Annotated in this window: 214 protein-coding genes, 5 tRNA genes and 3 rRNA genes (1 of these 222 cut by a window edge); 160 read left to right on the top strand and 62 right to left on the bottom strand. The window is 51.0% G+C overall.

Annotated elements, in window-relative coordinates; all coding sequences use genetic code 11:
* Positions 1-209 precede the first annotated feature (209 nt).
* Entirely contained in the window at positions 210-992 is a 783-nt protein-coding gene (gene murI / locus METH5_RS0103130; protein ID WP_029147136.1) for a glutamate racemase, read from the bottom strand.
* A gap of 62 nt (positions 993-1,054) precedes the next feature.
* Between murI and METH5_RS0103125 the strand changes: the two genes are divergently transcribed.
* From METH5_RS0103125 to panB, 5 genes are read left to right on the top strand one after another with little or no spacing between them, the layout of a single operon-like run.
* Positions 1,055-1,606, top strand: a complete 552-nt coding sequence (locus METH5_RS0103125; RefSeq protein WP_029147135.1) for a cob(I)yrinic acid a,c-diamide adenosyltransferase — start codon at positions 1,055-1,057, stop codon at positions 1,604-1,606.
* 35 nt (positions 1,607-1,641) lie between these two features.
* Positions 1,642-2,988: a polynucleotide adenylyltransferase PcnB gene (pcnB, locus tag METH5_RS0103120; RefSeq protein WP_029147134.1), complete on the top strand. Its 1,347-nt coding sequence runs from the start codon at positions 1,642-1,644 to the stop codon at positions 2,986-2,988.
* A complete protein-coding gene (gene folK, locus METH5_RS0103115) occupies positions 2,988-3,473 on the top strand; it encodes a 2-amino-4-hydroxy-6-hydroxymethyldihydropteridine diphosphokinase (protein WP_029147133.1) in 486 nt (161 codons plus the stop codon). Before pcnB ends, folK begins: the two co-directional genes overlap by 1 nt.
* 13 nt (positions 3,474-3,486) lie before the next feature.
* Positions 3,487-4,125 carry a deoxynucleoside kinase gene (locus tag METH5_RS0103110; protein ID WP_081726690.1) on the top strand — a complete coding sequence of 213 codons (639 nt, stop codon included), beginning with the start codon at positions 3,487-3,489 and terminating at the stop codon, positions 4,123-4,125.
* A gap of 39 nt (positions 4,126-4,164) precedes the next feature.
* Positions 4,165-4,974 (top strand): 3-methyl-2-oxobutanoate hydroxymethyltransferase, encoded by an 810-nt coding sequence (gene panB, locus METH5_RS0103105; RefSeq protein WP_029147131.1) that lies wholly within the window; start codon positions 4,165-4,167, stop codon positions 4,972-4,974.
* A gap of 858 nt (positions 4,975-5,832) precedes the next feature.
* Here the strand turns inward: panB and METH5_RS0103100 are convergent.
* A complete protein-coding gene (locus METH5_RS0103100; RefSeq protein WP_029147130.1) occupies positions 5,833-6,507 on the bottom strand; it encodes a PEP-CTERM sorting domain-containing protein in 675 nt (224 codons plus the stop codon).
* 164 nt (positions 6,508-6,671) lie between these two features.
* Between METH5_RS0103100 and tsaB the strand changes: the two genes are divergently transcribed.
* The 7 genes from tsaB to METH5_RS0103065 all read left to right on the top strand — a co-directional run bounded on the left by tsaB (position 6,672) and on the right by METH5_RS0103065 (position 11,245).
* Positions 6,672-7,373, top strand: coding sequence for a tRNA (adenosine(37)-N6)-threonylcarbamoyltransferase complex dimerization subunit type 1 TsaB (gene tsaB / locus METH5_RS0103095; protein WP_029147129.1), 702 nt, complete (start codon positions 6,672-6,674; stop codon positions 7,371-7,373).
* 4 nt (positions 7,374-7,377) lie between these two features.
* The gene (rimI, locus tag METH5_RS0103090) at positions 7,378-7,839 is read left to right on the top strand and encodes a ribosomal protein S18-alanine N-acetyltransferase (protein WP_029147128.1); all 462 of its coding nucleotides are present in this window, start codon (positions 7,378-7,380) and stop codon (positions 7,837-7,839) included.
* Positions 7,840-8,580: a hypothetical protein gene (locus METH5_RS0103085; protein ID WP_232410923.1), complete on the top strand. Its 741-nt coding sequence runs from the start codon at positions 7,840-7,842 to the stop codon at positions 8,578-8,580.
* A gap of 77 nt (positions 8,581-8,657) precedes the next feature.
* The gene (locus METH5_RS0103080) at positions 8,658-9,254 is read left to right on the top strand and encodes a LemA family protein (RefSeq protein ID WP_029147126.1); all 597 of its coding nucleotides are present in this window, start codon (positions 8,658-8,660) and stop codon (positions 9,252-9,254) included.
* 8 nt (positions 9,255-9,262) lie between these two features.
* Positions 9,263-10,132 (top strand): YgcG family protein, encoded by an 870-nt coding sequence (locus tag METH5_RS0103075; protein ID WP_029147125.1) that lies wholly within the window; start codon positions 9,263-9,265, stop codon positions 10,130-10,132.
* A gap of 17 nt (positions 10,133-10,149) precedes the next feature.
* Entirely contained in the window at positions 10,150-10,659 is a 510-nt protein-coding gene (locus METH5_RS0103070; RefSeq protein WP_029147124.1) for a TPM domain-containing protein, read from the top strand.
* Positions 10,628-11,245, top strand: a complete 618-nt coding sequence (locus METH5_RS0103065) for a hypothetical protein (protein WP_232410922.1) — start codon at positions 10,628-10,630, stop codon at positions 11,243-11,245. The genes METH5_RS0103070 and METH5_RS0103065 overlap by 32 nt, the downstream gene beginning before the upstream one ends.
* Before the next feature lie 15 nt (positions 11,246-11,260).
* Here the strand turns inward: METH5_RS0103065 and METH5_RS14710 are convergent, their stop codons facing one another.
* Positions 11,261-12,088, bottom strand: coding sequence for a PEP-CTERM sorting domain-containing protein (locus METH5_RS14710; protein WP_081726689.1), 828 nt, complete (start codon positions 12,086-12,088; stop codon positions 11,261-11,263).
* Between the two features lie 238 nt (positions 12,089-12,326).
* On the opposite strand from METH5_RS14710, the gene METH5_RS0103055 reads away from it, so the two are divergent.
* Both METH5_RS0103055 and METH5_RS0103050 read left to right on the top strand, forming a co-directional pair.
* A complete protein-coding gene (locus METH5_RS0103055; RefSeq protein ID WP_029147121.1) occupies positions 12,327-14,033 on the top strand; it encodes a proline--tRNA ligase in 1,707 nt (568 codons plus the stop codon).
* A 215-nt stretch (positions 14,034-14,248) separates the two neighbouring features.
* Positions 14,249-14,890 (top strand): lytic transglycosylase domain-containing protein, encoded by a 642-nt coding sequence (locus tag METH5_RS0103050; protein WP_029147120.1) that lies wholly within the window; start codon positions 14,249-14,251, stop codon positions 14,888-14,890.
* Positions 14,891-14,938: 48 nt separating this feature from the next.
* Here METH5_RS0103050 and METH5_RS0103045 read toward each other — a convergent pair whose 3' ends face one another.
* Together METH5_RS0103045 and queA are read right to left on the bottom strand one after the other, a co-directional pair.
* A complete protein-coding gene (locus METH5_RS0103045) occupies positions 14,939-15,811 on the bottom strand; it encodes a hypothetical protein (RefSeq protein WP_029147119.1) in 873 nt (290 codons plus the stop codon).
* A 57-nt stretch (positions 15,812-15,868) separates the two neighbouring features.
* The gene (gene queA / locus METH5_RS0103040) at positions 15,869-16,909 is read right to left on the bottom strand and encodes a tRNA preQ1(34) S-adenosylmethionine ribosyltransferase-isomerase QueA (protein WP_029147118.1); all 1,041 of its coding nucleotides are present in this window, start codon (positions 16,907-16,909) and stop codon (positions 15,869-15,871) included.
* A 56-nt stretch (positions 16,910-16,965) separates the two neighbouring features.
* Between queA and METH5_RS0103035 the strand changes: the two genes are divergently transcribed.
* The 3 genes from METH5_RS0103035 (at position 16,966) to METH5_RS14705 (ending at position 20,735) form a co-directional block, all read left to right on the top strand.
* Positions 16,966-17,050, top strand: a tRNA-Leu gene (locus METH5_RS0103035).
* 270 nt (positions 17,051-17,320) lie between these two features.
* Positions 17,321-19,129, top strand: coding sequence for a DUF262 domain-containing protein (locus tag METH5_RS0103030; RefSeq protein ID WP_029147117.1), 1,809 nt, complete (start codon positions 17,321-17,323; stop codon positions 19,127-19,129).
* A 91-nt stretch (positions 19,130-19,220) separates the two neighbouring features.
* On the top strand, positions 19,221-20,735 hold the full coding sequence (locus tag METH5_RS14705) for a hypothetical protein (RefSeq protein WP_198290672.1): 1,515 nt from the start codon (positions 19,221-19,223) through the stop codon (positions 20,733-20,735).
* 102 nt (positions 20,736-20,837) lie between these two features.
* Here the strand turns inward: METH5_RS14705 and METH5_RS0103020 are convergent, their stop codons facing one another.
* The gene (locus METH5_RS0103020; RefSeq protein ID WP_029147116.1) at positions 20,838-21,623 is read right to left on the bottom strand and encodes a DUF2189 domain-containing protein; all 786 of its coding nucleotides are present in this window, start codon (positions 21,621-21,623) and stop codon (positions 20,838-20,840) included.
* A 624-nt stretch (positions 21,624-22,247) separates the two neighbouring features.
* Here METH5_RS0103020 and METH5_RS0103010 point away from each other — a divergent pair.
* The 5 genes from METH5_RS0103010 (at position 22,248) to METH5_RS0102990 (ending at position 27,240) form a co-directional block, all read left to right on the top strand.
* Positions 22,248-22,709: a DUF2244 domain-containing protein gene (locus tag METH5_RS0103010; RefSeq protein WP_029147115.1), complete on the top strand. Its 462-nt coding sequence runs from the start codon at positions 22,248-22,250 to the stop codon at positions 22,707-22,709.
* Positions 22,710-22,729: 20 nt separating this feature from the next.
* The gene (gene coxB, locus METH5_RS0103005) at positions 22,730-23,896 is read left to right on the top strand and encodes a cytochrome c oxidase subunit II (RefSeq protein WP_029147114.1); all 1,167 of its coding nucleotides are present in this window, start codon (positions 22,730-22,732) and stop codon (positions 23,894-23,896) included.
* A gap of 24 nt (positions 23,897-23,920) precedes the next feature.
* On the top strand, positions 23,921-25,516 hold the full coding sequence (gene ctaD, locus METH5_RS0103000) for a cytochrome c oxidase subunit I (protein WP_029147113.1): 1,596 nt from the start codon (positions 23,921-23,923) through the stop codon (positions 25,514-25,516).
* A 211-nt stretch (positions 25,517-25,727) separates the two neighbouring features.
* Complete coding sequence (locus tag METH5_RS0102995; RefSeq protein ID WP_029147112.1) at positions 25,728-26,264, top strand: cytochrome c oxidase assembly protein; 537 nt, start codon at positions 25,728-25,730, stop codon at positions 26,262-26,264.
* A gap of 43 nt (positions 26,265-26,307) precedes the next feature.
* On the top strand, positions 26,308-27,240 hold the full coding sequence (locus METH5_RS0102990; RefSeq protein ID WP_029147111.1) for a cytochrome c oxidase subunit 3: 933 nt from the start codon (positions 26,308-26,310) through the stop codon (positions 27,238-27,240).
* 50 nt (positions 27,241-27,290) lie between these two features.
* On the opposite strand, the gene METH5_RS0102985 is transcribed toward METH5_RS0102990, so the two are convergent.
* On the bottom strand, positions 27,291-27,491 hold the full coding sequence (locus tag METH5_RS0102985) for a twin transmembrane helix small protein (protein ID WP_029147110.1): 201 nt from the start codon (positions 27,489-27,491) through the stop codon (positions 27,291-27,293).
* 49 nt (positions 27,492-27,540) lie between these two features.
* Here METH5_RS0102985 and METH5_RS0102980 point away from each other — a divergent pair, with 49 nt between their 5' ends.
* From METH5_RS0102980 to cyoE, 4 genes are read left to right on the top strand one after another with little or no spacing between them, the layout of a single operon-like run.
* Positions 27,541-28,266, top strand: a complete 726-nt coding sequence (locus tag METH5_RS0102980) for an SURF1 family protein (RefSeq protein ID WP_029147109.1) — start codon at positions 27,541-27,543, stop codon at positions 28,264-28,266.
* Positions 28,267-28,268: 2 nt separating this feature from the next.
* Positions 28,269-28,889, top strand: coding sequence for a hypothetical protein (locus METH5_RS0102975; protein ID WP_029147108.1), 621 nt, complete (start codon positions 28,269-28,271; stop codon positions 28,887-28,889).
* Between the two features lie 3 nt (positions 28,890-28,892).
* Complete coding sequence (locus METH5_RS0102970) at positions 28,893-29,879, top strand: heme A synthase (protein WP_029147107.1); 987 nt, start codon at positions 28,893-28,895, stop codon at positions 29,877-29,879.
* Between the two features lie 16 nt (positions 29,880-29,895).
* Positions 29,896-30,792, top strand: a complete 897-nt coding sequence (gene cyoE / locus METH5_RS0102965; RefSeq protein ID WP_232410921.1) for a heme o synthase — start codon at positions 29,896-29,898, stop codon at positions 30,790-30,792.
* A 68-nt stretch (positions 30,793-30,860) separates the two neighbouring features.
* Here the strand turns inward: cyoE and METH5_RS0102960 are convergent, their stop codons facing one another.
* From METH5_RS0102960 to METH5_RS0102950, 3 genes are all read right to left on the bottom strand, one after another.
* Complete coding sequence (locus METH5_RS0102960) at positions 30,861-32,417, bottom strand: bifunctional diguanylate cyclase/phosphodiesterase (RefSeq protein WP_232410920.1); 1,557 nt, start codon at positions 32,415-32,417, stop codon at positions 30,861-30,863.
* 203 nt (positions 32,418-32,620) lie between these two features.
* On the bottom strand, positions 32,621-32,908 hold the full coding sequence (locus tag METH5_RS0102955; RefSeq protein WP_029147104.1) for a PsiF family protein: 288 nt from the start codon (positions 32,906-32,908) through the stop codon (positions 32,621-32,623).
* Between the two features lie 139 nt (positions 32,909-33,047).
* Complete coding sequence (locus METH5_RS0102950; RefSeq protein WP_029147103.1) at positions 33,048-34,985, bottom strand: SMP-30/gluconolactonase/LRE family protein; 1,938 nt, start codon at positions 34,983-34,985, stop codon at positions 33,048-33,050.
* Between the two features lie 188 nt (positions 34,986-35,173).
* On the opposite strand from METH5_RS0102950, the gene METH5_RS0102945 reads away from it, so the two are divergent.
* On the top strand, positions 35,174-36,142 hold the full coding sequence (locus METH5_RS0102945) for an AraC family transcriptional regulator (RefSeq protein ID WP_198290671.1): 969 nt from the start codon (positions 35,174-35,176) through the stop codon (positions 36,140-36,142).
* Positions 36,143-36,316: 174 nt separating this feature from the next.
* The gene (locus tag METH5_RS0102940; protein WP_029147101.1) at positions 36,317-37,360 is read left to right on the top strand and encodes an NAD(P)-dependent alcohol dehydrogenase; all 1,044 of its coding nucleotides are present in this window, start codon (positions 36,317-36,319) and stop codon (positions 37,358-37,360) included.
* Between the two features lie 42 nt (positions 37,361-37,402).
* Here the strand turns inward: METH5_RS0102940 and METH5_RS0102935 are convergent, their stop codons facing one another.
* Positions 37,403-39,097, bottom strand: a complete 1,695-nt coding sequence (locus METH5_RS0102935) for an ABC transporter ATP-binding protein (protein WP_232410919.1) — start codon at positions 39,095-39,097, stop codon at positions 37,403-37,405.
* A gap of 236 nt (positions 39,098-39,333) precedes the next feature.
* On the opposite strand from METH5_RS0102935, the gene METH5_RS0102930 reads away from it, so the two are divergent.
* The 9 genes from METH5_RS0102930 to METH5_RS0102890 all read left to right on the top strand — a co-directional run bounded on the left by METH5_RS0102930 (position 39,334) and on the right by METH5_RS0102890 (position 51,147).
* Positions 39,334-39,837: a MarR family winged helix-turn-helix transcriptional regulator gene (locus METH5_RS0102930; RefSeq protein ID WP_029147099.1), complete on the top strand. Its 504-nt coding sequence runs from the start codon at positions 39,334-39,336 to the stop codon at positions 39,835-39,837.
* Between the two features lie 86 nt (positions 39,838-39,923).
* Positions 39,924-41,387, top strand: coding sequence for an efflux transporter outer membrane subunit (locus METH5_RS0102925; protein WP_232410918.1), 1,464 nt, complete (start codon positions 39,924-39,926; stop codon positions 41,385-41,387).
* Positions 41,356-43,560, top strand: coding sequence for an FUSC family protein (locus METH5_RS0102920; RefSeq protein WP_029147097.1), 2,205 nt, complete (start codon positions 41,356-41,358; stop codon positions 43,558-43,560). Before METH5_RS0102925 ends, METH5_RS0102920 begins: the two co-directional genes overlap by 32 nt.
* Positions 43,550-43,762 carry a DUF1656 domain-containing protein gene (locus tag METH5_RS0102915; protein WP_029147096.1) on the top strand — a complete coding sequence of 71 codons (213 nt, stop codon included), beginning with the start codon at positions 43,550-43,552 and terminating at the stop codon, positions 43,760-43,762. Before METH5_RS0102920 ends, METH5_RS0102915 begins: the two co-directional genes overlap by 11 nt.
* 10 nt (positions 43,763-43,772) lie before the next feature.
* Positions 43,773-44,657, top strand: a complete 885-nt coding sequence (locus METH5_RS0102910) for an efflux RND transporter periplasmic adaptor subunit (RefSeq protein ID WP_029147095.1) — start codon at positions 43,773-43,775, stop codon at positions 44,655-44,657.
* A 75-nt stretch (positions 44,658-44,732) separates the two neighbouring features.
* The gene (locus METH5_RS0102905) at positions 44,733-45,827 is read left to right on the top strand and encodes a calcium:proton antiporter (protein ID WP_029147094.1); all 1,095 of its coding nucleotides are present in this window, start codon (positions 44,733-44,735) and stop codon (positions 45,825-45,827) included.
* 38 nt (positions 45,828-45,865) lie between these two features.
* On the top strand, positions 45,866-46,825 hold the full coding sequence (locus METH5_RS0102900) for a DedA family protein/thiosulfate sulfurtransferase GlpE (RefSeq protein WP_029147093.1): 960 nt from the start codon (positions 45,866-45,868) through the stop codon (positions 46,823-46,825).
* Positions 46,818-49,991, top strand: a complete 3,174-nt coding sequence (locus METH5_RS0102895; RefSeq protein WP_029147092.1) for an efflux RND transporter permease subunit — start codon at positions 46,818-46,820, stop codon at positions 49,989-49,991. Before METH5_RS0102900 ends, METH5_RS0102895 begins: the two co-directional genes overlap by 8 nt.
* Positions 49,984-51,147 carry an efflux RND transporter periplasmic adaptor subunit gene (locus METH5_RS0102890; RefSeq protein WP_029147091.1) on the top strand — a complete coding sequence of 388 codons (1,164 nt, stop codon included), beginning with the start codon at positions 49,984-49,986 and terminating at the stop codon, positions 51,145-51,147. Before METH5_RS0102895 ends, METH5_RS0102890 begins: the two co-directional genes overlap by 8 nt.
* A 46-nt stretch (positions 51,148-51,193) precedes the next feature.
* Here the strand turns inward: METH5_RS0102890 and METH5_RS0102885 are convergent, their stop codons facing one another.
* The 3 genes from METH5_RS0102885 to METH5_RS15345 form a co-directional block, all read right to left on the bottom strand.
* Positions 51,194-51,565 carry a YidH family protein gene (locus METH5_RS0102885; RefSeq protein WP_029147090.1) on the bottom strand — a complete coding sequence of 124 codons (372 nt, stop codon included), beginning with the start codon at positions 51,563-51,565 and terminating at the stop codon, positions 51,194-51,196.
* A gap of 10 nt (positions 51,566-51,575) precedes the next feature.
* A complete protein-coding gene (locus METH5_RS0102880) occupies positions 51,576-53,798 on the bottom strand; it encodes a bifunctional (p)ppGpp synthetase/guanosine-3',5'-bis(diphosphate) 3'-pyrophosphohydrolase (RefSeq protein WP_029147089.1) in 2,223 nt (740 codons plus the stop codon).
* A 129-nt stretch (positions 53,799-53,927) separates the two neighbouring features.
* Positions 53,928-54,101 (bottom strand): DUF1328 domain-containing protein, encoded by a 174-nt coding sequence (locus METH5_RS15345; protein WP_029147088.1) that lies wholly within the window; start codon positions 54,099-54,101, stop codon positions 53,928-53,930.
* A gap of 313 nt (positions 54,102-54,414) precedes the next feature.
* Between METH5_RS15345 and METH5_RS0102870 the strand changes: the two genes are divergently transcribed.
* The gene (locus METH5_RS0102870; RefSeq protein ID WP_029147087.1) at positions 54,415-54,966 is read left to right on the top strand and encodes an NAD(P)H-dependent oxidoreductase; all 552 of its coding nucleotides are present in this window, start codon (positions 54,415-54,417) and stop codon (positions 54,964-54,966) included.
* A gap of 47 nt (positions 54,967-55,013) precedes the next feature.
* Here METH5_RS0102870 and METH5_RS0102865 read toward each other — a convergent pair whose 3' ends face one another.
* Positions 55,014-56,147, bottom strand: a complete 1,134-nt coding sequence (locus METH5_RS0102865) for a sigma-54-dependent Fis family transcriptional regulator (protein ID WP_029147086.1) — start codon at positions 56,145-56,147, stop codon at positions 55,014-55,016.
* Positions 56,148-56,441: 294 nt separating this feature from the next.
* Here METH5_RS0102865 and METH5_RS0102860 point away from each other — a divergent pair, with 294 nt between their 5' ends.
* From METH5_RS0102860 to METH5_RS0102795, 14 genes are all read left to right on the top strand, one after another.
* Positions 56,442-57,164 (top strand): class II aldolase/adducin family protein, encoded by a 723-nt coding sequence (locus METH5_RS0102860; protein ID WP_029147085.1) that lies wholly within the window; start codon positions 56,442-56,444, stop codon positions 57,162-57,164.
* Between the two features lie 14 nt (positions 57,165-57,178).
* Positions 57,179-58,219 carry an ABC transporter substrate-binding protein gene (locus METH5_RS0102855; RefSeq protein WP_029147084.1) on the top strand — a complete coding sequence of 347 codons (1,041 nt, stop codon included), beginning with the start codon at positions 57,179-57,181 and terminating at the stop codon, positions 58,217-58,219.
* 42 nt (positions 58,220-58,261) lie between these two features.
* On the top strand, positions 58,262-59,332 hold the full coding sequence (locus tag METH5_RS0102850) for an ABC transporter substrate-binding protein (protein ID WP_029147083.1): 1,071 nt from the start codon (positions 58,262-58,264) through the stop codon (positions 59,330-59,332).
* 233 nt (positions 59,333-59,565) lie between these two features.
* Positions 59,566-60,465: an ABC transporter ATP-binding protein gene (locus METH5_RS0102845; RefSeq protein WP_029147082.1), complete on the top strand. Its 900-nt coding sequence runs from the start codon at positions 59,566-59,568 to the stop codon at positions 60,463-60,465.
* Between the two features lie 16 nt (positions 60,466-60,481).
* On the top strand, positions 60,482-61,312 hold the full coding sequence (locus METH5_RS0102840; protein WP_029147081.1) for an energy transducer TonB: 831 nt from the start codon (positions 60,482-60,484) through the stop codon (positions 61,310-61,312).
* Between the two features lie 26 nt (positions 61,313-61,338).
* Complete coding sequence (locus METH5_RS0102835) at positions 61,339-62,085, top strand: MotA/TolQ/ExbB proton channel family protein (RefSeq protein ID WP_029147080.1); 747 nt, start codon at positions 61,339-61,341, stop codon at positions 62,083-62,085.
* Positions 62,085-62,489 (top strand): biopolymer transporter ExbD, encoded by a 405-nt coding sequence (locus tag METH5_RS0102830; protein ID WP_029147079.1) that lies wholly within the window; start codon positions 62,085-62,087, stop codon positions 62,487-62,489. Before METH5_RS0102835 ends, METH5_RS0102830 begins: the two co-directional genes overlap by 1 nt.
* 25 nt (positions 62,490-62,514) lie before the next feature.
* Entirely contained in the window at positions 62,515-63,297 is a 783-nt protein-coding gene (locus METH5_RS0102825) for an ABC transporter permease (protein ID WP_036307552.1), read from the top strand.
* 39 nt (positions 63,298-63,336) lie between these two features.
* Entirely contained in the window at positions 63,337-64,110 is a 774-nt protein-coding gene (locus METH5_RS0102820) for an ABC transporter permease (RefSeq protein WP_036307550.1), read from the top strand.
* Positions 64,111-64,236: 126 nt separating this feature from the next.
* Positions 64,237-66,096, top strand: a complete 1,860-nt coding sequence (locus tag METH5_RS0102815; protein ID WP_036307544.1) for an ABC transporter ATP-binding protein — start codon at positions 64,237-64,239, stop codon at positions 66,094-66,096.
* The gene (locus tag METH5_RS0102810) at positions 66,083-67,942 is read left to right on the top strand and encodes an ABC transporter ATP-binding protein (RefSeq protein WP_036307543.1); all 1,860 of its coding nucleotides are present in this window, start codon (positions 66,083-66,085) and stop codon (positions 67,940-67,942) included. Before METH5_RS0102815 ends, METH5_RS0102810 begins: the two co-directional genes overlap by 14 nt.
* 190 nt (positions 67,943-68,132) lie before the next feature.
* The gene (locus METH5_RS0102805; RefSeq protein WP_029147074.1) at positions 68,133-69,227 is read left to right on the top strand and encodes an ABC transporter substrate-binding protein; all 1,095 of its coding nucleotides are present in this window, start codon (positions 68,133-68,135) and stop codon (positions 69,225-69,227) included.
* Between the two features lie 56 nt (positions 69,228-69,283).
* Positions 69,284-69,787, top strand: coding sequence for a hypothetical protein (locus tag METH5_RS0102800; protein WP_029147073.1), 504 nt, complete (start codon positions 69,284-69,286; stop codon positions 69,785-69,787).
* A gap of 47 nt (positions 69,788-69,834) precedes the next feature.
* Positions 69,835-70,044 carry a dodecin gene (locus METH5_RS0102795; RefSeq protein ID WP_029147072.1) on the top strand — a complete coding sequence of 70 codons (210 nt, stop codon included), beginning with the start codon at positions 69,835-69,837 and terminating at the stop codon, positions 70,042-70,044.
* A gap of 94 nt (positions 70,045-70,138) precedes the next feature.
* Here METH5_RS0102795 and METH5_RS0102790 read toward each other — a convergent pair whose 3' ends face one another.
* The gene (locus METH5_RS0102790; protein ID WP_232410916.1) at positions 70,139-70,603 is read right to left on the bottom strand and encodes a MarR family winged helix-turn-helix transcriptional regulator; all 465 of its coding nucleotides are present in this window, start codon (positions 70,601-70,603) and stop codon (positions 70,139-70,141) included.
* Between the two features lie 41 nt (positions 70,604-70,644).
* Between METH5_RS0102790 and METH5_RS0102785 the strand changes: the two genes are divergently transcribed.
* A complete protein-coding gene (locus METH5_RS0102785) occupies positions 70,645-71,364 on the top strand; it encodes a siderophore-interacting protein (RefSeq protein WP_232410915.1) in 720 nt (239 codons plus the stop codon).
* A gap of 24 nt (positions 71,365-71,388) precedes the next feature.
* Here the strand turns inward: METH5_RS0102785 and METH5_RS0102780 are convergent, their stop codons facing one another.
* From METH5_RS0102780 to METH5_RS0102740, 9 genes are all read right to left on the bottom strand, one after another.
* Entirely contained in the window at positions 71,389-71,817 is a 429-nt protein-coding gene (locus tag METH5_RS0102780) for an N-acetyltransferase (protein ID WP_036307542.1), read from the bottom strand.
* A 179-nt stretch (positions 71,818-71,996) separates the two neighbouring features.
* Positions 71,997-72,521 (bottom strand): hypothetical protein, encoded by a 525-nt coding sequence (locus METH5_RS0102775; RefSeq protein ID WP_157381497.1) that lies wholly within the window; start codon positions 72,519-72,521, stop codon positions 71,997-71,999.
* 113 nt (positions 72,522-72,634) lie between these two features.
* A complete protein-coding gene (locus METH5_RS0102770) occupies positions 72,635-73,336 on the bottom strand; it encodes an alpha/beta family hydrolase (RefSeq protein WP_232410914.1) in 702 nt (233 codons plus the stop codon).
* A 92-nt stretch (positions 73,337-73,428) separates the two neighbouring features.
* Positions 73,429-74,067 (bottom strand): peroxiredoxin, encoded by a 639-nt coding sequence (locus tag METH5_RS0102765; protein ID WP_029147066.1) that lies wholly within the window; start codon positions 74,065-74,067, stop codon positions 73,429-73,431.
* A 67-nt stretch (positions 74,068-74,134) separates the two neighbouring features.
* Entirely contained in the window at positions 74,135-74,770 is a 636-nt protein-coding gene (locus METH5_RS0102760; RefSeq protein WP_029147065.1) for a trans-aconitate 2-methyltransferase, read from the bottom strand.
* A gap of 76 nt (positions 74,771-74,846) precedes the next feature.
* Positions 74,847-75,875, bottom strand: a complete 1,029-nt coding sequence (locus METH5_RS0102755) for an ABC transporter substrate-binding protein (protein WP_029147064.1) — start codon at positions 75,873-75,875, stop codon at positions 74,847-74,849.
* A 174-nt stretch (positions 75,876-76,049) separates the two neighbouring features.
* Positions 76,050-77,891, bottom strand: a complete 1,842-nt coding sequence (locus tag METH5_RS0102750; protein WP_029147063.1) for an ABC transporter ATP-binding protein — start codon at positions 77,889-77,891, stop codon at positions 76,050-76,052.
* Positions 77,884-79,725 (bottom strand): ABC transporter ATP-binding protein, encoded by a 1,842-nt coding sequence (locus tag METH5_RS0102745; RefSeq protein WP_036307538.1) that lies wholly within the window; start codon positions 79,723-79,725, stop codon positions 77,884-77,886. The genes METH5_RS0102750 and METH5_RS0102745 overlap by 8 nt, the downstream gene beginning before the upstream one ends.
* An 83-nt stretch (positions 79,726-79,808) precedes the next feature.
* A complete protein-coding gene (locus METH5_RS0102740; protein WP_029147061.1) occupies positions 79,809-82,247 on the bottom strand; it encodes a TonB-dependent receptor in 2,439 nt (812 codons plus the stop codon).
* Positions 82,248-82,823: 576 nt separating this feature from the next.
* Between METH5_RS0102740 and METH5_RS0102725 the strand changes: the two genes are divergently transcribed.
* The 14 genes from METH5_RS0102725 to METH5_RS0102660 all read left to right on the top strand — a co-directional run bounded on the left by METH5_RS0102725 (position 82,824) and on the right by METH5_RS0102660 (position 97,322).
* Positions 82,824-83,528, top strand: a complete 705-nt coding sequence (locus tag METH5_RS0102725; RefSeq protein WP_029147060.1) for a class II aldolase/adducin family protein — start codon at positions 82,824-82,826, stop codon at positions 83,526-83,528.
* Positions 83,529-83,594: 66 nt separating this feature from the next.
* A complete protein-coding gene (locus tag METH5_RS0102720) occupies positions 83,595-84,923 on the top strand; it encodes an LLM class flavin-dependent oxidoreductase (RefSeq protein WP_029147059.1) in 1,329 nt (442 codons plus the stop codon).
* Between the two features lie 8 nt (positions 84,924-84,931).
* Positions 84,932-85,465, top strand: coding sequence for a cytochrome b (locus tag METH5_RS0102715; RefSeq protein ID WP_029147058.1), 534 nt, complete (start codon positions 84,932-84,934; stop codon positions 85,463-85,465).
* A gap of 216 nt (positions 85,466-85,681) precedes the next feature.
* The gene (locus tag METH5_RS0102710) at positions 85,682-86,743 is read left to right on the top strand and encodes a microcin C ABC transporter permease YejB (protein WP_029147057.1); all 1,062 of its coding nucleotides are present in this window, start codon (positions 85,682-85,684) and stop codon (positions 86,741-86,743) included.
* A gap of 13 nt (positions 86,744-86,756) precedes the next feature.
* The gene (locus METH5_RS0102705) at positions 86,757-87,821 is read left to right on the top strand and encodes an ABC transporter permease (protein WP_036308097.1); all 1,065 of its coding nucleotides are present in this window, start codon (positions 86,757-86,759) and stop codon (positions 87,819-87,821) included.
* On the top strand, positions 87,818-89,419 hold the full coding sequence (locus METH5_RS0102700; protein WP_029147055.1) for an ABC transporter ATP-binding protein: 1,602 nt from the start codon (positions 87,818-87,820) through the stop codon (positions 89,417-89,419). Before METH5_RS0102705 ends, METH5_RS0102700 begins: the two co-directional genes overlap by 4 nt.
* A 61-nt stretch (positions 89,420-89,480) precedes the next feature.
* A complete protein-coding gene (locus tag METH5_RS0102695) occupies positions 89,481-91,292 on the top strand; it encodes an extracellular solute-binding protein (protein ID WP_232410913.1) in 1,812 nt (603 codons plus the stop codon).
* A 103-nt stretch (positions 91,293-91,395) separates the two neighbouring features.
* Positions 91,396-91,998, top strand: coding sequence for a nitroreductase family protein (locus METH5_RS0102690; RefSeq protein ID WP_029147053.1), 603 nt, complete (start codon positions 91,396-91,398; stop codon positions 91,996-91,998).
* Positions 91,999-92,046: 48 nt separating this feature from the next.
* Entirely contained in the window at positions 92,047-92,502 is a 456-nt protein-coding gene (locus METH5_RS0102685) for a bifunctional diaminohydroxyphosphoribosylaminopyrimidine deaminase/5-amino-6-(5-phosphoribosylamino)uracil reductase RibD (RefSeq protein ID WP_081726688.1), read from the top strand.
* A gap of 295 nt (positions 92,503-92,797) precedes the next feature.
* Complete coding sequence (locus METH5_RS0102680; protein WP_029147051.1) at positions 92,798-93,862, top strand: LLM class flavin-dependent oxidoreductase; 1,065 nt, start codon at positions 92,798-92,800, stop codon at positions 93,860-93,862.
* Between the two features lie 20 nt (positions 93,863-93,882).
* On the top strand, positions 93,883-95,043 hold the full coding sequence (locus METH5_RS0102675; RefSeq protein ID WP_029147050.1) for an LLM class flavin-dependent oxidoreductase: 1,161 nt from the start codon (positions 93,883-93,885) through the stop codon (positions 95,041-95,043).
* 84 nt (positions 95,044-95,127) lie between these two features.
* Positions 95,128-95,679 carry a hypothetical protein gene (locus tag METH5_RS0102670; RefSeq protein ID WP_029147049.1) on the top strand — a complete coding sequence of 184 codons (552 nt, stop codon included), beginning with the start codon at positions 95,128-95,130 and terminating at the stop codon, positions 95,677-95,679.
* Positions 95,680-95,693: 14 nt separating this feature from the next.
* Entirely contained in the window at positions 95,694-96,341 is a 648-nt protein-coding gene (locus METH5_RS0102665) for a bifunctional 2-polyprenyl-6-hydroxyphenol methylase/3-demethylubiquinol 3-O-methyltransferase UbiG (RefSeq protein WP_029147048.1), read from the top strand.
* A gap of 78 nt (positions 96,342-96,419) precedes the next feature.
* Complete coding sequence (locus METH5_RS0102660) at positions 96,420-97,322, top strand: dienelactone hydrolase family protein (protein WP_029147047.1); 903 nt, start codon at positions 96,420-96,422, stop codon at positions 97,320-97,322.
* A gap of 74 nt (positions 97,323-97,396) precedes the next feature.
* Here the strand turns inward: METH5_RS0102660 and METH5_RS0102655 are convergent, their stop codons facing one another.
* Positions 97,397-97,903, bottom strand: a complete 507-nt coding sequence (locus tag METH5_RS0102655; RefSeq protein WP_029147046.1) for a DUF1993 family protein — start codon at positions 97,901-97,903, stop codon at positions 97,397-97,399.
* Positions 97,904-97,948: 45 nt separating this feature from the next.
* Positions 97,949-99,706, bottom strand: a complete 1,758-nt coding sequence (locus tag METH5_RS0102650) for an ABC transporter ATP-binding protein (protein ID WP_029147045.1) — start codon at positions 99,704-99,706, stop codon at positions 97,949-97,951.
* 364 nt (positions 99,707-100,070) lie between these two features.
* On the opposite strand from METH5_RS0102650, the gene METH5_RS15860 reads away from it, so the two are divergent.
* Positions 100,071-101,969 (top strand): diguanylate cyclase domain-containing protein, encoded by a 1,899-nt coding sequence (locus tag METH5_RS15860; RefSeq protein ID WP_036307529.1) that lies wholly within the window; start codon positions 100,071-100,073, stop codon positions 101,967-101,969.
* A 355-nt stretch (positions 101,970-102,324) separates the two neighbouring features.
* Complete coding sequence (locus tag METH5_RS0102630; protein ID WP_029147044.1) at positions 102,325-102,789, top strand: DUF6232 family protein; 465 nt, start codon at positions 102,325-102,327, stop codon at positions 102,787-102,789.
* A gap of 12 nt (positions 102,790-102,801) precedes the next feature.
* Here the strand turns inward: METH5_RS0102630 and METH5_RS0102625 are convergent, their stop codons facing one another.
* On the bottom strand, positions 102,802-103,191 hold the full coding sequence (locus tag METH5_RS0102625; RefSeq protein ID WP_029147043.1) for a hypothetical protein: 390 nt from the start codon (positions 103,189-103,191) through the stop codon (positions 102,802-102,804).
* A gap of 160 nt (positions 103,192-103,351) precedes the next feature.
* Here METH5_RS0102625 and METH5_RS0102620 point away from each other — a divergent pair, with 160 nt between their 5' ends.
* Complete coding sequence (locus METH5_RS0102620; RefSeq protein ID WP_029147042.1) at positions 103,352-103,744, top strand: DUF6232 family protein; 393 nt, start codon at positions 103,352-103,354, stop codon at positions 103,742-103,744.
* A 491-nt stretch (positions 103,745-104,235) separates the two neighbouring features.
* On the opposite strand, the gene METH5_RS0102615 is transcribed toward METH5_RS0102620, so the two are convergent.
* A complete protein-coding gene (locus METH5_RS0102615) occupies positions 104,236-104,871 on the bottom strand; it encodes a pyridoxamine 5'-phosphate oxidase family protein (RefSeq protein WP_029147041.1) in 636 nt (211 codons plus the stop codon).
* Between the two features lie 146 nt (positions 104,872-105,017).
* On the opposite strand from METH5_RS0102615, the gene METH5_RS0102610 reads away from it, so the two are divergent.
* Positions 105,018-105,902, top strand: coding sequence for a LysR family transcriptional regulator (locus METH5_RS0102610; RefSeq protein ID WP_036307523.1), 885 nt, complete (start codon positions 105,018-105,020; stop codon positions 105,900-105,902).
* 114 nt (positions 105,903-106,016) lie between these two features.
* Entirely contained in the window at positions 106,017-106,391 is a 375-nt protein-coding gene (locus tag METH5_RS0102600) for a DsrE family protein (RefSeq protein WP_029147039.1), read from the top strand.
* Positions 106,392-106,520: 129 nt separating this feature from the next.
* Here the strand turns inward: METH5_RS0102600 and METH5_RS0102595 are convergent, their stop codons facing one another.
* Together METH5_RS0102595 and METH5_RS15335 are read right to left on the bottom strand one after the other, a co-directional pair.
* Positions 106,521-108,611: a PQQ-binding-like beta-propeller repeat protein gene (locus METH5_RS0102595; RefSeq protein WP_029147038.1), complete on the bottom strand. Its 2,091-nt coding sequence runs from the start codon at positions 108,609-108,611 to the stop codon at positions 106,521-106,523.
* Positions 108,612-108,810: 199 nt separating this feature from the next.
* Entirely contained in the window at positions 108,811-108,963 is a 153-nt protein-coding gene (locus METH5_RS15335; RefSeq protein WP_081726687.1) for a PEP-CTERM sorting domain-containing protein, read from the bottom strand.
* A 197-nt stretch (positions 108,964-109,160) separates the two neighbouring features.
* Between METH5_RS15335 and METH5_RS0102585 the strand changes: the two genes are divergently transcribed.
* From METH5_RS0102585 to METH5_RS0102575, 3 genes are read left to right on the top strand one after another with little or no spacing between them, the layout of a single operon-like run.
* Entirely contained in the window at positions 109,161-109,736 is a 576-nt protein-coding gene (locus METH5_RS0102585) for a hypothetical protein (RefSeq protein ID WP_232410912.1), read from the top strand.
* 57 nt (positions 109,737-109,793) lie between these two features.
* A complete protein-coding gene (locus tag METH5_RS0102580; protein ID WP_029147036.1) occupies positions 109,794-110,414 on the top strand; it encodes a LexA family transcriptional regulator in 621 nt (206 codons plus the stop codon).
* A gap of 2 nt (positions 110,415-110,416) precedes the next feature.
* Complete coding sequence (locus METH5_RS0102575; RefSeq protein ID WP_029147035.1) at positions 110,417-111,292, top strand: alpha/beta fold hydrolase; 876 nt, start codon at positions 110,417-110,419, stop codon at positions 111,290-111,292.
* A 245-nt stretch (positions 111,293-111,537) separates the two neighbouring features.
* Here METH5_RS0102575 and METH5_RS0102570 read toward each other — a convergent pair whose 3' ends face one another.
* The gene (locus METH5_RS0102570; protein ID WP_029147034.1) at positions 111,538-112,434 is read right to left on the bottom strand and encodes a BRCT domain-containing protein; all 897 of its coding nucleotides are present in this window, start codon (positions 112,432-112,434) and stop codon (positions 111,538-111,540) included.
* Positions 112,435-112,542: 108 nt separating this feature from the next.
* Between METH5_RS0102570 and METH5_RS0102565 the strand changes: the two genes are divergently transcribed.
* Entirely contained in the window at positions 112,543-113,520 is a 978-nt protein-coding gene (locus METH5_RS0102565; protein ID WP_036307520.1) for a hypothetical protein, read from the top strand.
* Between the two features lie 267 nt (positions 113,521-113,787).
* Here the strand turns inward: METH5_RS0102565 and METH5_RS0102560 are convergent.
* Positions 113,788-113,864, bottom strand: a tRNA-Arg gene (locus tag METH5_RS0102560).
* Positions 113,865-114,020: 156 nt separating this feature from the next.
* On the opposite strand from METH5_RS0102560, the gene METH5_RS0102555 reads away from it, so the two are divergent.
* The 6 genes from METH5_RS0102555 to chrA all read left to right on the top strand — a co-directional run bounded on the left by METH5_RS0102555 (position 114,021) and on the right by chrA (position 120,643).
* Positions 114,021-115,160, top strand: a complete 1,140-nt coding sequence (locus METH5_RS0102555) for a sugar phosphate nucleotidyltransferase (RefSeq protein ID WP_029147032.1) — start codon at positions 114,021-114,023, stop codon at positions 115,158-115,160.
* A 105-nt stretch (positions 115,161-115,265) separates the two neighbouring features.
* Entirely contained in the window at positions 115,266-116,750 is a 1,485-nt protein-coding gene (locus tag METH5_RS0102550; protein WP_029147031.1) for a choice-of-anchor I family protein, read from the top strand.
* A 152-nt stretch (positions 116,751-116,902) separates the two neighbouring features.
* Positions 116,903-117,406 carry a cytochrome c5 family protein gene (locus METH5_RS0102545; protein WP_029147030.1) on the top strand — a complete coding sequence of 168 codons (504 nt, stop codon included), beginning with the start codon at positions 116,903-116,905 and terminating at the stop codon, positions 117,404-117,406.
* Between the two features lie 78 nt (positions 117,407-117,484).
* The gene (locus tag METH5_RS0102540) at positions 117,485-118,324 is read left to right on the top strand and encodes a symmetrical bis(5'-nucleosyl)-tetraphosphatase (RefSeq protein ID WP_029147029.1); all 840 of its coding nucleotides are present in this window, start codon (positions 117,485-117,487) and stop codon (positions 118,322-118,324) included.
* Between the two features lie 12 nt (positions 118,325-118,336).
* Positions 118,337-119,107 carry a TSUP family transporter gene (locus tag METH5_RS0102535; protein ID WP_029147028.1) on the top strand — a complete coding sequence of 257 codons (771 nt, stop codon included), beginning with the start codon at positions 118,337-118,339 and terminating at the stop codon, positions 119,105-119,107.
* Between the two features lie 156 nt (positions 119,108-119,263).
* Complete coding sequence (gene chrA / locus METH5_RS0102530; protein ID WP_029147027.1) at positions 119,264-120,643, top strand: chromate efflux transporter; 1,380 nt, start codon at positions 119,264-119,266, stop codon at positions 120,641-120,643.
* Here the strand turns inward: chrA and METH5_RS0102525 are convergent.
* The 5 genes from METH5_RS0102525 to METH5_RS0102505 form a co-directional block, all read right to left on the bottom strand.
* A complete protein-coding gene (locus METH5_RS0102525; RefSeq protein ID WP_232410911.1) occupies positions 120,640-121,419 on the bottom strand; it encodes a 1-acyl-sn-glycerol-3-phosphate acyltransferase in 780 nt (259 codons plus the stop codon). The genes chrA and METH5_RS0102525 overlap by 4 nt on opposite strands.
* A gap of 1 nt (position 121,420) precedes the next feature.
* The gene (locus tag METH5_RS0102520; RefSeq protein ID WP_029147025.1) at positions 121,421-122,209 is read right to left on the bottom strand and encodes a GNAT family N-acetyltransferase; all 789 of its coding nucleotides are present in this window, start codon (positions 122,207-122,209) and stop codon (positions 121,421-121,423) included.
* A 193-nt stretch (positions 122,210-122,402) separates the two neighbouring features.
* A complete protein-coding gene (locus METH5_RS0102515) occupies positions 122,403-122,861 on the bottom strand; it encodes a glycine zipper 2TM domain-containing protein (protein ID WP_029147024.1) in 459 nt (152 codons plus the stop codon).
* Positions 122,862-122,891: 30 nt separating this feature from the next.
* A complete protein-coding gene (locus METH5_RS0102510) occupies positions 122,892-123,860 on the bottom strand; it encodes a carbohydrate kinase family protein (protein ID WP_029147023.1) in 969 nt (322 codons plus the stop codon).
* Between the two features lie 83 nt (positions 123,861-123,943).
* Positions 123,944-124,510, bottom strand: coding sequence for a TetR/AcrR family transcriptional regulator (locus METH5_RS0102505; RefSeq protein WP_029147022.1), 567 nt, complete (start codon positions 124,508-124,510; stop codon positions 123,944-123,946).
* A 150-nt stretch (positions 124,511-124,660) separates the two neighbouring features.
* Between METH5_RS0102505 and METH5_RS0102500 the strand changes: the two genes are divergently transcribed.
* Positions 124,661-125,158, top strand: coding sequence for an SRPBCC family protein (locus tag METH5_RS0102500; RefSeq protein WP_029147021.1), 498 nt, complete (start codon positions 124,661-124,663; stop codon positions 125,156-125,158).
* Positions 125,159-125,200: 42 nt separating this feature from the next.
* Here the strand turns inward: METH5_RS0102500 and METH5_RS0102495 are convergent, their stop codons facing one another.
* From METH5_RS0102495 to METH5_RS0102485, 3 genes are read right to left on the bottom strand one after another with little or no spacing between them, the layout of a single operon-like run.
* On the bottom strand, positions 125,201-125,953 hold the full coding sequence (locus tag METH5_RS0102495; protein WP_029147020.1) for a hypothetical protein: 753 nt from the start codon (positions 125,951-125,953) through the stop codon (positions 125,201-125,203).
* Positions 125,954-125,957: 4 nt separating this feature from the next.
* Positions 125,958-126,368, bottom strand: a complete 411-nt coding sequence (locus tag METH5_RS0102490) for a CopD family protein (protein WP_029147019.1) — start codon at positions 126,366-126,368, stop codon at positions 125,958-125,960.
* A gap of 1 nt (position 126,369) precedes the next feature.
* Positions 126,370-126,876 carry a TlpA disulfide reductase family protein gene (locus METH5_RS0102485; RefSeq protein WP_029147018.1) on the bottom strand — a complete coding sequence of 169 codons (507 nt, stop codon included), beginning with the start codon at positions 126,874-126,876 and terminating at the stop codon, positions 126,370-126,372.
* Positions 126,877-126,971: 95 nt separating this feature from the next.
* Here METH5_RS0102485 and METH5_RS0102480 point away from each other — a divergent pair, with 95 nt between their 5' ends.
* Complete coding sequence (locus METH5_RS0102480) at positions 126,972-130,841, top strand: DUF3683 domain-containing protein (RefSeq protein WP_029147017.1); 3,870 nt, start codon at positions 126,972-126,974, stop codon at positions 130,839-130,841.
* A 54-nt stretch (positions 130,842-130,895) separates the two neighbouring features.
* On the opposite strand, the gene METH5_RS15330 is transcribed toward METH5_RS0102480, so the two are convergent.
* Entirely contained in the window at positions 130,896-131,021 is a 126-nt protein-coding gene (locus METH5_RS15330) for a DUF3149 domain-containing protein (protein WP_081726686.1), read from the bottom strand.
* 170 nt (positions 131,022-131,191) lie between these two features.
* On the opposite strand from METH5_RS15330, the gene METH5_RS0102470 reads away from it, so the two are divergent.
* Both METH5_RS0102470 and METH5_RS0102465 read left to right on the top strand, forming a co-directional pair.
* Positions 131,192-132,208, top strand: a complete 1,017-nt coding sequence (locus tag METH5_RS0102470) for a quinone-dependent dihydroorotate dehydrogenase (RefSeq protein WP_029147016.1) — start codon at positions 131,192-131,194, stop codon at positions 132,206-132,208.
* Complete coding sequence (locus METH5_RS0102465) at positions 132,208-132,828, top strand: glutathione S-transferase (RefSeq protein WP_029147015.1); 621 nt, start codon at positions 132,208-132,210, stop codon at positions 132,826-132,828. The genes METH5_RS0102470 and METH5_RS0102465 overlap by 1 nt, the downstream gene beginning before the upstream one ends.
* A gap of 876 nt (positions 132,829-133,704) precedes the next feature.
* On the opposite strand, the gene METH5_RS0102460 is transcribed toward METH5_RS0102465, so the two are convergent.
* Both METH5_RS0102460 and miaB read right to left on the bottom strand, forming a co-directional pair.
* Positions 133,705-134,658 (bottom strand): PhoH family protein, encoded by a 954-nt coding sequence (locus tag METH5_RS0102460; protein ID WP_029147014.1) that lies wholly within the window; start codon positions 134,656-134,658, stop codon positions 133,705-133,707.
* 2 nt (positions 134,659-134,660) lie between these two features.
* Positions 134,661-135,998: a tRNA (N6-isopentenyl adenosine(37)-C2)-methylthiotransferase MiaB gene (miaB, locus tag METH5_RS0102455; protein WP_036307518.1), complete on the bottom strand. Its 1,338-nt coding sequence runs from the start codon at positions 135,996-135,998 to the stop codon at positions 134,661-134,663.
* A 110-nt stretch (positions 135,999-136,108) separates the two neighbouring features.
* Between miaB and cysG the strand changes: the two genes are divergently transcribed.
* A complete protein-coding gene (gene cysG / locus METH5_RS0102450) occupies positions 136,109-137,500 on the top strand; it encodes a siroheme synthase CysG (protein WP_029147012.1) in 1,392 nt (463 codons plus the stop codon).
* Here cysG and METH5_RS0102445 read toward each other — a convergent pair whose 3' ends face one another.
* Positions 137,501-138,814 (bottom strand): sensor histidine kinase, encoded by a 1,314-nt coding sequence (locus METH5_RS0102445; RefSeq protein WP_304412423.1) that lies wholly within the window; start codon positions 138,812-138,814, stop codon positions 137,501-137,503. It lies immediately after the preceding gene.
* Between the two features lie 24 nt (positions 138,815-138,838).
* On the bottom strand, positions 138,839-139,564 hold the full coding sequence (gene ompR, locus METH5_RS0102440; protein WP_029147010.1) for a two-component system response regulator OmpR: 726 nt from the start codon (positions 139,562-139,564) through the stop codon (positions 138,839-138,841).
* A 512-nt stretch (positions 139,565-140,076) separates the two neighbouring features.
* On the opposite strand from ompR, the gene METH5_RS0102435 reads away from it, so the two are divergent.
* Together METH5_RS0102435 and METH5_RS0102430 are read left to right on the top strand one after the other, a co-directional pair.
* A complete protein-coding gene (locus METH5_RS0102435) occupies positions 140,077-140,655 on the top strand; it encodes an EF-hand domain-containing protein (RefSeq protein WP_232410910.1) in 579 nt (192 codons plus the stop codon).
* Positions 140,656-140,742: 87 nt separating this feature from the next.
* Positions 140,743-141,888: a GNAT family N-acetyltransferase gene (locus METH5_RS0102430; RefSeq protein WP_029147008.1), complete on the top strand. Its 1,146-nt coding sequence runs from the start codon at positions 140,743-140,745 to the stop codon at positions 141,886-141,888.
* Between the two features lie 391 nt (positions 141,889-142,279).
* On the opposite strand, the gene METH5_RS0102425 is transcribed toward METH5_RS0102430, so the two are convergent.
* Complete coding sequence (locus METH5_RS0102425; RefSeq protein ID WP_029147007.1) at positions 142,280-142,972, bottom strand: SDR family oxidoreductase; 693 nt, start codon at positions 142,970-142,972, stop codon at positions 142,280-142,282.
* Between the two features lie 38 nt (positions 142,973-143,010).
* Here METH5_RS0102425 and METH5_RS0102420 point away from each other — a divergent pair, with 38 nt between their 5' ends.
* From METH5_RS0102420 to METH5_RS0102395, 5 genes are all read left to right on the top strand, one after another.
* The gene (locus METH5_RS0102420; protein ID WP_232410909.1) at positions 143,011-144,171 is read left to right on the top strand and encodes a TIGR03790 family protein; all 1,161 of its coding nucleotides are present in this window, start codon (positions 143,011-143,013) and stop codon (positions 144,169-144,171) included.
* Positions 144,172-144,268: 97 nt separating this feature from the next.
* Positions 144,269-145,567, top strand: a complete 1,299-nt coding sequence (gene phoR, locus METH5_RS0102415; RefSeq protein ID WP_029147005.1) for a phosphate regulon sensor histidine kinase PhoR — start codon at positions 144,269-144,271, stop codon at positions 145,565-145,567.
* Positions 145,564-146,301, top strand: coding sequence for a hypothetical protein (locus tag METH5_RS0102410; RefSeq protein WP_029147004.1), 738 nt, complete (start codon positions 145,564-145,566; stop codon positions 146,299-146,301). Before phoR ends, METH5_RS0102410 begins: the two co-directional genes overlap by 4 nt.
* 8 nt (positions 146,302-146,309) lie before the next feature.
* Positions 146,310-147,473: a cupin domain-containing protein gene (locus METH5_RS0102405; protein WP_029147003.1), complete on the top strand. Its 1,164-nt coding sequence runs from the start codon at positions 146,310-146,312 to the stop codon at positions 147,471-147,473.
* A 204-nt stretch (positions 147,474-147,677) separates the two neighbouring features.
* Positions 147,678-147,890, top strand: a complete 213-nt coding sequence (locus tag METH5_RS0102395; protein ID WP_029147002.1) for a hypothetical protein — start codon at positions 147,678-147,680, stop codon at positions 147,888-147,890.
* A gap of 148 nt (positions 147,891-148,038) precedes the next feature.
* Here the strand turns inward: METH5_RS0102395 and tpiA (METH5_RS0102390) are convergent, their stop codons facing one another.
* Entirely contained in the window at positions 148,039-148,821 is a 783-nt protein-coding gene (gene tpiA, locus METH5_RS0102390) for a triose-phosphate isomerase (protein ID WP_029147001.1), read from the bottom strand.
* 64 nt (positions 148,822-148,885) lie between these two features.
* Between tpiA (METH5_RS0102390) and ybeY the strand changes: the two genes are divergently transcribed.
* From ybeY to METH5_RS0102355, 7 genes are all read left to right on the top strand, one after another.
* The gene (ybeY, locus tag METH5_RS0102385) at positions 148,886-149,320 is read left to right on the top strand and encodes an rRNA maturation RNase YbeY (protein ID WP_029147000.1); all 435 of its coding nucleotides are present in this window, start codon (positions 148,886-148,888) and stop codon (positions 149,318-149,320) included.
* 37 nt (positions 149,321-149,357) lie between these two features.
* Positions 149,358-150,152: a ScpA family protein gene (locus METH5_RS0102380; protein ID WP_029146999.1), complete on the top strand. Its 795-nt coding sequence runs from the start codon at positions 149,358-149,360 to the stop codon at positions 150,150-150,152.
* Complete coding sequence (gene scpB / locus METH5_RS0102375; RefSeq protein ID WP_029146998.1) at positions 150,152-150,700, top strand: SMC-Scp complex subunit ScpB; 549 nt, start codon at positions 150,152-150,154, stop codon at positions 150,698-150,700. The genes METH5_RS0102380 and scpB overlap by 1 nt, the downstream gene beginning before the upstream one ends.
* A gap of 8 nt (positions 150,701-150,708) precedes the next feature.
* Positions 150,709-151,056: a winged helix-turn-helix domain-containing protein gene (locus METH5_RS0102370; protein WP_036308091.1), complete on the top strand. Its 348-nt coding sequence runs from the start codon at positions 150,709-150,711 to the stop codon at positions 151,054-151,056.
* A gap of 80 nt (positions 151,057-151,136) precedes the next feature.
* Positions 151,137-151,892: a molybdate ABC transporter substrate-binding protein gene (gene modA, locus METH5_RS0102365; protein WP_036307501.1), complete on the top strand. Its 756-nt coding sequence runs from the start codon at positions 151,137-151,139 to the stop codon at positions 151,890-151,892.
* 18 nt (positions 151,893-151,910) lie between these two features.
* Positions 151,911-152,600, top strand: coding sequence for a molybdate ABC transporter permease subunit (modB, locus tag METH5_RS0102360; RefSeq protein ID WP_029146995.1), 690 nt, complete (start codon positions 151,911-151,913; stop codon positions 152,598-152,600).
* Positions 152,600-153,253 carry an ATP-binding cassette domain-containing protein gene (locus tag METH5_RS0102355; protein WP_029146994.1) on the top strand — a complete coding sequence of 218 codons (654 nt, stop codon included), beginning with the start codon at positions 152,600-152,602 and terminating at the stop codon, positions 153,251-153,253. Before modB ends, METH5_RS0102355 begins: the two co-directional genes overlap by 1 nt.
* 29 nt (positions 153,254-153,282) lie before the next feature.
* Here the strand turns inward: METH5_RS0102355 and METH5_RS0102350 are convergent, their stop codons facing one another.
* The 3 genes from METH5_RS0102350 to nadB are packed head-to-tail and all read right to left on the bottom strand — an operon-like array spanning position 153,283 to position 155,918.
* Positions 153,283-153,762 (bottom strand): peptidylprolyl isomerase, encoded by a 480-nt coding sequence (locus tag METH5_RS0102350; RefSeq protein ID WP_029146993.1) that lies wholly within the window; start codon positions 153,760-153,762, stop codon positions 153,283-153,285.
* Positions 153,763-153,821: 59 nt separating this feature from the next.
* A complete protein-coding gene (locus tag METH5_RS0102345) occupies positions 153,822-154,301 on the bottom strand; it encodes a thermonuclease family protein (RefSeq protein ID WP_029146992.1) in 480 nt (159 codons plus the stop codon).
* Between the two features lie 6 nt (positions 154,302-154,307).
* Positions 154,308-155,918, bottom strand: a complete 1,611-nt coding sequence (gene nadB, locus METH5_RS0102340) for an L-aspartate oxidase (protein ID WP_029146991.1) — start codon at positions 155,916-155,918, stop codon at positions 154,308-154,310.
* Positions 155,919-156,126: 208 nt separating this feature from the next.
* On the opposite strand from nadB, the gene rpoE reads away from it, so the two are divergent.
* The 20 genes from rpoE to METH5_RS0102240 all read left to right on the top strand — a co-directional run bounded on the left by rpoE (position 156,127) and on the right by METH5_RS0102240 (position 175,788).
* Complete coding sequence (gene rpoE / locus METH5_RS0102335; protein WP_036307496.1) at positions 156,127-156,756, top strand: RNA polymerase sigma factor RpoE; 630 nt, start codon at positions 156,127-156,129, stop codon at positions 156,754-156,756.
* A gap of 99 nt (positions 156,757-156,855) precedes the next feature.
* On the top strand, positions 156,856-157,320 hold the full coding sequence (locus METH5_RS0102330; RefSeq protein WP_029146989.1) for a sigma-E factor negative regulatory protein: 465 nt from the start codon (positions 156,856-156,858) through the stop codon (positions 157,318-157,320).
* Positions 157,321-157,338: 18 nt separating this feature from the next.
* Complete coding sequence (locus tag METH5_RS0102325; RefSeq protein WP_029146988.1) at positions 157,339-158,307, top strand: MucB/RseB C-terminal domain-containing protein; 969 nt, start codon at positions 157,339-157,341, stop codon at positions 158,305-158,307.
* A gap of 207 nt (positions 158,308-158,514) precedes the next feature.
* On the top strand, positions 158,515-159,936 hold the full coding sequence (locus METH5_RS0102320; RefSeq protein ID WP_029146987.1) for a DegQ family serine endoprotease: 1,422 nt from the start codon (positions 158,515-158,517) through the stop codon (positions 159,934-159,936).
* 207 nt (positions 159,937-160,143) lie between these two features.
* Positions 160,144-161,937, top strand: coding sequence for a translation elongation factor 4 (gene lepA, locus METH5_RS0102315; RefSeq protein ID WP_029146986.1), 1,794 nt, complete (start codon positions 160,144-160,146; stop codon positions 161,935-161,937).
* 35 nt (positions 161,938-161,972) lie between these two features.
* The gene (gene lepB, locus METH5_RS0102310) at positions 161,973-162,788 is read left to right on the top strand and encodes a signal peptidase I (protein ID WP_029146985.1); all 816 of its coding nucleotides are present in this window, start codon (positions 161,973-161,975) and stop codon (positions 162,786-162,788) included.
* Positions 162,789-162,833: 45 nt separating this feature from the next.
* Positions 162,834-163,190, top strand: coding sequence for a DUF4845 domain-containing protein (locus METH5_RS0102305; protein ID WP_036307494.1), 357 nt, complete (start codon positions 162,834-162,836; stop codon positions 163,188-163,190).
* A 22-nt stretch (positions 163,191-163,212) separates the two neighbouring features.
* Complete coding sequence (gene rnc, locus METH5_RS0102300) at positions 163,213-163,884, top strand: ribonuclease III (protein WP_029146983.1); 672 nt, start codon at positions 163,213-163,215, stop codon at positions 163,882-163,884.
* On the top strand, positions 163,881-164,786 hold the full coding sequence (gene era, locus METH5_RS0102295) for a GTPase Era (RefSeq protein ID WP_029146982.1): 906 nt from the start codon (positions 163,881-163,883) through the stop codon (positions 164,784-164,786). Before rnc ends, era begins: the two co-directional genes overlap by 4 nt.
* Positions 164,787-164,811: 25 nt before the next feature.
* Positions 164,812-165,564: a DNA repair protein RecO gene (gene recO / locus METH5_RS0102290; protein WP_029146981.1), complete on the top strand. Its 753-nt coding sequence runs from the start codon at positions 164,812-164,814 to the stop codon at positions 165,562-165,564.
* Between the two features lie 845 nt (positions 165,565-166,409).
* Complete coding sequence (gene pdxJ / locus METH5_RS0102285; protein ID WP_029146980.1) at positions 166,410-167,138, top strand: pyridoxine 5'-phosphate synthase; 729 nt, start codon at positions 166,410-166,412, stop codon at positions 167,136-167,138.
* Positions 167,139-167,163: 25 nt separating this feature from the next.
* Positions 167,164-167,553 carry a holo-ACP synthase gene (gene acpS, locus METH5_RS0102280; RefSeq protein WP_029146979.1) on the top strand — a complete coding sequence of 130 codons (390 nt, stop codon included), beginning with the start codon at positions 167,164-167,166 and terminating at the stop codon, positions 167,551-167,553.
* Complete coding sequence (locus METH5_RS0102275) at positions 167,550-168,335, top strand: ThiF family adenylyltransferase (protein ID WP_029146978.1); 786 nt, start codon at positions 167,550-167,552, stop codon at positions 168,333-168,335. Before acpS ends, METH5_RS0102275 begins: the two co-directional genes overlap by 4 nt.
* Before the next feature lie 239 nt (positions 168,336-168,574).
* Positions 168,575-169,552, top strand: coding sequence for a class 1 fructose-bisphosphatase (locus METH5_RS0102270; RefSeq protein ID WP_198290670.1), 978 nt, complete (start codon positions 168,575-168,577; stop codon positions 169,550-169,552).
* 14 nt (positions 169,553-169,566) lie between these two features.
* Complete coding sequence (fba, locus tag METH5_RS0102265) at positions 169,567-170,601, top strand: class II fructose-bisphosphate aldolase (protein ID WP_029146976.1); 1,035 nt, start codon at positions 169,567-169,569, stop codon at positions 170,599-170,601.
* A 77-nt stretch (positions 170,602-170,678) separates the two neighbouring features.
* The gene (gene tpiA, locus METH5_RS0102260) at positions 170,679-171,509 is read left to right on the top strand and encodes a triose-phosphate isomerase (RefSeq protein WP_029146975.1); all 831 of its coding nucleotides are present in this window, start codon (positions 170,679-170,681) and stop codon (positions 171,507-171,509) included.
* A complete protein-coding gene (locus METH5_RS15950; protein WP_081726683.1) occupies positions 171,506-171,667 on the top strand; it encodes a DUF2256 domain-containing protein in 162 nt (53 codons plus the stop codon). The genes tpiA (METH5_RS0102260) and METH5_RS15950 overlap by 4 nt, the downstream gene beginning before the upstream one ends.
* On the top strand, positions 171,664-173,208 hold the full coding sequence (locus METH5_RS0102250; RefSeq protein WP_029146974.1) for a cryptochrome/photolyase family protein: 1,545 nt from the start codon (positions 171,664-171,666) through the stop codon (positions 173,206-173,208). Before METH5_RS15950 ends, METH5_RS0102250 begins: the two co-directional genes overlap by 4 nt.
* 66 nt (positions 173,209-173,274) lie before the next feature.
* Entirely contained in the window at positions 173,275-175,317 is a 2,043-nt protein-coding gene (gene ppk1, locus METH5_RS0102245) for a polyphosphate kinase 1 (protein WP_029146973.1), read from the top strand.
* Between the two features lie 6 nt (positions 175,318-175,323).
* A complete protein-coding gene (locus METH5_RS0102240) occupies positions 175,324-175,788 on the top strand; it encodes a histidine phosphatase family protein (RefSeq protein WP_029146972.1) in 465 nt (154 codons plus the stop codon).
* Between the two features lie 52 nt (positions 175,789-175,840).
* Here METH5_RS0102240 and METH5_RS0102235 read toward each other — a convergent pair whose 3' ends face one another.
* On the bottom strand, positions 175,841-176,344 hold the full coding sequence (locus METH5_RS0102235) for a hypothetical protein (protein WP_029146971.1): 504 nt from the start codon (positions 176,342-176,344) through the stop codon (positions 175,841-175,843).
* Positions 176,345-176,487: 143 nt separating this feature from the next.
* On the opposite strand from METH5_RS0102235, the gene METH5_RS0102230 reads away from it, so the two are divergent.
* Together METH5_RS0102230 and METH5_RS0102225 are read left to right on the top strand one after the other, a co-directional pair.
* Positions 176,488-177,108 (top strand): ParA family protein, encoded by a 621-nt coding sequence (locus METH5_RS0102230; protein ID WP_029146970.1) that lies wholly within the window; start codon positions 176,488-176,490, stop codon positions 177,106-177,108.
* A gap of 48 nt (positions 177,109-177,156) precedes the next feature.
* Complete coding sequence (locus METH5_RS0102225) at positions 177,157-177,402, top strand: hypothetical protein (protein WP_029146969.1); 246 nt, start codon at positions 177,157-177,159, stop codon at positions 177,400-177,402.
* Between the two features lie 62 nt (positions 177,403-177,464).
* Here the strand turns inward: METH5_RS0102225 and ppx are convergent, their stop codons facing one another.
* Both ppx and METH5_RS0102215 read right to left on the bottom strand, forming a co-directional pair.
* Entirely contained in the window at positions 177,465-178,943 is a 1,479-nt protein-coding gene (ppx, locus tag METH5_RS0102220; RefSeq protein ID WP_029146968.1) for an exopolyphosphatase, read from the bottom strand.
* 19 nt (positions 178,944-178,962) lie between these two features.
* Positions 178,963-179,235, bottom strand: coding sequence for a hypothetical protein (locus METH5_RS0102215; RefSeq protein WP_029146967.1), 273 nt, complete (start codon positions 179,233-179,235; stop codon positions 178,963-178,965).
* A 184-nt stretch (positions 179,236-179,419) separates the two neighbouring features.
* Here METH5_RS0102215 and METH5_RS0102210 point away from each other — a divergent pair, with 184 nt between their 5' ends.
* Entirely contained in the window at positions 179,420-180,106 is a 687-nt protein-coding gene (locus METH5_RS0102210) for a hypothetical protein (protein WP_029146966.1), read from the top strand.
* A gap of 22 nt (positions 180,107-180,128) precedes the next feature.
* On the opposite strand, the gene METH5_RS0102205 is transcribed toward METH5_RS0102210, so the two are convergent.
* Positions 180,129-181,127: an IS110 family transposase gene (locus METH5_RS0102205; RefSeq protein ID WP_051412818.1), complete on the bottom strand. Its 999-nt coding sequence runs from the start codon at positions 181,125-181,127 to the stop codon at positions 180,129-180,131.
* A 926-nt stretch (positions 181,128-182,053) separates the two neighbouring features.
* Positions 182,054-182,686, bottom strand: a complete 633-nt coding sequence (locus METH5_RS0102200; protein WP_029146964.1) for a hypothetical protein — start codon at positions 182,684-182,686, stop codon at positions 182,054-182,056.
* A gap of 272 nt (positions 182,687-182,958) precedes the next feature.
* Between METH5_RS0102200 and htpG the strand changes: the two genes are divergently transcribed.
* The 17 genes from htpG to rrf all read left to right on the top strand — a co-directional run bounded on the left by htpG (position 182,959) and on the right by rrf (position 204,118).
* A complete protein-coding gene (gene htpG / locus METH5_RS0102195; protein WP_029146963.1) occupies positions 182,959-184,872 on the top strand; it encodes a molecular chaperone HtpG in 1,914 nt (637 codons plus the stop codon).
* A gap of 383 nt (positions 184,873-185,255) precedes the next feature.
* Positions 185,256-185,897 carry a hypothetical protein gene (locus METH5_RS0102190; protein ID WP_029146962.1) on the top strand — a complete coding sequence of 214 codons (642 nt, stop codon included), beginning with the start codon at positions 185,256-185,258 and terminating at the stop codon, positions 185,895-185,897.
* A gap of 190 nt (positions 185,898-186,087) precedes the next feature.
* Positions 186,088-187,338 carry an OmpP1/FadL family transporter gene (locus METH5_RS0102185; protein ID WP_029146961.1) on the top strand — a complete coding sequence of 417 codons (1,251 nt, stop codon included), beginning with the start codon at positions 186,088-186,090 and terminating at the stop codon, positions 187,336-187,338.
* Between the two features lie 157 nt (positions 187,339-187,495).
* Entirely contained in the window at positions 187,496-189,997 is a 2,502-nt protein-coding gene (locus tag METH5_RS0102180; RefSeq protein ID WP_029146960.1) for a glycogen/starch/alpha-glucan phosphorylase, read from the top strand.
* A 94-nt stretch (positions 189,998-190,091) separates the two neighbouring features.
* On the top strand, positions 190,092-190,847 hold the full coding sequence (locus METH5_RS0102175; protein WP_029146959.1) for a DUF4197 domain-containing protein: 756 nt from the start codon (positions 190,092-190,094) through the stop codon (positions 190,845-190,847).
* A gap of 129 nt (positions 190,848-190,976) precedes the next feature.
* Positions 190,977-191,948, top strand: coding sequence for a mitochondrial fission ELM1 family protein (locus tag METH5_RS0102170; protein WP_036307489.1), 972 nt, complete (start codon positions 190,977-190,979; stop codon positions 191,946-191,948).
* A 67-nt stretch (positions 191,949-192,015) separates the two neighbouring features.
* Entirely contained in the window at positions 192,016-193,089 is a 1,074-nt protein-coding gene (locus METH5_RS0102165) for a glycosyltransferase (RefSeq protein WP_232411079.1), read from the top strand.
* Between the two features lie 2 nt (positions 193,090-193,091).
* Positions 193,092-194,357, top strand: coding sequence for an O-antigen ligase (locus METH5_RS0102160; RefSeq protein WP_051412815.1), 1,266 nt, complete (start codon positions 193,092-193,094; stop codon positions 194,355-194,357).
* The gene (locus METH5_RS0102155; protein WP_029146955.1) at positions 194,341-195,453 is read left to right on the top strand and encodes a glycosyltransferase family 9 protein; all 1,113 of its coding nucleotides are present in this window, start codon (positions 194,341-194,343) and stop codon (positions 195,451-195,453) included. Before METH5_RS0102160 ends, METH5_RS0102155 begins: the two co-directional genes overlap by 17 nt.
* Positions 195,446-196,498 (top strand): glycosyltransferase, encoded by a 1,053-nt coding sequence (locus METH5_RS0102150; protein ID WP_029146954.1) that lies wholly within the window; start codon positions 195,446-195,448, stop codon positions 196,496-196,498. Before METH5_RS0102155 ends, METH5_RS0102150 begins: the two co-directional genes overlap by 8 nt.
* Positions 196,499-196,508: 10 nt before the next feature.
* Positions 196,509-198,242, top strand: a complete 1,734-nt coding sequence (gene msbA / locus METH5_RS0102145) for a lipid A export permease/ATP-binding protein MsbA (RefSeq protein ID WP_029146953.1) — start codon at positions 196,509-196,511, stop codon at positions 198,240-198,242.
* Between the two features lie 75 nt (positions 198,243-198,317).
* Positions 198,318-198,394: transfer RNA gene (locus METH5_RS0102140), tRNA-Met, on the top strand.
* A gap of 345 nt (positions 198,395-198,739) precedes the next feature.
* A 16S ribosomal RNA gene (locus METH5_RS0102135) occupies positions 198,740-200,278 on the top strand.
* Between the two features lie 87 nt (positions 200,279-200,365).
* A tRNA-Ile gene (locus tag METH5_RS0102130) sits at positions 200,366-200,442 on the top strand.
* A 9-nt stretch (positions 200,443-200,451) separates the two neighbouring features.
* Positions 200,452-200,527: transfer RNA gene (locus METH5_RS0102125), tRNA-Ala, on the top strand.
* A gap of 369 nt (positions 200,528-200,896) precedes the next feature.
* Positions 200,897-203,781 (top strand): 23S ribosomal RNA (locus tag METH5_RS0102120).
* A gap of 223 nt (positions 203,782-204,004) precedes the next feature.
* A 5S ribosomal RNA gene (gene rrf, locus METH5_RS0102115) occupies positions 204,005-204,118 on the top strand.
* The 16S, 23S and 5S rRNA genes sit together here with 3 tRNA genes alongside, the layout of an rRNA operon.
* A 170-nt stretch (positions 204,119-204,288) precedes the next feature.
* Here the strand turns inward: rrf and METH5_RS0102110 are convergent.
* Positions 204,289-204,795 (bottom strand): hypothetical protein, encoded by a 507-nt coding sequence (locus METH5_RS0102110; protein WP_029146952.1) that lies wholly within the window; start codon positions 204,793-204,795, stop codon positions 204,289-204,291.
* Positions 204,796-204,971: 176 nt separating this feature from the next.
* Between METH5_RS0102110 and ispD the strand changes: the two genes are divergently transcribed.
* The 14 genes from ispD to METH5_RS0102040 all read left to right on the top strand — a co-directional run bounded on the left by ispD (position 204,972) and on the right by METH5_RS0102040 (position 217,556).
* Positions 204,972-205,679, top strand: a complete 708-nt coding sequence (gene ispD / locus METH5_RS0102105; RefSeq protein ID WP_029146951.1) for a 2-C-methyl-D-erythritol 4-phosphate cytidylyltransferase — start codon at positions 204,972-204,974, stop codon at positions 205,677-205,679.
* Positions 205,676-206,158, top strand: a complete 483-nt coding sequence (gene ispF, locus METH5_RS0102100; RefSeq protein WP_029146950.1) for a 2-C-methyl-D-erythritol 2,4-cyclodiphosphate synthase — start codon at positions 205,676-205,678, stop codon at positions 206,156-206,158. The genes ispD and ispF overlap by 4 nt, the downstream gene beginning before the upstream one ends.
* A gap of 5 nt (positions 206,159-206,163) precedes the next feature.
* Positions 206,164-207,993 carry an ABC transporter ATP-binding protein gene (locus METH5_RS0102095; protein ID WP_029146949.1) on the top strand — a complete coding sequence of 610 codons (1,830 nt, stop codon included), beginning with the start codon at positions 206,164-206,166 and terminating at the stop codon, positions 207,991-207,993.
* A 235-nt stretch (positions 207,994-208,228) separates the two neighbouring features.
* Positions 208,229-208,651, top strand: a complete 423-nt coding sequence (gene gspG, locus METH5_RS0102090; protein WP_029146948.1) for a type II secretion system major pseudopilin GspG — start codon at positions 208,229-208,231, stop codon at positions 208,649-208,651.
* Between the two features lie 6 nt (positions 208,652-208,657).
* Positions 208,658-209,830, top strand: a complete 1,173-nt coding sequence (locus METH5_RS0102085; RefSeq protein ID WP_029146947.1) for a type II secretion system F family protein — start codon at positions 208,658-208,660, stop codon at positions 209,828-209,830.
* Positions 209,827-211,512 (top strand): GspE/PulE family protein, encoded by a 1,686-nt coding sequence (locus METH5_RS0102080; RefSeq protein ID WP_029146946.1) that lies wholly within the window; start codon positions 209,827-209,829, stop codon positions 211,510-211,512. The genes METH5_RS0102085 and METH5_RS0102080 overlap by 4 nt, the downstream gene beginning before the upstream one ends.
* Positions 211,493-212,320, top strand: coding sequence for a hypothetical protein (locus METH5_RS0102075; protein WP_029146945.1), 828 nt, complete (start codon positions 211,493-211,495; stop codon positions 212,318-212,320). Before METH5_RS0102080 ends, METH5_RS0102075 begins: the two co-directional genes overlap by 20 nt.
* Positions 212,310-212,876, top strand: coding sequence for a PilN domain-containing protein (locus METH5_RS0102070; RefSeq protein WP_029146944.1), 567 nt, complete (start codon positions 212,310-212,312; stop codon positions 212,874-212,876). Before METH5_RS0102075 ends, METH5_RS0102070 begins: the two co-directional genes overlap by 11 nt.
* Positions 212,873-213,502, top strand: a complete 630-nt coding sequence (locus tag METH5_RS0102065; protein ID WP_029146943.1) for a hypothetical protein — start codon at positions 212,873-212,875, stop codon at positions 213,500-213,502. Before METH5_RS0102070 ends, METH5_RS0102065 begins: the two co-directional genes overlap by 4 nt.
* Entirely contained in the window at positions 213,492-214,136 is a 645-nt protein-coding gene (locus METH5_RS0102060) for a hypothetical protein (RefSeq protein WP_029146942.1), read from the top strand. The genes METH5_RS0102065 and METH5_RS0102060 overlap by 11 nt, the downstream gene beginning before the upstream one ends.
* The gene (locus tag METH5_RS0102055) at positions 214,133-216,145 is read left to right on the top strand and encodes a secretin N-terminal domain-containing protein (RefSeq protein WP_029146941.1); all 2,013 of its coding nucleotides are present in this window, start codon (positions 214,133-214,135) and stop codon (positions 216,143-216,145) included. The genes METH5_RS0102060 and METH5_RS0102055 overlap by 4 nt, the downstream gene beginning before the upstream one ends.
* Positions 216,145-216,657, top strand: a complete 513-nt coding sequence (locus tag METH5_RS0102050; protein ID WP_036307477.1) for a type II secretion system protein — start codon at positions 216,145-216,147, stop codon at positions 216,655-216,657. The genes METH5_RS0102055 and METH5_RS0102050 overlap by 1 nt, the downstream gene beginning before the upstream one ends.
* The gene (locus tag METH5_RS0102045; RefSeq protein ID WP_029146939.1) at positions 216,644-217,036 is read left to right on the top strand and encodes a type II secretion system protein; all 393 of its coding nucleotides are present in this window, start codon (positions 216,644-216,646) and stop codon (positions 217,034-217,036) included. The genes METH5_RS0102050 and METH5_RS0102045 overlap by 14 nt, the downstream gene beginning before the upstream one ends.
* Positions 217,037-217,052: 16 nt before the next feature.
* Entirely contained in the window at positions 217,053-217,556 is a 504-nt protein-coding gene (locus METH5_RS0102040) for a type II secretion system protein (RefSeq protein ID WP_029146938.1), read from the top strand.
* A gap of 7 nt (positions 217,557-217,563) precedes the next feature.
* Here the strand turns inward: METH5_RS0102040 and METH5_RS15155 are convergent, their stop codons facing one another.
* Complete coding sequence (locus METH5_RS15155) at positions 217,564-218,235, bottom strand: lytic transglycosylase domain-containing protein (protein ID WP_081726682.1); 672 nt, start codon at positions 218,233-218,235, stop codon at positions 217,564-217,566.
* Positions 218,236-218,502: 267 nt separating this feature from the next.
* On the opposite strand from METH5_RS15155, the gene epsA reads away from it, so the two are divergent.
* On the top strand, positions 218,503-219,336 hold the full coding sequence (gene epsA / locus METH5_RS0102030; protein ID WP_232410907.1) for an XrtB/PEP-CTERM-associated transcriptional regulator EpsA: 834 nt from the start codon (positions 218,503-218,505) through the stop codon (positions 219,334-219,336).
* Positions 219,337-219,451: 115 nt separating this feature from the next.
* Here the strand turns inward: epsA and METH5_RS0102025 are convergent, their stop codons facing one another.
* From METH5_RS0102025 to METH5_RS0102010, 4 genes are read right to left on the bottom strand one after another with little or no spacing between them, the layout of a single operon-like run.
* Positions 219,452-219,931 carry an arsenate reductase ArsC gene (locus METH5_RS0102025; RefSeq protein WP_029146936.1) on the bottom strand — a complete coding sequence of 160 codons (480 nt, stop codon included), beginning with the start codon at positions 219,929-219,931 and terminating at the stop codon, positions 219,452-219,454.
* A gap of 30 nt (positions 219,932-219,961) precedes the next feature.
* Positions 219,962-221,017 (bottom strand): ACR3 family arsenite efflux transporter, encoded by a 1,056-nt coding sequence (gene arsB, locus METH5_RS0102020; RefSeq protein ID WP_051412814.1) that lies wholly within the window; start codon positions 221,015-221,017, stop codon positions 219,962-219,964.
* Between the two features lie 45 nt (positions 221,018-221,062).
* Positions 221,063-221,521, bottom strand: a complete 459-nt coding sequence (locus METH5_RS0102015; RefSeq protein ID WP_029146934.1) for an ArsI/CadI family heavy metal resistance metalloenzyme — start codon at positions 221,519-221,521, stop codon at positions 221,063-221,065.
* A gap of 8 nt (positions 221,522-221,529) precedes the next feature.
* The gene (locus METH5_RS0102010) at positions 221,530-221,853 is read right to left on the bottom strand and encodes a helix-turn-helix transcriptional regulator (protein ID WP_029146933.1); all 324 of its coding nucleotides are present in this window, start codon (positions 221,851-221,853) and stop codon (positions 221,530-221,532) included.
* A gap of 356 nt (positions 221,854-222,209) precedes the next feature.
* Here METH5_RS0102010 and METH5_RS0102005 point away from each other — a divergent pair, with 356 nt between their 5' ends.
* The 4 genes from METH5_RS0102005 to METH5_RS0101990 all read left to right on the top strand — a co-directional run.
* Positions 222,210-222,974, top strand: coding sequence for a PEP-CTERM sorting domain-containing protein (locus tag METH5_RS0102005; protein ID WP_029146932.1), 765 nt, complete (start codon positions 222,210-222,212; stop codon positions 222,972-222,974).
* 70 nt (positions 222,975-223,044) lie between these two features.
* Positions 223,045-224,514, top strand: coding sequence for a hypothetical protein (locus METH5_RS0102000; protein WP_232410906.1), 1,470 nt, complete (start codon positions 223,045-223,047; stop codon positions 224,512-224,514).
* A 187-nt stretch (positions 224,515-224,701) separates the two neighbouring features.
* Positions 224,702-226,348 (top strand): ShlB/FhaC/HecB family hemolysin secretion/activation protein, encoded by a 1,647-nt coding sequence (locus tag METH5_RS0101995; RefSeq protein WP_232410905.1) that lies wholly within the window; start codon positions 224,702-224,704, stop codon positions 226,346-226,348.
* 27 nt (positions 226,349-226,375) lie between these two features.
* On the top strand, positions 226,376-230,686 hold the beginning of the coding sequence (locus METH5_RS0101990) for a filamentous haemagglutinin family protein (protein ID WP_029146929.1). The gene runs 5,670 nt beyond the window's last position; 4,311 of the gene's 9,981 nt are visible here — the first part of the coding sequence; it begins with the start codon at positions 226,376-226,378; the stop codon falls past the right edge of the window.

Below are 230,686 nucleotides of genomic sequence, written 5' to 3'. Positions count from 1 at the left end.
GACGCCCACTTTGTTGAGCAACGCAAGGGAGCCGCAGGCCGTGATGGCTGGGTGCCCTCTTCTTTGGTTACTTTCTGAGGGGCAAGCATCAGAAAGTGACTCGCCAGCAAGGCGAAAAAGGAAAGTTGTTAGTGCGAAGATGTCAGCATTTTTTGCTAATGCCAAAAAAGAATTAATTTCTAAAGTGCCCCATCGTCTTAATAAGAGATCTAGTCAGTCAGCCCCCACAACTGCTGCATGACTAGCTGAGTCTCTTCTGTTCCACTTGTCAAAAACACATAATCCCCAGCCTCTGTGGCTGCATTCAGCATTTGCTGTTGCTCCAGCACCTGCTGCAAACGCTTGGCCACCGCAGCGCCAGTATCGATCAAGGTGACATTCGGTCCGACTATTTGTTGAATATGTTTACGCACAAACGGGTAGTGCGTACAGCCCAGCACAATGGTGTCTGCGCCTGCGGCGATGAGCGGTTGGCAATATTGTTGCAATAACGCGAGGGTGTGCGGGGTATTTAGCTGGCCTTGTTCTATGCATTCGACTAGCCCAACACAGGCTTGTGTGACGACTTGCACGCTTTGCCCATAGTGCTCAAGCAAGGCGGCAAATTGTGCGCTTTGCAGGGTGCCGGTGGTGGCGAGTACGCCGATGATGCCGTTATTGCTGGCGGCTGCCGCGGGCTTGACGGCGGGCTCCATGCCGATAATGGGCAGGGTGTAGCGTTGGCGCAGGCTGCCAATGGCGGCGGCGGTGGCGGTGTTACAGGCGACGACCAGGGCTTTGGCGCCTTGGTCAATTAATGTGTCGGCAATGGTAACGCAGCGTTGCTGGATTTGGCTGGCAGATTTGTTGCCATAGGGTGCATGTGCGCTGTCGGCAAAATAGACAAAATGCTCATGTGGCAGTTGGCGGGTGAGGTGTTTGAGCACGCTGAGGCCACCGACCCCGGAATCCATCACCCCGACCGGGGCATTGACTGCAATCGCTGAGCACATCGAAATGGCACGGTATGATTTATAATGACCGGATTATATCGGATTTTATACAGGTTAAAGGAATGGCCAATCGGCTGAGCAAGATTTACACGCGTACTGGCGATAGCGGCACGACCGGGCTGGGTGATGGCTCGCGTGTTGCTAAATCTGACCTGCGCGTGGCAGCCATGGGCGATGTGGATGAGCTCAATGCGGTGCTTGGCATGTTGCTGGTGGAGAGTTTGGCCGACGATGTGCGTGACAGTTTGCTGGCGATTCAGCATGATTTGTTCGACCTGGGTGGTGAGTTATGCATGCCTGGGCATCATTTTATCCAGGCTGGGCGAGTGACTTTTCTTGAGCGCACACTGGACGCCTGGAACGAAGAGCTCAGCCCGTTAAAAGAGTTTATTTTGCCGGGTGGCAGCCGTGCAGCGGCTGTTTGCCATTTGGCACGCACGGTTTGTCGCCGTGCCGAACGTGTGTTGCATGCGTTGCATGCCCAATCGCCGCTGACGCCGGTGGCGTTGCAGTACCTTAACCGTTTGTCCGATTTACTATTTGTCCTCTGTCGCACGCTTAACCGGCATGCAAATGTGCCGGATGTCTTGTGGAATAACCAACATAAACTGTAGCGCGGCCCAGGCTGGCGCTCGAAACGCAAAAAAAAATGATTAAACAATTACTGCAAAAAGTATTCCGTCGTCGTGCTAACGCGAATACCCATACCCAACTGCCTGCAGCGCAAATTATTCAGGCGGGTAAACATAAAATCAATCAGAAACACATCAGCCAGGCCGCATTGAAAACCTGCGACCAACTGCAAAAGGCCGGGTTTCAGGCCTATATTGTTGGCGGCGCGGTGCGTGACTTGCTGCTCAACCACCCACCAAAAGACTTTGATGTGGCCACCAATGCCACGCCAGAGCAAGTGCATAAGGTATTTAGGCGCTCACGCATTATTGGCCGCCGTTTTCGGCTGGTGCATGTGTTGTGGGGGCATGAAACCATTGAGGTGTCTACCTTTCGCGGCCATCACCTGAGTGAGGGTGATGCCGAAACCAACGATAGTGGTCGCATTATTCGTGACAACGTATTTGGCGGCATTGAAGAAGACTCTGTGCGCCGTGACTTTACGGCCAATGCACTGTATTACGACCCCAAGCGCCAGGAGGTACTCGACTTTCATCATGGCGTGGCAGATGTTCGCGCCAAAACGCTGCGTATGATTGGTGATCCGGTGACGCGTTATCAAGAGGATCCGGTGCGCATGCTGCGTGCGGTACGCTTGTCTGCCAAGCTAGGCTTAAAGCTGGAGCGTTCGACCGAGGCGCCAATACGCAAACTGGCTGATTTGCTGGAGGACGTGCCGCCCAGCCGCTTGTTTGATGAGATGTTAAAGTTATTTTTGTCAGGCCATGCCATTGAAAGCATCAATGCTTTGCGCGCGCAGCAGTTGCACCATGGCTTGCTGCCCTTGCTAGACGTAGTATTGGAGCAGCCGCTGGGTGAAAAATTTGTCATGCTGGCGCTTAAAAATACCGATGAACGGATTTTGGCTGGCAAGTCTTCTAACCCCAGCTTTTTGTTTGCTACCTTGCTGTGGCACGAGGTGCTGCAAGCCTGGCAAGAAAAGCAAAAGCGTGGCGAGCATATGATGCCTGCTTTGCATGAGGCGATGAATGAAGTCATCGACAAGCAAGCAGAAAAAATGGCGATTCATAATCGCTATACGGCGACCATGAAAGAAATCTGGGTGATGCAGCCGCGCTTTGAACAACGCTCGGGCAAGCGTCCTTATGCCTTGCTCACCAACCCTAAATACCGTGCGGGTTACGACTTCTTGTTGTTACGCTGTGCTTCTGGTGAGTTGCCACAAGAGCTGGGTGACTGGTGGACGCGTTTTGCCGACGCAGGCACAGATGAACGTACCGCCATGTTGCTGCCAGAAAGTGGACCGAGCAAACGCCGCCGTAAGCCGCGTAAGAGAAAGCCTGCAGGCGGAGAATCCGCTTAATGGCGACAGCCCTGATTGCGCTGGGTAGTAACTTGCAGCAGCCCGAAACACAGGTGCGCAACGCGATTGCCGCGTTGGCCAGCACGCGGGGCTTAACGTTAGTTAAGGCTTCTAGCTTGTATGCAACCGCGCCGGTTGGCTACGATAATCAGCCTGATTTTATCAATGCCGTGGTGCAAGTGACAACCGAGATACCAGCCCCGCAGTTGATGCAATTGCTGCTGGATATTGAGCAAACCTTTGGTCGCGAGCGTCCGTTTCCTAACGCGCCGCGCATTCTTGACCTTGACTTGCTGGATTATGATGGCGTGCAACTGGATACCGAGTTGTTGAAATTGCCACATCCGCGCATGCATGAGCGTGGCTTTGTGATTTTACCTTTGGCTGAAATTATGCCTGACTTTATGCTGCCACAAGGAAAGACTGTTGTAGAATGGACAGCAGAATTTCAGCACAATGACGTGCGCAAACTGGCCCAACACTGAACGAGCAATAACCATGTTTACCCGTTTTCCTTATGTTGTCATTGAAGGTCCGATCGGCAGTGGTAAAACCACATTGGCACGCATGCTGGCCGATCAATTTTCTGTAGAACTGCTGTCTGAAAAAGCCGAGGCTAATCCGTTTTTGACCCGCTTTTATCAGGATGCCCAGCGCTACGCACTGCCAACACAGTTATTTTTCCTGTTTCAACGCTCGCGCCAGATTGAAGACATGGCCCAGCGCGATATGTTTGGCCAGCCTACGGTGTCAGATTTTTTTCTTGAAAAAGATCCATTGTTTGCGCGCCTGAATCTGGATGATGAAGAGTATTCGCTCTATCACCAGATTTACCATCATCTGCAACTTAAAGCGCCCAAGCCAGATTTGGTGGTGTATTTGCAAACGCCGGTTGACGCGCTCATGGACCGTATTGAAGAGCGTAATATCAGCTATGAACAAGACATGCCGCGCGAGTATATTGCACGCCTGGCCGACGCTTACAGTGAGTTTTTTCACGGCTACGATGCCTCGCCCTTGCTGATTGTAAACAACGAAAAGCTCAATATTATTAAAGACCCGGAAGCCTTTAAATTGCTGATTGAACGGATTGGGCAAATTAAGAGCAGCCGCGAGTACTTTAACCCTAATTTCTGATAACAGGCGTTGGCTGTTTGATCAAAGCGATTGCCTCACATGCTAAATAACCTTCTTTCCAAAGCGAAATCAGGCGAAAAAATCGCCATGCTAACTTGCTATGACGCCACCTTTGCCAAATTACTGGCATTGGCGGGCGTAGATGTGCTGTTGGTGGGCGATTCACTCGGCATGGTCATGCAAGGCGCCACCTCAACCTTGGGTGTCACCATGCAAGACATGCTTTACCACACGCGTATTGTGGCAAAGGGGGCACCCAACACCGTCATTATGAGCGATATGCCTGCCGGTAGTTACGAGCATGACCAAGCCGCAGCGCTCAGTCATGCACAGGCGCTGCTGGCGGCCGGGGCGCATATCGTGAAAATTGAAGGTGGTGGAAACATGGTCGCCACGGCGCAGTTTCTGGTTGAAAACGGCGTGCCCGTTTGCGCACACCTGGGGTTCACGCCGCAATCGGTTGAAAAGCTTGGTGGCTATAAAATTCAAGGTAAAACAGAAGAAAGCGCACATACCATGCTGGCTGATGCACAAGCGATGGCGCAAGCAGGCGTGAGTATGGTGTTGTTTGAAATGGTGCCCGCGGCACTGGCGACGCACATTACCCAAGCGATTAATGTGCCGACGATAGGCATAGGTGCAGGTGCGGGCTGTAGTGGGCAGGTGCTGGTGCTACAGGATTTGCTGGGGATTTATACCGGCCCGGCAGATAAAGCGCCGCAAGACTATAAAGCGCCCAGGTTTGCGCAAAACTTTTTGCAGCAGGCGGGGAGTGTGCAGCAGGCAGTGGTTGAGTATGTGAAAGCGGTCAAGGAAGGGCGTTTTCCGGAGGCTAAGCATAGTTATTAGTTGTTAGCGCCATGATGTTGGGGCGTTTTAGAAGGTCATTCTTTTATCGATCTATTTCGTATGCTCAACCTATCTTCGTCATTCCGGCGTAGGCTGGGCATAGGTGCCCACCCGGATTTTGTGGTTGTTTGGCAGGTTTCTTTTCGCCTTTTTGGCGAGTTACTTTTCTTTGCTTGCCCAAAGAATAAGTAACCAAAAGAAATGCACCCCAGCTTCCGCTTGATTCCTGCGTTGCTCGTCAAAATAAGCGGTCACGAAACTCATCCTAGCGGCCTGCACACCCCGCAGGCCACCGCGGGATTCGAACAGTCGCTCCCTTTGTCCTTATTTTGCCTGCGCTACTCGGCGCGGCAGATGGGGACCCCGAACACCATGCGACTGCAACCATCGATAACTTTAATAAAAGAATCTGGTTTTGAACCGTCCAAACTTCTTCGCTGCTACTTAAATGAGAAGAATCCCATTCCATCACGCTGAGTAGCGGAAACAAAATAAGAGTAGAGGGAGCGACTGTCTGAGCTCCGCAACAAGCCACGTTTTGTGTGGCTTGTCAGGGCGAGTTTCGTGACCGGCTTATTTTGTTGAGCAACGCAAGGGAGCCTTTAGGCCGTGATGGCTGGGTGCCCTCTTCTTTGGTTACTTTCTGAGGGGCAAGCACCAGAAAGTGACTCGCCAACAAGGCGAAACGAATCGCCATAACAATCAATAAGTGCTGGAATGTCGAGTAATGCTTATCAAAGAATTACTTTCTCAGTAGCGCCGCATCAAGGAGTGACCTTATCACACATTAAAAAACAAAAAAGCGTGACCTCCGGTGCATATGCTGAGAGGTCACGCCTTTTCAAGTCGCGCTAATGATTATTTTTGCTTACGACGGCTAACAGCACCCATCAACAATAAACCAGCTACCATTAATGCATAGCTTTCTGGTTCCGGTACGGTAGAAATACTCACTGCATCCAGGTCAAAACGCAGGTTGCTGCCACTAAAACCGGCAGGCAGGCTGAGGCCTAGTTGTACACGGCCAACATCATCAAATACTGCATCAAATGATTGACCGGAAAAGCTGGTAAAGGCCGGGTTGGATGCGTCGATGATCAGGTCAATACGTGTCCAGGTGTTAGGCTCTACCCAGGTGGAGACGATGGCGCTCGCGCCTGGGTTGTTGCTCGGGGCGGCAATACGCGCGTAGGCTTGCAATGCGATATCGGCATCGTGACGGAAATACCAGCTTAATACCAAGTCATCACGCCAGTCGCCCTGAAAAGCGCCATCGCTACAGGCTGTACTCTCGCAACGAAACAGTACTGATACAGCACCGAATGCGCTGGCCGTTGGGCTGGCGGTTGTGCTCAGATAGGCGCCGCCGTCAGCGCCGCCACTGGCGATAATCTGGTTAGGGTTGGCGCCAGTTGTCCAGCCGGAAATGCCGTCTGTGAAGGTTTCTGTGTATGGGGTTGTTAACGCCGCTGCTTGCCCGGAAAAAGCCATGGTGGTTATCAATGCCAGGCTGGCGAATAAATGACGATACATAATTTGTCCTCTTCAAAATATTATAATAGTAATCAACATGATAATGAGATTGATTATTGTTTATAATAACATGCGGGTGAGTGTTCGTTCAAGGTGACTATCTTAAGGAATCGCTGCATGAGCAGGCGTCCTTATGGCAAAATAACGCCTTGGCTCTCGCTATGATGAATTTACTCGCACTCGAATCCTCCACTGAAACACTGTCACTTGCCTTGCAAACAGCGGCAGGTTTACTCACGTTTGATGAAGTCACCGGCCCGGCTGCCTCACAGCGCATTTTGCCTGAAATTCAGCGCTTACTGACTGAGGCCGATGTGAGGCTGGCGGCGTTGAGTGGTCTCGTTTACGGCACTGGCCCCGGTGCCTTTACTGGTGTGCGTGTGGCGGTTGGTGTGGCGCAAGGCTTGGCATTTGGGGCTAACCTGCCGGTGGTGGGCATTAGCTCTGTGCTGGCCGTGGCCGAAACTGCGTGGCAAACCGTGCAAGCCGAAAAGGTTGTGGTGTGCCTGGATGCGCGCATGGGGGAGGTGTATCACGCGGCATTGGTGCGGCAAGCTGATGGCTGGCTGGAGGTGTTGCCCCCCATCGTGTGCAAACCACAAGAGGTGCCTGCGTTAGAAGGCGCTGGCTGGATAGGCGCGGGTGCGGGCTGGCGTGTCTTTGAGCAGCTGTTATTGGAAAAATATAGTGGTCAGGTTGGCAATGTTTACCCCGATATGATGCCTAAAGCAAGTGCCATGTTGATGTTGGCCCAGCCGTTGTTTGCGGCGGGTAATACGCAGCCTGCACAAGCTGCTGCTCCGTTGTATGTGCGTAATCGGGTGGCATTGACCGCGGCTGAGCGCGCGCAAGGGCAAAGGTTATAGCTGCATGAGCGCCTTGCCCCAACATCACGTGACGTTTCGCCCGATGACGTATGACGATCTGGCTGCGATTAGCCGCATCGAGCCGACGATTTACAGCCACCCATGGACATTGGGCAACTTTAACGATTCGCTCAATGCCGGGTATAGTGCCTGGGTGATGGAGATTGGCGCGGATATTGTGGGTTATGCACTGGTGATGATGGTGCTGGACGAGGCGCATTTACTCAATATCAGCATCGCCAAGCCACTGCAGGGGCAGGGGTTGGGGCGTACGTTACTGGCGCATATGGTCGAGGTTGCACAGCGCCATCAGGCCGCCAACATGTTTCTTGAGGTGCGCGTGAGTAATACCACTGCGATCATGCTATATGAGTCTATGGGGTTTTGTGAGATGGGCGTACGCCGCAATTATTATCCAACCCAGACTGGTCGCGAAGATGCCGTGTTGATGGGCTTGGCTTTATGATTGGAAGCACTTGATGATGAGGAGCGCTTGGTGAGTGTAGGCCGCGAAGACATGTTGCGTGAGTTGGAGTTGCTGCCGGTTTGGCGTGCGCGCGTGCCTGTGGCAGGCAGTGTGCCGTCTGCGACACAGGTCGAGTCAGAGGCCCTCGTGCCTATTGAAGTTACCGCAGCGCCGCTGGTCGCTCCCGGTTTAGAGTCAGTGCCGCCGCAGGTGAATGCCGAGCCTGAAATGCTCCCCGCTTTACAGGAGGTGCAGCCTGAGGCACCTCTGCAGGCACATGAGTCTCATCTCAATAACATTGAATTAGCTGACGCAGTCGCGCCGCAAACGTTGCTGCCTCACCCTGAGCTGCCTCAACCTATTGTTGAGCCGCTAATACAAACACCGTGGCTGTTATATTGCCCGCATGCCAATGATGCGCAAACGCAATTGTTGTTGCAAAACATTGTGCGTGCGTTGCAGTTGCCACTTGAGGATGTGGTATTGCATCAGCAAACAGTGCGCATGGCGCAAGTAAAAACACGCTTTTGCGTGCTGTTTGGCTTGCATGAGGCTAATCAGTTTTTGGGGGCAAGTTTTATGGATATGGCGGCAGTTCGCGGCCAAGTTCATACTTATGATGACCTGATGGTGGTGGTGACTCATCCCCCGCAGGCGATGCTTGAGAACCCGTTGTTGAAGCGGGAAGTCTGGCAGGATATATGTTTATTGCTGGCCAAAAATGCGGAGGTGGCAACTTGAATAAAGCCCGGAGTGCCCGCATCTGTAGCAGTGATAAAGTGAAATTTGAATTTAATGTTTTTTGACTGGAGTCTGACATGCGTCGATTATTAAATATGCTGTTGCTGGTAGCGTCCTTGAGCCTGTCTGGCTGTGGCTATAACCAGTTTCAAAGCCTGGATGAAGAAGCCAAGGCCAACTGGTCTGAGGTGCTAAACCAGTATCAACGCCGTGCAGATTTGGTGCCTAACCTGGTGTCTACCGTTAAGGGTTATGCCAGCCATGAAGAAAAAGTGCTGACTGAGGTAACCGAAGCCCGTGCCAAAGTAGGTAGCATGCAGTTGACCCCTGAGCTACTTAATGACCCGGATGCGCTTGCTAAATTCCAGGCCGCACAAGGCCAGTTGACCAGTGCGTTGTCACGCTTGATGGTAGTGTCTGAAAACTATCCTAACTTGAAGGCTGACGCCAGCTTTCGTGATTTGCAGGCACAGCTTGAAGGTACTGAAAACCGTGTGACGGTGGCGCGCAACCGTTATATTGAGTCGGTGAAGCAATACAACGTGGCTGTGCGTAGTTTTCCTAATAATTTAACTGCCATGATGTTTGGCTATCAGCCCAAACCATCATTTACGGTTGAAAACGAAAAAGCGATTTCAACGGCGCCCAAAGTTGATTTTGGCAGCGACAAGTAATTAACGCTATGCATGCATGCTGGAAGTCGCTATTGCTGGCCTGGTGGTTGCTGTTTGGACTAGCGGCTAGTCAGGCGGCCGATGGTCTGGTGGAGATTCCGCCACTGCAAAGCGCAGTGACGGATTTGACACAAACACTGTCTGCCCAAGAGCAAACGGCGCTTAATCAAAAGCTCAGCCAGTTTTCACAACAGTCGGGCTCGCAAGTGGCAGTGTTAGTGGTTGCAACCACGCAGCCAGAAGAAATCTCACAGTTTAGTATCCGCCTGGCTGAGGCGTGGAAAATTGGCCGTGAAAAGCAAGATGATGGCGTGATTATTATCGTCGCTAAAAACGATAGAAAAATGCGCATTGAGGTTGGCTATGGCTTGGAAGGGGCGATTCCCGATGCGATTGCCAAACGTATTATCAGTGAGCAAATGACGCCAGCGTTCAAGCAAGGCCAGTTTTACCAGGGTTTGAATCTGGCGACAGATACCTTGATCAAGCTGATTCAGGGTGAGCAACTGCCTGCCCCTGCAAAGCAAGCGCGCCAGGCACATGCTGACGACTGGATGGGCATGCTACCTATTTTGATGTTTGCTGCCATTATCGGTGGCGCAATTTTCAAAGGCATACTGGGAGACTTGCCCGGGAGTTTGGTCACTGGCGGCATCCTTGGTGGCCTCGCTGGCTGGCTAGGGGCGACGGCATTGATCATGGGCCTGATTGGTTTGGCGGCATTTGTGTTCACGCTCGCCATGGGTGGCCGTGGTGGTGGTTCAGGGCCTTATGTGCCCGGTGGCTTTGGCGGCTATTCCGGCGGTAGTCGTGGCCCCGACATTTTTAGTGGTGGCGGTGGTGGCTTTGGCGGCGGCGGAGCTTCCGGTGACTGGTAACAAACCTTGAGAGTCGTATGAAACCTGTGCATCCATTCAACCGCTGGTTTAAACATGCCTGGAGCCATCCTCGCCATGTCAAAGCCTTGTTTTCTCCACAAGCACTCAAGCAGATTGAGCAGACCATTGCACAAAACGAGCGTCACCATGCCGGTGAAATCCGGGTGGTGATTGAGGCTGGTTTACCCACCTATGCTATCCTGCGAGGGGTGACGCCACGGCAACGTGCGATCAATTTATTTGGCCATTTTAATATCTGGGATACCGAGCATAACAATGGCGTGTTGATTTACTTATTGTTGGCTGACCATGATGTTGAAATTGTGGCGGACCGCGGTATACACCGGCAAGTGGGTGATGCGGGCTGGCAACTCATCTGCCAGCAAATGGAAGGAATGTTCAGAAGTGGGCAGTTTGAATCAGGCGTGGTGTACGGCATACAGGCCATTGGTGAGCAGCTCGCGCGCTCTTTTCCGCCCGAAGCGGTGCCGCGTAATGAATTACCCAATCGCGTACTTATTATTTAGCCTGGCAGGCATCCATATTGCCCGTGCAGATCTTCACGACATCAACCGCATTTATCACAGCACACCTTCATTAGCTGCTTTTGAAGTTTGCCAGGGCGGTGGTTGCGCCCAGTTTGATGTGCTCAGCTTAACCCCAGCCGAGTGGAATAACGTGACGCGCTTGTTTACACCGTTGCCACAAACCGCCGAAACCGAGCGCGAGGCAATCGCACAGGCCATTGGCGTTCTGGAAGATATCGTTGGCACCAAAGTTGGCACTGCTGCCGACCGCGCCGGGACATTTAACAATCGCGCCTACCAGCATCAGCAAGACTGTAACGACGAAGCCATTAACAGCACCACCTACATGCGCCTAATGCAGCAGGCTGGCCTGATTCGCTTTCACCGCATTTTGGATACCCGCACCCGCAAGTTCTTTTTGACTGGCTGGCCGCATAGCGCAGCCGTGATTCAAGCACTTGAAAGCAATGCCGAATATGCCGTAGACAGCTGGTTTTATGACAATAGCTACCCAGCCACCATTGTGCCGATGGCGCAATGGAAAAAGGGCTATATTCCAGAAGATAGCCCGATTTTAAGTAAGTAATCGCCTTGATGGTTGCTAGGTCGTGCGTTTACGCAAAACGGCGAACATGAGTATGAGTCCCAGACCTGCCAGTAATAGGGCATTTGTCTCTGGTTCTGGCACCGCAGTAGGCACATCCACTGGAATAACGGATCCAGGACTCACCGCCCAGGCATACCATACGGTACTGTTTTTCATATAGGTGCTTTGATCACCGTAAGTGGCGAAAAAAATAAAGGCGTTATTGGGGTCGGTGATGAGTTCTGTGCCTGTCCAGTAAAAAGATTGGACATTGCTGAACAGTGGGCTATTAATCCCATGGTACTGGCTGTGTTCACCACTATAAGCCTGCCCGTTCAGTTCCTTGTAGTAAAGCTCGGCCATCTCATCTCCGGCAGCCGTGCCATTGGTCGCTGCGTTATAGCCGCAATCGGTGCCACCCAGGCTCCAGTTGCATCCATCATTACCAATGTCGGTCACCGTTGGCAAACGCCACGCGTCACTGCCTGCATAGTTGATGGTATTCAGGTAGTGAACAAACGCCATGGCGCCCCACCATGAAGTTTCGCCCACATTGCTAAAGTCAGCGTTTGAAAGCGTATAAGGTGTGCTGCCAAACGTGACGCCAGCATTTGCCGTGAGAATGGCATCAACCACGGTGCTGTAGCCACTATTGCTGATCATGCTTGAGAGTAAATGTGCATCTTTAGTCCAGCTGACATCGCTAATGCTGCTGTAGACAAGATCGGCACCATCGGACGTGTAGCTAACAAGTGCCGCATTTGCCTGCGGGCTTAGAGAGAACGAAAGCACAAAAACGGCTGAAGCGAGTAGTGAATGCATACGATGAGTAGGTGACAACATAACAAAGCCTTTCTATTGTTTGAATAATAAATCCAATGACTTCTATAACATGTTGCAGCTCACAACAGGCATGGCCCGCAAGCCGCCGAGTGACCAGTGATGAATGTATATTAGTTTTGTGTAAATGTAAAATATTGAGATTGCGCGCGAATGTCGTCTATGGCAATGGTTTATTACTGACTCAGCCCTGGTTTAAGGCTAAAATCCTGCCTTTAGATTTGAATTCAATTTACCTTATATGCGCGCCTCACAATTTTTTATTGCCACCCAAAAAGAAGCCCCTTCAGATGCCGAGCTGATGAGCCACAAATTGATGGTACGGGCAGGGCTGATCAAAAAGCTGGGCAGCGGTTTATATAGCTGGATGCCGCTAGGTTTGCGCGTATTGCGCAAGGTGGAAAACATTGTGCGCGACGAAATGAACAAGGCCGGTGCGTTAGAGTTGCTGATGCCTGCCGTGCAGCCCAAAGAGTTGTGGGAAGAAACCGGCCGCTGGGCGGTGTTTGGCCCACAAATGCTGAAGATTAAAGACCGCCACGAACGCGACTTTTGTTTTGGCCCAACGCATGAAGAAGTGATTACTGACATCGCCCGTAAAGAAATCAGTAGTTACAAGCAGCTGCCGCTCAATTTTTACCAGATTCAGACCAAGTTCCGTGACGAGATTCGTCCGCGTTTTGGCGTGATGCGTGCACGTGAGTTTTTGATGAAAGATGCCTATTCTTTTCATACCAGTGCCGATTGCCTGGTCAACACTTATAACGCCATGCACACCGCTTACAGCAATGTGTTTACGCGTTTGGGCCTTAAGTTTCGTGCAGTAAAGGCTGACTCAGGCGCCATTGGTGGCGACGGTTCGCAAGAGTTTCACGTGTTGGCCGATAGCGGTGAAGATGCGCTGGCGTATTGCGAGCAGTCTGACTATGCCGCTAACGTTGAGTTGGCTGAGGCCGTTGCCATCGGTAGCCGCGCTGCCGCCAGTGAGGCGATGCGCGAGGTCGATACACCCAAGCAAACCACTTGTGAAGATGTAGCCAAATTACTGGATGTGCCAGTGAGCAAGACCGTCAAATCAGTCGCGTTGATGGTCGATGATGTGTTTACGCTGGCCTTGTTGCGTGGTGACCATCAACTCAATGAAGTGAAATTTGGCAAGATTGATGGTGTGAAAAATTTCCGCCTGGCCACCGAAGAAGAAATTCGCGCCAACCTAAGCTGCCCACCTGGTTTTATTGGCCCGGTGGGTGTCAACGCCAACGTGCGTGTGGTGGCAGATAGAACGGTCGCCCTGATGAGTGACTTTGTTTGTGGCGCCAATAAACCAAAGTTTCACCTGGCAGGCGTTAATTTTGGCCGTGATTTACCAGAGCCAGTGGTTGTGGCAGATATTCGCAATGTGGTGGTTGGTGACGCCAGCCCGGATGGCAAAGGCACGCTGGATTTGTGTCGCGGCATTGAAGTCGGCCATATTTTCCAATTACGTACCAAGTATTCTGAGGCCATGCAGGCGACGTATCTGGACGAAAATGGGCAGACACAAGTGATGGAAATGGGCTGTTATGGCATTGGTGTGTCACGTATTGTCGGTGCCGCCATTGAGCAGGGCAGTGATGATAAAGGCATTATTTTTCCGCTGAGCATGGCACCGTTTGCCGTGGTGATTTGCCCGATTGGCCTGGATAAGAGCGACGCGGTTAAACAAGCGGCATTTGAGCTTTACACCCAGTTGCAACAAGCAGGCGTTGACGTGTTGCTGGATGACCGCGGCGAGCGCCCGGGTGTGATGTTTGCTGAGAGCGACCTGATGGGGATTCCCCATCGCGTGGTGATTGGCGACCGTGGCTTGGCTGAAGGCAAGGTGGAATATAAAGGCCGTACTGACAATGAGGCACAGAACTTGCAACTGATTGAATGCGTGACCTTTTTGCGTGACAAACTTGTGTAAGCACGCACTTAAGTGGCTGCGCGGGAAAATTGCTGCGTTGCACGGTACTCAGCACCTCGCCGTACTCATTGTACTGTCTCGGCGCTTGCGTGCCGTGTGTCTTGCACTTTATCCCGCTCGCTCACTTGTTTCGTGCTTCATTCGCCAGTAATTAGAGGGAATTCATCCCTCTGTTTGGCGCCTTTGGCGGGACGAATTTGACTACAATAGATGCAATGAAAAAAGCATTCTTCTTTTTGTTTGCAGTATTGCTGGCCGGCTTATGTGCATGGTCGGCACCAACCATGGCTGGCAATCAAAAAGAAGAGCCGCTGGCCAACAGCGTGAAAACGCTCATGCAAAAGTCTGTCAGTGACCTGGCGGCACCGCGCTTATTATTCGATACTGAGCACTCTGCACAACAGTGGATGCAGACAATGTCTGCGCGCTTGGCCAAGCGTATGCCAGATGCGCAATACCGCGAAGATTTTCTTAAGTCGGTCCACTATGAAGCCACACGTGCTGGCTTGGATCCACAACTGGTATTAGGCCTGATTCACGTCGAAAGCGGCTTTAAAAAATATGCAGTGTCTAGCGTGGGTGCCCGTGGTTACATGCAAGTGATGCCATTTTGGGTCAAGTCGATAGGTGCGAATGAGCATAACCTGTTTGATATGCGCTTAAATCTGCGTTATGGCTGCACGATTTTGCGTCATTACCTGGATATTGAACGCGGTGATTATTACCGCGCGCTTGGGCGGTATAACGGTAGCCTGGGCAAGCCTGACTACCCTAACATGGTGGTTGGTGCCTGGCGCAACCACTGGCATTATGCGCCAGTGTTAGACTCGCCTAAACTCAATGTCGCTAGCCAGTAGTGCTGAGTAAAGATCAAAAAACCGCGCCAATGCGCGGTTTTTTATTTTCTATTTAACCACCTTAAAGCCGTAATAGGTGCCAAATTCACCTTCTGGCTCATGGTAGATAAACATCATGCCGTTGGTGTAGCCCAAGCCGTTGAAGTGGTTCTGCGAGCGTAGCTTCATGGTGGCAGGCAACGCGCTTTTGCCGACAAGTTGACCATTCAAATCAAAAATCAGCACCGCTTTGTGGTCTACATCCAGTAAGGCAAGCTCATTGCCAGCCACGCCGGTAAAGGCGATGTAATGGTCACTGACATCGTCGTGCGCGACTTGTGCTTTTGCAAAATCGAGTTTGATTTCACGTAGTTTTTCGCGTTGTTTGGTGTCAACCACAAACACACTATTGCCCCTGTCTTGCTTGGCATAATACTGTTTGCTCACCGGGTCGTAGCTGGGCATGGTGCCTGCATCGCCAAACGCAGGGTTAAACTGCGCCACATCGCCCGAGGTCTCTAGCAGCTCGCCTTTGTCACCTACATCCAGGCTATAAATGCCAGTGTTGGGTGAAAAACCTACCGCGCTGGAGATGTTGTAGGTAATGGTTTCCAGCTTGCCGGAGTTTGGGTTGTAATACAGCGAACGATTGTCGTAACCAGGTTTGGCCGAGTTGACATAGCTACCGTCTGCGGTAAAAGCGTGCACCTCAGACTTTGAAATCGGCGCCTCGAATTCGCTGCCCATCGGCGCCAGGCCGCCATCGGCAATGTAATAGTGTTGGTTGCTCGGCAAATAAGCCACGGCCATTGGGCGCGTGGTTGGTTTTTTAACCAGGGGGATTTTCACGCTGACTTCTGCTTCAGGCAAAATCTCAGCCTGGGCTGATAACGCCAGGCAAGAAAGTGCCAGTACGCTCAATATTTTTGGGGTGAATTGCATAGCTCCGTCATCCTGTTTTTATGGGTATTTAATAGACTGTATTTTAACGCGCAAGTTTTAAGATTTCGAGGATGGTGTGCGCGTGATCAGCATCGCGTCACCATAACTGAAAAAACGGTAAGACTGATCAATCGCATGCGCATAGGCCTGGCGCAACAAATCATAGCCGCCAAACGCAGAAACCAGCATCATCAAGGTGCTTTTCGGCAGGTGAAAGTTCGTGATCAGTCGATCGACCAACTTGAACTCAAAACCTGGCGTAATAAAAATATCGGTGTCGCCATGATGCGCAAATAGCTTGCCCGCATGTGCAGCGCTTTCCAGCGTCCGTAGTGAAGTGGTGCCAACCGCCGTCACGCGCTTGCCGTTGGCACGCGCATGCAAAATCGTGCTGATGGTTTCTTCAGGCAAATGGTAAACCTCACTATGCATATGGTGCTCGGCAATATTGTCGACTTTCACCGGTTGAAACGTCCCCGCGCCCACATGCAATGTCACGTAGCGCACGTGCACCCCTTTATTAATGAGCAACTGTAACAAGGCCTCATCAAAATGCAGACCAGCCGTCGGTGCCGCCACCGCGCCCGCGTGCTTGGCAAACACGGTTTGATAACGCGTATCATCCGCCGCATCCGCGGTGTGCTCAATATAAGGCGGCAGCGGCAACTGGCCATACTGCTCCAAAAAGTCATACCACGACTCATCGCCCAGCAGGCGAATGTGGAACATGTCTGCCTGTCTGCCCAATACCTCTGCCTGATAGCCGCCCGACAAATGCAACAAACTGCCCGCTTTGGGTGCGCGTGAAGATTTAATCTGCGCATAAGCCTCTTGCGCAGAGAGCACGCGGTCTATCATCACCTCAATCTGGCCGCCGGTCGCTTTTTGCCCAAATAGCCTGGCTTTAATCACTTTAGTGTCATTAAGCACCAATACATCGCCTGCGTCAAAGTGATCGGCAATCTGGCGGAAGTAATTATCCCGGATGGTTTGTTCAGTGGCGTCGACTTCCAGCAGGCGACTTTCTGAGCGATTCGGCAGTGGATGTTGTGCAATCAGGTGTTGTGGAAGATAAAAATCGAAATCTAGAGTTTTCATAAATCAAAATTATGGTTATAATAGCTGTCTTTGAGATGTCCAACATTATATCCCATGCCGGGATGGCGGAACTGGTAGACGCACTGGACTCAAAATCCAGCGCCGCAAGGCGTGCCGGTTCGATTCCGGCTCCCGGCACCATGAAGTACTATCAAACAGTACCAGAATGACTCAAAAGCAATGAAAATCAAAGGTTTAGATGAAAATCTAGGCCTTTTTTCATATCAGGACGTTGCTTGACATATACATTTTTGGTGTATAACTTTGCGAATAATATTTTTATACACGCGAAAGTTTTATACACATGGCACTCACTGACACGCAACTCCGCAACGCCAAAACAGCTGAAAAAGACTACACAATTACTGATACTGACGGCCAAGGCTTGTCTATTCTCATAACGAGTAAAGAATGATTCAGAATGTCGATGCTTTCCCAATTAGCTTTTACTTTAATCCTGACGAAAAATACACCTTCTTTATTCCAAAGTATCAACGCGAATACATTTGGGGTCTGGCAAATTGGGATGCGCTATTTACCGATTTAGATGAGTCTCCTTCCGGACATTTTCTTGGATCAATCATTTGTGTCAACAGCCAAAAGGACTCCATGGCGGGCAGCAAACTAGAACTGATCGATGGTCAACAGAGATTTACCACTATCAGCCTTCTATTCTGTGCGCTTTACGAAAAACTAAAGTCGAATCCTGATCAAGATGATGATTACAACGTCGAGATGGTGAATCTGAAAAACCGAATGTTCATCAAGGCGAACAATCAATGGCGGTTTGAGCCCAGCGAGCAGATGCAGAACAAGGCGGACTTTCAGCGGATTCTGAGCGAGCTTTTCCCAAAGCTGGTCACCTCACCCAAAGCGCTGGCCAACTTCGGAAATCGACGTATCGCAAAGGCTTACAGGTATTTCTGCGAGCGACTTCTACCATTAACCATTGCTCAGGCCATGGCACTGTTAGAAAAACTCAAGTCGGCGATCTTGGTCAAGATTGAGGTTCAAAGCCATTCGGATGCCTTTATGTTGTTCGAGTCGATCAACAACCGAGGCATCCCGCTGTCGGCCATCGATATCATCAAGAACAACTTGCTGGCAGAGCTCGATAAGCGCCCTGACTACGGTATTGACCTGGCGTTTGATGAGTGGAAAGACTTGATTGATTTGTTGCCTGATCCGGCTGTGCAAGAGCGCTTCTTGCGGCAGCTATACAACGTGTTCAAGTACCTCAAGCGAGTAGAAGTCAAAGGCTGTTCAAGGGCAACACGCTCCAATCTCATCAACATTTACGACACATTGTTGCGCAAGCGCCCGGTATGGCTTTTTCACGCCCTGCAATCCCAGGGCAAGATCTATTCGTCGCTGCTCAATCCAGCGGCAGCCAGAGATCAATGGAGCGAAGGCACTGCGGCCAACTTGCAGGACCTGCAGCGCCTCGGCGCTGCACCCGCTTATGCGTTTTTGTTGTGGGTGAGCCAGGTTGCTCGTAGTCAGGTGTGGGATGAAAGCGAGGCGCTGAGTCAAATGGCCGCGCTGCTCACCAAGTGGTTCTTTTGGCGAAACCTTACAGATATGCCGCCTACCCGTGAACTTGACCCAATGTTTGTGGAATTGATAGGTGAGCTGCTGCAACAGATGCGTGCGAGTTCAATTACCACGCTGGACGCATTTGTGAAGCGCGCGAGTGATTGGTTGCTGGCGCGTGCTGCCTCAGAGGATGTGTGTGATGCCCGTCTGAAGGGCGATGTGTACCTCGACAACTACGAGGCCACTCGCTTCATGCTGTGCAAGCTGGAAGAAGTGCATCAGACCCGTGAGAATAAACGCGACCTGTGGGCGCACGACGCGAACGATCGTCCCGTTTTTACGGTCGAGCACATCTTACCCAAAACAGAAAACCTTGGCCCAGGCTGGGTGGCTATGCTGGAGCTTAAAGGCAAGGATACGGCTGACGGCATACGCCAGCGTTGTGCCCACCAACTCGGCAACTTGACCCTGAGTGGATACAACTCCAAACTAGGTACGATGGAGTTCATGAAAAAGCGCGACCGACAGAACGACAAGGGCGACTTCATTGGGTATCGAAACGGGCTTTATCTGAACGTTGATTTGGCCACGCGCACCGAATGGAATGAGGCCGCGGTGACGGCACGAACAGACAAGATGCTCAAGGAGGTGAAGTCCATCCTGAGTTTGCTAAAGGAAGATTAAGTTATGCTGGTCTATGCTAATAAATTCGTCTTAGAACCTAAAAATGGTGCCGAGCAAATCATTCAGTTGGTTGCACGATGGGTTGGACAACATGCAAAACAGTATATTGATACAGAGAGACTCGCTGAGGGGATACGCGAACTTCGTCTCTGTCCTTTTATCACGTGTAACGGTATCAGCAGAAAAGAAAGCAACTTATCCCTATGTTTTTGGCGTTCAACTCAGTCACAGAGACGATAAAGTTTCCGGCAGAAGATGGATTACTGAGGTTGGATTACGCCAAGAAAATATTGGTAAGCCGATTGAATGTTCAATATTGCTCAAGACTGATGAAGTCAGCGCAAAAGTCAACGAGCCAATTCAAGTAACGCGTCCCAAGTTGGTACAGCAACTTATACAAGACTGTTCGCCGATAGGACAAACTCCAGGCGTGAGCGTCAAGCGCTTGGATCAAGAGAGCGCAATGGCATTTTTGCATGAGGTTGAACGCGAAGAGCGAGAACATCCAATCACATTAATTAGTTGCGATAGGGATGGAGCTTATCCAGTTGATCTGGAACGTTTACGTTCAATTTTGGTTGGTTTATCTGATGTGGTTGCTGTGCCAGTTTCGGTGGACACGTTTGCCATAGAAGAGATTGTTGGTAGAAGATATATTGCATTTGGCGGTGCTATTAACGTTATTTTCCCGTCGCGCAAGGGGGACCGAGGATGGTTTTGCGAAACAGTTTTATTTCGCCCGTCAGAGATTTCTGATTTTCATGCTGAGGGAAAAAAGGTCGAGTCTGAGGTGCTGTCCGCTATTACCCATCGTACAAACTTGCCGTACTCATGGCGACATATTTCTCCAGAGATGGTGAATCAAGCTGTCTTACGGAGCCAATTGGCACAGATGCTTGAGCGCGCCAAAGACAGTAACAATTCTGAAGAATTAGGCGATTACATCGCACTATTGGAGTCAGCCGATCAAGAATTGTTGACCAAGGATGCGGAGTTGGCTCGTATTCGCATCGAATATGAAGAGAAAGAGCATGAAGCTAGAAAACTGCAGGCTGATATTGCTAATTTGAAGTATGCACTAAGTGGGCGCCAAGCAAGCGAAGATAGTCAAGATGATGATGTGGTGGAGGCGCTAGCACCGCTGCGTGAGTCGATAACTGCAGTTTTAAAAGGTATTCCAAGTCTTCAACAAGCTTTAGAGTTGATTTCATCTCTGTACGTAGATCGAATTGTGGTTTTGGATTCCGCTATCAATTCAGCAAAAGAGTCTGATCGTGGTGGATTTCGTTTCGGTGATAAAGCGTTCGAACTCTTATCCAAGCTGGCAAACGAATACTGGCAGGCCTTGGCTGATGGCAAAGGTGATCAACATGCCAAGGCTGCTTTCGGACATAATGCATACGCACAGAACGAAGGCCAGGCTCTGAGCGGCCCGGGCAAGCAGAGAAGAACCTTTGTCTATCACGGAAAAACTTTCGTGATGGAAAAACATTTGAAGAGCGGTGTGAAAGACAGTTTGGCGGAGACTTTGCGTATCCATTTTGAATGGATAGCTGTAGAGCAAAAATTGGTCATCGGCCACTGCGGCAAACATTTGGATTTTTGAGAGCGTATTTCATGAGCGTTCAGTTTTGTCATAACCACCATCATGATCAAAGATTGTCCCGATTCAGCGGTTGCGTTTGAGTTGCCTGTTACTAGGCCTTAGCTAATTCTTAATAGCGATGAGATCGCGATATACATGCCAGCTAGCATGCCCAACCACCGGCATGGTCAAAATCAATCCCAAAAAGTTGGTCGCAAGGCCGAACCCCACCAGTACTACAATACAAAAAGCCCATAGTGTCATGGTCACAGGGTTGTGTGCACATGTGCGCAGGCTGGTGACTGCTGCGGTCCAGGCGCTGGTGTTGCGGTCTAGCATGAGAGGCATGGCGATGACGCTGATGCTGAAAATAAAGGCGGCAAACACGGCACCGGCGGAGAAGTAGACGAACAGGAACGTGGGTTGTTTAAAGGTGAAGACGTTGATGACAACGTCGACAAAAGTGGGTAGGGCGTGATGAAAGTAATGGGCGAAGATGCTCATTGATAGGCGCGTCCAGCCCAGAAAAACCAAGATCAGCAGCCCGGTAAACAGCGTGATGTTGAGCAAGTTGGGCAGCCAGGCAGTGAGGGTGGGGCGTAGTGACGGTGGCTCGCCAGATTCGAGGCGCTTGCTTAAGTCGTAGAGGCCCATGGCTAAAAACGGGCCCAGCAAGAAAAAGCCAGTGGTGACGCCAGCCAGTAGCCAGTAATTATCAGCAAACACGCTATGTATGATGACGCCGGTGGCTGAGAGAATAATGCCGTAAAACAGGCTGGCCCAGCCGCCGAGATGAATGTCGGTGACGCCTGCATGCAGCCAGTCGAGAATGATGTTGGGGCTTACCTGGCGGATGGAAATGTCATCGTCAGCGCTGACTTTTGTTGCGGGTATATTGTGAATGCTCATGTGTTTAGCCCCCTAAAAATTATGGTGGCCATCAATCAGTGCTTGCAGACTGCATGACTGATCTTTTCAAGCTAAAAAAGCTTTTGATGATGGCTTGTCACCACTACTTGCATTGCTAATTTTTTAACACAAAAAACAGTCCTGAAGCCTTGTTTCGACTGGTTTTGCGCAACCAGTCGACCACGCAATTTTGGTTGATGACTACGCTTTCGCATCAGGATACGATTAAGAATCTACCACAAAAAACTCGCGTATGCAGTCGTCATATTTTTTCCTGCGACTGCAGTTTATGGGTCGTGATGAGCACAATCATGCAGAAAATTGTGGCTGAGTGCATCACGAGTTGCGTGTTTACAAAAAAGGTTTTTTGTTTGGTCTTGAGGTATTTTTTCTTGCTATCCACCGGTCTTTAAAATGCCTGCGCGCCTTGTTGCAGGCGCTTTCTTGCAAGCGATGACTGCGCTGCAGTGTTCACCAAATCTCACCATAAATTTACATTGATGACATGGGCAATCACACTTTTTTGTCTTGTCACTCGGTTGCTCTTGTGCTAATTTACAACGTGTAACAAATTTGTAACTAAACGTAATTTAGTTGCTACAAGCTAAATTTGGGTTGGCAAACATGTTGTCTATTTGCGAAACACAATGCATCACAAGGCCTAACGCATCTGCTTCTACAGAGAGTGTGTGTAAGTTGCTGCTGAGCCTGCTAGTGTTTTCAGGGCTGATTGCGTTGGCCTTTTTGCATGTGGGTGCGTGGATGGTGTTGCCGTTTGCTGGCCTGGAGTTGGTGTTGGTGGTTCTGGCGTTTGTGGTGGTATTGCGTCACAGCGGTGATTACGAAAAGATTACTTTCGTTCAGGATCAAGTGGAAATCGAGCAAAGTGTGTTGGGAGAAATAAAACACGTTCGCTTTCTATGCTATTGGACCCGGATAACGCTCAGGGAAGGTGAGAACGGTAAAACGTCACTGTGGATTGGGTCCCATCATCAAGAAGTAGAGTTTGGTAGAGGTACTATGGACAACGCGCAGCGCGAGCAAGTAGCGTCTCATCTCAAGCGAATACTTCTAAAAACTAAATAACTGGATTTTGGAGCGATTAGATGCAAGGGATGAAGAAATTTGGGGTTGGTGCAGTCGCATTGTTCTTGTCTTTAAGTGCACGTGCTGATTACACCTGGAACTTTCCAGAGCCGGTGACGCCGATGGCTTTGGATACCTTACACGTACATAACAAATTTATGCTGATTACTGCCGTGATTTTTGTGGCGGTGTTGGCAATCATGATTTACTCCATTGTGACGCACCGTCACAGCAAGGGCCACAAGCCTGTTGCCGATAAAGCGCCCTCTACTGCGGTTGAAATTTTCTGGACCCTGATCCCGTTTGCGATTTTGTTGTTGATTGACTTTGTCATCATGGGGATTCCGGCTTACCACAGCGTGGTGATGATGGAAGATACGCGCGACCAGTCGACCATGGTGATCAAGATTACCGGCTCACAATGGCGCTGGCAGTATGAGTACCTGGACGGCGATGCCAAAGGCATCAAGTTCGTGAGCAACCTGGCAACCACCAATGACCAAATGCATAACGAAGCGGATAAAGGCGAGCACTACCTGCTGGAGGTGGATAACCCGCTGGTGCTGCCTGTTGGCGAGAAGGTGCGCATTTTGATGACAGCTTCTGACGTGTTACACAACTGGTGGGTGCCGCAGTTTGGTTCTTCACGCGTGGCGGTGCCTGGCTTTATTCGTGAAACCTGGGTGCAGGTTGAAAAAGAAGGCGTTTATCGTGGGCAGTGTAAAGAGCTCTGCGGTAAAGGCCATGGCTACATGCCGGTGGTGGTGAATGCCGTGTCTAAACAAGAGTTTGCGCAATGGGCGACCAAAAAGCAGGGTGAGCAACAAGCCGCTAACGATGTGAAAGAAATGACCAAAGATGAGCTGCTTGCGCAAGGTAAAGTGGTTTACGAGAAAAACTGTGCAGTGTGTCATCAGGTCACAGGCGCAGGCTTGCCTCCTGCTTTTCCGGCACTCACAGGCAGCAAAATCGCCACTGGCCCGATTTTTGGCGCCGATGGTAAATATCAAAAAGACAGTCATCTGGACCGTGTGTTGAATGGTAAAGGCGTGATGCCTCCCTGGAAGTCGACATTAAACGACACAGAGATTGCTGCAGTGATTACCTATGAGCGCAATGCGCTGGGTAATACGGCAGCGGTTGATGGACTTGTGCAGCCAACACAAGTTAAAGCTGCACGCGAATAATATTTGAGATTTTAGGAGAGCACTATGAGTACTACAACCGTAGCACATCATGATGAGCATCACGACGACCATCCGACCGGGATTATGCGTTGGTTAACGACAACCAACCACAAAGATATCGGCACCATGTATTTAACATTTTCACTGGTGATGTTTTTGGTCGGTGGCTCGATGATTTTAGGCATTCGTGCCGAGTTGTTTAAGCCAGGTTTGCAGTTAATGAATCCTGAGTTTTTTAACCAGTTGATTGGTGTGCATGCACTGATTATGATTTTTGCTGCCTTGATGCCTGCCGCGACGGGTTTTGCCAACTGGATGCTGCCTTTGCAAATTGGCGCCCCTGATATGGCCTTGCCACGGTTGAATAACTGGGGGTTCTGGATTTTGCCACCTTCAGCGATTCTGCTGACACTGCCTTTTACGCTCGCACTGTTTGGAGTGGGTGACGGCGCGCTGGCGACTGGCTGGACCTTCTACCCGCCACTGTCTGTGCAAGGCGGGATTGGCGTCGACTTCGCCATTTTTGCCGTGCACTTGTTGGGTATTTCGTCAGTATTGGGCTCAATCAACATTATTGTGACCATTTACAACATGCGCGCACCAGGCATGACCTTGATGAAAATGCCGATGTTTGCCTGGGGCTGGTTGATTACTGCTTTCTTGCTGATTGCGACGATTCCGGTGCTGGCAGGTGCGGTGACCATGTTGCTGACAGACCGTCACTTTGGCACCCACTTTTTTGATGCTGCTGGTGGTGGTGACCCGATCATGTTCCAGCATCTGTTCTGGTTCTTTGGTCATCCTGAGGTGTATATCCTGTTGTTGCCGGTGTGGGGCTTTATTCCTCAAATTCTGCAAACATTCAGCCGCAAACCAATGTATGGCTACAAAGCACAAGTTTACTCATTGTGGTCGATTGGTGCGTTGGCTGTGGTTGTGTGGGCACACCACTTTTTTACTGCGGGTATGCCGGTGCCGGCGCTGTTGTACTTTATGTATAGCACTATGGCGATTTCGTTGCCATTAGCGGTGTTGTTCTACTGTTGGATTCGCACTATGTGGAAAGGCTCGATGAGCTTTGAAACCCCCATGCTGTTCACTGTTGGCTGGATTATTTTGTTTGGTATTGGCGGCTTGACTGGCTTAGTACTGGCCGACGTGGCGGCTGATGCGCAATATCACAACAGTTACTTCGTGGTGGCGCATTTCCACTACACCCTGTTTGCTGGTGGCATCATGGGCATTATGGCGGGTGTGTACTACTGGCTGCCAAAAATGACTGGCCATATGTATAACGAGAAGTTAGGTAAAACACACTTCTGGCTCACTGCCATCTCATTTAACGTGACATTTATTCCGCAGTTCTTTGTTGGCCTGGCCGGGATGCCGCGTCGTATTCCTGACTACGCCTTGCAGTTTGCCGAGTTCAACATGATTTCTACGGTAGGTGCGTTTGTGCTGGGCCTGTCACAACTGCTGTTTGTGTACATTATTATCAGCTGTGTCAAAGGCGGCAAAAAAGCCACTGATAGAGTGTGGGAAGGTGCGCAAGGGCTGGAGTGGACATTGTCTTCACCGCCGCCTTACCATAGCTTTACTGAGCAGCCGGTTGTTAAATAAAAAACAGGTTTAAGTAAGGCGTTGAGTAAGTAAATTGAGGCAAAAGCCAATCAGTCTGTGATTGATTGGCTGTGTTAAAGGTGGATGTATTTTGAGTGATCCCAAGCAGTCGAAGAGTAGAAAAATTGCCTGGCTGTTAGCCGCGGTCGCAATTATCTGGTATTTAGTTTCGATGTTTACGATTTGGAAGTAAGCGGCGCTTGCAACTGTTATGGCATTAGAACAAGCACAGGCCGCGGCCAATAAAAAACTGGCGTTGAAATTAGTCTGGGTGATTGCTGGCGCACTGCTGTTTGCGTTTGCGCTGGTGCCATTGTATGACGTGATTTGTTCGGTCACCGGGCTCAACGGCAAAACGAAAAGTACGCCTGAGAGTGCGAGCCATGCTGTTGTAGACTTAAAGCGTGAAGTCACTGTGCAGTTTGTGTCTGCAGTGATGCCGGGTTTGGGCTGGAACTTTTATCCCAAGCAAAACAGTGTAGTGGTGCATCCGGGCCAAGTGACCACGGTGATGTTTGAAGCAAAAAACACCACTAATGTAGAGGTTGCCGGGCAAGCGATTCCAAGCGTGACGCCAGGTAAAGCGTCGGCATATTTAAAAAAAATTGAGTGTTTCTGTTTTGTCAGGCAGACACTTAAACCTGGGGAAGTAAAGGCGATGCCTCTGCGATTTTTTATCAGTGCAGAGCTGCCTCAAGATGTACAAGAAATGACCTTGTCGTATTCGTTTTTTCCGGCAAGTCAGTAAACAATAATTATGAGCAACAAGTTAAAGGATAGGGAGCTAATGCATGGCTAGTCATTCAGAAAATCACTATTTTGTCCCGCATGGCAGCATTTATCCGGCACTGATTTCTGTCGGATTGCTGTCTATGGCCAGTGGTTTTGTTTTTAATGTCACCGGCTCGGATACGCGCCTGGATGGCTCGATCAAGAATCCGGCGCTGTCTTACCTGGCAACCCCAGGTAAATATATGATGTATCTGGGTCTGGCGATTATCCTCACCATGATGTTCAAGTGGCTGAGTGCCGTGGTCACCGAGAGCCTCACTGGCCAATATAAAAAGTGGGAAGATAAGTCTTTCCGCATCGGCATGATCGTTTTCATCTGCTCAGAGGTGGCTTTTTTTGCCGCTTTCTTTGGCGCGCTGTTTTACATGCGGGTGTTGTCGGTGCCTGATTTAGCCTCGTATGCGCCGGATATTACGCCCTATAAAGACTTTTTAAGTGCGTGGCCATCACAAGGGCCTGGCGGCACGGTGCTTGGTGAGGCTTATAAACCTAATCCTGCATTTCACCCGATGTCGTGGAGCGGTTTGCCGCTGATTAACACGCTGCTGTTGCTTAGCTCGGGCGCCACCATTACCTGGGCACATTGGGGCTTGATTAAAAATAACCGCAAGCGGTTAATCATTGGCCTGTTTTTAACCGTGGCGCTGGGGGTGACTTTCCTGTGCTGTCAGGCGGCCGAGTATCACCATGCTTATACCGAAATGGGCTTGACGCTTAAATCGGGCGCATATGGTGCGACCTTTTTTATGCTCACTGGTTTTCACGGCTTTCATGTGACGATTGGTACGCTGATGCTGATTGTGATTTTGTTACGCAGTATCAAGGGTCACTTTACGCCAGAACATCATTTTGGCTTTGAAGGTGTCGCCTGGTATTGGCACTTTGTCGATGTGGTTTGGTTAGGCCTGTATATTTTTGTTTACATGCTCTAATGAATAAAAAAGGGCGCCATTCGCGCCCTTTTTAGCAAGTGTGTGATGGTTTAAAGTGTGTGGCCTATATAGCCAAAATGGGCTGCAACGATCAAGCCAAGAAACAGGGCAATAGATAAGCCGATGCGCATGGTCAGGGCTTTTACAGTGCGGTCGGAACCACTTTTGTCTTTGAGCAAAAAGAGCAGGGCAGAGAATAGGCTGCCAACAATGACAATCAGTATCAAAATGGTGACAATTTTAATGAACATGATGTGATCTCGCGTTAAGTTGGTCACATTATGGGCTGTAAGCTGGAAAATGCAAATACCCTTGGGAAATTATGTCGTTCGTGTGCGCTGGCTGGTGTTGTCTGTGATGGTAGTTGCAATCTGGAGCTGTATTAAGCTTGGTTTGTGGCAATGGCACAAGGCCGAGCAAAAGCAGGAGATTACGCGCGCATTGGCGCATGATGGCGATGTTATTCAGCCACAGGCGCAAGCGTTGGATTCTCCTGATAAGGTGAGCGCGTTGCATCTGCAAACAGTCACGTTCCAAGGGCATTATCTGCCGCAATTCGCTTTTTTTCTTGATAACCAGCTAGAGCAAGGGCAAGCCGGATTTCATGTCATTACCCCTTTTTTACTCAGTGATCAGCAGCATGTGATTTGGGTTAACCGCGGTTGGCTGGCAGGCTTTGCTGATCACCAAAAAACACCTGAGATTACAACTTCACCGGCCGAGCAAGTAATTAAAGGTTTGTTTTGGCAGCAAAAAAAGGTGGGGTTCAGGTTGGATAAACCAGGCTTAGCATGGCAACCTGTACAGCCAGTGCTCGACTTTACTTACTTGCGTCAGCATGTGCCTTATACGTTCCCTGATGTGATTTTAAAGCTGGACCCCGCTGTTGGCGATGGTTATCTGCGCCACTGGGATGTGCCAGCCGGGCAAGTGGAAAAAAATCTCAGTTATGCTTACCAGTGGTTTGGCTTTGCCGTGGCGAGCTTGGTGATCGGTTTGACTCAAATGGTGGAGAAACGGGCGTGAATATGACCCACGAAGAAACAAATGCTTTGGCAGTGCTGGATCAGGCACAACAGCGTAAAGGCCGCATGATTTTTTTATTGCTGGCGATCTTTTTTACGGTGCCGTTATTGGTCGTTGTCGCCATGATTAAGTTTGACTGGCGGCCCACTGGTAAAAGTTATGGCGAGTTGATTCAGCCGCCAGTGTCTATCGCACATACGACGCATTGGGTCAGTGACAGGCAGCAGGCATTGCCCGCATTTTGGCAGGATAAATGGAACATTGCGCTAATCGCGCGTGAGTGCGATGCGCCTTGTATGCAGCGTTTATACGACATGCGGCAGATTTATGTTTCGTTATATAAAGACATGATACGCGTGCAGCGTGTGCTGATTACCCAGCAGGCCGACACGTCGGCCATTCGTGCCCGCTATCCTGATTTGCTGATTATTAATGGCGAGCCGGAGCAGGTCGCCGCGTTGGGCAGCATGCTCAGTGGTGGTGGGCAAAACACGCTTGACGCCCATCGCGTTTATTTTATTGACCCTCTCGGCAATGTGATGATGCAGTATGGCCCTGAGCTGGAAGCCAAGTGGATACGTAAAGATTTAATGAAATTGTTAAAGGCTTCCTGGGCAGGCTAAGTCATGTTTAAAGCGTTGAGTGTGTTGGCTGCGATTGTGGCTTTTTGTGTGGTGGTGCTTGGCTCGTATGTGCGGCTGTCAGATGCCGGATTAGGCTGCCCGGACTGGCCTGGTTGTTATGGCGCCCTGACCGTGCCGCAAAGTGAGTCCGCTATTCAGTCTGCACAGCAAGCTTACCCGGATAAGCCTGTCGTACATGCCAAGGCATGGAAAGAAATGGCGCACCGTTATCTGGCTGGCAGTTTGGGCTTGCTAGTGGTGGCATTGGCTGTGCTGGCTTATCGTCAGCGGCAAGTAATTAAAACGCCTTGGCAGTTATCGGCAGGCTTGGTGGTGTTGATTGTGATGCAGGCACTGCTTGGCATGTGGACGGTCACCCTGCTGCTCAAGCCGGTGATTGTGACTTTGCACTTGCTGGGCGGCATGACGACCTTGGCATTGCTATGCTGGGTCGCCTTTCGCCATAGCAGCCAGCAGCAGGTTGCCTTGCCCGCTAGCCAGCAACGCTGGCTGCAACTGGCGTTAGTGGTTTGGATATTGCAAGTGTTGCTGGGCGGCTGGACCAGCAGTAACTATGCCGCATTGGCGTGTACGGATTTTCCAACCTGCCATGGTGTGTGGTGGCCGGACATGGATGTTGGAGAGGCGTTTTACCTCACGCGGGCACTGGGTGAAAGTCGCGATGGCGGTCAACTGCACCTGAGTGCACTGACGGCGATTCAGTGGGTGCATCGCCTTGGCGCGCTGGTGGTATTGGGCTGGATGATGGTCAGTGTCAGGCTGTTGTTGCAACGTGCGGCTACAAGAGTGCTGGCATGGGGTCTGCTGGCAGTCGTGCTGGGCCAAGTGACTATTGGCATTGGTAATTTGTTGTTGCAATTGCCGTTGGTGCTGGCGGTATTGCACAACGCAGGGGCAGCATTGTTGGGTGTGTGGCTGGTCGCCATTAACGCCAGAGTATTCAATACATCAATTAGAGCGTCATATTAAAAAATAGGGGAACAATATGCAAACAGCCTGGATGACACAATTGGCCTCGGCCAGCATGGGGATGCGCAGTTTTTATGCACTCTGTAAACCAAGGGTAACCGCCTTGATCGTGTTTACCGCCATCATCGGTATGCTCATGGCCACGCCCGGCATGGTGCCTCTCTCGGTATTGCTGGCGGCCACGGTGGGCATTGCCTTTGCCTCAGGTGCCGCGGCGGCATTTAACTGCCTCATCGAGCATAAGATTGATGCCATGATGGCGCGTACCCGTGCACGTCCGATACCGACCGGGCAGTTATCGCAAATGGAGACGCTGCTATTTGCCAGCGTGCTTGGTGGCGTCGGCTTAAGCATTTTGTATTACTGGGTCAACCCGCTGACCATGTGGCTCACGCTGGGCACATTTGTTGGCTACGCGGTGATTTACACTGTGTTTCTCAAGCCAGCCACGCCGATGAATATTGTCATTGGCGGGGCTTCAGGTGCCATGCCGCCGATTCTGGGCTGGGCGGCGGTGAATAATACCGTCTCGCCAGAGGCGCTGGTGATGTTCCTGATTATTTTTGCCTGGACGCCGCCGCATTTTTGGGCGCTGGCGTTGTATCGCCGTGAAGAGTATGCCAAAGTCGGCATGCCGATGTTGCCGGTCACGCATGGCGAGCAATTCACCTTGCTGCATATTGTGTTGTATACCATTATTCTGGTGGTGGTTTCGATGATGCCGTATGGCCTGGGCATGAGTGGTTGGCTGTATCTGGCATCGGCCATCGTACTCAATCTGATTTTTATGTACTATGTGATCAGCCTGTACCGCCACTACTCAGACGCGCTCGCTAAAACAACCTTTAAATATTCAATTATTTATCTGAGCCTGATGTTTGCTGTGTTGTTGCTAGACCATTACTTGATATAACCGGTTTTAATCTAGCTGGTATTGAATAACCAGCTATCCAAACATTAAAGGCGCGCATTTGTGCGCCTTTAATGTTTGGTTTGGTTGCTAAGCTGGTTGTGCCCGTTTTGATGCGCTGCCTGCTGATACACTTGTTCCAGCAGAGAGCTAAACATAGTTGGTCTGCCATGCAAAAAGCCTTGAATAAAGTCACAGTTAATCACCTTGAGAATGCTCTCCTGGCGGGCATTCTCAACCCCTTCCGCAATCAACTTGATATTGAGCTCATGCGCCATCTGAATGATAGATCGGCACAGAATAAAGTCATAATTATCGACCTCCAGGTTTTTAATAAATGACTTGTCGATTTTGACGTAATCTATTTGATATTTTTTGAGATACCCTAGCGCAGAATAACCAGTGCCAAAATCGTCTATCGAGAGCTTGATGCCCGCCTGCTTAACGTTTTTAAGGGTGTCTTGCGTGACTCTGGATGGCTCTAATAGCAGGCCCTCGGTAATCTCAAAGCAAAAGCGCTCGCAGGGGATGTTAGAGCGTTGCAGGCGTTTGATAAACGCCATCAGGTGTTGCGGGTGTGCAAATTGCACCGGAGAAATATTGAGGCTAATTTGCGTGCCTTGCAAACGCAGCAGGTCAATGGCAGATAAGTCACGCAGCACTTCATCAAAAATCCACTTGCCAATCTCGATAATGACCCCCGACTCTTCAGCCAGTGGAATAAACACATCGGGCGGGATGGCACCGCGGGTTGGATGTTGCCAGCGGATTAGCGCTTCAGCTTTGATCAGCCGCAGGTCGTGCAGTTGGTAAATCGGTTGATAAACCAGGTGCAATTCACCGTTAGCCACTGCTGAACGTAGGTCGTTGGTCAGTGAGATGCGGTCGCGGATTTCGCGTTGCATGGTTTGCGTAAAAAACTGATATTGATTTTTACCTGCACGTTTGGCGGCATACAAGGCCTGATCGGCGAACATCATCAGTTCTTCACCCGATCTGCTATGGTCAGGAAAAACGGCAATGCCGATGCTGGCGGTGACAAAGTATTGATTGTCTTCAATGTAAAACGGCGAGCGTATGGTGTCTACAATCTTTGCGCCAATCTCATGCAGCACTTGAATATCACGCGGTTTGGGGATCACCACCACAAACTCGTCGCCGCCTAGTTTAGCGGTGGTGTTACCGCTGCGGGCACAAGACTGGATGCGCAAAGCCGCATTTTGCAGCAAACGATCGCCCACCGCATGGCCAGCAATATCATTCACATCTTTAAAGCCATCGAGGTCGATCAGCAATAATCCCAAGGGTTGTTGCGATTGCTGGCAATCGGCAATGGCCTCTTCCAGGCACTTTTGTAGCAGGTAACGGTTAGGCAGTTGTGTCAGGTAGTCATAATTGGCCTGGCGCCAAAGCTGCAGCCTGATGTCCGCCTCTCTGCGCTGTGCGCGCTGATAAAAGCGCCAGAATTGATACAGCAATAACACGCACACAATAGAAATAGCCGTGATGCCGGTATGATTAAACGAGGCGCTGCTCTTGGTGCTTGCAAGCTCGGCAGGCACCGCCGAGGCGGTTTGATGTGCCAGCGCGGCAAGGGCGGGAATCAGTTTACTGGCCAGTCTTGTCATGTCGGTATTCATACCATGGTGTCCCAGTATTTGAGCACATCAGTCAGGGCCTGGTGCGTTCACCTGTTTAGGTAGGCGCAACAAGGGCTAACTCAATTAACGGCAGAATATAAAGAAACTTTAGACGTGGCTGAGAAAAATAATAATAAAAAAATCGCCTGCGGCAAGCCAGCAGGCGATGTGGGTGCTGCGTATTAAAGTGTTTATTTGGCTGATAAGCAGGTTTTCATAAAGGCTTTGCGTTCGTCACCTGCCAGGGCTTTGGTTTTAGCGTCAGCATTACAGGTTTTCATTTTGTTTTGTTGTGCGGTTAAGCCTGCACTTGCGCCGTCAGCCGACAAACAGGTTTTCATAAAGGCTTTGCGCTCATCGCCTGCGAGGGCTTTGGTTTTAGCATCAGCATTACAGGTTTTCATTTTTTCCTGTTGCGGGCCTGCATACACAGACATACAGACACAAGATAACAACAAGGCAATCACCAGTTTATTCATGAAAGTCTCCAAACAAAAAGATAAGTATTTTTCGAGTTCAGGCCGCCGGTTAGCAGGCCTGTGCCTGGCATTGTGACATACAGCTAAACGCTTAGGTGAATAAAAAAGCCCGGCGAAATACCGGGCTTTTGTCAGACCATTAACGAATCGGCACCGTGTGTAGCGTGCCTGCTTTCATATCAGGAATCAACAGTGCTTTGCCATCTGCAGACAAGCTGATATCTGCAGCGGATTGATAGCCCTGAATGATGCGTTGCGGTGTGGCTTTTGGCTCGGTCAGTTGCCAGACATTGCCGCCTGCCCAGTCGCTGACATACAGCAAACCATTGGCATCTCTCACCAGGCCATCGGCGCCGCCAAAGCCCTGGTTAAGCAAAGTCACGCTGGTTTTTTTGCCACCTATTTGCACGCTGAACAGTTTGCCTGTGCCAAAGTCTGCCACCAGCAAGCGGTCCGGGCCGTCCATCAGTAAGCCATTGGGGCGTTTAATGCCTGCTTTGGCTTTAAGCACCTGGGTTAATTTGCCCTCTGGCGTAATTTTAAAAATGCCTGCGCCATTGCCATGGTCATCGCCGCTGTCAGAAACGTATACGTTGCCCAGGCCGTCGATTTCAATGTCATTTAAAAAGACGGGTTTTTGTGGAAACGCGCTCGCGGCAGCAATCACGGTTTGTACACCGCTGTTCGCATCAATGCGCACCACGCGGTCCATGTCGGCGACGTACAATTGGCCATCAAACATATCCAGGCCTTTGGGGTCATTCAAGCCATCAGCCAAGGTCGTGCGTGTGCCGTCGGTGGCAATGCGGGTGATTTTGCCGTCCCCCAGTTTGCCAAACTCGCCGATTTCAGACACATAAGTGACACCTTCTGGTGTGGCAAACACAGACTCAGGCATCACCAAACCGCTCAAGGTATTGGCTTCAGTCGTTGCCGTGGCTGCGCTATGTGTTTTGCCATCGTAGCTAACGCGGTAAATCACGCCATTGTAGTCATCTGACACCAGCAATGAGCCATCCGGTAATTGCAAGACATCGGTAGGGCGGCCCCAAACTTCACCTTCTGCACTCAGCCAGCCATCAATAAACGGCTTGGTTTCTTTAACTTGCTGCTGTGCGTCAAACGTGACACGTACCAACTGGTAACCCACAGGCACTTTGCGGTTCCATGAACCATGTTGTGCAATCACGGCATTGCCCTGATACTCAGCTGGAAACTGCTTGCCGGTATAAAACTTAAAGCCCAGGTTGGCAGTGTGTGCCTGAAACTCAGCCACCGGCTGGGTCACGTCAGTAGGCGGCGTTTTGTTTTTCCAATTCGGGTCGCGCGCATCGCCACCCGCATAGTATGGAAAGCCAAAATGCAAACCTGCTTTAGGCGCAGCGTTGAGCTCATCATGAGGAATATCAGCCCCCAGCAGGTCTACGCCATTATCCGTAAAAAATAAGGTATTGCTGCCCGGCTGAAAGTCCATGCCCACCGAGTTACGCACGCCTTTGGCAAACGTTTCTACCTGGCTGCCGTCTGGGTTCATACGAATAATCGAGGCTTCAATGCCTGTGGGGTCACAAATGTTGCACGGTGCGCCCAGCGTGACATAGAGCTTGTTGTCGGGGCCTGCCGCCAGATAGCGCCAGCCGTGATGTGCTTTGTTGGGCAGTTTGTCGTAAATCACTTCACGCATGACCTTAAACGGCAGCGTTAAATCAAAATCGGGGGCGGCATAACGCGTGATGCGGTGTTGCTCGGCCACATATAAATGCCCATCCACCATGGCCACACCATTGCCAACAGTCAGGTCGTCAAGAATAGTCACCACCTGGTCGGCTTTATGGTCTTTGTTTTTATCGACCACGGCATACACTTTGCTGCCACGGGTGCCCACATACACATTACCATTGGTGCCGAGCGCCATTTGGCGCGCACCAGGGACTTCTGCATACACTTCCACATGAAAGCCATCCGGCACATGCAGCTTGTTTAAGTTAGCACGCACATCATGAATGTCTGCCCAGGCAGAGGTTGCCAACGTAGCGAACATGGCACCGATCAGACCTGTTATGAGTTGATTTTTCATCACGACTATCCCTTTCTCCAAAAAAATATTGCAATCAATCCAATTGCAATATGGGGCAGTGTAAGCGGGCCAGCCATCGCTGAAAAGTTAAAAAATATGAAATGATTGCCTAATCCTATTTGCATATTGGTGATTAAAGACATTTAAGCGTAATATAAATGCCTAATTACTTTGTTCTCTTAACTATTATGAGTAATACTGAATGCTGGCACGCGCACGACCGGGACCGCACCATTGCACTGCTGTCGACGCTGACGCCCACAGAAGGATTCACCCTCACCGCACTCGATGGCGTTAAGCTGATGCGCTGGAATCGGGCGATTCCGCGTAGCCCGGTGTTTTATGAGCCCAGCATCGTCTTTGTGTGCCAGGGCCGCAAGATTGGTTATCTGGGTGGTGAAGTGTATCAATACAACCCGCAGCAGTTTTTAATTTTGTCAGTGCCACTGCCGTTTGAAAGTGAAACCATTGCCTCGGCGGAGGAGCCATTGCTGGCCATCTCTATCCGCATTAATTTGTCTATGGTGTCTGAGTTATTGTTAAATGTCGCGCACGATGCGCCCATGAACATCAACGGCAAAAGTGGCATTAGCTCAACGCCACTCGATATGCGTTTATCTAATGCCGTGGTCAGATTGCTTGAATGTTTGCAATCAAGAACCGAAGCTACCGTGCTTGGGCAAGCCATTATCCGCGAGATTCATTACCGCATCTTGCAATCGTCGCAGGCGGCTGCCATTTTGGCGGCGCACAGCACCCACAACAATATGGGCAAAATCGGCAAGGCGTTGCGCTTGATTCATGCCGAATATGCCAATGAACTCAATGTTGATAAACTGGCGGCAGTGTCTGCCATGAGTGTGCCGTCTTTTCACGCTGCGTTCAGGGATGTAACGGCGACGTCACCAATCCAGTACCTGAAGAAAACACGCTTGCACAAAGCGCGCTTGCTGATGGTGCAAGATGGCCTCAGCGCGATCTCGGCAGCGAGTCAGGTTGGTTATGAGAGCGCCTCACAGTTCAGTCGCGAGTTTAAGCGCATGTTTGGCAAAAGCCCGATGGAGGAGGTGAGCGCAGTACGCACGGCGCTGTTGACGACGCCTAGCGCCCTGAGCGAGCGTTATGCTGCAGAGAAATATGTCACGGTTCAGCAATAGTGCAAAAAAACAGCGGGTTTTTGCCTGATTAGCACGGGTAAATCAGAGTATTAGGCAAGCATTCGATAAAAGCAGGCAATCCCTTTTGCTATTGCATCTTTTAGACTATTGCAGGTGTTCATCGGGCCCTTAAAGCGCCCTGATGAGTCTGTTAAGCCGATGAAGGAGATAACGATGAAAACTGCAGCCTATGGTGTACAAAATGCGACCTCGCCGGTTGCGCCCATGAGCATTGAGCGCCGCGAGGCGGGCCCGCACGACGTGCTGATTGATATTGAATATTGTGGCATTTGCCACTCGGATATTCATCAGGCCCGCAACGAATGGGGCGGCGGTTCTTTATATCCCATGGTGCCTGGCCACGAAATTGTAGGTCGCGTGAAAAGTGTCGGTACGCATGTCACCAAATTCAAGCTGGGGCAATTGGTTGGGGTCGGCTGTATGGTCGACTCCTGCCGCCACTGCGAAGACTGTGGTGCCGGTGAGGAGCAATATTGCGACGGCTCGGTGTTTACCTATAACGCCAAAGACACTAAGCATGGTGGCCTGACATTTGGCGGCTATGCCGAGCGTATTACTGTCGATGAAAACTTTGTCGTCAGTGTGCCCGAAAACCTCGATACCAAAGCCGTGGCGCCATTATTGTGTGCGGGCATTACCTTATATTCGCCGCTCAAACATTGGAATGTACAACCTGGCCAAAAAGTCGGCATTATCGGCCTGGGTGGGTTGGGGCATATGGGTGTCAAACTGGCTGCAGCCATGGGTGCGCATGTGGTGATGATTACCACTTCAGCCAGCAAAGCGGCAGATGCCACCCGCTTGGGTGCGCATGAAGTGCTGATTTCAAAAGACGCTGATGATATGGCCAAGCATACCGCCAGCTTTGATCTGATTATTGATACCGTGCCGGTGGCGCATGACCTCAATCCTTACATTGGCTTGCTCAAGCGCGATAAAACCATTGTGCTGGTTGGCCCATTGGACCCGGTCGAGGTACATGGCGCCAACCTGATTACCAAGCGCCGTCAGGTAGCTGGTTCATTAATTGGCGGTATTGCTGAAACCCAGGAAATGCTGGATTTCTGTGGCAAGCATAATATCGTCAGTGACATTGAAATGATTGCTGCCAAAGATATTAATGAGGCTTATGAGCGCATGCTCAAGAGCGATGTGAAATATCGCTTTGTGATTGATATCAACTCAATGAAAGCTTAAGCACTCATATTAAAAGCCCTGTTCGGTTGAGCAGGGCTTTTTTTAACTTGGGTCCGTGGTGGCTAACTTATCCAGACCGTTGGCCTGTAAGTTCCAGGCCTCAGCGAATGGTCCACCATTCGCACGCAATACATCTGGCGGACCATCTTCAATAATCTTCCCGTTTTTCAACACAATGATTCTATCGAATGAAGCCAGTGTAGACAGCCGGTGCGCGATCGCTAACACGGTGCGGCCTTGCATTAGTGAGGCGAGCGCTGACTGGATTTCCTGTTCAGACTCGGAGTCGAGGGCCGAGGTGGCTTCATCCAGTATCAAAATCGGCGCATCTTTCACAAAGGCCCTGGCAATGCCCAGGCGTTGCCTTTGTCCGCCAGACAAACGGACGCCTTTTTCACCGACAATGGTGCGATAGCCTTTGGGCAGGCTGCGAATAAACGCATCACAATAGGCATTGCGCGCCGCGGTATACACCTCCTCGTTTGAGGCTTCTGGCCTGCCATAGCGAATATTCTCAAACACCGAGCGGTGGAACAGCGCAATATCTTGTGGCACGACGGCGATGTTTGCCCGCAAGCTGTCTTGCGAAACATGGTCGATCCGCTGGCCATCAATCAGGATGCGGCCATCCTGAAGATCATCCAGGCGTTGAATCAGGCCAATCAAGGTCGATTTCCCGGCACCTGAAGCGCCCACCAGCCCGACGCGCTCACCCGCTTTGATCTCAAATGACAGCTGATCAAATACCTTGTGGCCATCCGGATAGGTATAAGACACTTGTTCAAACAGGATATGGCCGCTTTTCGCGGCAAGCGCTGACGGCGCATCCGGATCTTTGACTGAGTGTGGCTGGGCAATCACCTTGAGCGTTTCATTGATAATGCCAAATTGTTGGGCCGTGCCGACCAAGGCAAGCGCTAAATCTCGTGAGCCATGCAGTATCCTGAAGGTGAGGGTGCTGACAATGACCACGTCGCCGGTGCTGATGCTGCTGGCGCGCCAGAGTAAGATGGACCAGACCAACATGCCTGCGCCGGTGATGACCAGACACATATCATGAATCACCCGGGCCAGTTCTACATACATCCAACTGCGTCTGTGCGCCTTGGCCTCGCGGTTCAACTCGCGCGACAAGCGGCTTTTTTCGCGATAGCGGGCGGAAAACGCTTTTACCGTCCACACATTGCTCACCACATCAATCATTTTTCCGCTCGCATCCGAGGATCGCCTGGCGTAATTGTCATGTATTCTGCGGCCGCGGATGCCGAAGATGATGAGCAAACCGGCGACAAATAACACAGAGCACATCAAGCCTAAACTCATTTGCCAGCGGATGGTGGTCAACACGAGAATCGCACCGAGAAAGTCGGTGACCGGCGGCAGAATGCGCCAGAACATGGTTGCAAATATCTCACCGGTGGCAGAAGCGGTAGAGGTAATTCGGTTGCCGAGTGCGCCTGAAAAATGCTGGTTGAAATAACGCATCGAATGGCCCGTCAGATGCTCAAACAGGTCTAGCCGGATATCAACCCCGCTGGCAACAATGGCGCGAGAACCTTGCCAGCCTCCCAACCGCCACAACAGATTCTCGACCGTGATCAGTACCAGGAACAGGCATAAAGGCGACCAGACATCGGCGGTTAATCTTTCTGTACTGCCCATGGCATCCACCAATAGCTTCATGGCATATTGCACCCCCACCGCTGAACTGGCAGCGCCCATAATGATGAGAAACACTGAGCCGAACAACCAGGGACGGCGCGTGATATATGAAAATAGAAAAGAGAAGGCTTTCTGCGGGAGGGGATGATTTGTCAGGTTCACAGCTGAATTATGATGCCAGGAATTTAAAAGGCTGAAGCGATTAAGCTTTATTAAACCAGAAAAATTAAAGCAATGCCCTAATCGTTGTGCCTGGTAAAGTATATTTTTATTTGCATTTGGTTTGATGCCATACTATAATGATCCGTACTATGTTGCTACTTAAAGAATTACCTACCTCTAAAAGCCTGGAAAAATTTGTGACGCGTTATCCCGGCACAGACATTTCAGCGATCTCTGACTTTGTCAGCATTTTGCGTGCGGCGTCAGATATGTCGTCTGCTCTGGACGCGTTGCTGGCCGGGCATGGGCTGTTGCAAGGTCGTTGGTGGGTGCTGGTATTGCTTATGCGCCAGGATGACTTGACCTCTTCACCGTCTGCGCTGGCAGAAAAGGCCGGCGTGACCAAGGCGACCATGACCGGCTTTATTGATGGGCTGGAGCGTGAGGGCCTGGTGTCGCGCTTTATGGATACCACTGACCGGCGTAAATTCCTGATTCGCTTATCGGTGGCCGGGCAGCAAAAGCTGGATGAGGTGATGCCGGTCTATGTGCAATGTGTGACGCAATTTATGAATGTGCTGGACAAGCCGCAAAGAAATACCTTGATTGCTGATCTTGCCACATTGGCCAGCCGGGTCGATTTAATTAAGTAATTTAATGCCGTAAAATTTTTTAATCATTTAGTTTGATTCCATACTATCAATGACCATACTTTATGTCTATGCCACTTAGCTTAACGATGACAGCTCTCTTGCCGCACAACCATGCAAGCATGGCGCGTTGGTCTGTCTGCTTATTGGCCTTGTTATTAAACGGCTGTATCAGCAGCAAAGGTATCGCGCCAGTGTCGCAGCCGCTGGCACAGGACAAGCTTGCCTTGGGTAAAGCCATAGACGATGCCGCTGTCATTGCCTGGCCGACCGAGCATTGGTGGCAGGCCTATCAGGATGCGCAACTGGATAGACTGGTGGAAAAAAGCCTGCATGATCAGCCTGACCTGAAAAAAGCTACCGCACGGATTGCATTATCGACCGCCATGGCTGAGCAGGCGCATGCGGCTACTTTGCCCAATGTAGGTGGCAAGGTGAGTTCTTCGCGCGAGCGCTTTACCGAGTTGAGTTTTATTCCCAAACCCTGGGCGGGCCGTTTTAACTGGAACAACCAGGCGACGGTGGCAATGTCGTATGACCTTGACTTGTGGAAGCAGCAAAAGTCGGCCTGGCAGGCGGCGCTGGATGAAACCAAGGTCACCGAGGCAGAAATGCAGCAGGTGAAGATTGAACTCACGGCGGCCATGGTTAAAAGCTACGTCAGGCTGGCTGCCGAGTACCAATGGCGCGATCTGGCGCAAGAGGAGCTGGAAGATGTGCGCCACGAAATTGGCATTGCTAAAAAAGCCCTGGCTGCCGGGCTCAATACGCAATTAAACCTGAGCCGTTTGGAGGCAACGTTGCCAGCGGCACAAAACAAACTGGCGCAGATTGACTTACATCTCACCTTGTTAAAAAATCAGATGGCTGCGTTAAGCGGCGATGGGCCAGGCGCGGGTGACGCGATTGTGCGCCCCACCTTGCATTTGTCCGCCACTATCGGCTTGCCTGATCATTTGCCTGCCAACCTGGTGGGGCGTCGCCCGGATATTGTTGCTGCCAGATGGCGGGTAGAGGCGGCCCAAAAACATATTCAAAGTGCCAAGGCTGCGTTTTACCCGAATATTAATTTGTTGGGCTATGTTGGTTTTCAGGCGCTGGCGTTTTCTGGGCTGTTTTCGAGTGCAGGGTTGGTTGGCAACTTTGGTCCGGCCATGTCGCTGCCTATTTTTGATGGCGGCAAGCGCCGCGCCAACCTGTCGGCAGAAACAGCGATGTATGACATGGCGGTGGAAGATTACAACGCCACTATCCTTAAGGCGCTGGAAGGCATTTCTAACCAATTATCTGTATTGAACACGGTGGCAGATGAAACAGGCAATACGCAGCAGGCCCTGGATAAAACCGAGCAGGCGCATAGACTGGCGGTAAAGAACTACCGCGCAGGCCTGAGCAACCTGGTTGAGAGCTTGCAAACCAACGCACTGGTGTTGCAACAAAAAAGCATTCTGGTAGAGCAAGAGGCCGTGCGACTGGAAGCTTATGCCACATTGATGCTGGCATTGGGCGGAGGGGTGATAGATGCTGACCATGCGGCTCAAGCGGTGCATTAATCGCGGCAGGCAGCGGCTGTTTGCTGGCTTGGTTGTGTTCAAGCAAGGCGTGCAACTGGCTGCCGATTGCCTGCATCAGGCAGGTGCAGACTGGTATAGGCACGATTTTCCGTTGATTGGCTATTTGTTTAAATACCTAGTTGCTGCTTTTCTGGCGTTGTGGGTAGCATTAAAAATGGAGATGGATCAACCGGCGACGGCTTTGCTGACGGTGGTGATTGTGATGCATTTTCGTTCTGGCATGGTGATCACTAAAAGTTATTACCGCCTGATTGGCACCGTGATTGGTATTTTGTTTTCGATGTTGCTGGTGGCCTGGTTTGCACAAGACCGCTTTCCGTTTTTTATCGCCGCTGCGCTCTGGATAGGGCTGTGCACGGCGGGCTCGCTGGTCACCCGTAACTTTCAGTCTTATGGCTTTGTGCTGGCAGGCTATACCTTATGCATTGTTGGCTTGCCGGCAACGCTTACCCCCTGGCATACCTTTCAAATTGCGGCTACCCGCTTATCTGAAATCGGCGTGGGGCTGTTAAGCGCGACGCTGGTGAGTGAGTTGATTTTGCCGCAGCGCCTGTGGGAAAACATCCAGGCCGTGGTGCGTGGCAAATTTCGCGATTTTAGTGTGTTGTTAGGTGCTGGCGCCCCTGCCGGATTAAACCAGCCATTTTTAAAGTTTATGCAGGATATTTATCAACTGGACGCTTTTCGCTCATCGGTGCAGTTTGAAACCGATGATGCGCGTTTGCATAGCGCAACCATTCACCAGTTGAATCTACAGTTTATGGCGGTTTCTACCAGCTATGTGGTGTTCCAGCGCCTGGTGCAACGCTTGCACGCGCGAGGCCGCAGGGCTGAGGCAGATGCTTTATTAGCCTTGCTGCAACCTTTGGCTGACGCGATGCTCATCGACGGCCAGCCCGCCCACGATGCACAAACATTGACGAGTTTGCAGCAGGCGCTGACTGTTTTTAAACAAAATTTTGATGTCTTATTGGGTCAGCAGTTACAAGCATTGTCGTTATTGCCAGATGTGCATCAGCAAGAGGTAGAGACTGGCGGCCAGTTGTTGCAACGACTGGCCGCCGAACTAGCCACTTACCTGGCAACTTATGGTTTGCTGATCGCGTACCCGCGTGCGCGTAATGTGGATGCCCGCGAGTTCACCGCAGACAAATTGCATATGCATATCGACTGGTTGCCGGTGTCGATTGCTGCCACACGCGGCGCCCTCACTTTGCTGATCCTGGCGGCGATCTGGATGACCATAGACTGGCCGTCGGGTATTCTGGCCATGACCTTGGGGGTGATTACCAGCACCTTGTTTGCGGCCAGCCCTGCACCGACGGCGACCATACGCCAGTTTGCCACGGGCGTGTTACTAGGCATTGCGCTGGTGTATGTGAGCAATGTGTTTTGGCTCACGGCTGCGCACGATTACGTGATGCTGTGCATTGTGATTACCCCGGCCATTTTGCTCACTGCCTGGTTAAGCGCCAGACCGACTACGGCCCTGGTAGGGGCAGGTTTAGGCATTGCTTACTTTTTAATGGTGGGCTTTAACCAGGCGCTGGGTGATAACCCGGTTAAATACTTTAATGACTCGATTGCGCTCATGATTGCGCTGGTGGTGTCCGGCATCATGTTCAGCCTGACTGATTATGTCGCCAGCCCCTGGGCCAAAGCACGCGTGTTTGCCCAGTTGCGCCAGCTGGTGGTGGATGCTTGCCGCAACCCCGACATGACAGCCACGGCATTTGAAATGCGGGCCCGCGACCTGATCCAGCGTTCTGGCAATGTGCACCGCCCACAAGACGCCGACAGCGTGCGCATGGTTGAGGCCTTGTGTGCCACGCTGGAAATCGGCCATGCCGTGATTGCCTTGCGCAGCGTTGCCAGCGGTTTACCTGCCCACCCTCACAAGTGGCTACAGCACACCACTGTGCTGCTTGCGCATTACTACAAACAGCCCGTGCAAAAAAATCAGCAGCAAGTATTGCGATGGCTGGATCAGTTTCTGGTGTGGTTGCAAGACGCACAGCATATGGACGCGCTGCCTGCTTTACAGGCCAAAAAGTTAAGCACCCAATTGCACTTTATTCGACTGGTGATTGCGACGGAAGCATCACTTAATCAACCTCAGTCTTTGACCATGGAGACCGCGCATGTTGCATGAATTAGTCCCGCGTGAATTGGCCTTTTTGGATGCGCATGTGCCGACCTTGTTCTTGGCGTTTTTATTGGCTGTGGCGGCGATCTGGTTGCTGGATAAGTGGCTGGCTGCATGGAATATCTACGACTTGGTTTGGTACCCGGCGCTGTTGCGCGTCGCGCTGTTTTTTGGTTTGTTTTCCGTGTTTGGTTTAATGGTGTATTGAAAGGCTGCTTATGCAAACGCAACGCATCTGGTTTAGGGCAACAAAAGGCATCCTCAGGGTAGGCATCACGCTGGCCATTGCCGCCGCCGCTGGGCTATTGGCGTACAAATTGTGGGTACGTTATACCGATTATCCGTGGACGCGTGATGGCCGCGTGCGCGCTGATGTGGTGAATATTGCGCCGGATGTGGCTGGCCTGGTGACCGCGGTGCCAGTGCGCGATAACCAGTACGTACACAAGGGCGACGTGCTGTTCCGCATAGATACCATGCATTATCAACATGCGTTGGCCGAAGCCACCGCCATGACCCAGCAAAAAAAAGCAATCTGGGCGATGAAAAAGCAGCAGTCTGCGCGCCGCGCCCATTTGGATGACGAAGTCATTTCGCGCGAAAATCGTGAGGATACCGACCTGGGTGCACTCGCGGCCAAAGCCGAATATGACGCCGCACAGGCGCAGGTCGAAAAAATCAAACTCGACCTGGAGCGCGCGGTAGTGCGTTCGCCGGTCGATGGCTGGGTGTCTAACCTGCTGGTGCGCCCGGGTGATTTTGCGCAGGTCGGGGCGGCCAAGCTGGCGGTGATAGACCAGCATTCTTTTTGGGTCTATGGTTATTTTGAAGAGCACAAGTTAAGCATGATCAAGGTCGGTGATGCTGCCGAGGTACAACTGCTGGGCAGCCATACGACCCTCAAAGGCCATGTGGAAAGCATTGCCCATGGCATTACCGACCGCGACAACCCAACCGATATCCGCCTGCTGGCTAACGTGAACCCGACCTTTAACTGGGTGCGGCTGGCGCAGCGCATCCCGGTGCGCATACACCTGGACCAGATGCCAGCGTCCATGCCACTGGTCGCCGGGATGACCTGTTCGGTGGTGATTCGGCCTTAGATCAGGCTTGGGCGCATGCAACAGAATCAGACAGTCTCTGTTAAGATGCTTATTCATTGATGACAAACTAAGCGCATGCTTACAGAAAAACCACCGCAGGGATTACTTTCCCTGATTGTTTCGATTATTGCCTACCTCGCGTTGGCGCACGCCGACAAAGTTATGCACCTTGGCCAGCCTGAATCGCTGGTCATTTCTATTCTGTTTGTGCTGCTGATTATCAACCTGGCTTTTCAGTTGTCGTTTCAGGTCGAGTATGTGGCCGAGCAGCTCAAAGAGCCTTATGGCACTATGATATTAACCATCAGCGCGGTCGTCATCGAGGTGGTGATTATTGTCATGATGTTAAGCCATACTTCTTCGACCACCCTGGCCAGAGACGCGATTTATTCGGCGGTGATGCTGGATATCAACGGCATTCTGGGGCTGTGTGCCATTGTTGGCGGCATTAAATATGGTGAGGTCGAGTACAACGTTAACTCCGGCAATACTTACATCGTCATGATCATGACGGCGCTGGGTATCTCTATGGCTTTGCCCGCCTTTTTGCCGCCCGAGCACTGGCGTTTGTATTCGATGTTTACCATCGTCACCATGAGTGTGTTTTATGCCTTGTTTTTAAAAATGCAAACCGGCAGACACCGTAACTATTTTAGCTACCGTGACCAGCACCATACCAATGCACCGGACGGACAAGCCGCAGGTGGCATGAACGCCAACGTCAAATTTTCGATTCTTTACATGCTGGCTGGCATCATTACCATCGGTTTCCTGTCTGAGGAGATGAGCATGCATATGGACGCCGGTTTAACCGGCAGTGGCGTGCCGCCAATTGTGGCTGCCATTGTGGTCGCCCTGATTGCCGCCAGCCCCGAAGTGTTGACTGCATTGAAGGCCGCAGTCAATGATCGCATGCAAACCGTGGTGAATATTGCACTGGGCGCGACCTTATCGACTGTGATTCTGACCGTGCCAGTGATTGAAGCCATTGCCCTGATTGAAGACAGGCCGTTGATTGTCGGCCTGTCACCGACGCAGATGGTGATGACTTTTCTGACCTTGACCGTGGCGACCATTAACTTGCATGACGGTGAAACCAATGCGATTGAAGGCATGACGCACTTTGTGCTGTTTATGGCGTTTGCCATGCTCGCCGCATTGGGCATGTAGTACTGTAAACATTATTCGAAGTGAAATCGGCATAGCATATGAATACCGTTCTTGAGTTGATACAGCAATATGGCTTGCTGATTGTGTTTGCCAGTGTGTTTCTGGAGCAAATGGGGCTGCCATTACCGGCCTACCCGACCTTGCTGCTGACGGGCGTGCTGATTGGCAATGGTCAATACTCCTGGGCCGCCATGTTGCTGGTGGCGGTAGTCGCCGCCCTGATTGCTGACTCGATCTGGTATCGTGCCGGGCGCAAATATGGCAAACGCGTCATGGGCAAACTGTGCAAAATATCTTTATCACCAGACACTTGCGTCAGGCAAACCGAAGCGCTCTATTTAAAATTTGGCCCGCCCGCGTTATTGATATGCAAGTTTGTGCCTGGGTTTGCGTCTATCTCCAGCGCCCTGGCAGGCTCGTCTGGCACACGCTATTGGCTGTTTGTGCTCATGGATGGCCTGGGCGCCGTGCTGTGGGCAGGCTCTGCATTATGGTTGGGGCATTTATTCAGCTCAGCGATTGATGAGCTCATGCTCACCCTGGTAGAAATGGGTAAGTGGGGCACGCTACTGGTGCTGGTGTTGATCACCGCGTTTGTCGCTGCCAAGTGGTGGGATAGGCAGCGTTTTATCAAGAGCCTGCGTATGGCGCGCATCAGCGTCGACGAATTAAGCACGCTGCTCAATAGCGGCGCGGCGCCTGTGATTCTTGATACAAGAGCCAAGCACCTGGTGGAGGATGGCTGGATTCCGGGCGCACAGTTTGTCACGCTGGAAGGTGTAGACCAACTGGTGCTGGAGATTGATGAAGATGCGCCGGTGGTGTTGTATTGCTCGTGCCCGAATGAAGTGACAGCGGCCAAAGTGGCCAAAAAACTCATCAGCCGGGGCTATCGCAATATCCGCCCGCTGACTGGTGGCATAGATGCCTGGCGTGATGCTGGCTTTGAGATCACCACGCCAGAACAAGAGGCCATGATGAAAGCAGCGCATGTTTAACGTGGTCGGCATTGCGCTCAAGCGCCCTTATACGTTTGTTGTCATGGCCTTGCTGATTTTAATTTTCGGCACGCTGTCTGCCATGCGCAGCCCGGTCGATATTTTTCCTGAAATCCGTATTCCGGTGGTGGCGGTGGCCTGGCAATATACCGGCTTGCCGCCCGATGAAATGGCGGGCCGCATCACCACGCTGTATCAGCGCACCCTGACCACCACCGTCAACGATATTGAGCACATCGAGGCCAGCTCGTACATTGGCTTTGCCATCGTTAAAATATTTTTCCATTCGGGTGTGAATATCGCCACTGCCAATGCGCAGGTATCGGCCATCTCGCAAACGGTGACACGGCAAATGCCGCCAGGCACCACGCCGCCGCTTATTCTGAATTACAACGCCTCCACGGTGCCCATTTTGCAAATTGCCTTGTCAGGCAAAGGGCTTACCGAGCAAAACCTGGCTGATCTGGGCCTGAATGCGGTGCGTATTCGCCTGGTCACGGTGCCGGGGGCTGGTGTGCCTTTTCCGTATGGCGGCAAAAGCCGTCAAATTCAAATAGACCTGAATCCACCTGCCTTACAGGCACGCGGCTTGTCGGCGCAGGATGTTTCAAATGCCTTGGCCGCCCACAATATGGTGGTGCCAGTGGGCACGCAAAAGATAGGCAGTATTGAATACAGCTTAAACCTCAATAATGCCGCAGCGGCGATTGAAGACTTGGCCAATATCCCAGTGAAAGTGGTGAATGGTGCCACCGTGTATATGCGTGATATTGCACAGGTGCGTGACGGTAACCCGCCACAAACCAACATTGTGCATGTAGATGGTAATCGCTCAGTGTTGATGACCATTTTGAAAAATGGCGCTATTTCGACATTGGCGATTGTCGACGGCATTAAAGCCAAGCTGGAAGAAATTAAACCTGGCTTGCCAGACACGCTGATTGCAACGCCGATCAATGATCAGTCTATTTTTGTACGCGCGGCGATTCATGGTGTGGTGTTTGAGGGGGTGCTGGCGGCAGTGTTAACCAGCCTGATGATTTTGCTGTTTTTGGGCAGCTGGCGTTCGTCGCTGATTATTGCAACCTCGATTCCGCTATCTATACTGGGCGCGATTATTGGGTTATCCGCCATCGGCGAAACGCTCAATATTATGACCTTGGGTGGCCTGGCACTGGCGGTGGGCTTGCTGGTGGATGAAGCAACGGTGACCATTGAAAACATCAACTGGCATCTGGAGCAGGGTAAGCCGGTTGAGCAGTCTATCCTCGATGGCGCGGCGCAAATCGTCACGCCCGCGTTTGTTTCACTGCTGTGTATTTGTATCGTGTTTGTGCCTATGTTTTTTCTTGAGGGCGTGTCGCGCTACCTGTTTGTGCCCATGGCCGAAGCCGTGATGTTTGCCATGGTCAGCTCGTTTATTTTGTCGCGTACGCTGGTGCCGACCATGGCCAATTACCTGCTCAAACCGCATCTACATCACGAGCACAGGCTAGCTAGCCGTAACCCGCTGGTGCGTTTCCAGCAAGGGTTTGAAGCCAGGTTTGAGCGCATCCGCCATGGTTACAAAGCAATCCTGATCCTGGCTGTCGACCATGGCCGTTTATTTATGGCCGGCTTTATGGCCGTGGTATTGCTCTCATTTTTATTGCTACCCATGCTGGGCAGCAACTTTTTCCCTAGTGTCGATAGCGGACAAATATTGATGCATGCGCGCGTGCCGGTGGGAACGCGTATTGAAGATACGGCCAATCGCTTTGCGAATATTCAGGCGGCGATTAAAAAAGTGATTCCTGCCGATGAAATTGTGACCATTGTCGATAACATCGGCATGCCGATCAGTAGTATTAACATGACCTATAACAACACGGGCTTAATCGGGGCACAGGATGGCGATATCCAGATCGCGCTCAAACCGCATCATGCGCCCACCGCCGAGTATATCCGCACCTTGCGCGAGCGCTTGCCCAAGCAGTTCCCGGATACGACATTCTCTTTTCCGCCTGCCGATATTGTCAGCCAGATTCTTAACTTTGGCTCACCGGCACCGATTGATATCCAGATTCGTGGCGGCAAGCTGGCCGACGACTTTGCTTATGCCAACCAGTTGCTGGCCAAGGTGCGCAATGTGCCCGGCGTGGTCGACGCGCGTATTCAGCAATCACGCAGCCGCCCGTCGTTTGATATTGCGATTGATAAAACCCGCGCGCAGGAGATCGGTATCAGTACGCGAGATGTCACTAACAGCATGGTGATTAACCTGGCGGGTAGCTCGCAGGTGTCGCCCACTTACTGGCTGAATCCGGCCAATGGCGTCACTTACCCTATTGTGTTGCAAACACCGCAATATCAACTGGATAGCCTGAATGCGCTGGCCAATTTACCGATTAGCGGTAGCGACGGCCCGTTGCAGACCTTGGGCGGGATTGCCACGTTTAAGCGCAGTATCGGCAATGCGGTGGTCAGCCAATATGATATTCAGCCCATGGTGCAAGTGCACGCCAGCACACAAGACAGAGACCTTGGTGCGGTGGCGGCCGATATTCGCACCATTCTGGAAGAGACCAAAAACCAGGTGCCCAAGGCAGCGAGTGTGGTGATGCTGGGGCAGGCTTACACCATGGACCATGCTTTCACTGGCCTGTTTTTTGGCTTGCTGGGCGCGATTGTGCTGATTTACCTGCTGATTGTGGTTAATCTGCAATCCTGGAGTGACCCGTTTGTGATTATTTCTGCCTTGCCTGCGGCGCTAGCGGGCATTGTCTGGATGTTGTTTGCGACTTATACGCCTTTGTCTGTGCCTGCGTTAACTGGCGCGATTATGTGTATGGGGGTGGCAACCGCCAACAGTGTGCTGGTGATCAGCTTTGCCCGTGAACGATTGGCTGAGTTGCAAGATGCCACCGCCGCGGCGATTGATGCGGGCTTTGTACGCTTTCGCCCAGTGTTGATGACTGCACTGGCGATGGTGATAGGCATGACCCCCATGGCGCTGGGGCTGGGTGAGGGCGGCGAGCAAAATGCGCCTTTGGGTCGCGCCGTGATTGGGGGGTTGCTATTCGCGACAGTGGCCACCTTGCTGTTTGTGCCGGTGGTGTTTAGCGCCATCCACAAAAAAAACTACCCGCGACCTGTCAGTGCTTCTACCGGAGATTTACATGAATAATTCTGCAACGACTACCTCCCGTGGCATCAAGCTAGGCGGGCTGTTATTGGCGCTGGCCGCGATTGGGATTGTGATCGTTGGCATCACCAGCCGCGCCAGCAATCACGACAAACTCAACGCATGGACGCAACAGCAGGCAGTTGCCACTGTGAGCGTGAGCCAGCCCGATCACGGCGCAGAGGCAGGTAGCCTTAATTTGCCCGGCCGGTTTGAAGCCTATGCACGGGCGCCGATTTATGCACGCGTCAGTGGTTATTTAAAACAGTGGAAGGTCGATATTGGCGGCAATGTCAAAAGCGGGCAACTACTGGCAGAAATCGAAACGCCGGACCTGGATCAGGAGTTACTGCAGGCCAGGGCCGACCTCGCCAGTGCGCAGGCCAACGTGGCCCTGGCCGAAACCACCGCCAAACGCTGGCAAGAGATGCTAAAAACGCAGTCGATCGCGCGGCAGGAGGTAGATGAAAAACTGGGTGATTACCAAAGTAAACAAGCCATCGTTAAAGCGGCTGAAGCCAACGTGAACCGTTTGCTGGCGCTCAAGAGTTTTGCCAATATTATGGCACCGTTTGATGGTTCGGTGACGGCGCGTAATACCGATACCGGCGCACTGATTAATGCCGGTAGCAGCGGCAGCACGGCACTGCCCTTGTTTGAAGTGTCCAACACGCGCAAGTTGCGTTTATATATCAATGTGCCGCAAACCTATGTCAGCCAGATCAAGCCCGGCGGCAAGGCCAGTTTTACGGTGCCGGAATCCCCCGACGCGGCGTTTGAGGCCACCATACAAACGACTTCCGGCGCCATTAATGCGGCGTCCGGTACGACGCTGGTACAGCTGCTGGTCGATAATGCTTCTGGCCGTTTTTTGCCGGGTGGATTTGCCAATGTGAATCTGGCCTTAAATAATGCCGCAGGCCGCTTGAGCATTCCGGCCAGTGCGCTCATTTTTGATCAAAACGGGCTTAAAGTCGCCACCGTGGGCAGCGATCATAAAGTGACTTTAAAGACCATTACAATTGCGCGTGATCTCGGTAAAACACTGGAGGTACAGTCTGGCCTGACCAGCAATGATCAGGTGATTGAGAACCCGCCGGATGGCCTGAACGCGGGTGACCAGGTGAATATTGCCACCACCGCAGGCTCGGCTAAGTAAATCAAACCTGGCTGTTAGCCGAGGTTGATGTGTGTGCCAAGTTTGGTTAGCGCGTCAGCACCAGCCAACCACTTAAGGCAATCGCCGTTGCTGCCAAAAACAGGTTCACTGCTGGCGGTAACCAGGCCACATGACCGCGCGGTTTTTCCTGTGGGTTCAGCGATTGGCAAAATACCAGAAACTGCACCGCAGACAACAAGGCCGTACAGGCGCCGATGAGAATAAAACCGACCCCGATATACAACGACAACGCACTTTGCGCATGTGGTAATGGGTGATCGTGTGCAACGAGTTGCATAAACAGGCCAAAGCGCTCAATCACAAATCCCAGCCCCATCAGCGCAATCGCTGAGCGTTGCCAGGCCAGCAGAGTGCGTTCGGCCGCAAAATAAACGCGTGGATCATCCAGGTAAGACATATCGCCTCTTTCAGGTTTTTCGTTGTGCCGAGATCACGCCAGGCACCTGTTGCAATCGCTGCAGCAAGTGCTGCAGTTGATCAATGTCGATCAGTTCTACCGTAAATTGCATCAATGCCACATGGTTGCGACTCAGTGTGTTGGCCTTGGTGGTATTGATCTTTTCACGCGCAAACAACTCACTGATATCACGCAGCAAGCCCTGCCTGTCGCTGGCTTCCAGCACAATATCCACCTCTGATAAGCCTGGTTGACGGTTGCCCCATTGCGCAGCCAGCAGCCGGTTCTGGCGACTCTCTGCCAGGCGGCTAATAAACGTGCAGGCCTGGCGGTGAATGGTGACACTATGGTTACGTGTCAGGTAGCCGACAATAGGCTCTGGCGAGACGGGTTTGCAGCATCTGGCCATGGTGGTTTGCACATTGCCTATGCCTTCAATGGTGACCCCGGCATGGTTGACCTGCGAGGCGGTGGGGCGCTTCACCAGCGGCGGCACTGGCGCTGCTTCTGCAGGTGCTATTTCAGCTTGGATAGTAATGGCAATCTGATGCTCGCTAATGTCGCCGCGACCAATGGCGGCCAGGCAGTCTTCCAGTTTATTAAATTGCAGTTTGTGTGCAATACGCTCTAGCGGCAGGCTGCCGGCACCGGCTCTATGCAGTTCTTTATCCAGCTTGGCGCGGCCCTGGGTGACATTCTCCTCAAAATGCTGATATTTAAACCAGTGCCTGACCTTGGCGCGTGCACTCGGGCTTTGCAAAAATCCCAGTGACGCATTCAGCCAGTCGCGGCTGGGCGCGCCTTGTTTGGCAGTGAGAATCTCCACCCGCTGCCCATTCTCAAGCCTGGTGTGTAATGGCACGATTTGACCATTAATTTTTGCACCTTTGGTTCTATGGCCAAGGTCGGTGTGCAGGGCATAGGCAAAATCAATCGGCGTGGCCCCTTGTGGCAAATCAATCACCTTACCTTGTGGCGTTAACACATACACCTTGTCTTGAAACAGTTCGCTATTAAATTGTTCCAGCAAGTCGCCATGGTCGGCCACTTCGTCTTTCCAGGACAATATCTGGCGTAACCAGGCGATTTTTTCGTCAAATTTTGCATCTGACTTGCCGCCTTCTTTGTAACGCCAATGAGCCGCGACCCCCAGCTCAGAGTGCTGGTGCATTTCAAAGGTGCGAATTTGCACCTCAAGCGCGAGGCCGCGCGGGCCGCTCACGGCGGTATGTAGCGAGCGGTAATCATTGCTTTTGGGGCGGGCAATATAGTCGTCAAATTCGCCGGGAATCGGCTGCCACAAATGGTGCACCAAGCCCAGCGCGGTGTAGCAGTCTTTAATGTCGTCTACCATGATGCGCACGGCACGTACATCGTACAGCTGGTTAAACTGCAAATGCTTGCTCTTCATTTTTTTGACGATGCTGGAAATATGCTTGGGCCGCCCACTGACGTCAGCCGCAACCCCCGCCAGTGTCAGTTCGTGTTGCAACTGGGCCACCACGTCTGCAATATACTGCTCGCGGTCCACACGCCGTTCGTCTAGCATCTTGGCCACCTCTTTGTATAACTGAGGTTCAAGATAGCGCAACGATAAGTCTTCCAGCTCCCATTTTAATTGCCATACGCCTAGCCGATTGGCCAGCGGTGCAAAAACGCTCTGGTTTTCGCGTGCGATTTGCACTTGTTGCGCCGGGCTGGCTGCAGATAAATGCCTGAGTAATTGTGTACGCTCTGCCAGCTTGATTAGCACCACGCGAATATCCTGCACCATGGCCAGCAGCATCTTACGCAGCACTTCCAACTGTTGCGCGCGATCAGCAGGCTTGTGGCCCGACTGATGCAAGCCTTCAACTTCACTTAACGCCTGAATTTGCGACATGCGCGAGATGCCGTCAATCAAACTCACCACCGTGTTGCCAAAGCGTGTGGTGAGGCTGGCAGACCAGTCACTCATCGCGTCTGGTGCAGCATGCAAGATGGCGGCAATCAGACTATCGGCGTCCATGTTCATGTCTGCCAACATGGCGGCCGTGCCTAAGGTGTGTTGCAGCAGCGGCGCATTGTTAAGGGCGTGTTGCCCGGCATACAAGGTGGCGGCCAGTTCGCCAGCCTGGCAAATCTGCGCCAACTCACTGGTAGTAAAGCGTTGTGGTAAAGACTCAACCCACAAAGCGAGCGCTTGAGGATCGTTATCATTAGGGGTGTGAACAGGGCGGCGGGCTGAAACCATGCAGTATTATCGCCGCGATAATGCGCCAGCGTAAAGTAAAACGCACCCTGAACAACTGTCAGGATGCGTACTTTGAACCATGCATCAACCTTGAGGTTGCGCGTGAGCGTTTAAAGTGAGCGGCTAGCGTTAGGCAAACAGGCTAATTCCCAGCGCCGCCGCCAACACAATACCAATGGCCAAAATCAGAAAAATAAAGAAAAACACTTTTGAGATCGTGGCAGCGCCAGACTCGATGCCCCTGAACCCGAGCAACCCTGCGACAAAAGAGATCACAAGAAATAGCAATGCATAATAAAGCATAGGTCTGACCTTTCGTTTTGGAGCGTTGATGATGGTGGCATCATAAAAGGCGGCGGCAGCTTACCATATCAGTGCTTTGCTAAATTGCTGGTCAGAATGTGCCTACGTGACAATAGAACATTGGCTGGGCGCCAACCCGCCCTGTGCGCGGCCCGAAACCAATGCAGGCGGCAGCTGTTGATTTGTCAACATTTACGCGGTGCTGGTTGTTGATTTAGCAGCATCTGTTTTTTTAACCCATTGATTATAAAAAGGTTTGAATCTGGCATTTTATTTGCTGTTAAGTAAAAACATTGTTTAATCAGGAAATCACATGCCAAGAATCATTGGAGTCTCTGGAAATATCACGGCGCCCTCCAGAACGCTATCGCTGGTGGAGGCTGCCGTTGCCAAGGCGAGCCAAAAGTTTCATAGTCCGGGTGAGGTGATTGATATTGCCAAACTGGCCGCAGACCTGGGGCCTACCGTGTCATTTAACCAGTTTCCGCCTGCCTTGACGCAGGCTTACGATAAACTGCATCAGGCAGATATCATCATCATAGGCACGCCCGTATATAAAGCCTCCTACACCGGTTTACTCAAACACTTTTTTGATCTGGTAGACCCGAAAAAACTCACCGGTAAAGTGGCTATTTTAGTCGCCACCGGCGGCAGTGATCATCATGCGCTGGTGCTCGAGTCCCACTTAAGAAGCCTGGCCAGTTTTTTCGGCATGTATACCATTCCGACCACGATTTATGCCAGAGATGCTGAGTTCACTGACTATCAACTAGACAGCACCGTGATTGAGCAACGCATTGATCAGGCATTGGCGCAAGCAGCTGTGTTAATCAAGCAGAATGTGCCAGAAGCGCTGGTGGCTTAACACTTTGTTTTAGCGTAAAAAAAGAGGGGATATTCTCCCCTCTTTTTTTATGCGATCAGGTTGAGTTCTTTTAACCTGGCGCGCAGGATATTCCTGCTGATGCCGAGTAGTTTTGCTGCGTGTACCTGATTGTTTTTGCTATGCGCATACGCCTTGCTGACGGTGGTGCCATTAATCAGTTCATACAAGTTTTCAGGCCCTTGCTCAAATAACTCCTCGAGTATGCTTTCCAGTTTGTAGAGCGCACTTTGGCGCTCGTAGCTGACGCGGCCCGGCAGTGGTGCTGAATAGCCGCTGTCTTCATCTGCCGTTAACTCCGGCCGGTTAAAGCTGATTTTAGGCAGGTTCAAATCTTTGGGGTACAGCGTATCCGATGTGCTCACCAACACCGCACGGTGGATGACGTTTTCCAGCTCACGAATATTGCCTGGCCATGGATACTCCATCAGTAGCGAGGTGGTTTCAGGCGCCAGTTTGTGGTCAGATGTATTCAACTTGTTGCGATAAACAGTTAAAAAGTGCTCAACTAACGGCAAAATGTCGCCGCGACGCTCGCGCAATGGCAGCAGTTCAATTGGCACGACTTTAATCCGGTAGTACAAGTCTTCGCGGAAGCGTCCGGCTTTGACGGCTTCTTCCAGGTTGACGTTGGTGGCTGCAATCAGGCGCACATCAATCGGGATCGGCTTTCTGGCGCCTACGCGTACCACTTCACGTTCTTGCAAGACACGTAATAACTTCACCTGGGTCGATTGCGGCAAGTCACCGATTTCATCCAAAAATAAGGTGCCGCCGTTGGCGGTTTCAAACCAGCCGACTTTGGACGCATTGGCGCCGGTAAACGCGCCTTTTTCGTAGCCAAATAATTCGCTTTCAACCAGGGTCTCTGAGAAGGCACCGCAATTAATTGCCTGAAACGGCCCGTTTCTGCGGTTGCTGAGCGAGTGAATATGACGGGCAATCAGCTCTTTGCCGGTGCCTGTTTCACCAATGATCAGTGCGGTCGCATTGCTGGAGGCAATCCGTTCGATCAAAGACAGCAAGTTTTGTGATTTGGGATCGCTGAACACCAGTGCACTTGCCCGCACGGACAAGCTGACGGCAGACGGATTCGGGTGTGTGATCACATGATCGGTACGTTCGGTGTACGAATCGCGGATATCCCATCGTTGTGCGCTCATCATTGACTCCTTATTAACAGGCGAGTCACTATATTACATTGATCATTAATAAGTCAAAGTTCTATAAATTATAACAATATTCATATTTGTTATATTGAATGCCACACAGATGCTCGCGGGAATTCAACATTTTGCTGTGTTAATCGCAACACTTGTTGCGTTGGCAACAGCCGTTTTTTTTGTATATTTTTTATAAGTGATTGATTTTTAATTGTAAGTTTTATCTGTTGTTGGTGGCACAGTCTTTGCACTATTGCTCATGTTGTTTTCGCATGCATTTTGAAAGGACTGACAATGACTGTCGTGACTATTAATACCGAACTGGATCTGGAACGTTACGTGAGTGAGACTGTGGCAGAAGCCAAACTGGCATTTGACGTGTTTCGTGAGACGGACACCATCACTGCCAATGGCACTGTAGGCTTTGTACACCGCGTGCCAGGCCAGGACAAGTTGATCATCGTCAATGATCCGGGCCCGTTTAACAAAGGCAAGCCGATTGAAGCCACCGTGGTTGGGTTTGATGGCACCGTAGTGAGCGGTAAAGGCAGCGGCGCCGGCGCTGGCCGTTACACCAAGTTGTTTCAGGTGCGGCCAGAAGTAACCACTATTTCGCACATACATTCCACTTATTTGGGTGCCTGGGCGCAAACACATCGCACCTTGCCAATTCGTTATGTACCCGTGCAGCGTTTTAACCTGATTAAAGAATTACCGATTTATATTGATCGCCGTCAGCAAGAGGTTGATTTTATTTTAGACCAGATTGCGATTAACCCGCATCACACCGCCATCCTCGAAGCCAATGGTGGTTCCACGGTGTGGGGCAAACAAGGCTTGCGCAAATTGGCCGAGTTTATTTTGTTACTGGAAGAGGGCGCTAAATTGCAGACATTGGCAGAGGCCTTGGGTGGTTCGCGTGAATATGGCCCAGGCGTATTAAAGCAGCAATGGAAAATGTCCAAGCTGTATGACCAAGCCAAAGAAGAAGGCTTGTTACGTCCATCTGACTTGTAACCAGGAGCGAGCTCGTGACCACAACACACACTATTGACCAACTCTGGTTTACGCGTTGCCCGGTGCCGACCGCCACAGGCCTGGCCTATAAGTTAGGCTGGCTCAGCGAAGAGTTCGCGCGCGACAACATTAATATTGCCACCTTGCAAGAGGCGCCCAAAGAGTTGTCTAAACATCATTATGATCACGCGTTGCCTAGCTTGATTCGTGAAGGCGGCAATTTGCTGGCGCTGGCGGCCAAAGCGCAAGGCGCACCCACCAAACTCATCGGCCTGACCTGGATTGACGAGTGGCAAGCGATTTTGGTACGGCCAGATAGCGGCATTACCGAGCCTGCGCAATTAAAAGGCTTGCGCCTGGCATTGCCTGCTTTTATTGAGCACCCGATTGCCAGCCATGTGCGTGGCAGCAGTATCGCTCGTGGCATGAGTTTGCATGGCTATAAAGGTGCATTGAATATTGCCGGATTAACATTGGATGATGTCACGCTGGTGGAGGTGCCTGCTGGCAGTGGCAACCGCAATGGTCTGGGTGAATTGTGGTCTGGCCTGGATGCACTGATTGAAGGCAAGGTGGATGCCGTGTATGTAAAAGGCGCGTCTGCTGTAGATGCTGCGAAACGTGTCGGCGCGGTGGTCGGCATAGACCTCGATAGTTATCCTGCGTTGTCTAGCCGTGTGAATAATGGCACGCCGCGGCCGATTACCGTGCATCAGTCATTGCTGGACAATCATTATGACCTGGTGGTGCGTTTTCTCTACCAGACCTTACGGGCGGCAGAGTGGGCCAAGAGCAACCTCAACGGTGTGCGTGACATTCTGGCATCCGAAACCCGTTCTGGCGAAGACGGTGTGGCCACCGCTTATGGTGAACACTTTCATTTGCAGTTGGCGCCGGATTTGTCGCCAGAGCGCATAGAACTGTTCCGCCAACAAAAGAACTTCATGCTGGTGCATGGCCTGCTGGATAAAGACTTTGACCTCGATGCGTGGATTGATATTAGGCCGCTGCGTGATGCCGAACAACAACTGCATCAATATGCGGCAGTTGCCTAAAGCCCTGTTGCGCCTGGTTTGAGAATAAAAAAGGAGTAAGTAGTGAATAGATTTTTACAATATGTATTGTCAGCCTTGGCGCTGACTGTGTTGGCTGTGCCTGGTGCTCACGCCGCCGAAACCGACCCCACTGTGGTGAAAATTGCCACCGTCGCTTATAACCTCAATGGCAAAACCCGTTATTTGGGCAGCACTGAGCTGGCCAGTGAAACCGGCCTTGAGGAGGCGTTGACCAAGCGCGGCGTCAAGCTCGAGTGGGTGCCTGCTGCGACTGCGATGGTGGGGCCCATTGTCAATGAGGCATTTGCCAATAAAAGCATAGACTTTGCAGCTTATGGTGATTTGCCGCCCATTATTTTGAATGGCTCCAAACCACGCGTACAACTGGTGGCGCCGTGGGGCCGTAGCGGTAACTCTTATTTGGTGGTGCCCGCCAACTCAAGCGCAAAAAATATTGCTGATCTCAAAGGCAAGCGTATTGCCTTACATAGAGGCCGTCCATGGGAGATTCCATTTGCTAACCTGGTGCAAAAAAATGGCTTCAAGCTGACCGACTTCAAAATCGTGAATGTCAATCCGCAAGTGGGGGCGGCAGCGCTCGCCAGTGGTTCTGTTGATGCGTTTTTTTCATTGAGCGATGCTTATAACCTGGTCGATAAAGGTGTAGGCAAAATCATCTGGTCAACCAAAAATGCACCGCCGGACTGGAAGCTGATGGGTGGTTTGTGGGCGCGCAATGACTTTGTTAAAGAGCACCCGGAGTTGACGCAAGTGATTGTGACGTCATTTATCAAGGCCAACTACTGGGCGGCGCAAGAGGCGCATAAAGAGACTTACCTCAAGCAATATGCCAGTCTGGTGCAGCCAGAAAGTGTGGTCAGACGTGACTATGAAGACGACAGTGTAAGTTGGCGTGACCGCTGGTCGCCACTGTACGATCAGGCGCTGGTGGATCATTACAAGCGTGCTGCGACTTATGCGCGTGAGTCTGGCCTGATTCGCAATGACATCAATATTCAGCAGTTGCTCAACTCAAGCTTTGTCGACAAAGCCTTGAAAGAGCTTAACCTGGAAACGTTCTGGGCACCTGCCCGAATCGCATCACAACAATAACCCTCATTGCCTCCCGGCAATCTCTTGCAACAGATGGTCTCCCGCCATCTGTTTTTTTCGTCTGTTGCTGTGACAGCAGCTGTCGCCAGCCAAATGATGGATATACAACATTGCGCAATAGCGGGTATTCGGCTGTTCACTTATAAGTTTTTGATTATTAAGTGATAAATATTATTTTTTAACTTGGCACAGCGTTTGCGTATATCACTTTGATATTTTGTACAGGATGAAACATGAGTCGCCCTAAAACCGCTTTAAGTGTGATCAATGAAGCGCACCTAGATGCTCTGGCCGAATCTCTCACGGATTCAATTGGAGAAAACCCTGCTGCGGTGAAAGCTGCAGCGCTGCGTGGTGCGCAACACCTGTCACTGGCAAGCTCTGCCGCTGTGCTGGCAGTCGAGGGCGTCTCCAAGACGTTTCAGCTCAACGGCAAAGCACTCACCGTGCTGTCTGATTTTTCGCTGGCGGTGACTAAAGGTGAGTTTATTTCAATTGTGGGTAGCAGTGGTTGCGGCAAATCTACCTTGCTCAGGCTGATTGCCGGCCTGGATAACAGCTATGACGGCAGCATTGTCTGGCTGGGTGACAAGGTGTCAGGCACCTCGCTCGATAGAGGGCTGGTGTTTCAGGAGCATCGTTTGTTCCCGTGGTTAACGGTTGAAAAAAACGTGGCGCTGGCACTGGAGTCTTCTGGCTTGTCGCAGCAGGAAATTGATGCGCGGGTAAAACATCAGATTGAGCTGGTTGGTTTGAGTGGCTTTGCGCAAGCGTTTCCGCATCAGATTTCCGGCGGCATGTCGCAGCGCGTTGCCATCGCCAGAGCCTTGGTGCTTAAACCACGCCTGCTGTTGCTGGACGAACCCTTTGGCGCGCTGGATGCCCTGACCCGACTCAAGATGCAGCAAGAGTTGCAGCGTTTGTGGGAGACCGAAGGCACGACGTCGATTCTGGTCACGCATGACGTTGAAGAAGCCGTGTTTTTGGGCGACCGCGTGGTGGTGATGGAAGCGAATCCAGGCCGCATCAAACGTGTGGTCGATGTGGATTTACCCAGACCGCGGCACCGTGCCTCGGCGGCGTTTCAGCGCATTAAAGATGATGTGTTAAGCGACTTCATCGAGATTAGTTAGAGTTATAGGAGTTTGTATGTCAACAACGGCACTGAAAACGCCAGCACAGCATTCCACAATCTGGGATTCCCTGTCAGATAAAAGCAAGGCCAGACGGTTGGTTGCGACCAGCGAGGATTTTGATAAGTTGTCTGAGCGTGTAGTCAGTCAATGGAGTCGTGTCGATCAGATCATTCCACGCAATAAATTGCTGGCATTGATTGCTGTCGTGGTGGTAGCGCATATCATTGGGCTGACGGGGTTTATCAATGCCTTGCATCAACCCAGCATCGTCAAGCCAAAGAAAGCCGAGGTGATTGTTGAGTTTATAAAACCGGAGGTGATTCCGCCGCCAGTGATTGAACCGCCAAAACCACCGCCGCCTCCGCCACCAAAAGTACAACGTGCTGATCCACCGCCGCAAGCGGCCAAGCCTGCGGTATTGAGAACGGCACCTGCTGCGCAAACCATTACAGCGAACGACATTGTGATACAGGAAAACACCACCGCGGTGAAAACCAGCGGCCCGGTGGTGGCTGAGCCGACGCCAGAGCCGGCGCCACCACCAGTCGTGAAAGAAGAACCGCTGGTAGAGGCCAAAGGCGGCGTTGGTCATTTAAATAATCCTTCACCTGAGTACCCTGACTTTGCTGCTGACCAGGGCTTGGAGGGGACGGTGACGCTGCGTGTGAAGGTATTGCCAAACGGCAAGCCTGCTGAAGTAAAGGTTAAGAAGTCCAGTGGCCACGGGATACTGGATGATGCTGCGGTTGCTGCAGCAAAACGCTGGGCATTTACCCCGGCAAAACGTGGGAATACCCCGGTTGAAGGCTGGGCGATATTTCCGGTTGAGTTTAGGCTGCAGTAATTTTTTTAATTTGAAAAGGAAAGTGTATGTTTAGTTTAGAAACTTATCAAAGTGCATCCCCAGTGGTGCTTGGTGTATTGATTACCTTGCTGGTGGCCTCAGGTGTGACCTGGACCATTATTCTGGCCAAGTCGTTCCAGGTGTGGCTGATTCGCAAGCAAAACGTGAAGTTCAGAGCCGCTTTTTGGGGTGCCAAGAGCTTGCAAGAGGCCGCAACCCTGGAAGGCCATAACGGCCCGGCTCATCGGGTGGCTCAAGTTGGCTTTGAAACTCTGAAAGACCTCGATGTAGAGTCTGCCGATGACTTGCGTCATAGCGGCGACCGCCAGGAAGTGCTGGAGCGCGCACTGCGTCAGCAGATTCAAAAAGAGCGCGTGTTGCGTGAGGCGGGCTTGGTGGTGTTGGCCAGTATTGGCAGTACCGCACCGTTTGTCGGCTTGCTGGGGACTGTGTGGGGCATCATGCATGCACTGACAGACATCAGCAAACTGGGCACCGCCAGCCTCGAAGTGGTGGCAGGCCCGATTGGTGAGGCGCTGGTTGCGACAGCGATCGGTATTGCAGTCGCGGTGCCTGCGGTGTTGGCTTACAACTTCTTTTTGCGTCGCTTAAAAACCAGCAGCACCAATCTGGATGACTTTGCTGAAGACTTAATCAAAGTATCTCGCCGCGTGACATTTAAAAAGTCAGATGCTGCCAAGGCCGGTGAGTTTGTTGCATCCTCTTCAGCTAACTCTGCGGTGGTGCGCAACCTTAAAGGAGCAACCGCATAATGGCTATTTCCACAAATGCTGATGATGATGTATTGAGTGAAATTAACGTCACGCCCTTGGTCGATGTCATGCTGGTTTTGCTGGTAGCGTTTATTGTCACCGCACCATTGATGACCAATGCGATTCAGGTCAATTTGCCTAAAACGGCTACCACCAAAGCACCGGAGCAGAAAAAGCCGGTGACGGTATCTGTGGATGCCACTGGTAAGCTGTTTATTGACCGCCAGGAATATCCGTTAGAAACAATAGAGCCCGAGCTGAAGCGCCTGCATGACAGCAACCCGGATGTGACCTTGCACTTGAGTTCTGATGAAGCGGTGAACTACGGCAAAGTCGCCAAAGTGATGGCGGCGATTGAGCGTGCCGGCATTACGCGCGTGGCTGTTTTGACGCAAGGCGAGTAGTGAGCGCAAGCCTGGGAGTGACTAGATGACGCAATATTTGACAACCTTCAATGCTAAAGCATGGGCGCCTTTTCTGATCTCGCCCATTCTGCTGCTGGTGTTCTGGTGGTGGGTGGCTGACGCTGGGCTTTATTCGGACGACATTTTGGTCTCGCCGGGTGCCGTTGTGGCCACGTTGCAAGAACTCACGGTCAATGGCGAGCTTGCCTTGCACTTAAAGGCCAGTTTCTTTCGCTTGCTCACCGGGTTTAGCATCGGGGCACTCAGTGGTGTGCTGTTTGGTATCTGGATGGCGATTTCACCCAGAGTGGAGGCATTTGCCCTGCCTTTGTTTCAAGGGTTGCGCCAGGTGCCGACCATTGCCTTGATTCCTATCCTGATTTTGTTATTGGGTGTGGATGAAATTTTTAAGGTAATTATTGTTACCAAAGCTGCTTTTTTAACGGTTGCGCTGGCCGCCTATGATGCAACCAAAGGCGTCTCAAAAAACTATTTTGAGGTGGCGCGTATTTATCATCTGCCTAAAACCACGCTGTATCGAAAATTGATTATTCCGGCGATTACGCCACCAGTCTTTACCGGGCTCAGGATTGCTTTTTCACGCTCGTGGACCATATTAGTGGCTGCCGAATTGCTGGCAGCCGATAGTGGCATCGGTCAGATGATGCAGTTGGGGCGTGAAATGTTCCGGCTCGATGTGGTCATGGTCGGTGTCGTGATTACCGGCCTGGTTGGTTTTAGCATAGACAAAGTGTTTAAGTGGGCAGAGATTCGCCTGATTCCCTGGCAATCTGCCGCGAAAGCATAAGCAGTCCATCAACAGCAAGTGAGTAGATAGGTCATCAGCATGCAGCATTCTTTTTATAAATGGATCCCGGATTGGCGTGGCTGGGTATTGCCGATATTGGTTATTTTGGCCTGGGACGCGATGTCGCGCCTGGATGCGAATCACGCCTATGCGTTTGCATCGCTGGGGCAAATTTGGGCCGGTGTGCTTGAACTGTGCCGCAGTGGTGAGTTGCTGGTGAATGTGCAAGCCAGTGTGCAGCGCGCCATCACCGGCCTGGTGTTGGGCGCCAGTGCCGGTTTTCTGGTCGGGTCATTGGTCGCAGTGTCGCGTACAGCCAATCTCCTGATTACGCCGATTTATCATGCGATCCGGCAAGTGCCTTTGCTGGGGCTGGTGCCACTGTTTGCTTTGTGGTTTGGCAATGGCGATGTGTCCAAGTTGATCGTGGTCAGTCTGTCGGCGTTTTACCCGGTAGTGCTGTCTACCTTTGAAGGCATGCTGCAGGTTGACCGAAAGTTTAATGAGGTTGGGCAGGTGTATCGCTTGAGCCGCTGGCAATTGTATCGCCATATCACCTTGCCCGCAGCCTTGCCACAGGTGTTTACCGGCTTTTCATTGGCGCTGGCATTTGCCTGGCTATCTACCATCGGCAGCGAGCTGCTGTTTACCGCGGGTGCTGGCCTGGGCAATTTAATGATGAACGCGCAAGAGGCGTCCAGGATGGATGTGCTGATTATTGTGACGTTTGTGATTGGCGTACTGGGTTATCTGATGTCTTTGCTGATCAAGTTAGCCAGTACTCACTTGTTTAAATGGCGCCAGGTGAGCTAAGCCGCTGCCAACCATCACAAAAACCATATGTAGATCTTGCCGCAGCTTGCGTGCTGCCTACTGGGCGTGCTGCTTACCGGGCGTGCTGCCTTGCGGCAAGGTCAAATAACTTAGAAGCAGACTCTTTTGACTGAACACGCGCTTGAAAAAAAACCAGTATTACCGCAGTCAGGTCCAGACCCATGGCCTGCTTTTTTTGCTTTTAACCACCGTCATTACCCGCTGATTCGCTGTTTATTGCTTTATTGCAGAACACCAATCAGGTTTTGGCTTTGCACCGGTTTGTTTGCGGCAGCCAATGTCATGCTGGCGTTACAGCAAGGGCTGATTGCGCGTGCGATTGATGATGTGCAGCATGGCAAAGCGATTGTGCGCACGGCCACTGGTGGTTTGAATAGTGAGGTGGCCTGGCACTGGTTATTCATCATCGTTGGCATTGCCTTGGCGCGTGCCGCGATCCTGTATTTTGTTGGCTGGCTATCCTTGGTCATCCAGCAGCACCTGATTGGTCATTTGCGCGAGCGTATCCTGATTCAGGTGCAACGGTTAGACCAGCGTTATCACTGGCAGCATGGCGCCGGTGTGCTAGTCACGCGCACCACGCGCGACTCAGACAAATTGCGCGATGCGTTGATCAGCTTTTGGCGCCAGGTGGTAGACACCGCATTAGTGGTCACCGCCGCCATGGGTTTTTTATTCTGGTATGACTTTTGGCTGGGCCTGGTGCCACTGCTGCTATGTTTGCTGGGCTTTGGCATTTTGCTGTTGCAAACCGAGCACCTGGTTAACCTTGATAGGGCTGTTGGTGAAGCATACGATGCCGTTAACCAGGACCTGACCGAGGGCGTGAACGGTGTGCGCGTGATTAAAGCTTTTGTGCTGGAGGCCAGCCGCATTACACGTTTTGAGCAACAGGTGCAGCGCTTTATGGCGCAGGCGTTTGCTGCGCTGTCGTTTTATACCTCGCGTATTCCTTTGCCGCAGTTTGTAGTGGCGCTGGGGCAGGTGTGGGTGTTGGGGTTTGGCTGTCATTTGGTCTACACGCATGTGCTTAATCTCGGCCAACTGATTGCCGCTTTACTCATGGTTAACACACTGGTGTTTCGCGTGGAAGGTGTCGGACGGGTGATGCAGGTGTTTGCAGACGCGCGTTCGTCGGCGGCCCGTATCTGGGACTTGCTGGATGCCGAGCCGGACATACAGTCTGGCACTGAGGTACTGCCAGCAGATCCGTTGTCACTGCGCTTTGAGCAGGTGTCGGTATTGCCGCCCGCAGGCGGTAACCCCGTGCTCAGTGATTGCACGTTTGAGATCGGTGCCGGTGAAATCGTGGCGCTGGTCGGCACCACCGGCTCTGGTAAAAGCACGCTGGCTGGCCTGGTGCCAAGGCTGACAGAAGTCACGCATGGCCGGGTCGCTATTGCAGGCAGTGATGGCCACTGGCTAGATGTAAAAGACCTGCGATTGGCCGATTTGCGTCAACAAGTGCATACCGTGCCACAAGAGGCCTTTTTGTTTTCTGACACCCTGGCCGCCAATCTGCGGCTGGCTGCACCCGAAGCGACTGACGAAGACCTGGTATGGGCATTGCACATGGCCAGTGCTTCTGAGTTGCTGGTGAGTTTGAGTGATGGCCTGCAAACCCGCATTGGTGACCGTGGTGTGACCTTGTCTGGTGGCCAGCGGCAACGTGTGTGCCTGGCGCGTGCTTTGCTCGGCCAGCCACGCATTCTAGTGCTGGATGATGCCACCAGTGCGCTGGATGCAGTGACTGAGCGCAATGTATTACATAATATTCGTGCCCTTAAAACGCAGGGACGCGCCACGACTGTGCTGGTGATTGCCAGCAAGTTATCTACTATTTTGCTGGCAGATAAAGTGCTTTTTCTGTCTGATGGCCGCATTTTGGCGGCAGATACGCACCAGGCGCTGGTGAGTCATCATGCCGGTTATCGTGCACTGATGGGGGTGGATGATGGCCGCTGAACGTAACCAGAATGTCAGAGCGTTGTCTGATATTGAGCTCGAAGAAACGCTGGCCAAACAACAGCTGAACCGCAGTATGTTTGGCCGCCTGCTGCCGCTACTCAAGCCGGTGCGTAAGTATATTATTAGCGCGATGGCATTGGAGTTGGCGCTGGTGTGCTTTGTGTTCTTGCGTCCTTATTTTATTCAGCAGGCGATTGATGTTGGCCTGATTTATGAGGCACAGAGCGCCACTGATCATGGTGCCGTGATCGGCTTGAATTGGCATGTGATTAATCTGGCCATGCTAGGGCTGGCAGGCATGTGGGCGGCACGTTTTGTGCTGGCTGGGTTGTCGCAATATTTTTCTGGCACGGCGGCCATCCGTATTTTGAACCAGTTGCGCATAGACCTGTTTAGCCATGTGCAACAGCTCAGCGTGGCTTATTTTGACCGCACCAAGTCAGGTCGCATTATTTCAAGAATCGACCGCGATATTGATGCGCTCGAGCCATTATTAATTCAGGGGCCGCCTGAGATATTCTCAGCCCTGCTGCGGTTTGTGATGGCCGCGGGTATCTTGTTATGGGTGTCGCCCACTTTGTTTTACCACCTGGCGCTGGTAATTCCTTTGCTTATACTCTCTAGCACGCTGTTTCGCAAACTGGCCAGCCAGCATTTTGCCCGCGTGGCTGAAAACCGCACCCGCTTTACCGCGCACCTGGTAGAAACCGTGGCTGGCGTGCGCATCATCAAACAGACCGTGCAGGAAGACAGTAATCTGCAACGCTACCGTGCGCTGGTGAATGCCTTTATTCACTCACTGGTGCGCAGCAATATTGCCTCTGGCTGGTTCACGCACTTTACCGGCGTGCTGACCATACTGGGGCTGATGTTATTGCTGGTGGCGGGCGGCCAGGAGGTCACGCTTGGGCATTTAACGCTGGGACAGTTTGCCGCCAGCCTATTTTACGTTTATATGTTTTTGGGCCCGCTGCAAGAGCTGGGTGACCTGGTTGAGCGTTACACCAATGGCGTTGCCTCGGCCCAGCGTGTGTTTTTATTGCTGGATACGCAGCCAGAAATTGTAGATGACGCGAAGGCGATTGCCTTGCCGGCGATTCGAGGCGAAGTGGCGTTTAAAAATGTCAGTTTTTCCTATTTGCCAGGGCAGTCAAAACCCGTTATCCGAAACCTGGATTTAACCGTTCCCGCTGGCCATGTGCTGGCGATTGTCGGCCCCACCGGCCATGGTAAAAGTACTTTAATTCAGCTGCTAACGCGCTTTTATGATGTGCAACAGGGGCAAGTGCTGATAGACCAGGTCGATATTCGCCAGCTTAGCCAGCGTAACCTGCGCCAGCACGTGGGCGTGGTGTTGCAAGACAATGTGTTGTTTAGCGGCAGCATTGTCGATAACCTGCATTTGGCCAAACCAGAGGCTAGCCTGGCTGACTTTGAACAAGCGGCAACCGAACTGGGCATTGATGATTTAATCCGCCGCCTGCCGCATGGTTATCATACCGAGGTTGGGGCATTGGGTGCACACCTCAGCCATGGCCAGCGTCAGCTTATTTGCCTGCTGCGCGCTTATCTGGCTAATCCTACTATCCTTATTTTAGATGAAGCGACGTCGGCGGTTGATATACAAACCGAGCGGCGCATTCAGCACGCGCTGCGCCGTTTATGTGAAGGCCGCACCGCCATTATTATTGCGCACCGTTTAGCTACCATCCGCGATGCTGATCTGATTGCCGTCATTCACCATGGCGAGTTGGCCGAGCTGGGCCCGCATGCGCAACTGATCAGGCAGCAGGGCAAATATGCCGAGTTGTACCACGCGTATGAGGCGGGTGAGCAGCTTTAAGCAAAGTCACAATCAAACTGTTGCCATGACATCAGTCGACTGTTTAATCGCGCGCACCGATCTGGTTAGTGGTGTTGATTGTTATCGCTAACACGTTGAATTTTATTGAATATTTAAGTTTCTTTGCATTTGGCATATTTTGTGCAAATAACTGCATGAGCACACACTTAATTCACTAAAGGACGAGATCATGAGTAATCAACAACAATTGCCTGACAATACGCTGTGGTTTACGCGTTGTGCCGGTAACGGCCAGGGTGGCGTACCCACCGCTTCCGGCATCGCATTTAAACTGGGCTGGTTGCAACAAGAGTTTGCCAACGATAATTTGCGCCTGCGTGCCTTGCAGGATGATGACAGCGCAGACTTCAGACATCACCATTACGACCACGGCTTGCAAACATTGATCCGCGAAGGCGGTAACCTGTTTGCGATTCCGGCCAAGGCGCAAGGCGCAGAAACCCGCTTGATTGGCCTGACCTGGATTGAAGAGTCGCAGTCGATTATTGTGCGTCCGGATGCCAATATCCGCCGCCCGGAAGACCTTAAAGGCAAGCGCTTGGGGTTGCCAGCGTATAACCCGAAAGATGTCATTGAAAACAAGCGCGGCCGCACCATCACCCGCCATAGCAGCTTGCATGGCTACAAAGGTGCGCTGGACTCTGTTGGCTTGACGCTGGATGATATTCAGTTGATAGAAGTGGGTCAAAACGAAGTCACGCCGTCTGGCCGCCGTTATGGTGGCTGGCAATCGAGCTTTAATGCTTTGCTCGAAGGCAAAGTCGATGCTGTTTATGTCAAAGGCGCTGCCGCGCAAGATGGCGCGCGTGACCAGGGCCTGGTGGTGGGGATAGACCTGGATGCCCTGCCGGAAAAACGCTTTCGCGTGAATAACGGCACCCCGCGTCCGATCACTGTGCATCGTTACCTGCTTGAAAACCACTACGATTACGTGGTGCGCTTTTTAACCCAAACCTTGCGTGCTGCCGAGTGGGCAAAAACCAATCTGGCTGGCGTGCATGAAATCCTGCAAAGCGAGACGGGTGGCACCGCAGAAGGCGTGGCTGCGGCTTATCGCAACGGCTTTCACCTGTCACTGGCGCCTGATTTATCGGCTGAGCGCATTGAGTTATTCCGTCAACAGAAAAACTTCTTGCTCACCTACGGTATTTTAGACCGCGACTTTGACTTTGATGCCTGGATAGACACCAGACCGCTGGCCGATGCCGAGCAGGCATTACAGCAACTGTTGGCTAACGAACAGGGTGGCAAACTGGCCGCGTAATGTGATGCAGGCGCATGTCTTGCCGATATGCGCCTCGATTATTTTTAGGAGCAAGCATGGCTTTTACCATTGAGTCGGTCGCGCAGCAAGTGCGTACCCTTTTGCTGGCCGACACAGGCCCGGCCGGGCGTGAGCGTGTACGCGTTTATCTGCAAGACGTCGTGTCTGATCAAGCGTTTGCCAGTGAGTATCTGGATGACGCCCAACCACAGCGCCGGGTGTTATATGAAGATGCGGAGTTAGGCTTTGCCATTTTGGGCCACGTCTTTAAAGAAGCCAGGAGAGCACCCCCGCACGACCATGGTGTGTCGTGGGCGATTTATGGCCAGGTGGCAGGCGTCACCACCATGGACGGTTGGGACGTGGTTGATGACGCTGAGCCAGATGGCAAGCCCGGTACAGTGAAGCTGCGTGATTCGATCGAATTAAAGCCCGGCCATGTGCGCGTTTATAACGAAAACGAAATTCATTCGCCACGCCGCGAAGGCCCGGCCAAATTAATCCGCATTGAGGGCAACCCTCACCAAAGCCCTCCCGGCCGCGTTTGGCAACCAGTATAATCAAATGGCTGTCAAACTAATGTTTAAACCCACTCAAGGATAAAACCATGTCAGAGCATATTTATAAAGTTGTTGAACTGGTCGGCTCTTCACCTATTAGCAGTGATGATGCTATTAAAAATGCCGTTGAGCGCGCGGCCAAAACCCTGCACCACCTCAACTGGTTTGAGGTGGTTGAAACCCGCGGACATATTGCAGATGGCAAAGTGGCACACTTTCAAGTCACGCTTAAAGTGGGTTTTAGAATCGAAGAATAATCATATCCAGTGTAGTGTATTGATCATGGCCCGAGCTTGACCCTCGGGCCGTTTTTTCAGCTATTTGAAATGCGTATCACGCCATTCAAGCCGCTCACTCTGACAAATTGTTTTTTATATCACCTAACAATTTGAGTAGCAGCTTGCACTCGTCTTCGCTGAGCCCTTGTACCGCCAGGTCAGACAACGCTCTTTCGGCTATTTTAAGGCGTTCAAATATTTCTCTGCCGGTTTGCGTCAGGTTCAGTCTCGTGACCCGTTTGTCTGCGGTATCGGCTTTGGCATCTAATAATCCTTTGGTGCGCACTTCTGTAATCAGTCGCGCAATTTGGGCTTTATCTTTGCCAGACTCCGCCACCAAATCACTCAGCGTCGCGTCTGGATGCCGCGCAAAGTAACCCAGCACTTTGTGCTGCATATGGGTCAGGTCGACGCCGCTGTCTTGAATCAAACGGTATTGGCGCGCGCGAAAGGTGTGCATCAGCCTATGGATCGTTTCAAAGACTTGATGCTTACCATCTAAATTATGGTTGACATTGTCTACTTTATTTGTCATCATGGTTGATATTATCAACTAAATTGATTGTGATGGAAATAGTCATGAGAGAACATCTGTTTGAAAGAGTCCGTTTTGAATTGCAACAACGACCTGTTGACGTGCTAAAAGTTGAGCAAACTAGCGAGGGGTTTGTCACGGTGACTTTTACCGGCCCTTTGCTGGCGCAATTCAATAGCTTGTCGTTCGATGACCACATCAAATTCATTTTTACCAATAGCAACGGTGAAACAATCAGGCGCGACTATACGCCGCGGAGTTTTAATAACGCAAAGCAAGAGCTCTCTATAGAGTTTGCATTGCATGCGCAGGGTGATGCCTCAGATTGGGCTAGAAATGCAAAACCTGGTGATCAGGCTGTGATTGCTGGGCCTAAGGGCTCTATGATTATTCCCCACAGTTTTGACTGGCATTTGCTAGTCGCGGACTCTTCGAGCTTGCCAGCGCTTGCCCGCAGAATGGATGAGTTACCCTTGGCAACCCATGTGATTGCATTGATTCATGTTGAGCACGAAAGTGATCAGCGCGCATTTGCTCAATACGCCGGCAGAACCGTTCAATGGTTTGATTCACATCAGCGCTTGATCGACACAGTCAGCACCTTACAGTTGCCAGCAGGCGAAGGTTTTAGCTGGGTTGCCGGAGAGCACACTTTTGCTTTGCAAGTGAGGGATATTCTGCTTGAACAGGGGCAGCCAAAAGAACGCATGAAAGCGGCTGCTTATTGGAAACAAGGTACGGTTGATTTTCACGAGAAAATCTAATCATTCTGAGGGGCTGAGTGTCTACTATTCTAGTAAATAAAAGGCATCTTCTATTGCCACGATATGCCAGCCTTCGCGTTGATAAAAGCGTAATGCTTCGCTATTAATCTTAAATACTCGCAATTTCAAAGTGCTATGTTTGGTTTGGCTTTCCTCTAGCAGTCGGCGTAAAACAGTAGAACCAATTCCTTTTGAACGATGTTTCTTATCTAAAATAAACATCCTCAAGTAGTCATGACTCTCTGTTTCCTCTAACTGATAATAGCCAATGACAGCACTGTTCAATTGAATAACGTTGGTCGAGCTTGTTGTTAAAGACTTGGCGAAATCATGCTTTTGCCAATCCTCATCCCATCCCCAAATTCTTTCAATGTGCGCTTTCATAGCATCGACATATATGTCATAAATTAAAGAGGATTCTTCAGGCGTTGAAGCACGAGTTTGAATCATCATTTACGCCAATCTGGGGTATAAGTTTCCACAATGCTATGACTTGTGCCGCACTTGCGATAGATACATCGCGTTCTTCGCTCACGCCTCCAAACAAAACAACAATTCTTAAATTAGGCATTCTCAAGTTCCAATGGGCAGCATGTGAGATTCAGTTAATAAAATAGTTTAATCTTCAGTCATTAATCTATTCTTTTTAGGATCAGACTCCCCGATTTATTCCATATACCATCATCTTCAATTTTGCACTCTCTGTTATTCACGGTTCTGTTGAAGTAAGCATTGGCTGTATGAGTGTCTGTCTTGGTGATATTGAATGTCCAAGTTTCGACCCATAGGCAATTAGCATCTCTTCCTGACTTTGTTTGATAGACGACAGCATTGGTATCATTGGGATAAACTAAGAAATAGTCTGTGTATTTGTCCTGCCAAAATCTCTGCCATTTATTTGATTTCCATTGATATATCAACCCTCTGCCATCCAATATCTCAATTTTGAATTTTCTAGTCCCTGCGTAAATTTCTTCTTGATCTATTTGTACTCCGTTCAAACTTAGCAGTTCACCAACCCACGTGCCATTAAATTGGCTTGGATTAGGTTTGGAATTCATATGAGTATGTGATGGGTTTAAGTTAGCTGATGTCTGTGTTGCTGCACAACTTGATAGCATAAAAACACATGCAATGACAGAAATTATTTTTTTCATTTTTAAAGTGGTGTAAAACGTGATTCGTATTGGGTTCGTTGGTATATGGAATATATAAAAACCATTGGAATCAATGTGCTAGTTTTGTTTTTTAGGCAAATAGTCATGAATTTTTAGTGTTTGTTTTTGTGAACATCCAATACAAAATCCGTCGACAATTCTGCAGTTAACTGGCTGGTCGATTCCGTCGCCAACCCATGGTCGCCAATCACAATCGCTGCTCTGGCAGCACCGCCAGCACGAGCAAGAAAGCTATATAAGGTTTTCGGCTGGCAGGCGGAGTCTGCGTCACCGGCAATCCACAGAGAGGGGCGTGGTTCGCTGTTAATCTCAGGGTACAGTTGGTCGGCGGTAAAGCCTTCTTTGCTGCAAACAGGCGTCAGTTGCAAAATGCCTTTGAGCGTTGGGTCGGTGCGAAAGACTTGCCAGGCGATGACTGTGCCACGGGATTTACCACCGACAATAATGGCGTTGCGATTGACACGTTTATCTGCTTTTGCCAACCCAAGCACAGTGGTGAAGTCTTCAATTTCTGCTGAGCGGTCAGTGTCAGAAGGCTTGCCGTTTTTGTCTTTGACATAAAACGCCCATTCAAAGCGGAACACGGCGATATTGTGTTTCAATAACTCACTCTCTACGACCTCATTGATTTTTTGTTTCATGGTGCCGGTGCCTGGCCCCAATACAACCGCAGGAAAAGGGCCCGCGCCTTCAGGAAAGTTGGCCGTCACAGTAATAGGTGCACCGCGCGGTGTGGTGATCGTGACTGCATCCGTGGCTTGTAATGGCAGGCTGAGCAAGCATGCTGCGGCCATGAATAGTTTTTTTAATCGCATTTTGAACAGGCTTTCGGCAATGGCCGTGATTGGCAAAACGGACTGCGCTGCAGCCCGTTTTAGTTTGCCGGTTATTTATTAGGTTGCGGTGTGAGGCGTAAATAAGGCTTCACTGTTTTATAGCCTTTTGGAAATTTACTCTCGAGCACGACCGGGTCGGTGATTGACGGCAAAATAACCACATCCTGGCCGTCCTCCCAGTTGGCTGGTGTGGCCACGCTGTGGTATTCGGTCAGTTGCAATGAGTCAATCACGCGCAGCAACTCGTTAAAGTTACGCCCCGTGCTGGCCGGGTAGGTGAGCGTGAGGCGGATTTTTTTGTGCGGGTCAATGATAAACACTGAGCGCACGGTGGCTGTTGTGCTGGCATTGGGGTGAATCAGGTCATACAAAGCTGAGACTTTACGGTCGGCGTCGGCAATGATTGGAAACTGCACATCTGCCGCTTGCGTTTCATTGATGTCCTGGATCCAGCCATGATGCGATTCGACCGGGTCTACCGACAGTGCAATCGCTTTCACATTGCGCTTTTTAAACTCAGCGGCCAGTTTGGCGGTGGCGCCGAGTTCGGTGGTGCACACCGGTGTGTAGTCGGCCGGGTGTGAGAACAAAATGGCCCAGCTGTCGCCCAGCCACTCGTGAAAAGAAATCGGCCCCTGGCTGGATTGTTGCGTAAAGTCCGGGGCGATGTCACCTAGTCTGAGTGTCATGATAAAACTCCTTTTGATTCATATGGTTGTTCGGTTGTGGGGACGGGTATTGCATCAGCGCGCCGTCCTAATGACAGTGGGCACGGTGTAGTGCCATACCTGCTTTGTCCAAGATCAGTTCGATATGGTTAAAGCCAGCCCCTGTCAGGGCGGATTGTTGTTCAAGGATGGACATGTAGAGTTCGGTGTTGTTCATGCCACCTGTGTCGGTATGGTGATCGCAGACCAGGTAGCTGCCATGGTCGTTTAGCAGGCTTCTTGCTTGCCTGTGCAGGGTGCTGGCACGTGATTTATGGCGTAACTCATGCACCGCTTGCATGGTCACGATAAGGTCAAACTGGCCTAGGCCTTGCACCCAATTGGGGTCAAGAAAGTCTCGTTCTATAAATCGAATTGGTTTATTTGTTGAGTCTAGCGTTACATTCAGCCGTTGTTTGGCTAATGCGTGCATGGCAGGTGAAGAGTCCAACGCGATATATTGGCACTGTGACAATGTGTGTAAGAGGTGCTCGGCCAGGAAACCAGGACCAGAGCCTAGCTCTAAGATGCGTATGTTTTTTTGTGGCGCCTGTTGTCGTGCAATGTCGGCAAACATCGCAATAAATTCAGTCCGCACCGAGCGCTTGACGAGCGCTGTGCGTGCCCATTCCTCGGCATCGGCGGTTTGCTTTAAGTCGATAGGGCTGGGGATTTCGGCAATCATGTGTCATGTCAGATTGAGTGTGGGGAAGGCAACAGGTATTTCCAGCTGGCAATACCTGTTGATCTGCGCTAATACATTAAGCCGCTTTTTTCTTCAGGCGGAACACTTCTGCCAATGGTGCCGGGTCGATCCAGGCGTTGACATCAAAGTCACCTTTAAGAAAGCCCCACTCAAGCAAAAAGTTTTTGTAGCCTTCGAGCGCGGCAATTGAGTCTGCATCGAGATTAGTGCCTTGGTGCAGGTGCACGTCGTTGCCATAGGCTTTGCGTACCCATTCGTCAGTCGAGCCAGATTCTTTGGCAATGTAGGCCACGGTTTCTGCTTCATGTTTGGCAGACCATTCAGCCACGTCTACGATACGGCTTAAAAAACGTACTACCAGGTCCGGGCGGTCACGCAGCAAGGCCGCATCCACCGTGATCGGGCGTGGGGCGCTATTGTTAGCTCTGACTTTTGGGTCCGGGTGGTTACGTACGTCGTAAATAATAGTGACACCATGCTTGTCTACGCTTTCGTAGCCGCGCGCGCCTTTGACGTAGATGGCATCGACTTCACCATTCTTTAACGCTTCATATTCAGGGGCATAAGCCACGCGTGTGCCTGATGACCAGCCAATCGTCGGCGCTTGTTTTTCAACTGCAATATCGACCAGCTCAACATCTTTTGAGGTTAAACCGGCAACTTCCAGCGTCACGACAATGCCACGCAAAGCACTGGCGCGCTGGTGGTCGATGCTGATGTCATTTTTAGGCAGCGCGATACGTTTGCCTTTGAGATCTTCTGGTTTGGTAATGCCTGAGTTTGGCAGCGTGACAATTAGTTGTGCTTCGTCTACCCAGTTAAGGCCGATCACTTTTGTATCAGTGCCTCTGGCCTTGGCCCAAATGGCCGGCACATTACCGCCCTGGCGAAAAGAGTGTGGCAGGCTGTGGTCGTAGTGTGACTCCAGCAACTCTGGGTTTTGGGTTTCTTGCAGGGTGTTGATGGTGATGCCATCTTGCACAAATTCGCTACTGATCCAGCCTTCGCGCGCGGCGAGGCCTAACGGGGTCGGCACTGGGCAGCGGGTATACCAAATGCTGTCAATCTTGTTATTTGCGGACATGCTTGTCTCCTGATAGTGAGTGAATACAACTTGGGAACTCAATCAATTGCAGGAAGCATGCCAGCAGTTAATTCTATTAATAATCAATAAGATACTTGTTTTTGTGTTGCTTGGGAGCGGACACTTTGTTGCCTGTGCAACATCCGCTCCCAGCTAACTGTTGGCTAGCCAGCATTAAGCGGCCACGGCCGCCTCAGAGGCTTGCTGGTAGGCTTTATATAGGCCCGAATAATGGCCATCTTGCGCGATCAGCTGACTATGCGAACCTTTTTCTACCACTTGGCCGTCACGAATCACAGCAATGGCATCGGCATCGCGGATGGTCGATAAACGGTGCGCAATAATAATCGCCGTGCGACCTTCGCATAAACGCCTGAATGCGGCTTGAATTTTTCGCTCTGTTTGCAGGTCAACGGCCGAGGTCGCTTCGTCCAGCACCAAAATCGCCGGGTTGGCCAGGTAGGCCCTGACGATGCACACTAACTGTCGCTGACCATGGCTCAGAAACGCGCCCAGTGGTCCTACTTGGGTGGCATAGCCTTGTGGCAGGCGCTCCAAAATTTCATCGGCGCCTAATTCTTTGACGGCATGTATCAGTGCCGCGTCACTGGCTTCTGGTGCGGCCAGGCGCAAGTTCTCTAGCACCGTGCCGCTAAACAGCACGTTGTCTTGTAACACCAGGCCGACTTTGCGCCGCAAGCTGGTTTGTGTGTAGTCTTTCACATTCACGCCATCGACCAGCACCTCGCCCGCATTCACTTCATAAAAGCGCGTCAGCAATTGCACAATGGTGCTTTTGCCATGGCCGGTGGGGCCTACAATCGCCAGCACTTGTCCGGCCGGGATTTCCAGGCTTAGGTCTTGAATCACATAGTGAGACGCATGTGCGTTGTACTTGAAGTGCACATTATTAAAGGCAACATGGCCGTTCACTGGCGGCAGTTGCGGTGTGGCGGGGTCAGTGATTTCCGGCTCGGTATCCAGCAACAAAAAAATCCGTTGGGCTGACGAGGCGCCCGTAGAATAACGTTCAAACAAGTCATTCAACTCTTGCAGCGGGCCTAAAAACAGTTGCACATAAAACAGGCTTTGTGCGATTTGGCCAACCGTCATTTCATGTTCGACGATGCCTAAACTGCCGGTGGCCAGCAAAAAGGCCATGCCTATGGTACTCAGCACTTGCGTCAGTGGTAAAAACCAGCTCGATCTGAGGTTGCCCTTGATTAAGGTGGTATTAAAGTCGTGCAGTAAGGCCCGGTAGCGCTGGGCATTATCGGCTTCAATCACGGTTTGTTTAATAATGCGTACGCCAGACACGGTTTCTACCAGGTGCGCGGTGAAGCGCGCTCTGGCCTCAGCCACTTTGGCCCAGTTTTTTTCTGAGATACGTTTAAATAACCAGGTGGCGGCAAACAGCACCGGCACGATGCTGGCCAGTGCCAGCAGCAGTTTGGGCGAAATGAGCCACAAGGCGACGCTGGCCACCACAAAGCGCAATAATGCTGACAGCAACTCAGGCGGGCCTTGAATCAGCAGTGGCTCCAGTGCATCAATATCACGGTCAGCACGCGAGATAATGCGCCCGGCCTTGGTCTGGTCAAAATAGCGCATGCTTAATTGTTGCAGGTGTGCAAACACCTGCACGCGCAAACTATTGAGAATATGCACCGCCGCGCTGCCAGACAAATACTGTGACAGCCCCGACACGCCAAAACGCACGATCCAGCTGATGCCCATGCCTAAGCTCATCCATACCAGTAATGGCGTATTGAGGACGATGCCTTGTGCCGACTGGATAAAGCCGTGGTCAATCACCTCGCGCAAAAACCAGGGGCGGATAAAAATAACGCCGACCAGCAATATCTCTAGCAAAATCACCGCCGTGACTTTGCCTGAGACTTGTTGGAGCAGGGGCAGTAAGCGCCAGAACATATTGCGGTCCAGGCTTTTTTTTGCCAGCGCCTGCTCAAGTTCAATGTCATTGAGGGCGCGTTCTTGTCTTAAGTTTTCAGCCATGTTGCACTCCAACTAAATCGCGGTAAGCGACATGTGTTTGTATCAGGTCTTCATGAGTGCCTTCGGCGATGATGCGGCCTTCAGCCAGCATGGCGACGCGGTCAGCCAGCAAAATGGTCGAGAGTTTGCTGGCAATGATGAGCACGGTGGTGTTTTTACCTGAGGTGTGGCGCAGGTTGCGGATGTTATCCAGCACCTTGCGCTCGGTGATTGCATCCAGCGCGCTGGTCGAGTCATCTAGCACCAGAATGGATGGCGCGGATAAAAATGCGCGTGCCAGGCTGATGCGCTGGCGTTGCCCGCCAGATAAGGTAATGCCGCGGTCGCCGATTTTGGTATGCAGGCCATCGCTTAATTTTTCCAGTACCTCGTCGGCGGCGGCGAGGTGTAGTGCCTGTAGCAGCTCTTCGTCAGTTGCATCGGGTTTGGCCAGGCGCAGATTTGCGGCCAGTGTGTCAGAAAACAAAAAGCTTTCTTGCGGCACCACATGCACAGATTTGCGCAGTTGTTGCAGGTCTAAGGTTTTCACGTCATGCCAGCCTGCCCAGGCCGAGCCGACCTCTACACTGCCGTGTTTTGCATCTAAGAGGCGCGGTAGTAATCCGGCCAATGAGCTTTTGCCGGCGCCGGTAGCACCAACAATGGCCACGGTTTCGCCCGGGCTGACCTCCAGGCTGCAATGATGCAAAATGGCCTGGTCACTGTTAGGCGCCTGGGTGGTGACATTGCTTAAACGAAAGCCCAGTGCCTGGGTTGCTAATGTGTGCGGGCCGGACAGGATATTCGGCGCTTCGTCCAGCAGCTCCCAGATGCGGGTAGCGGAGGCACGTGCATCAGCAAATACCTGCATGACGCGGCCTATGCCTTCTACGCGAAACACCAGGGCATTGGCGATGAGTAATGCGGCCACCAATTGACCAATGTTTAATGTGCCTTGGCTAACCAGGTAAGCGCCAAACGCCAGAATCCACACCTGGCTAAAGCCAATCACCACCTGCGGTAAAGGAATTCTTTGTGCCGCAAACGCCAGCGCGGTATGTGCATGCGTGATAAAGGTATCGACCAGGCCAGAAAAGTGTCTGGTACGTTGAGATTCCAGCCCAAAGGCTTTAATCACGCGGATGCCATTCACGCCTTCGCTGAGCTCCTGATTCACCTGGTCGTAAGCATTGCCGACTTCGCGGTCGAGGATGACCAACGTATTGGTATGTGTGACAAATAGCCACATGCCTGCGACAACCAGTAAGAGCGTCCCCAGGCCAAGTAGCGGGTGATAAATACTAAGTACAGCCACCGAGATCAGCACCCAAATGCTGGCTTCAAACACTTGCCGCCAAAAGTTGATCAGCGCGTCACGTACCTTGTCGGCATCGCGCGTGGTACGTGTCACAATTTCGCCGATGCCGTGTTGCCAGTGATAGGCCAAGTCTAAACGTTGCACCTGGTGCAAAATGCGTTCGCGCAAAATGTAGAGCAGCTCCTGGCCAATAATCAGCGACATCACGCCACCAATATATTGCAAGATGCCGCGAATCAGCGCGACGCCAACCAGCAGTGTCAGCCAGTGCCGTGCGTTGGAGTAATCCAACAGGCCTTGCGCGTTACGCGTGATAAATTCGCCAATGTGGATATACTGCACAATTTGGCCGACCAGCCAGAGTTGCCAGGCCATGCCTGCGTTGACCAGGATAAACAGCAGGGCGGTGAAGCTGAATTGCCACGGCATGTAAGCATACAAAGCCAGGCAGCGCAGCAACGGTTGTTTGAGCTTAAAAGCAAAGCGTGATGAAGGTGTGTGCACTCCATGCGCTTGTATATCAATATAGGACTTCAAGCAGTCCTCCTTTGTGGTGAGTCAATCAAAAAACGCCAGAACACACAAGGTGCCCTGGCGCTGACAAAGGTGTCTACAAATAGTTAGAACGCGGCTGCGAAAGATACCCCGACTGTTCTCACCGCACCTTGATAGAGGTTGTCGCCAAAAACGCCCTGTGCCGCACTGTATGAAGGGGTAGAGTGTTGCAGGTAGTGCTTGTCAAACAGGTTGTTGGCATAGGCGGTCACCGTATATTTGTTACCCGGTGTCACATATGAGATGCGTGCATTCACAATGGTGAAGGCCCCTTGCTCCAGTGCAGAGCGGTAGACGCCATTCGAATCAACCCCTTGCGGTGTGACAAAGTAATATTGTTTGGACAGGAAGCGTGCATCGCCACCGACCACTACTTTTGCACCGTTATCAACATGGAATGTGTAATTTGTCAGCAGGTTGGCCGTGACGTTAGGGGCGCGTACCAGGCGGTTGCCGTTAAAGTTGCCACCATTATTCAGGATTTCGGCATCTTCATATTTTGTGCTCAACAGACCGATGCTGCCATTGATAAACCAGTCATTGGTTGGCAACGCTTGTAATTCCAGTTCCAAGCCGTATGTTTTGGCTTGGTTCACGTTTTGCAAATAGGAGACGGTTGAGCCCGCTAATGCGTTAAAACCTACTACGTTCACCTGAACGTCTTGATAGTCGTAGTAGAACGCCGTCGCATTGAAGTTCAAACGACCTGCCAGCCATTCAGATTTATAGCCCAACTCGTAAGAATCCAATTGTTCTGGTTTGACCTGATTCACCGCCGCCAGGTTGGTTGCTGCCGTGTTAAAACCACCGGACTTGATGCCGTGCGCATACTTAAAGAATACGCGGTCTGTCGGGCTCAGCTTGAGTTCCGGTGTAAAGTCGTAACTCCAGCGATCCCATGTGGCTGAGTCGCTGACACTAAAGGTGCCGGAGGTGAGTGTCCCTGCTGGAGCGAATCCACCTGTATATGATTCCCACCAGCGGCCGAGGCTACTGTATGAACCAACACCAGTGGAGCCTCTACGATTTAAATCATACTCTTTACGCTCGCGACTCCAGCTTAAGCCCGCAGACGTGGCGAAATCTTCTGTCCAGTTGTATGTGGTGTTACCAAACAATGAAAAGCTAGTTGTCTCGTGTTTGAGAACGCTGTCATTGTAGGTAACGCTGGCACCTGAACCTGCCGTACTGGCGTTTGCGACCTGGGCGGCTGGCAGTTTGCCGGTTTGTGTCGCGCTATCAATATTTTCTCTAAACAGATGTACGCCAGCCAGCCAGTTCCATTGGTCTTCGCGTGGTGAGGTGATGCGGAATTCTTGCGATACCTGGCGTGTTTCACTGTCTACATGCTGGCGGGAAAGCTCAAGCGGTGTGTTGTCATTATCGCTTAAGGATTCATTTTTATAGCCCTCGAACCCGGTAATGGAGGTGAGTGCCAACTTGCCCACATTCCATTTGAAGTTGAGGTTGGCACCGGTTTGCGAGGTGTTGCTCCAGTTGTCTGCATTGGTGCTGACATCGTTATAACCGGTACTCGGTGCATAGCCACCACGTAATACGCCATTCGCGGCATAACTGTTGGTGTTGAGGATGGTGCCATCCGTTTTGTATTTGCGGTAATGCACATTCAACAAGGCTTCGGCATCGTCAGAAATCTTGCCCAATAATTGGCCGCGAATCGCACCGTCTTGCAAGCCACCATCTTTGGTGCCGTTAAAAATATTATTAAAGCGGCCATCAATATCTTCCTGGTAGACCGAAATACGTGCGCCTAAACGGTCTTCAATCAGGGGCACATTAAAGCCACCTTGCAGCACCTTGTCGTTAAACGTGCCGTAATCAGCCTTGATGTAGTCATCATTTTTGCCTTCTTTCAATGAAGGCTTTTGCGAGATGATATTGACTGCACCACCTGTCGTGTTTTTACCGTACTTGGTGCCTTGCGGGCCGCGCAGTACCTCTACGCGCTCCAGGTCAAACAGCGGGAAACCCGTTGCAGAGGCGTTGCTGATATACACTTCATCCTGGTAAAAGCCAATCGGGCTGGCCAGGTCAAGCTGTTGCTGGCCTGCACCAATGCCACGAATCCACCAGCGAGGGCGACCATGCTGCTGACCTACCGCAGTAGCGTTTGGCACATAGTTAAAAATTTCTTGTGCCGAGCGGCCTACGCCTTGGTCAAGCAGGTCTTTGCCTTTGAGCACAGTGATCGGGGTAGCAATCTTTTGCGCGTTTTCCTTACGTCTGTTGGCGGTGACGGTCACGCTGCCCAGTGCGGATTCTTGTGCCTGTGTTTCTTCAGTTTTTTTGCTGCCGTCATTATTTTCGGCGGTTTCTGATGTTTGTGCTTCCTGGCTTTCAACGACTTTTTCTGCTTCGGCCGCCCAGGCTGGGTTCAGCGCCAATGAACCGGCAAACGCGCTCAACACGGCCGCTTTGACGGTGCGTTGTTTCCATAAATTGCTCGGCTGTTGCGCGCCGATCGTGTCTCTAATTCTTTTCATAATGTTCCCTTGGGTTGAGATAAAGCACTTAACGAAGTGTTGCTGTCTCAAGCGCAGGAATCATGCCAGCCAATTAAATTTATTGTAACTAAATGATTTTAAATAAGAAATAATTTTTTTGGTGTGTTTGTTTGAAGCTGTGAATTGTTTTGTCAGCAACATTCCACGCCAGCAATTGGGGTGGCTAATGTTGCTGACAAAACACTTTTAGACAATGTAAGCGGTCTTTTTGATGATGCAGTTGTGATGGCCAGTTGATACTAACCCTGCTGATAAAAGCAGCGATTTGCTAATTAACAAAATGTGCTGCGCGTTTGCTATTGGCTGCGATCAAAGCGCTTGTGATGCAGTCCGAATAGTTGTTGCGTCAGCAACAACGCGGGCATGGCCTGTTGCAATGTAAACAGCTGGATGTTGATCGCGAGACTGCTCGCAGACTTTGCCCGGGCAGTTTGTAGGCCCGTCATATAGTATAAAAATCAAATACATACGATATGAGTGCCCGACGTGCGCGCTGCGTTGGCATGTTGTTTGCAGCGATGCAAGCTGCACAACCCATTAATCGGAGACTTAACCATGAGCGATATCGTCACTGACGCAGATTTGATCAAATACGTAGAGCAGGCCAAAGCGGATGCCTTGCATTCCTTTGGCTTTCTGAAAGAAACCGGCACTTTGTCGGCCACCTGGACTTACCACATCACACACAAAATTCCGGGCCAGGATAAGTTGCTGAATATCCGTTTTCCATGGCCATGGGAGCGTTCACGTGACCCGGTGGTGAGTGTTGATACGTTCTCTGAAAAGAAAGATCACATCCTGCACGAATCCCGTATTGATGCAGACACCGTGATTCACGCGCATACGCCTTATCTGGCCGCGTGGTCACTGGCGCAAATCAACTTCCCGATTTTGTATGTGGCTGCCCAGCGTTACTTACTGGCACGTGAAATTCCTAACCATTTGGACCGTACCCGTAGCGTATTGTCGATTATTTCAGAGCGTCTGGATAACCATCCTGAGTTGGCACCACCGCCAGCTTTGCTGGAGTCTAACGGCGGCGCCAATATTTGGGGTAAAGGCATTATCGGCACCTCGCAATTGGTGTTGCTGATAGAAGAAGCCGCACGCTTCCAATCATTGGCTGAGCAAGTCGGTGGTGCCAAAGAATACACGCCAGGTGCACTCGATGTGCAATGGAAACGCACCGGCCTGGTAGAAAAAGCCAGACAGTACTCAGGTCGATTTATTGCCGACCTGCTTAAGCAAAAAGCGGCGTAACTTTATTCATCTGTGAGTCGGGGCAAGGTCAGCTTGTGCCCGACTTTTTATTGAGAGTGCACAATCGTGAGTCAACACAAAAACAGACAACTGATTTTAAATGTATTTTTACTGCGTTATGGGCACCACCCGGCCGGATGGTTGCATCCGACCTGGACTGAAAATGGTCGCCCGGATTTACAGTGGTGGATACGCGCTGCCCAGATTGCTGAGGCCGCCAAGTTTGATACTTTTTTTGTGGCTGACTTTATCGGGCGCTCGGGGGTGATAGACCAGCAGGCCACCAAAACCCCAAATAACTTTCACTTTGAGCCATTTACTTTGTTGTCAGCGATTGCGGCGCACACCAAAAATATCGGTTTGGTCGCGACAGTGAATACTAACTTTTCTGACCCCTACAATGTCGCCCGCCAGTTCACTTCACTTGATCACCTGAGCGGTGGACGCGCGGGCTGGAACGTGGTGTCATCACTCAACCCCGTCACGGCTAAAAACTTTGGCATAGCAGCACCCATTACGCATGAAGAGCGTTATGAGCGCGCCAGTGAGTTTATCCAACTAACCAAAGCCTTGTGGGATAGCTGGGATGACGATGCGTTTGATCACCCCAACCGCCAGAGCGGTCAGTTTTATGATCCGGCCTCCGGCCATCCGGTCAATTTTAACGGCCAGTACTTTAAGTCAGAAGGCTTGCTGGATTTTCCACGGCCGATTCAAGGCTACCCGGTGTTTGTGCAAGCAGGGAACTCTGACACCGGCCGCGAATTTGCCGCGCGTGAAGCCGAGATGACCTATAGCTCTGCGACTTCACTAGAGGTGGCTAAAGCCTATTATGCCGATGTGAAATCACGCATGGCAAAATATGGCCGCGCTGAAGACCAGCTCAAAATCACGCCTGGGTTGAATGTGGTGGTGGCCGACACTGACCAGGAAGCACAAGACAAATATGGCGAGTTGCAGGCATTGGTTGATTTCTCCGACCTCGAATTCGGTGGCCAGGATTTATCAAAATATCCACTCGATGGTCCATTGCCAGACTTGCCGTATGACCCGGGTGAAAATGGCCGTGGCCGTTTTTTGCAGCAGCTTGAATTGGCGCGGCGTGAGAACCTGACTATTCGACAGTTAGTGCTTAAGTTTCGTGTGGCGCGCGGTCATTTGCAAGCCATCGGCTCGGTGAAAACTGTGGCTGACACCATAGAGCAATGGTTTGTCGAAAAAGGGGCCGATGGCTTTAATGTTGTGCCGCCTTACTCGATTAAAGGCCTGGAAGACTTTACGCGCCTGGTGGTACCAGAGTTGCAACGCCGCGGTATTTTTCGCAAAGAGTACGAAGGCAAAACATATCGTGAAAACTTGGGTTTAAACCGCCCGGTGAACCCGCAAACAAAATAAGGCGTGTGATGAAAACCTTGATTCCCAGGCGTTATAACAACACCGCGATTGTGCTGCACTGGCTGTTAGCACTATTGATTATCAGCCTGTTGGTGGTTGGCTTTTTGATGCCAGACTTGCCGAAAACACCGTTGCGTAAACCGATCTACAACGCTCACAAATCATTCGGGTTAATCGTGTTTGCGCTGGTGTTGTTCAGAGTTTACTGGCGGCTGAGTCATGCGGTGCCGGACCATGTGCCGGGCAGCCGCTGGCAAGTGCAGTTGGCGCATTACGCGCATGTTTTTATTTATGCGCTGATTTTGGTGGTGCCAGCAGCGGGGTTATTGGCGAGCGCATTCAATCACGGCTTTAATTTGTTTGTGTTTCACTGGGAACCACTGTTTGCGGTGGATAAAGACTTGGCGCACCAGATCATGGGGTGGCATGGCGTCACTGCCTATGTGTTAGCCGGGTTGCTTAGTCTGCACCTGGCTGCGATTGCCTGGCATCAGTTTGTGCAAAAAGATGGTTTGATCCGTCGCATCTGGTTTACCTCTTAATGTTCAATGTGTTTGCTGCAACAGCTGCCCGCGCTTAGCTGTTGGCAGCGCATCACATGCTTGGCTGCACTGCGTCAGTATTTTTAAATGGGTTGTTTTTAACTTTTTGATTTTAAATGACTAAGTGTGTTTTTTTGGCCGCCATAATAGTTGGTACGGAAACTGCAATACAACACCAATACGATGCAATCATCCATTTTGAACGCTTAAAATAATATGTGGCATTACCTGTTAAAACGCTTGCTGATGATGATCCCCACCTTGATTGGGGTGATGACACTCACTTTTCTAGTGACCCAATTTGTGCCCGGTGGTCCGGTCGATAGTGCGATTGCCCAAATGGATGCGCAGGATGCGCGCTCGGGTGCCGATGGCTCTGCGAGTACTGGTGGCTGGAGTTACAGCGGCAGGCAAGGCATAGATACACAGCAAGTTGAGCAGCTCACGGCACTGTATGGTTTTGATAAGCCGGTGCTGGAGCGTTACTGGCAAATGCTGGGTAACTATGCGAAGTTTGATCTGGGTGACAGTTATTTTCGTAACCAGAGCGTCTGGTCACTGATTAAAGATAAATTGGGCGTATCGGTGGCGTTAGGTATCTGGACATTTACCTTAACTTATTTGATCGCCGTGCCGCTGGGGGTAGCCAAAGCAGTGCGCGCAGGCAGCAGTTTTGACTTTGTGACCAGTTTTCTGGTGCTGTTCGGTTATGCGATTCCTGGCTTTGTGTTGGGCGTATTGCTGATTGTGTTATTTGGCGGCGGTTCATTTTGGGATGTGTTCCCATTGCGCGGACTCAGTGCTGACAATTGGGCGGAGCTAAGCCCGTTTGCCAAGGTGACTGATTACTTGTGGCATATCACGCTGCCGGTGACCGCCTCTGTGGTGAGCACGTTTGCATTTAAAACCTTGCTGACCAAAAATACCTTTCTTGAAGAAATCCGTCGCCAATATGTGCTCACGGCACGCGCCAAAGGCTTATCCGAGCGACAAGTGCTGTGGAAGCACGTATTCCGTAATGCGTTATTGCCCTTGATTACCGGTTTTCCGGCGACTTTTATCATGGCCTTTTTTACCGGCAGCCTATTGATTGAGACCCTGTTTTCACTAGATGGTCTGGGCCTGCTGTCGTACGAATCTATTAATAGCCGTGATTACCCGGTGGTGTTGGGTGCGCTGTATTTGTTTACCTTGGTTGGGTTGTTTATCAAGTTGCTGGGCGATTTTGCCTATGTGCTGGTAGACCCCCGCATCAAGTTTGATGGTCAAGACTGGTAAGGCCGGAGTCATCATGAGTCAAGTTATTCCCCATCTCTCGCCTGCCCGCCGTAACTGGCAGCGCTTCAAGCGCAACCGCCTGGGCTACTGGAGCCTGATTGTGTTTGTGGTGCTCTATGTGCTGAGCCTGGCGGGTGAGGTGATTTCAAACGACCGGCCGCTGGTGGTGCGTTACGCACAGCAATGGTATTTTCCGTTGCTTAAAGATTACCCGGAGTCAGTCTTCGGCGGCAACTTGCCTATCCAGGCCGATTACCATGACCCGTTTATTAAAGCGCAACTGAGCAAAGCGGATAATTTTGCCATTTATCCGCTCAACCCTTATTACTACGACACGCTCAACTATTTTTCCAAAGCCGAACATTATCCGGGCAAACCAGATGATGAAAATTTGCTGGGCACTGACATCGCAGGGTATGACATTTTGGCCAGGCTGCTTTATGGTTTTCGAGTGTCGGTGACGTTTGCCCTCGGCTTAACCGCGGTTGGTGTGATATTAGGCATCTTTTTCGGGGCGGTGCAGGGGTATTTTGCGGGCAAGACCGATTTGGTGATGCAGCGGCTGATTGATATCTGGGGCTCCATGCCAGAACTGTATCTGCTGATTATTTTTGCCTCGATTTTTGATCACAGCCTGTTGCTGCTGTTTGGCCTGTTGTCTCTGTTTGGCTGGATCAACCTGTCAGACTATGTGCGTGCAGAGTTTTTACGCAATCGGCAGTTGGAGTATGTGAAATCTGCCAGGGCGCTGGGTTTATCCAATACGCAAATTATCTGGCGCCATATTTTGCCTAACAGCCTGACGCCGGTGATTACCTTTTTACCATTTCGCATGAGTGCGGCCATTATGGCGTTGGCCAGTCTCGACTTTCTCGGCTTAGGCGTGACTGCACCTGCACCCAGCCTGGGGCAGTTGCTGCTGCAAGGCAAAGAAAATCTCGACGCCTGGTGGATCGCGCTCTCTTCTTTTAGTGTGTTAGTGCTCACATTGCTACTACTGACTTTTACCGGCGAGGCCTTGCGTAATGCGCTGGATACCCGTATTTCTGACGCCAGACAAGGCGGCACACTGTCATGACACAAGCCTTATTATCCATTGAAAATTTTAGCGCGCGTTTTGACCAAAAGACCGTGGTTGAACAACTTAACCTGGCCATACATAGCGGTGAGCGGCTAGCGCTGGTAGGGGAGTCTGGTTCTGGCAAAACAGTGACGGCGCTGTCCATTTTAAAACTGGTAGAGGCGGCGCAGCTCAGTGGCAAAATCGTGTTTAACGGCGATGATTTACTGCAAAAATCTGCCCGCGATATTCAGCGTGTGCGCGGTGCCGACATTGCCATGATTTTTCAGGAGCCGATGACAGCGCTCAACCCCTTATTCACCATTGGTGAGCAGATTGTGGAAACCATCATCACCCACCAGGCGTTGTCACGTGCTGAGGCGACTCAAAAAACGCTGGCCTTGCTCACGCGCACAGGCATCCGCCAGCCAGAAAAAAACATCAATAGTTATCCGCACCAACTGTCAGGGGGGCAGCGGCAACGCGCCATGATTGCCATGGCATTGTCGTGCAAACCCAAGCTGCTCATTGCCGACGAACCAACCACCGCGCTGGATATGACGATCCGTGCCCGCATCGTCAAGCTGTTGATTGAGATTCAGGAGGCAGATGTACGTGATAATGGCGAGCAGGGCATGGCGATTTTGCTCATTACGCACGACCTCAATCTGGTACGCAAATTTGCCCATAGAGTGGCGGTGATGGAACGTGGCCGCCTAGTAGAAACCGCCGATACGCAAACCCTGTTTGCGCAACCCCGGCACCCTTATACCATCAAGCTCATTAACAGTATTCCCGAGCGCAATGTACTGCCAGTGGCTGCCGAGGCCAAAACGTTGCTTGAGGCGCGCAAGCTGCGCGTGGAGTATCCATTGCCACGCAAAGGTTGGCGTGGCCTGTTTCAGTCTCACAGCTTTACCGCCTTGCATGGCGCAGATGTCACCTTGCGTGAAGGCGAAACCGTGGGCATTGTTGGCGAGTCAGGGTCGGGTAAATCTACTTTGGCGCAGGCCGTGCTTAATTTGATCAAAGTTAAGTCGGGCAGTATAGAAGTCGATGGCGCACCGCTGTATCAACTAAGCAAGCGCTTGCAGCGTGAAATGCGGGCCAGGTTACAAGTGGTTTTTCAGGACCCGTTTGGATCGTTATCGCCGCGGCAAACCATACGCCAGATTGTCGGCGAAGGCTTGGCGTTGCATTTCCCTGCGTTGACCGCTGAAGAGCGCTATACACGTATTGTGCAGGTGTTGTCTGAGGTCGGCTTGAGTGCACAAGTGCTGGATTCTTACCCACATGAATTTTCTGGCGGCCAGCGGCAACGTATTGCCATTGCGCGGGCGTTTGTGCTGTCACCCAAGGTGGTTATTCTCGATGAGCCTACCTCTGCGCTGGATGTGTCTATCCAGAAACAGGTGCTCGAACTGCTGGTCAGTTTGCAGAAAAAGTTTGGCCTGAGTTATCTGCTGATTAGCCATGACCTGACCGTGATTCAGGCATTGGCACACCGTGTGTACGTACTCAAAGATGGCGAAATTATCGAGTCTGGCGAGACTGAGCAGATCATACAAGCGCCACAACATCCTTATACGCAATCACTGGTGCAAGCCTCGCTCTAATCAAGATTACAACCTTATGTCTATTCGATTCAATCTTCCCCTCTTGCCTTGGGCCTTGCTCATGGTGCTGTCTTTCGTGACGGGTGTCTTGCTGCCTATGGATAGTGCTTTGTCGGCGCATGCCGTGGCCCAGTTTGGCGAGCCCAAATATCCGGCTGATTTTAAACATTTTGACTATGCCAACCCGAATGCACCCAAGCGCGGGCAGATTCGGTTTGCGGTCATTAGCCAAAACAGCGGCTTTGATAAATTGAACCCGTTTAGCCTCAAAGGCAAACCGGCGCCTGGCCTGATTGAGCAGATGTTTGAAACGCTCACCGTGTATAGCCTGGATGAAATCAATACCCAGTATGGTTTGCTGGCCGATGATATCAAGCTGGCGCCTGACTTTAGCGCGGTGACGTTTCACATTAATCCGCTGGCGAAATTTTCCAATGGTGATCCGCTCACAGCCAAAGAGGTTAAGTATTCGTTTGAGACGCTGACAAGTCCAAGCGGGAACCCGCGTTTTAAGGCTTATTTTGCAGAGATTAAAGCGGTCACCATGATTGATGCACACACCGTGCTTTTTGAGTTTAAACGCAAGGGCCGCGATTTGTCGTTTGTGGCGGGCAGCCTGCCAGTGTTTTCACCCAAGTGGGGCTTGCAGCCGGATGGCAGCCGCGTGCCTTTTAATAAAATCGGGCTTGAGGCGCCTATTACCTCCGGCCCTTATGTGATTGAGCGCGCCGTCAGCGGCCAGGCGGTGACTTATCGTAGAAACCCAAACTACTGGGGTGCCAATATCCCGGCCCGGCGCGGCACCTATAACTTTGAGCGTGTGGTGTACCGCATTTATAAAGATACCGACACTATGGTGGCAGCCTTGCGCGCCGGAGACTTTGATTTTTTGAGTGAAAACAAAATGCGCTATTGGTGCTGCCAGTATATCGGCAAGCGTTTTGACCAAGGCGAGCTGGTGAAAGCGCTCGTGCCGCACCAAAACCCGGTGGCCATGAACGGTTGGATTGTGAATTTGCGTCGCGAAAAATTTAAGGATGCTCGCGTGCGTCAGGCCTTGAATTACGCCATGGATTTTGAGTTTATGAACCAGAAAATCTTTGATAACGAGTTCAAACGTGTGAATAGCTACTTTGCCTACAGCCCGTTGGCGGCAACAGGTGTACCAAGTGCCGAAGAACTGGCGATTCTGGAACCTTATCGACAGCAGTTACCGGCCGAGGTATTTGGCCCTATGCTGCAACAACCGAATACCACCCCGCCTGGCAGCGTGCGCCAAAGTCTGACCAAGGCATTGGCGCTGCTTGGGCAAGCAGGTTGGCATAATCGCGATGGTGTGTTGCGTAACGCTAAAGGTGAGCCTTTTGTCATCGAGGTTACGTTTGCTAACCGCGGCCAGACACCTTATATGGATCCGGTATGCCTGAACATGACAAAGCTGGGGATGATTGTCGTCAAGCGCGTTTCTGATGCCGCTACGGCACGTAGCCAGATGAATAAGTTTGATTATGACTATACGACGATTGCGTTACGCGAGGGCAGGATGCCTGGCGCCGAGCTTTGGCGCAATTTTAATAGCCAGGATGCAGATAAACCAGGTGCTGAGAATCTGATTGGCGTGAAGTCAGCCGTGGTGGATGCGCTGATCCAGAAACTACTGAATGCAGACAGCCAGCACGCACTGGAGGTGGCCGCGCATGCACTTGATCGCGTGTTAATACACAGCCATTACGTGATTCCGTGGCGCTATCTCACCAAGCATTATCTTATCTATCACCACCGGTTGCAGCGGCCTGAAGTGCTGCCCAAATATTACGGCGCGCAAGAGTGGGCACTGGCCTATTGGTGGGATAGCGATGCAGCCAAAAAGTAAACGCCGCAAAAATAAAAGTATGGTGATGCCGTGCGGCTCACCCACATACAACCCGTGACTGCGCAGGCCGTTTGCCCGCGCACCCCAACATCAGGAGCATGATATGACACAAACTAGCACTAGACAGGCGCAACATGATATTGCGCCTATTTTTACCGACCGCTGGTCGCCGCGTGCCTATACCGGCGACACCATTGATGACACCACCTTGCTCAGCCTGTTTGAGGCCGCGCGTTGGGCACCTTCGGCCAATAACTCCCAGCCCTGGCGCTTTATCTATACCAAGAATGGCTCTGCGCACTGGGGCGATTTGTTTGCTTTACTCAACGAAAACAACCAGCGCTGGGTCAATCGTGCAGCGGTGCTGATTGCTCTGGTGTCTAAAAAAACGCATGTGCGTCCAGGTGAAACAACGCCATCGCCATTAAAAAACCATTCTTTAGATGCCGGTGCGGCATGGGCCAGCCTGGCTTTTCAAGCCTATCAGCTTGGTTGGCATACGCGTGCTATTGGTGGTTTTAACCGCGATGCCGCGCCAGACGTATTAGGCGTGCCAGAGGGCTATCAGGTAGAAATTTTGATCGCGGTGGGCAAGCAGGCGGATAAGTCGGTGTTGCCCGAAGACTTTCATGAACGCGAGCAACCTACGCCTAGACAACCTGTCGAAAAGTTTATTGCCGAAGGGAAGTTTAGCTTCGCTGAATAATCATTTCACGGGAGCATCATCATTGTGTCTTCATTCTGCGAATACTTTATGCACCATGCCCTGCGCGTAGGCCGCCAGGCATGGCCTGCGTGCCGCCCCAATCCGCCCGTGGGTTGCGTATTGGTGAAAGAGGGCAGAGTGGTTGCTAGCGGCTATACCCAGCCGCCTGGCAAGCATCATGCAGAAGCCATGGCGCTTGCCAGAGTTGCAGGTGATTTGTCTGAGGTGACGGCCTATGTGACGCTGGAGCCGTGTGCATTTCATGGCAGAACGCCATCGTGTGCACAAGCGCTGGCGGCCAGTGGTATTAAACGTGTGGTCATCGCCACGCTGGATCCTGACCCTCGCAATGCGGGTGCTGGTGTTGAAATCCTCAAGGCCGCAGGTGTTGAGGTGATTGTCGGCGTACTTGAGCAGCAGGTGCTTAAAGAGATAGGCGGCTATCTGCTTGTGCCATATAGCGCCAACCGTCAGTTAATAGAAAAATATCGGTTTGGATACTGATGCCCAATTCTTAATGAAGCATGCGTGCAGACGTCTGGCTGCCTACTGTAGTTGTAATAACAACACTTGCAACATGGTAAATGTTGATTAATCAACAATACTGTTGCTTTTTTGAGGCTGTCTGCTGATGAGTGGCATTCTTTGTATGTTTAATTGTGCTTAATATTCAGTAGGATAGGATTTTATTCTCCTTTTTTGTTCTGCGCCAACAGTTGGCATGGAACATGCAAATAATGCTTTGTAGATATTTGCAACGGGCAAGCACAGGCTGCTTGCACAACGAAGGAGAAACATAATGGCTAATCAATTTTATTGGCAATTACCCACGGCTGGCGATGCGCGCTATGGCAATGCCACCAAACAGCGCCGTGGTGAAGCCTCGGATCCAAACTATCCCGTCTTTGGCAACGGTGTGACTGACCCGCGCCGTAATGCGTTCAGCTATTTTGACTACATTCACCAGGTCACCAAAGCGGCTGATCTCTCAGGCTTTAATGGCATTTTTATTCCTGATCATCCGCAGGGCGAAGAGCCCTGGATTGTAGCCGGTTATGTGGCACGCAGTACACAACGCCTAAAATTACTCACCCAGTTTGATGCTTCGCGCGGCTCTGCTGTTTACGCCGCCAAAAATGCCGTGAGTTTTCAGCGATATACCGGCGGCCGCTTTGCCTGGCATATCACTGAAGGCAGCAGCGACGAGCATACCCGCAAGCAATTGGGCGATTTTGTGCCTAAACAAGATATTTTGGCGCGTATTGATGAGTTTATTACAGTGGCCAAAGGCGTGTTAACGACCTTCCCGTTTAATTTTGTTGGCCGCTTTTTTGAGGTACAAGATGGCGGTTTTCAGGGGCCGTTGTCTGACCGCGAGGTGCCTGGCATTTATTTAGGGGGCAATAGCGCTGCGCAAGTTGCGTTATCCGCCAAGCATGCCGATGTGCATGTGCTGGATGCCGTGAGCCATGATGCCCTTGCGCAACAAATCGCCGATTACCGCAAAGCGGCAGCAGGGCGTGCAGTCGGGTTTGCTTTACGCATTGATGTGCTTGCCCGTGAAAGCCGTGACGAAGCGTTGGAAGATGCCAAGCGTTTTCTTGCCCAAACCGGCGCGGACATTCCTGCAGATGATACGCCATTGTTGTGGCCAGGCTTTTCTGAGCAGCACACCGGTGCGCAGGCTTCATTAATTGGTAGTTATGACGAAGTGGCCGCTGCATTGGCAGACTACGCGCAGCTGGGCGTGACGCAATTTGTGCTGGCGGCAGTGCCGCATTTTGAAGAGGCTTATCGTGTAGGCACGCATGTGTTGCCGCTGGTGCGCCAGTTAACTAACCCTGCGCACAAGCAAGCCGCATAAGTATTCATAAGGAGAAAAGAATGAGCATAGATGTTTTTTGGAGGATTCCAACCCATGGTGAACCCGGTTCACATCGCGCACGTGATCCGTTTCGCGGCGACTGGTTTCCCGGCAACGATAACAAAACGCTGAGTGGGCTGGGCGGTGGTGGTGACGATGGTTTTACCTACATCGACTATCTGGCAGAGATCGCGCGTGCCGCTGAAATTTCTGGCTTTCAGGGGGGCTTGATTCCTTCTTTCCCTAACACCGATGAGCCATGGGTGATTGCTGCATTTTTGGCGCGTGAGACTAAGAACTTCCGCTTTATGATCCCTTTCCAACCAGGCTTTCTTAACCCGGTGGTGGCTGCACGCATGACTGCCAGCTTGCAACGAGCCACCGGCGGCCGTGCGCTGTATAACGTCATTACCGGTGGCGGTGGCCCGTCACAGTTGTGGTGGGGAGACCCGGTCAAGCACGACGACCGTTATGGCCGTACCACCGAGTTTTTAGACGTACTTAAAGGCATCTGGGCGGGTGGCCCGTTCTCTTACAATGGCCAGTTTTACCAGGTGGAGGATGCCGGCTTGCCTGACCCGCTGTCTAAAGAAGAATATCCGGAAATTTATTTCTCCGGCTCTTCTGATGCGGCGCTGGCGTCGGCCTCCAAACATGCCGATTACTATTTGTCATGGCTGGAACCTTTGGATTTAATCAAAGAGAAATTCGCCCGAGTGAAGGAACGTACTGATCACCTGGGTCGCAAGATCAAGTGCTCCATTCGTGTGGATATTGTCGCGCGCCCAACCGAGGAAGAAGCCTGGCGTGAAGTCAGCCGTGGCTTTGAGAATATCCCCAAAGAAGTGCTGGACCGCTACAAAGCACAAAATGCTGGCGATTCTGTCGGCGCCAACCGCCAACGTGGCCTGCGTCCACAGACCATTAACAGCTATAAGGACTTTATCCTCTCACCCAATATCTGGACGGGTTTCAGCCTGCTCCGTGGTGGCCAGACGTTGGGTATTGTTGGTAGTTATGAGAATGTGGCGGCCAGGCTGGATGAGCTGGTGCAGCTCGGCACGGATGCCTTTATTTTGGCCAGTACTCCGCACCTCGAAGAAGCTTACCGTGTAGGCGAAGAAGTGTTGCCGCTGGTGCGTGGCAAATCAGGTGCAAGTAACTTGCGCGCTGTCGCTTAACTCTGTTTGTTCGCAAAACCCTCATGTACTGGCTACATGCGGGCTTTAGCCTAGCAGTGCGGACAGAATTACCATCACAAAGTCATGAGCGCCAAACAAATTGTAGATGCCAATTACCGGTTTATCGCCGCTTATCAGGAAATTAACGTCAGAATTGCGCAGCGCCAGCAAGCGCTCGCACTATTCGTAACGCTGACTGTCAGCTTGTTGGCGGCGTTAGTGGCTTTGAAGCCAGGTGCAGGGGCTAGCCCGTTACCAATCGAATGGCTGGTACTTGGTTTTCCATTGGCCTCTATCTGCCTGGCTTTTCTGAGCTACAAAGCCGAGCGCGCCATTACTAACTTGCGCCAGTTTCTTTCAGAGCTTGAGCAGCTTGAAAATGCCAATGAAAGTTTGCCAAGTTATAACACCGACCCTAGGTGGGCGCTGGAGGCGAATAAAGCAAGACGCTTTCAGGCATTTGCCGCCGTCGCTTTGGTTGCGGGCAATCACGCCATGGGTTTGGGTGCTGTGATTAAAATCTATCCTGATCGCATCGCAGAGCATCCGGCGATTGTTTGGCTGACTGTGATCGCTGCCTTGATCGCTTTAGTCGCTTTGTTATGGATTCCACGTTGGAGTTATCGACCTAGTTGAATGTGAGGACGCAGATGAACATTGCCACGATAGAGTCGTATTACTCAGCGAGGGCAACAGAATATGATCGTGTTTATTTAAAACCGGAGCGTCAGTCAGATTTAAGAGAAATTGAGCGCTGGTTACCAACTGTGTTTAAGGGCTCGAGCATGATTGAAATTGCTTGCGGCACTGGCTATTGGACGCAATTTTTAGAGCCCGTTGTTTGCGAGTTGGTCGCGATTGATACTTCGCCTGAGACACTCGCGATTGCGAGTACACGTATCTCGGCTTCACATGTGCAATTTATGATTGGTGATGCGTATCGACCAGCCGTTAGTCCAGGCCATTTTTCTGCTGCTTTTGCCGGGTTTTGGCTTTCTCACGTGCCGCGTGAAAATCTTGGCCTATTCCTAAATACACTCCATCAGGCATTGCTGCCAGGCGCACGTGTTGTCTTTTTGGATAATCGATATGTTGAAGGTAGTAGCACGCCAATCAGCGAGCAAGATGCATGGGGAAATACTTATCAAATCCGCCGTTTGGAAGATGGCACCGCCCATCGCATTTTGAAAAACTTTTTCACAGAGCAGGAGCTACGTAGCGCCGTCAGCTTTTCAGCTATACAGTTTGAATTTCATACTTGGCAACATTTTTGGGCGTTCGAGTATGTGCTGTTCTAACGCTCGCATCTATAGTTCTGTTCTTGTCGCCAATTTTTGGTTATCTAAAAGTGTTTAAGTTTCCAGGAGATTTATCAAATGTCCAATCGTCCACAATACACCGCAAACGACTTTCACCCGGAAGCGCTACGCCTGTTTGATAAGCTGGTGCATGGGGATATAGACCGGCGTGAATTTCTATCCAGCGCGACCCGCTTTGCTGGTGCGTTTACGGCAGTGGGCTTGCTCGAAGCCTTGAGCCCTCAGTTTGCATATGCCGAGAAAGTTGCAGGTAATGATCCGCGCTTGCAAACACAAACCATCGAACTTCCTTCGGCCAAAGGCTATGGCAAAGCCAAGGGCTATCTGGTCAAGTCAGCTAAAGTCAGCGGGCCGTTGCCAGCGGTGTTGGTCATTCATGAGAACCGGGGCTTGAATCCACACATTGAAGACATCGCACGCCGTTTGGCGCTGGAAAATTTTATTGTGTTCGCGCCGGACGCCTTGTTTCCGTTGGGTGGTTATCCAGGTAATGAAGACGCGGCGCGTGAGTTGTTCAAGCAATTAGAGCAGCCCAAGGTGCATGAGGATTTTATGGCTGCTTTTGATTGGCTGAAACAACTACCAGAGAGTAATGGCAAGGTGGGCGTGATTGGTTTTTGCTATGGCGGCGGTATTGCCAATCTCCTGGCTACGCGCTTGCCAGGGTTGGCTGCGGCGGTGCCTTTTTACGGCAGCGCACCGCCGCTGGAAGCTGTGCCTGCGATCAAATCACCGTTGTTGATTCATTTTGCCGAGCAGGATGAACGCGTCAATGCCAGTTGGCCACCTTATGAGCAGGCACTTAAATCTGCGGGTAAAGCGTATCAGGCTTATCAATATGCGGGCACCCAGCATGGCTTTAATAATGATACAACGCCGCGTTATGATGCCGCCGCCGCGAGCCTGGCCTGGCAACGTAGCATAGATTTTTTTAACCAGTACTTGAGGCAGCCTGCATAAATAAAAGCGGCCCCCATACGGGGCTGGTGGAATAATGAAAAAGTGGGCATTTGCCCACTTTTTTGTTTGTGTGATTAGCTTCTGCCTAAAAAGTCCTGTTTGCCTACATCCACACCAATATGCCTCAAAACGGCATAGGCGGTGGTGAGGTGAAAGTAAAAATTGGGCAAAATGTTATTCAGCAGATGCGACAAGCCCTGCACCACGCGCACTTCAGTGCCGCGAGGGATAGAAATCTCTTTGAGTTCCTGACCATCAATCTGGCTTGCTTCCAGGCCTGTCAAAAAGTCGATAGAGGCGTTGATTAAGGCTTGATAGTCGGCGATGGTGGTGAGCGGTAGGTCAAACTTTGGCGGTGGCAAACCAGCCAGCCTGGCAGAGTAGCTGGTGGCATGGTCTGCCACACGTTGTAGTTGGCGGCCAAAGGTAAACATGTTTGGGTATAAACGTGTTTCTAGCAATACGCTTTGTTCTATCTTTTTGTCTGCGGCAAATGCTGCGGCTTTATCCAGAATGTGAGATAGATTGCCAAGGAATTTAATAAAAGTGGGAACGGATAATTGATACAGGGATGTGCTCATTTTAAATCACCATATAGTTGGGTTGGGTTGATATTCGGTTTAGGCTCAGGCAACGGCCAGGTGCCCTTTGGATTGCAGTGAAAATAGTCGCGCATATAAGCCGTGAAGGGCGAGTAACTCAGCATGGCGGCCACGTTCAATAATATGGCCATGTTGTAATACCAGAATAATGTCTGCGCTCATCACGGTGCTTAAACGATGCGCGATGATGATGGAGCTGCGGCCAGACACCAATTGCTGCAGGCCTTGTTGCACCAGGTGCTCGGATTCCGAATCCAGTGCGCTGGTAGCTTCATCGAGAATAATCAGTTGCGGGTCTTTTAAAATCGCGCGTGCGATGGCCACCCGCTGCTTTTCACCACCTGAGAGTTTGATGCCACGCTCGCCAACGCGGGTTTCATATTGGTCATCCAGGTGTTGGATAAACTCATCTGCATGCGCTGCTAATGCTGCGGCAATCACGTCCTGATTAGTGGCGCCGGGGCGGGCAAAGGCAATGTTTTCGCCTATGCTGTCGTTAAACAGGGCGACATCTTGCAACACCACGCCCATCACGGCGCGTATGCTGCGTTGCTGGTAATCACGCAGGTCTATGCCGTTAATCAGGATACGGCCTGCAGTCGGGTCATAAAAGCGCATCAGCAGTTTGACGATGGTGGTTTTGCCACTGCCGCTGGTGCCAACCAGTGCCAGCGTCTGGCCTGCATTGAGGTGAAATGATACTTGCTCCAGCGCGCTGATTTCTTTGCCCGGGTAGCGAAAAGTCACCTGGTCAAAAGTGATGGTTTGCAATTGCTCCAGCACGATAGCATCTGGTTTGTCGCGGTGTTCTGCTTCTACGTCCAGCAGTTCTACCAACCGCTCGGCACTACTCTCGATTTCGCTGGCCTGGTTCACTTGTCTGGCAATCGGGCCTATGGTACTGATCAGGCTTTGGCTTAAAGTAAGCACCAGCAGAATATCGCCAGTGGTATACGCGCCGTTGAGTGCGCCGTTCACCGTGAGCGCCACCGCTGCAAACACGCCAAACGTATTTACCACATTCAGGCCTTGCTCTGAGCGCCATTGTGTTTTGTGCAGGTTGTCACGCACCACGCGCCATTCGGCCTGGGTAGTGTCATAGCGTTGTTTCACCGCAGGCTCGCCGCCAAAGCTGCGCACCGTGGCAATGTTGCCCACCATTTCGGCCAGTAGCCCGGTCATGCGGCCAGCCAGGGCCTGCCAGCCGCGGCGATACTGGTGCGTCCAGCCCACCGTGCGGTAAGACACCCAAAAATTAATCGCCAGCACCACCAACATGATCACCCCGACCACGGGTGCCTTGATCAACAACACGGTGATGATAAACAGCATTTGCAAAATGCCTGACAGCGTACCTTCGGTCAGCGAAGACAGCCACATGGTGATGCTGGTGATGGTGCCGAAGCGATCCATGATTTCGCCGACACGGGTTTTTTCAAAGTAGTCGATAGATTTTTGCGTCATGTTATCGAACACGCGCTGGCGAAAAGTGCTCACCGTATCCAGCCACAAGTCATCGGCCTGCTTGTTCTGAATCGCACCAAAAATCACCACGCCCAAGCGCAAAGCGAAAAAGATAGCTAGCAATACAGTCACGCTCCAGGTGGCTTGCTGCCGGGTAATGGCGCCTGACAACAAATGCGAAATCACATCAACGATCATTTTGTATAAATACGGGGTGGCGGTATTAATCAATCCCAATGCGGTGCCGACTAACATCACCCCAATCACTTTCCCTTTGTATTCGGGAATAAACTGAATGGCACGCCATACGTTTTGCATAATTCACTCTCTATTCTTTCGCAAAAATCAGAGTTGTCCCTGATCCAACTTAAAAGCTAATCAAACTTCGTGCCATGATTTTTTATAATGAAAACAACAGGCTGCGGCGCTGCAATCAATCGCTGTGTTGCTAATCAAACAGGAGATGTCTGCCGGCTGTTTGGTTGGCAGCACCGGGCTTGTGTTGAACTATGCGTTGTTAGTTGCTGGTTCAGCCATGCAAGTCAATCGATGATGGGCCGATGGCGCTCAAATGGGCGCTATATACTTGACGTAACCATTTGTATTCGAAAGAATTAACTTTATTATTTTTTGTGACGTTAATTTAGTCATTGTATCGCCGATTATTTTTTTGGAGGGCAGCATGATTAGTCGTGAACAATTAAGAATACAAAAACTTCACTCGCTAGGTCTGCTAGACTCTGAGCCGGAAGATTTTTTTGACACGATCACGCGCGTGGCTTCTATCATTCTTGATAGCCCTATCTCTCTGATTTCACTGGTGGATGAGCACAGGCAGTGGTTTAAGTCTAAACATGGGATTGATGCCACAGAGACCGCGCGTGATATTTCTTTTTGTACGCATGCGGTTGAGAGTGATGAGCAGCTGATTGTTGAGAATGCGCTGGACGACGCGCGTTTTTCTCAGAATCCACTGGTGGTCAATTCGCCCAATATTCGATTTTATGCCGGTATCCCCATCAGGAGCCTGGATGGATATGCATTAGGCACGCTTTGTGTGATTGATAATGAGCCTAAAAAACCGACGCAAAAGGAGCTGGCTGCGCTGAATGACCTGGCACATCTGGCGACGCGAGAATTGCAGTTTCGGGAGCGCATGCTGGAAGCCAAACGCTCTATTCAATCTTCAGAAAGCAAGTTTAAAACCCTGTTTGAAAATGCGGCGATTGGCATTTCCATGGTTAAACCCAACGGTAGCTGGCTGGAGGTGAATGAAGAGTTGTGCCGCATTGTCGGTTATTCAAAACAGGCGTTGTCAGCGTTGACGTTCCAGGATATTACTTTTCCGGTAGATTTAAACACAGACTTGAATTTGCTCGACCAACTGGTTGCCGGTAAGTTAGATCGCTATCAGCTGGAAAAAAGATATGTGAAGCAGAGTGGTGAGCCAGTGTGGGTTGAGTTAACAGTCACCAAGCAATTAACCGCCAATGGCGACCTTGATTATTTTGTGGCGATTGTCAAAGATATACAAAGTGCAAAAGAAACAGAAGCTGCCCTGGCACTGCTGCGCAAAACACTGGAAGAAAAAGTCAGCCAGCGTACCGAAGAGCTTAAGCAGGCAAATAAATCCATGCTGGTGGCGTATCAGGAGAAAATTGCTTCGGAGCAATTGTTGCAAAATGCCGAGCTGGAGTTGCGCACCATTTTAGATAATGCCAATGACGCTTATGTGTGCATGGACGCTGATGGCATTGTGAAGGCCTGGAACAAACAGGCCGAGCACATTTTTGGCTGGGCCGATGAAGAGGCGATTGGCCGCAAACTGGATAAGCTGATTATCCCCAATGAGTTGCAGCAGGCACATCAGGCTGGCATGCGGCGGTTTGCGCTGGAAAAGCAATCAGACATGATGGGTAAGCGCATTGAGCTCGAAGCTATACGTAAAGATGGTGTGCGTATTCCGATTGAGTTACAGGTGAATGTGCTCGAGATCAATGAGCAGATGCTGTTTACTTCGTTTTTGCGCGATATTACGGATAGAAAACAGCTTGAAAGCCTGTTGAAAAACGAAGCGCGTAACGACCCCTTAACCGGCCTGCCCAACCGCCGCAAGCTGGAGGAGATTTTGCCAGTGGCGGTGCAGCGCGCCCGGGCGAATCAAACCATGCTGTCTATTTTGTTTGTTGACCTCGATGGTTTTAAGTTAATCAATGATACTTATGGCCACAATGTTGGCGATATGTTGCTGCGTGAAGTTGCGAACAGAATCGACAAGTCGACGCGGCAGTCAGACACGGTGGCCCGTTATGCGGGGGATGAATTCATCATTGTGCTGGAAGGGGTTAGCCAGGTGGCTGATACCAGCAGAATTGCTGAAAAAATCTTGCATGCGATCTCTGAGCCGTTCCACTTTAACCAGATTACCTTAAATATGACCGTCAGCATTGGCATTGCCTGCTATGACAGCGATAGTTCAAAAGAGACACAGCCCGCCGAGTTGATCCGGCAAGCGGATAAAGCCATGTATACCGCAAAACGCAACGGGAAAAATGGTGTGTTTATGGTTGAGACAGGCTAAGCTGCCATTTGCCCTTAAGCTGGGCCAGTACTCGTTTTTGGCGGTTCAGTATGTTTACATGTGCAAATAAACCACATTGTGCGTTGCATGCGCGTATATTGGTTTAAAACCCTCTCAAAACCCCGCCTTAATGTTCTCCTCGGTGTCGTTTTACGAGGCCGCTTACATCTTAAGCAATTGTCTTTTGTTGTCGCTTTAAGCTTCTCTCTCGTGCTTCCCTAGTATTCTTTACTTCAGCGGCATGCGTTTGTAGTCGTCTAGATTTACAACGTAACACGCAGTACGCGTGGGCGTCTTTGTGGCTGCTTTATTCATCCCTGACTCGTCCCGTCTTAAAGACATAAAGGAGCACGTCATGGATAGAAAAGTCTTTTTTAGTGATGGCGGTATTATCATCAGCGATAGCCGTTTTATTGCAAGCGGTTATATATACAACATACGGGACATTATTTCCGCCAGACAAGCGGTGATTAAGCCGCCAAGAGCGCTAGCCTTGTTCAGCATCTCCATCGGATTGCTTTTTTTGCTCAACGAAGGCAGGTTATTTGTGGTGGGCGGTTGCGCGATTGCGCTTGGGGTGATGACCTGGATATTTACCAGAACGACTTATGCCGTGATGTTAAAAACCGCCACCGGTGAGCATGCCGTGTTGCGCGACAGAAACAGTGGCTATGTGGCGCAGGTGATTCAGGCGCTGGATGCCGCACTGGTTAATCGAGGTGACGCATCGCTTGAGTCAGTAATGCGTGAGTCGGCTAAAGCACCGGGTAGCGTGCTTAATACAGAGTTTGCACACATGGCACCCACGTTGATTGAGTAATGCCATCACGCGTTACTCATCTTCGCTAAAGGCACCGTGAAAGTCTATCAGCTCAATGACGCCTTTTGCCCGCATGTGGCCGATAAAGCCACTGCCTTCTTTGGTGAGCTGGCTAGTCTGCGATTGCCTGCCTTCGCGAATGTCGCCATTGGCCCTTAACGGGCGGCGAAATATCTGTTGATGAAACCTGAGTGAGGCTTCGCCCAGGCCTTTGTGCTTGCATTTTTCCAAGTCCAGCACGGTGACCAGGTAACTCTCGGCGCCTTGAAAGCCCTTGCTAAACTGTAAGTCAATCACGCCTAGCTGCTCGCTGCCTTGTAACACCATAATTTCTTCACCCGTCTCATTGAGTCTGAGGCTGTACGTCTGGCCATCTTTGGCTAGAAATTCTTGTTGATGCATATGGGTATCCCCTGAAGAGCGCCGGTACGAACGCAGATGTTATTTAAAATGAGTATAGCGGTTGTGGTAACCGGTCATGCCTCAATTAATTGTTATTTATGGTTAATTATTGAAATGGTTGTGTTAATATTTTATTCATTGATCACAATGGAGATGCGCTATGGAAGAAGCAATCTATTTCAGCCATCAAGGCGTCAGCGTTAGCAATAGTCGCTTTATTGTTAATGGTAAAGCTATCGCCATCAAAAGTGTCACCACCATAGAGCGCAGAATACTCAAGCCGCAACTTGGCTTTGCTCGCATCTGCATATTGGGTGGCTTGCCACTGTTGTTCGGTAGCGGCAGTTTACCGTTAGTAGGTATTTTTTCGATTATTTATGGCGGCGTGCTGTGGTTTTTAGCCACGCCCAGATACTCCATCGTCATCCACACCCCTGCAGGCGAGCATCAGGCCTTAATCAGTGAAAACAGTTTGGACGCAGAAAATGTGCTCACCGCCTTGAATGTTGCAATCGCTTTACGGGGGGATGTGGGCTATGGCGCTGATGCGTAGTTTTGTGTTAATAGCGTTTCAATCATCTGTTTTTACTAAGCTCACAGCGTTACATATGACATTTTAAAGTGATGAACATATTATTTCTTTTGCCGCCGCTTATTGTGTCTTTAAATAGTCAGGCTCAGGAGCGTATAGAGCCCCCTCAGTGGCTTATCAATAAGATGGATGTCTATCAAAAATCACAGCCTTATATCAAGGCACAGTTAACCCAATATCAAGGGAAAGTTGCATGGTATATCCCGCCTAGGTGCTGCGATATTTCAAGTGAGTTATACGATGAGTCAGGAGGGTTAATATGCCATCCTGACGGTGGATTGGCAGGAGCAGATGGCAAGTGCCCATCGTTTGGGCGAGGCAAACAATAGCCTTAATGTGGGGCTGGCTAGGTTGAATAGACGCAACCTGGCATGACTTAAACTGATTGAATGGCTGCTGCTTCAGCAGCCATTCAACGATACAGTCCAGATTGACATCAGACGCCACACTTTTTAGCCCGCAAGTTTCTGCTCCAACGCTTTTAAGCGTGCTTCCAAGGCGGCAATTTTCTTATCCCGCTCCTGGATCACTGGTATGACCTCTTCTGCGTTCAAAAGCTTGGGGATATGCTTATGGCAATTGGCATCCCAGGCTGTGATCGTAAACACAACCACACGCTCAACCTTTGCCGCGTCATCTGGTGATGAGACGCGTGCGATTAAAGCATTGTCGCCAGTGACGATTTTTGCCTCGCCCCAGATTTTTACGCGCTGTGCATTGGCATAATCCATCAAAAATAGCTGCGCTTTAGGATTCTCATCCAAATTGCCCGCCGTGATGTATTGCTTGTTGCCGGCATAATCGGCAAAGGCCAGCGTTTGCTCGTCGAGCACACGCAAAAAACCACGTGGGCCGCCACGATGCTGCATATAAGGCTGCCCCTGTGCATTGGCGGTGGCGATGTACATACTGGTTTGTGCTGCGATAAACTCGGCCAGTATCGGCGTCACACGAGACTCCCAGCCGCGTGTTTGTTCAAACTTCGCATAGCCAGCTCTTGACCCATTTTGCGCTTGTCTGGCTTTGACCGCTGGAGTGAACACGATATCGCTGGGTGATGCTAATGTTGAGGCTAAATGCGCAGTCATGATTTTCTCCCTGGTTTGTTTACTCATGGCCAAATGTTAGTCAATAATAGGCGTGAGAAAAACGTGGCTAGCCGCAATACATTATTTCGCCCAGAGAAATATGGCAGAAATACTATAGGAGAAATATTATTGACCAGTTTCACTTAATGCGTGTGTTTGCCAGCGTTGCCGAAGAGGGCGGATTTGCTGCAGCCTCGCGCAAGCTTGATCTTTCACCCGCCGCGGTAACGCGCGCAATTGTGGCGCTGGAAGAGCAGCTTGGCGCCAGGCTATTACAAAGAACCACGCGCCATGTGCGCTTTACCGATGCTGGTCGCCAGTATTACGACAATGTGCGGGCCATTTTGGTCAGCATTGCAGAGGCGAATGACGCTGTTGCCGAGGTGAATGCTACGCCACGCGGTACGCTTTCAATCACTGCGCCAGTGATGTTCGGGCGCATGTTTGTCATGCCTTGCATTATCGACTACATGCAACGTTACCCGCAGGTGAACATGGTCGCCCATTTGGTTGACCGCGTCACCAACCTGGTCGATGAAGGTATGGATGTGGCGATCCGCATTGGTCACTTGCCTGACTCAGGGCTGCGCGCCATCAAAGTCGGGCAAGTCAGGCGCGTGCTATGCGCATCGCCAGCCTATCTCGAAAAATTTGGTGCGCCGCAATCGCCTGCTAACCTCACACAGCACTCAATCATTTCATCCAGTGCCGTTTCACCGCACATCGAGTGGCGCTTTCAGTCCAATCACGAGCCTTTATTGCTCAAGGTCAATCCGCGCCTCACTGTCACCAGCAATGATGCTGCCTTAGCCGCTGCAATTGGTGGTTTAGGCATTGCGCGACTGCTTTCATATCAAGTGTCTGGCGAAGTGAAAAGTGGCGCATTGCGCTTGGTGCTTGAAGATTATGAAGAGGCGCCATGGCCGGTGCATATCGTGCATAGAGAGGACAAATTAGGCTCTTCCAAAGTCCGCAGCTTTATAGATGAGATGGTTGAACACTTACGCGGTCACCCGACATTAATGCTCTAACGATATTGCGCGTAGCGAAATAATCCATTTCTCTTTAAGTAGTTTTTCCTGCTGCCTTCAGCGCCTAACATGCGGCTATCAATCAACGACATGCCATCATCAAAGGAGAGCAACATGAAAGCAGCCATCATTATTTTTTCAGACCCAACACACGGCGGCGAAGAGGCGCTTGGCCGCGCATTTAATGGCTTAGCCGCCGCCTACGATTTCAAGCAGAAAAACATAGCCGTTGCGATTTACTTTCAAGGTACAGGCACGCGCTGGGTCAGCCATCTGACTAAAGTCGGCCATCCTTTATATCAACTTTACTCTGCAGTCTCAGATGTTGTGGTCGGCGTTTCATGCGGATGTGCAGATGTATTCGGTGCGCGAGAGGATGCGGAGCTAAATGGCTTTCACCTGGTTACGGATAACAGTGTGCCAGGCACCTCGGGCCTGCCAAGTATTGCCCAGTTGTCTACTGACGGGTATACCGTATTCAGTTTTTGATCTGGTACTTCATTGTGGCTAGCAGCTACGTTAGTGTTGCTAGCCACAACGTTGAAGAAGCTGTTAGAAAAGTTAATCAGCTGCTGTAAGCCCCGTGTAAAGGCGCTTTCAATGGGTGTGAGGTGTTATTTAGTTGCCCACAATAAACACGGTGCCGCCGTAAATACCTTGAAATTTGCTAATGGGTTTTCCTGTCCACAGCATGGCTTCGTTATTGAGGGCCGCGTAGCCAGCACCATTCTGCTGGTAAGCATACTCCCCGCGTTTAATAACCGTCTTGGCTGCTCCCGCGCCAGTGACCTCTGGCAGGTGATAGCCGCTGGCAATGACCGCCACCAAGTTAGCCCCCGGTTCTTTTGTCAAGTTCCAGCGCACTGGTTCATAAGCACTTAGCATCAATACAATCGGCTGATCCGATTTTTTGATCATGACATTGACCCCGCTTGAAGAACGATCTTTTGCTTCATAGACGCCGACAGCTTCTACTCTCGCGTTACTCGGAATAGCCCCTAACATGCGGGATGTGGTAGTGGTGATTGCTTGCCTGCGCAGCTCATTTGACGCCGCGCTATAGCTTTGTATTGGGGAGCTTTGTATGAGAGGGCTAGGCATGGGCGGCGGCGGCATGGCAGGCGCCTCTGCTGCCGGTGCTTCTGCCGCAGGTGACATGCGCACGGTATTGGGATAATAGCCTCGTTCAAGCTGTCTTCTGATTAACATGTCTTGAGGCATGGTGGAGGTGCCATACGGGTACATTGGCCGGGGTGCGCGGTTAATGTCTTGCCCCGCCTTCAGCGCCTCTAGCCTGGCTTTGGATAACCGTTCCTCTTGTTCCAGTGCCTGTAATTGTCTTTCCAGTTTGCGCCCGGTAATCATGTCGTCCAGTGACTCAGGCTTGCCAGTTTGCAGCTCGTCACCCACCCATACCTTCTGGTGAGACCTGCGCATAAACCCCGTCCGCCCGTTTAACTCATAGATAATCCCCTGATTACCCTCTGCCGTTTCAACGGGTGACAAGGTGGCGTCTTTGACATTAAAAATAAACGGTTGGGTGGTACCAGTATTGGGCTGGCCAAAACCATCCACTAAAATAGACTCCTCACTCCATTTGGCATAGTTGTTTCCAATGACTTCATGAGACTCCCATAGTCTTTCTTCCCGGGTTTCCAGGTTAAACAACATGAAATCGCGGCCTGTCACAAAGACAATCGCCTGGCCATTCAGCATCGCCGTCGGCGTGAGTGAGCTGACACTGGCGAATGGCGACTTGATTCTAAACTCTCTGACAACAGAGGCATTGACCCCTTCAGCGGTGCGTGTGTTTTCAATGAGTGAAAACTCCTTATAAGAGCCAATCAGCAGGCGAGAGGGCGATGCACTTAAGTGTAATGCCCAGGACTGGTTTTTTAGTGGCACCTCATAGGGTTTGCTGGTCCCTGTTTTAAAGTCGATCAGCACGACGCCCCCATTGCCAGGGCCACTTTTATTGTCTTGCACCAGGACCGCTTGCATTTCTGGTAGCCAGGCATACAGTTGCCCGACGTCTCTCGCTAACCATAGATCCTGTCCGGTTTCGTTGTCGATAAACCGCAGGTCTCTATTGTTAACGGTAATAGCAAGTACTCTGCCGTTGGGCGAAACCGCGTAATTGGTATGAGAGGCTTCGGGGATGGTCGGCAAACTCGCAATCTTTTTGCCACTGGGAATCTCTACCGCAGTAAACTCACTACGAGTGCCTCTCAGCACGACCACGCCTGCCTGTGAGGCCGATTTTCCTGTATAGGTTTCAGCATTCTCCGCGCCATGGATCACTGTTGGTGGACCGAGTTTGACCAAGGGGCGTAATGGCGGCTGTGCCAGCCGAAGACCGACGATTTTAATGCCGATTAGCGCCAATAGCTGGTCATCTTGTTCTTTCAGGCAATCACGGTCGATGGCTTGTGTTTTGATATTGTTGACAGAGTCAAAGCGGCTGATAGGCGTTGCTTGAGTGCAGGTCAGTGCCCTGAGCGTCAGCTTTGATTCATAAGCACTCTTGAATGATACCAGCGATGGATCGTCAGACGGAATCAACGATGTCATGGTTTCAAGCTGAATCCTGACTTCAGGCCTGGGTGGAAAAGCAATATTCACTTTTTCGACAACACTGAGATGCATGTCGAGTTGCCATCCGATGGCAATGCCGATGACTAACAGCGCTAACCCGATGACTTTGTTCATGTTATTTTTCTTCTTTTAAACGTTAAGACATGATAATAACCAATCTGCTGGTAATTAATCGCTTAAATTGACGTGATTTATGTCGCTGCAAATTTAAATTGGCATGGGCGGATACTCAGTGTTAAGTGTCCAGCCTGAACATGCAAAAGCCCCACATTAAGTGGGGCTTTTGGGGGTACTTGGTGCGCTTGGCACACGTTTATTTTCTGCGAATCACAATCCAGCCGATCAGCCCTAAACCCACTAACACTAAACTAACGCTTTCAGGTTCTGGCACAGAGACGATGGTTGATGCAGCATTGGCGCCAAACGAGGCCAGCAAGCCAGCAAGTGGCATCATTCTTTTTAGCATATATATTATCCCTTCTGTTTTTATGCATGCTTAATCCCGCAAAGGGGGGCGCATCATAGCATTAACGTCTGCTTTTCACTAAACTTTAATGCTGCGGTGGCGATACTGCTATTATCTCTGCGGGCGAAACGCCATAAAAACCAAAGAGAATTCAAACGATGAAATTACTACATGCAATCGCAACGCTATCGGCGTTGTTGTTTATCTCCATCAGCGCGCAGAGTGGCGAAGAGTTTAAAATTGAAGAAAGATTCAAGGCAACCGCCAATATCCCTGCGCCCATCATCGCTTACCTGACGAACGAGCTTGGCGGGAATCAGCTCGCTGCTTGCCAAGGCTCGCAACCTCATGACATTTTTGAGGCGCACATCGTAAGCCTGAATGCCGCGACAAAAGCCTATTTAGTCAAACCTGCGCGTATGTGTTTATGTGGCACGGATGATTGCCCTATGTGGCTATTTAAAGTGAAAAGCAAGACGGCAAAGCCGATCTGGCATACGGATGGGGCCAACATGCTGGAGATCATGGACAAAAAGTTGAATGGTTTACCAAAGCTTAAAGAGTCTGGTGGTGCAGTGGCGCATGGTCATGAATCTATTTATGCCTGGGATCGCAGCAGCTATACAGAAATCTACTCAAATGTGTGGGTTTTGGATGCCGAGAAGAACTGCCGCGTGGGCAAAGAAACAACGCAGTTAATGGATGGGAAAATGGTGCAGCACAACAAAAAGTGTGTGCAAGATGAAGAAAATCCCGCACTAAAAACACCGTAGTAAAATGAGTAGTTTTTATTGTAACAATAAAATAATTTTAATGTTACAATAAAAACCATGCAAAACGACGACCCAATCAAATCCGCTAGAAAACCCGGCTCTGGCCGAAAGCTTGGCACAGGTAACTATAAAGAAAATACCAGTGTCATCCGCGTGCCAGACAGTCAAAAACCAGTGATCGCCAGCTTTTTAGAGGCCTATGCCAGAAAGCAAAGGCTGAGTGAGTTAAAAGATAGCCTGGATAGCGTAGAAGAGTTTATACAGCTATCAGGTGACCTCATCAACCTGAGTTTTCCGCTGTTTGAATCTAAAGTCCCTGCTGGCTTGCCATCGCCCGCCGATGACCATGTTGGCTCGGCGATGGATCCCAACGAATACCTGATCAACAAGGCTGACAAAACCTTTTTTGTCACCATCCAGGGCGAGTCCATGATTGAAGTGGGCCTGATGCCGGGAGACAAAGCCATTGTAGAAAAAGATAAGATTGCCGCGGTTGGCGATATTGTACTGGCCATGATTGATGGCGAGTTTACTGTCAAAACCCTGGCCAAACAAAAAGACGGTAAACCCAAACTATTGCCAGCCAACTCTTCAGGCAAATATTCCCCCATCCTCATTCAAGGGCAAATGCAGTTTGCTATCTGGGGTGTCGTTACTGGATCTTTCAGAAAGTTTTAATCATGACACGTAAAAACATTATTTCTGCCAACTGGACTGATACGGTGTGCCGCGCAAACGGCATCAATATTCATTATTTAAGAACAGGTGGCAACAAGCCCACCCTGATCGCACTGCACGGCCTCACTGGCAGTGGCGCCTGTTGGTCGCAACTGGCACGTGAGCTTGAAGACGACTACGACATCATCATGCCAGATGCACGCGGCCATGGTCAGTCGAGCGCACCGCTGCATGGATACACCTATCAAGACCATGCCAATGACGTGATTGAACTGATCAGAACGCTAGACATTCAATCGCCTTACCTGCTTGGACACTCGATGGGCGGCATGACCGCCGCGATGGTTGCCAGCCGATTAGGCTTTGCCATTGAAGGCATCGTGCTGGCTGACCCGACATTCATTAGCCCTGAGTGGCAAGGCCAATTGGATGAGCGTGAGGCGGTTAAACAGCATCGCCAGATATTGCGCTCCAGCAAATCCGAGTTGTTTAAAGAAGCCAAAGCCAAATATCGGTATCGCTCATCTGAGATGCTGGAACATATTGTTCAAGCCAGGTTCCGCACCAATCCGCGCGCTTTCGATGTGCTCATCCCGCCGCACCCGGAGTTTGATGAGCTGGTGCGCAATATTTACGTCCCTACTTTATTAGTACTTGGCAGAGAAGGCATCGTCTCTGCCGAAACCGCCCGTGAGTTGCATGCCCTCAACCCGGACCTGCAATACAAGTTAATCCCTGATGTTGGGCATGGACTGCCATACGATGAACCTGAACGTTTAGCTGTTGCGATTGATACATTTTTAAAACCGAAATCAATCACGCCTCGATATATGGAAGCGCCAAGCAGATTTTCTGCCCATACGGCACGCGCGTATTAGGTTGGGATGAGTTGGTTGATAGAAGTTTTCCTGACAGAGCATCTAAATTGCACTGGACAGGCAATAGGTGGTTTTTGCGTCATAAATAACAACAACTTAAGTTGCTGATGGTGCGCCCGGCGAGAGTCTGGACTTCAGGAATCACACCCAATTAAATCAATGGGTTACAGACCTCATCAATTAACTGCGTGTTACAGTTAGGTGATACGGTTTAATTCATCGACTTAGAATAAAGCAACCAATTTTTAACCGCCTGCATCGGCAATTGCATCATGAAAATCATATTCGTGTACTAATAAAAGCTTTGAGCCAGCCTTGCGCATATCAACAGCCTTTTCAACTTTTCGACCGTAACAAGAATATGCCCAGCAAGGATTGCCATCCGCACCTATCACTAGATAATTAACATGCTTAGTGACACCTGCTGAAGCTTTACCGCCGAGATTAAGTACAAGTTCTGAGAATTGAGAGCGGGTGAACTTGGAGGATGCACCAGTGAAACAGAATAGTGACCCTTCAAATACTATCTCAGGGCAGACTGCACAGACTCCTACTAAACTTTGTTCAACACTGATTATTGGTGAAGTGATTGTCTTATCATCTTTGATAGATAGGAATTCTGAGAAGAAGGACTGCAAGAACTTACTTTCAACCTCATCAACAACACCGTCTTTAAGTACAGACATAATCAAGCTATCGACTTCATCATAGGGATAACTCAATCTTAAGTGTTCATGGTCATCCAGCCATTGCTGCAATGCCAGCAACTCCTCCTTAGTTACCTTACCATCAGCCGCTGCTCCACCAAGTATGCCATGAAGCACCTGCATGTCAGCTGTAACAGTGTCATAGTACTCATGAGAGGTTAGCTTATGGCATAGCCATTTAATGTCTTCACGCTCCTCTGCGTCCAATATGTCATCTTCTAGGCAACGATTAACAAACGGGATTAGCTCAGTATAAGGATGCCTGTCACACAGCGCTCTATTCTCATTAAGCCAAGCATTGAATAACACTCTTTCTGAAGAGTTGATTCTGCCATCAAGGCCGATCCCAATTACCAAGCCCAATAACGTATTAAGTGCTTTATCAACCCTTGAGCGGTTATGTAGTTGAATGTAGCTACTATGGTCACTATTCACCCTGACACCTCGTTTTGAATTATTTTATAGCTATTCTACAGCGCCATATTATCGACGCAAGCCAGCCTATATCATTAACATAACCTTATGCTGATAAGAAGACAGGACATGATAACTAAACCGACTTTGTTCATCCTTGGGGCTGGTGCAAGCATCCCTTATGGCTTCCCTTCCGGTGCAGCGTTGAGGAGGCAAATATGTGAGGCTGCTGTTGGTTCCGAACCACCCCTAGCTGTTGCTTTAGAGAAATATTTCAATGTTAGTTACGCAGAGTTCATCGACTTTGTAGAGTCATTTCAAATATCTAGACTCGCTTCAATTGACTCATTTTTGAGTAGAAGACCAGAGTTTTCAAGAATAGGAAAACTATTCATTGCATCATTGCTGGTTCCCAAAGAAGATAGAAATGTATTTAACCTTGATGTAGAAGATGACTGGTACTTTTCTCTTTGGAATAGTTTGGTAGCAAATGTTAATACAATCAAACAGCTTAAAGAGAATAATGTACAAATTTATACCTTTAACTATGACCGCTCTTTGGAAATGTATTTACATTCTGCGATTGTCGGGACTTTCAATGTAAGCGCTGAAGAAGCCTTTGAGGCATTAAGCCATTTTAATATTCATCATGTATATGGTTCACTAGGTCTATATGGAACTCAAGATGACTACTCTACAAATACAAGGTCTTATAAGAATCACTGGAATCTACATTGTATACACGCCGCAGCTTCGACCTTAAGAGTGATTCCAGAAGCGCGGGCAGATGACACTATATTCAACCAAGCTAAAGATGCCTTTCGCTGGGCTTATAACGTATGTTTCTTAGGTTTTGGATTCGACCCTTTAAACGTGCAACGTCTAGGATTCAGGGAGATAATTTCTTCTGGGCATTACAACTCTCTTCCCTACAAGGTTATAGCTTCAACTCTGAATAAAACCACCTCTGAAGTGGATATTATTCACGAGGCGACTATAGGAGTTAAAGACTTTCATGACAGGCAAGGTCACCTTTGCGTCGATTGGGATAATTACAGTTCTACAAATCTTGCAACTCTGAGACGCTTCGCATGGTTGCTGCAATAACCTCATCACACCATGTCCAAATAGGGTGTACCTTAAGCTGACATCTCAATTATGCTCGCAAAGTGTAAGTTTAGAATTGTTTCATAACTGGCATGACACATGCAGCCTTAAGGTCACAGACTCTACATGAAGTTGCGTTTTTACTTATTCTCAAGCCCATTTTGGCTGTCGCATAAGCAGGCTTAAAGCCGCTTTGTGTAACAGTTTGAGAAATTAAGCTATTGATTTGACTATAAGTTGTTCTGTAACAAACACTTAAGTTTTGACTGGTGCGCCCGGCGAGATTCGAACTCACGACCCTTGGCTTCGGAAACCAATACTCTATCCAGCTGAGCTACGGGCGCAATCCTGCCATTATAGCAAATAAGTCGCGCTGGCTTGGCGCGCGTGCAGCCAAATTTCTCTTTATGCTTACGACGGCAGTGCTGCTGAAATAATGTTGTCATAGTGCGTGGCTATGCTTAGCCGGTAAACGTTAAGTTATTTAAGGGTATTGCACTATGAAAGCCATGATTCTGGCCGCGGGTAAGGGCACGCGTGTTCGTCCGCTGACGTATGAATTGCCTAAGCCGATGATTCCTGTATTGGGTAAGCCGGTGATGGCGTATTTGATTGAGCATCTGGCACTGCATGGTGTGGCCGATATCATGGTGAATGTGAGTTATCTGCATCAGAAGATTCAAGACTACTTTGAGGATGGCCATCGTTTTGGGGTGAATATTGGCTATTCGTTTGAGGGCGATATTGTGGATGGCAAGATTGTGCCGCATGCGGTGGGTTCAGCCGGTGGCATGCGCAAAATACAGGACTTTAGCGGCTTTTTTGACGAGACCACGATTGTATTGTGCGGTGATGCGATTATTGACCTCGACATTACGCGTGCAGTAAAAGAGCACAAAGAGAAGGGCGCGCTGGCGAGTCTGGTGACCATGCAGGTGCCTATGGATAAAGTGTCTGGCTATGGCGTGGTGGTGACCAATAACGATGGCCGCATTATTTCTTTTCAGGAAAAGCCCAGCCAGGTGGAGGCGCGTTCTAATTGGGCGAGCACGGGCATTTATATTTTTGAACCCGAGGTGCTGGGCTTGATCCCGTCTGGCAGCGAGTTTGATATTGGCTCGGATTTGTTCCCGTTGTTAGTACAGCGCGGCTTGCCGTTTTACGCTATTCAGCATCCGTTTAATTGGATTGATATTGGCGTGGTGACGGATTACTGGCTGGTAATGCAGCAGATGATGCAGGGTTTTTTCCCGTCTATGCCTATCCCCGGCAAACAGGTCAAACCCGGGGTGTGGGTGGGGCTTAATGTGCATATTGACTGGGAGCACACGCAGATTGAGGGGCCGGTGTATATCGGCTCCGGTTCGCGCATTGATAAAAATACGCGCATTATCGGCCCGACCTGGATTAACGCTGGTTGTCATATCCAGCGCGACAGCACGGTGACTCGCTCGATTTTGTTTGATTACACGCGCATTGCCCAGGGCTATGAGATTGAGGAGCGCATTGTGTGCGGCGAGTACTGTGTGGACCGCAATGGCCGCATGGTGCATATGGACGATGATAATTGCGACATTATCTGGACTGATGCGCGCGAGAAGGTGGTCTATCCGCAAAACTATGCGTATGCACGGCTTTAAACAACCTTAAACGTAGTCCGCTGCCATCTTTTTGACACGCGGATGTCAAGGATTTGTCATGTTCGGTGGCTATGCTCTTTGCTGTTTTGAGGAGAGGATAAACACATGAAAAAAATGACTTTAATGATCGGCCTATTGCTCGGCAGCATGAGCATGGCACAAGCGGCAACTACCTACCAAATTAGCAAGGAGTGGACATTTGCTCACACCGGTGGTGGCTATTTGTCAGAAATTCCGGCTTTTGATGCAACAACCAACACCTTGTGGGTGGCTGGCGTAAAAGGTGTGGACGTACTGGATGCGTCTACCGGCAGCTTGCTGCAACGCATTGATACCAGTGCTTACGGCAATATCAACAGTGTGAGCATCAGCAATGGCCTGGCTGCATTTGCCATTGAAAACACCGCACGCACCAACGCTGGTATCGTGCAGTTGTATGATACTTCTAGCAGAAGCTTGGCCGCAGGCACTAACACCTTTACTGTGGGTGCATTGCCAGACATGCTGACATTTACCCCGGACGGCAGCAAGCTGCTGGTGGCTAACGAAGGTTCGCCAGATGTCTATGGCACCCGCAAAGGCAGCACTGTGCCACGCGTGTACAACCCGGCAGCTAATGACCCGGTCGGTAGCGTCACCATTATCGACGTGACCAGCCGTAGCGTGGCCGCAACCGCCACGTTGGCAGGTGTGCCAACATCCGGCAGCCATATCCGCACCAACACCGGTATGGACTTTGAGCCTGAATATATTGCGGTGAGCGCCGATGGCAGCAAAGCTTATGTCACGCTGCAAGAAGCGAATGCGATTGGTATTTTGGACCTGAATACACAGTCTTTTACAAAAGTGGTGGGCTTGGGCGTAAAAGACTTTAGCCAGCCAGGCAACACGATTGACCCACTCAATAATGGCAGCGTTAACTTTATCAATACCAACCTGAAGAGCTTCTACATGCCTGACGGTATCGCGGCTTATGACGTGGCTGGTAAAACCTACCTGGTGACTGCGAACGAAGGTGATTTCCGTGAAGATGACGGTGATCGTTCTGCTGCCAGCTCATTGGGCGCGACCGGTGATTTGGCCAATATCCGTATCTCAAATACCGATTCATCCCCAGGCGATTTGTACGCCGCTGGTGCTCGCTCTTTCAGCATCCGTGATGCGGATGGTAACTTGGTGTATGACAGTGGCGACATTCTCGATAAAGAAGCGTTTGCACGTGGTATTTACGATGACGGCCGCAGCCGCGATAAAGGCGTAGAACCAGAAGGCGTGGATCTGTTCACGCTGGGTGGCCGCACGATTGCTGCCGTCGGTCTGGAAAGAACGCTGAAAGGTGCGATTGCCCTGTTTGATATCACCGACCCAACCAAAGTCAGCTTTATCGACATGATTGTGTCTGATGGCGATTTGGCGCCAGAAGGCCTGGTAGCCTTTGAAAAAGATGGGTCTATCTTCTTGGCATTTGCCAACGAAGGTTCTAACACCACGTCATTGTTCCGTATCAGCTCAGTGCCTGAGCCAGGCTCTGCTGCGATGCTGGGCTTAGGTCTGGTGGCAATGGCAGCGATGCGTCGTCGTCAGAAATAAAAAGTCATTCTGCCAACAAACAGCCGGGCATGGCAACATGTCTGGCTGTTTGCTTTCTGGCGCCTTTAAATGCCTGCGCGCGCGTTTGCTGCGTAGTCGTTCTGCGTTATAATCGCGGGGATATTTTTTCTAACGCAAAACGGGATACGGATATGTCGGATTACAAACAAGGTTCAAGCATTAAAGAGTTAATTATTGCGATTCCAGGTGCCATTATCGGTTTCACTTTGCTGGTCTCGTTACTGGCTTACCTGTTTGGCGTGTTTGGTAGTGAAAAAGCCGCGCCGTCAAAAGAAGAAACCGACGCCGTCGAGCAAAAAGTGGTCGCCAATATCAAACCGGTGGCAACTATTGAAGTGGCTGAAGCCGCAGGCGCCCACGTTGAAAAAAGTGGTGAAGAGATTGTGAAAGGCACTTGTGTGGCCTGTCATGGCGTAGGCGCACTGGGTGCACCAAAAATTGGTAACGCCAGTGATTGGGGCCCGCGTATCGCACAAGGCTATGAAACACTGGTCAAACATGCCACAGAGGGTCTGCGCAGCATGCCACCGCGTGGTGGTTCAGCTGACTTGAGCGACCATGAAGTGGCCGATGCCGTGGCCTACATGGCAAATCAGGCGGGTGCAAAATTTGATGCAGCCAGCTTGAAGAAATAATGTGTTGTGCCTGACCAAAGCCGCTTGATTCAAGCGGCTTTTTTATTGCTTAATTGATTTTTTTGCAAAGTTGATGCCATGGCGAGATATGCGATTGGTGATATTCAGGGTTGCTACCACTCCCTGATGCATTTACTGGAACGGCTGGATTTTAAGCCTGGGCGTGACAGCCTGTGGCTGGTAGGGGATTTGATTAATCGCGGCACTGGTTCGCTGGAAGTGTTGCGCTGGGTATATGCGCAGCGTGAGCATGTGCGGCTGGTGCTCGGCAATCATGACCTGCATGCCATTGCGGTGGCGCACCACATCAGGCCGCTGCATCGTTTTGACACCCTGGCTGAGCTGTTTGCGGCTGAAGATGGCACCCAGTTGCTGGCCTGGTTACGCCAGCAGCCACTCATGGTGCTGGAGGACGATTTTGCCATGTTGCATGCCGGGCTCTATCCGCAATGGAACTTGCCGCAGGCGAGAGCGCTGGCAGCCGAAGTAGAAGCCGTGTTGCAGTCACCCGATTATGTTAGTTTTCTGCAGCAAATGTACGGCAACCAGCCCGCCGCCTGGAATGATCGTTTGACTGGCATTGACCGCCTGCGCGCGATTACCAATGCCCTGACGCGCATGCGTTTGCTCGATGATGCAGGCACCATGGAGTTTGCGTTTAAAGGTGAAGTGCAGGATATTCCAAGTGGCTACCAGCCCTGGTTTGAGGTTGCTGGCCGGCAATCTGCTCAAGCGGCACAAACCATTTTGTTTGGGCATTGGTCTGCGCTCGGCTTGTATCAAGGTCATGGCGTGATTGCGTTGGACACAGGATGTTTATGGGGGCGGCAACTGACGGCGTATACACTGGAAACAGGGGAGTTTACCCAGGTGCCGTTAGACCCACGCGACCAGCCAGCCAATGCGGTTGGCGAGTAAGGGCTAAGTAGTATGGAACTGTGGCTGGTCGTTGCGGCGGCATTTTTGGCCGGGGTGATGGATGCCATGGTGGGCGGGGGTGGCCTGGTCACCGTGCCATCTTTATTGTCGACCTATCCGGCCTTGCCCCCCGCATTGTTGCTAGGCACCAATAAGTGCTCAAGTGTATTTGGCACTGCTGTTGCCGCCTGGCGCTATAGTGGTCGTGTCCGCCTCGATTGGCGCTGGCTTGCGCCTGCTGCATTAATGGCTTTTGCGGGATCTGGCCTGGGCGCCTGGACCCTGACCTGGGCCGATCCCGCCTTGTTACGCAAGTTGCTGCCCTGGGTGTTGTTGCTAGTGCTGCTGTATACGATCAACAATCCGCAATTTGGCTTGCAGCATACCAACACACAACACAGTGCCAGAGTGCGTGTATGGCTGGCACTGGCCGTAGGCACATCAATCGGCTGGTATGATGGTTTTTTCGGGCCAGGCACCGGCAGCTTTTTTATCTTTTTGCTGGTGCGCTGGCTGGGGCAAGATTTTTTGCATGCCTCCGCAGCCGCAAAGGTACTCAATGCGACCACTAATCTTGCTGCATTACTTATGTTGGCCGCGACTGGTCATGTGTGGTGGCAGGTTGGCTTAGTCATGGCCGTCGCCAATATCGCCGGTAATGTGCTGGGCACTTCGCTAGCGCTCAAACATGGGGCAGGGCTGGTGCGCCGGGTGTTTATGCTGGTGGTTGCGTTGCTTATTTTAAAAACCGGGGTAGATGCCTATGCAGGCTCTTTGGGCTGAGGCTAGTGCCAGTTTTAGCAGTGAGCCAGTCGCAGCATGTTATGATGCGGGCTGGGGATCCGGCAGCCTCCCCGCTTCAAGACGCGTTGCGTCCAAGGACTGCTCAAATCTTGGGTCGTGCTCAGCCATGAGCATCCCCCTATGAAATGAGGCCTTATGCACGCACATCACACTTCTAATATGACATCCCCCACAGATCTTCATACACCGCCAGCGCCTGTGTCGCTCAGGCAAGCTTTCTGGTATTGGCTTAAACTCGGCTTGATTAGCTTTGGTGGCCCGGCCGGGCAAATTGCCATCATGCATCATGACCTGGTTGAGCAAAAACGCTGGATTTCAGAAAAACGTTTTTTACATGCACTGAATTATTGCATGGTGTTGCCAGGGCCAGAGGCGCAGCAACTGGCTACCTACATCGGTTGGCTTATGCACCGTACCTGGGGCGGGTTGATTGCGGGCGTGCTATTTGTGTTGCCCTCGTTTTTTATGCTGGTATTGCTGGCCTGGGTTTATATGGCCTATGGACATGTGCCTACTGTAGCGGGTGCGCTATACGGCATTAAACCGGCGGTGGTGGCCATTGTGCTGTTTGCGGCTTACCGCATAGGCACGCGCGCGCTTAAAAACCGCATGATGTGGGCGATTTCTGCCTTGGCATTCGTGGCCATTTTTCTGTTCAAACTGCCGTTCCCTTTGATCGTACTCACGGCTGCTGGCCTTGGCTATGTGGGCGGACATCTTGCCCCAAAGCTGTTTACGGTGGGCGGGCATGGTAGTGCCAGCCAGCATTTTGGCCGCGCTTTGATAGATGATGATACGCCGCCGCCTGCGCATGCCCGCTTTAGCTGGCAGGGTATGGTGCGCATCGCGGTGACCGGCGGCGCATTGTGGCTGTTGGTGATGGCGGGCTTATGCTGGCAGTTTGGCTGGCAGGGCGCGTTAACGCAAATGGGCTGGTTTTTTAGCAAGGCCGCTTTGCTCACCTTTGGCGGTGCCTATGCCGTGTTGCCTTATGTGTATCAAGGCGCGGTGGACCATTATCACTGGTTAAGCCCGGCACAAATGATGGACGGCCTCGCCTTGGGGGAAACCACCCCAGGCCCGCTGATTATGGTGGTGACTTTTGTCGGCTTTGTTGGCGGCTGGCTTAATCACGGGCTCAACCAGGGGCTTATCGCAGAGGCCCCTTTGCTGGCAGGTTGCCTGGCGGCCGCAGTGGTCACCTTTGTTACTTTTTTGCCCAGCTTTGTGTTTATTTTTAGTGGCGCACCGCTGATTGAGCGCACGCGTGACAATGTGCGGCTGACTGCACCACTGAGCGCGATTACTGCAGCGGTGGTCGGTGTTATTTTAAACCTGGCCCTGTTCTTTGCTTACCACGTGTTTTTGCAAAGTCCATGGTTCCCCGGTGTGGACTGGTTGGCGGTTGGGCTGGCCGTTGCCGCCTGGCTGGCCTTGGCACGTTTTAAACTGAATGTGATTGCGCTGATCGCGGGCTACGCGGTGATTGGCGTGTTGGTGCAATGGTTGCGCTAGGGGCGGGCAACCATTGCGGCAGGTGATTGGCCAAATAAACTAGCCGTAATCTCGGCGTGGGCTTGTTGCGCCAGCTGTTGTCGGGTGTGCGCATTTGCTGCAATCGGCGCACAAAAGTGCAGGTGCACCGTCGGTTGCTGCATGTTGAGGTAAGTACTCATGGAGCCGATCAGCGTGGTGTCGCCCGCATAGGCCACGTCCAGGTTAGGCTGGCCATCTGGCAGCGGATAGTGAATCGCCACCGGGATCACCTGGCTGTTGGCCTCCACTGCAGCCTGAATCAGGCTGCTTTTAAATGGCAACACACTCAAGCCTTCGGTGGTGGTGCCTTCCGGAAACACACATAAATTATCGTTGCGTTTTAGGGCGTGGCTGCAGATATTGACCACGCGTGCTGCATCGCGGTTGCGCGTGCGGTTAATGAAAATGGTGCCTGACTTTCTCACCAGGTAACCAAACACGGGCCAGTCTTTAATCTCCATTTTGGCCACAAAACGCACGGGGATCACGCTGTTGATGGCATGGATATCTGACCATGAGATATGGTTTGCCACAAACAGCACACCGTGGGTGCGCACATCGGGTAGCTCGCCGCTGGTGGTAATGCGCAGGTTAAAGCACACTAACAGGCGCTTGCACCACCATTGAATCAGCCCTAGCCGCATCCAGCGATTGCACACCGGCAATACAAGTGCCGCTAAGGTGACGCCTGTTAATACATGAAGTATGATGCGGGTGATGCGCCACCCGCGAACGATCATTGAGGTTTGTGACAAGTTATTTCAAGAAATGCGTAGCATATCTGGGGTTCATTCTGGACAGGGGTAACAATACCAGCATATCTGCCGTATTAAAAGCAGGGTCCCAGGCCGGTTCGCCGCAAATGTAGGCCCCGAGTCGTAAATAGCCTTTTAGCAGTGGCGGGCAAGTGACCGTCAGCGATTGATCCAGCGCGTCAATTGGCAGCGGGTTATGCGGAAACACGCGATATTCGGCTGGAGACAAATAGTCTTCACGCAGGTTGTTAAACAGTGAGGCTGCGGTGTGGCCACCGTCATGCATAGAGATGCTGGCGCACCCGATCATGTATTCATATTGACGTGCCATCATATATTTAGCGAGGCCTGCCCAGAGCAAGGTAATGGTGCCGCCAGTGCGGTAGTCAGCATGCACACAGGCACGGCCGACTTCTACCGTGCGGTCAGTCAATGGGGCCAGGCGGCTTAAATCAAACTCACCGGCTGAGTAATACCCACCGGCCAACATGGCCTGCATCGGGTTTAAAATGCGGTAGGTGCCAACGACTTGCTGGGTGGCATCGTCACGCACCAGCAAGTGGTCGCAAAACGCATCAAAACCATCAACATCCAGCCCTTGCTGGCCTTTAATTTGTGCGCCCATTTCTTCGGCAAACACCTGGTAGCGCAGTCGCTGTGCTTCCATGATTTCTTCTGCGCTGGTGGCGAGTGCCACGCTTAAAGTAGCGCTTGGTTTTCGGGTAGCATCGGCTGGCGATTGAATCTCTGCCTGGTATGTGCCGTGTTCTTGCAGATGGCGTTCTAACATCACGCAACTCCTTGGTTGAGGTTTAGCGTGATATTAGGAGGGCCACATGAATGATTGGTGACATTGCTGTGACAGTTGTGTGACTGTGCTTGAAGCGTGCACATTAGCCGCAGCCAAATAAAAAGAGCGACGCCTTGCGTCGCTCTTTTTGTGGCTGGTTAGCCGCTTGTTTTAAGCCATGACATCCATGCGTTTAGTGAGAAACGCGTGATGTGCCACCACTTTCAACAATACGTACCCGCTCACCCGCGTTAAATTGCTCGTCCGCTTCTTGCACAATGGCGACCAAGCCGCCGCCATCGAGTTTAACGGTGATTTCGTAAGCATTTTTACGTGTAGCAACCTCTTCTGCCGCAGAGCCCGCCAAGCCGCCTGCGACCGCGCCAATAACCGCTGCAATCGCGCTGCCTTTGCCACCGCCGACTGAGCTGCCCGCAATGCCGCCAATGGCGCCACCGGCAATGGTGCCGACAGGGGATTTAGTGCCTTCCAGTTTGACTGAGCGGACACTCTCTACCACGCCGGTTTTAACCGTCTGCGCTTTGCGCGCTTCGTCACGTGAATAAACGTTGCCAGAGTTTGAGCTGGCACAAGCGCCCAATACCCCTGTGATCATCGCCACAGCAATCCATTGCAATACGCGTGTTGTCATTTTTCTCTCCTGGTGTTTAAGTCGCATTGTTTAGCTGACGGTCTGGCGCATGGATGGGTCATCTTTCAACGCATCCTGCACCAGTGCATGGCTATAAATGTTTTCAATTTCTGCTCTGCTCGGCTGGTGGTTTTGGCCGCCGCGGCTGGCAATTTTGATCGCCCCCATGGTTGAAGCCAAGCGGCCACAGGCTTTCCAGTCCCAGCCACGTACAATGCCGTAGAGTAAGCCAGCACGGTAAGCATCGCCACAGCCGGTTGGGTCTACCAGTGCACTCGCTTTAACGCATGGAATGTCATGGCGTTGACCATCGGCATAAATATGTGAGCCTTCGCTACCCAATGTCACAATCAGCGCTTTTACTTTAGCCGCCAGTTGTTCCAATGATAACCCTGTTTTGTCTTGGATGACTTGTGACTCGTAATCGTTCACTGCCAGGTAGTCTGCCATTTCAATAAAGTGCAGCAGCTCTTCACCATTAAACATCGGCAAGCCCTGACCCGGGTCAAACATAAATGGAATGCCCGCGTCGTGGCATTCTTTTGCGTGCTGGAACATGGCATCACGCCCATCAGGGGCAATAATCGCCAGCTTGATGTCACGCGCATCATTCACGCTGTTGGCGTGCGCATGCTGCATGGCGCCAGGGTGAAATGCCGTGATCTGGTTGTCGTCCATATCGGTGGTGATAAATGCTTGTGCCGTATAGCTGCCGGCAATCGCCTTAATGTGTTGGGCATCTATATTGTTTTGCTCTAGCCAGGCTTGGTAGGGCGCAAAATCGTCGCCGACTGTTGCCATAATGAGCGGCTGGCCTTCAAGCAATTGCAGGTTGTAAGCGATATTGCCCGCGGTGCCGCCAAACTCACGTCGCATTTCAGGCACTAAAAAGGCCACGCTGAGTTTGTGAATTTTGTCTGCCAGAATATGGTTTTTAAATTGGTCAGGAAACACCATGATGGTGTCGTAGGCCAGTGAGCCGCAAATAAGGATTTTCATGAATCAGGTAAAGTCTTTAACTAAAGTGAGGCTATTATTGCCGCCAGTCAGGCTGCTGGCAAGTGCCAGATGGTGTAATCCGCTTAGGATTGTTTAATGGCCATGTCGATTAAGGTTTTGGCTGCTTTTTTGGCTGACTTGATGGCGCCTGAGCCGCGCTTGATTTGTTCGGCCTGTACCGCACCTTCAAACAGAATGGAGAGTTGCAGCGCCAACCCTTCGGCATCTTTAATATTAGCCTCTTGTGCTAGCTTGGTAATGAACTGGCGAAACTCACGCGATTGCTGTGAAGATAACTGGTGAATACGGTTTTCTTCATTGGGAAACTCCGCCGAAGCTTTGATAAAAGCGATGCCGGTGAACGAGGGTGAGGTGACCCATTCTTCAATAAATTCAAACAACTTTTGAATTTTTTCGTTTGGGCTGCCACCCAGGCCGCCCAACTTTTCATTCATCCAGTGTTGAAAGTCCTGGTGGCTCTGCTGCAGCACCGCCAGAATCAGCTCTTCCTTGGTTTCAAAATACTTATAAAGCGTCATTTTGGTGGTGCCAGCCACGGCCACAATCGTATCCACGCCTGTGGAGTTAATGCCGCGTGTCTGAAACAGGTCGGTAGACACCTGCAGAATCTTTTGCTTTAAAGTATTCATAAATTAATTATAGCACTCTATACAACTTTGTATACTCATCGCCTTTGTCTTGAGGAATAAATCCTATTGATTTAATTTTGATTGTCGTGTTAAATATACTATACCGTATAGTATAGTTTTATGGTTAATCAATCACACAAGGAGAAACGTATGCGTTTACTGCAATCATTGGTCTTAGCAACATTATTGGCAACGACAGCGAGCGTGTTTGCCGCAGAGCCGTTGTTCGTGGTCAAATCGGTTGAGCTTAATCAGCCCGCCGATGTGGTCTGGAAAAAAGTGTCCGACTTTGGTGATTTGGGTGCCTGGCATCCGGCCGTCGCCAAAACCGAAATCGTGGCAGGCAAAAGCAGCCATGCGGGTGCCAAGCGCGTTTTAACGTTGCAAGATGGCGGTAAAGTGAACGAAACGCTGACAGCCTTTAATGCTAAATCTAAAAGCTATTCTTACAAAATCACCGATGGCGTGCTGCCGGTGACTGATTATGCCTCCACCGTAAGCGTGCACAGCAATGGGGATGGTAAGTCGGTGGTGGTGTGGGAGAGCCACTTTTTGCCTAAAGCGCCTGCGGACGAAAAAGCGTCTTCTGAGGCAATTAAAGGTGTTTACGATGGTGGCTTAAATCAATTGAAAACCTTGTTCCAGTAATTTAATTGGGCTAATTAAGCCGTCGTGATTGCGACGGCTTTTTTATTTGGAGTTGACCATCAGTTTAGGCGTGTAATTGCATTTGACCTGATCCAGTAACTGGTTCACCAGTACTTGCTCATCACGGTTAGTGGTCACATGGCCATTGATAATATTTTCTATATAGACACTTTTGAGGCGCTCAGGTAATTGAATCGCCTCGATCAGACGGCAATCGCCATGTTTCATGGTTTCAAGGCGGCTGTAAATGGCAGCGGTTTCGGTCGGGCTGGCCTCGTGTGACAACGGATTGGGCGGTGGTTGTGGTGCTTCTGCCGCTTGTATTGCGGGCGGTTGCGCAAATTGCATGCGCCAGTAATAGCCCGCGGCGCCGCTGAGTAATGCGATCATGACCGCGCCCGCCACCACGCCATAGTTACGGATTGCCAGCCAGTTGATTTCACGTTTGGTTTGTACGTCAATTAAGGCTTGCGCGGCTTGTTTGGCATGTTGCAAGGCACTAGATTGCGGGTGTAGCAGTTTTTCCTGGCAAGCGCTTAGCGCCATAAAATACAGCTGATTGGCCAGCATATCAGGCAATCTGGCACCAGCGAGTTGTGCCTGGGTAGTCAGGTAGTGTTGCAGTCGGTTGGCTGAGGTGGTGTCTGCTGGCGGGGTGAGTGGCTGCTGCGCTATCGGGCTGGAGAGCAGGTCGTCCAGAATATTAAATAGCGCCAATAGCTTGTATGAGGCTTGCTTGCCGGACTTATCCAGCATGCCTATCAGCCAGTCGGATTGCAGCAGTGCGTTGAGCATGCGTTTAGAACGGTTTGGTCACAACCAGAATCACAATAGCAAACAAGATCAGGACTGGCACCTCGTTAAACCAGCGAAACCAGACGTGGCTGCGGCGGTTTTGCTGCGCACTAAATTTTTTCAACAGGCTGCCGCAGGCGTGCTGATAGCCTATCAAAAGCGCCACCAGTGTCAACTTCGCATGCAGCCAGCCGCCCTTGAAGCCGTAGCCCAGCCATAGCCAAATGCCAAATGCCAGTGCCAGCAACATTAATGGCTGCATAAAACGGTACAGTTTATGCGCCATCAGCAATAATCTGGCCTGGGCTTGTGGGTCTTGCTCCATCGCCAGGTTGACATAAATGCGCGGCAGGTAAAACAAACCGGCAAACCAGCTGGTGACAAAAATAAGGTGAAACGCTTTAACCCACAACATTTTAGCTGGCGCCTTTGTCTAGTAACTTGCGGAGCTGGGTAAAGTTGAGTTCGCCTATGGTTTTTTGCAGGCGATTGCCCTGTGCGTCAAAAATAAAGGTGGTCGGCGTCAGGTTAACGTCACCAAAGGCTTTGACCATTTCACCGTAGCCGTCGTGCATAACGGTAAATGGCAATGCTTTTTCCTGGGTGTAATTGGCGACTTGCGCGGGTGGGTCATAAGGCATGGCCACTGCAATCACTATCAGGTTTTTGTCTTTATATTGCTGGTAGGTGTTGATCAGGTCTGGCATTTCTTTAATGCAGCCCGGGCAGTCTGTGGCCCAGAAGTTAACCAGCACGGTTTTGCCGCGCAGTGATTGCATGCTGATTTTTTCGCCATTTAATGTAGTGAATGTGACATCGGGCGCCTGTGGTTTTTGCATCACCGCCAGCGCTAACCCGGCAAACAGGGCCAGTGCAACCAGTGGCACCACCCATTTTTTAAACTTAGATTTGAATGTAGACATCTGAAAACCTGATTAGTCAAAAACCCTGGCGGCTGTACCGTGTTTGTGCCGAAAACGGCGTGGTATAATTAGCTTTTGTTTTTGATAAATTATCAATGAACGCACCTGTCAACGCAGATTTGTTAAAGCACAATTCTACTCCTCTCACGCGTTTACGCGAAATACCGTACAACTATACCTCCTTCTCTGACCGCGAAATTGTGATTCGGTTTCTCGGCGAAGAAATTTGGGGCATTTTGAATGCCTTGCGTGCCGAGCGCAAAACTGGCCGTAGCGCACGCATGTTGTTTGAGGTGTTGGGAGACTTGTGGGTGGTGACACGCAACCCCTATCTGCAGGATGACTTGCTGGAAAATCCCAAGCGTCGCAAAGCCCTGATTGAAGCTTTGTACCACCGCATCGCTGCGATTAATGAACGCAGTAGCGGTAACGATAAAGTACAAAAACTTGTTTCTGCGGCGACTAAGGCGGTCGAAAAGTTTGCCGATGACTTTAAGCAAACGGCTGACTTGCGTAAAAAAGCACTGGCTAAACTGACCAAGTTTACCCGCAAAGATAACGTACAGTTTGACGGCTTGGCGCGTGTGTCGCACGTGACTGACGCGACCGACTGGCGCGTGGAATATCCGTTTGTGGTGATTAACCCTGACACCGAAGCCGAGATTTCTTACCTGGTCCGCGCGTGTATCGAATTAGGTTTGACCATTATTCCGCGTGGCGGTGGTACTGGTTATACCGGCGGTGCGGTGCCGTTGACGCCATTGTCAGCCGTGATTAATACCGAAAAACTGGACCAGCACACTGGCGTGCAAATGCGCACTTTGCCTGGCGTTTCACGCCAGGTCGCCACTATTGAGTGTGGCGCCGGGGTGGTGACACGCCGTGCCATGGACGCAGCAACCTCTGCCGGGCTTGAATTTGCCTGCGACCCAACCTCTGCGGACGCTTGCTGCATTGGCGGTAACGTGGCCATGAATGCCGGTGGTAAAAAAGCGGTGCTGTGGGGCACTGCGCTGGATAACCTCGCCTCATGGCGCATGGTGACGCCAGATGCAACCTGGCTGGAAGTTGAGCGTCTGGACCATAACCTGGGCAAGATTCACGATATTGAGATGGCGCGCTTTAAAATCAGCCGCTACGACGTTGACTTTAAAAACCTGTTGTCCGAGCCAGAAATCCTGGAGATTCCAGGCCCTAGCTTCCGTAAAGTGGGCTTGGGTAAAGACGTAACCGACAAGTTTTTGTCTGGCTTGCCTGGCGTGCAAAAAGAGGGTTGCGATGGATTGATTACCTCTGCCACCTTTATTCTGCATCGCATGCCCAAGCATGTGCGCACGATTGCACTCGAGTTCTTTGGTAATGTGTCACACGCAGTGCCTGCGATTGTTGAAATTAAAGACTATCTGGATGCAACTGCCAAACAAGACCCGGCCGTGATTATGGCGGGCCTGGAGCACATGGACGAGCGCTATGTGAAGGCGGTGGGTTACGCCACTAAAGCCGCGCGCCAGCAACGCCCGAAAATGGTGTTGTTGTGTGACATTGCCTCTGACGATGAAAATGCCGTTGGCGAAGTGGCGTCTGCCGTGGTGCGGATGTGTAACGCCCGTAACGGTGAGGGCTTTATTGCCGTTTCGGCTGAAGCACGTAAAAAATTCTGGCTAGACCGCTCACGCACAGCCGCGATTGCGCGCCATACCAATGCTTTTAAAATCAACGAAGACGTGGTGATCCCATTGCCGCGCCTCGGTGAGTATTCTGACGGCATTGAGCGTATCAATATTGAGTTGTCGATTCAGAACAAGCTGCGCCTGGTCGATGCGCTGGAAGCATTTGTGGCAGGCGACTTGCCATTGCAGCCGGATGAAGACGGCAATGCCGACCCTGAAGGTGTGAAGTCAAAACAGAATATTGCGCTGCAACTGTTGCGTGATGTGCGCGCCAGATGGCGCTTGCTGTTGAACACACTCGATGAGCCTGTGGCCGTGCTGGGTGAAATGGGCAAAGCGTTCACGCAATATAACAATGTGTTCCGTGCCGTGCAATCTTACGATTTGCGCGTGTCCTGGAAGCGTGAGCTCAAGCGCCCAATGGCGGATATTTTTGCCGGGCGCGAATACCAGAAAATATTGGATAAACTGGACGAGATTCAGAAAACCATCTTGAAGAGCCGCGTGTTTATTGCGCTGCACATGCACGCTGGTGACGGTAACGTGCATACCAATATCCCGGTTAACTCCGATGACTACGGCATGATGCAAGATGCGCATGCTGCAGTGGCGCGCGTGATGGATTTGGCACGTGGCCTCAATGGGGTGATTTCTGGTGAGCATGGTATTGGCATCACCAAAATGGCGTTTTTGGACCAGCACACCATTGATACGTTTGCCGCCTACAAAAACAAGGTAGACCCTCAAGGCCACTTTAACAAAGGCAAGCTGTTGATGGGCTCAGGGCTGGAAAACGCCTACACGCCTAGCTTTGGCCTGCTGGAGCAAGAGTCCATCATCATGGAACAGTCTGCCATTGGCGAGATTGCCGATGATATTTCTGACTGCCTGCGTTGCGGCAAATGTAAGCCAGTGTGCTCTACGCATGTGCCACGCGCTAACTTGTTGTATTCACCACGTAACAAGATTTTGGGCACCTCGCTGCTGATTGAAGCTTTTTTATACGAAGAGCAGACGCGTCGCGGTATTTCGCTCAAGCATTTTGACGAGTTTAACGATGTGGCCGACCATTGTACGGTCTGCCACCGTTGCGAAAAGCCATGCCCGGTGAATATCGACTTTGGTGATGTGTCAGTCAAAATGCGTAACTTTTTGCGTGAACAAGGCAAAAAGAAATTCAACCCAGGCACCGCCGCCGGTATGTTGTACTTAAACGCCAAAGATCCGGCAACGATTAAATTGCTGCGCGGCACCATGATAGGCATGGGCTATAAGGCGATTAATATCGCCAATAGCCTGGCCAAAAAATTTGGTCTGCTCAAGGATAAAAAAGCGCCGCCAGCGACGGTGGGCAAGGCAGAAATCAAGGCGCAGGTGATTCATTTTATTAATCGCCCGATGCCGAAAAAAATGCAGTCCAAAACGTCACGTGCCATGCTGGGTGTAGAAGATGACACCATGATTCCGGTCATCCGTAATCCGCAAAAGGTGACTGAAGACTCCGAAGCGGTGTTTTATTTCCCTGGTTGCGGCTCCGAGCGCTTGTTCTCCAACGTAGGCCTGGCCACGCAAGCCATGCTGTACGAGGTGGGCGCGATCACCGTGCTGCCACCAGGCTACCTGTGCTGCGGCTACCCGCAAACAGCCTCAGGCAATCACGACAAAGGCCAGGAAATCACCGCCGATAACCGTGTGTTATTCCACCGCGTGGCCAATACACTCAATTACCTGGATATTAAAACGGTGATTGTGTCTTGCGGTACGTGTATGGATCAGTTGCAGAAATACGAGTTTGAGAAGATTTTCCCGGGCTGCCGACTGCTCGATATCCATGAATACCTGATGGAAAAAGACATGCGTCTGCAAGGCGTGACCGGTACACGGTATATGTACCACGACCCGTGTCACTCACCAATGAAGACCTATAAGCCGTTGGAAGTCACCAACAAGCTCATGGGCACCGATGTGGCGTTGAATGACCGTTGCTGCGGCGAGTCTGGTACGTTTGCTGCAGCACGCCCTGACATTGCCACCCAGGTTAAATTCCGCAAGCAAGAAGAGCTGGAAAAGGGCATGGAAAAAATGGGCTTGACCGTGGGTGCGCCCGAGCAGTCAGTCAAAATACTGACTTCTTGCCCAAGCTGCCTGCAAGGCTTGTCACGTTATGGTGACGACACGGGTATTGAAGCCGATTACATTGTGGTGGAAATGGCCAAGCATATATTGGGTGAAAACTGGATGGAAAACTATATTCAGAAGGCCAATAACGGCGGCATCGAGAAAGTGCTGCTGTAAAAAAACAAACCCCGCGCAAGCGGGGTTTGTGCTACTTTCGGCGCATAAAGCAACTTATTGCTTGCGCGCTTTGAGGTAGACGTAAATGCCTGCCCATGTCATGACCACACACATAATCGCAATCACAATAAAACTCATCAAACCATAGTCAGTAGATAACAAATCAATCAAAATTTTCATAGCGTTTCCTCCTGTAAGCTAGTCATCTGGTGCGCAACAACGCTTAAGAATGATTTTGAACCCTATGACCAACATGTTTTTTGATGTAACGCAAAAGTGATGCAAACGGCAACCGCTGAAATAAGCGTGTATTGCCCGGCACCCAATAAACTATTCAGGAAAAGTGACCTATGAATATTTACCCGCTGCTTAAGCCGCTACTGTTTCAACTCGATGCAGAACAGGCACATGACCTCACCTTGCAATCGCTCAAGCGCGCCGAAAAACTCGGCCTGCTAAAATTGGCCACCACGCGATTACCCGAGCAACCCACTCAGGTGATGGGGCTGACTTTTCCTAATCCGGTTGGTTTGGCGGCAGGCCTGGATAAGAATGCAGCCGTGATTGATGGCATGGCCGCGCTTGGTTTTGGCTTTATTGAAGTGGGCACCGTCACCCCGCGCCCACAGCCGGGCAACCCCAAGCCACGGTTGTTCCGTTTGCCAGCGGCGGAGGCGATTATTAACCGCTTTGGCTTTAATAATCTGGGCGTCGATCAACTGGTGCAGAATGTGAAAGCCACCAGATTTAAAGGCATTTTGGGCATTAATATCGGCAAAAATTTTGATACACCCAACGATAGAGCCGCAGAAGACTACCTGACCTGCATGCGCAAAGTGTATAGCCATGCCAGCTATATCACGGTGAATATCTCCTCACCCAACACCAAAAACCTGCGCGCTTTGCAAGAAAAAGACGCACTAGGCCAATTGCTGGCAACCCTTAAATCTGAGCAAAAAATCCTGTCACAAGTACATGGTAAATATGTGCCCGTGGTCTTGAAAATTGCACCTGACCTGACCACCGAGCAAGTCGAGGAAATTGCAGGCCTGCTTATGCAACATCGTATGGATGGCGTCATTGCCACCAACACTACGCTGGCGCGCGACGCTGTAGCCGGGTTGCCACACGCAGAAGAAGCCGGCGGCTTGTCTGGCGCACCAGTTAAAGCAGGTGCTACGCGTGTGATTCAAACCCTGGCGGCGTCACTGCAAGGCAGTTTGCCGATTATTGGCGTGGGCGGTATTTTGAACGGTGACGATGCCAAAGAAAAAATAGCCGCGGGTGCCAGCCTGGTGCAGCTTTATAGCGGCCTGATTTACAAAGGGCCGCAGTTAATCAAGGATTGTCGCAAAGCCCTGCGCTAATGGTGTTGCCTATTCTTTACTCCTACCGCCGTTGTCCGTATGCCATGCGTGCGCGGATGGCGTTGTGGTCGGCAAAAATCCAGCTTGAGGTGCGTGAAGTTTCATTGCGCGACAAACCTGCACATTTATTGCAGATTTCCCCCAAAGGCACGGTGCCAGTCTTGCAGCTGGAGGAGGGCTCTATATTGGAGCAGAGTCTGGATATTATGCAATGGGCACTGGCTCAGAGTGATCCTCAAGGCTGGCTCGATGCTGACCATGACGCGGTGAATCGCCTGATTGCTATTAACGATGGTGAGTTTAAAAAAGCACTGGACCGTTATAAATATCCAGAGCGTTACCCTGAACAATCACAATTGGTTTACCGCCAGCAAGGTGAGCAGTTTTTGCAGATGCTGGAAACTGCCTTGCAGCAACATCGTTTTTTGTTGGGGGATTCTGCCAGTGTGGCCGATGTGGCGATTTTTCCGTTTATCCGTCAGTTTGCGGCGGTGGATGGAGAGTGGTTTGCGGGGAGTGCTTATCCACGATTGCGGACTTGGTTAGAGGGGTGGTTGGAAAGCTCTTTGTGTGCAGAGATTATGCAGAAGTTTCCTACTTATACTGAGCTTGTTTTGTAAGCTGAGCTCTAGGCGTGGTGTGATTGTGATAAAAGGTTGTTCTTCTCTGTGATGTTTCTTTTTGCCTCTACGGCGACCTTCTTTCTTATGCTTATCTATCAGCCTTAGTCGCAGGGTGGGCATGGATGCCCACCCTGGCTTTGTGGTTGGTTGGAAGGTTTCTTTTCGCTTTTTCAGCGAGTTACTTTTCTTTGCTTGTAGCAGTCTTGGTTTGTGGAAAGATCTATTTCGCCCTTTCGGCGACCATTCTTTCTTATGCTTGTCCATAAGAAAGAAGGCAAAGAACAAGACACCCCAGCTTCCGCTTGATTCCTGCGTTGCTCGTCAAAATAAGCGGTCACGAAACTCAACCTGGTAGCTCACACAGAACGTGAGCTACTGCGGGATTCGGACAGTCGCTCCCTTCCTCCTTATTTTGCCTGCGCTACTCGGCGCGGCAGATGGGGACCCCGAACACCTACTGAGTGCAACGGTTAGTGATTTTAAGAAATGAATTTGGTTTTTGAACCGTCCAAACTGCGACGAGGTTACTTAGGAGAGAATAATCCCATCCCATCACGCTGAGTAGCGGAGACAAAATAAGGGAGAAGGGAGCGACTGTCTGAGATCCGCGGCAGCTTGCGTAGTGTGCAAGCTGCTAGGACGAGTTTCGTGACCGCTTATTTTGTTGAGCAACGCAAGGGAGCCGCAGGCCGTGATGGCTGGGTGCCCTCCTCTTTGGTTACTTTCTGAGGGGCAAGCATCAGAAAGTGACTCGCCTAGAGGCGAAATAAGCTAATGCTTAAAAGCACAACACTTGAAAGTCAGAAGAATTATTTTTTTCAACATCGCCAAAATTGCATTGAGTTGGCTAGAGCACACCAACATTAAAAATGATCAGTCACTCTTCTGAGCCGTTTGCTCAAACTTCTCATACGCATTAATAATCTTCTGCACTAACGGATGCCTAACCACGTCCTGCGACATAAACTGGGTAAAGGCGATGCCTTTCACGTCTTTGAGAATTTTTTGCGCTTCTACCAAGCCGCTTTTCTGATGACGCTGCAGGTCAATCTGCGTCACATCCCCTGTAATCACAGCTTTGGTGCCGAAACCGATGCGGGTCAAGAACATCTTCATCTGCTCTGGCGTGGTGTTCTGCGCTTCATCCAGAATAATAAAACTTTGGTTCAAGGTGCGGCCACGCATATAAGCCAATGGCGCAACTTCAATCGCACCGCGTTCAAACATTTTGTTTACCGTGTCATAGCCTGCCAGGTCATATAGCGCGTCGTATAGCGGGCGCAGGTAGGGGTCGACTTTTTGGTTTAAGTCGCCGGGTAAAAAGCCCAGGCGCTCACCGGCTTCTACCGCCGGGCGTACTAATACAATGCGTTTCACACGGTCGCGCGTCATGGCGTCAACCGCGCTGGCGACTGCCAGGTAGGTTTTACCTGTACCTGCGGGGCCAATGCCAAACGTAATGTCGTGGTCTTGAATCTGTTGCAGGTAACTGACCTGGCGCGGGGTGCGGCCATGCAAGTCACCGCGGCGCGTCATGAGTGTGGGCATGGCGCTGGAGGCGACTTCTTCTGGTTTCAGCTTGTCGATTTCTACCAGGCCTAGCTGAATATCTTCCAGCTCAATTGGCTTTTTGGCGCGGGCGTAAAAGTTTTCCAGCATTTGTACGCCCAGGCGCATATTGGTTTGCGTGCCGCTTAGGTAAAACGTGCTGCCGCGGCGGTTGATGTCAATGTCCAGGCCGTTCGCTAACTGGCGGATATTTTCATCGAGCGGGCCGCACAGGTTTGCCAGCAGCAGGTTGTCTTCGGGGGAGAGGGTAATTTCCATGGTTAATTCACTATTTCGCCAACGAGACGATGTGGGTTGTAAACATCGGTGATTTTAACCTGCACCATTTGGTGGATGTAGCTGGTATCAGCAGCAATATCCACCACGCGGCCATTATCAGTTTTACCTGCCAGCAGGGTAGGGTCTTTCCATGATGGGCCGTCAATCAGCACACGTTGCACGGTGCCTAACATGGCACGGCTGATGGCGTCACCGTTGGTTTCGTTTTCAGTTTGCAGTTGTTTGAGCCAAGCCGCTTTATCCACTTGTGGCGTTTCGTCCGGCAAATAACTGGCGGGTGTACCCGGGCGCGGGCTATATAAAAAGCTAAAGCTGTAATCAAAGCCGACGTCGCGCATGAGTTTGAGTGTGGCCTGAAAGTCTTTTTCTGTTTCGCCCGGGAAGCCGACAATGATGTCGCTGGTAATCGTCAATTGCGGGTTGGCTGCTTTGAGTTTGCGGATCAGGCCTTTGTATTGCAACGCGGTGTAGTTACGTTTCATTGCCATTAAAATGCGGTCACTGCCAGCTTGCACCGGCAGGTGCAATTGGTTGGCTAGTTTGGGCACATTGGCATGGCAGGCAATCAGCCGCTCGTTCATTTCGTTGGGGTGGCTGGTGGTGTAACGAATGCGCTCGATTTGCGGAATCTCGGCCACGGTTTCAATCAGCATGGCTAAGTCAGCCTCTATGCCCTGATATTGCACGCGGTAAGCGTTGACGTTTTGCCCAAGCAGTGTGATTTCTTTCACGCCTTGCTCGGCCAGTTGAATGGCTTCAGTCAACACATCTTCAAATGGGCGCGAAAATTCTTCACCACGTGTATAAGGCACCACGCAAAAGCTGCAATATTTGCTACAGCCTTCCATAATGCTCAAAAAAGCAGTCGCACCTTCGATGCGTGGCGGAGGCAAGTGGTCAAACTTTTCAATTTCGGGGAAGGTAATATCAACCTGCGGCTTGTTTTCGGTTTGCTTGGCCTTAATCAGCTCTGGCAAACGATGCAGGGTTTGCGGGCCGAACACCACATCAACATAAGGTGCGCGCTTGATAATGGCCTCACCTTCCTGGCTGGCGACACAACCGCCGACCCCAATCACTAGGTTTGGGTTTTTCTCTTTGAGCGGAATCATGCGGCCCAAATGGCTAAACACTTTTTCTTCGGCTTTTTCGCGCACCGAACAAGTGTTGAGCAGGATGACATCGGCTTCTTCCATATTGTTGGTCTGGGTCATGCCGTCGTGCTCACGCATCAAGTCCACCATGCGTGACGCATCGTATTCGTTCATCTGGCAACCAAACGACTTGATGAATATTTTTTTACCGCTGTCCTGCTTCATTGCACGCTAAATTTCTCACAAAAACAGTATTTTAGCGTATTTGCAGGTGAAACCCCAGCGCGCTTGGTGACTGCGGTAAAATAGCTTTCTTTCATTTGAGCGTTGGTTGCATGCAAGCCTTACCGATTTTTTTTAATATTGCGCAACGACTGTGTGTCGTCATTGGCGGAGGTGATGTCGCGACGCGCAAAGTATTGATGCTGCGCAAGGCGCAAGGCCGTGTGACGGTGATCTCGCCAGATTTGTGTGATGAATTACGCGTGTTATTTGAGCAGGGCGAGATTGACTATGTGCAGGCTGCGTTTCAGCCTGAGCAATTGACCAGCGCCTGCCTGGTGATTGCAGCGACCGATGATGAAGCCGTCAATGAAGCAGTCTCTATTGCTGCCAAACGCCTCAATATCCCGGTGAATGTGGTGGATGCGCCTGCTTTATGCACGTTTACCATGGGCTCAATTATTGATCGCAGCCCGGTGGTGATTGCGGTGTCTAGTGAAGGCAATGCGCCGGTGTTGGCGCGGCATATCCGCAGCAAAATTGAAACCATGTTGCCTGCGGCCTATGGCCGAATCGCAACGATTGCAGGTGAATTTCGCGAGCAGGTCAAAACCAAGTTTACCAATATGCCTGCACGCCGCCGCTTTTGGGAGGACGTGCTCAATGGGCCGTTGGTCGAACGTGTTTTGTCTGGCCAGGAGCAAGCGGCGCGCGAGTTGTTGGGCGAGCTGTTAAGCCAAAGCGAAGACGCCCCTGCGCGCGGCGAAGTGTATCTGGTGGGCGGTGGCCCCGGTGACCCAGACTTGTTAACGTTTAGGGCTTTGCGCCTGATGCAGCAGTGCGATGTGTGTGTGTATGACAAGTTGGTCAGCAAAGAGGTGATGGAGCTGGTGCGCCGTGATGCCGAGCTGATTTATGTGGGTAAATCGCGTGACCAGCATACGCTGCCGCAAGAGGAAATTAATTCTTTGCTGGCGCGGCTGGCATTGGAAGGCAAGCGCGTATTGCGCCTCAAAGGCGGTGACCCGTTTATTTTTGGCCGTGGCGGCGAAGAAATTGAAACCCTGATGCAGCATGGCGTGCCGTTTCAGGTGGTGCCAGGCATTACTGCCGCCAACGGGGTGTCGAGTTATGCGGGCATTCCACTCACCCATCGCGATTATGCGCAGGCTTGTTTGTTTATTACCGGGCATTTAAAAGAGGGCAGCATAGACCTGGATTGGCAGGCGATGGCAAGGCCCCGGCAGACCGTGGTGATTTATATGGGTCTGGTTGGGCTGGAGCAAATTTGCGCCAAACTGATTGCAGAAGGCGTTTCACCTGATATGCCAGCGGCGGTGATTCAACAGGGCACCACGCAAAAGCAACGGGTGGTGGAGTCTACCTTGAAAGATCTGGCGGCTGATGTCGCTGCGGCCGGGTTGAAGCCACCCAGCCTGACTATTATTGGCGAAGTGGTGAAGCTGCGGTCGCGTTTAAACTGGTTTACGCCCAGCGACGCGTAATCAGGCGTTAGGCAGAATAGGTAAAGAAAGCCTGGCTTCTAGCCCACCTTCTGGGCGGTTGAGTAAGGCCAGCTGGCCGCCATGCAAAGTGGCAATGCGGTTGCAAATGGCCAGCCCTAAGCCGCTGCCACCTTCATATTTGTTGCGCGCGCTATCCATGCGCTCAAACGGGCGCAGCAAACGTTCGGCATGCTCGGGGGGGATGCCGGGGCCGTTATCGAGCACGCTAATGACAATTTTATCGGCCATCACCTGACTGCGCACTTCTACTTTACCTTTGCCGTAGTTGTAGGCATTGCCGACCAGGTTATCGAGCAAGCGCTGCATGGCAAGCGGGCGGATTGGAATAAAGTATTTAGGCCCCAGTGACACTTTTAACTCGCGCCCGGCGCGGCGTTGGCGCTCTGCCAGCGCGTGCAGCAGGTCGTTGATGTCCATCATGCGGGTGGGCTCGCCTTCTACCCCGCGTACAAAATCCAAAAACTGGTGAATGATATTGTCCATGTCTGAAATATCTTCAATCATGCCGTGCTTCATGTAATCGGCTTCTGATGGCAACATTTCTACGGCTAGCCGTAATCGCGCCAGTGGCGTGCGGATATCATGTGAAACACCGGCTAATAATAAAGTGCGTTCTGCATCCAGCCGCGCCAGTGACTCTGCCATTTCGTTAAAGGTGTGCGTCACTTCGCGCAGTTCTTCCACGCTGTCTTCTGGCAGTTTTGGCGCCGGTTCGCCGTTGCGTAAGCGTTCTGCCGCATGTACCAACATGGTGAGCGGGCGGTTAATGCGCGCTGCGAGCAGGTAGGCGCCAACTAGCGATAACAGGCCGACCACCGCGGCCCAGCCCAGCCAGTGCCAAGGGAAAGGGCGGTCAACCTGAATTTTGGGAATGACCACCCAGAAGTCATCCTGGCCGACATTAAAACTAATCCAGAGCCCGGGAATATCGTAGTGATTGACCGTGATGATGGTCTCTTCGCCCATGCGTTCCCTGATTTTTTGGGCCACCAGGTTAATAAACGGGTCTAGCGGTAGCGGCTCAATGTCTTCCAAAAAGTCTGCTGCATACACACGCACGCCCTCGCGGCCAGATAGCTCTGACAGCAAGGCCAGACGGCGGTTTTCATGTGAGGCGATGAGTGAGGCGCGGGTGTAGTTAACGATGGTGACCGCCTGCAGGGCCGCCGCGGTTGCGCGTGGTTCGCGGTCAAAATAATCAAAGATTTTGAGCGACGCATAGATACTGACTGCCAGCAAAATGGCAATCAGTAACATGATGCGGGACAGCAGTCTGCGGGGCAGTAAACGCACGTGAGTGAGGCTTAAGCGAGCGGCTTATTGCGGCGCTTCGCCATCTGGAATAAACACATAGCCAAAGCCCCACATGGTTTGCAGGTAGCGTGGATGCGCGGGATCTGGCTCGATAATGCGGCGCAAACGTGAGACTTGCACATCAATGCTGCGGTCAAATACATCGAGCTCACGGCCGCGCGCCAATTGCATCAGGCGATCACGTGACAAGGGCTGGCGCGGGTGCTCGGTAAACACCTTTAATAAGGTGAATTCGCCGCTGGTAATGGTGATCGCCACACCGTTTTTGGTCAGGCTGCGCGTGTTGGTATCAAACACAAAATCACCAAACTGAAACGCCGCACTTTTTTCTTCAACCACTGGCTTGGGCGTAATCTCATGGCGACGCAATACGGCGTTGATTCTCGCGAGCAATTCTCGTGGATTAAACGGTTTGGGCAGGTAGTCGTCGGCGCCCATCTCCAGGCCAACAATACGGTCTACTTCATCACCGCGCGCGGTTAGCATAATGATGGGTGTCATATGGTTGGCGCCACGCAGCCGGCGGCAAATGGCGAGGCCATCTTCGCCGGGCAGCATCAAGTCAAGAATCAGCAGGTCAAAGCTTTCGGCAGACATGGCCTTGTCCAGCTCTTTGCCATCGGAAACGGATTTGATATTGAATCCTTGCTCGGTGAGGTAGCGCTGTAAAAGTTCGCGCATACGCAAATCATCATCAACCATCAATATTTTTTTTAACTGTTCTGCCATACGTACCTTTTAACACAGAAGCGGGCGTTTTCGTTAACGCGGTTGGCCGCCATCAGGATGACCCGACATAAGGGGCTAAAACGGCTTAGCCGTAAAACTTATCTTTATTATTATACTCCAAGCCGTATCCCGCATGAAGTGGGCGTGGTTACAACTTGGTTACAAATAGCGATGGGAGTGAAATATTGCATTTACAATCCTGAGGCAAGATAACCGCCTGAAAATGGTGTGCATCGTGATGAAAGAATGGCTATTTTTTGTTAAATCAGTTGATGCTGCAACCATAGTTGCGTTATGTTAGTCAGCCTGATTTTAAAGTCAGGCAATATCTGTCATGTTAAGCGTGCTTGGTTTTACTTTAAAAGATTGTTTTCAAAAAGCTTTGAGTAAAACAAGACTTTTTGAGTCAAACAAGACCTTTCTGAGTGAAACAAGACTTGGTAAAACAAGAATGAAGGTATTACATTTGGATGTGGATGGGTAGAGCGAACAAACATTTGAAAGAGGTTTTTTTGCTGACAACGACCATGTTGCTGGCATTGCCTGTGTCTGCCGACCTCAAGTTACCTATTCGGCTGACGGATAGCCGCATGGTCGATAACGATGACGCCGGCCTCTCTAAAACCCTTGAGCATAACTTCAGCCCTGAAGATCGTGCACGCTTGCGCAAGGCGCTGTCTGATTATGCGCGCAACACTGACCCCGACCACCAACTCATGCTACAAAAGCGCAAAATCATGCATGACAGTATTTCGCAGCGCTTTAATGAGTGTAACCGCGACAATGATGATTCACTGGATCGCGAAGAGGCGACCTTGTGTTTGCCGCAGGTGGCACGACACTTTTCTTATGTAGACCTCGATGGCAATGGCGTGATCACCCTGGATGAGCTGGAAAATGCTTATGCGCAGATGGTAGACCGGCAGCGAGCAGCAGAAGCAAAAAGCCAGGCACAACAAGCCATCGTCACCGATTCTGAGACTGATAAATCCAGAAATAAATCAAAACCGGCGTCTGCGGTGATTCCAGCCAATAGTACTGTGAACTCTACCGGTAAAGACGTTTCGGCACTACGCAAACGTCCCAGCTAAGCTGCTGTTCTATGCCTCATGCATGCCAACCTTTAGCTCCGGCATGTTTGCTCCCTAATTTAATCCCTGATTGCTAGTTAAGTCCGCATGGGCATCAGTCAATTATCGTTTGTGTGGCATCGCGGCTTGCAAGAGATTGCCGCTGCCGACTGGCAAGCCTTGGCTGGCGCTCATCCTATGCTGGATTACCGGTTTTTGCGCGCATTTGAATTATCCGTCGCGGTCGATCACCACACTGGCTGGATTCCCTATCACTTAACGGTGTTTGAGGGCGAGCAATTAGTAGCTGCCGCGCCTTGTTATGTAAAAACACACTCTTATGGCGAATATGTGTTTGATTGGTCATGGGCAGAGGCGTACGAGCAGGCAGGCGGCCAATATTATCCCAAGCTGATTGCCGCCATTCCTTTTTCGCCGGTCACCGGGCCGCGGCTGTTAATTCACCCTGATTGCCCTGAACCACAGGCGCTGGCAAAGGCGATGTTGTTGCAGATGCGTGAGGTCTGTCGGGAACAGGCATGGTCCGGGCTGCATGTGCTGTTCCCGGATACCATTTCGGCAGATGCATGCGCCGAAGCAGACGGCTTGCGCCGACACGGCGTGCAGTTTCGCTGGGAAAACCCTGGTTACGCCGATTGGGAGGCTTTTTTAGCCGCGCTCAGCCGCGACAAGCGTAAAAAGATACGTCAGGAGCGCAACAAGGTCGCCCAGCAAGGGGTGCATTGCCGCGTACTGAGCGGGCATGACATCAGCCCGGCCGAACTCGCTTTGTTTTATCAATGCTATTGCAATACCTATCACCGGCACGGCAGTAGCCCTTATTTGTCATTGGCATTTTTTGAACAAATCAGCCGTGACATGCCTGAACAATTTAGGCTGTTTATTGCTGCACAAGATGGTGAAGATGTCGCCGCCAGTGTCTGTATTTGGGGTAATGACACCTTGTATGGCCGTTATTGGGGCAGCCTGCGCGATATTTCGTGCCTGCATTTCGAGTTGTGTTACTACCAGCCGCAACAGTTTTGTATCAGCCAGGGTATCCGCTATTTTGAAGGTGGCGCGCAAGGCGTACACAAACTGGCACGCGGTTTCACCCCTTACACGACCTGCTCCTATCACTGGCTAAGCCACCCGGATTTTCACCAGAGCGTGGCACGCTTTTTGGTTCGCGAAGCCAGCACCATGCAAGACTATGTGGATGAGCTGGAGGAGCGTAGTCCTTACAAGGCTTAATTGGCCGCTGATAAAGGGAATTTGAGTTTTATAGGATTGTTTTAGCGCTCTGTCGGTTGGCGCTGCTTTGGGGTCCCCATCTGCCGCGCCGAGCAACGCAGGATTGGCGGGGGCAGTCGGCAATCAACTGTTTGAGTCCCGCAACAAGCCACGTTGTGTGTGGCTTGTCAGGACGAGTTTTTGATTGACGCCCGACAAGTCGAGTAGCACAGGAATCAAGCGGAAGCTGGGGTGTCTTGTTCTTTGCCTTCTTTCTTATGGACAAGCATAAGAAAGAATGGTCGCCGTAAAGGCGAAATAGATATCTCCACAAACCAAGACTGCTACAAGCAAAGAAAAGTAACTCGCCTATAGGCGAAAGGCAATGCTACGAGTTGCCACTCACAACCCATCACCAAGGAATCCTCTTCCCGTCATAGGCTATAAACTCCCCCGATTGCGCACTGCTTAACCCCTCAATCACCTGCCGTAACCCACGCACACTGGTTTCCGCATCAATCAATCCGTTCGGCCCACCCATGTCTGTACGCACCCAGCCCGGGTGCAGGGCTGCGACGGCAATATTAAACTCACGCAGATCCAGCGCCAAGCTCTTGACCACCATATTCAAGGCAGTTTTGCTGCTGCGGTAAATATATTCTCCCCCGCTGCCATTGTCTTCTATGCTACCCATTTTGCTGGTCATGGCGATTAATTTCGCCTGACTGGCGCGCCGTAGTTGCGGTAAAAAGGCTTCGGCCAAGTAGTACGTGGTGAGTGTGTTGACCTGAAATGCCTGCAGCCAGACTTGCGGGTCGGTTTTACCGAAGGCGCTGTCAGGATAAGTGCCCGCATTGCTGATTAAAATATCTATCGTCAGTGCCGATAACTGCCCCGCCAGATCGCGAATCGCGCTCACATCGCCTACATCCAACGCCAATACCTGGATGTTCGTGTGTTTGGCAGCCAATTGCTGCAATGCTGTTGCCTTGGCTAGGTCGCGCACGGTGGCGTAAACCTGCTGGCCGCTTTCAGCATATTGTTTAACGTATTCCAGCCCAATGCCACGGTTAGCGCCGGTGATTAATATCGTTTGTGTCGTCATTATTTGCCTCGTTTTCTTCAAAAAATTGAATCTGAGATATGATTGAATTTTACGCTGGTTTGTTTGCCAGAGTAGTATGTTTGCAATCGCTATGGAGTGTTGAGTGCATGGGTGTTGGTCAGCGTTTGGGACAAATGATTTTTTTGGGTGTGTTGTGCTTGATATTCTTGGCGACAAACGCGATGGCTGGCGCTGTCGATGTCAGTAAAAAAATTCCGCTGCGGCCTTCGTTATTAAAGCCCGAAGATGTGGCGGTGATTTACAACGTCAATGATGCGCAGAGTGAAGAAGTCGCCCGCTATTACTTGCAGGCGAGACAAGTGCCTGCAGAAAACCTGATTGGGGTGGAGTTACCGAGGCATGCCAAGGATGCGCTGACTGTGCCTGAGTTTGAGGCTTTAAAAGCACAATTGGACGCCAGGCTTGGCAATCAGCAAGTGTTGTTACTCGTGTGGCGCACGCCGTTTGCCGTGCAGTGCAACAGTATTACCAGCGCGCTGACCCTGGGACTGGACTTGAACCAGTGCCGCAAAACCTGCGACCCCGGCCGTGATAGCCCTTACTTTAACAGCCCGTCATTACGACCATGGGCAGACCATCATGTTCGGTTATCCATGTTATTGCCGATTAACAGTGTAGACGCCGCCAAGGCGTTGATTGACCGCGGTGTGTTGAGCGAATTTAGTTTAAATGACGCCGATGGTTATTTTCTTAAAACGCGCGATGTGGCGCGCTCCAAGCCGCGTGAGCCGTTTTTTCCGCAAGATGGCATGACCATCAAATCCAAAAAGCTCACCTTGCATACCCTGAGTCAGGAGTCGATTGAAAATCAGGGCTCGGTCATGTTTTATTTTACCGGGCAAAAGCAGGTCGACTTTATGTTAACGAATACCTATTTGCCAGGTGCAATTGCAGATCACCTGACCTCAAGCGGTGGCGTGCTGGCGAGTTACAATGCCCAGATGCCAGCATCGCGCTGGCTGGATGCTGGTGTCACCGGTAGTTATGGCACCGTTTCAGAGCCATGCAACTACTGGCAAAAGTTTCCTCATCCGCAAATTATCATGGCGCATTACCTCTCAGGTGAAACTTTGATTGAGGCCTATTGGAAAAGTGTGAAATGGCCTATGCAAGGTGTGTTTGTGGGTGAACCACTGGCCAAACCTTATGCCAGAAGTGCGCCGGTCATGGCTGAGTAGCCTGACTATGCGCGCCTAGGCAGCTGTCATCATGCTGTCATTGCCTGCGCACAGATGTGTCGTATAATCGCCGACATTGATGTGTTGAGAATAGCTTGTGCAAGATATTCGTTGGAAAGCGTTCTGGAGTCTGCTGTTTTGGGCATTTTTCTGCCTGATGGTTGGCTGGTTCACCAGTGCAGAGACTGCCTGGTTATTGTTGATGGCTGGTGTGTTGGCCTATCTTGCCACGCATCTCTACTGGATTCACCGCTTGTATCAGTGGGCGCTCAAACCCAGCCTTAACTTTATGCCAAATGGCAAAGGCATCTGGGAAGACATCTTTGCTAACCTTTATCATGAGATGCGCCGTCACTCGCGCAGCCAAAGCCAGCTTAGTAGTACGCTAGAGCGATTGCGGCACGCCACCAGCGCGTTACCGGACGGCGTGGTGGTACTTAATAACCGCAACGAAATTGAATGGTTTAACGAACCGGCGATTCAGCGGCTGGGGTTAAAGCGGCATCATGATGAAAATCAGCCCATTTATTACTTGCTGCGACAAGCTGAGTTTGTCGAGTATTTACAGGCTGAAAACTACAGCGAGCCGCTCAAGCTTAAGTCCTGGCGCAGCCCGGATGTGACACTCGAATTACAGATTATTCCATTTGCCAGCAAGCAACGCCTGCTCATTTGCCGCGATGTGTCTGCGATTGAAAAAACCGAGGTCATGCGCCGTGACTTTATTGCCAATGTCTCGCATGAGTTGCGCACACCACTCACGGTTATCGGCGGCTTTCTCGAAACCATCAGTGACATGCAAGGCGAAGTCTCACCCGATATCCAGCCTTATTTTGACATGATGCAATCGCAAACGACGCGCATGCGCCGCATTATTGAAGACTTGCTGACCTTGTCGCGCCTGGAAAATAATGTCGTGCTTAAAGATGAAACCGATATCGCCATGCCGGCCTTGCTCAAGCAGTTGCAAAAGGATGCACAAGCGCTGAGCCAGGGGCAACATACGGTGACCTTGCACATGGAGACAGAAGTCAATCTGCGCGGTAGTTACAATGAGTTATTGAGTGCCTTGAGCAACCTGACCAGCAATGCGGTGCGCTATACCCCGTCGCAAGGCAAGATTGATATTTACTGGCAGATGCGCGGCGAAGATGTCGTGTTTAGTGTGCAGGATACCGGTATCGGTATCGAGTCGCAGCATTTGCCACGACTGACAGAACGCTTTTACCGGGTAGACAGTGGCCGTAGCCGGGATACCGGTGGCACCGGGCTAGGCCTGTCCATCGTCAAGCATATTTTGCATCATCATCAGGCCAGCTTGCAGGTTGAGAGTGAGCCTGGGCAAGGTAGCCGTTTCCAGATTGTGTTCCCAGCCCAGCGGGTATTGCCTGCATGAGGTGTTGCGGCTGGCGTATGATGATCTTACTGCTGGCCGGATGCAGCACCACACCGGATGGCGGCTATGTGGACTCACCCAACGGGCGCCCGGTGCCTGTGCGACAAGACCGTAATACCTTGCATCAATTGGCCAAAACTGACCTCGATCGCCTGGCGGATATTGAGTATAGCGAGAATGTCAGCACCTTGCGCTTGCTCATGCTCAAGATGTACAAACGTAACCCGGCCGAGGCACAAAAGTCAGGCTTGGGGTCGCCTGAGCAAATTGCCAGCTATGTGTTTGAACAGGGCAGTGTGCATCACTGGCAGTTTGAGGCTCTGGCTGGCGCGCAAGATACTGCCGCGATTAAACTCGCACTCAACGCGCAATATAGCGGAGACCGCGTATTGGCGCTGGTGGTTGGCATACAGTCGATGTTGTTTAGGGCGCATGGCAATAAATCGGCCTTTTTCCTCACTGACAGCATAGAGCCACAAAACTTATATAATGCGGCCAGAAATATTGAAATTGCAGTATGGAAGCTAACCAATGCCAAAAATGCCCAAGGCGAGTTATTGCTATTAACCAATAGCCTGCCTGGCGAGGTACAAAATCTGAGCTTTGAGCGGGAGTTCAGCAAGCTGATTGCCCGCAGCGATTTACTGGCACTGACGCTGGCAGAAAAATCACAACGCTTTATTTCGCGCCTGACACAAAGTATCACAGCAGCGCCTTTTCTCCCTTTTAGATAAATTTAATCATGCAACAAGCACTCACCCTACTCAATGGCTTGACGCCCACCCAGTTCATGGCGGAATACTGGCAAAAAAAACCTTTGTTGATTCGCGGCGCCATGCCAGGTTTTCAAGGCTTGCTCAATCCTGAAGAACTGGCCGGATTGGCGTGTGATGCCGAGGTACCTGCCAGATTGATACAGTTTGACCCAGCGCGCGCAGAGGCTGGAGATGGCTGGCAAGTGACGCAAGGCCCTTTTGAGGATGACGACTTTACCGCCTTGCCTGCGCAACATTGGACCTTACTGGTGCAGGGTATGAACCATGTTTTGCCTGAAGCACAGGACTTGCTGACCCACTTTGACTTTATCCCAACGGCCAGGCTGGATGACGTCATGGTGAGTTATGCCCCGACTGGCGGCGGTGTCGGGCCGCATATTGATAGCTATGATGTTTTTTTGCTGCAAGGCGCAGGCAAGCGTCGCTGGCGTATCAGCCAGCAAACCGATTTACGGCTGATCCCTGACGCGCCTTTGCGTATTCTGTCGCACTTTGTCAGCGAGCAGGAGTGGGTGCTGGAGCCTGGTGATATGCTTTACCTGCCGCCCAATGTAGCGCACTGGGGCATCGCTGAAGATGACGACTGCATGACGTACTCGATTGGTTTTCGCGCCCCTGCGGCCAGAGAGCTGGCGATAGAGTTTCTGGATGCTTGCCGTCAAGATGGTTTGCCGGATGAGTTGTATCGCGACCCCGACTTGCAGCCAGTGGTCGATGCGGCGGCGGTGGATGCCAATATGGTGAATAATGTGGCAGACATGCTGGGTCGACTGCCCTGGCAGCCTGCGCAATTAGGGCCTTTTCTGGCTAAGTATTTTTCTGAGCCCAAGGCTTATGTTGTTTTTTCCCCTAATCGTAAGCTCAGCCAGGAAAAATTTTCTCAGCGACTGGCACAGCACGGTGTGGTGATGGACTTGCAGACGCAGATGCTGCATTGGCAAGGGCAGTATTTTATCAATGGTGAGAGCGTGCCTGTCGCGATTGAGGGCGCGCCATTATTGAATCTATTGGCCAATCGTCGACAGCTGGAGCCTGCGTTATGCCAAGCGTTTGCCGTCGTGAGCGTGTTGCCCTGGTTGCACCAGATGTATTTGTCGGGCTATGTGCATCTGGCTGAAAATGCGGCTTAATTGCATTGATGGCAAATGATTTGCCGGTGTTTTTGTCAAAAAAACAGCTGGATGTGGTTGTTACGCAAAAAAATCCATGTTTTTTAAGACAATGTGCGTTCTTTTTTTAATGAATTACTGATACAATTTTTTTACTCGGCTGGTTCTGCATCAAGGGGATTGTCCGTACATAATTTTTTGCTCATACATACTAAGGAAATAAAGATGACACGTTCTGCATTGTTGGCTGCATTGTTGGCTCTGGCTTTGACTGCTTGTGGTGAAAAACCAGCTGAAGAAGCGCCTGCTGCTGAGGCACCTGCTGCTGAAGCTCCAGCTGCTGAAGCTCCAGCTGAGGCACCTGCTGCTGAAGCTGCTCCTGCTGAAGCTGCTCCAGAAGCTGCACCTGCTGAAGCTCCAGCTGAAGAAGCTAAGTAATTCAGACTTTAGTAATCTGGTTTTAATTAAACCTGGTTTACTTAAAATCTAGGACTTACTTAAAATCCAAGCTTGCTTAGATGTAGAAAAGCCGACGCAAGTCGGCTTTTTTATTTGTGCTGCCACCCTGGTGAAAGCGGCTTGCCTGTCAGGCTGCGCTTTTGAGTGGCGTTAATTCGTTGGCAATCTGGCAAATACGGATAAAGTCTTCTGCAACCAGTGCTGCGCCGCCAATCAGGCCGCCATCTATATCTGGCATGCTCAGTAGCTGCGCAGCATTGCCAGGGTTCATGCTGCCACCATATAACAAGGTGGTTTCTTCAGCTGCTTGTGCATCGAGTAACTCAATATGGCCGCGGATAAAAGACAATATGGCTTGTGCATGTTGCGGTGTAGCCGCTTTGCCAGTGCCGATGGCCCACACTGGCTCATAGGCAATCACGCCTTGTGATAAAGCCTGAATGCCGACATGTGCGATGACCGGGTTCAGTTGTCGCACGACCACCAGGTCGGTTTCACCCTGTTCATATTCATCCAGTGTTTCACCAATGCACAAAATAGGCGTCAGGCCGGCTTTTAAGGCTGCCTCAAAACGTTCACCACAGGTTTCATCGCTGTCATGGCCACGCTGCCGCCGCTCAGAATGACCAATAATCACATAGGTGCAGCCAAACTCTTTGAGCATGAGTGGTGACACTGAGCCTGTGTAGGCGCCTTTTTCATAACGACTCATGTTTTGTCCACCCCAGCTAATATGGCTGTTTTGCAGCACTTGCTGGGCTTGGTACAAATAAGGGTGCGGCGGGCACACCGCATAGCGGGCGCGGTGATGGCGTGTTTGTTGCAACAGGCTTTGCATGAACTGCTGGTTGTCTGGCAAATTGCCATGCATTTTGCGATTGGCAACCACCAACTTGGGGCGATTTGTCATCACACCGTTTCCTTTAAGGGTTTTCTTTCTATAATGACGGATATTCTACAGAAAACTTGACGTTATGCCCGCATTAGATTTTTCCCTGCAACTGGCCTCAGACGCGACTGATATTCCTGAGTTAGCACAATTCAAGCGCTGGGTGCGCGCGGCACTCCGGGTAGATACCAGCTTGACCATCCGTATTGTGGATGCAGCAGAGGGCCAGCAGTTAAATGCGGCCTATCGCGGTAAAAATTACGCCACCAATGTGCTGACTTTTCCGTTAACTGAAGAGCCGGTGCTGATAGGGGATATTGTGATTTGTGCGCCTGTGGTGGCCAAAGAGGCTATTGAGCAAGGCAAGCCGTTACTTGCCCATTATGCGCACATGACCGTGCATGGCGTGTTGCATCTGCATGGCTATGACCACGAGGTAGATGCGCAAGCCGAGCTGATGGAGGCGATGGAAATCGCGGTCATGCAAAAGCTGGGCTTTGCTAATCCTTATGCAGAATAACCTTTAACCCCGGGCGGCAAATCGCTACAATCATTGCATGGAGTTCACAACCAACAGCCCGGTTAAAATCAAAGGCGAGCCGCTGTCGGCGTTGCCGCAAGATTTGTATATCCCACCGGATGCGTTGGAAGTCTATCTGGAGACGTTTGAGGGCCCGCTGGATTTATTGTTGTACCTGATCCGCAAGCACAATCTGGATATTCTGGATATTCCCATGGCTGACCTCACGGTGCAGTACATGGCCTATGTCGACAAAATGAAAACAGTTAACCTGGAGCTGGCTGCTGAGTATTTGCTGATGTCGGCCATGCTGATTGAAATCAAGTCGCGCATGCTGCTGCCCAAACCTACCGAGGTTGAGGAGGAAGATGATCCGCGTGCGGAGCTGGTCAGGCGTTTGATGGAGTATGAAGCGATCAAACTGGCGGCGCAGCGGTTGGATGCGTTGCCAAAAGTGGGCGAGCAAATTGATGTGGCGGCAGCTTATTATCAGCAGATTAGCCAGGTGCAACCACCAGAGGTAAGCCTGGACGACTTGGTCGAGGCCTGGCGTAATGTGCTTAAACGCGCCAAGTTGAACCAACACCATAAACTGGGCCGTGCCGAATTGTCTGTGCGTGAGCATATGAGCTTGTTGCTGCGTAGGCTGAGTGCCACGCCAGTGCTGCGTTTTGATGAATTGTTCGATCTTGAAGCAGAAGGCGTGCCCAAGCTGGTGGTTAACTTTCTGGCGATGCTGGAATTAGCCAAAGAAGGCTTGATTCGTATCACGCAACAACAAGCCTTTGGCGTCATTTATGTGCAGGCCAATAGTTCGAGTGAGGACAGCTGATGCGTGAGCCGGACAGTATTCAAGAGATGAAGCACATTCTGGAGGCGGCGTTGCTGACATCGCCACAGCCACTGGCGCTTGACGACTTGCTTAAGTTATTTGCCGGGCGTATGGAGCGCGCGACGTTGCGTATGCTGCTGGATGAACTGAAAGCCGACTGGGTGGAAAAAACACTGGACCTGGTGCAAGTGGCTAGCGGTTACCGCTTTCAGGCCAAAGTTGAATACAGTGAATATTTATCGCGTTTAAACCCTGAGCGGCAGCCAAAGTACTCGCGCGCAGTGATGGAAACGCTGGCGATTATTGCTTACCGGCAGCCGGTGACACGTGGTGATATTGAGCAGATTCGCGGCGTGGCGGTGAATCCTAACGTGATTCGGCAATTGCAGGAGCGTGACTGGATAGACGTGGTCGGGCAACGTGAAGTGCCGGGCAGGCCGTCACTGTATGCCACGACTAAACACTTTTTGGATGATTTGAATTTGCGTTCGTTAGCCGAGTTGCCACCGTTTGAAGCGTTTGCGCAAACAGAAATCCCGCTGGAGTAACATTGATCATGCAAGCCTCATTACTTAAAATCAGAATCAGCCACCAAGGCAATACCGCACTCGGGCCAGGCAAGATTGAGCTGTTGCAAAATATTGAGCAGCATGGCTCGATTTCGGCAGCGGCCAAACAGATGCGCATGTCGTATCGTCGTGCCTGGGAGCTGGTAGACATGATGAATCGTAGTTTTGACCAGGCGGTGGTGGTGAGTACCACTGGCGGCTCTCATGGCGGCGGTGCGCAAGTGACCGAGTTTGGCCAGGCACTGATGCTGGCCTATCAGCAGATTTTGCAAAAAACGGCGCAAGCCGCGGCGGATGAACTGCATTTAATTCACCAGCATTTGAAAAAAATATAATTTTTTTCACTATCGTAATGTGTGTTTGAATATAACGATGGTAGCATCGCATGTATTCAATCTTTTACTGGATGACCGCAATGAAAAAGTGGCTTTGCCTGGCTTTGTGCCTGATCAGCGTATTGGCGCAAGCAGAAGACAAGAAAATCAAGGTATTTGCAGCGGCTAGTTTGACCGATGTCATGAATGTGCTGGTCAAGCAATACGACCAGCAAACCGGCGTGCAGGTCGTGCCGGTGTATGGCGGTTCTGGCACACTGGCCAAACAATTAGAGCAAGGCGCGCCGGGCGACCTGTTTATTTCGGCTGATGAAAAATGGATGCAATATCTGAAAGACAAGCAGTTGGTGCAAGTTGCGACGATCAAGCCGTGGCTGGGCAACCGGTTGGTGATGATTACCCCGCAAAGCAAGCCGCTCAATATCAAGGCCGAAGCCGCGACTGATATTGGCCAGCAAGCACCTGGCTATTGGTGCACGGGCGATACCTTGTCGGTGCCGGTAGGGATTTATGCCAAACAGTCGCTGACTAGCCTCGGGTGGTGGGACAAACTCAAAACCAGACTGGTCAGCACGCAGGATGTGCGGGCGACCTTAAGCCTGGTCGAGCGCGACGAGTGTGACGTTGGTATTGTCTATGCCAGCGATGCGCAATCGTCCAGCAAGGTCAAAGTGGCTGGCGAGTTTGCCGAAAGCAGCCATGTGCCGATTGTTTACCCGATGGCCTTGTTGCCGCAGGCGGTGAGCGAAACGGCTGCATTTTACCGTTACCTGCAGTCTGCAGAAGCGAAGAAACTGCTGCTATCCTATGGCTTTAAGCCATTGTTTAACGACTAACTGACCTGTTGTATTGTGATGTGGACTTTGTCTCCGGCCGAACTTGCGATTGTGCTGCTGTCGCTGAAGGTGGCGGCCTGTTGTGTGCTGGTGTTAGTGTTGCCCTCCATAGGCACGGCTTGGTTGCTGGCCAGAAAGCAATTTTGGGGGCATGCGCTGGTGGATGCGCTGGTGCATCTGCCCATGGTATTACCGCCAGTGGTGCTAGGCTATATGTTGCTGGTGTTGCTGGGACGGCGCGGTTGGATCGGTGGCTGGTTGTATGAGCAGTTTCATATTCAGCTGACTTTTCACTGGTGGGGCGCAGTGATTGCTTCTGCGGTGATGGCGTTCCCGCTCATGGTGCGTGCGATTCGCCAGGCGCTGATGCAGGTCGACCCTTTATTGGAACAAGCAGCACAGACCTTGGGCGCCACACCCATCAAGACATTCTTTTCAATTACGCTGCCGCTTTCTTATCACGGTGTGCTCACTGGCGGTATTCTGGCATTTAGCCGCAGTCTGGGTGAGTTCGGCGCCACCATTACTTTTGCTGGCAACCTGGAAGGTGAAACGCGCACCTTGCCATTGGCAATTTACAGCCTGACCCAATCGCCCGAAGGCGATGCCGCCGCCTTACGCCTGGTGGTATTGAGTGTGCTGGTCTCTGTGATTGCCTTGCTGGCCAGCCAGTGGCTGGAGCGCCGCCTGCTCAGGAGTCAGCGCTGATGTTTAGGGTCGATATTCAGATTCATCAGCCTTATGCGGCAAGCAGTCCGTTTGATTTGCATGCATGCTTTAATTTACCTGCCGGGCGTTGCCTGGGCATCATGGGGGCTTCGGGTTCTGGAAAAACAACCTTGTTGCATAGTATTGCCGGGTTATTGGTGCCGTCTTCAGGTGTGATCCGTAGCGGTAATCACACCTGGTTTGATCATAAACAGGCGATTCAATTGCCGCCATGGCAACGCCCGGTCGGCTTGGTGTTTCAGGATGGCCGCTTGTTCCCGCATATGAGCGTAGAGCAAAATTTGCGTTATGGCATGCCCTCAGACATCGCACGGATAGTCTTGCCAGAAGTGTTGGATGTGCTTGCCATCGAGCCCTTGCTCAAGCGCAAGCCTGGCCAGTTGTCTGGTGGCGAAAAGCAGCGGGTAGCGATAGGGCGTGCTTTATTGCGCCAGCCAGCTGTACTACTCATGGATGAGCCATTGAGTGGCCTGGATGATCAACTCAAGCAGCAAGTACTGCCTTATATCAAGCGGGTGATTGCAACGTTTGGTTTACCAACGCTTTACGTCAGCCATGTGGCGGATGAGGTGGCAGAGGTTGCCGATGAGGTGTTGACGCTGGCGCAAGGACAACTGCGCCAGCCAAATTAAAGCCGCTTATTAGGTAAGCAGCTTGCTACTTAGTGGTGATGACCACCGGCACCATGTACGTGCTGGTGAGAAATTTCTTCCTGGTTAGCTGAACGTACGCTGGCAATCGTGGCAGTAAACAGCAAGCGTTGGCCGGCCCAAGGATGGTTGCCATCAACCACGACTTTGCCATCTGCAATGTCGGTAACGGTGTACAAAATCACGTCGCCGGTTTCGTCTTCACCTTCAAACTGCATGCCGACTTTTAGGTCTTCGCTTGGAAACGCGCTCGCTGGCTCAATTTGTACCAGTGCGTCATCGTAGTCACCAAAGGCATCTTCCGGTTCCAGGCTCACTTCTACCTTATCGCCTACATTTTTACCATGCATGGCTTCTTCCACTTTAGGAAAAATATTGTCATAACCGCCATGCAGATAAGCAACCGGTTCCTGACTTTCTTCCAGGGTGTCGCCATCGCTATTTTGCAGTTTATAGGTCATGGTGACCACGGTGTTCATCGCTACTTGCATGTCTAAAGTCCTAAAGTTCTTTGATAAAACAGTATTCTAAAGGATATTGTCGGCATGTGTCATCGTTGCCGACGATAATATTGTCCGTATTGCTTGCGCCACTGCCAGGGTGGCATCGGATCGGCGTCTTGCCACAAGCCCAATCTTTGTTGTTGTGCCTGGCGTTGTAGTGCATCCAGCTCCAAACGTTTTGAATAGCGTGCGTTAAACCAGGCCATGCCCAGCGCAATTTGTGATTGGCTTGCGTCAGTGTTGTTGCAATACAAATGGCCCAGTGTTCTGCCGTAAAGGTCACGGCCTTGCAGGTGGACGCTGATGCTGGTGTGTTCGCAGAGTTGTTTCAGGCTGCGCCTGGACTGGATGCCGAAGGCCTGTTGCCGCTCGGGGGCGTCTATATCCAGCAGGCGTAAGTGGTAGGTGAGGTTGTTGTCACGAATAATAACTGTGTCACCATCAATGACGTTGACCAGCGCGGGCGCTGCATGGGCATAAACGCTTGCTAGCAGCAGCATGCCGGCCGGTAGCCAGACTTTTATCATGCCACACTAATCCAGCAAGCTGGTGTAGTTGTCTGGCGCCAATACGCTAGGAATCGCCTCTGGCAGCAAGTCAGGGTAATCTTTGCTAAAGTGCAGGCCGCGGCTTTCATGGCGCTCAATCGCACAACGCACAATCAGCTCTGCCACTTGCAGCAGGTTACGTAGTTCAATCAAATCGTGGCTGACTTTAAAGTTGCTGTAAAACTCACCTACTTCGTTTCTGAGCATATGGATACGGTGCAGGGCGCGGCTCAGGCGCTTGGTGGTGCGCACAATGCCAACATAGTTCCACATAAAGCGGCGCAACTCATCCCAGGTGTGGGTGATCAGGACCTCTTCGTCGGCATCCGTGACGCGGCTTTCATCCCAATCGGGTAGTGAAATGGTTGGCTGCAAGCCTTGCGCTTCTATGTCCAGCGCGCAGCTTTGGCTAAAGGCCAGACATTCAAGCAGAGAGTTGCTGGCCAGCCGGTTAGCGCCATGCAGCCCGGTGCAGGCGGTTTCGCCAATCGCATATAGGCAATCAATATCGGTGCGACCATGCATGTCGGTCATGACGCCGCCGCAAGTGTAATGTGCGGCAGGCACTACCGGAATCGCTTGCTTGGAGATATCAATACCCAGTTGCAGGCAGCGCTGATAAATGTTGGGAAAGTGGGATTGAATAAACTCGAGTGGTTTATGGCTGATATCGAGGTAAACGCAATCCAGGCCGCGTTTTTTCATTTCAAAGTCAATGGCGCGTGCCACGACATCGCGCGGTGCCAGTTCGGCGCGTTCGTGGTGCCAGGGCATAAAGCGGGTGCCGTCTGGCAGTAACAGCAAGCCGCCTTCGCCACGCAATACTTCTGAGATTAAAAACGACTTGGCATGTGGATGGTACAGGCAGGTCGGGTGAAACTGCACGAATTCCATATTCGCCACACGGCAACCTGCCCGCCAGGCCATGGCGATGCCGTCACCAGTGCTGATGTCGGGGTTAGTTGTATATAAGTAAACTTTGCCTGCGCCACCGGTGGCGGTCACCGTGTATTGCGCAGACAGTGTGATCACTTTGCCGGTCTGATTGTTAAGTACATACGCGCCCAGGCAGCGGTTGGGGCCGTCGCTGGCGGTTTGCTTGAACAGTTTGTGTGTGGTGATCAGGTCGACCGCAATATGGTGTTCAAGAATAGTGATGTTTGGATGCTCACGCACGCGATCGGTGAGGGTGGTTTGCACAGCTTGGCCGGTGGCGTCGGCCACATGCACCACGCGTCTGTGGCTATGGCCGCCTTCGCGGGTCAGGTGCAGGCGGTCATCGTCGGCTTCGCGGGTAAAATTCACGCCTTGCTGCAATAACCACTCAATGCTGGCGCGACCATTAGTCACCACCATGCGTGTCACTTCGCTGTCACACAGGCCTGCGCCTGCGTCCAGCGTATCTTTAATGTGTGCTTCGATGGAGTCTTCGCTGTTGTGTACCGCGGCAATGCCGCCTTGCGCCCAGTTGCTGGCGCTTAAGGTGAGTTCGCGCTTACTTAAAATGCATACCCGGTGTTGATCGGCTAGTCGTAACGCCAGCGATTGACCCGCCAGCCCGCTGCCAATAATCAGGACATCAAACACTTTATTCATATTGTTTTGAGATCAATGGAACTTTGAAGGTAATGCAGGGTCACATAATTGTCTGTATTGCGTGTTGCAGTGGCAGGCAAAAATAAGGGATGAGGCGATGTTACACACAGCAAATTTAGAGGCGTTAACGCGCACCGGGTTCGTCGAAAATAACACAAAAGCGTATACTACTCCCAATCATAAAATTACCCAAGGGAGTCATCGCGATATGACTGTTCAGGCGGCGAACGCCAAACAGCAAGAGAATAAAGAGTTCGACCAGATGCTGGTTGAGCGTGCTCAGCAAGGCGATAAACGCGCCTTTGGACTGTTGGTGGAAAAATACCACCGTAAGCTTGGGCGGCTGTTGTCACGCATGATTCGCGACCAGGCTGAGGTAGAAGATGTGGTGCAGGAGTCTTTTATCAAGGCTTACCGTGCTTTGCATAGCTTTCGTGGTGATAGCGCGTTTTACACCTGGTTGTACCGCATTGGCATCAACACGGCCAAAAATTACCTGGTGTCTCTGGGGCGCAAACCACAGGTGATGCAGGATGTGGAAATCGAAGATGTAGAAAACTTCGATGAAGGCACTGACATGCGCACCATGGAGACGCCTGAAACCTCTCTGATGACAAAAGAAATTGCACAAACGGTGAACGATGCGATTGCCGCATTGCCAGAAGAGTTACGTACCGCAATTACTTTGCGTGAGTTAGAAGGCTTGAGTTATGAAGACATTGCAAACGTGATGCAGTGTCCTATTGGTACCGTACGTTCACGTATTTTTCGGGCGCGCGAAACGATTGCTACCAAGTTGAGGCCATTGTTGGATACGCCTCAGCATAAACGCTGGTAATCGCGCGATATCTGTTATAAAACAGTTGTGGGTGTGTGGTGTTATGACAAATATTTTGTTAAATGCTAACATAAAAACATTGATTGATTTGGGGTTATTATGAAGCAGCAATTATCTGCCTTAGTCGACGGTGAGGTCGATGTTGAACGCTGCGAACATATTTTTCTCGCGGCCAAATCTACGGGTGAAGTTGCCCAGGCCTGGCGTGACTATCATGTGATTCGCGATGTGATTCGTGACGATTGTTGGGTTGAGTCTGAGATGACCAGCCGCATTATGGCGCAGCTTGATGACGAGCCAACCATGCTGGCGCCGCAAGCGATGGCGGCTGCAGAAAAAGTAACCCATATCCGTCCGCGTTTGAGTAAATACAGTTGGTCCATTGCAGCTTCAGTGGCTGCCGCCTTGTTTGTCGGGATGTTTGTCTTGAATCAGCCACAAGTGGCGACAACCATGCAAATTGCCGACAATGATACCGATGAGTATGTTGTTGCGCACCACAACTATGCGCCCAATAGTGCAACTTATTATATGCACAGTGTTGCCTATAACGCTGGCGAATAAGTTTACTGTCGTCACCGTATGTCACCTAAGTATGATTTCCGCCGGGCTTTACTGCCTGTTCTGTTTTTGGCTGCCGTCAGCCAAGCTGCGGTTGCCGAAGAGGATCTTTGGGCAACCATGCAAAAAACCGCTTCTGCCGCGCGCGAGCTAAATTACCAAGGCCTGTTTGTTTATCACAACGGCGCGATGATCCGCTCAGTCCAAATTACCCATATCTACGAAGGCGGGCGTGAGTTTACCCGCAATGTGGTGCTCGATGGCAGGCCGCGCGAAGTGTTTAGCGAGGGTGATGACATCGTCATCTTCAATGCCAAAAATGACAAAGTAGTGATTGAAAAGCGGCGCGGCCAGAATCTGTTTCCGGCCATGCTGCCGACGCAGTTATATCCGCTCAAGCAAAACTACAAACTGAAGTTTGTCGGCCAAGAACGCATTGCCGGACGGCTGGCGCAGGTCATTGACATGATTCCGAATGACAATCTGCGTTATCAGTATCGTATCTGGTCTGATGCTGAATATGGCTTGTTGCTCAAAATGAGCATGCTGGATATGGAAGGCCACACGCTGGAGCAGATTGGTTTTAATCAGGTGGCCATGTTGCACACCAAAGACCTGGACTGGTTTCAGCCCAAAATTGATGCGACTAAGCCTTATGTCATGGATGACACCACGGATTTGACGCATACGGTTGATAATCTGGTGGTGGCGAATCTGCCAGCGGGGTACAAAAAAGTTGATCAAATTCAGTTAAAAGTGCCCGGTCGCACCGCGCCAGTACAGCAATTGATTTTTTCCGATGGCCTTGCCTCGGTGTCGCTGTTTGTTGAGCCTATGGTTAAAGGCATGCAGCCGCGCGTAGGTAAAAAAACCATGGGGTCGACCAATGTATACGCGCATGTATTAAATGGCTATCAGTTGGTTGTTGTTGGTGAGGTGCCTGCGCAAACGGTTGAGCAAATCGCGCAGCAAGTGACGTTTAAAAAGTAATTGCATCGCTGGTGCTCGGTTTAATCAGCACGCTGGCAAGTATGATGGTTTTACGATTTTAATGAAGTGACGCAACGCTCCCCATCACTTGAATTTCTCTGTACAGCCACCATGTCATCTTGGTGACGCTTACAAGCGTTAGTGTGTCCAGGCGGTTTAAACGCCATGGTGCAAAAACTTTATAATCAATAAATGGTAGGAATAATCATGATGAAGCAATGGGTTTCTGGCGTGATGTTGGCGTGTGCAGTCACAATCGCTATGCCAGTGGTAGCCGTAGAGGCTAAGGATTTGCCGGATTTTACCGAGTTGGCTGAAAAACAAGGGCCAGCGGTAGTGAATATCAGTATTACGTCGGTGGTGCATGGTGCTGGTAGTGTTGGTTTTCCTGGGATGCCAAATGATGAAAACCTGCAAGAGTTTTTGCGCCGCTTTGGTATCCCCGGGATGCCCGGTGGCCCAGGCCAGGAGGGTGGGCAAGACTATAAAACCCAGTCATTGGGCTCTGGCTTTATTATCAGTGCCGATGGTTATATTTTGACCAATGCGCATGTGGTGAGCGAGGCCGATGAAGTGCTGGTCAAGTTGTATGACAAGCGTGAGTTTAAGGCGAAGATTATCGGTGCAGATAAGCGTACCGATGTGGCCTTGATTAAAATTGAAGCGACTGGCTTACCCAAAGTGACGGTTGGTGATCCGAATGCGCTCAAAGTGGGCGAGTGGGTGGCTGCGATTGGTTCACCGTTCGGCCTCGAAAATACCATGACGGCCGGCATCGTGAGTGCCAAAGGCCGCGCGCTGCCACAAGAAAACTATGTGCCGTTTATTCAAACTGACGTCGCCATCAACCCAGGTAACTCCGGTGGCCCGCTTTTTAACTTGCGCGGCGAAGTGGTGGGTGTCAACTCGCAAATTTACAGCAAAAGTGGCGGCTCTATGGGCTTGTCATTTAGTATTCCGATTGATGTGGCGATTGATATTTCTAACCAGCTTAAAACCAATGGCCGCATTGCCCGTGGCTGGTTGGGGATTGGTATTCAGGAAGTTACTAAAGACCTGGCCGACTCGTTTGGCCTCAAGCAAACCAGCGGTGCTTTGATTGCCGGTATTGAGAAAAATAGCCCGGCTGACAAAGGTGGGTTGGAAGCAGGCGATATTATCCTCAAATTTGATGGCAAGCCCATTACCACGTCGAGTGATTTGCCGCGTGTGGTGGCTACGACCAAGCCAGGCAAAGTGGTGCCGGTAGAGATCGTGCGTAAAGGCGCCAATAAAACCCTGCAATTAGGCGTGGGTGAAATGCCGAGCGAGCAAACTGAGGCGGCTACAACCAGCAAAGAGCCGGTTAAGCCTGAGGCCAATAAAATCGGCCTGACCTTGCGTGAACTGACTGCGCTGCAAAAGAAAAAGCTCAATGGTAAAAATGGTTTGCTGGTGATTGAGAGTAATGGCGCCGCTGCGCAAGCCGGTATTCGTCGCGGTGATGTGATTCTTGGCTTGAATAACAATGAAAGCCAAAGCGTGGATGCTTTTAACAAGCAGATTAATGCCGTGGCCGCGGGCAAAACCGTTGCCGTGTTGGTGCAGCGTGGCGAAAATACCTTATACGTGCCGATTAAGATCAAGTAAGGGCTGCTTGTGGTGAGGTAGGCAAAAAGACAGGTTAGCCTGTCTTTTTGTGTTTGATAGGCCAGTGATGATGGCTTGTGATCGCGGCTTGCTGCATGGGCGCTTGCAGAAAATAAATCACTGATATTCATGCATTTACTGTAAAATGCACCCCATTTGAGAGGCGCTTCAAGCGCCTTTCTTGCTTGTAAATAACGTAAACGACACATGAAAAATATTCGTAATTTTTCGATTATTGCGCACATTGACCACGGCAAATCGACACTGGCAGACCGCATTATTCAATTATGCGGTGGCCTCGAAGCACGCGAGATGGAAGCACAAGTGCTTGATAGCATGGATATCGAGCGTGAGCGCGGCATTACTATCAAAGCGCAAACCGCTGCCCTGCAATACAAAGCCAATAATGGTGAAACCTATTACCTCAACCTGATTGATACGCCCGGTCACGTCGATTTTAGCTATGAAGTCAGCCGCTCGCTTTCTGCCTGTGAAGGCGCTTTGCTGGTGGTCGACGCTTCGCAAGGGGTAGAAGCACAGAGTGTGGCCAACTGTTACACCGCGATTGAGCTCGGTGTAGAAGTCACGCCTATTCTTAACAAGATTGATTTGCCTTCTGCTGATCCGGCGCGCGTGATGCAAGAGATTGAAGACGTGATCGGGGTCGATGCCACCGATGCGGTGCGTTGCTCTGCTAAAACCGGTGAGGGCGTGCGCGATGTGCTGGAGGAAGTTGTGCTTAAAGTGCCACCACCGGTTGGCGATATTGATGCCCCGTTGAAAGCACTGGTGATTGACGCCTGGTTTGATAATTATGTGGGCGTGGTCATGCTGGTGCGCGTTGTCGATGGCTCGTTGCGCGCCAAAGAAAAAATCCGCTTGATGGCAACGGGTGCAGAATACTTATGTGAGCAGGTCGGTGTGTTTACACCGAAGTCATTACAGCGCACGCAATTAAGTGCGGGTGAAGTAGGCTTTATTATCGCCGGCATTAAAGAGCTGGCGGCGGCCAAAGTGGGCGATACTGTAACCTTGGCAGGCAGGCAGGCTCCAGCAGCATTGCCCGGCTTTAAAGAGGTTAAGCCGCAGGTGTTTGCGGGCTTGTATCCGGTTGAGTCTAACCAGTTTGAATCTTTGCGCACGGCACTGGAAAAGCTGCGTTTGAATGACTCCAGCCTGCAGTTTGAGCCAGAAAACTCAACCGCGTTAGGCTTTGGCTTTCGCTGTGGCTTTTTAGGCTTGTTGCATATGGAGATCGTACAAGAGCGCCTGGAGCGCGAGTACGATATGGACCTGATTACCACCGCGCCGACGGTTGTGTATGAGCTGCTGCTTAGAACCGGTGAAGTGGTGCAAATTGAAAACCCGTCACGCTTGCCTGAGCCATCACGGGTTGAAGAAATTCGTGAGCCGATGATTGTGGTGAACTTGCTGATGCCACAAGACTATGTCGGCCCAGTGATGACATTGTGTAATAACAAACGCGGTGTGCAGCGCAATATGCAATACATGGGTCGCCAGGTCATGCTGAGCTACGAGATGCCGCTCAATGAAGTGGTGCTGGATTTCTTTGATAAATTGAAATCGGTCTCGCGTGGTTATGCCTCTATGGATTACGAGTTTCTGGAGTTTCGTGCCGCAGATTTGGTTAAGCTGGATATTATGGTCAACGGCGAGCGTGTAGATGCATTAAGCCTGATTGTCCACCGTGCCAATAGCCTGTATCGCGGCCGTGAGCTGGTCTCAAAAATGCGCGAATTAATTCCACGCCAGATGTTTGATATTGCGATTCAAGCCTCTATTGGCGCCAACATTATTGCGCGTGAAACGGTGAAAGCCATGCGTAAAAACGTGATTGCCAAGTGTTATGGTGGCGATATTACGCGTAAACGCAAGTTGCTGGAAAAACAAAAAGAAGGTAAAAAGCGTATGAAACAGGTCGGTAATGTGGAAATTCCACAAGAAGCCTTCCTCGCTATCTTGCGTGTAGAAGATAAATAATCACTTTAGTGGAATAGCTTACTCGGGAAACAAGCATGTATTTTGCAATCTTTATGTTGGTGATTTTGCTGGTCTCAGGCGTGATCTGGCTGCTGGATATTCTGGTATTGCGCAAACAACGCCAGTCAGCGGCCTTTGGCGAAGTTGCCGACCCCTGGTATGTTGAATACAGTAAAAGCTTTTTTCCGGTGATTTTGCTGGTATTTATGGTGCGCTCATTTGTGGTAGAGCCATTTAAAATCCCTTCAGGCTCCATGATGCCAACGTTGCTGGCGGGCGATTATATTCTGGTCAACAAGTTTACTTACGGCTTGCGTGTGCCTATCCTGAATAGTGTTTTTTACCCGGTGAGCTTGCCTAAGCGTGGTGATGTGTTTGTGTTTCATTATCCGCCTGATACTTCGATTGACTATATCAAACGTGTGGTCGGCTTGCCAGGCGACAAAATCCAGTATCGTGACAAGCAGCTCACAATCAATGGCAAAGTGATTAACCTCGACTTTGTGCAGCCGTATCAATACGCACTCAATGTGAATGATGAAAGTGGCAATGCGCGCGCGGTAGATGTGACTGCATCACGCTTGAGCGAGCAGTTGGGCGATGTAAAGCATGAGGTGCTGATTCATGACATCATGAACCAATATAGTCCAGGGAGTAATGGCGCTCGTTTAATGCAGGGAGAAACGATTACAGTGCCTGCCGGTGAGTATTTCGCCATGGGCGACAACCGCGATAACAGCTCGGACAGCCGCGTTTGGGGCTTCGTTGCCGAAAAACACCTGGTGGGCCGCGCTTTCTTTATTTGGTTTAACTTTGACCAATGGCGCCGTATCGGGCAAAGTATTGGTTAACTACACGGTGTGCCGTGTGGACAACGACATCTGATGAGGGATAGCATGATTAAATACTCAAAGCATTCTCACCAACACGGCATCGGTTTGCTCGGTTTTTTGCTGGTTTTAACCGCATTTGGCATTTTGGGCACTGTGGCCTTAAAAGCGTTGCCAGCCTACATGGAATACTACTCCATTCAAGCCACCGTTAACCGCATTGCGCATGATCCTTTACTGCAAAGCGACAGCGATGTGCGCACTGCCTTTGATCGTCAGATGCAAGTGGATAGCATTCACGATGTGACTGGTCGCGATTTAGACATCAGCGGCGGTGTGGTCGCCATGCGTTATCAGAAAAAAATTCTACTGACAGACAGCATAACCCTGTTGATTGACTTTGATGCAGCCAGCAAACCCTGATGGCTGGCATGGTTGCCCCTAAATGAACGCACTCCCGGTATTACAAACCAGAATTGGCTACAGCTTTCAGCAGCCCACCCTACTGCAGCAAGCGCTCACCCACCGCAGTTTTTCTGCCATCAATAATGAGCGTCTGGAATTTTTGGGTGATAGCGTACTCAACTTTATCATCGCGCATCAGCTGTTTAATTTATTTCCGCACTTGCCTGAGGGCGACTTAAGCCGCCTGCGCGCCAAACTGGTGAGAGAAGCCAGCCTGGCTGAAATTGCAGCAGACTTGCATTTGGGCGATGCGCTCAAACTGGGTGAGGGCGAATTGAAAAGTGCCGGTTGGCGCCGCCCCTCAATTTTGGCTGATGCACTGGAAGCCATTGTCGGCGCGGTGTATCTGGATGGTGGCTTTGATGCCGCGCAACAAGTAGTAGCGTTACTGTATCGCGACAAGTTGCAGACCATAGACCCGAAATTTATCGACAAAGACGCCAAATCGCAATTACAGGAATATCTGCAAAGCAAAAAAATGGACCTGCCGGACTACCAGGTAGTGTCGATTGAAGGTGAAGCGCATGCGCAGACCTTTACTGTGCAGTGTTTTATTCAAAAGCTCAAACTGACCACCACCGGTGTGGGCACCAGTCGCCGTGTGGCGGAGCAACAAGCGGCCAAATTGGCCATGGACGAGATTCAATCATGACAGAACAACTTACCCCCGCCGCAGACGATTTTCGTTGTGGTACCGTTGCCATCGTTGGTCGCCCCAATGTTGGTAAATCCACATTGCTAAATCATATTTTAGGCATGAAGCTGGCCATTACCTCGCGTAAGGCACAGACCACGCGCCATCGTTTGCTTGGCATACACACCACAGATGATACCCAGTTCCTGTTTGTGGATACGCCTGGTTTTCAGCAAAAACATATTAACGCGCTTAATAAAACCCTCAATAAAACCGTCACCCAAGTGTTAACTGAGGTCGATGTGGTGTTGTTTGTGATTGAGCCGATGAAACTGGGTGAAGCAGACGAGATCGTGCTTAAGCTGTTGCCAAAAAACAAACCTGTGTTGTTGGTTGTGAATAAAGCAGACCTGATGGGCGATAAAGGCAATTTGCTGCCTTTGATTCAAGATTTTGACCAACTGTTTGATTTCGCCGGCATTATTCCGGTCAGCGCCAAAAAGAGCTTATACCTGGATGAGCTGCTATCCACTGTGCGTGAGCACCTGCCGCAACAGCCTGCCATTTATGCAGAAGACGAGCTCACTGATAAAAATGAACGCTTTCTGGCCGCTGAGCTGGTGCGGGAAAAAATATTCCGTCTACTGGGGGATGAGTTGCCTTACTCAGTGACTGTAGAAATTGAAAAGTTTGAAACTGAGAAGAATCTGCGCCGTATTTTTGCGGCCATTATTGTAGACAAAGACAGCCAAAAGCCGATGATCATTGGCAAAGGTGGCGAAAAACTCAAACAAATCTCAACCGAAGCGCGCCAGGACATGGAAAAACTATTTGGCTCCAAAGTCTACTTAGAAACCTGGGTCAAGGTGAAGGGTGGTTGGGCCGATGATGCACGCGCATTAAAGAGTCTGGGCTTTTAATTAGCAGATTCACTACTGGCATGCCATGGCAGTAAAGTCCCCCGATTCCGGTAGCCACAAGCAATCCCAGCAACCGGTTTTTATCCTGCACACTTATCCTTTTAAAGAAACCAGCCTCGTAGTTGAAATGTTCAGCCGCGATCTGGGCCGGATTGCGGCCGTGGCAAAAGGTGCGCGCAGGCCACTCTCGGCCATGCGTGGCATGCTGCAATCTTTTCAGCAACTGGCAGGCACCTGGTCAGGCAAAAACGAACTCAAAACCCTGCACGAATTAGAGTGGATGACCGGCCTCACGCTGCTGCGCGGCGACGCCCTGATGTGCGGCTTTTACATGAACGAGTTACTGTTGCGCTTACTGCCGCGCGATGATGCCCACGCGCAATTATTTGAATATTACGCACAAACCATACAGTTACTTTCCACCTTGCAACAAGACGCAGGCAGCGGCCAGTTAGCCGAAATTTTGCGCCGGTTTGAACTGAAAATGTTGCAAGAGCTTGGCTATGCTGTGCCACTCACGCATGACGAACATGGTGAAATTATCCATGCAGACGAAACGTATCGCTTTGAAGCGGATTACGGCGCTTGTGCGCCTTCTGCCACCAGAAACGGCCTGCTGATTCAAGGTGCGACGCTACTTGAAATGGCGCGTGGTAATTACACGCATGCCACCACGCAGTCACAAAGCAAACAACTGATGCGCTATTTGTTGCAGCATTATTTGGGTGAGAAGCCGCTGCATACACGACAGTTGTTGGTGGATTTGCAGGGGTTCTAGTTCTTTTAATTGTCGCGGGTCTTGCGTTCGCACCGTCAGTTCTTTAGTAGGCTGGAATCCAGGCGTGGTGTGATTGCAATAAAAGGTTGTTCTTTGGTTGAGAGATTGTTTTTCGCTTTTTCAGCGAGTTACTTTTCTTTGCTTGCCCAAAGAATAAGTAACCAAAAGAAATGCACCCCAGCTTCCGCTTGTTCCCTGCGTTGCTCGTCAAAATAAGCGGTCACGAAACTCAACCTGGTAGCTCACACAGAACGTGAGCTACTGCGGGATTCGGACAGTCGCTCCCTCTACTCTTATTTTGCCTGCGCTACTCGGCGCGTCAGATAGGGACCCCGAACACCATACGACTGCAACCCTTCTCGAATTTAATAAAAAAGAATCTGTTTTTTGAACCATCCAAATTTTCACGCTGCTACTTAAATGAGATGAATCCCATTCATCACGCTGAGTAGCGGAAACAAAATAAGATTAGAGGGAGCGACTGTCCGAATCCCGCGGTGGGCTGCGTAGTTTGCAGCCCGCTAGGATGAGTTTCGTGACCGGCTTATTTTGTTGAGCAACGCAAGGGAGCCGCAGGCCGTGATGGCTGGGTGCCCTCTTTTTGGTTACTTTTTTGGGGCAAGCAAAAAAAGTAACTCGCCAATAAGGCGAAATAAAAAACGCCCTTAAGCGCAAAGATGCCTGCAATTAACTGGTAGACAAGTTTGGACTTCGAGTTTAAATATCTGCTTGGTTATAAACCTTTAAATCTAAGCACAAATATCTTTCTATTTTTTGCATGATCAATTTGGTTTACCATCATCAACAGTTAAAATGTTGTCATTAACCCCATTACAAAGAGCGCTATGTTAAAACTAGGTGTCAATATCGACCACGTCGCTACCATCCGTCAGGCCCGTGGCACTAAATATCCAAGCGTAGTGCAAGCCGCACTGCGTGCTGAACAGTCTGGTGCAGACAGCATTACCTTGCATCTGCGTGAAGACCGTCGTCATATGCAGGATGCCGATATTTTTGCTTTGCGCCCCTTGTTGCAAACCAAAATGAACCTGGAATGTGCGGTAACCGGTGAGATGGTTGATATCGCCATTCAGGTCAATCCGCAAGATGTCTGCCTGGTGCCAGAGCGGCGGGAAGAGCGCACCACCGAAGGCGGGCTGGATGTGTTGACGCATTACACCAAGGTAGAGCATGCGGTTAAAAAACTGTCTGATCAGGGCATTCGTGTGTCGCTGTTTATTGCGCCTGACTTGGCGCAAATTGACGCCGCAGCGAAAATGGGCGCGCCTGTGATTGAGCTACATACCGGCACTTTTGCCGACGCCGGGAATGAAAAACAGCAGTTTGAAGAGTTAGATAAAATTGAGACCGCACTCAAGCATGCGAAAGCGGCAGGCCTGGTGGTTAATGCCGGGCATGGCTTGCATTATCACAATGTGCATCATATTGCGCGCTTGGCTGGCTTTGAAGAGCTCAATATCGGCCATGCCATTGTCGCGCATGCGCTATTCGTCGGCTGGGATAGCGCTGTGCGCGAAATGAAAGCGCTGATGAAAGAGTTTTCGCCGAAATAACACGGGCTGTTTGCGAGGTGGTCATATGATTTACGGAATTGGCACAGACATTGTTGAAGTCGAGCGCATAGAGGCCTCATTGGACCAGTTTGGTGACAGCTTTGCCAAGCGCATTCTGGCGCCAGGTGAATGGGCAGATTATGAAGCCAGCAAACTCAAAGCCCGCTTTCTCGCCAAGCGTTTTGCGGCTAAAGAAGCCTTTGCCAAAGCGATAGGCACCGGTATTCGTGGCGATGTCAGTTTTCAGAATATTGCTGTCACCCACGACGCATTAGGCCGTCCTTTGCTGCAGTTGTCTGCCACACTGCAAGCCTTTCTTAAGCAACACCATATTTACCAATCGCACATCAGCATTAGTGACGAAAAAAATCTGGCATTGGCTTACGTGGTGCTGGAAACGACCCAAACCGTATGACTGCAGATCAGTTAGTGGATATTCAGCGCCGCTTTAGTGGCGTGCGTCGTCTGTATGGCGAGCAAGGCTTGGCAAGGCTGCAACATGCACACGTGCTGGTCATTGGCATTGGTGGTGTTGGCTCGTGGGCGGTAGAGGCGCTGGCGCGCAATGCTGTGGGCAAGTTAACGCTGGTCGATCTGGATAATATTGCCGAATCGAACATGAACCGACAGATTCATACGCTGGATGAAACGTTGGGCAAGGCCAAGGTGACCGCCATGCGCGAGCGAATTACTGCGATTAATCCACTGTGTGACGTCATAGAGGTTGAGGACTTTGTGACGGCCGACAACCTGACACCGTTGTTGGCCGTTGCGCCGGATGTGGTGGTAGATTGCATGGATGACACCAAGGCCAAAATCGCCTTGGCGGCCTATTGCAAACAGCAGGGTATCGCTTTGGTGATGGTGGGCAGTGCAGGCGGCAAGCTGGATGCGACGCGCATCCGCCTGGCTGATTTGGCGCAGGTGCAAGGCGATCGTATGCTGGCAAAGGTGCGTAACCAGCTGCGGCGTGACCATGGCTTTCCTAAAGCGTCTGATCATAAAAAATCTGCCAAATTTGGCATTATGGCCGTGTATTCAGATGAGCCAGTCGAGCGCCCTGAAGCGGTTTGCGAAACGCCGCAGGCAGGCCTGACAGGCTTGAACTGTGCGGGCTATGGTTCAAGCATTTGTGTCACTGCGACTGCTGGTTTTGTGGCAGCACAGCAAGCCATTGGGCAATTGATGACGCTTTAACGCGCGCGTGCTATTGCGCACGCGATTGAGTAACGGCCACTCAACCAGGTTGAACAATGTGGCGATGCTGGCGTCTACCTTAAAAATCAGGCATAAACATTGCATGAAGAGCTTCATGCTTGCTTGCACATGTTTTAAATGCACTGGTTTTCAGCCTGTCATCATGGCTTAAAGCTTTTCAGGTATCAGTTACAGTGTCATGTAGCCCTCGGTTGCTTAACCCATCAAAGGTGATTGTCATGCAATTGGACGTGTTTTTAAAAAAGGTTTCTGTGAACCATGCTTTGAATATGCTGATCTGGCATATTGCCGAGGCTGGGATTGAGATTGCTGCCTTGATCAAGCAGGGCGCTCTGGCAGGGGTCACTGAAAAAATGACCAGCACCAATGTGCAGGGCGAAACACAAATGCAACTGGATATTCGCAGCCACGAGGTGGCCGTGGCACAGTTACGCGCATCGGCAGTGGTGGCTGGCGTGTTGTCAGAAGAAGAAGAGGTGCCGGTGTTGTTTGAAACACTGGACGCACCGTTTTTGGTCAGCATGGATCCATTGGATGGCTCTTCTAATTTAGCGATTAACGGTGTGGTCGGCAGTATTTTTTCTATTGTGCCCAATATTGGCGTGGCCACACTGGGCGAACAAGCCTTTTTACAGCCTGGCCACGATCAACGGGCGGCGGCCTATGTGATGTACGGCCCGGCAACGTTGCTGGTGCTCACTATCGGCCAAGGCACGCATGTGTTTACGCTGGAGCCAGCTAGCCAGTCATTTATCTTAACGCAACAAACCGTGCAGGTCGGCGAAGAAACGGCTGAGTTTGCCATTAATGCCAGCAATCAACGCTACTGGCAGCCTGCGATGCAACGCTATATTGCTGAGTGCCTGCAAGGGGCGGATGGGCCGCGCACGCGCGATTTTAATATGCGCTGGTGTGCCAGTATGGTGATGGATGTACATCGTATTTTGACGCGTGGAGGCGTATTTTTATATCCGCGCGATAGCAAGCAGCCAGTCAAGGCGGGCCGCTTAAGATTATTGTATGAAGCTAATCCCATGAGTTTACTGGTGACGCAGGCCGGTGGGGCGAGCATAGACGGGCTGGAGGATATTCTCGCCATTCAGCCAACGGCATGTCATCAGCGTGTGCCGGTATTGTTAGGCGCTAAACAGGAAATCCAGCGTTTGCGTGATTATCATCAGCAAGATTCAAAATAATAAAGGAGTATGACATGGCATTGATTTCGCTCAGGCAATTACTCGACCACGCCGCAGAACACAGCTATGGCCTGCCTGCATTTAATATTAATAATATGGAGCAGATTCTCTCCATTATGAAGGCGGCCGACGAAGTCGATAGCCCAGTGATTCTGCAAGCATCAGCAGGCGCACGCGGTTATGCCGGGGAGTCTTTTTTACGCAAAATGGTCGAAGCGGCGATTGAGCAATATCCACATATTCCAATTTGCATGCATCAGGATCATGGTGCTTCGCCCAAAGTCTGCCAAATGGCCATTCGCAGTGGTTTTTCCAGTGTGATGATGGACGGCTCGCTAAGGGAAGATGGCAAAACCCCCGCCAGTTATGAATACAACGTTGAAGTGACACGGCGCGTGGTTGAGTTTGCGCATGCGGTGGGCGTGTCAGTCGAGGGCGAGCTCGGCGTACTGGGCTCGCTTGAAACCGGCATGGCCGGTGAAGAAGATGGCGTTGGCGCAGAAGGTAAACTGGACGAGTCACAATTGCTGACTGACCCGGATGAAGCCGCCGCTTTTGTTGAAGCCACTAAAGTCGATGCACTGGCCATTGCGATTGGCACCAGCCATGGCGCGTATAAATTCACTCGGCCACCCTCAGACGATACGCTATCAATTGAACGTATTCGTGAAATTCATGCCAAAATCCCTAACACGCATTTGGTCATGCACGGTTCCTCGAGCGTGCCGCAATCGTTACTGGAGCAAATCCGGCATTATGGCGGCAATATCAAAGAAACCTATGGCGTGCCAGTGTCACAAATTGTAGAGGGCATTAAAAACGGTGTGCGCAAGGTCAATATTGATACCGATATCCGCCTGGCCATGACCGCCGCTATTCGTGGTTATTTTGTTGAGCATCCTGAAGAGTTCGATCCGCGCAAATACTTTAAAGAGGCCACCACGGCAGCACAGCATTTGTGTAAAGAGCGCTTTGAGGCCTTTGGTAGTGCCGGACAAGCGAGTAAGATAAAGGTGGTTTCACTGGAAAAAATGGCGGCCATTTATTAGCTGCATATTTACACACTAAAGAAACGGCCTACAAAAGCAATTATAAGTTGAGGGGGCATGAGCAAAGGAATCCCATCATGCGAGAAAAATTAGTCATTGGTAACTGGAAGCTGCACGGCGGCTTGCTTGAGAATCAAGGTTTATTGAATAGGCTCAAGCAAGAGTTGCACGACCTCGATGGCGTTGATACTGCCGTGTGTTTGCCTTATGTGTATTTGTATCAGGCGCAAGACCTGCTGCAAGACTCAGCCATTGCCTGGGGTGCGCAAAACGTCAGCCAATTTACCGAGGGTGCGTTTACCTCCTGCATTTCGGCCAAAATGGTGGCAGAGTTTGGTTGCACCTATACCATTATCGGCCATTCTGAACGGCGCGCACTTAAGCTCGAGAGTAACCAGGTGGCGACCAAGCGCCTGTTAAATGCCTTGCACGCCGGGCTGACACCTATTTTTTGTGTCGGCGAAACGCAGGATGAGCGCGATGGCAATATGGCCGAGCTGATTGTGCGTAACCAGATGCTCAATGTAGTGTATGGCCTGGACGATGAAGCATTTGCGCTGGCCAAAAAATTCAATATGGTGATCGCCTATGAACCCGTGTGGGCGATTGGCACCGGCGAGCATGCCACGCCTGAGCAGGCGCAACGCATGCATGCGTTTATCCGGATGATGATCGCAGAGCGCGACCGAGAGTTTGCCGAGCAGATTCGTATTGTGTATGGCGGCAGTATGGCGCCTAAAAATGCGCACAGCTTGTTGAGCATGCCAGATATCGACGGCGGTTTATTGGGGCGTGCAGCCCTGGTGGCTGAAGACTTTGTTGAGATCTGCAGAGTCGCCAGCCGTTGCTATCAACAGAAATCGGTGTTTAAGGAGCCTACCTCGGCACGGCCAGTCTTTGCGCTATGAGCGCCAACTTCAAGGGCAATAAAAGCACTTTAGCAACAAAACTTTGCCCGCAATGCGGCAAGCCCATGACTTGGCGCAAGGCCTGGGCCAACAATTGGGCAGCCGTTAAATACTGCTCTGAACGTTGCCGCCGCAACGCTAAAACCCCTGCAATATGAGACATCTGGTGATTATTCTGGGCGACCAGCTCACGCTGGATAACCCTGCATTACACGGTTTTGACCCGACGCAAGACCATATTGTGATGGCAGAAGTTGCGCACGAGTCGCAGCATGTGTGGTCGCATCGGCAACGCATTACGCTGTTTTTATCTGCCATGCGCCACTTTGCCAACCAGTTGCGCGCGCAACAATTTCCGCTCACTTATTTTAGCCTTGAGTCGCATGCCTACCCTGATTTGCCTGCCATTTGGCGGGCGGTGTTGCAACAGCATCAGCCGCAGGCAATTAAAGTATGCGAGCCAGGTGACTGGCGCGTCTGGCAAGCGCTGCAAGCAGTGGCTGATGAGCATGCAACGCCTTTACAGGTGCTACAAGACACGCACTTTATGTGCAGTATCGACCAGTTTCAACGCTGGGCCGCCAAATATAGCGATAAAAATACTTCTTTGCGCATGGAGTTTTTTTATCGCGGCATGCGCAAGAAATACAATATTTTAATGGCAGGCGATGCGCCGGTGGGCGGCGACTGGAACTACGATCATGACAATCGGCAATCGTTAGGCAAGCAAGGCCCGCAAGCGCTAGTGCCGCCACCAGTGTTTACGCCAGATGTAATCACGCAAGCGGTCATGGCGCTGGTTAAGCAGCGGTTTGCAGCGCACCCGGGGCAACTGGAGGCATTTGGCTGGCCGGTGACACGCGCGCAAGCACTCAGCTTGCTTGCGCATTTTGTGGCAGAAAAGTTACCGCAGTTTGGCCCATATCAAGACGCTATGTGGCAAAACACGCCATATTTATGGCATTCATTGCTGGCTTCGGCGCTCAACCTCAAGTTACTCAATCCGCGTGAAGTGATTGCTGCCGCCGAGCAGGCCTATGCGTGTGGTCAGGCGCCATTGGTCAGTGTTGAGGGTTTTATCCGCCAGATATTGGGTTGGCGCGAATTTGTGCGTGGTGTGTATTGGCTGGAGATGCCAGGGTTAAAGTCAGCCAACTATTTTGCGCATACGCGGGATTTACCAGGCTGGTTTTGGACTGGTGAGACGCAGATGCAATGCCTGTCACAGTGTATAGGCCAAACACTGCAAACAGGCTATGCGCACCATATTCAGCGGCTGATGGTGATTGGCCTGTTCTCGACTCTGGCGCAATTGTCGCCACAGCAAGTCTCGGACTGGTTTTTGGCCGTGTATGTGGATGCTGTCGAGTGGGTTGAGTTGCCCAATGTGGTTGGCATGGCGCTGTATGCCAATGGCGGCCGTTTTACCAGCAAGCCCTATGTGGCGAGTGGCGCGTATATTCAGCGCATGAGCAATTACTGTGCGGGTTGCAAGTATGATCCCAAGCAAAAAACCGGTGAGCGCGCCTGCCCGTTTACGACCTTGTATTGGGCGTTTTTAATCAAACATGAGGCCTTGCTGGCGAGTCATTCGCGCACGCGGTTGATGGTTCAACATATTACCAAGATGGCCGCAGACGAGCGGCTGGCGATCAGTGATTTTGCCGAACAACGTCTGCAACAATTAGCCTCTTTGTAATGTCTATTGATGTAATTTCACAAAACTGTCACATTGGATACTGGTTGAGTCGATACAATAATCGCCATGAAAAATACCACGCCTGCTCTGCTTGACAGAGATCTTAGCATTCTCAGCTTTAATGCCCGTGTACTGTCTTTGGCGCAACGAGCGGACTATCCCTTACTTGAGCGTTTGCGCTTCTTATGCATTGTGTCTAACAACCTCGATGAGTTTTTTGAGGTGCGCATGCCGTTGCAGATGGAGGCTTGCCAGCAAGGGGTAACCAGCGGCCCGGTGTCGGCCACCACGTGTGAGCAAGTGGCCGAGATGGCGCAGGCGCTGGTGGCGCAACAATACCAGCTGTTTAATGATGCGCTGATGCCTGCATTGGCTAAAGAGCGTGTGCACCTGGTGTCTGGTGGCGTGCGTACGCCGGAGCAAACTACCTGGGTTGCCAACTATTTCAAGCGCGAAGTGCTGCCGTTTTTGATGCCGGTGTCACTGGACCCGTCACATCCGTTTCCGCAGGTCGCCAATAAGTCACTCAATTTTATTGTTCGTATTGCGGTCGATGGCGAAGAGAAAATCACCATTGTGCGGGCCCCGCGTGTGGTGCCACGGCTAGTGCAGTTGCCGCCGTCTATCAGCAAGGGCGAGCAATGCTTTGTGTCGTTAACCAGCATTATCCGCGCCAATCTCGAGGTGTTGTTTCAAGGCGCCAGCATCCTGCATTTCTCACAGTTTCGCGTCACGCGTAACAGTGACCTCGAGGTCGACGAGGATGACGTGATCAACTTGCGCACCGCGTTGCGTGAAGAGCTTGCGCATCGCCAATATGGTGAAGCTGTACGTCTCGAAGTCACACAGGAGTGCGATGACACGCTGGCTGAGTTTTTACTCAAGCAATTTAACCTGCCGCCACTCGCGCTTTACCGCGTCAATGGCCCGGTGAACCTGGGGCGCTTAATCCAGTTGCCGGACATGGCTAAAGGCGACCACCTCAAGTTTGTGCCTTTTCAGCCACACTGGCCGCAACACATTAAGAGAAACACCTCTTTGCTGGCGCAGATGCGTGAAAAAGACTTGCTCATTCACCAGCCTTACGAGAGCTTTGAGGTGGTGATCCAGTTGCTTGAAGAGGCCGTTAAAGACGAACAGGTGCTGGCGATTCGCATGACGATTTACCGCACTGGTTCTGACCCGCGCATGCTGCGCTTGCTACAAGAAGCGATGCGCCGTGGTAAAGAGGTGCTGGTGGTGGTAGAGCTCAAAGCCCGCTTTGATGAAGAAGCCAATATCAACTGGGCGGAGGCTTTGGAGTCGGTCGGTGCGCAAGTGGTGTATGGCGTAGTTGGCTTGAAAACACATGCCAAAATGTTATTGATCATGCGCCGCGAAGGCAAAACCATTCATCGTTATGGGCATCTTTCTACTGGTAACTACAACCCTAAAACCACGCGTTTATATACCGACTGGAGCATGCTGACTGCAGATGCCAACCTGACACGTGAAATGGAGGCTGTGTTCCGTCATCTGACCAGCGAGTTGCCGATTCCAGCACTTAAACATTTACTGGTCGCGCCATTTACGCTGCAAAGCAGCATGATTAAGCAACTGGAAAAAGCGCAGCGCCTGGCAAAGCAAGGCAAACCTGCCAGGGTGATTGCCAAAATGAATGCTCTGACTGATGTGCCGTTGGTTGTTGCCTTGATGAAAGCCGCCAGCGCCGGGGTTGAGATCGACTTGATCGTGCGTGGTGCTTGCATCTTGCCAGTCGATTCGCCTGCAGTGAAAGGGCGCATTCGCGTGCGTTCGATTGTCGGGCGTTTGCTTGAGCATTCGCGCGTGTTCTATTTTGAGCTCGATGGCCACGTACACATGTGGCTTTCTAGTGCTGACTGGATGAGCCGCAATATGATGCGGCGGGTAGAGCTAGCCTGGCCAATTAAAGACCCGGCCATGCAAAGCCGTATTTACCGTGAAAGCTTGCAGCTATATCTGCAGGACAATAAAGATGCCTGGCAATTGGCAGAGCAAGGCCAGTATGCGCCTGTTGCGCAACAAGCAGTGGACGCTGAGTCCTTGTCTTGCCAGAACCTGCTATTACAACAATATCATTCGATGTAACGCCCCATGCCAGTGAAGAATCTCATTTTATGGCGTCACGCCGAGGCCGAAGTGTTGTTGCATGGCGCCTCTGATCTTGAGCGTGTGCTGACCAAAAAAGGCCACAAGCAGGCTAAACAAATGGCTGGTTGGCTTAAAAAATACCTGCCCAAACAAACCTATGTGCTGGTGAGCCCGTCTGTGCGCACGCATGAAACGGTGGCTTACTGGGGGGATGACTGGCAAGAAGATAGTCGCCTGGCGCCTGAGCGACCGTTGGCGCCCTTATTGCAGCTGTTGGCCCAAAGCCCGTTTGAAACGGTGATGCTGGTTGGGCACCAGCCGTGGATTGGTGAGCTGGCAGCGCAAAGTCTGGGCATGCCGGATGGGCAAATTAGTATCAAAAAAGGCGCAGTCTGGTGGTTACGCTTGCCAAAATCGGGGCCACCCTACAAGTTGTATAGCGTGCAAAGCCCCGATTTGATTGAATAACCTTGTAACGGTGATCTGGCGACTGTGTCCAGTTCAGATGCGTGACAGGTCGTTATTTTTTTGGTCGGCCGGTTTTAATGGTCGGCACGGCAGCCATGGCTGCTTTCAACGAGGTGTCATCCATCGCTGACAATAACTTCAAACCTGCTCTTAACAGCTCGCTTTTCTTGGCGGGTTTGGCCAGGCCTTCCAGGCGCTTTTTGAGTGCAGCAATCTGCGCATACTCTTCTTTTGGCATGGTAAAACTGTCGCGCTCCATTTTGACCTTGCTGGTTTTTGGCTTGTCTTTTTCAATGGCGGCGCCTGTTTTGTTCACTACTTTAATTGCAGTGGCGGGCGTTGTTTTTTTTGTGGCTACAGCGGCTTTGGCCACGGCTTTTGCGATTGGTTTGACAGCAGGTTTGGCCGCAGGCTTTACCGTGGCTGGCTTGGCAGCTGCTGGTTTTGCGGTGGCAGGGGCAACCGCTTTAGTAGCCACCGGCTTGGCGGTGCTTGCTACTTTGGCAGTGGCTGGTTTATTCGTCGTCAAGGGCTTTGCTTCTGGTTTGCTCGCCATGTGAATCTCCTGAATTGATATTGTGAAAACAGTTTATACCGTTTTTTGTTGACGTCAATTGTCATAAATATTTCATATTTTTATGGTGTCATAGAGGCTGTTTTTCATGACAAAATGCAACACCTTTAATCAGGGAGTATGAGATGCGCAGGGTATTAGTGGCAAATACCAAAGGAGGCTGCGGCAAAACCACTCTGGCCACTAATCTTGCTGGCTATCTGGCGCAACTCGGGCACAAAATTGTGCTGGAAGATCTTGACCGGCAGCAATCTTCTGCAGGCTGGTTAGCGCGTCGCCCATCGCATGTCGCTACGGTTTTTAATGCCGAAGACCTCGGTAAATCTGCCTTGCAAAAAGCCGACTGGGTGATTGCTGATTCGCCGGGCGGGTTGCGGGACAAAAAGATTTCTGACGCGGTGACCGAGGCTGATTTAGTGTTGGTGCCTATTGCGCCTTCAGCGTTTGATATTGGCGCCACGCAAGACTTTTTAGAGTTGCTGGCCGAAGAAAAAGCAGTGCGCAAACACAAGACGTTTGTTGGTTTGGTTGGCATGCGTGTCATGCCACGCACGCGTTCAGCAGAGCGCCTGCTGGCATTTATGGATGAGTCAGGCTTTGCTGTCCTGTCTATGTTGCGTTCATCGCAAATTTACGTGACGGCGGCAGAGGAAGGCTTAAGTATTTTTGAATTGTCGAACGCTCTGAAAGAGGTCGACATTGCACAGTGGAATCCGGTCACCGACTGGATTTTGCAAAACAGTTAAATTATGCCTGTTACCGCAGGTGATAAGCAGGCAATTAAAGGGAGTCTTATGAAAGACAAAGTGAATCCAGAGTATCTGGAAAAAGTAAAACAATTGAGCGCAGATGAGGCTGAACGTATTTTGTCACGCATGGGTGGCAAATTACCTAAACGTTTTATCAAGGAAAAACTGACTCAGGAAGAGGCGCTTGCCTTGCAGCTGGAAATTGAAGATGAGCAATTGCAAGAGTGGCGCGATAAAGTAGTCAAGCTGCGCGAAGAAGATGAAAAACGCGATAAGAAGAAAAAAGACTAAAAACAAACAAGACTGATGTTGCGTTAAGGTCAATAAAAAAACGGGCACTCATGCCCGTTTTTTTATTGATGCTGAATATCCAGCTGCCAGCCCAGTTTTTGCCACAACAAACATTCTTCTTCTAACAAATAATGTGTTTGTGGATGCTGGCTGGCCCATTGTGGCGACAATCTCAGCATGAAGTGCTGTTTATGCCGCTCGAGCTGTAAGTGTTTTAGCGCAGGCAGGCGACGCGAGTGACAAAAAATCACCGCCAGGCGTAAAGCCATTAATTGACATACCAGGTCTTGATTATCAAAATCGGCTGCCAGTTTGCGTAACTTGCCCTGGTGGCCGAGCACCAGCAGGCTGATGGTATGCAGCTCACTTTGCGCGAAGCCCATCAACTCCGTGTTGTCCAGAATGTAGGCGCCGTGTTTATTGCAGTCGGTGTGTGAGATTGCCCAGCCGACTTCATGGCACAAGGCCGCCCAGTGCAATAGCGGTTTTTGGCTATCGCACGCCTGCATGGCGTCATAAAAATACAATGCCAGCTTGCTGACATTATTGGCATGATCCATCTCGACACCAAAGCGTTTGCACAGCCGTGCAATCGATGCTGTGCGCAAATCTTCGGTGGCATTATCTGAGCTCAGCATGTCATACAGCACACCATGGCGCAGGGCACCGTTAGCTACCATCAGCGTGTCTATTTTCAGGGTGTCGAATACTGCCGTCAATACTGCCAGCCCGCCACCAATCACGGCGCGCCTGTCATCTTTCAGGCCTTCCATATTCAGGCGGTCGGCTGATTTGGCTTTAATCAATATCTGTTTCAGCCACTCCAGTTGCGCACGCTCAATACGGTCTGTGGCAAACCCTGAGCCTGCTAACACATCGGCGACTGCACCCACCGTGCCCGAGGCACCATAAGCCACTTCTGACTGGCCAACGTAGCGATTTGCAATCATGTCGATAATCGACTCGGCAGCGATTTCAGCGCGCTCAAAATTGCGTTCGCTAAATTGGCCATCAGCAAAGTATTTTTGCGACCAACCAACAGAGCCTAAGCGCAATGATTCAGTGACGTTGGCTTTAAAGTGCTGGCCGAGGATAAATTCGGTAGAGCGGCCGCCGATATCCACCACCAGACGTTTTTCATCTGATTGTGGCAACATGCGGCTAACACCCTGGTAAATCAGGCGTGCTTCTTCCACGCCTGAAATAATCTCAATCGGGTAGCCGAGTACTTTTTGCGCCTGTCGAATAAAGTCTTCGCTATTGGTGGCTTCGCGCAAGGTTTGGGTGGCAACCGCGCGTACATGCTCAGGTGCAAACCCTTTCAGGCGCTCGCCAAAGCGGGCCAGGCATTTCAGGCCGCGCTCAAATGCTTGTGGCTTCAGGTTGCGCTCTTCGTCCAGGTCGCCGCCTTGTCGCACGGCTTCTTTTAAATAGTCGACACGCAGAATCTGGCCGTCAACGACGCGCCCGATTTCGAGGCGAAAGCTGTTGGAACCCAAATCTACGGCAGCAAGTTGGGTGTCATGAGTAATATTTAGCATGCGATAATACGGGGATAGGTTACTTAAGGTAGCGGTTAATGGCCTTGGGGTATTCTGGAAAATAGCGTTCAATCACGCTTAAATCAAAGCTTCTCAAAATACTGGTGTTAGATTCGCGGTCGAGCAAAAACTCAAAAGAGGCTGCTACCAACTGTGAAGCATTGTGCGTGGCATCGAGCAGTTGGCCCGCATAATCAGGCTTGACACTGACTTGATGCGTGGTGGTATGCGATCCATGTACGGTGACAGAAAACGAGTTTGGACTGGTTTCAGTCACCTCAATAGTTGCCATGCTTGCCTCCACGATGATTGTCTCGCCATGATTGCCTTGTTGGGCAAGTTCTGCAAACAGTATAAATCGTTATGTTGGCATAGGCCAGTGAAACTAATATGAAAATAAAACGCTAGTGCGAGGTGGATTTCATCAAACCGTCATGCCATGCAAATACCATCAAATAAAACTCAAGATAGCCCCCATGCGCACTTTATTTTACCTATTCATTTTGTTTGTGATTACCCAGCCTGCGTACGCCGCACGCCCATTGGTGACTGATGATGCCCGCCTAACCAATGCCCACAGTTGCCAGCTCGAAAGCTGGATGCGTAGCTACAAAGGCGGGCAAGAGCTCTGGGCGCTGCCTGCGTGTAACCTCGGTGAGAATTTTGAAATTACCCTGGGTGGTGGCAGCTATCGTAACAATGATGACAACTATCACACTGAAGACTGGGTCGGCCAATTCAAAACCTTGTTCAAGCCGCTAGAAACCAATGGCTGGGGCATAGGCTTTGCCGCCGGGCGTGTCATGCACCCGGATATTCAGCCTGGGCCTAATCAGTTGGGCAACACTTATTTCTATATTCCAGTGTCATTCTCACTGCGTGATGATGATGTCATTGTGCATGTCAACGTTGGCATGCTGCGCGACCGGCAAGAAGACCGCAATAAGGTCAGTATGGGCGTGGGATCAGAGTTTAAACTGGGTGGAAACTTTAAAGGCATTGCCGAAGTGTTTGGTGACCACACGCAAAGCCCTTTTTATCAGTTTGGCGTGCGTTACTCGCTGGTGCCGGAGGTGTTTCAGATTGATGGCACGCTGGGGCAGCAGGTGAATGGGGATAGCCAGACGCAGTGGTTGTCGATTGGGGTGAGGTGGACGCCTTAGGGGCTTGTTTTCGTAGATACCGTTATAAAAGACAAGCTTTTTGATAGATATTTTTATCGAAAGGCTTGTTTGCTTTGAGCACAGCTTGAGCGATTGCGACGAGCTTGCGCATGATGGCCACGATAATGACTTTTGGCGGTTTTCCGGCCAATTTGAGTCTTTGTATAAAAGGTTGGTAGATATCCAACTTCGCATAGGCACTAACAGCTGGCATGTAAAGCAAACGTCTAAGACTGCCACTTCCCACTTTCGAGATACGTGTTTTACTACGCACAGAGCTGCCTGACTGCCATAATCTTGGCGATAAGCCAGTAAACGCAACGGCCTGCTTTGACGTATTGAATCGCTGTCCATTACCCAGCATCACCAAGAACCAGCTAGATAATCGCTTGCCAATACCTGGAACAGACGTTAACAAAGCGCGCCTACTCTTTAATTCAGGATACTGATCGATATGCTGGTCAATATCCTGTTCCAGTCGAGCGATTTCAGCCGCCAGCCAATCCAGATGGCGCTGTATGCGATGTTTAACCGACGCATGCGCTACTAGCAAGCGATTGGATTCAGCGCGTTGCATATCCTGTAAGGTTTGCAAATCACGAATCATGGCTTGCAAGGAGCGCTCTTCGAGTGGCGGAGGTTGCCATAAAGGCGGGTGCGATGTATCGCAAAACGCTGCGATCAGGGCAGCATCAATGCCATCCGTTTTGTTGCGTTGCAAACGACTTTGTCCAAAGGCATGAATTTGCGCTGGATTGACGACGCTGACGTGATGGCCTGCCTCAAACAGAAACAATGCAACGGCCTCCCAATAGACGCCTGTGGCTTCACAACAAGCATGAATGAGATGAACGTCGTGGCGCTCAAGCCAGGCAGCTAATTCTGCGAAGCCTTGAGGTGAGTTTTGAATCACTTTAGATTTGACTTTACCAAGCCTCAACAATGCGCAATCAACTTTATCTTTAGCGATGTCGAGCCCCAATATCGTAGGCTGTGTAGTGATTAACTGAGTGTTTTCCATAGAATCAACCTTGTGAATGCGGGCTACAACAGAAAGTAATTGCGCCCAAGATACCGTTCGATTTTAAATGATGGAAATTGAAGGCTAAGTGACAATCTACGTTGCGGGCTTACATATAGCATGCTTATCCCAAGGGTGGGCTCGTCATCTTAGCCTTCGATTGAGATGCCTCTCAATCATCCTAAATCAGGATAGGGGGATAATACAAGGGTGGGCATTTTTGCCCACGCGTTTGTGGTTGTTTGAACGGTTGCTTTTCGCCTTTTCGGCGAGTTACTTTTCTTTGCTTGCACAAAGAATAAGTAACCAAAAGAAATGCACCCCAGCTTCCGCTTGTTTCCTGTGCTACTCGGCTTGTCGGGCGGCCATCGAAACTCAACCTGGCAGCTCACACAAAGCGTGAGCTGCTGCGGGATTCGGACAGCCGATGGCCGAAAGCTCCCGCCAACCCTGCGTTGCTCGGCGCGTCAGATGGGGACCCCGAACACCATGCGACCGCGATCATCGATGGCTATAAGAAAAGAATTGTTTTTTTGAACTGTTCAAACATTCGCCAATGTGAGTTTGGCGAGAAGAATCCCATTCCACCACGCTGAGTAGCGGAGACGAAGTGGGGGTAGTCGGCCATCGGCTGTCCGAGTTCCGCGGCGGCTTGCGCCTTTTGCAAGCCGCTAGGGCGAGTTTCGATGGACGCCCACTTTGTTGATAACTAAGACTGCGCAGCAGTCTGTTACGGCGTAGGCTAACTCGCGAAGCGATGTTAAGCGTAGCGGCCGTAGCCAACAACGCAAGGGAGCCGCAGGCCGTGATGGCTGGGGGCCCTCTTTTTGGTTACTTTTTTGGGCAAGCAAAAAAAGTAACTCGCCAACAAGGCGAAAGAAAACATTTCCTAAAATCGCCAACACTCCAATCTAGCCATCCAAAACCTACTTCAACAAAATAATCCGATTAATCTGCCCCAATCTAAACGCCGTTTTACTCAATTTGCCCCCTTTTAGTGCCAATGGCCGAATCGGGCAGGGCGGGATACGCCGCCCATCTTCAAGCAGGGTGTCATCTTCTGCCGTCGACTGCCAAACACCCCCATTCACCGGGCGAAATTGCCAGTGGATATAGCCGACTTTGGCACCCAGGTGCAACATTTCGTCACGGTCTGGCGCTTCGCTGATCAGTAACTCATTTTCGAGCTCTTCATCATATTTGCCAAATGCCTGCTTGCAGGCCAGCGCTTCATGTTCGCTGGCACCAACGTAGGTGCAGGCACGGTGTTCTTCGCGCTGTACATCCCAGGCACCGAGCTGCCAGGCGGCGTCTAGAATCGCTTCTTCCACCACTTCAGGTTGCTGCCAGCGGTCATTAATTTGTAGCGCAGAGCCTGGAATCGGTTGCAGAATCGGTTTGAGCATGGGCAGGGCTGCGGTGGGTTGTTTGCGAAAACCATGCCAGTGCAGCATGAGTAGTAAAGGCGTGTCTGCCCGTGGCACGGCGGTTAGGGTGACTGCATATAATGGCAGTTTCATGACCTGCATTTGCTCAATTAAGGTGTGAAAGAGATTCATAAGCTACGCTCCTGATCTGACCGCCTAACAAAGAATGCTGCTGCAAAAAATAACTAGCAAAAAGCATGCAAATATATGGGGCGCAAATGCTTGAACAAGCGGGTGTTTTGGCTATTCAGCCAAACAATCAGTAGTGGCAGCCAGCAGTTAAATGGTGAGTTGTATTGCCGTTGTTGCCATGTTTGATAAAGCCCCTCTTGAAAAACGGTTTTTGCTTCCCCATCTAAACGTAAATTTTTGTGTTTTAACCCCGTTTTTTTGGAGAAATTGTCATGACTACTGCGACAACAGAATCGCAATCTAAACAGACCATGGGCTTTCAGGCCGAGGTCAAACAGTTACTGCAATTGATGATTCACTCGCTGTATAGCAACAAAGAGATTGTGTTGCGCGAGTTGATTTCCAATGCATCGGATGCGGCTGATAAGCTGCGTTTTGAGGCGATTTCTAACGGCAGCCTGTATGAAAATGACAGCGAGTTAAAAATCAATATCGCCTTTGATAAAGACGCACGCACGCTGACCATTGCCGATAACGGCATCGGCATGCGCCGCGAAGAAGTGATCAGTAATATCGGCACCATTGCTAAATCGGGCACCAAGGAATTCTTTCAGAATCTGACCGGTGACCAAGCCAAAGATGCCAACCTGATTGGCCAGTTTGGTGTGGGTTTTTATTCCAGCTTTATTATTGCTGACAAAGTAACGCTGATCACCCGCCGCGCTGGTGAAACCGAAGCGATTAAATGGGAGTCCGGCGGTGAAGGTGATTTCACCATCGAAGCCACTGAAAAAGCCGGACGTGGCACGACGGTGATTTTGCATCTGCGCGAAGGCGAAGATGAGTTCCTCAATGACTGGAAACTGAAAACCATCGTCCGCAAGTATTCTGACCATATCACCTTGCCTATCGTCATGAAAAAATCCGAATGGCAAGACGGCGAAAACGGCGAAGGCGGCCAGATGGTGGCCACCGATGAAGACGAAACCATCAACAAGGCCTCGGCTTTGTGGGCGCGCAGCAAGAGCGACATCACCGAAGAAGAGTACAACGAGTTTTATAAACACGTTTCGCACGACTTTGAAAACCCGCTGGCTTATACGCACAGCCGCGTAGAGGGCAAGCAGGAATACATTTCATTGCTCTATGTGCCGGGCAAAGCCCCGTTTGATTTATATGACCGCGATCGCCGCCAGGGCATCAAGTTGTATGTGAAGCGTGTGTTTATCCTGGAGGATGCAGAGAAACTGATGCCGCAATACCTGCGCTTTGTGCGCGGCGTGATTGACTCAGCCGATTTACCGTTGAACGTATCACGCGAGATTCTGCAAGACAGCCGTGATGTTGAAGCGATTAAAAATGGCTCAGTGAAAAAAGTATTGAGCCTGCTTGAAGACGTAGCCGAAAACAAACCGGAAGACTACGCCAAGTTCTGGAACGAGTTTGGCCGCGTGCTCAAAGAAGGCCCGGGCGAAGACTTCGCCAATAAAGACAAAATTGCTGGCTTGCTGCGCTTTGCCTCTACTCACGCCGATACCGAAGAGCAAAATGTGTCGCTCAAGGCTTACATCGAGCGCATGAAGCCTGAGCAAGAAGCCATCTACTACATCACGGCCGATACCTTTGCTGCGGCGAAAAACTCACCGCACCTGGAAATCTTCCGTAAAAAAGGCATTGAAGTATTGTTGATGTCTGACAAGGTAGATGAATGGTTGTTGGGTGGTTTGACCGAGTTTGAAGGCAAGAAATTACAGTCGATTGCCAAAGGCGACCTTGACTTAGGTAAGCTGGAAGATGAAGCAGACAAAGAGGCGCAGAAACAGGTTGAAGAACAAGCCAAAGACCTGGTTGAACGCATCAAGACTGCGCTGGGTGACGCGGTCAAAGAGGTCAAAGTCACACACCGCCTGACTGATTCCCCCGCTTGTTTGGTGGCTGGCGAGCATGACTTGTCTGGCAACTTGGCACGTATCCTCAAAGCAGCCGGCCAGAAAGCGCCTGACAGCAAGCCTACTTTAGAGATTAATCCTGGGCATCGTCTGGTGGAAAAACTCAAGGCAGAAGCGGACGATGCACGTTTTGCAGATTATGCGCATGTGCTGTTTGATCAGGCTTTGTTGGCAGAAGGCGGTCAGTTGGAAGACCCGGCCAGTTTTGTGAAGAGGATGAACAGTTTGATTTTGTAATTGTTTGAATTGGTAATCATGAGAAAGCCACCTGCGTCAGGTGGCTTTTTTATTCTGAGAAGATTAAGGTCCGTCATTCCTGTGAAAAGGTGTATCAATTGTCTTTTCCGTTAGCGTTCCTAAACAACAGACCTTTTGTATTGAATTCAAAAATAGTCTTTGCTGATTTTTTAATGCTTGTGGCATTATCTTTCATTGACAATTAAGTAAGAACTTACTTTAAGTAGTATTTTCTTTATTACAACATCTACTTTTAAAATAAGTAATTGTATTTTATATGAAAATGGATAAAATCTGCTCATTTAGCTGCTGTCATTTGGGCAGCTACTTCATCGTTAGACCATTCTCGATGGAATCTTTTTAAGAGACGATTTGGATTAGCTATGAGAAATAAACCGCTCTACGCCGCGTTTCTTCTAATGGAGGCATTACTGGCATTCGGTCTTGGGGTATTCGGTAATAAAGTTGCCGATCTACTTATGGTTGGTCCCGGACTGATTGTTGTTGGCGCTGGGTCAGTCATCTCCCTTTTATATCTCGCCACGCTGGGGCGGCTTCGCTACGAAGCTGGAGAAAGTCCGCTTCCCGGATCAATTGGCTCGAATGATCGAAACTTCATTATTAATGCCGTGCTTATAGTGTTTCCCATAAGCATTGTCGCGGGTATGTTAAGCGGCGCACTTTGCGTGCTCTTACTGCCCGGTATAAGTTTTCGCTTACTGTACGATTTTCGTTTTCACGACTATGAGCTGATAGGCTTCGCAGTAGGAGTCCTGTTTCTGTTCGCTCTCAGTCAGCGGCGTCCTAGGCGGGTTGTCACTTTGATGTTTGCGGCTGGCTATGCTCTTGGTCTTGGTGCGACCGTAATACTTTTGGTCCCGGGATTTAACGACCCCATATACACATTTACCGGTACTACAGGACTCATGCTGCTAGCCGGCACTTCAATTACTTCCAAGTCCTTTGCGAGACTCAAAGACAGATTTGCAGAGGTATTGAAACCCGCTGAGGCTACAGATGCGTAATGGATAGCTCGCGTAGGGCGGACTAATTTATAGTCCGCCGAATGGAATATATTAATCAAACCACTATTTACAGAAGCCCGTCATACGGGCTTTTATATTTTTAAGTTATAAATATATTTTTATATATTATTTATTTGAATTTAGATCGCTTGATATATTTCAATACAAGATGGTTATTGAAGGATTGAAAATGCATCAGTGGTCAAAGATTATTCCGGTAGCAATCGCTTTTTCGTTTGGCAATGCCTGGGCGACTGATGGTTATTTTTCCCATGGCTATGGCGTGCGCTCACAGGGCGTTGCGGGTGTAGGCATTGCCTTGCCGCAAGACGCATTGGCGGCGGCCGCGAACCCGGCTGGCATGGGCAAGGTGGGTGACCGCATTGATGCTGGTGTTACCTGGTTTAGGCCAGTGCGTGAGTCTGAGCTGGAAGGCAGCCCGTCACCAGGTGCTAATGGTACTTACAAAGGCAACGATACCCAGCACTTTTTTATCCCTGAGTTTGGCTATAACAAACAATATTCCGAGGATGTAACGCTGGGCGTGAGTGTGTATGGCAATGGCGGCATGAATACTGATTACAAAAATGGTATTCCGTTGTTTCAAAGCCAGGGCAGTGCCGGGGTGGATCTGATCCAGGTATTTGTGGCGCCGACGGCGACCTGGAAAGTGTCTGAGAAGCATATTATTGGCGCCTCGTTAAACTTGGCTTATCAGCGCTTTGAGGCTAAGGGTTTGCAGGGCTTTGATAACACAACATTTAGCGCAGCGCCCGGGCGTGTGACCAATAATGGCCATGACAACTCGTATGGTGCAGGTGTGCATATCGGTTGGCTGGGCGAGATTACAGATACGGTGACCTTGGGCGCGACTTATCAGAGCCGCACTTATATGAGCAAGTTTGATAAATACAAAGGCCTGTTTGCCGAGCAGGGGGACTTTGATATTCCATCGACTTATGGTGTGGGCGTGGCGGTGAAGGTGACGCCAGCATTCACCTTAGCGGCAGATTTTCAGCGCATTAATTACGGTGAGGTGGATGCCGTAGGCAATGCTTCACAGGCCAATTTGTTTAATGGCCTGGGCAATGACAATGGCGCCGGGTTTAATTGGCAAGATGCCAAGGTGTATAAGATTGGCGCACTGTATCAATACAGCCCGGCCTTAACCTTGCGGGCGGGGTTTAACCATGTTGACCAGCCAATTCGTCGCGGTGATACCTTGCTGAATATTCTGGCGCCGGGCGTGGTGAAAGACCATCTGTCATTGGGCGCAAGCTGGGTGTTGAGCCCGCAATCCGAGTTGTCATTCTCTTATACGCATGCGTTTGAAAATAGCGTGAATGGCAGCAACTCGATTCCGGCGGCCTTTGGTGGTGGCGAGGCGAATATTAAGATGTATCAGGATGCATTGGGTGTGGCCTACACCTGGAAACTGTAAAACTTTTTTATCCGCGCGCTTTCGGGCGTTATAATCAAAAGCCACAACAAGAATTTTGTGGCTTTTTTTTATGTCTGACACATTCTTGTTGTAGGCTTGCTTTTTGCTTTTGACTCACTTAAAGCAAATTTGTGATCAACACCTCAGGGGAAGATGTATGACTGCCAATGTGAAAAAAACACCTAAAAAAACTGATAAACCTGACACCGCGCAAGCCGTCGATGAATTCTTGCTTGAGCAACTGCCGATTCCACAGGCGTTACGCAACCACATGACGTTTTCTATCGGTAAATCAAACTCTTGGGCCACCACGCGCGACTGGTATCAAACCGCCGCTTTTACGGTGCGTGACCATTTAATGAGCCGTTGGGTGAATACGCGCGATGCGTATCGTGATGCCAACACCAAGCGTGTGTATTACCTTTCACTTGAGTTTTTGATTGGCCGCATGCTGTCTAACGCCGCACTCAATTTGGGCATTGCACCGGAACTAAGCGATGGCTTGCAGGAGATTGGCCAAAAGCTGGAGGGTGTGGCCGAGATGGAGCCGGATGCTGCTTTGGGTAACGGCGGCCTGGGGCGACTGGCCGCGTGCTTTGTCGACTCGATGGCAACCATGGATATTCCGGCCACCGGTTATGGCATTCGTTATGACTATGGCATGTTCAGGCAAACCATTGAAAACGGCCAGCAAAAAGAAAATCCGGATAACTGGCTGCGTTATCAAAACATTTGGGAAGTGCAGCGGCCCGAGCACACCTGTGAAGTAAAGTTTTATGGCCGCGTGTTGCATGTGCATACCGAGCACGGTATTGAGCATCATTGGGTCGATCACGAAACCGTGGTGGCCATGCCTTATGATGTGCCGGTGCCTGGCTATGGCACGCAAACCGTGAACAATTTGCGTTTGTGGTCGGCCAAGGCCACTAACGAGTTTGACCTGGCGTATTTTAATGCTGGCAATTACGAGAAGTCGGTTGAAGGCCGCCATAGTGCAGAGACGATTTCACAAGTGCTGTATCCCAACGATACTTCCGAGTCGGGCAAGGCGCTGCGCTTAAAGCAACAGTACTTTTTTGTGTCAGCATCCACGCAGGATATTTTGCACCGCTACACCAATTACAACGCCGACTGGAACACCTTGCCGGAAAAAGTGGCGATTCAGCTCAATGACACGCATCCGGCGATTGCCGTGGCCGAAATGATGCACCAGTTGGTTGATCATTACCATTTGCCATGGGATAACGCCTGGAAATTGATCACCAAAATGTTTGCCTATACCAACCACACGCTGATGCCAGAGGCGCTGGAAACCTGGTCGGTAGATTTGTTTGAGCAGCTATTGCCACGGCATCTGGAGATCATTTACGAAATTAACCATCAGTTCTTGCAGATGGTTAACCGGCATTTTCCGGGCGATACTGCGCTGCTGCAACGCGTCTCTATTATTGATGAAAGCCATGGCCGCCGCGTGCGCATGGCGCATCTGGCGATTGTCGGCAGCCATACCGTCAACGGGGTAGCTGCGTTGCACAGTGAGCTGTTACAAACCACCTTGTTTGCCGATTTTACTAAAATCTATCCGGGCAAATTTACCAATGTCACCAATGGCATCACCCCGCGCCGCTGGTTAAACCAGGCCAATCCTTTGTTAACCAGCTTGTTAACCAAGCATATCGGCACGGGTTTTCAAAAGGACCTGGGCCTGATTAAACAAATAGAACCGTTTGCGGATAATGCCGCGTTTAGAAAAGCGTTTCGTGAGGTGAAAAAAGCCAACAAGCAACGCCTGGCCGATAAGATTCTGCAAAAAACCGGCATCGCCATCAACACCGATGCCTTGTTCGATGTGCAGATCAAGCGCATCCACGAATATAAGCGCCAGCTGTTGAATGTGCTGCATGTGATCACCTTGTATAACCGCATCCGTAGTGGCCATGCTAGCCAGCATACGCCACGCGTGGTTATTTTTGCTGGTAAGGCTGCGCCTGGGTATTGGCTGGCCAAGCAGATTATCCGCCTGATTAACGATGTGGCGACCATGATCAATAATGATCCGGCCGTGAGCGACAAGTTGAAAGTGGTGTTCTACCCCAACTATGAAGTCAGTGCGGCAGAAATTCTGTTTCCGGGGGCTGATCTGTCCGAGCAGATTTCGACCGCAGGCACCGAGGCCAGTGGCACCGGTAACATGAAAATGGCGCTCAATGGCGCGCTTACCATCGGCACGCTGGATGGCGCCAATGTTGAAATCATGGAAGAAGTGGGCGACGACAATATCTTTATTTTTGGCCTGACCACGCCCGAAGTGGCGCAATTAAAAGCCAGCAACTACAACCCGTGGGATTATTACCATGGCAACACCGAGCTGAAACAAGTGATAGACATGATAGGTAACGGCTTCTTTTCGGTAGAAGAGCCCGCACGCTACCAGGCCATTGTCGACACCTTGTTGCACAAAGGTGACCAGTACCTGTTGCTGGCAGATTATGCCGCTTATGTCACCGCGCAAGAAAAAGTCGCCGCGTTATATCAAGACGAAGAGGCTTGGTCACGCATGGCGATTTTAAATGTGGCGCGCATGGCGAAATTTTCCAGTGACCGTACCATTGCAGAATACGCACAGCGTATCTGGCAAGTTGCCCCTTTTAAAGCCTGATCTTTTTTTAATTGTCGCGATACAAAGCAAGTCCATCTGGACTTGCTTTGTGCTTTATGGGTACACTGCATTTAACTTGTTAAAGAGCGTTATTATGAAAAACACAGCGTGGGTATTGTTGGCCGGTTTGTTAATCACTGATGCTCAGGCATTAGACCTTAAAGGCCTGGGCGATATTGTAGAAAAAGTGGGGGGTAGCTCTGCAAGCAGCAGTGGGAGCAACAGTAGTGCTGTGAGCAACCTGAGCGAGCAGGAAACCAGCGATGGTCTCAAGCAGGCACTTAACCAGGGCGTGAGTAAAGCCGTTGGCCTGTTGGGCGCTACGGATGGTTTTATGGGCAATAAAGACGTCAAGATCCCGTTGCCAGACTCATTGAAAAAAGTAGAAAAAGGCATGCGTATGGTCGGCATGGGCAGTCAGGCCGATGAGTTGATCTTAAAAATGAACCGCGCGGCGGAGCAGGCGGTGCCCGAAGCTAAAACACTGCTGGTGAATTCGGTCAAGCAAATGAGTGTGACGGATGCTAAAAATATCCTTACCGGCCCGCAAGATGCTGCCACCCAATATTTTAAAAAAACCACTGCAACCGACATGGCGGCTAAATTTTTGCCTATCGTGCAAAAAGCCACGGCCAATGTGCAGTTGGCAGATACTTATAATAAATATGCCGAGATGGGCAGCAAGTTTGGCGTGATTAAAAAAGAGGACGCCAATATTAACCAATATGTGACGCAAAAAGCGCTAGACGGCGTTTACCTGATGATTGCCAAAGAAGAAGCAGCCATTCGCCAAGACCCAGTGGGCCAGGCCAGTAGTCTGCTCAAAAAAGTATTTGGTGCTGCCAAGTAGTTGATTTTAAATGTGTCCTGGTTATGTCTGCTCAGTAGAGCGGCTGGCCTGGACATAATTCCTTCTTTTTATTTTAATCAATTTGTCATGATGCACCTCTAATCTGCACGGCATGTGTAGGCGGTGCAAATGATCAGTCAAAATCGTTCAAATAATTCCCTCGTGGTTTGGCGTCTGCTAGATGGTAAACCCGGACATGAGCATCAATCGCAAGGCCTGGTGACTGCCATGCAACAGCGGCGACCGGTGGACGTGATTGATGTGCCTGTGGGCCGTGGCGGCTCAGGCTGGTTGTCTTTGGTGGCTGGAATTTGGCCAACTGGTAAACACCTGCCCAAGCCGGACATGATCGTGGGGGCCGGGCATGCCACACACGGGCATATGCTGGCAGCCAAGCGCGCCTATGGCGGTAAGACTGTCTGCATGATGCAGCCCAGCGTGCCTGCCGAAATGTTCGATGTCTGCCTGATTCCCGAGCACGATCAATACCGTGGCTTCTCTAGTTTTATCGAAACACGTGGTGTCATCAATCATATACAGCCAACAGCGACCGAGAAAAAAGACAGCAGTGATGTCTTGATCATGATCGGTGGCCCCAGCAAGCATTTTGTCTGGGACGAGTTGGCGGTGGTTGCGCAAGTGTATGACCTGGTGCGCAAGCATGCTGAGGTACATTTTATACTGACCACTTCCAGACGTACGCCCGCCAGTTTTGTGTCGGCCATGCAGCGCGTCAGCCTGGTCAACCTGACCATTATCCCGATTGCTGACACTGATAAAGACTGGGTACAAACCACATTGGCACACGTGTCTAACGCCTGGGTGACTGAAGATTCTGTGTCTATGGTGTATGAAGCACTCACGGCGCAGGTAGCAGTCGGGCTGATTAACCTCTCTGCCAAGGGCAACAGCCGCGTCAGCCGGGGCATTGAAAAGTTAATCGACCGCCAGTTGGTGAGCCGGTATGACCCTTATGGTTTATATCGCCAATATATGCGGCCCGTGCTGGGCTTTAATGAAGCCAGCCGCTGCTGCGAGGCGTTGCTGGCCTATTTCAACAGTCACGCGACAAAACGTCGCCTGGTATCACGATTAACTTAGTTGTTGAATTCTTGTTTTGCGCACACTGACAGTTTTACAGATATTACCCGCCTTGCAATCGGGCGGGGTGGAGCGGGGCACATTGGAGATCGCTGCGCATCTAGTGTCCCAGGGACACAGGTCTTTAGTCATGTCGGCAGGCGGCCGCATGGTGAGTGCACTAGAGGCCGCAGGCAGCAGCCATTTCACTTACCCCATCGGGCGCAAGTCACTACTGACGTTTTTATTGATTCCCCAATTACGTGCGTTATGGCAGCGCGAGCAGGTAGATGTCGTGCATGTGCGCTCACGCTTTCCGGCATGGGTGGTTTATTTGGCCTGGAAAGGCATACCGGTTGCGCAACGACCACGCCTGGTGACCACGGTGCATGGCTATTATCGCCCTGGTTGGTATAGCCGGATCATGACTTGTGGTGAGCGGGTGATTGTGATTTCGAAAACGATACAGGCTTATGTGCAGCGGGAGTATCAGGTGGACAAACGCAAGTTGCAGCTGATTTACCGTGGGGTGGATACTTCACAATACGCCCTTGGCTATCAGCCTGACGACGATTGGAAACAGGCTTGGTTTGCTGAGTATCCGCACATGCAGGGCAAACGTCTACTGGTATTGCCTGCCAGACTCTCGCGCTGGAAAGGTGCAACAGACTTTGTCGAGATGTTGCGTATCGTCTGCCAGCAACATAAAGATGTTCATGCTTTGCTGGTGGGTGAAGTGGCGAGTGACAAACAATGTTTTGCCGCGGAGTTGCAGCAGAAAATTCATGCAGCGGGGTTATCGGAGCACATTACGTTGACTGGCTATCGCCAGGACGTCAAACAGATCATGGCCATGGCCAGCATTGTCTACTCCTTATCTACCGAACCAGAGGCTTTTGGCCGTACTACCCTGGAGGCGCTGAGTCTCGGTGTACCGGTGATCGGCTACCAGCATGGCGGCGTCGCAGAGCAGTTGGCAGCGCTATTGCCAGAAGGTGCCGTGCCCGTGGGTAATGTGGCAGAAGTCGCCATGCTCACACTGAGCTGGCTGGCACAACCGCCAAAGGTACTGCCAAACATGCAGTTTTCATTACACGCGATGCAACAGAGAACCCTGGATGTTTATCAGGATGTGATCGCTGGCGCAGGGTGGGGTGATTGAGCATGTTTGCAACTTTGTCAGCTAAGCCAGGCAACTCCCTCGCCATGCCGCGTATGTTGATCAATGCCTGCTTGCTGTTTGCGGTGATGATCATCGCCTGGAGCCCATTTTCTGGCGGCGCACGGTTGCCTACCTTGCTACTGGCTATTGTTGGCGCCGGGCTATTTCTGGCTAAGTTTTCAGACTTAAGCAAGCAACTGGCGGTGCGCCGCTGGACGACCGTGTTCTTGCTGTTGTGGCTGCCGATGTGGCTATCTTTACAACATGCGTTTGATGTGAAAGCGACACTTGCAGCCATTGCCTGGTTTAGCCTGATGTATCTGGCTGGCCTTGCGCTGGTGGTGCTGTTGCAACAGGCCGCGTACAGGCGGCTATTCGCGCGCGGCGTGAGTTGGGTGATTGCGCTGTGGATATTGGATAGTGCCATCCAGTATTTGTTTGGCCTGGATGTGTTGGGTATGCCTAAAACGCCGGAAGGACGCATTACCGGTATGTTTAGTGATTTGCACCAGGGCATATTGATGTTGGCGGTGTTGCCGCTTACTTTTTATCACCTGCAGCCCAAACATGGCTGGCTGGCCTGGGCAATGTTGCTGGGTGCTGGCGTTGTTGTTGTATTGTCTGGTGCGCGTGGCTATCTCTATATTTATATGCTGATGTTGTTGCTCGGCCTGTGGCGGCAGCAGCCGGGCTGGAAGGTTTGGCTGGCTGTATTGTGCATCCCGTTACTGATTACGCTATGTTCTAGCATGCTCAATCCACAGTTGGCAAAGACCAAATTTCAGGCCACGCAAGCAGTGGCAGCATCAGAGCAGTCTACATTTGACCGTGTTAATCATGCGTTGACCTATCGCCTCAATTTGTGGGAAACCGGTTTGCATATGTGGCAGGCCGAGCCAGTCACCGGCATCGGCAGCAATAACTATAAGCATGCCTATGCGCAGTATGCCAGTCGCGCGGATGACCGTTTTGTCGCTAGACGTACGCATAGCCACAATATTTATGTCGAATGGCTGGCGGAAACCGGGCTGGTCGGAGGCTTGGGTCTGGTGGCGATTGTGGTGTTATGTGTGCGCTGGTTCAGGCAGGCCGATATGCTCAGCCAGCACCAGGCATGGCCTTATGCCTTGCCATTGATGGTGATTTATTTTCCTGTTAACACCACCCAGCCTATGCTGGTGCCATGGTGGTTCCCGGTATTGATGTTGCTGGCCTGCGCTTTTGTCGCCAGCCTGGAGCGGAGCAGCAGTCATGACAGCGCCGCCTAGGCTGATGCAATACCGGGATAGCGATTGTTTGAACGCCACGCTGGATCACACCATTGCGCGTGATTTGCCACGCGATCCCGCCATCAAGCGCATCCTCATCATGAAATGGGGCGGTATGGGCGATATCGTCATCAGCACTGCCATCATGGAGGATATTCGGCTGGCTTTCGCACAGGCAGAATTGCACCTGAATACCATGCCAGCCTGGCAATCGTTATTTGCCCATGACCCCAGGTTTCAGCGGGTGTGGTGCGTTAACTTGCAGCAAAAGCCAGGCCGCTGGCGTGCTTATAAACAGTGGCTGGCCGAGGTGTCTGCCATGCAATACGACCTGATTATTGACCTGCAAACCAACGATAAAAGCCGCGGCTTGCTGGCGCTGCTCAGGCTAATGGGCAAAGCGCCGGCCTGGTTGCTAGGCAATCACCCGCGATACCCTTATACGGTTAAACAGCGACAGCATTTGCCGCAAGCGCACAGTTTTCAAATCATGCAGCAAACTTTGCTGGCAGCTGGTATTGCCTTACGCACTCACGGCCCAAAGCTGCATATTGCGCCATCTTCAGTGGTGGCTGCTAAGCAGTTGCTGGCGCAACATGGGTTGCAATCCAAAGCGTTTGTGGTTTTTTTGTGCGGTAGCCATGCCAGTGGCCTGACCAAACGCTGGGGGGCTGCACACTATGCCGCCTTGGTTGCCGACTATATTCAGCGAGGCGAGCGAGTGGTCTTGCTTGGCGGACGTGATGAGGCGGATGAATGCCTGGCGATTGCCCGCCAATATCCGCAGCAAGTAGTGAATTTATGCGGGCAAACCAGTTTGCTTGAGGTGCCAGTGATCTGTGCGCATGCCAGCGCGATTGTGGCCAATGATACGGGGACGGCGCATCTGGCCGCAGCGACTCACACCCCCATGACGGTGATTTGTGGTCCGACCAATCCGTTGCGGGTCAAGCCGCCTGGGCAGCATGTGCTTGCGCTGCAACTCGACCTGCCCTGCAAAAATTGTTATGCCAAGCAGTGTAGTCATCACTCTTGCATGCAGCAATTGTCACCACAGCGCCTGCTGCCATTTCTGCCTAGGTCAAGTCATGCCTAAGGTCATCTGGTGGGGGCGTTCTGACCTCAATTATTCCCGCAACCGTATTTGTCGGCAGTTGTTGCAATCCTTGGGCTATGACGTGATTGATTTTTCACCTCGCGTCAGCGCCCTGGCTGATATTGAGGCCCAATTAAAAGGATTCACAGCTGATTTGGTCTGGGTGCCTTGTTTCAGGCATCGCGATGTGGCGGCCGCCAGCCGATGGGCGCGCAAAAAAAAGATTCCGGTATTGTTTGACCCTTTGATTAGTGCCTGGCAAAAGCAAGTGTATGAGCGGCAGAAATATGTTGCCGAGAGTGCATCGGCAAAACGTTTGTTAACCCGTGAAACCAAATGGCTGCAAACGGTGGATATGGTATTGCTGGATACCGAACCACAGCGGCAAATGTTCATGAAGCGCTTCAAGCTAACATCCGCACAAACCGCCTGTGTCTATGTTGGTGCTGAGCAGCCGCTATTTGCCCCGGCCGATGCTAAGGCCGCCCCAGCATTGGTCGAAGTCTTGTTTTATGGCAGCTTTATTGCCCTGCATGGCGTAGAGACAGTGATTGCTGCCGCCAGGCTGATGAGCAACCAGCCCCATATTCGCTGGGTGTTACTGGGCGATGGCCCGGCCAAAGCCAGTGCCCAGCAGCAGGCAGCAGGGCTCGCTAATGTGCGTTTCGAGCCAACGATGTCTTATACGCAGCTTCCACACCGTATTTCACAAGCCGACATTGTGCTCGGTGTGTTTAGTGATTCAGAGAAAGCCGCGCAAGTGATCCCCAATAAAGTGTTTCAGGCCTTGGCATGCGCAAAACCAGTGATCACGCGTGCTAGTGCAGCTTACCCGGTAGGAATAAATAATGGCCCGGATAGCGGTTTATGGCAAATCGAAGCGACGAATCCGCTAGCACTGGCCGAAGCGGTGATGCAGTGGTCGCATTGCGCACGCGACAAAGGCCAGGTTGCTCATACCTTATATAGCGCTTATTTTTCTCAAGACCGACTACAGCAGCAATTGCTGGCGGCACTGACTTCCATGCACATCAAGCCGCAATAAATAATCCGTCATGCACAATACGCAAAGCACTTATACACAATTGGCCAGACTCATGGCCTACATTAAGCCCTATTGGCTGACCTTTGCCATGGCGCTATGTTGCCTGGTGATACTTTCCGCCAGCAACACCGGTTTTTTGAGCACGATCAAGCATGTGACAGATGAAGGCTTTGCCGGGCATGCCGAAAACAGTTCGCGCATTTATCTGGCTGCCATGCTGTGTGGCCTGCTGTTTGTACGGGCGCTGGCCGGGTTTGGTTCCAGTTACCTGGTGCGTATTGTCGGACGACGCGTGATTGAAGATGTGCGTAATCACGTGTTTGGCCATATGCTCATGCTGCCTGCCAGTTTTTTTGACCAGCATGCCATCGCCAATATCACCACCAAAATGACTTTTGATTGCGAGCAACTGTATAGCGCTGTCACCAAGGTCATTATTTCATCCATTCGCGATAGCCTCACCATTATTGGTATTGTGGCCTATATGCTCTATCTGGATTGGAAACTTACGCTAGTATTTTTGATGCTGGCACCCATCATTACCCGCTATCTTAAAAAAATGACGCCCAAACTGCGCAACTCCGGTAAGCAGGTGCAAGCCAGCATGACCGATATGACGCAGGTGATTGAAGAGGCTGCCAGTGGTCAGCGTGTGGTCAAGGTATTTAACGGGCAGGCTTACGAATATCAGCGTTTCAGCCACATTGCGGCCAAGAATCGGCAGATGATGGTGAGGCTGGGGCGGATTTCAGGGCTTAATAGTATGTTCGTTGAAATGCTGGCTGCGCTGGCACTGGGTATGGTCATCTATTACTCTGCAGGCCAGTTTACTGCCGGTGAGTTTGCGGCATTTATTGGCGCCTTGCTCATGTTGATCGGTCCGGTGAAAGCCATTGCCTCAGTCAATGAAGATGTGCAAATTGCCGTCACGGCCTGCCAGAGCGTGTTTGCCGTGCTGGATGCACCGGCAGAAGCTAATCGGGGCGAGCTGACGCTCACGCAGCCGATCAAACAGATTCAGTTCCAGAATGTCGCTTTTAAATATCCTTATGGGCAACATGCCGCATTGGCAAAACTTAATCTGACCATACAGGCGGGTGAAAGTATTGCGCTGGTGGGCATGTCTGGTGGCGGCAAATCTACGCTGGTGCATCTGTTGCCGCGCTTTCATGAGGTACAGCAAGGCAATATCTTTATTAATGGGGTCGATACTCAGCAACTGGCATTGCCGCATTTAAGGCAGCAGTTTGCTTTGGTTAGCCAGGACACCGTACTGTTTAACGATACGATTTATCATAATATCGCCTATGGCAGCTTGCGCAGCGCCTCAAGAGAAGAGGTCATTGCTGCAGCAAAGGCGGCGTATGCCTGGGAATTTATCGAAAAACTGCCGCAGCAATTAGATACCCATATTGGCGACCGTGGCCTCCGTCTATCTGGCGGCCAGCGTCAGCGCCTCTCCATCGCACGTGCCATGCTCAAAAATGCACCTATATTGATTCTTGACGAAGCCACCTCGGCACTGGATAACGAATCAGAACATAAAGTGCAAGCTGCCTTGAATCAGCTCATGGTAGGTAAAACCACCATCATGATCGCGCATCGCCTGACCACCATACAACATGCCAGCCGAATTATCGTGATGGATCAAGGTCAAATCGTAGAACAAGGGGTGCATGCGCAGCTGATCCAGGCTGGCGGCAAATATGCCGCGCTCTACAATATGCATACAAAAGCCAAATAACTGTTGACACTGTTTTTGAAAGTTTGCTATAGTCTCACCTCTCGACGCAACACAAGTTTTACAAGTCGATTCGGACGCGGGATGGAGCAGTCTGGCAGCTCGTCGGGCTCATAACCCGAAGGTCACAGGTTCAAATCCTGTTCCCGCAACCAAGCAAAAAAATGAGTTTAAAATTAAATAAATTTCATGCTTGACCGATCAAAAAACCTCTGTATAATGCGCCCTTCGCTTGAAACGAAACGTTCAGCGAAAAGCCTTCGAGGCACTGTTCTTTAAAAATTAGGATGACTGATAAGTGTGGGTGTTTGTAGTTGAGTGAAGCGCATTTAATGCGTAGAAACTCAGAAAATACAAATGCTTACACTTAGATTTATGACAAGTATGTACAGTGTAAAAACGCACATACCTTGAAATGAATTTGAGTACTTACATTTATGTAAGTAAAGCGAAACGAATACCGCCTCTGAAAAGAGGTAAAAAAGTAATAGTTAGGAATTAAACTGAAGAGTTTGATCCTGGCTCAGATTGAACGCTGGCGGAATGCTTTACACATGCAAGTCGAACGATGAACCTTAGCTTGCTAGGGGGATTAGTGGCGAACGGGTGAGTAATATATCGGAACGTACCTTGTAATGGGGGATAACTAGTCGAAAGACTAGCTAATACCGCATACGCCCTGAGGGGGAAAGTAGGGGATCTTCGGACCTTACGTTATAAGAGCGGCCGATATCTGATTAGCTAGTTGGTGGGGTAATGGCCTACCAAGGCGACGATCAGTAGCTGGTCTGAGAGGACGACCAGCCACACTGGAACTGAGACACGGTCCAGACTCCTACGGGAGGCAGCAGTGGGGAATTTTGGACAATGGGCGAAAGCCTGATCCAGCCATTCCGCGTGAGTGAAGAAGGCCTTCGGGTTGTAAAGCTCTTTCGCAAGGGAAGAAAACTTACACTCTAATAAAGTGTGAGGCTGACGGTACCTTGATAAGAAGCACCGGCTAACTACGTGCCAGCAGCCGCGGTAATACGTAGGGTGCGAGCGTTAATCGGAATTACTGGGCGTAAAGCGTGCGCAGGCGGTTTTGTAAGTCAGATGTGAAATCCCCGAGCTCAACTTGGGAACTGCGTTTGAAACTACAAGACTAGAATATGTCAGAGGGGGGTAGAATTCCACGTGTAGCAGTGAAATGCGTAGAGATGTGGAGGAATACCAATGGCGAAGGCAGCCCCCTGGGATAATATTGACGCTCATGCACGAAAGCGTGGGGAGCAAACAGGATTAGATACCCTGGTAGTCCACGCCCTAAACGATGTCTACTAGTTGTTGGTGGAGTAAAATCCATGAGTAACGCAGCTAACGCGTGAAGTAGACCGCCTGGGGAGTACGGTCGCAAGATTAAAACTCAAAGGAATTGACGGGGGCCCGCACAAGCGGTGGATTATGTGGATTAATTCGATGCAACGCGAAAAACCTTACCTGGCCTTGACATGCCACTAACGAAGCAGAGATGCATTAGGTGCTCGAAAGAGAAAGTGGACACAGGTGCTGCATGGCTGTCGTCAGCTCGTGTCGTGAGATGTTGGGTTAAGTCCCGCAACGAGCGCAACCCTTGCCATTAATTGCCATCATTTAGTTGGGCACTTTAATGGGACTGCCGGTGACAAACCGGAGGAAGGTGGGGATGACGTCAAGTCCTCATGGCCCTTATGGCCAGGGCTTCACACGTAATACAATGGTCGGTACAGAGAGTTGCCAACCCGCGAGGGGGAGCTAATCTCAGAAAGCCGATCGTAGTCCGGATTGTTCTCTGCAACTCGAGAGCATGAAGTCGGAATCGCTAGTAATCGCGGATCAGCATGTCGCGGTGAATACGTTCCCGGGCCTTGTACACACCGCCCGTCACACCATGGGAGTGGGTTTTACCAGAAGTAGTTAGTCTAACCGCAAGGGGGACGATTACCACGGTAGTATTCATGACTGGGGTGAAGTCGTAACAAGGTAGCCGTATCGGAAGGTGCGGCTGGATCACCTCCTTTCTAGAGAAGATCACTCGGCTTCAAGCATTCACTCTTATCAGTCATCTGAAATATAAGCAGCAACAAAGATTTAGGCAAACCGCCTTAGGGTCTGTAGCTCAGCTGGTTAGAGCACCGTCTTGATAAGGCGGGGGTCGTTGGTTCGAGCCCAACCAGACCCACCACTCTATATTGGGGGATTAGCTCAGCTGGGAGAGCACCTGCTTTGCAAGCAGGGGGTCAACGGTTCGATCCCGTTATCCTCCACCACCTTATTGATGGTTTGGGTGAGTAGATCTTTGTTGTAGTTTAGAGATTAGAAGCAAGCGTTACTTGTGTAGTGTTTGCTTCTAGTTTTTTTACTAGACTGTTCTTTAACAAAATGGAAGAAGTAAAGGAATATAGGTTGTGTGATGACAACTTATATTCAATGGGCGATATTATTTTTTAACCGGAAATAATATCGATTGATTGCAAAATCATAAATATATTAAACGCAAGTTGAGACGCGACATTGATGAGTAATCATAAATGAAGCAAATCTAACGAGGTTTGATAGTGCTTTAGAATTACCTGTAACGCGCGTCTCATGCGCGACGAAATCTAGATTTAAAAAGGGTTTAGGTTTTAACGTTATAGGGTCAAGTGAATAAGTGCATATGGTGGATGCCTTGGCGATTACAGGCGATGAAGGACGTGATAGCCTGCGAAAAGCTTCGGGGAGCTGGCAAATAAGCTTTGATCCGGAGATGTCCGAATGGGGAAACCCACCCGCAAGGGTAACTCCTCCTGAATATATAGGGAGGTAGTGGCGAACCGAGTGAACTGAAACATCTAAGTAACTCGAGGAAAAGAAATCAACCGAGATTCCGTAAGTAGTGGCGAGCGAACATGGAATAGCCTGTTATTTTTAGCAGATGCGATAGTAGAACGGAATGGAAAGTCCGACCGTAGTGGGTGATAGTCCCGTATACGAAATCCCGTCTGTGGAACTAGGGTAACGAAAAGTAGGGCGGGGCACGAGAAACCTTGTCTGAACATGGGGGGACCATCCTCCAAGGCTAAATACTCGTAATCGACCGATAGTGAACAAGTACCGTGAGGGAAAGGCGAAAAGAACCCCGGGAGGGGAGTGAAATAGATCCTGAAACCGTATGCATACAAACAGTGGGAGCCTCTTCGGGGGTGACTGCGTACCTTTTGTATAATGGGTCAGCGACTTACATTCAGTGGCAAGCTTAACCGATAGGGGAGGCGTAGAGAAATCGAGTCCGAATAGGGCGAATTAGTCGCTGGGTGTAGACCCGAAACCAAGTGATCTATCCATGGCCAGGATGAAGGTGCCGTAACAGGTACTGGAGGTCCGAACCCACAAATGTTGAAAAATTTGGGGATGAGCTGTGGATAGGGGTGAAAGGCTAAACAAACTTGGAGATAGCTGGTTCTCTCCGAAAACTATTTAGGTAGTGCCTCGTATATCATTCTCGGGGGTAGAGCACTGTTATGGCTAGGGGGTTCATAAGAACTTACCAAACCATTGCAAACTCCGAATACTGAGAAATGCAATTACGGGAGACAGACCATGGGTGCTAACGTCCGTGGTCAAGAGGGAAACAACCCAGACCGACAGCTAAGGTCCCAAATGACGTGCTAAGTGGAAAACGAAGTGGGAAGGCATAGACAGCCAGGATGTTGGCTTAGAAGCAGCCATCATTTAAAGAAAGCGTAATAGCTCACTGGTCGAGTCGTCCTGCGCGGAAGATGTAACGGGGCTAAGCACGTAACCGAAGCTTCGGATGCCATATTTATATGGCATGGTAGGAGAGCGTTCTGTAGGCCTGCGAAGGTGTGCTGTGAGGCATGCTGGAGGTATCAGAAGTGCGAATGCTGACATGAGTAGCGATAAAGGGAGTGAAAAGCTCCCTCGCCGAAAGCCCAAGGTTTCCTGCGCAACGTTCATCGGCGCAGGGTGAGTCGGCCCCTAAGGTGAGGCAGAGATGCGTAGCTGATGGGAAACAGGTTAATATTCCTGTACCTCTATACAATGCGATGTGGGGACGGAGAAGGTTAGGTCAGCCGGGTGTTGGATGTCCCGGTTCAAGCGTGTAGGTTGGTTCTTTAGGCAAATCCGGAGAGCTAAGACTGAGACGTGATAACGAGTCTGCTTGCAGATGAAGTGATTGATACCATGCTTCCAAGAAAAGCCACTAAGCTTCAGTTGTATAAGACCGTACCGCAAACCGACACAGGTGGGCAGGATGAGAATTCTAAGGCGCTTGAGAGAACCCGGGAGAAGGAACTCGGCAAATTAGCACCGTAACTTCGGGAGAAGGTGCGCCCCGGTAACGTGTATAGACTTGCTCTAGAAGCGTGATGGGGTTGCAGTGAAAAGGTGGCTGCGACTGTTTAATAAAAACACAGCACTCTGCAAACACGAAAGTGGACGTATAGGGTGTGACGCCTGCCCGGTGCTGGAAGATTAAATGATGGGGTGCAAGCTCTTGATTGAAGTCCCAGTAAACGGCGGCCGTAACTATAACGGTCCTAAGGTAGCGAAATTCCTTGTCGGGTAAGTTCCGACCCGCACGAATGGCGTAACGATGGCCACACTGTCTCCTCTCGGGACTCAGCGAAGTTGAAATGTTTGTGAAGATGCAATCTCCCCGCGGCTAGACGGAAAGACCCCATGAACCTTTACTGCAGCTTTACATTGGACTTTGACAAGATTTGTGTAGGATAGGTGGGAGACTATGAAGCGGTGTCGCTAGATATCGTGGAGTCATCCTTGAAATACCACCCTGATGTTGTTGAGGTTCTAACCTAGGTCCGTAATCCGGACTGGGGACCGTGTATGGTAGGCAGTTTGACTGGGGCGGTCTCCTCCCAAAGAGTAACGGAGGAGTGCGAAGGTAACCTAGGTACGGTCGGAAATCGTACTGATAGTGCAATGGCATAAGGTTGCTTGACTGCGAGACGGACAGGTCGAGCAGGTGCGAAAGCAGGTCATAGTGATCCGGTGGTTCTGTATGGAAGGGCCATCGCTCAACGGATAAAAGGTACTCTGGGGATAACAGGCTGATTCCTCCCAAGAGTTCATATCGACGGGGGAGTTTGGCACCTCGATGTCGGCTCATCACATCCTGGGGCTGTAGCCGGTCCCAAGGGTATGGCTGTTCGCCATTTAAAGTGGTACGTGAGCTGGGTTTAAAACGTCGTGAGACAGTTTGGTCCCTATCTGCCGTGGGCGCTGCAAGTTTGAGGGGACCTGCTCCTAGTACGAGAGGACCGGAGTGGACGCACCTCTGGTGGACCAGTTATCATGCCAATGGTATAGCTGGGTAGCTAAGTGCGGAAGAGATAAACGCTGAAAGCATCTAAGCGTGAAACTCGCCTCGAGATGAGACTTGCCTCTGGCTTTAAGCCAGCTAAAGAGTCGTTCAAGACCAGGACGTTGATAGGTCAGGTGTGGAAGTGCAGTAATGCATTAAGCTAACTGATACTAATTGCTCGTGAGGCTTGATCCTATAACCTTAAAACTTAGATGACCTGATAGGTAACTATCAATAATCTGATAAGGTGTAGTTCAAAGCAATATGATTTGGCAATCATCTAGAAATAAGAAACACAAGTTGTTTCATACCCTAATCCCATTGAAAAACAAGCAGAAACGCTTGCATCCTTTACTTCTTCCAATTTGTTAAAGCAGGCCGAGTAACTTCGGCACCATGCATAACATTACCAGTTATGTTTGGGGACAATAGCGGTTTGGAACCACCCCTTCCCATCTCGAACAGGGCCGTGAAACGAACTTGCGCCAATGATAGTGTACTCTTCGTATGCGAAAGTAGGTCATCCCCAAGCTCCTATTCTAAAAACCCAGCACAACAGTGCTGGGTTTTTTATTGCCTGAAATCAATAGCAAAAATCAAATGTAGCTTTGCTCTATGCTGCAGTTATCAATAAAAGCCTCCTTGTTAGGGAGGCTTTGTTATTTAAACCGTTATCGGCTAATTGATGGTTTGCCATTTGCCTTATTCTGCTAAGCAGGCACGATTGTTGGCTTGCAGCCGTTTGCCTTGTTCCACCCATTCCAGGCGGTAAGATTTGCATTTCTGATTGCCTTGCATAAAGTCTGCCGTTGGTGTCAGGTGGTATTCAACACGATTATTGGGGTTGACCCAGTGTACTGGCTGCCCGATGCGTCCAAGTTCAAGTGCGTGGCCAATACAGCCTCTGTCATTATTGTCTATGGCTTTACCAATCTGGTTGCCAATGACGGCACCAATCACTGAGCCCAGAATAACGGCAATGGGCTTATTGCTGCCTTCGCGGACACTGGCGACGGTTCCCACGGTCTGCCACTGGCACTCACCACGCATCACACCGTAGTCTCGTTGCCACTGGTAGCCTGAATAACCTTGATAATAAGGGGCATGTTTTTTTCTCCAGCCATGGGCCGGTGCGTGAGCCGGTGGATCTGCGTAACTGGTGCCTAAAGATGCTGCCAGGAGATAAGTAATAAGCCGCTGGTTATGCATTTCGTATGCGTCATGATGGTGCCAGAGAATATATATTGTTGTGTCGGCTGTTGCTGCTTGATTATAAAATGCTTTTTTTGCATATGGCTATGTATGAATATAGTGATCGGCTGCGAATAAAAGCGATGTGTGATCAGCGCAAAAGAAACGTATGGGCGGCATGATAAAATGACGGGATGACTCAATATCATGTCCTGATTCCCAGCGCCGGCAGCGGCTCGCGCATGCAGAGTGCTGCTCCAAAACAATATTTGCCGCTCAATGGGAAACCAATCTTGCGTCACGCTATCGATACCTTTGAGGCGATGCCCGAGATTAGCCAGGTTTTTATTGTGATTGCGCCTGAGGATGCTTATTGGTCGGAGAACCTTTTGCAGGGCTGTCATAAAACACAGGTATTGTCTTGTGGTGGTGATAGCCGGGCGGCATCGGTGTATAAGGGCTTGCAAGCCATGGCGTCATACGTTAATCAGGATGATTGGGTGTTGGTGCATGATGCGGCACGCCCTGGCCTGGATGCTGCGATGGTACAGCGTTTAATCGCTGCTATCAGCTCGACGGATGTCGGCGGTTTGCTCGCCTTGCCGCTGGCAGACACCCTAAAGCGCGCCGATACGACACAGCAAGTCGCAGAGACGATTCCACGCGAATCATTGTGGCAGGCGCAGACACCGCAAATGTTTAAAGCCGGCATGTTGCAGCAGGCACTGGCGGCACATTTGCCGCGTCAGCCTACCGATGAGGCGCAGGTCATGGAGTGGGCGGGCTATGCTCCCAAACTAGTGCTGGGTGATTTGAAAAACTTAAAAATTACGTATCCGCACGATATTGCCGTGGTATTGGCACTGATGCAGGCTACACAGAGCGAACAGGATGCAAAATGATCCCTTTTAGAGTGGGCCACGGATTTGATGTACACGCACTGGTGACTGGCCGCGACTGTATTATCGGTGGCGTCAATATCCCGCACAGTCACGGCTTGGATGGCCATTCGGATGCTGATGTCTTGTTGCATGCGATTTGTGATGCCTTGCTCGGCGCTGCGGCTTTGGGCGATATTGGCAAGCATTTTCCGCCAAGCGATATGCGCTTTAAAGGCATAGATTCGCGTGAATTATTACGCCATGTAGCAGTATTGCTTGCTGACAAGGGCTATCAGGTCGGTAATATTGACGCTACGGTAATCTGTGAAGCACCCAGGTTGGGTAAGCACACAGCACTGATGTGCGCGAATATTGCAGCTGATTGCAATGTTGCAATCGACCAGGTGAACGTGAAAGCGACCACCACAGAAAAACTTGGCTTTACCGGACGCAGCGAAGGCATTGCTGCCGAGGCCGTTTGTACCATTTATTCCAAGTAGTGATCATGCGATTATTTAGCCGTTTTGAAGGATTGGTGTCTCCGTTTCCGCGCGAGATACTTAATCAGCTTCCCACCCGTTTTTGGCCCTTTATGTGGGCATGCTCTTATGGCATGCGCCGCTATATTCTGGCGATGACTGTGCTTACTGCCTGTATCGGTTCATTTGAGGCGTTGTTATTTGCCCTGATGGGTAAAGTGGTCGATAAACTGACTGCCATTACGCCCAGCCAACTTTGGAGCATCCACCACGACACCTTGTGGATGGTGGCGGCAATTCTGATGGGCAGTACGCTGGTCATCGTGTTACAAACGTTGATCAAGCACCAGACGCTGGCGGGTAACTTTCCCATGCGTTTACGCTGGCAGTTTCATCAACATATGCTCAACCAAAGCATGGGCTTTTATCAGGACGAGTTTGCCGGCCGTGTCTCAGCCAAGGTAATGCAAACCGCGCTGGCTGTGCGCGAAGTGTGGTTTATTCTGGCTGACATCATGGTGTATGTGTTGCTTTACTTCACCACGATTGTGACTGTCGTCGGCAGCTTTCACCCGTGGATGGTGTTGCCGTTTTTGGGCTGGTTACTGCTTTATGCATGTGCCCTGGTCTATTTTATCCCGCAGCTGGCAAAGGTTTCCCAGCATCAGGCGGACGCGCGTGCGCTGATGACAGGCCGTATTACCGATGCCTATACCAATATTTCTACTGTGAAATTGTTTTCGCATGCCGGGCGTGAAGCCGGTTATGCGCAATCAGCCATGCAGGAGTTTCTAGATACCGTGCATGGGCAAATGCGCATGGTCAGTTGTGTCGAAAGCATTAATCACTTTTTAAACATGTGTTTGATTATTGCTAGCGGCAGCATGGTGTTGTGGCTGTGGTCACAAAGCCTGGTGGCAGCAGGCGCAGTGGCCGCCGTCATGGCCATGGGCTTGCGCCTGAACGGCATTTCGCACTGGGTGATGTGGGAGCTGACCTCGCTCTATGAGCAGATTGGCACCGTGCAAGACGGTATGAATACATTATCAGTCGAAAATCGTGTGGTCGATGTGCCGGACGCGCTGACATTGCATGTGCCAAAAGGCGAGGTGTTGTTTCAGCAAGTGGACTTTGCCTATGACAAACAGGCGCCGCTGCTACAAGATTTTAACCTGCACATTCGGCCAGGAGAGCGTGTTGGCCTGGTCGGGCGCTCTGGTGCCGGTAAATCGTCACTGGTTAATTTGCTGATGCGCTTTTATGATATTCAGGCGGGGCATATCCGTATTGACGGGCAAGCTATTGATACCGTTAAACAGGATTCTTTACGTCAGCAGATTGGCATGGTGACACAAGATACTTCTTTGCTGCATCGCTCGGTGCGCGAGAATATTTTATATGGTCGCCCGGATGCCAGTGATGAAGACATGATCACGGCAGCCAAGCGTGCGGAAGCGCATGAGTTTATTCTCACCCTGCGCGATGCCAAAGGTCGCACCGGCTATGATGCGCATGTAGGTGAACGCGGCGTCAAACTGTCTGGCGGGCAGCGTCAGCGGATTGCCATTGCACGCGTCATGCTTAAAAATGCGCCAATATTGGTGTTAGATGAAGCGACCAGTGCGCTGGATTCTGAGGTGGAATTGGCGATTCAGCATCATTTGGCGCAATTGATGGAAGGCAAAACAGTGATTGCGATTGCTCACCGATTATCGACTATCGCTGCCATGGACAAGCTGATCGTGCTTGATCAGGGTCGCATTGTAGAAGCCGGCACCCATCATCAACTGCTGGCGCAAAATGGCATTTACGCCAAATTGTGGACACATCAGAGTGGCGGTTTTTTGGGCGAGTGAACGGCCACCCTTGTTACGACTCTCTCGCGACAATTCTTTAATCCATTTAAAAAAATTTCAATAAATGTTACTCTTAATTGGGTGTTGACCGCCCAGTCAGAGCGTTTATCCCATCTTCAGTCAGCTTGGCGGCGTTAATTCAACATTACAACTGTGACAGCGTGTCATATTGCCGCCACTTTTCTGCAATCTAATCTGCTTAGTATTGTCATCAAATTTTCATGGAGTGTTAGCGATGCCTTGTCGTTCTGTTCGGAACAGTCGCGGTTTTACTTTGCTGGAGTTGCTGGTGGTGATGGTCATTATCGGCTTGCTGGCGGGCTATGTTGGGCCTAAGTATTTTCAGCAGATTGGTAAGTCTGAAGTGAAAACGGCCAAGGCGCAAATTTCGGCGTTGGAGCAGGCGCTGGATCAATACCGGTTGGATGTCGGGCATTACCCGACGACTGAGCAGGGTTTACTGGGCTTGATGAGCAATGCAGATAACAATATACACTGGAGCGGCCCTTACCTGAAAAAAAACGTGCCGAATGACCCGTGGGGTAAGCCTTACCAATATCGAGCCCCCGGCCAGCATGGTGAATATGATTTATTCAGCCTGGGTAAAGACGGCCAGGTCGGCGGCAGCGACGAAGCGCAGGACATTACCAACTGGTAGACTGCCATGCATTATCAGGCAAAAGTTCTCAATGGTTCTACGCTGGCAATGGTAGAGCTACAGGCTGACGATGAGCAGGACGCATACGCGCAACTGAAATCCAAAGGCCTGATGCCGGTTTCTCTGCATGCGCAAAAAACGGCCAAGGTATCCAGGCGTGAAGCGTTTCCACTGGCCTTGTTCAGCCAGGAGTTATTGGCTTTGCTGGATTCTGGCCTGAACCTGGTCGAGGCCGTCGATGCCTTGGCACTGCGCCAAGATCATACGCGTACGGTATTGCAAGGCATCTTGCAGTCTCTGCAGCAAGGTAAGTCATTCTCCGCCGCCCTTGAGCGCCAGCCAGCGGTGTTTCCGCCGCTCTACATTGCCACCGTCAAAGCGGCTGAGCGTACTGGCGATTTGGGCAATGCTCTAACGCGCTATATTGCCTACGACAACCAGGTCTCATTGCTCAAAAAGAAAATCGTCAGCGCCTCAATTTACCCCTTGTTGCTGATTGTGGTGGGCGGCCTAGTGATTGCCTTTTTAATGGGGTTTGTCGTACCCAAATTTAGCAGTGTCTATGAAGGCACTGGCGCTGATTTGCCCTGGATGTCAAAAGTGATGTTGCAGTGGGGCACGCTGATTTCACAACATGGTGAGACCATGCTGGCGATATTGGTAGCACTGGTGGTTGGGCTGGTACTGCTCTTCAAAACGCCTGCGACGCGACAGTCTATGCTCAAAGCAATTTGGCGTATTCCGGCCATTGGTGCAAAACTCCATCTCTACCAGCTCGCCCGTTTTTACCGCACATTAGGCATGTTGCTGGCAGGCGGTACACCGATCATGACCGCCCTTGATTCGCTGGGCGGATTGCTGGATAGCAGTATGGCGCGCAGTCTGCAGCAGGCGCAAACCATGATTAGCCAGGGTCAGCCACTGTCACATGCGTTTCAGACGGTCGGTATGACTACGCCGATTGGCGAGCGCATGCTGTTGGTTGGCGAACGCGGTGGCAATGTGGCGCAGATGATGGACAGCATTGCCGGTTTTTATGATGAAGAGCTGGCACGCTGGATAGACTGGTTTACCAAATTGTTTGAGCCTTTGCTCATGTTGTTTATCGGCCTGGTCATTGGTGTGGTCGTGCTGTTGTTATATATGCCGATTTTTGAGCTGGCGGGGCAAATTCAATGAATCAGCCTTTGCCCATGTTATCGGCCGACTTGTTATCCCACGCGCAAACACAGGCCTTGCAGCAACAGCGCCGCGTGATTGAGGTGCTGGAAGACATGGCCCCGGTAGACAGCGAAATGATGGTCAGCCAACTGGCGCATTTGCTGCATTATTCTGTGGCGACCATGCGCGACATGCGCGAGTGGCAAGTGGCGTTTGACGTAGTGAGCTATAACGAGGCGCAGCAGAAAGAGTGTCTGGCATTTTATGATGCGGCACAAACCCTCATTCTGGTGTTTGCTGACCCGTTTAACCGCCAGTTACCATTATGGGCACAGCATGCAGTGCAAGTACCGTTTGAGTGGCGCTTGGCGCACCGGCTGGAAATCAGTGCCTATCTGGCTGGTGAAGAAGAAACCATGCGCGCCATGGATGGCGTGGGACTCTCAACCGAGCATGCAGCCGCAGAAGGCGACGAAGAAGTCGTCATGCAATTGTCGCTGAAGTCTATTCATGAAGATGCCAACCCTATCGTCAAGCTGATCAATTCGACCTTATACGATGCACTCAAAACCGGGGCCAGTGATATTCACCTCGAAACGCACCCTGGTGGCCTGGCGGTGAAGTACCGTATTGATGGTGTGATGGCCAGCATTGCCAATAGCCCTGGCCTCGATAGTGCCGAGCAAGCCATTTCGCGGATTAAAGTCATGGCGCAACTGGATATTGCCGAGCGCCGTATTCCGCAAGATGGCCGCTTTAAAGTACATGCCATGGGTCGCTTGATCGATTTCCGTGTGTCGATCATGCCGAGCGCTTTTGGTGAAGATGCGGTATTGCGTGTACTAGACCGCAAGGCGCTGACCGAACAGGCGCAGGGCCTGAGTTTGAAAGCTTTGGGCTTTGATGACCAGGTGATTGCTGGCTTTAGAAAATTGGCCAGTGAGCCCTATGGCATGGTGCTGGTGACCGGCCCTACCGGCAGCGGTAAAACCACCTCTTTATACGCGGCCATTTCAGAGGTGAATACTGGCTTTGACAAAATTATCACCATTGAAGACCCGGTTGAGTATCAGTTGCCTGGTGTGCTGCAAATTCCGGTCAATGAGAAAAAAGGCCTGACTTTTGCGCGCGGCTTGCGCTCTATTTTGCGCCATGACCCGGACAAAATCATGGTGGGTGAAATCCGTGATGCCGATACCGCCCAAATTGCCGTGCAAGCGGCGCTTACCGGGCACCTGGTGTTTTCAACCGTGCACGCCAACAGTGTGCTGGATGTGATCGGCCGCTTTATGCATATGGGGGTGGATCCTTACCATTTTGTGTCGGCCGTGAATGGCATTATTGCCCAGCGCCTGGTGCGCGCCTTGTGTCCGCATTGTGCCGAGCCTTTTGTACCAGACGCAGAGATGTTGCGTGCCTCTGGCTTGAGTACCGAGCAAGCCGCGACCATGCAGTTTCAGCATGCACAGGGCTGCGGCCATTGCCGCGGCACCGGTTACAAGGGGCGTAAAGCGGTGGCAGAAATGCTGGTGCTCAATGATGAGCTACGTGAAATGATTATTGCCCGGCAGCCGATTCGGCAACTGAAAGAAGCCGCGGCCAGAAATGGCATGCGCACTATTCGTGAGGCCGCGATCAGTGCAGTGGCCGCAGGCATGACCAGCTTACAGGAGATTAACCGTGTCACGTTCATTGCCTGAATTGCATTGGCGAGGCTTAACGCGGGTGCTGGTGTTGGCTGACCAGTTGCTGGCGGAGTATTGGCCTGCCGGACTACGTTCGCGCAGGGTGCTGGCGCAAACCGCCTGGGTTGGTACCGATTTGCAAACGGCATTGCAGGCGTTGCTGGCACAACTGCCCGCCACACGCTGGCAGCGCATTGAGCTTTATCTGGCAGACAAGCATGTGCATTTACTGCGATTGCCCGCCATGGCGCAAACCATGCAAGCACTAGATTTTTCTGGCCAGGAGCAGCAGGCGTATGCACGTGCTATTTTGATGCAAACCTACGGTGAAGCCGCCCGGGCCTGGCCGTTTCGATTACAAGATCTCAAGCAACCGCAGGACAGCCTGCTGGCCGCTATTCCTGCTTTGCAAGCGCTGGATTTACCTGCATTGCTGGCTAACAAAGCCATGCAGTGGGCGGCGCAACCCTACGCATGCGCCTTGTGGGCACGCACCCGTTTACCGGCGAGCGGCACGGTGCTGACTGCTGAGCCACATATGCTGCGGTTATTGCATCTCGCGCAGGGGCGGATTAGCCACGTTGCCAGTTTAGCGACAAATATGACCGACGTCGCCCCGATTGCCGACTGGTTAATGCGCGAGCGCACGTTGCTCGGTGCACAGGCCAGCACCTGTTATTGGTTGCAGGAGCCCGGTTGTGAGGCAATGGTGCAACGCGGACGCCGCTTAAAACAGGCATTGTCAGGCCAAATGCCGTGGCAGATTTTGCTCGCCGAGCGCGCGGTTACCAGCTTGCATCAGGAGGCCGTGCATGTGGCCTAACCCCAATTACCAGCTGGAGTTCTCACGGCCAGCCTTTGCCTGGCAAACCTTGCGCTGGCCTGGTGGGGTACTGGTGATGCTATTGGCCGTATTAGTGACCGTCAACTATGCCGGGTTGGCTGAGACAGAGGCGCAGTTGCAGCAACTTGCGCAACGTCATCAACAGCTTGTGCAGCGAGATGCCGTTGCGACGGTCGAACATCTGCCTGTGGCAAAAGTGGCGGCTAAACTGCCCGTTGCCGTATTAAGCCAGCCGCAGCAAAAAGCGGCCGAAAAAGTGGTGCAGCAGCTCAATGTGCGCTGGTTTGATTTGCTACAGGCATTAGAGTCACAACAAGTGCCAGAGATTGCGTTATTGCAATTGTTACCAGATGCCAACCGTGGTCAGTTTGTGCTCTCAGGTGAAGCCAAAAGTTACCAGGATTTGCTCAAGTATGTGAGCCAGCTGCAAGCGCTGCCTGCGCTCAGCCAAGTGCATCTGCAAAAGCACCAGGTCAACGAAAGCCATCCGCAACGCCCGGTGAGTTTTGAGATCCAAGGCGGGTGGCAACCGTGACGACATTACGTTTGCCTGCGCCGATGACGCTGGTCTGGCTGCTGCGCCGTTGCGCGTGGTATGTCGGTTGGGTGCCTATGCTGTTATCACTGGCATTATTTATCCTATGGGGCGTGTTGTTACAACAGCAGTCTAAACAAGTAGCACAGCTGGATGCACTGAAAAAAGAGATTCACCAGTTGGCGACTAAGCCCGCGCGCCCGGCACAGGCCAGGCCTGTTGACGTGGCAAAGGTCGAGGCACGAGACAGCGCCACTCCAGACCAGCCTGTGCAATTAGCCACACTGTGGCAGCAGCTGCCAGTATTTGCCGACCTGTCCCCGCGTATGATCACGATCGCCAGCATGGCGCAAAAACGGCAGATTGCACTCAATGTCGGCGATTATCAGTGGCAAGCGCATCAGGCCAGCGACATGACGCATGACATTCAGCAGTTTGATATGCGGTTTACCATACAGGCCGACTATGCGACTTGTCGTCAGTTTATGCTGGATGTCCTTAGACAGTATCCGTCTATGGCATTGACCGGCCTGGAGTTGCGCAAAAACGAGACCGTGCAACCAGTGATTGATGCCACACTGACGTTCTCGGTGTTTATTCGAGGAGGGCGTGCACATGGCGCCTAAGTCCAACGCATCGACGCGACCACTGTTGTGGCTGGGCTTGCTGCTGACGCTGGGCCTGGTGTATTGGCAATGGGCGCAAGACGAGGCAGTTGATGTGCCTGAGGTCGTGGCCGTGAATCATAGCCAGGCACAGCCGGTATCAGCGACGCAGGCTGCGCCTGAGTCGCAACCGCTAAATAACCAGCCAGCTAGTCAGTCAGCCACTGCGCCGGTTTCCGTTGCAATATCCGCTACGGAGAGCACTTATTTTACGCGCCAGTTACCTGCCGCAAAAATGCGTCATGCCCTGTTTGTGGCGCATGAATGGCTGCCGCCACCGCCTAAACCACAACCGCCGCCACCGCCTGAGGCGCCACCATTGCCTTATATCTATGTTGGTAGCATGCAGGATGTGCCAGGCGGTGACGCGGTGATTTTAATGCAGCAGAAAAAAATGGTATTGCCCAAACTGGGGAGTAACGTCACCGCGCAGTGGCGCCTGGACCGTGAGGATATGCAAGCCGTGTATTTCACTTATTTGCCACTGAATAAAGTGGTAGTGCTGAGTAAAACCAAAACAGCGGCAGCGGCTGGCCAACGCCAGGCCATGGCCGATGCTGACAATAATCCTCAAGAAGAAATGCTTAATCAATGAACGCTTTTAACGTAAATGCGACCCTGCGTAGCGTGATTCCACGCTACGTCGCCATTAGTTTGTCGGCATGGGTGTTGTCATCATGCGGCCTGTTTCCACCCAAGCTGAGTGCCACCACGCCAGAAGGCAAAGTGCATGAGCTGGCGCAACAAGTCGCGGAGCGCCCGGCCGATGTGACCTTGCGTAACCGCTGGTTCCGCGAGCGTGAGCAAGCGATTAATGCGCTGTCAGCCGAGGCAGAAGCCGCCGATGTCAGAGGCGATATTGCCACAGCCAAACAAGTGTATGCGCGTATTTTAACGCTGGATGCGCACCACATTAAAGCGCTGGCTTATGAAAATGCCAGTGCACGTGAAATTGCCTTGCGCAAACAGCTGGACGCCGCTAAACAGCATATGGATAACCCGAAACAGGCTTTGAAAGAGGTGCGTGATGTGTTGCTGGAACAGCCGACCAATGCGCAAGCGCAAGCCCTGGAAAAACAATTGATTGCGATGGAGCCACGTGCGCGTGCCGCTTTGCCACAACTGCAAACTGGCTTGAGCAAGCCAGTGACACTGGAGCTGCGCGATGCCAATATCAAAATCGTTTTTGAGGCTTTGTCACGCGCCACAGGCGTCAATTTTGTGCTCGATAAAGACATCAAGCCTGAGACCAAAGCCTCGGTATTCGTGAAAAAGATGCCGATTGAAGAAGCGATCGACATGGTGCTGGCCAGTAACGGTTTGCAAAAAAAAGTGCTGTCAGCCAATAGCATGCTGGTGTATCCGGCCACCCAGCAAAAAAACAAAGACTACCAGGACTTGCTCATTCGCAATTTTTACTTTGCCAATACCAGTGCCAAGCAGTGCGCCGATATGTTGCGCACTATTTTGAAAATACGTGATGTGTATGTCGATGAGCGCCTGAACATGCTGGTGCTGAGAGACCGGCCAGAAGTGCTGGCGCTGGCAGAAAAAATGATCAAGGCGCAAGACATCGCCGACCCCGAAGTGATGCTGGAAATCGAGGTGATGGAAATCACGCGCGGCAAAATGAACCAGTTGGGGATTGTCTATCCGTCGTCACTCACCGTGCTGGACAGCCAGTTGACGCTGGAGGCGCTCAAACGCATCAAGTCGTCTGATATTGGCGTCAGCCCTAACCCCAGCTTGCAATTTAAAACCACGGATACCGATTTAAATTTGCTGTCTAACCCGCGTATCCGCGTTAAAAATAACGAAAAAGCCAAAGTGCTGGTCGGCAACAAGGTGCCGGTGATTACCACTAACACCACGGCTAACGTGGGCACCTCAGAAAGCGTATCTTATGTGGATGTTGGCCTCAAGCTTGAGGTGGAGCCACGTGTGATGCTGGATGATTTTGTCAGCATTAAAATCAACCTGGAGGTGAGCTCGCTGGGTGAAGCCATTACGCTGAGTAATAACTCTAAGGTCTATAACATCGGCACCCGCAATGCGACCACCATGCTAAGACTCAAGCACGGCGAAACGCAGATTCTGGCAGGCCTGATTCAGGATTCAGAGCGCAAAAACGCAGACAAACTGCCGGGCTTAGGTGAGATCCCTATTTTGGGCCGCTTGTTTTCGCGCCATATTGATGAAAAAAATAAAACAGAAATTGTGCTGGCGATCACGCCTAAAGTGATCAGTAACGTGACGTTGCCAGAAGCAACATTCTCCGAGTACTGGAGCGGGACTGACACGGTGATTTCTGACAAGCCGTTGTTAAACAGCATGCCGAGCAACACACTCACACGTGGCCAGCAGGCACGTGAACAACAACAGCAACGTCAACGCGAGTTAAATGATGCTGCTGATGTACCAGTCAATGACACACCAGACGCTGCGCCAGCACCAGAACCAGTGGCTTTGCCTACCCCAGATGCACTGCCTGCCAATACCGAGTCTATGCAGCCTGCCCCAGCCATGCCGGGATTGTCTAATAACGTGAATGGGATCTCTGAGCAGGGCACGACCACCTTACCGGCACCCAAGGTGATTCCTTAATGCGCTTGTGTGATCCGTTTAAACGTCGCCTGAGTGCACAGGCCGGGTTTACCCTGATTGAGTTGATGGTGTCGCTGGTGATTGTGGCGATTATGGCCAGTGTGGCGACGCCGATGATACAGCTGACGCTGCAGCGACAAAAAGAGCAGCAACTACGCGAGCATTTGCGTGAGATGCGGCGCGCAATTGATGCTTATAAAAAAGCAGCCGATGAAGGCCGGGTAAAAAAGAATGCTGATGCCAGTGGTTATCCGCCCAATTTACAGGTGTTGGTAGACGGTGTGGACGATGCCAAGAGTGCTAAACATGAGCGCTTGCGTTTTTTACGGCGTATTCCGCAAGACCCGATGCTGACTGGACAAGCCAGTGCTGGCTTGGGTCAAACGGTGGGCTGGGGCCTGCGTAGTTATGACAGCCCGCCGGAGCAGCCGCGTTACACGCAAGACTTGTACGATGTATATTCATTAAGCACGCAGACTGGAATCAATGGAGTGCCTTATGCGCAGTGGTAAGCGGTGGCAAACAATGCGCGGTTTTACCTTGGTAGAACTGTTGGTGGTGCTGTCGATTTTGGCTTTGCTGTTATCGCTGGCGGTGCCGCGTTATTTTTATGGGGTGCAGCGCGCCAAAGAGCAGGCGCTCAAGCAGCAACTGGCCACCACGCGCAAAGCGCTCGATGAATATTATGCTGATCAGGGGCAATACCCGGACACCTTACAGGGGCTGGTCGACAAGCATTATCTGGACAAATTGCCGTGGGACTCGATTGCCGAGCGCAATGATGCCTGGGTGATTACGCCGCCAGAGCTACCTTTGGTGGGGGGCGTGTACAGCCTGCATAGCAGTGCGACCGGGCAGGCCGATGATGGTTCGGCGTATACCGACTGGTAGCGCCACAGGTTGTTGCATGCTTAACGGACGATTATTTTACAGCAGAGGATTTTCCTACATTGGCGTGTTAGTGACGCTGGTGATTGCAGCGATCGGCATGCAGGGGGCCGCTGTGATGTGGCAGCAGCAATCTCAGCGCAGCAATGAAACGTTGTTGCTAGAAGCCGGTGAGGCTTATCGGCTGGCGATTGGGCGTTATTACGAGGCCACGCCACAGCCGGTCAAACAGTATCCGTCGCGCTTGGAAGACCTGATAGAAGACAAGCGATTTCCTGTGTCTAAACGGCATTTACGCAAGCTGTATGCAGACCCGTTTTTTGTGAAGCAGGGCATGGCGCTAATCATCAGGGATGGACGTATCGTTGGCGTGCATAGCCAGTCGTTGTTAGCGCCGATTCGCAGCAGTGGTTATCAGGAGTCTCAATCAGGCTTTCATGGCGCCAAGCATTATCGTGAGTGGCAGTTTGTGTATGAGCCCAATACCTTGGCCGATCTGGAGCTGGCCTGGGTCAATCGTTAAAACGGTATCAGTTGCTGAGTTGGCTGGCGTAACTGCTGGGCGCGAGCCGGGTTTTAAAGGTTTGATAATAACCAAGAACCTTGGGAACATATTGCCGGGTTTCAGCAAAAGGGGGCACCGCGTGTTGATGCGTTTTAACGGCTTGTGGCCCGGCATTATACGCAGCCAGTGCCAAGGTGACATTGCCTTCAAACATATCCAGCATTCTTTTTAAGTAATGAGAGCCCCATAATATTTGCTGCGGCACAGACCATTGCCTGACCGGGATCGTGGTCATGGTTTGTGCCGTGGCTGGCAGCACTTGCATCAGGCCATAGGCGCCCTTGGGTGACAGTGCTCTGGGGTTGTAGCCAGACTCTGTGGCAATCACCGCATGGATCAGGGCCGGGTCTACCTGGGTGATCCTGGCTGCGGCTTGCACTTCAGACTGATAGGGAATATTGCCTGCCTGCCAGTGTAGAGGCCTGCGTTGGTCGGACGTGACCGACGGCTCCGGGGCTTCGGTGTCTGTATTGCTGATCACCACTTCCAATGCATCTGTATTATCCAGCACAATCTGTTCGGCAAGTATTTGTTGCCCGCCAGCAGCCTCTGCATGACTGATGCCATGCTGGCCAACGATTGTCAGCAGACACATGGCGAGCGTATGACGATGTGGCAGCAAAAAGGCTAAATGCATGATGGGATCATTGTGTCACAGACATGTGACAGTGCAAAGACACTTGACCTTGTGTGGTTAACCAATATTTGCCAATCTATTCACAGTATTGTCACGTTTCATCAGTGCGCCTGCTGCCATGCAGGCCATTCAAAAAAGTACTTTTTAGTCATAGTCTTAGCCACTAATCCGCTGTCATTAATTTATCAATCAACTGACATGCCGGAATCATTTTTCTGTCACAAATTTTGAGCACACTTGCTGCATTTATATCAATGTGGTTAACACATGGACACAACAATAACAGGGATAGATCAGGCCAACGACCAGTGGACGTTGGCACTGAATGAGGAGCAACGCGCGCTATTTATGGAGGTGATTGAGGAATCGTTGCGTTTGCAGCATCGCTCACACCTTTTTAACTGGCTACAACGAGGGTTTCAGTGTTTGCTGGCGCACGAGGTGGTGATCATTGGTGTGCGCGGTTTAGAGCGCGCCAGTTATGACTATGAATACCTGACCTCCAGCCGCTATTTTGGTGACACCCAGTTTGACCAGGTGCTCAATGAGGACGATGGCCTGGTGAGTGAAGCTTTTACGCGCTGGAGCAAGCTGGGCATGCCGGTGTTTTACCATACCGAGCTTGCCTCGCAGCAATATAACCATTATGCCGTTGAGCATGTAGAGGCTGAGCGCATGCTGGCCTCTGAGCTCAAGCGCTTTGTGGTGCACGGCTTTGGCAACGAGCATAGCCGTATTGCCACCATGGTCATGTTTGGTCGCTTAAGCTCGGCTGCCAATGCACAAACGGCGCATTTGCTTGAGTTACTGATGCCGCACCTGCATTGCGCGATTGTCAAAGTCACCGCCAATAAATGTCCGTCCGTGTTATCTACCACCGCGCGCAACGGCCGTATCAAACCATTGAGCAAGCGTGAGCTTGAAGTGCTCGAATGGTTGCAGGCCGGCAAAACCAATTGGGAGATTGGCAATATCATGACGGTCAGCCCGCTCACGATTAAAAACCACGTCCAGAACATTTTGCGCAAGCTGGATGTAGAAAACCGCAGCCAGGCTGCCAGCAAGGCACTCAAACTGGGGCTGATTGCGCGCAAGCAATAAGCCCGATCGCTAATCATCGTGTCTAGTCGTAGTGTGTATTAAGTTAAGGGCTGCTTGAGGCGCAATGCTACAAGGTGGCGAATGGCAAAATGGCCTGAGTGATATGCGTATTTATTTAGGTGACGCTGGCAGCAATCTGATCCATGGCTGCTTTTAATGCGGTTTTATCATGTTGTAGTTGCTCAAGTGGCAAAGCAAAAAATGCTTCAATGCGTGCACGTAGCGTGTTGTATGCCTGATAAAAAGCGGCTTCGATTTCTGCCTCGGTGCCTGTCGCATGTGCCGGGTCTTCAACTCCCCAATGCGTGCGAATCACCGGGCCCAAATATGCCGGGCAGGTTTCACCAGCCGCGCTGCCGCAGACGGTAATCACAATGTCGGGCGTGACTGGCAGGTTGTCCCAGGACTTGCTGTGATAGCCTTCAGTGGCGATGCCTTCTTTGGCTAACAGCGCGAGTGAGCGAGGGTGCACATAACCGGTGGGTTTGCTGCCTGCGCTCATCGCCTGCCAGCCTTGCGGTGCAAGATGATTAAAAGTGGCTTCGCCCAGAATCGAGCGGCAGGAGTTTCCAGTACACAAAAACAGAATATTCATGGCTTTTCTTTCTATCGGGTCAATTTTTAATTAGGCGGCTTCGTACCACTGACGACTACGGTTGACGATGGCGACCACAGACAGCATTACTGGCACTTCAATTAATACACCGACAACTGTGGCCAGTGCGGCACCTGAGTCAAAGCCAAACAGGGCAATCGCAGTGGCCACCGCCAGTTCAAAAAAGTTAGAGGCGCCGATAAGTGCTGATGGGCCAGCCACGCAATGGGCGACCTTGAGCTTTTTGTTCAGCCAGTAAGCCAGCATCGAATTAAAGTAAACCTGAATAGTGATCGGGATGGCCAGCAAGCCAATCACGACTGGTTGCTCAAGTATTTGTTGGCCCTGAAAAGCAAACAGCAAGACCAGTGTCAGTAATAAAGCGGCGAGCGAGATAGGCTGTGTTGTTTTAAGCAAACGATCCAGCGCCGCTTGTCCCTTGGTGAGCATCTTTTTGCGTAATAGTTGACTGATGATCACAGGCACCACGATAAACAAGAGCACAGACAAAAACAACGTTGTCCATGGTACGCTGATGTTGGATACCCCAAGCAGCAAAGCCACCAGTGGCGCAAAGGCAAATAGCATAATGGCATCATTAATCGCAACCTGCGACAAGGTAAATTTGGGCTCGCCACCACACAAGCCACTCCAGACAAACACCATCGCCGTGCAAGGCGCCGCCGCCAATAAAATCAGGCCTGCGATATAGCTGTCAATCTGCTCAGCGGGCAACCAATCGGCAAAAAAGTGGCGTATGAACAGCCACGCCAATAAAGCCATTGAGAACGGTTTCACAATCCAGTTGATAAACAGTGTCACGCCTATGCCTTTGCTGTGCGTCAGCACCTCGCGCATGGCAGAAAAATCAATTTTGATCAGCATCGGGATGATCATTAGCCAAATTAATATCGCCACCGGCAAGTTAACCTCAGCAACCTTTAACTCGCCCACGGCGTGAAAAAATTGCGGCAATAGTTTGCCTAGGCCAATGCCGACGACAATACAGCCCAGTAGCCACCAGGTGAGATTGCGTTCAAAAGAGCTGATGCCGGTATGCTTGGTTTTTGTCTGCTGATCAGTCATGATTTATCCCAATGTCATTCAATCTATGTTTTATTTCTGGCCTGTTCAGGGTTTGTTTCTGGCAATAAACTGCACTTTTTGCGGTGCAGGGACGCAACAGGCTGCGTTGCTCTTTTCTGTTGAGTCATGATTATTAAAGGTCGGCGCACTATCCAGGGTGCGATATGTCTCCCAGGCGATGCCTGACGGATCCTGCACCCAATGTTTGTCCGATTTGGCGTAGCAGCAGGTGGTGCCTTCCTCAGTCAATATGCCCATCTCTGCCTGCTCAAGTCTGGTTTTTATCTCTGCCAGTTCCGCTTCTGTTTCTACCTGAACGCCGATATGATCGAGGCCAGGCTTGGCGCCACGCTGGCTAATCGCAAAATTGACCAATGGATCATTCAGCATCCATTTGGCGTAATCCGGTTTTGCCACCGAGGGCGCCGCGCCAAACAAATGTGTATAAAAGCCTATGCTTTGCGATAAGTCTTCTACTGAGACATGTAGATGCATTCTTTTCATAACACTCCTTATTTGCTTTCGCAGAGTGATTCCGGGCAACAGCGCTGCGCACCCGCGCAACAGTTCTCGGTCAGATAGCCAAGCAAACTTTCCATCGCGGCATAATTCGCCGAGTAATAAATAAAACGGCTGACTGGTTTTGAGCTGATCAAACCCGCATGACTCAACTCTTTTAAATGAAACGACAGTGTACTCGGCGGGATGGCGAGTGACTCACCAATACTGCCAGCCGCAAGCCCCTCAGGCCCTGCCTGCACTAAGAGTCTAAATATCTCCAAGCGCGCTTCCTGCGCAATAGAGGCCAACTGTAAAACCACTAATTTATTATTCATATTATTATATTTCCATAAATATGGAAATATTGTCAAGCGGTTTAAATGGGTAAATGCAAACGCAGTCGATTATTCATACCTCGCTTGCTACATGTCTGTTTTGCTTTTTTAGCCGGCTCTAGTCCGTTGAGACTATGGATGTACTGCAGATTGTCATCAGCTCTTCGTAGACTCTGATGGTTTTCTGAGGGGGAGTGTGGCGCTCAAGCGGACTAGTCCATGTGGACTATGTTTCGAAAATAAGGCTGTCATCTAGCTGCTCCATACTTTTTCGGGATGAGGTTCATCGTATTCGCTCAGGTATTTAGTAGTTTGCTCTTTCTATCGGTTTGCTCAAAAAATTTAAGGAGAAGTATATGAAATTTCAAGTAAAAGCATTGGTTGCTGCATTGGCCTTAACAGTATCTGGCGTGGCCAGCGCGGCTAGCGTTCCAGCAAGTGGTAATGGTTCTTTGTTTTTGACCATTTTTGATCGTACAACGAGCTCAGCGTTGGTGATTGATACAGGTTCTTTCTACAGCACTTTGAATGAAATCGGTACTGATGTTGCTGATTCTGGCTTTGATGGCGCAAGCGCGACACTGACATTTGATCTGAGCTCAAACTCAGCTTTTCAGTCATTTATTAGCAGTGCCAACCTGAGCACTACTTACTACAACGTGTTTGCTGGTGACACCTTGGGTGCTGGCGCTGCAGCTGGTGCACGTGGCATGATTTCTTCATACGACACGACTTATTTCGATCCTACCAATGAGCAGGCACTTGCTATTTCCAAGTCACCACTGGTGACTGCAGTTGGTGCTTTTAACCAACTGGTTTACCAGAACAACGACCCATTCACATACTTTGCGAATGATAACAATGGTTATCAAGGCCCAACATCTATCGCTTTGGTAGGCAGTGAAATGAGCCTGTACCAAACCGTGCAAAAAGCAACTAACGGTGCGGGCACTAACTTCCTGTACGACAACACTAAAGTGACATTCTCACAAGCTGGTTTGTTGACGATCTCTTCTGTAGCCGTGGCTACACCAGTACCAGAACCAGAAAACTTCGCTTTGCTGGCTTTGGGGATGGGTGTTGTTGCCGCAGCTGCACGTCGTCGTAAATCTGCAAAATAATTAAAAAAAGGGGCTCTTTGGAGCCCCTCTGCTCTTTCACGCTATTTGATTCAGCAAATTTAAGGGAACTATGATGAAAATCAAACAAATCGCAATGGCACTGGCAGCGCTGTCTGTGAGTACATTGGCTGCAGCAGGTGTGACACCAGCTCAAATTGAAACTGCACGTGGTGCAGGTACTTTGGACCAAGCATGGGTTGCTGGTGCTTCTGCACCAACCAAGTCTATCTATGAAGGTTGGGTAAAAGGTTGCCAGGCTGGTACTGGTTCTATTTTTACTTCTCAAGCAACTTCAAGCACTGCAGTGACACCAGGCTCACTGGGTAACTTCGTTGCTTACGCTTGTGTGCGTGGTACACGTACTTCTGTGTTGTATCACACTGTAGACGGCGGCTCATTGAATGCCTATACACCATTCACTAATGGCACCAAGCTGGCACGTGTTTCTTACGTAGGCAATGCTTCCTGTACCAAACTGGCAACAGGTTACGCAGACGCAACTAACACTGCTAACAACGCCGATGTATACAAAGGTTGCGCGCAATCAGGTGCTGCCGTGGCTCTGGATGCAACTGGTGTACAAACCGCTGCAAACAACGTAGTTAACGCCGCTGCATTAACTGCCAACCCATTGGCACCTCAGCAAATCGTTGGTGGTTTCTCTGACGTTGAGCCAACATTGTTCTCTGCCACTATCGGTGGTGGTAATGTTTCCAGCTTCGGTACTGTTAGCAATGCGTTCCTGGGTCAGGCTTTTGGTGTTGCTGTGTCTACACCGTTGTACCGCAAACTGCAAGAAGTGCAAGGCATCACTGAAGCGGGTACTTCATACAGCGCAGCTTTAGCACCTTCTTTGACTAAAGGTCAAATCGCTTCTATTCTGGCTGAAGGTAGTGCTGTACAGACAGCTGAATCATGGTTGCCTATTATCGGTGACGACAATGGCGAAAAAGTGATTATCCAACGCCGTGTAGATACTTCCGGTTCACAAGCTTCTTCAAATGCGTTCTTCCTGGGTAACCCATGTCTGGGTGGCAGCTTGTTGTTGCCTTCAAGCACTTCAACTGGTAACTACCAAGTGGTGCTTAACTCCGGTTCCGGTAACGTAAAAACCAACATCACAACAGCGTCTAACGCAGCTGCTGGTTCACGTTATGCGATCGGTGTATTGTCTCTGGAAAATGATCCAACAGTAGAGAATGCAGCTAACAACGGCTATCGCTACATCAAAGTTGACGGTTCACACCCAGAAACGGGCGACGTTTCAAATGCACGTGCTGCTGCGGCTGCTGGTACTTATCCATTCCATATGGAAATGAAAGCATTCGTTGCTAACACAGCACCAGCTGGCTTCCAGAGAAACATCGTTGGTACTATCGTTAACGCTTTGAAAAACCCAACGGCGGCTGCTTGCGCAACATTGCCACGTGGTTTGACATTGAACCCAGACGGTGGCAACACCACTTGTGAAGCAGGCGTTGTAAAAGCCAAGTTCACTAACTTTGGCAACAACTGCGCACCAGCAGTGTTGTATGAGTAATAAAAGTTAAAAACTTATCCTCAATCAGGATAAGTACCTAATAAACGCACCCCTCAAAAGGGGGTGCGTTTTTCTTTTGATGGCGGGTGTTTATGGACTAGTCCGTTTCATGTGCATGACATAAAAGTTTAAGAAAATGCAGGTCTGTTGAAATTGCCAAACGTCTGATTTTACAAAGGTCTTTAACTTGAATTTGAAATCCCCACTGCTATGGATGTCTGTGCTGGCGTGTGCCATGTCTCAGGCCATCTTTGCTGAAGAACAGCCTGACTTGGTCATGGCGGAGGTTGCGCCCGCAAATGCCGCTGCAGACGAGCTCACGTTTAATGTATTTGAGTTTCAGGTGGATGGTAATACCGTGCTCAATAGTGCTGCCATTGAGCAAACGGTTTATCCATTTATGGGGGAACAAAAGACCATACAGGATGTTGAGCAGGCAAGGTCTGCACTTGAGAAAGCCTATCAGGAGGCTGGCTATTTGACCGTCTCCGTCAGTATTCCACAGCAAGAAGTGGATCAAGGTGTTGTGCGTTTGCAGGTCACTGAGGGCAAGGTTGATCGTTTGCAGGTGGTGGATGCGCAGTATCACACCCTGAGTGAAATCAAGTCACGCGCACCGCAGTTTGCCGAAGGTTCGGTACCGCACTTTCCAACAGCACAAAAAGAGCTAGGTACGCTTAATCGTAACCAGAACCGTCAGGTGACGCCGGTTCTGCGTCCTGGCAAGTCGCCGGGTACCGTTGAGATTGATTTGCAAGTCAAAGACAAGCTGCCTTTACATGCCAACATAGAGTTGAATGACCGCTACTCACCCAACACGACAGAGTTACGCCTGAATGCCGGCGTTAAATATGAGAACCTGTTCCAGAAAGACCATAGTCTGGGGCTGAATCTTCAGGTGTCGCCGGAAGATACCAACGAGGTCAAGGTGCTTTCTGGCACTTATGTGATTCCACGCTTGAATGGCGATTACTTTGCCGCTTATGCGGTGGTGTCAGACAGTAATATCGCGGCTGTAGGTGATATTAACGTGATTGGTAAGGGCTATATTCTTGGGGCAAGATATATTCATCCACTACCGCTGGCCGATGGTTTTTATCATAGCCTGACATTTGGCATGGACTATAAAGAATTTAAAGAAACTTTGTTTTTGCCAAGCACTGATCCGACATCACCAGGCCCTTTAACCTCCAAGACGCCAATTAGTTATTGGGCGACCTCAATCGGCTATGACACCAATATCCAGTCAGCTTATGGCCAGACACAAACCAGCATGGTGTTGAATATGGCGCCGCGTTTAATGGGCAACAGCGACGCTGAGTTTGATCTCAAGCGGGATAAAGCCAAAGCCAATTTTTTCTATGTGCGCGCAGATGCCAAGCATCTTTATACCTTTGCTTCCGGCTGGGCATTGCAAGCCAAGGTGGCCGCGCAGCTGGCCAGTGATCCGCTCATTTCAACCGAGCAGTTCACCATTGGCGGTGTGGAGTCAGTACGTGGTTATCTGGAGTCCAGCCGTTTAGGGGATAGCGGTATTTCCGGCTCTGCTGAGCTACGCACACCACCGCTTGCGAGCGCGTTTAAAGCCTCACCATTTGCTGACTATATCAAAGAAATGTATGCCTACACCTTTATGGATGCTGGTCGTGTGCAAGTCAAAAATTCAGCCGGGCTGGAGCCTTTTTACGAATTGTATTCTGCTGGTTTGGGCTTCAAGTTGAAGACCACAACCGGCTGGTTCTCTTACCTCGATTATGCGCAGGCCATGAATGATGCGCCCCTGGTCAAGCATGGAGATTACAGGCTGCACTTTCGTGTTGGCTATGAATGGTAACCGCGAGCGAGTAAACGGAGTAGAGATATGAATCAGGGACTATATAAACTGGTATTCAGCAAAATTCACCATGCGATGGTGGTGGTGGCTGAGATTGCTTCTTCACGTGCGGGTGAAGGGCGTACCCGCGCGCGCGGTGCAGCCGTTATCTGGTTGTCGCTGAGTATGCTACCTGGTCCATGGGCGGTGATGAGTGCCTGGGCGGATATGCCTGCGGGTATCAGTATTCGCGACATTGTCAATGACTCTACGCGTGTGATTAGCTCGGACATCAACAACATTACGTTTCAGCAAATCAAGCCACAGGCGATTGTTAACTATAACCAGTTAGACCTGGCTAAAGGACAAAACTTTAACGTCAATATGCAGGCCGGGTGGTCCATGTTAAACCGCGTGCATAGTGTGGACCCCAGCATACTGAATGGCAACGTGAATGCCGCAGGTAATGTCTATTTTGTGAATGCCAATGGCGTGATTATTGGTAAAGACGCCGTGTTTAACGTGGGCTCACTGTTTGCCGGGACACTGAATATTACCGATGCCCTGTTTCAATCTGGGTTTGTGAATGAGGCTGGCTATAACAGTGTGTTTGAGTTGGTCGATACCATCAATCTGACGCCAGACCAGGCTAGTAAAGTGAATAATGCCGAGGTCCGGGTAGAGAGCGGTGCGCAGATTAATGCCGCCAAAGGCGGCAAGGTGATGCTGTTTGCACCTAACGTTAAAGTTGAAAAAAATGCGGTGATCAAAACCCCAGACGGCCAGACCATTCTGGCCGCAGGTAAAAAGATTTACCTTAAAGGTAGCCAGGATCCAGCTGGTATGCTGGTCGAAGTGGCTTCTGGCGGCACGGCCACCAACCTCGGTAAAATTGTAGCCGAGCGCGGCAACATTACCATGATGGGCCTGGCCGTGAACCAGATGGGAACACTTTCAGCAACCACTTCTGTACGAGCTAACGGCTCCATCAGGCTGGTTGCTCAGTCCAATGCTACGGTTACCAATGGGGAATCTGATCAGCGATACGACGGTATTGTGACTTTGGGTACTGGTAGTGTGACTGAAGTGACCCCTGAAATGAATGATAAAGAGGAGGTGTTGGCATCATTGGCATTCAAAACCTCGGATATCAGTATTGCAGGTAGCCTGGTCAATATTGACGGGCTGGTCAGCGCCAAGGGTGGTAACGTCACGGTGAGCAGCGCCTACGATGCGGCCTCTATACTCAATAGCCAGGTGCCACGTCGTATTTATCTGGGTGAGCATGCGACCATAGATGTTTCTGGCGTCGATGCTGTTGCGTCCATGTCTCGCTTTCAGCTAGAGGTGCAGCTGAACTCTGACGCTTTGAAAGACAACCCGATTTTGCGTGGCTCAAACCTGTTTGGTAAAAAGGTTTTTGTGGATGCCCGCAAAGGCACCGACCTGTTTGACCTGCAGCCGTATATTGATTCGACGCGCATGGCGACGGTGTCAGAGAAGATGACTAACGCCGGTACAGTGACGCTCTCTAACCCGAACGAAATTATCGCGGCAAAAGGCTCAACGATTAATGTGTCTGGCGGCTCAACCACTTATACCGGCGGCGCACTAAAAGAGTCGCAGCTGTTATTTAACGGCAAGCTGGTGCCGATCTCCCAGGCACAGGTTGGGGTGGCTTACAGTGGTCTTGGTGATAGTACGACCGTTTATGATGCCAAATGGGGCACGTCAGAAACCTTTACTTTGGGTAACCTCAGTTACAAGGTTCAAAGCTTTTTTGAGGGCGGTAATGCCGGTGCAGTCAAGTTAGTTACGCCAGTGTCAGGTGGTTATGTGCAAAAGCTGGTGTTAGATGGTACTTTGCTTGGTAATACCAAAGTCAGCCAGCAGCAGTTACTTTCACAACATGTGCCACTGGGGGCATCGCTTGAAGCCAGTGCTCGCAATCTCGACCTGGTGCGCTCGATACAGCGCTTGTCTAGTGGCTTTGCCTTTGAGGATGTGATCGCGGGTGACGACAGTTTTGTCTCCAGCATAGGCACTGGCTTTCTGGCGCAGGGATTTAACCAGATTGATTTGCATGATGTTGAAACGCTGAATGTGAATACAGCGCTTAATCTGGATGCCAATGGCTCACTCACGCTCAGTCGTAGCGGTTTGACCACTGTCAATATTAACCAGAACATCATAGCCAGCGGCGCCGATGTGCATTTAGATGCAGGCCTGACCAGAATTGCAAACAACGTGACAATCTCGACGGCAGGCAATTTTGTGAATAACAAAATCGGCATGAAGGGCGCATTAACACAGCAGACGGCTGAAAATGCCGGCAGCATTCAGGCTGGGGTGATCGAGTTTGGCCAGAATGTCACACTGGATGCCTCTGCCGGTGCTTATGTCGATCGCAGCGGTACGGTGCACACAGGCGATGCAGGCAATATCGGCTTTACCACCCAAAGCCAGTTACCTACCAATCTGGCCCTGCGCGCCTATGGCTTCGATCACGGTGGCGAGCTGAGTATCCAGTTTGGTCAGGGTAATCCTACCAATTTATATATCGGGGTGGATGGCATTGCCACCGATGCTTTGAACTTCAGCCTGAATAACAGTTTTTTCAACCAGGGCGGGTTTTCCAAATATCATCTGGGTGCATTTAATGTACACATTGGTGCCGATAATGTCGGCACCACCAGCCTGGTCTATGGCGTGGCGCAGACGCTACAGATGAAGTCAGGATACTCTACTGCCGCCAGTAGCAATAACCTGTTGAGTGTGACGCGTTTAACCACACTGCCTGACTATTTAAGGCAGGCAGTTTCTTTTGATTTTGCCAGCCATCGGGAAGGTGATCTGCTAGGTGTATTGACGGTGCATGAAAATGCCCATATCAAGACCGATGCAGGTGGCAGCGTGCAACTGTCGGCAGGCAAGCAGGTCAATGTACTAGGCGATATCACTGCCAAAGGGGGGAATATCACCCTGAAAATCAATGATAACGATCCCACAATGCCTGAAGATCCTAGCCAGATGGTGTTTGTGGGCAGCCACGCGACATTAGATGTCTCAGGCACCAGCTTCCGTTTGCCAAACTCGCGTGCGGGTCTGGAACAGAATCAAATTGTGAATGCCGGCACCATTACAATGAATAGTGCTGACAACGAACAAAAAGGGGCCGTGGTCATCAAGCAGGGTGCATTGTTGAATGTGTCTGCGACCAGTGTTGCTACCAATACGCTGACTAATCGTGGCTATATTGCCGAGACGCTCTATGGCGATGCCGGTGAGATTAATTTATATGGCTATGGCAGCCTGTTGGTCGATGGCACACTCTCCGGTCATGCACAAGGCACCGGGCGCGGCGGTAGCCTGAACATGCTGTTTCAGTCCGTGGCTTATGATGCCAGCAACCCTTATGTCAATGACAGTGGCCGTTTTCATGTCACCAATGATCAGCAATTGCTGACAACGAATATTCAAGCCGGTGATGCCTTGAAAGATACCACAACGTCTGTGACGACAGCCACCGGGCAATTGCAACGGGCACAAATTTCTGCCGCTCAAATTGAATCCGGCGGATTTGATAATGTGCATTTAGGCAGTTTTATCACTGGCGAGACAAATGCCAATAACCGCCTGCTGCTTGCATCAGATCTGAATTTGTCAGTCGCCGGTAATTTGCGCCTGGATAGCCCGGTGTTGCAGGTGCTGGATAATGGCCATGCACAATTAAGTGCAGGCCATTTGCAGCTTTATAGCCGCAAAAATGATGTAGACGCGCAAGTGCTGGGCGGCAATGGTGAGCTTACCCTGAATGCTAATCAGATTTACCTTGATGGCCTGGTCGCCACCAGTGGCGTGAGCCGCACCAACCTCAATGCGTTACGGGATATCCACGGCCAGGGAGCGAGCACTTATGTGCAGCTTGGCTTGAATGCCACGCCAGCAGGATTAACCACTCAAGGTGAACTCAATCTCACCGCCAGGCAAATCTACCCTGATTCGGGGGCGCAGCTGACGTTTGTTGCCGAAGGTGCGAATAGCCAGATTAATGTGCGCTCCAGCGGGTTGGCCCCTTCTAATGTGCTCTCCGGCGGTGGCATACTCACTTTGCAGGCTAGCCATATTCAACAAGATGGCGTATTGAAAGCACCGTTTGGCCAGATTCACCTCATAGGCAGCGAAAGCGTTACTTTGGGGGCGGGCAGCCTGACGTCCGTTTCCGGCACCGGCCAGAATATTCCTTTTGGCGTCACCGTGTCTGCTGGACAGGTATTCAACCCGAGCAACGGTGAAAGCCGTGACCTGATTGATAAAGAGATTTCAATTGAAGCGCCAGATACCAAGTTGAGTGAAGGT

The organism is Methylophilus sp. 5, from assembly GCF_000515275.1.
In the GTDB taxonomy this organism is placed as follows: Bacteria; Pseudomonadota; Gammaproteobacteria; order Burkholderiales; family Methylophilaceae; genus Methylophilus.
Note: the sequence above shows the minus strand (reverse complement) of the source record. Positions and strands in the feature narration are given on the sequence as shown.

Bases quoted from the DNA above. Each gene is read 5' to 3' on its own strand.
- murI (WP_029147136.1), bottom strand. From the start codon at position 992: ATGTGCTCAGCGATTGCAGTCAATGCCCCGGTCGGGGTGATGGATTCC.
- METH5_RS0103125 (WP_029147135.1), top strand. From the start codon at position 1,055: ATGGCCAATCGGCTGAGCAAGATTTACACGCGTACTGGCGATAGCGGC.
- pcnB (WP_029147134.1), top strand. From the start codon at position 1,642: ATGATTAAACAATTACTGCAAAAAGTATTCCGTCGTCGTGCTAACGCG.
- folK (WP_029147133.1), top strand. From the start codon at position 2,988: ATGGCGACAGCCCTGATTGCGCTGGGTAGTAACTTGCAGCAGCCCGAA.
- METH5_RS0103110 (WP_081726690.1), top strand. From the start codon at position 3,487: ATGTTTACCCGTTTTCCTTATGTTGTCATTGAAGGTCCGATCGGCAGT.
- panB (WP_029147131.1), top strand. From the start codon at position 4,165: ATGCTAAATAACCTTCTTTCCAAAGCGAAATCAGGCGAAAAAATCGCC.
- METH5_RS0103100 (WP_029147130.1), bottom strand. From the start codon at position 6,507: ATGTATCGTCATTTATTCGCCAGCCTGGCATTGATAACCACCATGGCT.
- tsaB (WP_029147129.1), top strand. From the start codon at position 6,672: ATGAATTTACTCGCACTCGAATCCTCCACTGAAACACTGTCACTTGCC.
- rimI (WP_029147128.1), top strand. From the start codon at position 7,378: ATGAGCGCCTTGCCCCAACATCACGTGACGTTTCGCCCGATGACGTAT.
- METH5_RS0103080 (WP_029147126.1), top strand. From the start codon at position 8,658: ATGCGTCGATTATTAAATATGCTGTTGCTGGTAGCGTCCTTGAGCCTG.
- METH5_RS0103075 (WP_029147125.1), top strand. From the start codon at position 9,263: ATGCATGCATGCTGGAAGTCGCTATTGCTGGCCTGGTGGTTGCTGTTT.
- METH5_RS0103070 (WP_029147124.1), top strand. From the start codon at position 10,150: ATGAAACCTGTGCATCCATTCAACCGCTGGTTTAAACATGCCTGGAGC.
- METH5_RS0103065 (WP_232410922.1), top strand. From the start codon at position 10,628: ATGAATTACCCAATCGCGTACTTATTATTTAGCCTGGCAGGCATCCAT.
- METH5_RS14710 (WP_081726689.1), bottom strand. From the start codon at position 12,088: ATGTTGTCACCTACTCATCGTATGCATTCACTACTCGCTTCAGCCGTT.
- METH5_RS0103055 (WP_029147121.1), top strand. From the start codon at position 12,327: ATGCGCGCCTCACAATTTTTTATTGCCACCCAAAAAGAAGCCCCTTCA.
- METH5_RS0103050 (WP_029147120.1), top strand. From the start codon at position 14,249: ATGAAAAAAGCATTCTTCTTTTTGTTTGCAGTATTGCTGGCCGGCTTA.
- METH5_RS0103045 (WP_029147119.1), bottom strand. From the start codon at position 15,811: ATGCAATTCACCCCAAAAATATTGAGCGTACTGGCACTTTCTTGCCTG.
- queA (WP_029147118.1), bottom strand. From the start codon at position 16,909: ATGAAAACTCTAGATTTCGATTTTTATCTTCCACAACACCTGATTGCA.
- METH5_RS0103030 (WP_029147117.1), top strand. From the start codon at position 17,321: ATGATTCAGAATGTCGATGCTTTCCCAATTAGCTTTTACTTTAATCCT.
- METH5_RS14705 (WP_198290672.1), top strand. From the start codon at position 19,221: ATGCAAAACAGTATATTGATACAGAGAGACTCGCTGAGGGGATACGCG.
- METH5_RS0103020 (WP_029147116.1), bottom strand. From the start codon at position 21,623: ATGAGCATTCACAATATACCCGCAACAAAAGTCAGCGCTGACGATGAC.
- METH5_RS0103010 (WP_029147115.1), top strand. From the start codon at position 22,248: ATGTTGTCTATTTGCGAAACACAATGCATCACAAGGCCTAACGCATCT.
- coxB (WP_029147114.1), top strand. From the start codon at position 22,730: ATGCAAGGGATGAAGAAATTTGGGGTTGGTGCAGTCGCATTGTTCTTG.
- ctaD (WP_029147113.1), top strand. From the start codon at position 23,921: ATGAGTACTACAACCGTAGCACATCATGATGAGCATCACGACGACCAT.
- METH5_RS0102995 (WP_029147112.1), top strand. From the start codon at position 25,728: ATGGCATTAGAACAAGCACAGGCCGCGGCCAATAAAAAACTGGCGTTG.
- METH5_RS0102990 (WP_029147111.1), top strand. From the start codon at position 26,308: ATGGCTAGTCATTCAGAAAATCACTATTTTGTCCCGCATGGCAGCATT.
- METH5_RS0102985 (WP_029147110.1), bottom strand. From the start codon at position 27,491: ATGTTCATTAAAATTGTCACCATTTTGATACTGATTGTCATTGTTGGC.
- METH5_RS0102980 (WP_029147109.1), top strand. From the start codon at position 27,541: ATGCAAATACCCTTGGGAAATTATGTCGTTCGTGTGCGCTGGCTGGTG.
- METH5_RS0102975 (WP_029147108.1), top strand. From the start codon at position 28,269: ATGACCCACGAAGAAACAAATGCTTTGGCAGTGCTGGATCAGGCACAA.
- METH5_RS0102970 (WP_029147107.1), top strand. From the start codon at position 28,893: ATGTTTAAAGCGTTGAGTGTGTTGGCTGCGATTGTGGCTTTTTGTGTG.
- cyoE (WP_232410921.1), top strand. From the start codon at position 29,896: ATGCAAACAGCCTGGATGACACAATTGGCCTCGGCCAGCATGGGGATG.
- METH5_RS0102960 (WP_232410920.1), bottom strand. From the start codon at position 32,417: ATGACAAGACTGGCCAGTAAACTGATTCCCGCCCTTGCCGCGCTGGCA.
- METH5_RS0102955 (WP_029147104.1), bottom strand. From the start codon at position 32,908: ATGAATAAACTGGTGATTGCCTTGTTGTTATCTTGTGTCTGTATGTCT.
- METH5_RS0102950 (WP_029147103.1), bottom strand. From the start codon at position 34,985: ATGAAAAATCAACTCATAACAGGTCTGATCGGTGCCATGTTCGCTACG.
- METH5_RS0102945 (WP_198290671.1), top strand. From the start codon at position 35,174: ATGAGTAATACTGAATGCTGGCACGCGCACGACCGGGACCGCACCATT.
- METH5_RS0102940 (WP_029147101.1), top strand. From the start codon at position 36,317: ATGAAAACTGCAGCCTATGGTGTACAAAATGCGACCTCGCCGGTTGCG.
- METH5_RS0102930 (WP_029147099.1), top strand. From the start codon at position 39,334: ATGTTGCTACTTAAAGAATTACCTACCTCTAAAAGCCTGGAAAAATTT.
- METH5_RS0102925 (WP_232410918.1), top strand. From the start codon at position 39,924: ATGACAGCTCTCTTGCCGCACAACCATGCAAGCATGGCGCGTTGGTCT.
- METH5_RS0102920 (WP_029147097.1), top strand. From the start codon at position 41,356: ATGCTGACCATGCGGCTCAAGCGGTGCATTAATCGCGGCAGGCAGCGG.
- METH5_RS0102915 (WP_029147096.1), top strand. From the start codon at position 43,550: ATGTTGCATGAATTAGTCCCGCGTGAATTGGCCTTTTTGGATGCGCAT.
- METH5_RS0102910 (WP_029147095.1), top strand. From the start codon at position 43,773: ATGCAAACGCAACGCATCTGGTTTAGGGCAACAAAAGGCATCCTCAGG.
- METH5_RS0102905 (WP_029147094.1), top strand. From the start codon at position 44,733: ATGCTTACAGAAAAACCACCGCAGGGATTACTTTCCCTGATTGTTTCG.
- METH5_RS0102900 (WP_029147093.1), top strand. From the start codon at position 45,866: ATGAATACCGTTCTTGAGTTGATACAGCAATATGGCTTGCTGATTGTG.
- METH5_RS0102895 (WP_029147092.1), top strand. From the start codon at position 46,818: ATGTTTAACGTGGTCGGCATTGCGCTCAAGCGCCCTTATACGTTTGTT.
- METH5_RS0102890 (WP_029147091.1), top strand. From the start codon at position 49,984: ATGAATAATTCTGCAACGACTACCTCCCGTGGCATCAAGCTAGGCGGG.
- METH5_RS0102885 (WP_029147090.1), bottom strand. From the start codon at position 51,565: ATGTCTTACCTGGATGATCCACGCGTTTATTTTGCGGCCGAACGCACT.
- METH5_RS0102880 (WP_029147089.1), bottom strand. From the start codon at position 53,798: ATGGTTTCAGCCCGCCGCCCTGTTCACACCCCTAATGATAACGATCCT.
- METH5_RS15345 (WP_029147088.1), bottom strand. From the start codon at position 54,101: ATGCTTTATTATGCATTGCTATTTCTTGTGATCTCTTTTGTCGCAGGG.
- METH5_RS0102870 (WP_029147087.1), top strand. From the start codon at position 54,415: ATGCCAAGAATCATTGGAGTCTCTGGAAATATCACGGCGCCCTCCAGA.
- METH5_RS0102865 (WP_029147086.1), bottom strand. From the start codon at position 56,147: ATGAGCGCACAACGATGGGATATCCGCGATTCGTACACCGAACGTACC.
- METH5_RS0102860 (WP_029147085.1), top strand. From the start codon at position 56,442: ATGACTGTCGTGACTATTAATACCGAACTGGATCTGGAACGTTACGTG.
- METH5_RS0102845 (WP_029147082.1), top strand. From the start codon at position 59,566: ATGAGTCGCCCTAAAACCGCTTTAAGTGTGATCAATGAAGCGCACCTA.
- METH5_RS0102840 (WP_029147081.1), top strand. From the start codon at position 60,482: ATGTCAACAACGGCACTGAAAACGCCAGCACAGCATTCCACAATCTGG.
- METH5_RS0102835 (WP_029147080.1), top strand. From the start codon at position 61,339: ATGTTTAGTTTAGAAACTTATCAAAGTGCATCCCCAGTGGTGCTTGGT.
- METH5_RS0102830 (WP_029147079.1), top strand. From the start codon at position 62,085: ATGGCTATTTCCACAAATGCTGATGATGATGTATTGAGTGAAATTAAC.
- METH5_RS0102825 (WP_036307552.1), top strand. From the start codon at position 62,515: ATGACGCAATATTTGACAACCTTCAATGCTAAAGCATGGGCGCCTTTT.
- METH5_RS0102820 (WP_036307550.1), top strand. From the start codon at position 63,337: ATGCAGCATTCTTTTTATAAATGGATCCCGGATTGGCGTGGCTGGGTA.
- METH5_RS0102810 (WP_036307543.1), top strand. From the start codon at position 66,083: ATGATGGCCGCTGAACGTAACCAGAATGTCAGAGCGTTGTCTGATATT.
- METH5_RS0102805 (WP_029147074.1), top strand. From the start codon at position 68,133: ATGAGTAATCAACAACAATTGCCTGACAATACGCTGTGGTTTACGCGT.
- METH5_RS0102800 (WP_029147073.1), top strand. From the start codon at position 69,284: ATGGCTTTTACCATTGAGTCGGTCGCGCAGCAAGTGCGTACCCTTTTG.
- METH5_RS0102795 (WP_029147072.1), top strand. From the start codon at position 69,835: ATGTCAGAGCATATTTATAAAGTTGTTGAACTGGTCGGCTCTTCACCT.
- METH5_RS0102790 (WP_232410916.1), bottom strand. From the start codon at position 70,603: ATGATGACAAATAAAGTAGACAATGTCAACCATAATTTAGATGGTAAG.
- METH5_RS0102785 (WP_232410915.1), top strand. From the start codon at position 70,645: ATGAGAGAACATCTGTTTGAAAGAGTCCGTTTTGAATTGCAACAACGA.
- METH5_RS0102780 (WP_036307542.1), bottom strand. From the start codon at position 71,817: ATGATGATTCAAACTCGTGCTTCAACGCCTGAAGAATCCTCTTTAATT.
- METH5_RS0102775 (WP_157381497.1), bottom strand. From the start codon at position 72,521: ATGAAAAAAATAATTTCTGTCATTGCATGTGTTTTTATGCTATCAAGT.
- METH5_RS0102770 (WP_232410914.1), bottom strand. From the start codon at position 73,336: ATGGCCGCAGCATGCTTGCTCAGCCTGCCATTACAAGCCACGGATGCA.
- METH5_RS0102765 (WP_029147066.1), bottom strand. From the start codon at position 74,067: ATGACACTCAGACTAGGTGACATCGCCCCGGACTTTACGCAACAATCC.
- METH5_RS0102760 (WP_029147065.1), bottom strand. From the start codon at position 74,770: ATGATTGCCGAAATCCCCAGCCCTATCGACTTAAAGCAAACCGCCGAT.
- METH5_RS0102755 (WP_029147064.1), bottom strand. From the start codon at position 75,875: ATGTCCGCAAATAACAAGATTGACAGCATTTGGTATACCCGCTGCCCA.
- METH5_RS0102750 (WP_029147063.1), bottom strand. From the start codon at position 77,891: ATGGCTGAAAACTTAAGACAAGAACGCGCCCTCAATGACATTGAACTT.
- METH5_RS0102740 (WP_029147061.1), bottom strand. From the start codon at position 82,247: ATGAAAAGAATTAGAGACACGATCGGCGCGCAACAGCCGAGCAATTTA.
- METH5_RS0102725 (WP_029147060.1), top strand. From the start codon at position 82,824: ATGAGCGATATCGTCACTGACGCAGATTTGATCAAATACGTAGAGCAG.
- METH5_RS0102715 (WP_029147058.1), top strand. From the start codon at position 84,932: ATGAAAACCTTGATTCCCAGGCGTTATAACAACACCGCGATTGTGCTG.
- METH5_RS0102710 (WP_029147057.1), top strand. From the start codon at position 85,682: ATGTGGCATTACCTGTTAAAACGCTTGCTGATGATGATCCCCACCTTG.
- METH5_RS0102705 (WP_036308097.1), top strand. From the start codon at position 86,757: ATGAGTCAAGTTATTCCCCATCTCTCGCCTGCCCGCCGTAACTGGCAG.
- METH5_RS0102700 (WP_029147055.1), top strand. From the start codon at position 87,818: ATGACACAAGCCTTATTATCCATTGAAAATTTTAGCGCGCGTTTTGAC.
- METH5_RS0102695 (WP_232410913.1), top strand. From the start codon at position 89,481: ATGGTGCTGTCTTTCGTGACGGGTGTCTTGCTGCCTATGGATAGTGCT.
- METH5_RS0102690 (WP_029147053.1), top strand. From the start codon at position 91,396: ATGACACAAACTAGCACTAGACAGGCGCAACATGATATTGCGCCTATT.
- METH5_RS0102685 (WP_081726688.1), top strand. From the start codon at position 92,047: ATGCACCATGCCCTGCGCGTAGGCCGCCAGGCATGGCCTGCGTGCCGC.
- METH5_RS0102680 (WP_029147051.1), top strand. From the start codon at position 92,798: ATGGCTAATCAATTTTATTGGCAATTACCCACGGCTGGCGATGCGCGC.
- METH5_RS0102675 (WP_029147050.1), top strand. From the start codon at position 93,883: ATGAGCATAGATGTTTTTTGGAGGATTCCAACCCATGGTGAACCCGGT.
- METH5_RS0102670 (WP_029147049.1), top strand. From the start codon at position 95,128: ATGAGCGCCAAACAAATTGTAGATGCCAATTACCGGTTTATCGCCGCT.
- METH5_RS0102665 (WP_029147048.1), top strand. From the start codon at position 95,694: ATGAACATTGCCACGATAGAGTCGTATTACTCAGCGAGGGCAACAGAA.
- METH5_RS0102660 (WP_029147047.1), top strand. From the start codon at position 96,420: ATGTCCAATCGTCCACAATACACCGCAAACGACTTTCACCCGGAAGCG.
- METH5_RS0102655 (WP_029147046.1), bottom strand. From the start codon at position 97,903: ATGAGCACATCCCTGTATCAATTATCCGTTCCCACTTTTATTAAATTC.
- METH5_RS0102650 (WP_029147045.1), bottom strand. From the start codon at position 99,706: ATGCAAAACGTATGGCGTGCCATTCAGTTTATTCCCGAATACAAAGGG.
- METH5_RS15860 (WP_036307529.1), top strand. From the start codon at position 100,071: ATGATTAGTCGTGAACAATTAAGAATACAAAAACTTCACTCGCTAGGT.
- METH5_RS0102630 (WP_029147044.1), top strand. From the start codon at position 102,325: ATGGATAGAAAAGTCTTTTTTAGTGATGGCGGTATTATCATCAGCGAT.
- METH5_RS0102625 (WP_029147043.1), bottom strand. From the start codon at position 103,191: ATGCATCAACAAGAATTTCTAGCCAAAGATGGCCAGACGTACAGCCTC.
- METH5_RS0102620 (WP_029147042.1), top strand. From the start codon at position 103,352: ATGGAAGAAGCAATCTATTTCAGCCATCAAGGCGTCAGCGTTAGCAAT.
- METH5_RS0102615 (WP_029147041.1), bottom strand. From the start codon at position 104,871: ATGACTGCGCATTTAGCCTCAACATTAGCATCACCCAGCGATATCGTG.
- METH5_RS0102610 (WP_036307523.1), top strand. From the start codon at position 105,018: ATGCGTGTGTTTGCCAGCGTTGCCGAAGAGGGCGGATTTGCTGCAGCC.
- METH5_RS0102600 (WP_029147039.1), top strand. From the start codon at position 106,017: ATGAAAGCAGCCATCATTATTTTTTCAGACCCAACACACGGCGGCGAA.
- METH5_RS0102595 (WP_029147038.1), bottom strand. From the start codon at position 108,611: ATGAACAAAGTCATCGGGTTAGCGCTGTTAGTCATCGGCATTGCCATC.
- METH5_RS15335 (WP_081726687.1), bottom strand. From the start codon at position 108,963: ATGCTAAAAAGAATGATGCCACTTGCTGGCTTGCTGGCCTCGTTTGGC.
- METH5_RS0102580 (WP_029147036.1), top strand. From the start codon at position 109,794: ATGCAAAACGACGACCCAATCAAATCCGCTAGAAAACCCGGCTCTGGC.
- METH5_RS0102575 (WP_029147035.1), top strand. From the start codon at position 110,417: ATGACACGTAAAAACATTATTTCTGCCAACTGGACTGATACGGTGTGC.
- METH5_RS0102565 (WP_036307520.1), top strand. From the start codon at position 112,543: ATGATAACTAAACCGACTTTGTTCATCCTTGGGGCTGGTGCAAGCATC.
- METH5_RS0102555 (WP_029147032.1), top strand. From the start codon at position 114,021: ATGAAAGCCATGATTCTGGCCGCGGGTAAGGGCACGCGTGTTCGTCCG.
- METH5_RS0102550 (WP_029147031.1), top strand. From the start codon at position 115,266: ATGAAAAAAATGACTTTAATGATCGGCCTATTGCTCGGCAGCATGAGC.
- METH5_RS0102545 (WP_029147030.1), top strand. From the start codon at position 116,903: ATGTCGGATTACAAACAAGGTTCAAGCATTAAAGAGTTAATTATTGCG.
- METH5_RS0102540 (WP_029147029.1), top strand. From the start codon at position 117,485: ATGGCGAGATATGCGATTGGTGATATTCAGGGTTGCTACCACTCCCTG.
- METH5_RS0102535 (WP_029147028.1), top strand. From the start codon at position 118,337: ATGGAACTGTGGCTGGTCGTTGCGGCGGCATTTTTGGCCGGGGTGATG.
- chrA (WP_029147027.1), top strand. From the start codon at position 119,264: ATGCACGCACATCACACTTCTAATATGACATCCCCCACAGATCTTCAT.
- METH5_RS0102520 (WP_029147025.1), bottom strand. From the start codon at position 122,209: ATGTTAGAACGCCATCTGCAAGAACACGGCACATACCAGGCAGAGATT.
- METH5_RS0102515 (WP_029147024.1), bottom strand. From the start codon at position 122,861: ATGACAACACGCGTATTGCAATGGATTGCTGTGGCGATGATCACAGGG.
- METH5_RS0102510 (WP_029147023.1), bottom strand. From the start codon at position 123,860: ATGAAAATCCTTATTTGCGGCTCACTGGCCTACGACACCATCATGGTG.
- METH5_RS0102505 (WP_029147022.1), bottom strand. From the start codon at position 124,510: ATGAATACTTTAAAGCAAAAGATTCTGCAGGTGTCTACCGACCTGTTT.
- METH5_RS0102500 (WP_029147021.1), top strand. From the start codon at position 124,661: ATGCGTTTACTGCAATCATTGGTCTTAGCAACATTATTGGCAACGACA.
- METH5_RS0102495 (WP_029147020.1), bottom strand. From the start codon at position 125,953: ATGCTCAACGCACTGCTGCAATCCGACTGGCTGATAGGCATGCTGGAT.
- METH5_RS0102490 (WP_029147019.1), bottom strand. From the start codon at position 126,368: ATGTTGTGGGTTAAAGCGTTTCACCTTATTTTTGTCACCAGCTGGTTT.
- METH5_RS0102485 (WP_029147018.1), bottom strand. From the start codon at position 126,876: ATGTCTACATTCAAATCTAAGTTTAAAAAATGGGTGGTGCCACTGGTT.
- METH5_RS0102480 (WP_029147017.1), top strand. From the start codon at position 126,972: ATGAACGCACCTGTCAACGCAGATTTGTTAAAGCACAATTCTACTCCT.
- METH5_RS15330 (WP_081726686.1), bottom strand. From the start codon at position 131,021: ATGAAAATTTTGATTGATTTGTTATCTACTGACTATGGTTTGATGAGT.
- METH5_RS0102470 (WP_029147016.1), top strand. From the start codon at position 131,192: ATGAATATTTACCCGCTGCTTAAGCCGCTACTGTTTCAACTCGATGCA.
- METH5_RS0102465 (WP_029147015.1), top strand. From the start codon at position 132,208: ATGGTGTTGCCTATTCTTTACTCCTACCGCCGTTGTCCGTATGCCATG.
- METH5_RS0102460 (WP_029147014.1), bottom strand. From the start codon at position 134,658: ATGGAAATTACCCTCTCCCCCGAAGACAACCTGCTGCTGGCAAACCTG.
- miaB (WP_036307518.1), bottom strand. From the start codon at position 135,998: ATGAAGCAGGACAGCGGTAAAAAAATATTCATCAAGTCGTTTGGTTGC.
- cysG (WP_029147012.1), top strand. From the start codon at position 136,109: ATGCAAGCCTTACCGATTTTTTTTAATATTGCGCAACGACTGTGTGTC.
- ompR (WP_029147010.1), bottom strand. From the start codon at position 139,564: ATGGCAGAACAGTTAAAAAAAATATTGATGGTTGATGATGATTTGCGT.
- METH5_RS0102430 (WP_029147008.1), top strand. From the start codon at position 140,743: ATGGGCATCAGTCAATTATCGTTTGTGTGGCATCGCGGCTTGCAAGAG.
- METH5_RS0102425 (WP_029147007.1), bottom strand. From the start codon at position 142,972: ATGACGACACAAACGATATTAATCACCGGCGCTAACCGTGGCATTGGG.
- METH5_RS0102420 (WP_232410909.1), top strand. From the start codon at position 143,011: ATGATTGAATTTTACGCTGGTTTGTTTGCCAGAGTAGTATGTTTGCAA.
- METH5_RS0102410 (WP_029147004.1), top strand. From the start codon at position 145,564: ATGAGGTGTTGCGGCTGGCGTATGATGATCTTACTGCTGGCCGGATGC.
- METH5_RS0102405 (WP_029147003.1), top strand. From the start codon at position 146,310: ATGCAACAAGCACTCACCCTACTCAATGGCTTGACGCCCACCCAGTTC.
- METH5_RS0102395 (WP_029147002.1), top strand. From the start codon at position 147,678: ATGACACGTTCTGCATTGTTGGCTGCATTGTTGGCTCTGGCTTTGACT.
- tpiA (WP_029147001.1), bottom strand. From the start codon at position 148,821: ATGACAAATCGCCCCAAGTTGGTGGTTGCCAATCGCAAAATGCATGGC.
- ybeY (WP_029147000.1), top strand. From the start codon at position 148,886: ATGCCCGCATTAGATTTTTCCCTGCAACTGGCCTCAGACGCGACTGAT.
- METH5_RS0102380 (WP_029146999.1), top strand. From the start codon at position 149,358: ATGGAGTTCACAACCAACAGCCCGGTTAAAATCAAAGGCGAGCCGCTG.
- scpB (WP_029146998.1), top strand. From the start codon at position 150,152: ATGCGTGAGCCGGACAGTATTCAAGAGATGAAGCACATTCTGGAGGCG.
- METH5_RS0102370 (WP_036308091.1), top strand. From the start codon at position 150,709: ATGCAAGCCTCATTACTTAAAATCAGAATCAGCCACCAAGGCAATACC.
- modA (WP_036307501.1), top strand. From the start codon at position 151,137: ATGAAAAAGTGGCTTTGCCTGGCTTTGTGCCTGATCAGCGTATTGGCG.
- modB (WP_029146995.1), top strand. From the start codon at position 151,911: ATGTGGACTTTGTCTCCGGCCGAACTTGCGATTGTGCTGCTGTCGCTG.
- METH5_RS0102355 (WP_029146994.1), top strand. From the start codon at position 152,600: ATGTTTAGGGTCGATATTCAGATTCATCAGCCTTATGCGGCAAGCAGT.
- METH5_RS0102350 (WP_029146993.1), bottom strand. From the start codon at position 153,762: ATGCAAGTAGCGATGAACACCGTGGTCACCATGACCTATAAACTGCAA.
- METH5_RS0102345 (WP_029146992.1), bottom strand. From the start codon at position 154,301: ATGATAAAAGTCTGGCTACCGGCCGGCATGCTGCTGCTAGCAAGCGTT.
- nadB (WP_029146991.1), bottom strand. From the start codon at position 155,918: ATGAATAAAGTGTTTGATGTCCTGATTATTGGCAGCGGGCTGGCGGGT.
- rpoE (WP_036307496.1), top strand. From the start codon at position 156,127: ATGACTGTTCAGGCGGCGAACGCCAAACAGCAAGAGAATAAAGAGTTC.
- METH5_RS0102330 (WP_029146989.1), top strand. From the start codon at position 156,856: ATGAAGCAGCAATTATCTGCCTTAGTCGACGGTGAGGTCGATGTTGAA.
- METH5_RS0102325 (WP_029146988.1), top strand. From the start codon at position 157,339: ATGTCACCTAAGTATGATTTCCGCCGGGCTTTACTGCCTGTTCTGTTT.
- METH5_RS0102320 (WP_029146987.1), top strand. From the start codon at position 158,515: ATGATGAAGCAATGGGTTTCTGGCGTGATGTTGGCGTGTGCAGTCACA.
- lepA (WP_029146986.1), top strand. From the start codon at position 160,144: ATGAAAAATATTCGTAATTTTTCGATTATTGCGCACATTGACCACGGC.
- lepB (WP_029146985.1), top strand. From the start codon at position 161,973: ATGTATTTTGCAATCTTTATGTTGGTGATTTTGCTGGTCTCAGGCGTG.
- METH5_RS0102305 (WP_036307494.1), top strand. From the start codon at position 162,834: ATGATTAAATACTCAAAGCATTCTCACCAACACGGCATCGGTTTGCTC.
- rnc (WP_029146983.1), top strand. From the start codon at position 163,213: ATGAACGCACTCCCGGTATTACAAACCAGAATTGGCTACAGCTTTCAG.
- era (WP_029146982.1), top strand. From the start codon at position 163,881: ATGACAGAACAACTTACCCCCGCCGCAGACGATTTTCGTTGTGGTACC.
- recO (WP_029146981.1), top strand. From the start codon at position 164,812: ATGGCAGTAAAGTCCCCCGATTCCGGTAGCCACAAGCAATCCCAGCAA.
- pdxJ (WP_029146980.1), top strand. From the start codon at position 166,410: ATGTTAAAACTAGGTGTCAATATCGACCACGTCGCTACCATCCGTCAG.
- acpS (WP_029146979.1), top strand. From the start codon at position 167,164: ATGATTTACGGAATTGGCACAGACATTGTTGAAGTCGAGCGCATAGAG.
- METH5_RS0102275 (WP_029146978.1), top strand. From the start codon at position 167,550: ATGACTGCAGATCAGTTAGTGGATATTCAGCGCCGCTTTAGTGGCGTG.
- METH5_RS0102270 (WP_198290670.1), top strand. From the start codon at position 168,575: ATGCAATTGGACGTGTTTTTAAAAAAGGTTTCTGTGAACCATGCTTTG.
- fba (WP_029146976.1), top strand. From the start codon at position 169,567: ATGGCATTGATTTCGCTCAGGCAATTACTCGACCACGCCGCAGAACAC.
- tpiA (WP_029146975.1), top strand. From the start codon at position 170,679: ATGCGAGAAAAATTAGTCATTGGTAACTGGAAGCTGCACGGCGGCTTG.
- METH5_RS15950 (WP_081726683.1), top strand. From the start codon at position 171,506: ATGAGCGCCAACTTCAAGGGCAATAAAAGCACTTTAGCAACAAAACTT.
- METH5_RS0102250 (WP_029146974.1), top strand. From the start codon at position 171,664: ATGAGACATCTGGTGATTATTCTGGGCGACCAGCTCACGCTGGATAAC.
- ppk1 (WP_029146973.1), top strand. From the start codon at position 173,275: ATGAAAAATACCACGCCTGCTCTGCTTGACAGAGATCTTAGCATTCTC.
- METH5_RS0102240 (WP_029146972.1), top strand. From the start codon at position 175,324: ATGCCAGTGAAGAATCTCATTTTATGGCGTCACGCCGAGGCCGAAGTG.
- METH5_RS0102235 (WP_029146971.1), bottom strand. From the start codon at position 176,344: ATGGCGAGCAAACCAGAAGCAAAGCCCTTGACGACGAATAAACCAGCC.
- METH5_RS0102230 (WP_029146970.1), top strand. From the start codon at position 176,488: ATGCGCAGGGTATTAGTGGCAAATACCAAAGGAGGCTGCGGCAAAACC.
- METH5_RS0102225 (WP_029146969.1), top strand. From the start codon at position 177,157: ATGAAAGACAAAGTGAATCCAGAGTATCTGGAAAAAGTAAAACAATTG.
- ppx (WP_029146968.1), bottom strand. From the start codon at position 178,943: ATGCTAAATATTACTCATGACACCCAACTTGCTGCCGTAGATTTGGGT.
- METH5_RS0102215 (WP_029146967.1), bottom strand. From the start codon at position 179,235: ATGGCAACTATTGAGGTGACTGAAACCAGTCCAAACTCGTTTTCTGTC.
- METH5_RS0102210 (WP_029146966.1), top strand. From the start codon at position 179,420: ATGCGCACTTTATTTTACCTATTCATTTTGTTTGTGATTACCCAGCCT.
- METH5_RS0102205 (WP_051412818.1), bottom strand. From the start codon at position 181,127: ATGGAAAACACTCAGTTAATCACTACACAGCCTACGATATTGGGGCTC.
- METH5_RS0102200 (WP_029146964.1), bottom strand. From the start codon at position 182,686: ATGAATCTCTTTCACACCTTAATTGAGCAAATGCAGGTCATGAAACTG.
- htpG (WP_029146963.1), top strand. From the start codon at position 182,959: ATGACTACTGCGACAACAGAATCGCAATCTAAACAGACCATGGGCTTT.
- METH5_RS0102190 (WP_029146962.1), top strand. From the start codon at position 185,256: ATGAGAAATAAACCGCTCTACGCCGCGTTTCTTCTAATGGAGGCATTA.
- METH5_RS0102185 (WP_029146961.1), top strand. From the start codon at position 186,088: ATGCATCAGTGGTCAAAGATTATTCCGGTAGCAATCGCTTTTTCGTTT.
- METH5_RS0102180 (WP_029146960.1), top strand. From the start codon at position 187,496: ATGACTGCCAATGTGAAAAAAACACCTAAAAAAACTGATAAACCTGAC.
- METH5_RS0102175 (WP_029146959.1), top strand. From the start codon at position 190,092: ATGAAAAACACAGCGTGGGTATTGTTGGCCGGTTTGTTAATCACTGAT.
- METH5_RS0102170 (WP_036307489.1), top strand. From the start codon at position 190,977: ATGATCAGTCAAAATCGTTCAAATAATTCCCTCGTGGTTTGGCGTCTG.
- METH5_RS0102160 (WP_051412815.1), top strand. From the start codon at position 193,092: ATGTTTGCAACTTTGTCAGCTAAGCCAGGCAACTCCCTCGCCATGCCG.
- METH5_RS0102155 (WP_029146955.1), top strand. From the start codon at position 194,341: ATGACAGCGCCGCCTAGGCTGATGCAATACCGGGATAGCGATTGTTTG.
- METH5_RS0102150 (WP_029146954.1), top strand. From the start codon at position 195,446: ATGCCTAAGGTCATCTGGTGGGGGCGTTCTGACCTCAATTATTCCCGC.
- msbA (WP_029146953.1), top strand. From the start codon at position 196,509: ATGCACAATACGCAAAGCACTTATACACAATTGGCCAGACTCATGGCC.
- METH5_RS0102110 (WP_029146952.1), bottom strand. From the start codon at position 204,795: ATGCATAACCAGCGGCTTATTACTTATCTCCTGGCAGCATCTTTAGGC.
- ispD (WP_029146951.1), top strand. From the start codon at position 204,972: ATGACTCAATATCATGTCCTGATTCCCAGCGCCGGCAGCGGCTCGCGC.
- ispF (WP_029146950.1), top strand. From the start codon at position 205,676: ATGATCCCTTTTAGAGTGGGCCACGGATTTGATGTACACGCACTGGTG.
- METH5_RS0102095 (WP_029146949.1), top strand. From the start codon at position 206,164: ATGCGATTATTTAGCCGTTTTGAAGGATTGGTGTCTCCGTTTCCGCGC.
- gspG (WP_029146948.1), top strand. From the start codon at position 208,229: ATGCCTTGTCGTTCTGTTCGGAACAGTCGCGGTTTTACTTTGCTGGAG.
- METH5_RS0102085 (WP_029146947.1), top strand. From the start codon at position 208,658: ATGCATTATCAGGCAAAAGTTCTCAATGGTTCTACGCTGGCAATGGTA.
- METH5_RS0102080 (WP_029146946.1), top strand. From the start codon at position 209,827: ATGAATCAGCCTTTGCCCATGTTATCGGCCGACTTGTTATCCCACGCG.
- METH5_RS0102070 (WP_029146944.1), top strand. From the start codon at position 212,310: ATGTGGCCTAACCCCAATTACCAGCTGGAGTTCTCACGGCCAGCCTTT.
- METH5_RS0102060 (WP_029146942.1), top strand. From the start codon at position 213,492: ATGGCGCCTAAGTCCAACGCATCGACGCGACCACTGTTGTGGCTGGGC.
- METH5_RS0102055 (WP_029146941.1), top strand. From the start codon at position 214,133: ATGAACGCTTTTAACGTAAATGCGACCCTGCGTAGCGTGATTCCACGC.
- METH5_RS0102050 (WP_036307477.1), top strand. From the start codon at position 216,145: ATGCGCTTGTGTGATCCGTTTAAACGTCGCCTGAGTGCACAGGCCGGG.
- METH5_RS0102045 (WP_029146939.1), top strand. From the start codon at position 216,644: ATGCGCAGTGGTAAGCGGTGGCAAACAATGCGCGGTTTTACCTTGGTA.
- METH5_RS0102040 (WP_029146938.1), top strand. From the start codon at position 217,053: ATGCTTAACGGACGATTATTTTACAGCAGAGGATTTTCCTACATTGGC.
- METH5_RS15155 (WP_081726682.1), bottom strand. From the start codon at position 218,235: ATGCATTTAGCCTTTTTGCTGCCACATCGTCATACGCTCGCCATGTGT.
- epsA (WP_232410907.1), top strand. From the start codon at position 218,503: ATGGACACAACAATAACAGGGATAGATCAGGCCAACGACCAGTGGACG.
- METH5_RS0102025 (WP_029146936.1), bottom strand. From the start codon at position 219,931: ATGAATATTCTGTTTTTGTGTACTGGAAACTCCTGCCGCTCGATTCTG.
- arsB (WP_051412814.1), bottom strand. From the start codon at position 221,017: ATGACTGATCAGCAGACAAAAACCAAGCATACCGGCATCAGCTCTTTT.
- METH5_RS0102015 (WP_029146934.1), bottom strand. From the start codon at position 221,521: ATGAAAAGAATGCATCTACATGTCTCAGTAGAAGACTTATCGCAAAGC.
- METH5_RS0102010 (WP_029146933.1), bottom strand. From the start codon at position 221,853: ATGAATAATAAATTAGTGGTTTTACAGTTGGCCTCTATTGCGCAGGAA.
- METH5_RS0102005 (WP_029146932.1), top strand. From the start codon at position 222,210: ATGAAATTTCAAGTAAAAGCATTGGTTGCTGCATTGGCCTTAACAGTA.
- METH5_RS0102000 (WP_232410906.1), top strand. From the start codon at position 223,045: ATGATGAAAATCAAACAAATCGCAATGGCACTGGCAGCGCTGTCTGTG.